Raw genomic sequence first — 230,686 nt, forward strand, 5'->3', positions numbered from 1 at the left:
GGCGGCGCTGCGTCAGCTGCTGAGCCTCTATGCCAACCTGGCGGAAGCGCCGGTTGCCCGCCAGATTGACGGCATCCGCCACTGTACGCTCAGTGCGGTCAACCGCCGCGTGCCGGAGCCGGGTCCCGTGGTGTTTGCGCGCGGCGTCAGCATCACGCTGGAGGTGGATGAACAGGCGTTTTCGGGGGCCAGCCCGTGGCTGTTCGGCAGCGTACTGGAGCGGGTCTGTGGCCGTCTGGTGGCGCTGAACAGCTTCACGGAGTTCACCCTGAACAGCCAGCAGCGCGGCGAAGTGGGCTACTGGCCACCGCGCATGGGCCGGAAAGCGCTGATATGAATGGCGAAAAAGTCATTACGCTGCCGCGGCTGACCCGACTGCCGGATGATTTCTGGCAAAAAGTGATGGCCGCGCCGTGGCGCTACGATCTGTTCCAGCTGCTGCGGCGGCTGGATGCGCAGGGCGGTCAGCGTTATCCGCTGGGCCGTGCGCCGCTGCCGAAGTTCGAATCGGTGCGCATCGGTCAGACGCCGTCACTGGCGTTTGCGCCCGCCACCGTCGCCAGCGCCACGCCACGTGAAGAGTCCGGACGCCATGAGCTGTCGATCTACAGCTTTGGCCTGTTTGGCCCCAACGGGCCGCTGCCGACCCATCTGACTGAATATGTGCATGAACGCATCGTGCATCATCAGGATCACAGCCTGTCGGCGTTTGCTGACCTGTTCCATCACCGCGCCACGCTGCTGTTTTATCGCGCCTGGGCGGATGCGCAGCCGACCGTATCGCTGGATCGCCCCGACGACAGCCGCTTTCTGAACTATCTCGCCTGCCTGGCGGGCATCGGTTTACCGGCCCAGCAGCAGGCCAGTTCGCTGAGTCTTCATGCCCGCCTGATGCTGGTGGGTCATCTCAGCCGTCACGGTCACGATGCCGAAGGGCTGGTGCGTATCCTGCGCCACTACTTTGGCGTGCCGGTCCGGCTGACGCAGAACCTGCCGCACTGGCTGACGCTGGACAGCCGCGATCAGGCCCGGCTCGGCGCGGGACGCCACATGCCCCGGCTGGGTGCCTCTGCTTTTCTCGGGGTGGCGGTGCGTGACGTGCAGCACCGTTTTCGCCTGCACCTGGGCCCGCTCAGCGCCGCGCAGTATGCCCGTTTTCTGCCCGATGCCCCCGGCGCGCAGGAAGTGCGCGACTGGGTGCGTCACTACCTTGGCATCGAAATGCAGTGGGATCTCAGCCTGATCCTGGCCGCAGACGCGGTTCAGGGTGTGGCGCTGGGCGGCGCTGCCCGGCTCGGTTACACCAGCTGGCTGGGGCAGATGCCGCAGCCGCAGGATCGAGAAGATTTTATGTTTGAGGTTGAGGCAGCTTCGCGCTAGCCCAGCCGCTTTCCCTGTTACACAGCCTGCGTCTTTCATTGAAGAGAGCCCCCTATGTCAGAAATCAGCCGTGCCGTGCTATTCGGCAAACTGGATACGCTGTTATTTACCTCGCTGGAAAGCGCCACCGCCTTTTGCAAACTGCGCGGCAATCCCTATGTTGAACTGGTGCACTGGCTGCATCAGCTGATGCAGCAGCAGGATGGCGACTTACAGCAGGTCATCACACATTTTTCACTGGATGAAAAGGCCCTGACTCAGGACATCGTTGCTGCGCTGGATCGTCTGCCGCGCGGTGCCAGTGCGGTCTCCGACCTCTCTGAGCATATCGACAGCGCCGTCGAGCGGGCATGGGTTTACGCCTCGCTGAAATATGGCGCGACCCGCATTCGCGGTGGCCATCTGCTGATCGGCATGCTGAAAACCTTCAACCTGGCCAGCGTACTGAAAGGCATCTCCGGCCAGTTCAGTCGCGTCAACGCCGATGCGCTGCTGGAGCAGTTCGACACGCTGCTCAGCAACAGCAAAGAAACGCAGCAGGCGCTGATCGCACCGGCGGATGCCGCTGGTGCACCGCCTGCGGCCAGCGGCAGCACGCTGGAGCAGTACGGTCAGGACCTGACTGCGCGCGCACGTGACGGCCGCATCGATCCGGTGACCGGCCGTGACGATGAGATCCGCCAGATGGTGGATATTCTGATGCGTCGTCGTCAGAACAACCCGCTGCTGACCGGCGAAGCAGGTGTCGGCAAAACCGCGGTGGTCGAAGGCCTCGCGCTGCGTATCGCGGCGGGCGATGTGCCTGCGCCACTGCGCGATGTGCAGCTCTGGCTGCTGGATATCGGCCTGCTTCAGGCCGGTGCCGGGATGAAAGGGGAGTTTGAAGCGCGACTGCAGGCGCTGATCAATGAGGTGCAGTCCAGCCCGACGCCGATTGTGCTGTTTGTGGATGAGATCCACACCCTGGTCGGCGCGGGCGGTCAGCAGGGCACCGGCGATGCCGCCAACCTGCTGAAACCGGCGCTGGCGCGCGGCCAGCTGCGCACCATCGGCGCGACCACCTGGGCCGAATACAAAAAGTACATCGAGAAAGACCCGGCGCTGACCCGTCGCTTCCAGACCGTGCAGGTGCAGGAGCCGGATGAAGCCAAAGCGATTCTGATGCTGCGCAGCACCGTCAGCGCGCTGGAGAAACACCACCGGGTGCTGCTGCTGGATGATGCGGTCAGTGCGGCGGTGAAACTGTCGCATCGCTACATTCCGGCGCGTCAGTTGCCCGATAAAGCGGTGGCGCTGCTGGATACCGCCTGCGCCCGCGTGGCGGTCAGTCAGGGCGCACAGCCTGCGGCGCTGGAGGATTGCCTGCACCGTCTGGCCGCGCTGGAGATTGAAGCGGAGATCATTGAACGCGAAATTAAGGTCGGCCTCGGTGACGTCACCCGCCAGCAGGCGATTGCCGCAGAGCGTGCAGCGCTGGAAGCCGAACGCGATGCGCTGCAACAGCGCTGGCTGCAGGAGCGTGAACTGGTCGAGACCCTGATTGCGTTGCGTGCCCGCAGTGTTACCGAAGAGGATGCGGCGCTGCGTGAACAGCGTGATGCAACCCAGCAGCAACTCACTGCGCTGCAGGGCGACACGCCGCTACTGTTTGCCGCCGTCGATGCGGGCGTGGTAGCGGCCGTGGTGTCGGACTGGACCGGTATTCCGCTGGGCCGGATGGTGAAGAATGAGATCGACGCCGTCCTGAATCTGGCTGACACCCTGAACCAGCGCGTCATCGGTCAGCGTCACGGTCTGGAGCTGATCGCGAAGCGGGTTCGCACCACACGCGCGCGCCTCGATAACCCCAACAAGCCCGCAGGCGTCTTTATGCTGTGCGGCCCGTCCGGTGTCGGTAAAACCGAGACCGCGCTGGCGCTGGCCGAGTCGCTGTATGGCGGCGAGCAGAACATCATCACCATTAACATGAGCGAGTTTCAGGAGGCGCACACCGTCTCGACGCTGAAAGGGGCCCCGCCGGGCTACGTCGGCTACGGCGAGGGTGGCGTGCTGACCGAAGCCGTTCGCCGTCGTCCCTACAGCGTGGTGCTGCTGGATGAGATTGAGAAAGCCCATCCGGATGTGCATGAGCTGTTCTTCCAGGTGTTCGACAAAGGCTGGATGGAGGATGGCGAAGGCCGCCACATCGATTTCCGCAACACCATCATCATTCTGACCTCGAACGTCGGCACGCAGTTGATCAGCGCCATGTGCGCCGATCCTGAACTGATGCCGGATCCCGATGCCCTGAGTACCGCACTGCGTAAGCCGCTGCTGGAGGTATTCCCGCCTGCGCTGCTGGGCCGTCTGCTGGTGGTGCCCTATTACCCGCTCAGCGATGACATGCTGGCGGAGATCGTGCGGCTGCAGCTGGCGCGCATCGTGCGTCGTCTGGCCGACAACCACGGCATTGAGGCGCAGATCGACGAGTCGGTGGTCAGCCAGATCGTACAGCGCTGCACCGAGGTGGAGTCGGGCGGTCGCATGGTCGATGCCATCCTCACCAACACGCTGTTGCCGCAGATGAGCCAGATACTGCTGAGCGCCCACGCCCGCGATGAACGCTATCGCCGCGTTGAGGTGCGTTGTGAGCAGGGCGAATTTGTCTGCCAGTTCGCTGTTTAAAGCCTAGTCATCAGAGAGTTTTCGAATATGTCGGAACATGATCAACCCCTGAATGTCCCCAACGCCCTGCCGCTGGGTTACCGCTTCAATGAGTTTGAAATCAAAGAGGTCATCGGCGGTGGCGGCTTTGGCATCGTCTATCGCGCCTGGGATCACCAGCTTGAGCGTGATATCGCCATCAAAGAGTTCATGCCTGCATCGCTGGCGGTTCGCAGCGATGACCTGAATCTGGTGCTGCGCAGCGAGCGCTTCAGCAAAACCTTTCACGCCGGCCTGAACAGCTTTATTCAGGAGGCGCGGCTGCTGGCGCGCTTCAACCATCCTAACCTGCTGCACGTGCTGCGTTTCTGGGTGCAGAACGACACCGCCTACATGGGCACGGTGTTCTACAGCGGCACCACGCTCTCGAACTTCCGCGAACGTAATCCGCAGTCGGTGAATGAGGCGTGGATCCGTCGCATGCTGCCGCCGCTGCTGGGGGCGATTAAAACCATCCATGAAGCGGGTTATCTGCATCGCGATATCTCGCTGGATAACATCCAGATCCAGAGCAGCGGCGAGCCGATCCTGCTGGACTTCGGGTCGGCGCGTAAAACCATCGGCAACCTGTCGGATGAGAGCGAGACCATGCTGCGCCCCGGCTATGCGCCGATTGAGCAGTACAGCGACAACGACGAGAGTGAGCAGGGCGCGTGGACCGATATCTACGCGCTGGGCGCGGTGCTGCACACGCTGATTACCGGTGCGCCGCCGCCGGTCAGCGTGGTGCGCAGCATTGAAGATAACTACCAGCCGCTGGTGCAGCGTCGTCTGGCGGGCTACTCCACCGCGCTGCTCAGCGCCGTCGATCACGCGCTGGCGCTGAAACCGGAAGACCGGCCGCAGAGTATTGATGATTTTGCGGTGCTGATGGCGCTGCCGGAGCGCGAGCCTGAACCGCTGCTCAGCGCAAAAATGAGCGGGCCGGGCACCATGCTGGTGCCGATTGAAGAAGAAGAGGTCGTCACACCCGCCTCGCCGCTGAAAACGCTGCTGGGGCATCGCTTTGCACTGCCGGGTCTGGTGGCCGCAGGCGTGCTGGTCGGCCTGTGCGCCGGTCTGCTGATGTCGCATGGTGATGACCAGACGGCACCGGCTGAGACCGCGCAAAACAGCGCGCCTGCCGTCACCGTCGCGCCGGTTAACCAGCCGGTGACTGCGCCACCGACGCAGCCTGAGACCCCGCCGGATACCGTTGCCAGCGCGCCGACTCAGTCTGCTGAGCCTGAGCAGACCGCCGCACGCGAACCCGATCCTCAACCGGCACCGCCACCTGCGCCGGTCGCTCAGGTCTATATCCGTCTGCAGCAGGGTGAACGTGTTCAGGTCAACGGTCAGCCGCAGGCGCTGGTCCCTGCGGTGAATGGCTTCGCCACGCTGCAGCTGGCACCGGGTAACTACACCTTTGCCATTAGTGGCCAGAGTGGCACCCGCCAGCAGACGCTGACCATCAGCGAAGAAGGCGTCTGGTTGCTTGATCCACACAGTTAATAGTCAGGGATTACTTATGTTCTCACGCATTACTGCACAGCTGCCGGCGGACGGCCTGCTGTTCCACACGCTCACGGGCACCGAGACGCTGTCCCGTCCGTTTGTGCTCACCGCCGAACTGCTGGCCACCGACGCGCGCATCGACCGTCACGCCCTGCTGGGCAAGCCGGTCACCTTTTCGCTGCCGACCGATGGCCTGATGAGCGCGCTGAGTCCGCGCTACCTCAACGGCAAAATCACCCGGATAGCGGTGCGCAGCCAGGAGCTGAGCGGCACCCGCTATGCGGTCTATCAGCTGACGGTGGAGCCGGACCTGTGGCCGATGAAGCGTGACCGCAACCTGCGCATCTTCCAGAGCCAGACGGTGCCGCAGATTGTGCAGACGCTGCTGAAGGAGTACGCGGTCAACGTGGAGACGCGCCTGGCGGGCAACTACCGGGTGTGGGAGTACTGCGTGCAGTATCAGGAGAGCAGCCTGGACTTTATCAGCCGCCTGATGGAGCTGGAGGGGATTTACTACTTCTTCCGCCACGAGGCGGACAAACATACGCTGGTGCTGTGCGACGCGCCGGACCAGCATCAGGCGTTTCCGGGCTATGAGACCATCGCCTATCACGTCACCCAGTCTGGCGGGGTGGTCACGGAAGAGGGCATCAGCCAGTGGTCGCTGGCGGAGAGCGTGACGCCGGGCATCTACAGTACCGACGACTACGACTTCCGCAAGCCGAACGCGTGGATGCTGCAGGCCCGCCAGAACCCGGCGTCGCCGGTGCCGGGCTCGGTGGACGTCTACGACTGGCCGGGTCACTTTGTCGACCACAGCCACGGTGAGTCCTATGCGCGCATCCGCCAGGAGGTGTGGCAGGCCGAGCACCACAGCGTCAGCGGGTCGGGCACGGCCACCGGCATCGCGCCGGGCTTTACCTTCTCCATCATCAACGCGCCGCACTTCAGCGACAACGGCGAGTATCTGGTGACCTCGGCGACCTATGACTTTGCCGAGAACAGTTACGCCAGCGGCGACACCGGCGACAGCCGCCACAACATCCACTTCACGGTGCTGCCGTCGTCGGTGACGTACCGCACGCCGCCGGAGACGCCGTGGCCGAAAACGCACGGCCCGCAGACCGCGAAGGTGGTCGGGCCGAAAGGCGAGTCCATCTGGACCGACCGCTATGGCCGGGTGAAGGTGAAGTTTCACTGGGACCGGCTGGCGAAGGGCGACGACACCAGCTCCTGCTGGGTGCGCGTCTCCAGCGCATGGGCGGGTCAGGGCTTCGGCGGGGTGCAGATCCCGCGTGTTAACGACGAAGTGGTGGTGGACTTCATCAACGGCGATCCGGATCGCCCGCTGATCATCGGCCGCGTGTATAACGAGGCGAGCATGCCGCCGTGGGCGCTGCCGGCGGCGGCGACGCAGATGGGCTTTCTGAGCCGGTCGAAGGATGGCAACAGCGATACTGCTAATGCGTTGCGTTTTGAAGACAAAGCAGGACATGAGCAGATTTGGATCCACGCCGAAAAAAATATGGATACGGAAGTGGAAAGCTGTGAGACGCACCATGTCGGTGTAGATCGGCAGAAAACCATAGGCCGTGACGAAAAGGTCACAATAAAGCGCAATCGTCAGGCCGACGTGGGTGAACATGCGGTGAGCAATACGGGCATCCAGCACGTTATTAATGTTGGCGAAAGCGAAACGGTGCTGACCATGGATAAAGAGGGCAATGCGCTGCTTGAAGCCAATACCAGCATCAAATTAAAGGTGAACGATAACTATATTTTGATATCTCCCGAAGGGATTCAAATTAAGGTTAATGTAGGAAATATTCAGGCAGAAAGTGTTGAAACTGCCATGCTGACGGGCAAAAAAATGACAATGCTGGGTGGCGGTGTAAATGCGCAACTTAAGGCTAGTGACAGTGTAGAAATCTCCGGGACGAATATCACGGACATTAGAAGTGCTGTTGTCAAAATTAACAGCTGATATTGTGGAAAAGGAGAAGATGCATGGGAATGCCAGCTGCCAGAGCTCTGATAGATAAAGCAGCGCACAGTGGCCCAATCCAGTCTGGTAGCCCAGATGTGATTATCGGCGGTTTCCCCGCTGCAAGGAAAAGCGATCGTATCGTCTGTTCAGAGCATGGTAACGGCATTATCGTCGGCGGAACGGTCAGCGTTTATGTTAACGGATTGCCATTGGCGCGAAAGGGTGACAAAACGCTATGTAGTGTTTCTGGCGCAACCAAAGAAGATAAACCGCAGGCAAAGCCTCCCCAGTATTGGGGAGGAAGCCTTGCTAAAAAAGCAAGTGAAGATGGCACAATACACGGTGACCATTTTGATGCAACCATACTGAGTGCCATCTCCAGTTTGCAGGATAAAAATGCTGACGGCAGTTTTGATACGGCCTCATCAGGGTTTACTCTTGAAGACCTAACCATAGGCAACATGAAGAGTAATGATCTTGCAAGAGGCGAATTGCGCAATAAAATCGCTGTAGCCAATGTGACAGGGACCTGGTACGGTTACAGTGGTGACAGCGATATTACGGGATTTAACAGCAGCGCTACTGCATTGGGGATGCAGTATGGTGCAAGCGGCGCTTTGGGCAAGGAGGGAACACTTTACGGTGGCGGTGCCGGAGATGTCACATTGGGAACAGCTGAAGCTAAGGCTGTTACGGAGATTTACAAAGGTAATAATGGGCGCTACGGGTTTAGCGCGGAAGCTGGTGCAGAAGCAGCAGCAGTCAAAGGAGAGGCCTCAGGCAACTTTGATTTATATGGTATTATTGTGACTAATGCAAAAATTAGCGGAACTGCAGCCGCTGTGGGACTTTCTGGAGGAATAACGGGATACATTGATACTAATGACGACTCACTTAATATAAAGCTTTCAGGTGAAGTTATGATGGCGCTGGGATTAGGGTTTGACATTGATACGAAAATTTCCATCAAAAGAATTTTAGAATGGGGGTATCAAGATGATGATAGCGAAAATAAAACATCTAAAAAAGCTGGCAGTGGTGAAGGCTTTATTATCACCGGTTGTAACAGTGTTATAGTTGGCGACTGATTTTTAATACAGAGGAATTTATAGTGAATTACATTTTTTTTATCATTTTTCTTATGCTGACGCTTGTTTATTTATGGAATGGTCAGGATTTTTTTAATAAAAAAGAATGGATTATGCTTATTTTGAAAGTGGTTGGGGTTTTGATTTTTACCGCTTTACTTGGGCGGCTTATGCATGATTTGATTGTGTCATGGAAAATAGTGCCTATGGCCTCAGCCAGACATTTCACTACAGCTTTAGGTCTCTCTCTTTTGACTGTGTTGGGTATGAAGTTCATGGTGGTAATGCTATGTGCCATCTTTAAAAAGATTATGGTCTTCCATAAAAAATACAACTACGAAAACTATAATCAATTATCGTCTGTTTCAAGAAGTTTTTCTTTTCCTCTTCTTGTTCTCGCGAAGTGTGTTATTTCCTGTGGAAGTGTATTGATGTTCTATGGTATTTGGTTAGCCTGAGTATTTGATAAAAAGGAGTTTTATGAACGTTGAAATGACTTATGATTTTCCGGTTGTATCAGCTTTTACAGGGCAGGAAACACAGCAGCGATTCTGGAAATGCTTATACACATCGGCACCTAAAAAAATGCTCAATTATTGGGTTGTTCTTCCACAAGGATTGAAACCTGCAGAGGTTAACCCGGTTGGTTTTCCTGCAGTGGGTTTAACCAATATTGGACGCTATCTAACAACAGACACTTCACCTTATCTTGAGGTCTGGATGGGTTATGAACATTGCCACTGGGAGATGAATGCCTCCGACTGGTTATTCAAAAAACTGTCCATAATGGGGGAGACGGTGTTGCACCGTCGTTTTGTTGGCAAAGCATCTGAAAACGGTATGTTTGCAGATGTGCTCACTATCAGAAAACATGAATCTGGCGATGAGGTAATTTCTCGTTATACGGTTCAGAAAGATTATAATCCGCAGGAAAGCGGCGGGAACTATTTTTTGTTAAAAGTATCCTGTGCTAGTCATGATTATGCAACTCTGCTAAACGATATGTATGTGACTTCTGTTAACTGGGATCTTTTACATCGCAGCAATTTAGGAATGGCGGAATTATTAGTTACGGTTGATTTGGGAAAGAGCGGTTCGTTCAAAGTTCCCGGTTCGTGGCGTGCAAAAACAATAGCGATTAACCGAATGGTTATTGAACACACTGTTGATAATGTCAATTATGGCGTAATTAATCTTTATTTTTATCCTGTTAAGGACTTCCCCTCTGCTGACAGTGTTTTTGATAAGGCTACGGAAAGATTCCATCAGACTTTAGATGACATCTCACTTGTTACTAATGAACCCGAATCGCTCTCCAATGAAATTAATGATGCGTCCGATTCTTTTTTTCAGACGTGCAGCGGTCAGGTATCTAGTGAAAAAGATAAAATGCGAGCTTTTTATCAGATGTATATTTTCCGGCAGTCAAGTCTATGGTGCTATGCCGAGTTAGTGGGCAGGCAAAGGAACCCACATGATTATCATTTTGAAATCAATAAAAGATGTATGGAAATCATTCTTTCCACAATTAAAATAGAAAATATCTGATAAATAAAAAATTCTTTAATCATAATATTTTATTTAATCGCCTGCCATGAAGTATCAGGTTTTGATAATCAATTATTAATAGTAAATCCCTCCGTGGGCTGAATCCGCAACATTACTTTCTTCACTTTCGGTCAGGTAACACTCTGCCGTTCAAGTCAGTCAGGAAAATCACCATGTTCTCACGCATTACTGCACAGCTGCCGGCGGACGGCCTGCTGTTCCACACGCTCACGGGCACCGAGACGCTGTCCCGTCCGTTTGTGCTCACCGCCGAACTGCTGGCCACCGACGCGCGCATCGACCGTCACGCCCTGCTGGGCAAGCCGGTCACCTTTTCGCTGCCGACCGATGGCCTGATGAGCGCGCTGAGTCCGCGCTACCTCAACGGCAAAATCACCCGGATAGCGGTGCGCAGCCAGGAGCTGAGCGGCACCCGCTACGCGGTCTACCAGCTGACGGTCGAGCCGGACCTGTGGCCGATGCGGCGCGACCGCAACCTGCGCATCTTCCAGAGCCAGACGGTGCCGCAGATTGTGCAGACGCTGCTGAAGGAGTACGCGGTCAACGTTGAGACGCGGCTGGCGGGCAACTACCGGGTGTGGGAGTACTGCGTGCAGTATCAGGAGAGCAGCCTGGACTTTATCAGCCGCCTGATGGAGCTGGAGGGGATTTACTACTTCTTCCGCCACGAGGCGGACAAACATACGCTGGTGCTGTGCGACGCGCCGGACCAGCATCAGGCGTTTCCGGGCTATGAGACCATTGCTTATCACGTCACCCAGTCTGGCGGGGTGGTCACGGAAGAGGGCATCAGCCAGTGGTCGCTGGCGGAGAGCGTGACGCCGGGCATCTACAGTACCGACGACTACGACTTCCGCAAGCCGAACGCGTGGATGCTGCAGGCCCGCCAGAACCCGGCGTCGCCGGTGCCGGGCTCGGTGGACGTCTACGACTGGCCGGGCCATTTTGTCGACCACAGCCACGGCGAGTCCTACGCGCGCATCCGTCAGGAGGTATGGCAGGCCGAGCACCACAGCGTCAGCGGGTCGGGCACGGCCACCGGCATCGCCCCGGGCTTTACCTTCTCCATCATCAACGCGCCGCACTTCAGCGACAACGGCGAGTATCTGGTCACTTCAGCGACCTATGACTTTGCCGAGAACTCCTACGCCAGCGGTGACACCGGTGACAGCCGCCACAACATCCACTTCACGGTGCTGCCGTCGTCGGTGACCTACCGCACGCCGCCGGAGACGCCGTGGCCGAAAACACACGGCCCGCAGACCGCGAAGGTGGTCGGGCCGAAAGGCGAGTCCATCTGGACCGACCGCTATGGCCGGGTAAAGGTGAAGTTTCACTGGGACCGGCTGGCGAAGGGCGACGACACGAGTTCGTGCTGGGTGCGCGTCTCCAGCGCCTGGGCCGGTCAGGGGTTCGGCGGGGTGCAGATCCCGCGTGTTAACGACGAAGTGGTGGTGGACTTCATCAACGGCGACCCGGATCGTCCGCTGATCATCGGCCGCGTGTATAACGAGGCGAGTATGCCGCCGTGGGCGCTGCCGGCGGCAGCGACGCAGATGGGTTTTCTAAGCCGGTCGAAGGATGGCACGGCGGACACCGCGAACGCGCTGAGGTTTGAGGATAAGGCGGGTGAGGAACACCTGTGGATTCAGGCGCAGAAGAACATGGATACACATGTTAAAAATGACGCCAGCCATTCAGTTGCCAACAATCACAGCCATTACGCGGGCGGCAATGAGCTCTACCGTGTCGAAACTAACCGCGTCCACGGAGTGAAAGGGGGCGAAGAGCGGCTGACCGGTAAGGGCAAACTCGATGCGGTGGTTGATACTTACGTCGTTGGGTCGGGCACTAAGCTTCGTTTTGAATGCGGAGAGAGTGCTATCGAACTCAATGCGAATGGTCAGATTAATATCGTCGGCAAGGGGTTCAATATTTTCGTGCAGGGCGATGGTCATATCACCACCTCTGGCGGCAAACTGAACCTGAACACGGATGGTGCGAAACCGGGCACAAGCGCACCGGGATCCAGTCATAAACAGAACATCAGTCAGGCCGTAGATAACCTGTTCCCGCCGAAGCAGAAAGGGCAGGCTGCACCCGCTGCACCAAAGGCTGCGGCGGCCCCGGCGAAAGGTGCGGCTGGGCCAAAAAATAGTGACAATTTTTCCACGATTTCTCCAATAATATTAAGACATGAAGGTGGTTATGCAAACCGTGCATCTGACAAAGGCGGCCCAACAAATCATGGTATTGCGTGGGATACATGGAAAAAATACTCAAAAGAAGATTTAGGCGTTGAGCCGACATTAGAAAATTTAAAAAAAATCACTCCAGAGCAGGCTGAAATTATTTACAAGAAAAGATATTGGGATCCAAGTGGTTTCAACGATATTAAGGATCCTAAATTAGCTTTGATGTCCTATGACTGGAGCATTACTTCTGGTGGAGCCGGAAAGCAGATTCAAAAATTGCTAAATAGTCAATATGGACAAAATGTGAAGGTTGATGGTGTCATTGGGCCTGATACAATTTCTGCTATGAATAGTGTTGAAGATTCAGGTAAGCTAACCAATAGCATTGCTGAAATCAGAAAGCAATATTATACTAACCTGACTATATCTGATCCTAAAAACTTACCTAATCTCAACGGCTGGATTAATAGGGTTAATGATTGTCTGGATTTTAAAGGTTAATTAAATGAATAAAGTTGGATTTAGCTTAGCTGTTTTGCTGTCAATCTCTTCATTATCCTTGTTCGCTTCTGATGACTTTACTGGTCAGTGGAATGGTCAAGAAAAAAATGATAATGGATCGTTATACTCCACTCTGACATTAAAATTAAAGCAGGATAATAATAAAATAACGGGTAATTATTGTTATGTAACACGGGGTGGAAACAAAATAGATTGTCCTGAGGGTAATGGCAGCAATCTCAAAGGCACTGCAAATGGTAAAAAAGCTTTAATTGAATTTGATTCTTCATTTGGCGGAGTCAAGGGTAAAGCAAATTTAGAACTTAAAGATAATAAAGTTTTATGGAAGTTAATAAAAGACCCTGAGAATGGTGAGTTTTACGCTCCAAAAACTTACTCGCTCGATAAAGAAGTGAATCAGGGGGATTTAAAATCGGGCATGAAGATTTTCTCGACAGCTGATTTTACCATTACTTTAGTGAATGGTTGCGGAGAGTTTTATACTGTATGTAATAAAGTTAAATACTTAGGTCTCAGAAATAAAGATGGGAAACAAATCACTCTTGAAGGTAAAACCACGCAGCCTGTCAACTCAAATAAAGCTGATGGAATGATTTTCAATAATAGCGGCGTAGATTATATTGTGAGCTTTAATCCGCTTGCGTTAAAAGTAACGCAGGGGAATAAAACGCTTGTAGAGCAAAGTGGTAAGTGGGAGTGATGATTTTTATTATTATCAAGTGAGAGTTTTTTGCGCTTCAGATGATAATAATAACGTTGATTAATGTTGTGATATTTTATTGAGGTGGTGATGTTTTGTCTCCACCTCGTGCATATTATTGATCTGTATATTTTTTATTGAGTCAATTTAATCGCGTTACATTAGTGAATGAATGTTTTTTATTATTTTAAATTGCTAACCTCGATAAAAGACAATGATTGTAAATCGTTTTTTTACCAGCCTTTTATTTATGCCTGTCCTCCTGTTTTTATCCTGTCTTGCCAGAGCTGAGTCTGGTACGGAATTGTCTGTTCCTGCTCTTAAAGAGGGCGATTTTTCCGTTCTGCTGAACGACTATGCTTTCACTCCTGGTGACAACTGGAGCAACGAAAGTTTCGTACGCGCAGGCAAGGCCCTCAGTTCAGTTCTGGCCGGAGAAGTGGATATTAACAACCAGCAGTACAACTACTTTCAGCATACCTACGACGGCTTTGAGTTATTTAGCGCGGCAGCGGTTGGAGATGCCAGCCACACGGTTCTGGCTGAGGTCCTTCTGAAAAGTGCCAGCGTGCCGACGTCCCGAAATATAAAGATAGGCGATAGCCCCGAACAGGTTCAGCAAGCTTATGGACCCGCCAAAGAAGACAACAGTGATAATCAGCAATGGCTTGTCTACCAGTCGGGCGGGAAACAGTTAATGTTCCAGATTGACCAGGGGAAGGTCAGCTCCATCATGTTGAAAACAGATCTGGGTGCAGAGCAAAGCGAAATCAGCGCTGACCAGGCTATCAGTGCCGCAACGGAAGCGATTCACACCTGGCACCTGACTAGCCTTGATGATAAATGCCTGCGGTACGATCTCGATGACAGCAGTGATAAACGTTTCTTTGTCATCACGGTTCGTGAAGATCATCACGACACCAGTTGCGGTGGGGATCCTGATATTACGCATCGACTTTTCGACATTAAAGTTGCTCGAGATAATACACAGCTACTCACTAATGCCGACAACGTTGATGGCGAATACCATAGCCTGATTCCACCCGCTACAAACCATTAATAAAACGGAAATCTATTATGAATTACCAATTCAATGAGGGCGCCTTTGCGCTTTTTCCTGCTGCCTGGCAGGACACCACCATGAATATTCTCCGCGACGAAGCCAGTGGCCTGGCTTTGGTTGTAAGCCGTGGTGTTATTTCTGAGGGCAGTGATGCGGAAAAAGAATTCCAGCGTCAGTGGGACACGTTGCGGAGTCAGATGGGTCACATCCAGCAGAGTGAGTTTGTACGCGTGATGGCGGGTGTAGATAACACCCTGCACGCAATTGAAGTTGAAACTATGTTTGACCGTAACGGGCAGGCCGTGTGGCAGAAACAGCTGGCTACGCAGGTGCCGGACTCGAACACCTTAATGATTTTTACGCTCTCCGCGATGCGTCCATTCAATGAAGAAGACGGACAGCGCTGGAGTGCTTTTAAACAAAGCCTGACTCTGAACACGCCACGGAAAGCATAACTTATGGATAATCCTGCGGCCCGCGTGGGCGATGAGATCATTCACTCCAGCATTTTTGCTGATATCACCAGCATTGTGGCAGAAGGTGCGGCGTATGCCGTCATTGGTGCTGCAGTGGGTGCTGCTATCGTCTCGGCAGCGCCCCTGTTGGGTACAGGGGTAGCAGCGGCCAGTGTAGCCGCTGTGGGTAACAGTTGCCTGCTCAGCGGTATTCTTGGCGGTATACTGGCCAATGCCGTGGGTCTGTCACAGGAGATCAGCAAAGCGGCCGATGGGCTGGGAAACATGATATTCCCGCCGTCACCCGCCGGTGTGATATCCAGCGGTTCAGACAACGTTTACGTAAATGGTCTTTTAGCCGTGCGCGCGGCCGGGATGCTCACGCCCGGCGAGACACCACCACCGGAACCGCAATCACCGAAGAGCTTTGCCGACTACGGCGGCATGCTGCTCTCTGCGGTGGGCCAGTTTGGGAGTGCAATGTGGCAACCTACGGTCGCCTCCGCCGATGCGGGCACCTCTCCGCTGGAGCAGGACAAAGTGGCCTGTGAAAAACACAGTGCACCGCAATATCTGGCGCAGGGATCGAAAAGCGTCTTTATCAATGGCCAGCCTGCGGTACGCGCAAAGGATAAAACCACCTGTGATGCCACCGTGAGTGACGATGTTTCCCCCAATGTCATTATTGGTGGTGAAACGGTCACGGTCAGGGAGATCAAAAGCGGCAAGGTGCCAGGCCTGGCTGTGATGATGATCGGCCTTTCTCTAATCCGTGGTCGCCCCAGTCAGATCCTCAAAAACATGCCCTGCGCGCTGGCCGGTGCCGTGGGCGGTATGGCAGCGGACATGGCCATCAACGCGGCTTTCTCGTCGCTGTTCCCGGTTCATGCAGCGACCGGCGTCAAAGTCCTGAATGATGATGCCGAGCGCGATTTTTCCCTTCCCGGACGTTTCCCGCTTAGTTTTCAGCGCAGCTATAACAGCCTGACTCAGCGTGCTGGCCTGTTTGGTCAGGGCTGGGCCACGGTGTTTGACAGTTACCTGACGCTGGAAGGGAACCGGGCGACCTGGTTTGATGACAACGGACGCGAACTAAGCTTTGACGTGCCCGGTGAAAAAGAGGTGCTCTACAGCATCAGCGAAGGGTTGATGGTGCGGCGCAACGAGTCAGGCGATATCGCCATTGCCGATGACGACGGTGCGGTCTGGCGTCTATACCGACGCACGGCTGCTGATCCGCAGGTGCTTCGGCTGGCTTCACTGAGTGATGAGTACGGCAACGCCCTGGAGATGGGCTGGGATGAACAGGCTCGTCTGGTGCGTATTCATGACGCGCCGCTGGCGATTGACGTTACGCTGCACTACGACGACAGGCAGCACGCGCGGCGCCCGACATCAGCCAGCCATTTTGATGGCGATCAGCACTGGCCTCTGACGCGCTGGACATACACTGAACAGGGCCAGCTTGCCAGCGTTACTGATGCGGCTGGCGTTGTGTCGCGGCGTTTCCGGTACAACGACGACGGGTTAATGGTCTGGCATCAGCTGCCCGGCGGGCTGGAAAGCGAATATCGCTGGCAGAAGCTGGATCACTGGCGCGTAGTTGAGAACCGCACCAATACCGGTGATGGCTGCCACATGCATTACGATCTCGAGGCGGGCATCACGCGTGTTTCAACCTATGACGGTCAGCAGCGCGAACATCACTGGAATGCTGCGGGCCTCATCACCTGTTTTATCGACGAGCGGGGCGAGAAGTGGCGCTACGAGTGGGATGAAAACGAACTCCTGACGCGCCGCATCGATCCGCTGGGCAACGCGGTGAGCTTCGCCTATGACGATCTGGGTAACCGCGTTGAAGAGAAAGATGCTGACGGCGGTGTGCAGGCTGTGCAATGGCTGTCCCACCGTTCGCTGCCGACAGTGGTTGCCGGAGCAGATGGTTCCACCACGAAGTACTATTACGATCCCCATCATGGCCTTGAGCGCGTCGTTGATGCGCTCGGGCAAAGCACGCTCTATAAACGGGATGAATTCGGACTGGTTGTCGAGGAGATCGACGCAGCGGGTAACAGCTACCGCCGGGAGTTTAACGATGCCGGCCAGGTTATCCGTGAAACCGACTGCTCAGGGCTGACCACGCGCTACCGTTATCATCCGCTGGGCTGGCTCAGTTGTGTCATCGCGCCGGATGGTGAAGAAACCCGTTATCACTATGACGCAGCAGGCCGTCCTCTTCAGCTGGAACGTGCAGAAGGATGGGAAGAGCGGTTGCACTGGAGTGAAAACGGACTGCCGCTGGCCTATGAATCGGCTGATGGCAAGCGCAGTGAATTCCGTTACGACAACGTCGGGCGATTGATTGCCAACCGCAATGCAGAGGGTGAGACGGTTCAGCGAAGCTGGGACAGCCGTGGCCGGTTGACGGCGCTGCAAAACGAGAACGGCGAGCAGTATCAGTTCGAGTGGGGCGCAGATTCTCTGTTGCTGGCTCAGGTCGGGCTGGATGGCGTTGCCACGCGATATGATTATGATGCAGCGGGCCGCACGGTATCACGTACCTTTGCCGCCGGGCATCCTCAGTCCATCACCCATCGCTATCACTGGAGCCGTGCGGGACAACTGCTGGCGCGGACCACGCCGGAAGGCCAGACGCGCTATCACTACAGCGGTGGCGGCCAGCTGGGTAAGGTGTCGCAGCATCTGCCGCTGTCTGACACTGAGTGGAGCCAGCAGGCCGAGCAGGAGATCACCTTTAAATATGATGCGCTGGGCCGCATCGTTGCGGAACAGGGAGAGCAGGGAGAACTGGCGTGGGAGTATGACGCGCTGGGTAACTGCACAGCCTTAACCCTGCCGGATGGTCGTAATCTCAAGCAGCTTTACTACGGCAGCGGCCATTTACTGAGCATCGCATTAGACAACCTGCCGGTCACCGAGTTTACCCGTGACACGCTGCACCGGGAACTGAGCCGGACCCAGGGCGGCCTGACCATGCGCAGTGAATATGACCGGTTAGGCAGACTGCGCCGTCGTGACGTGTTCAAAGGCGACTCGCAGCGACCTGCACCGCGCGTCTGGTCCCGTCGCCGTGACTTCGATTACGGTAACAACCTGATCCGTGAAGAGCGTGACGATAATCCGTTCAGCCAGACATTATGGAACTACGATAACGCCGGTCGGTTATTGTCTCAGGACGGTGCGCAGCCGGGTAATGAACAGTGGCGCTGGGATGGCGCAGGCAACCCGCTGGATCGCCATAGTGCCGCGCATGTCACGCATAACCGCGTCACTGAACTGAACGGTATCCGCTGGCAGTACGATATTCATGGCCGCACCACTGAGAAAGATGACGGACAGACCCGCTGGCGCTACCGTTACGATGGTGAGCATCGCCTTATGGACGTCATCAGCGAGCCGCGGGACCGTAACAAGCCGCGCACAAAGGTGAGTTTCCGCTACGATCCGCTGGGACGCCGCATCAGTAAAACCAGCCAGCAGCTGTTACAGGGAAGACCATCTGGCAACGCTGTAACGACGCGTTTTGTGTGGGAAGGTTACCGTCTGCTGCAGGAGATCCACGACGGCACTCCCCTGACCTACGTTTACAGCGACAGCCAGAGCTATGAACCGCTGGCGCGTATTGATGGTGTTGAAAGCCCGGAGATCTACTGGTTCCATAATGCGGCCAACGGGATGCCGGAGCTGCTGACCGACGCTGAAGGGCAAAAAGCCTGGGAAGGAATTAACAGCCCGTGGGGCAAGCTGATGCGCGAGTCCAGCCAGCGGATGCCGGTCGTTCAGCAGAACCTGCGTATGCAGGGCCAGTACCTGGACCGTGAGACCGGTCTGCACTACAATCTGTTTCGTTATTATGACCCGGACAGCGGACGGTTTACCCAGCAGGACCCGATAGGGCTGGCGGGCGGGATCAACCTTTACCAGTGTGCGCCGAATGCGCTGGGGTGGGTGGATCCTTGGGGTTTGATGAAGTGTAAAAACCCTTCTAAAGAAGCCACTAAATGGCAAGGTCCAGAAAATACCGATTATCCAGGAATTGATGTTTACAAGAACAGGAAGCTTAAAAAAGGTACAGTTCTCTATGCTCTTTACCCTAACGGTGACCAAAAACCTGCATATGTAGTCACATTCCCTACTGTTAAACAATACAGAAATAATCCATTAGGTTATCATCAAGCTTTGCAAGTTAAATTAGATCCACGCTGGCCTGTACGTACGAAATTAAGAGCATTTTATGTAAGTGAAGATATTGATGTTGCCTATGGTAGAGCGGCAGCAAATAAAATTTATGGCGATGGTGGGGGACTTCAGTTCTTTATACCAGAGGAAGTGAGGCATTTGTTAATCCCAGGAAAAATTATTGATATATGAAAAATCTAAAATTTGAACCAACCACAGGTACATTAGTCCTAGATGAAAAAAATTTGGAAATTACAAGTGAAGAGGCTTTTTGCAATAGTGAATTTTATAAAAAATTACAAAAAGTAGGTTCTATAAAAAGTCTTATGCCTCATCATTATCTTATCGATTCAATAGTTTTCCATAATAAAGAATTTGAAATCCACATTAGGCCAATATGTTTTAATTTTCCGTTCATGGTGCAACTTGTCGATAAAGGAAGTGAATATTATGATTCCTTAAGTGATTGGAACAGGCGAGCCGACATTGAAATGTTAAATAAATCAGTAAGATATTTGTCTAATTGGCTTGGCTCATCTCTGGAACTAGGGGAGCCTGACTTTAGTGAAAATGAAATGGTTAGGTGGAGATTTCCATGGGGGAACGTGTCAGTTTCATACGAGACAAGGTCATTTAATCATGGTATATATATAACATGGGATGTGTGATTATAAAATAAAATTCAATTACAAACAGTTAGGGTGGCAAGTTAAAAAAGATAAATACTAAAAATACAATATTTTTTATTGTGAAGTAAATTTACTTGAGTATTTACTTCGAGGTGCATTCTAAAATAATTGGCTGGTTATTATATTAAGTTTTTATTATATAGTAGGCTTTATAGTGAAATTAGATTCTGCACTGTTATCAGTTAAAACAGCCAGCAGCTTATACAGGGAGATCATCCGGCAACCCCGTAACGACGCGTTTTGTCTGGGCAGGCTACCGCCTGCTGCAGGAGATCCACGACGGCACTCCGCTGAGCTATGTTTACAGCGACAGCCAGAGCTATGAGCCGCTGGCGCGTATTGATGGTGTGGAAAACCCGGAGATTTACTGGTTTCGTAATGCGGCCAACGGGATGCCGGAGCTGCTGACTGACGCTGAAGGGCAAAAAGCCTGGGAAGGGATCAACAGCCCGTGGGGCAAACTGCTGCGCGAGTCCAGCGAGCGAATGCCAGTTATTCAGCAGAACCTGCGTATGCAGGGCCAGTACCTGGACCGGGAAACCGGACTGCACTACAATCTGTTTCGTTATTATGACCCGGACAGCGGACGGTTTACCCAGCAGGACCCGATAGGGCTGGCTGGCGGGCGGGATTAACCTTTACCAGTATGCGCCGAATGCGCTGGGTTGGGTGGATCCGTGGGGGTTGAGTTGTAAGAAAACTAATACATGGAATGAATATCAGCGGCATCATCGTGGCAATTTCAAAAAAACATCCGATGCTTCCGAAGCCTATCATAATTTGATAAAAGAACAGTCTCCTTGGCCATTGAATGAACCTCCAGTTAAAGCAGAAGTTTTACCTGGTGTTAAACTTAATATGGCAGTGGCTCCGGGCCAACCTGCTACCCGCCCGGGCGGTTTTGCTACTTTCGATGATATTCCTAATAAAGCTTTCGTAAGGAATGAGCTTGGAGTCAAAAATGAATGGAAACCTGATATTGATAGAGTTATTACTTATGAGGTTATAAAACCCTTGCCTGTCAACTTTGGAGAGGTAGGTCCCCAAATTGATAAAGGGGCTGGTGCTTACCTTAAAGGTGGTAAATCACAGGTGGAAATGTTAGTGCCCCTAATGAAAGAATGGACTACTTGAGAGTAGTAGATGAAAAGCCCATCGGCGATTGAAGCAGGGAGTAAAAATGAGCGAAATTAATGATCTAAATGTCATGGCTTGTGAGTCGATTGTAAAGTGGAAATGTAAAGAAAAAATATTTTCCATGCCATTTTCTAAAATTGATCAGGTGATGGTCGATGGAAGTAGAGAGTTGATATTTGTTCTAGACCAAAAGAGAGAATTGCCACAGAGGTTATCTATAATTAACGGAGGAGGAGAGGTTTTATCAACATTTTCGCCTCCTGATGGGGGACAGTTTTACTACATGGCCATTGATGCAAAAAAAGAAGTCTTAGTAGTCTGTGTTTTTAGTGAGAAAATTGACGGGTGGAGTGATTGGCATTTTTCTTACAATCAAAAAGATAATTTGCTTGTGCGTGTTTCACCTGCATACTGATGGTTATCTATTCAACATTAGAGCGATAAGATATAATGGGTAGCTATATTTAAGTTCGTGGAGTGATGTGGTTACTCCACGAAAATCTGATAGAATAGATTTTTCAAGATTGGAAAAAGTAAAATGCTTATAAAAACAAGCATGCCATTTAATTTATTATGATTAAAGACAGTTATTTTATGAAAGATAATTCATCAGTAGCTTCCGATTCCATTCTTCGTTGCCTGAAATAAAAAACATGCTAAGAACGTGTTTTTTTAAAGCCTGAAACCACATCAGTCGTTGAACAGGAAATTCATCACATTGCTATCTTTCACGACGTACTCTTTACCATCTGAACGTATCTTGCTGGCTTATTTAGCACCTTGCTCGCCTTTATAAGCGATAAAGTCTTAAACGCGATGGTCTGGGCGCGGATAAAGTCTTTCTCGAAGTCGGCTTGAATTTTACCGACTGCCTGAGGGCGATCGGGCGACCTGAATGGTCCATGCACGGATTTCTTTCACACCAGCGGCGATGTAGGTCTGCAGGTTCAGGAGAGAGTAACCGGCACTGATAACGCGATTCTGCCCCGGCTTTTCCAGTCTCGGTTCCGCCATGAACTCGTCCCGGTCTTCATCCTCCAGTTCGGCAAGGCCTGACCCACTGATGTCACATAATGGCACCATGAATCGAGTCTACTCGTGACACATTGCATCGGGAACTCTGAGGCACTATGCGCAATCAATGTATTTAAGGGTGACTCACAGCGTCCTGCGCCGCGCGTCTGGTCCCGTCGCCGCGACTTCGATTACGGTAACAACCTGATTCGTGAAGAGCGTGACGATAATCCGTTCAGCCAGACATTATGGAACTACGATAACGCTGGGCGGCTGTTGTCACAGGACGGTGCGCAGCCGGGTAATGAACAGTGGCGCTGGGATGGCGCGGGCAACCCGCTGGATCGCCATAGTGCTGCCCATGTCATGCATAACCGTGTCACCGAACTGAACGGTATCCGCTGGCAGTACGATATCCATGGCCGCACCACCGAGAAAGATGACGGGCAGATTCGCTGGTGTTATCGCTACGATGGTGAGCATCGCCTGATGGACGTCATCAGCGAGCCGCGGGACCGTAACAAGCCGCGCACAAAGGTGAGTTTCCGTTACGATCCGCTGGGACGCCGCATCAGTAAAACCAGCCAGCCGCTGTTACAGGGAAGACCATCTGGCAACGCCGTCACGACGCGCTTCGTGTGGGAAGGTTACCGTCTGCTGCAGGAGATCCACGACGGCACTCCCCTGACCTACGTTTATAGTGACAGCCAGAGCTATGAACCGCTGGCGCGTATTGATGGCTTGGAAAGCCCGGAGATTTACTGGTTCCATAATGCGGCCAACGGGATGCCGGAGCTGCTGACTGACGGTGAAGGGCAAAAAGCCTGGGAAGGGATCAACAGCCCGTGGGGCAAACTGCTGCGCGAGTCCAGCCAGCGGATGCCTGTCGTTCAGCAGAACCTGCGTATGCAGGGCCAGTACCTGGACCGGGACTAATTTGCTTTAGCAAATTTGAACATCGCTTCAGCGATGACCCCAGAGGGGTGAGGCACCGCAGGTGCCGAATTAACCGGACTGCACTACAATCTGTTTCGTTATTATGATCCGGACAGCGGACGGTTTACCCAGCAGGACCCGATAGGTCTGGCGGGCGGGATCAATCTTTACCAGTATGCGCCGAATGCGCTGGGGTGGGTGGATCCGTGGGGGTTGAGTAGGTGTAAGAACGAATGGAATGAGTTCCAGAAAAAGTCGAATAATCGACAATTTACTTCAAGGTCACAGGCATCCAAAGCATATGCTTTATGGAAAAAACAAGACTGGGCAGAATTAGAGCGATTCATGGGTGAAGGAGCTTGGCCCCCTAACCGTGGTTTTGTTAAAGCAACAAAAATGACTCTTGAACCTGGCACTTTAGTTGATCGTTATGGTGGTTGGATTGATGATAAAGGGTTCCATGATGGTGGTAGCTTTATTTCCCCTGTTGGCTCTTCATTTGAGGGCAGGGCTTTACAATCAAGCACGCTGAATAAACCCTATTCGATTTATGAGGTAATGAAACCATTACCGGTCGATAGTGGACCAGCCATTCCTTGGTTTGGACAGCCGGGTTATGGAACTCAACATGAAACCTTTTTTAGCATTGATAAATTAGTCGAAAATGGCTTTTTGAGGAAGGTATGAAAATAGTTAATTATCAGAAAAAAAAGACATTAATCCATGATGGATTTGAAGATGAGTTCTTAAAGAATCATACGGAAATCTCTTGCCCTTGCTGTAATGGTAAAGTTTATTTTGGGTTATATAATTCAGAGGGTTTAGATACGTATGATGAAAAGAAAAGAAAATATATTGTCAGAAATATTAAAGATGTGAAGTTTACGGATGGTGAAATCCAGGAGGTTAGATATAAAAACATTCCACTAAGAGTTTCAGAAAAAAAATGCTCAAATGGGCTGCACAACATTTTAGTTGTTTTTACTTATAAGGAAATACAACCTGCTCGCTATGAGTCTTATCTTGTCGGTGTGTTTGATGATGAAAGTCTTAATCAATAGTTTTATAACATTTAGGTTTAGTTAGGGTTTTATAATTTTTTTTAAATGATGTGTTTTATAATACAAGAAGATTTTTCTTGGTAAGTAAGGCCGAGGATCATAAATAAGCTTACCACCAAACTGAACGGTATCCGCTGGCAGTACGATATTCATGGCCGCACCACTGAGAAAGATGACGGGCACACCCGCTGGCGCTACCGTTACGATGGTGAGCATCGCCTGATGGACGTCATCAGCGAGCCGCGGGACCGTAACAAGCCGCGCACAAAGGTGAGTTTCCGCTACGATCCGCTGGGACGCCGCATCAGTAAAACCATCCAGCAGCTGTTACAGGGAAGACCATCTGGCAACGTCGTAACGACGCGTTTTGTCTGGGAAGGCTACCGCCTGCTGCAGGAAATCCACGACGGCACTCCGCTGACCTATGTTTACAGCGACAGCCAGAGCTATGAACCGCTGGCCCGTATTGATGGCTTGGAAAGCCCGGAGATTTACTGGTTTCATAATGCGGCCAACGGGATGCCGGAGCTGCTGACCGACAGTGAAGGGCAAAAAGCCTGGGAAGGGATCAACAGCCCGTGGGGCAAACTGCTGCGCGAGTCCAGCCAGCGGATGCCGGTCGTTCAGCAGAACCTGCGTATGCAGGGCCAGTACCTGGACCGGGACTAATTTGCTTTAGCAAATTTGAACATCGCTTCAGCGATGACCCCAGAGGGGTGAGGCACCGCAGGTGCCGAATTAACCGGACTGCACTACAATCTGTTTCGATATTATGACCCGGACAGCGGACGGTTTACCCAGCAGGACCCGATAGGGCTGGCGGGCGGGATCAACCTTTACCAGTATGCGCCGAATGCGCTGGGTTGGGTGGATCCGTGGGGGTTGAGTAAGTGCTCAAGTGCCAGACCAACTAAACCGTTGCCACCACATATCGAAGGTGAGTATTTATATCGAGGGATATACCGTGGACATCCAGATGAAGCCAATGCTCTTAGGGGGCATGTCGCCCCTGGCAATCCCAAATCAAATATTACTGAAGATGAACATAATCTAGGCGAAGTATCCGCAAATAGTCCGTTTACTTCATGGACCAGAGATCCTGATATTGCAAGAAAATTTGCCAAAGAAGACGGTGTGGTTTTGAGAGTCAAGACTGGCGCTCCTCCAGAAGGTGCTGGTTGGTCATGGGCTTGGTCACCAGATAGATACTATGAGCAGGAAGTCCTTCTGAGAGGACCTCGAAGCGGAGACATAGAGGTATTTTTGCCATGATTGAAAATAGTAATGAAAAATTAATTTTAGATGCATTGGCGCCAAAAATACTGCGAGATTATATTGATCTTGCAGATGCTAGTAATTTAATTCTTATAAAAAAGCTCAAGAAAAGAACGCTTGAAGAAATGGAAATTCATATCGAAAATGTTAGGAGGAATGGCGGTGATATTATTGGGTATTCCGAACTCAAAGATATTCTTTATGATGTTGAGGATGAGTATGTATATATATTAAGTGGTTGTGATAAAATATTTGGTTTTGATCTTTACCTTGGCGAAGATAAAACAAAAGTACTTGGTGTATTAATTATTAAGCTTAGAATAAAGAGTGAGGATGAATTAAAGTGGGAGAGGGATAAGTTAGGAATTGTACGCCCATGAGTTTAGGCCGGATAGGATCAAAAGGTTCTTCCGGCATTTTTATATGGTTAGCAATGATGTAGTTTAAATTTAATGCTGTTAATAAAGTGGTCTGCTTCATTAATACGTATTATTCGATTATTTAAGTAAATGGCTGAGCTTCGGACATTAAATAAGAATTTCATTGCAATGTCATTTTTCACAATATACTCTTTAGCTTTAGAGTATATCTTTCTGGCTTATTTATTACCTTCTCACTAAATTTATAGAAAAATAAAATGCTAGCAGTGAGCTAGTTGTTTTTTATGATTTCACTAACTCCAAAGGCTGGCGAAGTATATTTTTGGAGTTCGACTTTTAAAATATACCAGTGGCATTAAGTGTTGGATAAACCATTTCCTCCCCTTGCCCATATCCCTCCATCCTCCCCGAACACAATCTTTTTCCTATGATCCACCCCTCCATTTACTCCAATCCCTGTCCCAAACCCCCTGAAAAACCCACCCATCATCACTATTACCTCTGGCTATAACCTGCCGTTATACCCTCCTGCTAAACAAGCATTCGTCACCTTTCAGAACGCATGAAATAGTGGTTTCAGAACCTGATCTTTTGGCTGAAACGAGAGACAACATGCTAATCCCACAACCCTATTTACTCTTTCTTGGCGATGTTACCGATCCCCTCGCGGCAAAAACGGCGCGCGGTATTCATATCTGGCGGCCTGAGCAGTGCGTTGGCGAAATTAAACTGCCGGGCTGCACGGTCAGTCTGGGTCTCGATGAACTGGATATTTCCGGTGCTAAAGCACGCGGTGCGAAAACGCTGGTGCTGGGTACGGCCAATGCCGGCGGCTATCTGCCAGTGCACTGGCTGGAAACCATCAAAAGTGCCATCAAAGCAGGCATGAACGTTGCCAGTGGTCTGCACCACCGACTGGTGGATGAGCCGGAACTGGTTGCACTTGCGCAGGCTTCTGGCGTAGAGCTGTTTGACCTGCGTCATATGCGTCCGGCGCTTAATGTTGGCAGCGGTAAGAAGCGCACAGGTAAGCGCATCCTGACGGTGGGTACGGACTGTTCAGTGGGCAAGATGTACACCTCACTGGCGCTGGAAGCGGCAATGCGCGCGCGCGGCATGAAGGCCGATTTTCGCGCCACGGGGCAGACCGGCATTCTGGTCGCAGGAGAGGGTATTGCTGTGGATGCGGTCATCGCTGATTTTATTGCCGGTGCAGCAGAAGCGCTGTCACCAGCTAATGACGCGGACCATTGGGATATCGTCGAAGGTCAGGGCTCACTGTTCCATCCCTCTTATGCGGGCGTCAGCATGGGGCTGATGCACGGTGCGCAACCGCACTGGCTGGTGATGTGCCATGAAATGGGACGCCCCCACATGCGTCATTTGCCGCACCAGCCGATGGTCAGCCTGCAGGCGTGCGTGGAAGCCAATCTGCGTGCCGCGCAGGTGACCAGTGAGTCGGTTCAGCTGGCGGGCTTTGCGATCAACACCTCAAATTACACTGAAGAAGAGGCAATCGCTTATTGCGCCGAAATCAGCGCGGAGTTCGGCTTACCGGCTACGGATCCTGTGCGTTTTGGTATTGATGAGATCGCCGCACTGCTTCAGGAGCGTGGCTGAAATGCGACAGTTGCAGATTGAGATGGTGGAGCTGCCGCTGGCGCGACCCTTTGCTATCGCACGCGGTATCCGTACCGCCGTGACGGTCATCCGGGTCACGCTGGAGCAGGAGGGTTTCATCGGGCAGGGAGAATGTACCCCGACGGCCCGCTACGATGAGACACCCGACAGCGTTCAGGCCCTGCTCGAAGCAGTACGGACTGAGGTGGAGTCGGGCCTGAGCCGTCACGATCTGCAGCACCGGTTACCTGCCGGTTCAGCGCGCAACGTGCTGGACTGTGCGCTATGGCGTCTTGACGCGGCACGGGCAAATCAGACGCTGTGGCAAAAGAGCACGTGCTCTCAGCCACCGTCGGTGGTGACGGCAGAGACCCTTAGTCTGGATACGCAGGAAAATATGGCTCTCGCGGCGGCGGATGCCGTGTTACGTGGTGCCATCCTGCTCAAAATTAAGCTCGACCGCAGTGAGATTCTGGAAAAAGTGGCAGCGATTCGTGCGGCGGCACCGCACGCCACGCTCATTATCGATGCTAATGAAGCCTGGTCGGGGCTGGAACTGGAAAGCCTGCTGGTGGCACTGAAGGCTTTCAATATTGCGATGGTGGAGCAACCCCTTCCCGCCGGACAGGATCATGACCTGCAACGTTTTAAACATCCCATACCGGTCTGTGCCGATGAGAGTTGCCATACGCGGGCAGATATTGCCGGATTACGCGACCGCTACGAGATGATCAACATCAAACTGGATAAGTGCGGTGGCCTGACCGAAGCGCTGACGATGGTGAAAGAAGCCCGCGCCCACAAAATGCGCATCATGGTCGGTTGCATGCTGGGCTCGTCACTGGCGATGGAGGCGGCATTGCCCGTCGCGGTAAATGCAGAGTTCGTCGATCTGGATGGCCCCATCTGGCTTGCCGCCGACAGTTCTCCTTTTCTGAGCTACTCCCAGGGCCGTATCTGGCTATAACACTTTGAGGCGACGATGACAGACACACAACGTACTTCTCCTGTTACCCGCGCGGCCTCGCCATCCCCTGTGCTGGCGATTCAGGATCTCAGCGTCACATTTCATGGACGCAGCGGTGAGAATCAGGCACTCAAAGGCATCAGTTTTGCCATTCATCCGGGTGAAATTGTCGCCGTGGTGGGTGAAAGCGGTTCAGGTAAATCGGTTACGTCGCTGGCGGTAATGGGCCTGCTGTCCGGCAATGGACATGTCGATCGCGGCAGCATGCAGTTTCGTGATCGCAGCGGAAACCTGCACGCGTTAGAAACCCTGAACGAAGCACAGCGCCGCACGTTGCGTGGCAATGAAATGGCGATGATCTTTCAGGAGCCGATGACCTCGCTGAATCCGGTGCTGCGCATTGACGATCAGCTCACCGAGGCATTACGCGATCATCAGAAGTGCGACAGAAAACAGGCCCATGCGCGCGCGCGTGAGCTGCTGCGACAGGTGCGTATCGCGGATGTGGATCGCGTGATGAAAAGCTATCCGCACTCGCTGTCCGGCGGCATGCGGCAGCGTGTGATGATTGCGCAGGCGCTGGCCTGTGATCCGCAGCTCCTGATTGCCGACGAACCGACCACTGCGCTGGATGTCACCGTGCAGGCGCGCATTCTCCATATTCTGCGTGAGCTGCAACGTGAGAAACAGATGGCGGTACTGTTTATCACCCATGATATGGGCGTGGTCGCGGAAATCGCCGATCGCGTGGTGGTCATGCTGCGTGGCGAAGTGGTCGAGCAGGGAACCGTGTCTGAGATTTTTGCCGCCCCGCAGCACGCTTATACCAAAGCGTTACTGGCGGCCGTGCCCAGACTCGGCGATATGCGGGAACACGCATGGCCGCATCGCTTTCCTCTGCCCGGTGCGCGGGATGCTGCGCAAAGCGAACAGCAAACTGCTCGCTATGACGCGGCACCGCTGCTGGATGTGCGTGGGCTGAAAGTCTATTACCCGATTCGCAGCGGCATTTTATCGGGCCTGACGCATCATGTGCACGCGGTTGAGCAGATTGATTTCAGTCTGTGGCCGGGTGAAACCCTGGCCATCGTGGGTGAAAGCGGCTGCGGCAAATCGACAACCGGACGGGCGCTGATGCGCCTCATCAACAGTGACGCTGAAAGCATTCATTTTGAAGGAAAGGAGATCTCTGACCTGAAAGAGGCAGAGTTTCAGCCGCTGCGCCGTGAAATCCAGATGGTGTTTCAGGATCCCTATGCGTCTCTGAATCCCCGTCTGACAGTTGGGTTCACCATTGCCGAACCGTTGCTGCTACATGGCAGGGTCTCTTCGCTTGAACAGGCTTCTCCACAGATCGATGCGCTGCTCAAGAGCGTCGGCCTCCTGCCCGAACACGCGCGTCGTTATCCGCACGAATTTTCTGGCGGTCAGCGTCAGCGTATTGCCATCGCCCGCGCCATGGCGCTGAAACCGAAAGTGATTATTGCGGATGAGGCGGTATCGGCCCTGGATGTGTCGATTCAGGCGCAGGTCGTGAATCTGATGATGGATCTGCAGCAGCAGACGGGCGTGGCATGGATCTTCATCTCTCACGACATGGCGGTCGTCGAACGTATTGCGAATCGCGTCGCGGTGATGTACCTCGGCCAGATTGTCGAGCTTGGCCCGCGCCAGTCGGTCCTTAATCAGCCGCAACACCCCTATACCCGGCGTCTGCTGGCCTCCGTGCCGGTCGCCGATCCTGAGAACCGTCAGCCCCGTCTTTTCGATGACAGCGAAATTCCTTCGCCGTTACGTAAGGTGGGCGAAACGGTCACGAAACCCCGTTATCGCCAGGTTGCGCCCCAGCACTGGGTCGCTGACGGCATTGCATTGTAGTTATCCTCAACGCCCAGGAGAATTTATGAAAACGTTGTTTCGCCGTACTTCGCTGGCCCTCGCATTGACGACGACGCTGGTCATGACTGCGCAGGCACAGGATCTGCGCATCTCCATGTATGCCGATATTACGGGACTGGATCCGCACGACACCTCGGATAATGTCAGTTACTCGGTGCAGAGCGGCATCTTTGAGCGCCTGTTCCAGTTTGATCCGCAGATGAAGCTGCAGCCCTGGCTGGCGACCGGTTATACCTCAAATGACAGTGCCACCGAATTTACGCTGACGCTGCGCAAAGGCGTCACCTTTCAGGACGGTACCCCGTTTGATGCGGACGCTGTCAAAGCTAACCTTGATCGGCTGGCAGACCAGAAAAAAGGGCTGAAGCGTAACAGCCTCTACAAGATGATCGATAAGGTCACGGTGCTGGCACCCGACCAGGTAAAAATCGATCTCAATCAGTCGTTCGGCGCCTTTATCAACACGCTGGCGCATCCTTCGGCGGTGATGTGGAGCCCGTCCGTTCTCAAGCAATATCCGGACGAAGCGCAGTTGCGACTACATCCGGTAGGAACCGGTCCGTTTAAATTCGTCAACTGGACACCGGGCAAAGCGGTCACGCTGGCGAAGTATGACGGTTACTGGCAGCAGGGATGGCCTAAAGTCGACCATGTGATCTTCTCGCCGAGTCCGGAAGATGCGACCCGCGTCGCCGCATTAAAATCGGGGCAGGTGGATGCCATCTGGCCATTGCCTTCAGACCTGATCGCGACCGTGAAGCAGGACAGCCACCTTTCGATTCAGCGCGACCCCAGCATCTATCTCTACTACATGGCGATCAACACGCAGCATAAGCCGCTGGCCGATGTGCGGGTGCGTCAGGCCATCAACTATGCGATTGACCGTAATCTGTGGCTGAAAGTGGCCTTTGCCGGACTGGGCAAACCGGCCACCTCCGCGATGCCGGAAGGGGTGCAGTTTTATCAGAAACAAACCGACCCTGCCTATCGCTATGCACCGGACGAGGCTAAAGCGTTGCTCAAAGCCGCGGGCTATCCGAATGGTCTGGACCTTAAGCTCTGGGTAACCAATGCCACGGCCAGCGTCCGTGCCGCTCAGGTGCTGAAAGCGCAGCTGGCCACCGTGGGCATTCGTGCCACCGTGACACCGATGGATTCCGGCACGCGAAACGCCAAATTGTGGGGCGTAAAGGATCCGAAAATGGCGGAGTTTGACCTCTATTATGGCGGCTGGTCGACCTCTACAGGCGACGCCGACTGGGCGCTGCGTCCGCTGTTTGCCACCGAATCCTGGGTGCCGACCTCCTACAACGTCTCCTACTTCAGCAATCCGGATGCAGACAAAGCGATTGCGGCCGGACTGGCGACCGCCGATCCGGCAAAGCGCGGCATCGCCTATGCGCAGGCGCAAAAGGTGCTCTGGAAAGAGGCACCAGTAGCGTTCCTTGGCACGCCAGACAATCTGGTGGGCAAGCGCAACACCCTGAGCGGCGTTTCGATGCTGCCTGATGGCAATTTGCTGTTCACTCAGGCGTCCTTTAAATAAGACGGTTTCTTCCTCGTCCCCTGCCCGGAACGGGTCGGGGACGTGAGGAGGCCCGTCGCACCTCATTTCAGGGAATGGCATGATTGCATACATCCTTCGCCGATTGCTGGAGATGATCCCGGTTTTGCTGGTGGTCTCGCTGCTGGTTTTCGGTTTTATCAAGCTCATGCCGGGCGACCCGGCGCGCATTTATGCCGGACCGGATGCGCCCATTGAGGCGGTCGAGGCGGCGCGTCAGCATCTCGGGCTGAACGATCCGCTGCCGCAGCAGTACCTTCACTGGATCGGCAGCCTGTTGCAGGGCGATCTGGGCATCACCTATCGCACCCAGCAACCGGTGCGGGAGGTGATTGGGCAGGGCTTTATGCCGACGCTGTGGCTCGCCTTAGCGGGTTTTACCTGGTCCGTTATTCTCGGATTGTTGTTTGGCGTGATGGCGGCCCTGAAACGGGGAAAATGGCAGGACTGGACGCTGATGAGCGTGGCGGTCGGCGGCATTTCGATGCCCGCTTTCTGGCTGGGGCTGTTGCTCATCCAGTTCGTCGCGATGCCTTTCGGGCTGTTCTCCGTCAGCGGCTTTAACAGGGCCAGCGATATTGTTCTGCCCGCCATCACGCTGGGTTCGTCGGTGGCGGCGGTCATGGCGCGCTTTACCCGTTCGGCCTTCCTGGAGGTGGCGCAGGAAGATTACGTGCGTACCGCAAAAGCCAAAGGGCTGCGCAACCGCCTGGTGACGTGGAAACATGTGATGCGCAATGCGCTTATCCCGGTGATCACCATGCTGGGTCTGCAGTTCGGTTTTCTGCTGGGCGGATCCATCGTTGTGGAGAGTGTTTTCAACTGGCCGGGATTAGGCTGGTTACTGATTGAGTCGATCAAAGCGCAGGATCAGCCGGTGATTCAGGCGCTGGTGATGCTGTTCGTGTTTGAGTTTATTGTAATTAACCTGCTGGTCGATCTGCTTTACGCGGTGGTCAATCCGGCCATTCGTCTGCGACAGGAGCCGAAATGAGTAGTCAATCGCTGACCGAAAATCCGCCTCAGATCATTCGTTCGCCGTGGCGTGATTTCCTGCATGCCTTTGTGCGTAACCCGCTGGCGCTGGTCTCTGGCGGGTTTGTGCTGCTGCTAATTGTGGTGGCGATTTTTGCCCCCTGGCTGGCACCCTGGGATCCCATGGTCCCGGACTGGATGGCGCTGTCGTCGCCGCCTTCTACGGCACACTGGATGGGGACCGACGAGCTGGGGCGCGACCTGCTCAGCCGCATTATCTATGGGGCGCGCATCTCGCTCTATATCGGCGTGCTGTCGGTGACGATGGGCATGCTGGTCGGGGTGATACTGGGCTTACTGGCGGGCTATTACGGCGGTTGGGTCGATATGCTGATCATGCGCGGTGCCGACGTCCTATTCGCGTTTCCCGGCATGTTGCTGGCCATTGCGGTGGTGGCGCTGCTGGGGACCGGCCTGAACAATGTGATTATCGCGGTCGCGGTCTTCAGCGTACCGGTATTTGCCCGTATCGTGCGGGCGTCGACGCTCTCTCTGAAACAGGCTGCCTATGTTGAAGCCGTGCGCTGTGCCGGTGCGCCAGACCGTGTCATCATTCTGCGGCATATCCTGCCCGGCACGCTCTCCAGCGTGATTGTCTATTTCACTATGCGCATCGGCACCAGTATTCTGACGGCGGCAGGTCTGAGTTTTATCGGACTGGGCCCGGAACCAGACGTGCCCGAATGGGGCAATATTCTGGCGATGAGCCGTAGCATGATGATGGCCGGGGCCTGGCACATGAGCGTATTCCCGGGGCTGGCGATTTTTATCACCGTGCTGGCATTTAATCTGCTTGGCGACGCGCTGCGTGACACGCTCGATCCCAAACTCAAGGGCTGAAGATGGATTATCAACAACTGCAGCGCGACCTGCTGCTGACGCGCTGGCGTGAAAGGCGTCAGCTCGGGCAGCCGCGCAGCGCATGCGGACCCACGAATCGCATCAGCGATGTCCCGGGCGTGCGTGTCGGACATGACACGCTGAGTGAAGGCGAAAAGCAGACTGGCGTCACCGCTATCGTTCCGCCGGGCGACAATCTGTTTCTCACGCCGCTGCCGTGTGGAGCTGAAGTGCTGAACGGCTTTGCGAAACCCGTCGGACTGGTGCAGATAGAGGAACTTGGCGTGCTTCAGACGCCGATTCTGCTCAGTAATACGCTGGCGGTCGGCACGCTGTTTACCGCGCTGGTGCGGGAGGCCATCCGTCGTAACCCGGAACTGGGCCGGGCGTTGCCTACGGTCAACCCGCTGGTGCTGGAGTGCAACGATGGCTGGCTGAATGATATCCAGGCGCTGGCTGTCAGTGAGGCGATGGCGCAGGCGGCGGTGCAGACGGCCTCCGCTGATTTCGCGCGCGGCAGCGTCGGCGCGGGACGCGGGATGAGCTGTTTCAGCCTTAAAGGGGGCATCGGCACCGCCTCGCGGGTTATTCCCTCGCTTAACGCCACGCTTGGCGTGCTGGTGCTGGCCAATTTCGGCGCACTGGAGGCCTTAACGATCGATGGCGTGCGGGCGGGCGAGATGATTGCGCCGCTACTGGCCGGGGGGACGCCGCAGCGGGATGCCGGTTCTGTCATCATCATTATGGCCACAGATGCACCGCTGGATGCCCGTCAGCTGAAGCGCATCGCGAAGCGGGCCGGTGCCGGTCTGGGGCGGCTGGGCAGTTACTGGGGCCACGGCTCGGGCGATATTGCGGTGGCGTTTTCCACGCAACCGCTGCCGCAACCGCCGCAGGACGACACGCTGGAGCCGCTGCTTGCCGCGGCAGCCGATGCCACTGAACAGGCGGTACTGGATGCCTTGCTGAGCGCCGAGGCTGTTACCGGCTTTCGCGGTCACCATCGACCCTCACTGACGCAGATTCTGGACAGGTTAACCTCATGAAAATTTTTATCTCAGCCGACATTGAAGGCATCGCGGGCGTCATGCGTCCGGAGCAGTGTACACCTGGTCACCCGGAGCATCAGATCGCCCGTGGTCTGATGGAACAGGAAGTGAATGCCGCGATTGAGGGGGCGTTCGCCGGCGGCGCAATGGAAGTAGTTGTTGCCGATAGCCATGCGCAGATGACCAATTTACGTGCGGAAAATATCGATCCCCGCGCCCGACTGGTGCAGGGCAAACCTCGCTGCCTGTCGATGGTGGAAGGGATAGAACAGCAGACGTTCGACGGACTGTTTCTGGTGGGGTTTCACAGTGCAGCGGGTGAATCCGGCGTACTGGCGCATACCATCAATGGGCGTGCGTTCTGGCGTATACACATCAATGGCCTGGTGATGGGCGAAACCGATATTTATGCCGCCGCCGCCGCTGAACAGGGTACGCCATTGCTGCTGGTCACCGGCGACGATCAGTTACAGAGCTGGATAGCGGAACACTACCCCTCAGTCGATTATGTCTGTGTAAAACGCGCCATTTCGCATACCTGCGCGGAATCCATTAGTCCACAGACGGCCCAACGTGCGATCGCGGCCGCAGCACGCGCTGCGCTGAAGCATCAACCCCAGGTGAGCAAGACCCGCCTGACGGCACCTTACGCTATGCAGCTTCAGACCACTAAACCGGTGCTGGCCGATCTGTTCAGCCTGATCCCCGGTGTTACGCGCCTGGATGCCGTTACCGTGGCGTATCAGGCTGAAAAGATGGAAACGTTAATCAGCTTACTCAGTGCCTTCTCCTATCTGGCGAGTACCCAGTCGTAGCAGCATTATCCCAGGGCTGCCTGTAACGTCAGCCCGTTTATCCCGCTTTTCTGTTCGCCTGATATCTGTACATATGCCTCATCCTCCGGATGAGACAGGATCGCTGCTGGCTTCAGCCTGATGAACCCATACTTCTGAACCAAAGCTGCACCACGGCAGCGCGAGCCCCGCTCTCTGCAGAGGCTTCAGACGGGACTGCCGGATGCGAAAAGGTGCGTGACAGGTCGCTGAGCCTGCGCTGGTTTTGCGGTACAGTTTTTGCAACAGGGGAACAATTACTTTCACTCTCCGCCGGTGCAGCCTGTCGGAGAGGCCTCCGGGTCCGGTATTCCATCCAGGATAAATCATCATGCGGCTCCGCCATATAGAGGTCTTTCAGGCCATCGTACAGACCGGCAGCATCAGCGCAGCGGCGCGCCTGCTGAATGTGTCGCAACCGAATATCAGCCGTGTGCTGAATCACGCTGAACAGCAACTGGGATTTGCGCTGTTTGAGCGACGTATCCAGGGAATGAGCGTGACGGCAGAAGGGCGACGACTCCTACCTGAAATCGACGATCTCTGCCAGCGCCTGCAATCCATTACCCAGCTCACTGAACAGCTGCGGCGCGGTGAAGGGCAGTTAGTCCGCGTTGGCGCGGCGCATGCGTTTGGTCAGATGGTGATGGCTCCCGCGCTGGTGACCTGGCGGCAACAGATGGCCTCCGTCAGTGTCGAACTGGTCACCGAGCACTTCAGTACCTTATGCCAGATGATTCTGGAAAATCAGCTCGATTTCGCGCTTGTCTTCGGTCAGCAGGTCGATGCGGATCTGCTGGCTGAACCTCTTTTTCAGTCTTCCATGGTGGCGCTGTTACCGCGCCATCATCCCCGCCATGAACCCGTTACGCTACAATGGTTATGCGACAATAATTTACTGATGATGCAGGCGCAGGATCCTCTTGGACGCGCCCTGAATCGTGCGCTGCGTGATAAGAAACTGAATCCTGCCGTTTCGTTGTCGATCAAAACCTATTCGGTCATTGCAGATATGGTGCTGGCAGGCGGCGGCGTGGGCGTCGTGGATCTCTTCACCGCCTGTCGCTATGCCGATCAGCTAAAGCTGCTGCCCGTCGCGCAACCTCTGCCGTTTGAAGTGATGCTGATCAGCCGTCGTGACCAGCCACAGTCGCAGTCCACGCTGCAACTCAAGCAGGTGATCCGTAACAGACTGTGGGAGATAGCCCGGCAGTGTGAGGCGCAGTTCATGGGGGGCTGAACCCGCGTCTGCATTGTCAGGTTGCCTGAGATTTTATTCATTCTTAACCCGGATACGTCATGAAATAACGCGCAGTGCGTCTGTATCAGAATGGTGCATGCTGCACTGACTTCATGCGTGTTAATCCCGTCACCACGCCGGTTTACCGCCTTCCTCCGCTGCTTTAACAGTTGGCGCAGTAATTGCTTTCTCATAGTTACCGCATCCTGCAGCGCAGGAACAGGCACCGTAGCCTGGTAAGCGGCCTGTGGCGACACGCCACTCCACGACATCGATTTCAGGCGAAGAAGCCCTGCCGGCAATGCTGTCGGCGGGGCTTTTTTTTGGAGTAAATCTATGAATAAGTTGAAAGCATGGTTTCAGGGGCCACAGGTTATTACCGAAGCAGAGGCCGTTGAGGATTACGCGGTTGGCCGCGTGCCGTCGCACTATCGCTGGCCCATTCCGGCCATTATTCTGGTGTTGCTTGGCAACTCTACCGCCATGTTCTGGTTCAGCCTTGGCGCGGACATGAGCTACCAGGTCGGCTGGCCAATGCTGCTGCTGCCGATAGGTTATATGGTGGTGTTCGCCACCCTGATTGGCTCGTGCATCATGAAGATGGCGAGCAAAGAGGGCCTTTCACTCAATCTGATGACGCGCGGTCTGGGGTTTGGCTATATGGGCTCCGCCGTCACCTCGCTGATTTACGCGGTAAACTTCATCTTCTATTTCCTGTTCGAAGGCACCATTGTTTCCCACGCCATCGCCAACTATGCGGGCGTGCCGGTCAACTCCCCGACCGGTATCGCCATCTTTGCGCTGATGGGGCTGGCCGCCATCTGGTTTGTCTGGAAAGGCATGTCATCAATGCAATTTCTGCAAACCTGGGGCGTTCCCATTTTCATTGTGCTGTTTGGTTTTTGTATCTGGCAATTAACGCACCACTATCCGGCGGTCAGCTTCAGCGGCTGGCAGCCAAAGGGGGAGGTCGACAGTAACGCTTTGTGGCTGGTCATGAATATGGCCAACGGGCAGATTGTTTTTCAGGGCCTGATGGCCACCGATTACGGTCGTTTTGCCCGCCCGGGTATCAGTCATAAAGGTACTGCAACGATCATGCTGGGGATGCTGATCCCGATTGTCGTAGTCATGCTGTTTGGCGCCTTTATGGCCTATACCCTGATGCCGCATATTCAGGGCGAAGATGTCTGGTCACTGGCGCTGGATCCGGGCTTTGTCTTCCCGCTGATCATCGGGCTGACCGGCGTGTTATTTGCGGTGATTACCCAGATCCGTATTAACGTGCTCAATCTCTACTCGGGTTCGATTGCACTGTCGAATACCATGGATATGGCGTTTAACTATCGGCCGGGACGTCAGTGGTGGATGTTGCTGGTCTGGCTGCTGGGCGTGGTTTTCTATATCTGCAATATCCTGCAGTACACCGGTACTTTCCTGTCTATTACCGGTATTCTCACCAATACCTGGGTATTTATTATCCTTGCGGATTACTTTATCTGTCGAAAAGTGCTGCATCTTGCGCCCTCTGATTTCGTGGAGTTTCGCAAAGCGTATCTGCGTATGTGGAACCCGTCCGGCGTCATTGCGTTGTGCGTCGCTGTTGCGATAGGCGCGGCGGGTGTGCTGGGCCTCTATCCGATGGTATACGCCTCGTTTATTGCCATGCTGGTGGGTCCTGTGCTGCATGTCGCGATCAGCGTGGCGACCCGCGGCAGCTATTACTTCAAAACTTTCCCTGAGGATATGCAAACCCACTGGAAACCCTCTGATGCTTACCAGGGACCGAAACCGGTATTTAATCCGTTACTGAGCAAGGAGGCAGAATAATGCGCATCAATGTGGCAACCATTCAGTATGAACCCACGCAGTTCAGAAAAGAGGAGAATGTCGCTCGCCTGCTGGCATTGGCAACCCAGGCCGCGCGGGATGGCGCACGTTTGATCGTAATGCCGGAAATGGCCACCACCGGTTACTGCTGGCTGGATCGTGCGGAAGTCGCCCCCTATGTCGAAACGGCGGACGGCGCCACCAGCCGGGCATTTGCTGCTATTGCGCGTGAGTTTAACTGCTTTCTGGTCTTCGGCATGCCGGAGCGGGACAGGGTCACCGACCTCTACTATAACAGCGCCATCCTGGTCGGACCGCAGGGCGTAATCGGCGTTCACCGTAAAACCCACCCCTATATTTCGGAACCGAAATGGGCGGCGAATGGTGATAGCGGTCATCAGGTCTTTCAGACGGAGATCGGCAATATTGCGATGTTGGTCTGTATGGATATTCACTTTATTGAAACCGCCCGGCTGGCCGCGCTGGGCGGCGCGCACATTATCTGCCACATCAGCAACTGGCTGGCTGAACGTACACCTGCGCCTTACTGGCTCACGCGCGCCTGGGAGAATGGCTGTGCGCTGATTGAAAGTAACCGCTGGGGATGGGAGCGGGGCGTGCAGTTCAGCGGCGGCAGTTGCATTGTGGATAGCCAGGGGCGTTTGCTGGCCAGTTGCGACGGCGGCGATCGGATACTCAGCGCTGAATTACCCCTTCCGGAGGAAAATCCGCAACTGAATAAGCGCCGGCCTGAGCTGTATCAGCGTTTGATGACCAATACGTTCTTCTGGAATCCAAAGGACTTTTTTGGCTTGTACGGACGTCATCCACTGCCCGATGGCAAAGCGTCCCGGATTGCGGTGGCGCAGTTTCGCCCGCAAAACGATGTTAATGCTAATCTGGCACAGATTCGGCATCAGGCCGAACAGGCGAAAGCGGGCGGCGCAGAATTGCTGGTCTTGCCGGAGCGGGCGCTGACCGGAAGTGACGGTAGCCGCTTCGCGCTAACACTGGATGATGCACCTCTGCAGGCGCTGATTGCGCTGGCGATAGAGCTGGATATCGCACTGCTCACGGGATTCGCCGAGCGGGAAGGGGAGCAGTGCTATAACAGCGCGGTGCTGGTAAGCAGTGAGGGGGTAAATGCGCACTATCGGCAGATTCATGTCAGCGACCAGGATCGGCACTGGGCCAGCGCAGGCAATCAGTGGGTGACGTGCGATCTGCCCTGCGGGCGGGTCGGCATTATGCTGGGTGAAGATCTGCTGGTGCCGGAAGCCGCACGGATTCTGGCGCTGGAAGGCTGCGATATCATTGCCTGCCCGGCGCAGCTTCATTCACCTGCGCCAATGGCGCACGCGGGCACGGCGATCCCCCATGTCTGGCCGATTCCGCGCGGTGCCGATCCTTACCACTGGCTTCTGCCGCGCGTTCGGGCGGGTGAGAATAATGTCTGGCTGGCGTTCGCTAACTGGCCAGCCGCTGAAGGAAAAAGCTTTGGTCTGAGCGGGATTTTTGGCCCGGACACGTTTGCTTTTCCGCGTCAGGAAGCGAAAGCTCTCGGTGAGAAAGGACTGGCGCTGCTGGATATCTCAACGGGTTCAGCCGCTACCCATTACCCCGACCATGTTGTAAGACGCAAAGACCTGGTGCTGATGCGTCAGCCGCATTACTACACTGCGCTGATTACTCAACCACCGCGATGATCCAAAGACGCGGCCTGTTGTGGGTCGCGTTGTTTCAGGAGCTATTATGACTGCCACTCCGCTGCTGCCTAAACGCGTTATTCCGGTTGGTATTCTCTATTCTGTTTCAGGCGATTATGCGGTGATCGGGCGCGAGATGCTTAATGGCATCCTGCTGGCGATCGAGGAGATAAACGCTAATCCCGCCCATCCGTTTACCCTTGCGCCTGTGATCCGCGATCCGCAGGGTTCGCTGGATCTCTACTATGAATATTGTCACGACTTACTCTATCGCCACGGCGTGCGTCATGTGATCGGCTGCTACACGTCCGCGGCGCGAAAGACCATTCTGCCGTTGATCGAGGGTGCCAACGCGCTGCTGTGGCATTCCGCGCGCTATGAGGGGTTTGAGAGCAGCAATAGCGTGATTTACCTGGGCGCCACCCCTAATCAGCATATTTTGCCGATGCTGAGCTGGCTTTTACAGCAGCAGGCGGCAGAGATCTATCACATCGGTTCGAACTATGTCTGGTCCTGGGAGATGGATCGCATCACCCGTGAAGCCATGATCCCCGCGGGCGGCAGCGTGCTGCAAAGCAAATTACTGCCGATGGGCGAAGAAAATGTCGAGACGATAATCGCGGATATTATCGCCTGCCGCCCGAAAGTCCTCCTGAATACCCTGGTCGGTAAAAGCGCTTACAGTTTTTACCGCGCCTGGCATCAGGCCTGCCAGCAGCAGCCCTGGTTAAGTGAGGTGCTAAAGCTAAGCCTGACCTTGTGTGAACCGGAAGTTCAGTTGATTGGCGCAGAGGCGTTAGAGGGATACCTGGTTTCTGCCAGCTGGTTTCAGTCGATAGACAACACCGCCAACCGGCGTTTTCTCAGCAGCTATCACCAGCGCTTTGGTGAGCATGTTTCGCCATCAGTGGACAGCGAGAGTGCCTGGCTGGCCGGGCATTTGCTGGCGAGAGCCATTGCGCGCCACGGCAATGATGACGTTGAAGGTGTACGCGATGCGGTATTGCTGGATGAAATGGATTCGCCAGCCGGGCGAATCCGCCTTAACGCCGGAAATAATCACTGCTGGCTGACCCCGCATCTGGCGCGTTGCCACAACGGCAGGCTGGAGAGTTTCTGGCAGGCTGATGAGCCGGTGGAACCCGATCCCTGGCTGGCCTGGGTGGACCTCGCGAGCCTTACGCCGCATGGAGGTGGCGAATGAGCCGAAAAAACGTGCAGATGCGCGGATTAAAGGTGTGTGTGATCGGCTGTTCTGACCGTGATAACCACCATCTGGCGCAGCAGTTTAGCCGCATAGGGATAGAAGGCCTGTTCTGTGCAGTGTTTCCGGATGAGAACCAGCTGGCTGACCAGCAGCTGCTGGTATTCGATGGCGATAACTCTACCCTGTTTCACCCCACAAACCCGCTCCCCTGGCCCGCGCTGCCAAAGATTGCGCTGACTGCCATTGAAACGCCATCACGACTACAGTGGATTGCCGAACAGAAGATCGACAGCTACATGCGCAAACCCGTGCGCTTTGACGGTGTGATGACTGCGTTTACCCTGGCGCTTACTCATGCCGCACAGATCCACCAGCTCGAAGCGCAGCTCCGGCGGCAGGAGGAGCGTCTTAGGGCTCGCCGGTTTCTGTTTTCCGCGCAACTGCGGGTAATGTCTGCGCTACGGCTTGAGGAGGACGATGCTTACAGCCTGCTGCGCCGCGCTTCAATGGCGCAACACATGACCATTGAAAATCTCAGTTGTGCGTTGCTGAACGATACGGAGTCCTGGATCAACCGGCTGAGGTCGATGCTGGCGGAATAGTGTGCTTTTCTTAATAAGTTACTGTACAACAAACGACCTCAGGAAGAGGCCGAAGTGTCGTTGTAATGGGTTGAAGTCAGATTTTATAATGTTCTGTCCGTCTTCATGCGATCAGCTGACAATGCATGCGTTAATTTTTGCTGAGGTTTCAACAATACGCGTGGCATCACCTTCATCTAAAGGTGGCATGTTTAACGTGCTTTTGCCAGGAATAGGACCTGATTTATCACTCAGCTGTCCTATTATTAAACTCTCCTCTATCACCATTGCCCGGCCTGAATGTCTGTAAACAAACCCTGACTCATCTCTGTCATACCTTTCCAGCCAGCGAGGAATATGCAGCAGAGGATGTCTTTCAATTTTTGGGGCATTTTGGCTCACATATAGCGATTAATCTGCAGAAGAGGTCGCCTTAAGTACAACCCGACAGACACTCTGGTATCTAATCGGGATGTACCTGTTGCTTATATCAGGTGAAGATTATTAATCAGCACATTTTTCGAGAAGCTGTTACGGTCAACGCCAAACATCCTGTCAAACTCCATGTGATCTTTCTTATCATCCACCTTCACTCTTTCGCGTGCTGTTTTCTTAAACTTCATGGGCGACTGTTTATAAGCAAGGCTAAAGCTTCTGGAAAAATGGGGCAGCGAAGTAAATCCACACGCACAACTGATGTCAGTCAAAGACCAGTCGGGGGCCAGATCGATAAATTCTTTTGCCAGAGTGAGTCTGACTTTCCACATCCATTTTATGGGTGTGATGCCGTAGAAAAGGTTAAACACGCGACAGATATCAAAGCGGGTCTTGCCGCTGATACGTTCGAGATCTTCTAATAAAATGTCTTCTGAAATATTTTCAATGATGTAGTCAATGACTTTAACGATGCAGTGCGCCTTTTCTGCTTTCGCATGTTTGCCATAAATGACCAGATGCCGGTTTTCAAGATCATCCACTATTTTCCGGCTAAATCCCTCTTTTTCTGCTTCTGTCAGTCTGCGTTCTAACATACACACTCCTTATGTTACCGATGATAAGTTGAACCGTGAATTTATTCGGGTGCTGCTTATAGTTTCATTTAGCAATCAACGTGCCAAAAAAGTTAACTAAATAACATGCTGTTTATTATGGTTTTTTATTAAATTTCCCTGTTTCGGGAAGGCGGATTTCCCGGAAATGGGAAGAAGAAAGCGAGCGGGCTGGTCATTAATCCCATTAGTGGGAATGCCTGTCTGACACGTCTCAGGCGTGTAACTGTCCTGCTAAACGGCTGTTTTGTGAGAAAGGGACGTTCCGTTAATGAGACGGACAGGAAATCAGAGTGGGAGAATAATAACCCTCTTATTTCAAGCTGATGATTTAAATGAAGAAAATTAAATTTTTTTTGTGGCACACTCTTTGCTTGAGTCTTACCAGCATTTTCACAGGGTAAGACAATGGATATTTCAATCACACAGCCAGGTCATAAACAGTGGTTCAGAAAGTACGGGATTAAATGGATCTCCGGAGGGCTGGTTTTCGCCACGTTAATTGTGATTTATAACGTAAAATTTTCTCCTTATAAGGTCCCGCTCAGTAGCCTCTCCGTAGCAGAGGTGAAATTTGGCAATTTTTCGGTGGATGTCAGAGGGAATGGTGTATTGCTTCCACAGGACATTAACTGGGTTTCAGCCAGCGTTGATGCCCGGGTCGAGGCGGTCATTTACAAAGCGGGCACGCGGGTTAAAAAAGGCCAGTTGCTGGTTAAGATGAGTAATCCTACGGTTGAACAGCAGTACCAGGAAAACAAACTGGAATATGATGCGCTGCAGGCAGAGACTGACGCCAGAAATGCGGAGCTGAAGAATAAAATTCTTAATCAGGAAGCTGTTCTGCTGGATGCAAAGTCTCGTTTATCGGGTTCTGAAATGAAGCTTAAAGCGCAGAAAAAGTACATCGCTGCCGTACCCGTGCTGGATTATGAGACGACCCGTATTGCGACTGAGCTCAATCGTCATCAGGTGGAATTTGAAGAAAAACGTTTAGCTACCCTGAAGCAGAGTGTTGACGCTGACACCAAAGCCAATCTGATGCGCCTGAGAAAATCTGCCTCCCTGGTCGTCCTAAGCGAAGAGCAAATGCAGTCCCTGAATGTGACCTCCCCGATTGATGGTGTATTGCAGGATGTCGCCGTGCAGGCCGGGCAGCGCATTATAACGGGAAGTAACATTGCCCGGCTGGCCAAAGAAAAAGACCTTTACGCTGAATTGAAAGTCCCTGAGTTGCAGTCGCGGGATTTAGCGGTGGGACAGCCAGTGATGATCAACACAGGAAGAAGCACGTTTCAGGGGCGGGTATCGAGGGTTGATCCGGCGGTGGTTAATGGTACGGTCAAAGTTGATGTGACGTTTGAGGGGCCTCTGCCGCAGGAAGCCCGACCCGATTTAAGTGTTGATGGCTTGATTGCCGTGGCAAAGATTTCGCAAACGCTGTTTGTGGAAAGACCCCCTTATGCGCAAAACAATCTGCCTTCCACACTCTACAGGCTTGATGAAAAAGAGCAGTCAGCCACCAAAATGAAGGTGGATTTTGGTCAGGGTTCAGTTGATTTCATCCAGATCACCAGTGGCTTGCGCGCTGGCGACAAAATTATTCTGAGCGACAGTTCTGCCTGGCAGGATGCTGATCAGATCGCAATCACGCCCTGAATGCACAACACCCGACAGCAACGATAAAGGGACAATCTATGGACACCGAAACAATGGAAAATTTGGTAGAACTCAACGATATCAACAAGATTTTTCTGACGGATGAAATTGAAACGCATGCGTTAAGCAAAATCAGCTTTACCCTGTCTAAAGGTGAATATGTGGCCATTTCCGGTCCTTCAGGATGCGGAAAATCAACGCTTCTTTCCATTCTTGGTTTACTGGACGTCGCATCTTCCGGCACCTATACCCTGGCCGGACATAATGTCGAAAATATGACTAAGCAGCAGCGTGCCTCTTTGCGTAATCGCGACATTGGCTTTATTTTCCAGTCATTTAATCTGATTAGCGATCTGACCATTGAAGAAAATGTGGCGCTGCCGCTGACCTACCGTAAAGAGATGAGTAAAGCAGAAAGACAAAGCCGGGTAAGTGATGCGCTGGCGAAGGTTCATATGTCGCACCGGGCGCGCCATTATCCTTCGCAGCTGTCAGGCGGGCAGCAGCAGCGTGTTGCCGTCGCGCGGGCAATTGTCGGCTCGCCCTCCGTCCTGCTGGCGGACGAACCGACAGGTAACCTGGATTCAAAAAATGCCGAAGCGGTAATGGATATTCTGGACAATCTGCACAGAGAGGGCGCAACCATCTGTATCGTGACGCATGACCCACGCTCTGCTGAACGCGCTCAGCGCAGTATCATTCTTTCTGATGGTCAGGTTGTCGCTGATGGTTTGCATAACCATGAACTCACGCTGATCAGGGAAGCATAAAATGCTATTTGATATCCGATATGCTTTGCGACTGTTACTGAAAAGCCCCGCTTTTTCTGCCATGACCGTGTTAATTATGTCGTGCGGTCTTGCGCTGACGCTGTATATGGTGTCGGTGATCAATACGTTTATGTTTTCACCTCTGCCCTATACGCACGGCGAGAATATGGTGTTACTCAACCCCGTGGTAAATGGTGCAAGCCTGAGCGACTCCGGGCTTAATTATCTTGATTACGCCGAAATTAAAGCGCACAGCACCGCGCTGGAGAATGTGGGCTACTTTTACGGTGAGCGTGCAGATATCAGCGATGGCAATAAAGCCGTTTCCTATATGGCGACGCGCAGTACTGACGATATGTTCGCCTATACGGGCGTGCAGCCTCTTCAGGGCAGGGCGTTCAGCCAGGGCGATACCGAGCCCGGTGCTGAACCGGTCGCTGTGATCAGTTACGCACTGTGGCAAAATTATTTTGCCGGAAGCCCGTCAGTGATTAACCGCAGCGTACTGATTAACAGTGTCAGGACACGCATCGTCGGTATCATGCCGAAAGAATTTGCCTTTCCATTTTTTCAGGATCTCTGGCTTCCCTCGCAGCTGAACCCGTCACAGTTTTTGACCCGTAAGGATGCCCCGGAGATTTCCGTCTATGCCCGTCTGAAACCTGGCGTTTCGGCTAGTGCCGCTAATGCAGACCTGAATGCGGTGATGCAAAGTCTGGCGAGCCGCTATCCTGAAACCAATAAGGGGCTGTCAGCACAGGTACTGACTTTCCAGGAAAACTTCATGGGCGAAGAGACGGTGACAATTTTCGTCGTCATGCTGGTCGCTGTAGGATTCGTGCTGGTTCTTGCCTGTTGTAATGTCGGCAATCTCCTGCTTGCCCGCACCACGGAGCGCGCCAAAGAAATTGCTATTCGGGTGGCGCTGGGTTCGCCGGCAGCCAGATTAGTGATGCAGATGATGTGGGAAAGTCTGTTCATCTGTCTTCTTTCCGGGGTTATTGCTGTTCTGCTGGCCGCCTGGGGACTGGAAATGACTAATCGCCTCCTGCCCGGCTTCGTCCCTAACAAGATCCCTTTCTGGTGGCATCTGAGTCTGGACAGCGGAATGATCCTTCAGGCGCTGCTTCTGGTCATCCTGACAGTGGTGACGACAAGTGCACTGCCAGCCTGGAAAATTACTCACGGCAACTTCAACGATGTGCTGCGTGACGGAACCCGTGGTGCGCAAAGCCGCAGTGCGGGTCGCATTTCCCGCATCCTGGTGACATTCGAAGTGGGCTTATCCTGTTCGATACTGTGTATCAGTGCCCTGTTAGGTGTGCTGGTTTATCAGGCTACGCGTGCGGATTACGGTGTAAATACGCAGGATTACCTGACGGGGCAGATTCACCTTAACGCCACCCAGTATCCTGATGAAAAAAGCCAGGTTCTGTTTTACCAGAAACTGCAGAATGCCCTGAATACGATTCCGGGAAGCGATCGCTCGGCAATTACAACCAGTACCGTCGGGCAGTTTACTGTTCCACAGCAGGTGGATGTCGATAGTTCAACCGTTAACAGCCGCGATAAGTGGGCCTATCCGCTGGTTAATGATGTTCAGGTGATGCCGGGCAGTCTTTCTGGTATGGGGATCAAAGCGGTGACAGGACGCGAGTTTGCGTTCAGTGATGACAGCGGTTCACAGCCGGTCGTGGTTGTCAGTCAGTCTTTTGTCAGTCAGTACTGGCCGGGTGAAAAAGATGTGATTGGCAAGCGACTGCGTCTTCGCAATGCGGAGGATCCGCGCTGGTACAGTGTGATAGGGGTCGTTCCTGACGTTATCCACGGGCGTCCTTTCAGCACCTTCCGGCATCGCGCTACCGTTTATCGCTCCCTGCAACAGCAGACAGCATCCTCAGTGAATGTCCTGTTGCACGCCAGAAATCCGGCGTTGTCGGGGCCTGCGCTGATCAACGCCGTCAGACAGATTGACAGTAACCTTTCCGTCAGCCAGATTCAGACCCTGGACCAGCGTCTGGCGCGCAACACGGCCGGACTGCATTTCATTGCCAGCCTGTTCATGCTGTTTGGCCTGATCGCAACGATACTGGCCGCAACGGGCATTTACGCGGTGATGCGTAATGTTATCAACCAGCGCGTGCAGGAAATTGGTGTCCGCATGGCGATGGGGGCGACAGAGAGTATGCTCATGAAAATGCTGATGCTGCAGGGCGGAAAACAGCTACTGGCCGGACTGATCATTGGTCTGCCACTGGCACTGTTTACCGCACCGAAACTGATCCGTATTCTGGGTGATGGCAGGACAGGTTTTATGTTGCTGTTTGCCGGTGTAGCATTAACCATCTCGCTGGTGGTTGCGGTCGCGGTCTGGTTTCCCTCTCGTCGGGCGACACGTTTGTCTCCGTCAGAAGCGATCAGACATGAATGAATCTTCTCCATGCCGTTCCGGCATGGTTTGCTGAGCTGAGTCTTTTTATGGATGAAAAAAAACGGATCCTCATCATTGATGACGATACCGGAATTTTAAGCAGCCTTGAATTATTGCTGCGTATGGAAGGCTATGATGTGACCCTTGAAACGCAGGCCAGCCAGCTGATGCGGCATCTCACCAGCAAGCCGTTTGACCTGGTGCTGATGGATATGAACTTCCAGAAGGATACGACTTCAGGCAAAGAGGGGCTGCAGCTCCTCGATGAGCTGAAAAAGTTTGACGACTGTCTGCCTGCTGTGGCCATGACCGGGTGGGGCAGCGTGGATATTATCGTCAACGCGATGCGTGCCGGCGCAGCAGACTTCATTCAAAAACCCTGGGATAATGAACGTTTGCTGAGCATTGTTCAGCAACAAATCGAACTCAGTCGTGCAAGACGTTCAGGAAACTGTTTACGGGAAGAGAATAAACTCCTGAAACGTGCTCGCGATGATGACATGGACAGTGAGTGGGTGGTTCAGTCCCGTTCCATGCAACAGCTGCTGAACATGGTTCAGGCTGTCTCGGGAACGGATACCAGCATTCTTATTCTGGGCGAAAATGGCACGGGCAAAAGTTTGCTGGCGCGCCATATTCACCATCTCTCGTCCCGCAAAGACAATAGCCTGGTTGAGGTCAATACCGGCTGCATTAACGAACATCTGTTTGAGAGTGAAATGTTTGGCCACGTGAAGGGCGCGTTCACCGATGCGCGCGAAAACCGCATCGGACGTTTTGAGCTGGCAGACAAAGGCACCCTGTTTCTCGATGAGATTGGCAACCTGCCGTTGTCACAGCAGGTGAAATTGCTGCGTGTTCTCGAAGAGCGGCAGTTTGAGCGTGTCGGCTCCTCCCGTACGCAAAAAACGAATTGCAGGATCATTGCAGCAACCAATGCCGATCTGGAAAAAGCGGTGGCTAACGGCGCTTTCCGCCAGGATTTACTGTACCGACTTAATGTTATTCAGTTACATCTGCCGGCGCTGCGTGACAGGCAGGAGGACATTGAGATTCTGGCAGAGCGCTTTCTGATGCGCTTTGCACGAAAGTACAATAAACTCGTGCCGCAGTTATCCCGCCCGGCCATTCAGGGACTGCATGACTACACCTGGCCGGGGAATATTCGTGAACTAAGCCACCTCATTGAGCGGGCCGTCCTTCTCTGCAGGAATAACCGGATCGACATTGAGGATCTCTGTCTGCCGGGAAATGTGGCGATGGAGCCGCGGCGCGTTGAACCCGTGACTGAAGGCGAGTCCGCTGACTCACTGACCCTGGCGGAAGTAGAAAAATCACTGTTGCTGAAACGCCTGCATCAATATGAGGGAAATGCGATTAAAGCCGCAGACTCGCTTGGCCTGAGCCGCAGTGCTTTTTATCGCAGACTGGACAAGCTAAAAATAAGTCATGAGTAAACTTTTCGACACCTTCAGGTTACGGTATTTCATTCTGTGCAGCCTCTCTCCGCTGGGGGGAATACTGGCCTATCTGCTTCTCTGGGGATTTCCGTCGCAGTCTTCTTACCTCAAAATATTAACTGTTCTGATTTTAGCGGTAACGTCACTCTATTTTGGCTACCACTTTTTTCTGCAACTGAATAATAAAGTCAATGTGATCTCAAATCTGCTCGAGGCGGTGGAACAGGAAGATTTCAGCCTGCGGGGAAGCACCCACGGACGGGACATCTTTGACGGCGTAATCATTCAGATCAACGCTATTGCCATGCAGCTATCACGTCATCGTCAGCAGCAGCGTGAAATGGATTTCCTGTTACAGAAAGTGCTCTCTAATATCAGCATTTCCATTTTCGCTCTCGACAGTCAGCATCGGGTCATCTGGTGTAATGATGCCGCCGCACGGATGCTGGAGCGTCCCATCGAATCGCTGATCGGTGAGGACGGCGAGCAGTGGCAGTCAGGCTGGCTGTTGAAAAATGCCAATACCGGCCATCCTGTTGAGTTCAGTCGTAATGGCCGGCCCGGTCGTTATAAGGTGAACAGCGATACCTATATCGTGGATGGCAAAAAAAACGTGCTGTTATTCATAAATGACGTGGATGAGTTACTGCGACATGAGGAAAAAAAGGCCTGGCAGAATCTGCTGCGCGTAATCAGTCATGAAATCAATAACTCGTTGAGTCCCATCGCCTCCATAAGCCAGATGCTGCAACAGCATTACCGCACCCATGCCGCGCAGGCACCCGAGGGCTTTGTGGAGGGCGTCGATTTGATTAACCGCAGAGCAAAAGAACTGATTACCTTCATCAGCAGTTATCAGCAGTTGAACAAACTGGCCCCGTCTAACCGGGTGGAAGAGGACCTGGCCGGGCTGATTAAAGAACTGCCTTTGCTCTTTATGCACCGTAAGTTCGAGCTCGATGGGCCAGAACCCCTGATGGCCAGAATCGATCGGGGGCAAATTTATCAACTGCTGATTAATCTGGTCAAAAATGCCGATGAGGCGATGGGGGAGAATCCGGGCGCGATTACCCTGACCTGGCAGGCGCAAAATGACCGGGTTCTGATCTCTCTCCTGGACAGCGGGGTCGGGTTGAGCAATCCGGACAATCTCTTTGTTCCTTTCTATACAACCAAGTCAGCAGGCAGTGGAATAGGATTGATATTGTGCCGCCAGATTGCTGAACAGCACGATGGCTACTTAACGTTAAAAAATCGCGACGGGATGCCGGGATGCCATGCCACCATTAGCCTGCAACGATAAAGTATTGCCCGGACCCGAATCCGGGCAGGCGTATTGTCTGGTTCGTTCGTTTGAACACACGCCGGACGGCCCGTTAAGGCGTGATGCGATACAGGGCTGGCTACGCGCTACGCTTGCTGACACGCTGCAGATCCCGCATGAAGAGTTACAGCTTGCCAGAACCCCGACCGGTAAGCCCTGGCTGCCTGCTCATGCATGGCTGCATTTTAATTTATCTCACAGTGGCACGCTGGCTGCGGTAGCGATGAGCAGCCAGTATCCGGTCGGCGTGGATATTGAGCATGTCACGGGGAACGCTGAGATTAAACGAAGAGTAGCAGACCGTTTTTTTCATCCTGTTGAACGCGCATTGCTGGAGGCGCAGACGGATGATCATCTGCTGCACTTCACTACGCTCTGGAGCCTTAAAGAGGCCTGGATCAAAATGTCCGGAGCGGGTCTGGCTCAACCCCTCTCATCGTTTTACGTGTTACCCGGGGAGGAAGGGAGAGCAAGAATCTGTGGGCGTGAAGGCTCGGCGATTGGAGTGGCACACTATCAGACTCTGCAGGACGATCGTCGTTACTCTCTGGCCTGCGTTGCAGGCAGCGCGCTGAAAAACCCGCCGTTACGCTGGCGGGTTATTTTTCAGCGGTGAGATGTGAAGCCGGTGCCCGTCATTAAGCACAATCAGAGGTGGAGACCTCACTGGCAAACGTGCCAGCTGAACCGGTATCTACATTCGCAGAGGGACTGACCGACATCCGCGCTCCGGCTGCAAGCGTGCCGGTAATGCGTGGGATATGACACAGTGCTGTTTCGGCACCCATACTCATCCGCACCGTAGCCGATTTTGCGGAAAAGTCTGCGGGTTTGCGGTTAAAACTGCCGCCCATCGCCAGCTCCAGTTGCAATTCATCTGTTTTGCCTGCAGCGCGAATGTCTGTGCCCATACTTCCTTTGACACTGAGCTGAGCAGGCTGATACGGCAACTTACGATGACCTCAAAAAGGGTAACGCCTTCGAGCTGAAAGTTACCGAAACAGAATCGCACAACGCCTCCATCCACTCCGCTGTGCAGTACGATCTGATTGGCAAGTTATCAGAGGGAACTTTGCTTACAAGACGAACCGTTGCCGAAATTCTTAAAGGCCTCAATGCTGACGTCTTCGCACAATTCAAGAGCAACCCGGAAAGCTTCATTGCCGAAGCCATTCGCTTGATAAATGAACAAAAGGCTAATGTCATAATCGAGCATTTGGCCTATGACACGCTAGAAGACAAATTCGATTTGGACATTTTCACCACGGGTCAGAGCAAACAGGATCTCAGTAAGGCCGGGAGTAAATTGCAAAATCACATTTATGACTATGTACTTACCGACTCCGCAATTGAGCGCAAGTTCGTCGAAGAGTTGGATACCAGCAAGGATGTGGTGGTATATGCCAAGTTGCCACGTGGTTTTCTGATCCCAACCCCAGTCGGTGATTACAACCCCGACTGGGCCATTTCCTTCAAAGAAGGCTCGGTCAAGCATGTGTATTTCGTTGCTGAGACCAAGGGCTCGATGTCGTCACTGGATTTACGGCCTGTTGAAGCCACCAAGATTAAATGTGCCCGTAAGTTCTTCGATGAGATTAATAAAAAGTTTGCTCCAGAAAACGTGAAGTATGACGTAGTGGATAGCTTTGGTAAGCTGATGGAAGTGGTGAAATAAAATACTAAGTATTGGCCATGTGGTGGTGAGATTATGGAGTACACAAATTGCCACTGAAGCATATGGCCATATCTGAACTTTCGTCCGGTGTGCATGACACCGGACGAGTATCGGTATATACCTGCAAAGCAGGAAATATCAAAAAGAACGTTGAACTTAAAAGGGACTTAAATAAATATTCGAATTGGAGAAATTGCGCATCATTTATGCCATATGAAGTATCAATCCCTAGCATATTGGCCAGAACTTTCACCCCAGATACTTTCCTATAGTAGCTCTCATTGCCAAAACGTGGTACTTACTCATAAATATGTTGGGTAGAATGGTTGAGGACCTAAAAGTATAACGTTCAACGAGTGTCTTATAATTAGGGAGTTGGATAAATTTAGGATAATAAATGGTGTTTTCTTACCTTTATGGAATAATCTTTTAATGTCAGTATTAACACACCAATACATCATCGTTTACGAAACAGCAGTCCTGCTGTTAGCGCATCTTACCCATTCATCAAGCTTATCAGCCCATTCCTGCATCATCACTTTACGCTCATCAAGATACGTCGCATGGTTGTAAGTGCGGCGAACATTGTTGGTATCAGCGTGCGCAAGCTGAGCCTCGATAGCATCAGGTCGATAACCCATCTCGTTTAAACGGGTACTTCCTGTAGTTCTGGTTGCATGTGGACTATAAGTTCCGCTCCAGCCGAGGCTTTTAAGTAGCTGACGCAGCGAGTGTGATGTCATCGGGCCACGTGGGTTATCTCGTCCCGGAAAAAGGTGCTGTCGATGCCCGGTTAATCCCTGTAGCGTTTTAAGCATGTTGACGGCTTGAGAGGGGAGGGGAATAACATGTTCCCTACGAGCTTTCATGCGCGTCGCCGGTATAGTCCATAGCGCATTATAGAGATCGAATTCTGCCCATTCAGCTTCGGTGACTTCGGCTGGCCGCGCCAGCGTCCACCACATTAGCCACATGCAATAGTTAACCTGATATGAGCCGCGACTGTTATCAAAACAGCTTAATAGCTTCCCGATTTGCTGTGGATTCAATGCCTGTTTATGCTGTGTCTTATTCGCCGGAAGCGCCTTGCGTACAGGCCAGACAGGATCGCTGTCAGCTCTAAGCGTTGCAACTGCCAACTCGAAAACCGATGAAATGGTACGTCGGGCTTCAGCAGCAACAGTCGGAGCGCCGCGTTTAGCGGTTTCCTGAAGAATTTTAAGAATGTGGTGTGGGGTGATCTCTCTGACAGGGAGCTTACCGATTGCGGGGAAAACCACACGTTCAAGCATATCCAGTCGGCGTGTTTTGGTAATTTCGGCCCAGTCTTTCATCTGCAACCACTCTTTGGCGATCAGCTCAAAGGTGTTAGAAGCATCATTGACCTTGCGGATCTTATCTAACTGACGAGCCTGTGTCGGGCTAATTCCATCTGCGACTTGCCTACGCGCTTGCTCGCATTTCTCGCGAGCTTCGGCGAGCTTTATCGCTGGATACTCACCCAACGCAAACATGCTTGATTTTCCGTTGAGTTTAAATCGATAGCGCCATGCCTTTTTGCCATTGGGTTTCACTTCGAGGTAGAGACCATTAAAATCATTGAGTCGATAGAGTTTTTCTTTCGGCCTGGCAGTGCGGCATTGCGTATCAGTGAGCATAGCGGGTCCTTGACTATTTCTTATACCGTTATTGTACTCACCTAAAATGATAATGGAAACGGATTGTACTCATCTATGTACTCATTTTAGACTGCGCTTCCATGAGATCATATGAGACAATGTGGAATAAAAAAATCCACGCAAGTGCGTGGATTTTAGAGGTTTTTGTGAGCTTAATGAGATGTTCTGACACCTCATGAGACTACAAATTTATTTTTAGACGTTAAACAGGAAGTTCATCACATCGCCATCTTTCACGATGTACTCTTTACCTTCTGAACGCATCTTGCCGGCTTCTTTTGCGCCTTGCTCGCCTTTGTAGGCGATAAAGTCTTCAAACGCGATGGTCTGGGCGCGGATAAAGCCTTTCTCGAAATCGGTGTGGATTTTACCGGCTGCCTGTGGAGCAGTGGCGCCAACCGGGATGGTCCAGGCACGCACTTCTTTCACGCCAGCGGTGAAGTAGGTCTGCAGGTTCAGCAGCGAGTAACCGGCGCGGATAACGCGGTTCAGGCCAGGCTCTTCCAGTCCCAGCTCCGCCATGAACTCTTCACGATCTTCATCTTCCAGCTCGGCAATGTCCGACTCAACGGCGGCGCACACCGGCACGACGACTGAACCTTCTGCTTCAGCAATCGCACGCACCTGATCCAGGTACGGGTTGTTCTCGAAACCATCTTCATTGACGTTGGCAATGTACATCGTTGGTTTCAGGGTCAGGAAGCTCAGGTAGCGGATGGCCGCTTTGTCGTCCGCATCCAGATCCAGTGAACGCAGCATGCCCGCTTCAGAAAGATGCGGCAGGCACTTCTCCAGCGCAGCCAGCTCGGCTTTGGCATCTTTATCGCCGCCTTTGGCTTTCTTCTGCACACGCTGAATCGCACGTTCACAGGTTTCAAGATCGGACAGTGCCAGTTCGGTGTTGATGACGTCAATATCTTCCGCCGGGTTCACTTTACCTGCCACGTGGATGATGTTGTCGTTTTCAAAGCAGCGCACCACGTGGCCGATCGCTTCGGTTTCGCGGATGTTGGTCAGGAACTGGTTACCCAGGCCTTCACCTTTGGACGCCCCTTTTACCAGGCCCGCGATATCGACGAATTCCATGGTAGTCGGTACCACGCGCTGTGGTTTAACAATCTCAGAAAGCTGGTCGAGACGCAGGTCAGGCATGGGTACCACGCCGGTGTTTGGCTCAATGGTACAGAACGGGAAGTTAGCCGCTTCGATGCCCGCTTTAGTCAGCGCGTTAAACAGAGTGGATTTACCGACGTTCGGCAGGCCCACGATACCGCATTTGAATCCCATGGTTTGATACCCTTTATAACTGGATGGACAGCGCGCCAGAGGGCGGACTGTCGGAGACGAATGGAAAAATTTCGCGCATTATACACGGAATCACGACGATTCGGGCGTTTAAGCAGGCCTGAAGGCGTGCAGCCGGTTCATTGCCTTGATGCGATCCTCTTTCAGCCACAGTTCGGTGCAGCGCGCCGCCTCATCAATGGCATCATCAATCAGCTTCTGCTCGCTGGCGGGCGGCTTGCCCAGCACAAATCCGGTCACCTTGTTGCGATCGCCGGGATGCCCGATACCGATGCGCAGCCGATGGAAATTATTGTTGTTGCCCAGCTTGCTGATGATGTCTTTCAGGCCGTTATGGCCGCCATGGCCGCCGCCCTGCTTGAACTTCGCCACACCGGGTGGCAAATCGAGTTCATCGTGCGCCACCAGAATCTCTTCTGGTGTGATGCGATAAAAGGTCGCCATTGCCGCCACCGCTTTACCACTCAGGTTCATAAAGGTGGTCGGCACCAGCAGGCGCACATCCTCGCCGGCTATCGCCAGGCGGGCGGTGTAGCCATAGAATTTGCTTTCCTCTTTCAGTGACTGATTGTGGCGCTCAGCCAGTAGATCCAGATACCAGGCACCCGCATTGTGGCGTGTGGCGGCATATTCAGCCCCCGGATTGGCCAGTCCCACAATCAGTTTAATGCTGCTCACAATGATTATCCTGCTGTTATCGCGAAAGGGCGTTAGTTTACTTCGCCACAGGCGAGATGACAAAGCACAAGCATTGAAATGGTTCAGAACGGTGATTAATCATTTTCTATCTAAATCAACAGGCTGCAATCAGGGCCAGGTCATTCTTTATAGCTGATGTGTGATCCAGTCCGCAACGTGGACCTCAGCCATTGCCTAAACTTATGGCACTTAACATTGTGTGCGGTTATTAACTCATATGGATGGAGGTGCAGCATGAAACATCAACACTGCCGCGTAGCGGGTAACAGCTTGATGGTACTGGGATTAGTCACAATGGTGCTGGGTGTTGGGTTTTCAATCATGAACCAGCTGCCAACACTCGATTTGCCGCAGTTTCTGGCGCAGGGTGCCATTCTGAGCATCTTTATTGGCGCACTGATGTGGCTGGTTGGCGCGCGTATCAGTGGCCGTGAAAAAATTGAAGATCGCTATTACTGGCTGCGTCACTATGACAAGCGCTGCCGCCGGTCACACAATTCCCACCACTAACTGATGGCTGCCGGGACCGGATGCTGCGCTGTGCAGTTCCGGCCACTGGCTTTGGCGTGATAGAGCGCCGCATCAGCAAGCGCCAGTAAACTCTCAAAATCCTGCTGGCCGTGCGTGACCGTGGCAAAGCCAATGCTGACCGACCAGGCAATTTCATTGGGTTGCGACGCACAGACCGCCAGCCGGATCGCCTCACACCACGCCTCTGCATCCCCTGCTTCAGCCGGAATGATGGCCGCAAACTCTTCGCCGCCCAGTCGTGCAAAACGCCCCTCAGCCGGTATCAATCCTCTGACAATTTCGCAAAAGTGAATCAAAATCTGGTCGCCCTGATGATGGCCATACCGATCGTTGATGCTTTTAAAATGATCGAGGTCGAATAGTATCGCGCTGAACGGCCGGTTCTGACGGCGGCACCGCGCCACTATTTTCTCCGCTTCAGCAAATAGGGCGCGGCGATTCCAGACGCTGGTCAGCGGATCGTGTAGGGAAGTGTGTTTTAACGCGATCTGCATCCGCTCATTTACCATGGCCAGAATGGTAAACGTCAGGCCGATGACAAACAGAATGGATTCCAGAATCACGTAAACCGAGAAGTCCGATCCGCCAATCGCCCCAGGTTGTGTACTGGGAATGGCGCTATCCAGAAACAGGCGCGCCAGATGAAACAGCAGGTGGATCCACAACAGCAACTGGGCAGGCCAGAAAGTGGCTTTCAGCGTGTCACGCGCCTGCCAGACCAGCTGGATCAGTGCGGCAGTATAAGCAACGCAGGCGATACACAATACCAGTACCCGTTTGGGTAAGCTGTAATAAAACGCCGGAAAGCAGCAGAGGAGTGCCCAGAGCAGAGCACCCAGTAGCCAGTGCGTGCCGATAGGTTTACCGCAGAAGCGCCGGAACGCATTTAATAATCCGCCATAAGCGAGCATCACTAACACATTGCCCACTGCAACCGGCAGAAAATGCAGGCCGCTGCTGCGCAAACTGCTTAAGAATACGGCAATCAGGGTGAAAATCAGTGACAGGCAGGTGAAGCCAAGAACGCGGTCATAGTGCGACCCAACCCAGGCAAAAACCATAATGATGCTCAGAAACCCCAGTACATAGAGCTCGCAGACAAACAATGTGTAGATATCGAGGCTCATGGTGGCTGAATTCTGATGGGAAATGCGCAGCAAATTACCACTTAACGCTTAACGGCAGAAGCGGGGGAACATCGCGTTTTAGTAAAAGAGTGGGAGGCGTTGAAAATAGGGGATTAAAAGGAAATTTATCGGGGAAAAGTCAGAAAAAAAAGCGCGTTAATCCATACGGCAGAGATAAAAAAACCGGGCACAGGGCCCGGTTCCGCGAAGATTAATGCTCGAACATCGCCGAGATCGATTCTTCGTTACTGATGCGGCGAATCGCTTCGGCCAGCATGCCAGATAAGGTCAGCGTGCGCACATTCGGCAGTGACTTAATCTCGTCAGAAAGCGGGATGGTATCGCAGACGATGACCTGGTCGAGTACAGATTTACGCAGGTTTTCAACCGCATTGCCGGAGAAGATCGGGTGCGTCGCGTAAGCAAATACGCGTTTGGCACCACGTTCTTTCAGCGCTTCAGCCGCTTTGCACAGCGTGCCGCCGGTGTCGATCATATCGTCGACCAGCACGCAGTCGCGGCCAGCAACGTCACCGATAATGTGCATCACCTGAGAAACGTTCGCGCGAGGGCGGCGTTTATCGATGATAGCCATATCGGTGTCGTTCAGCAGTTTAGCGATAGCACGGGCACGTACTACGCCACCAATATCGGGAGAAACAACAATCGGGTTTTCCAGACCGATCTGCATCATATCTTCCAGCAGGATCGGGCTGCCAAATACGTTATCAACCGGGACGTCGAAGAAGCCCTGGATCTGCTCGGCGTGCAGGTCAACCGTAAGAACACGGTCAACACCGACGCTGGAAAGGAAGTCTGCCACTACTTTAGCGGTGATAGGCACACGCGCGGAACGCACGCGGCGGTCCTGACGGGCATAACCAAAGTAGGGGATGACTGCGGTAATACGACCAGCAGAAGCACGACGCAGCGCGTCGACCATCACAACCAGTTCCATCAGATTATCGTTGGTGGGAGCACAGGTGGACTGGATGATGAAAATATCACCACCGCGTACATTTTCATTAATCTGTACGCTCACTTCACCATCACTGAAACGGCCTACAGCGGCGTCTCCCAGGCTGGTGTAAAGGCGATTGGCAATACGTTGTGCTAGTTCCGGGGTGGCGTTACCAGCAAATAGCTTCATATCAGGCACGAGAAGAACCTCAGGCTTTGCGTCCAGAGAATGAACGGCATGACTGTAACCGGCGCGTACGGTCATAGACGTTCACACGGGTGTGTTAATGCGAAACGTGCAGTGTCTGGAACGGGGTGACACTGTCACGCATTCGCTAATCGCCTCGCAGGGTACGCTGTAGCGGCGAGACATTAACGCCCCGGGCTACAAATCCGCGCACCCCATTCGGGGCAAGCTCCAGCACCTGGCGGGCGGCGGACTCGGTGTCAAATTCAGCAAACACACAAGCGCCTGTGCCAGTCAGGCGTGACGGCGCGTATTCTAGCAGCCAGGAAACAAGCGCATCAACCTCGCGAAAACGTTTTCTTACCACTGCTTCACAATCATTGGTGAAGGGTAAGGCTAAAAGCGTCGATAAACTGCGCGATGGCGTATCCCGCGTCAGCCCGGGGTCGTTGAATACCACGGGAGTACTGATGTTCACACCGGGATGGGCGACAAGATACCACTTTTCTTCCGGCGATGCGGGCTGAAGTTTTTCACCCACACCCTCTGCAAAGGCCGCAAAGCCATGCACAAAGACCGGTACATCCGCGCCCAGCTGCACGCCGATTGCCGCCAGCTCACCCGGTGTGAAGCCGGTTTGCCACAGATGATTCAGCGCCACCAGCACGGTCGCCGCATCAGAAGAGCCACCACCGATGCCGCCGCCCATAGGCAGCCTTTTCTCGATAGCAATCTGCGCGCCTGCGCGTGCGGGCATGCGACGGTTGTCCTGTGCCGCCTGTTTCAGCATGGTCGCGGCGCGCACAATCAGGTTGTCCGCATCCGCCACGCCCGGCACCGGCGTTAACAGCTGAACAGAATCGCTGTCATCGACGCTAATCTGCAGTTCATCACCGTAGTCGAGAAACTGAAACAGCGTCTGCAGGTTGTGGTAGCCGTCGGGACGACGGCCAGTGATGTAGAGAAAAAGATTCAGTTTTGCCGGGGCAGGCCAGTGGGTGATCATTGAACGGTCCAGCCGTCCATACGCAGTTTAATCCGCTGGTCACCCTCTTTCAGCTCCAGGCTGGACGGCAGCGGCGGGGTAACCTTGCTGTCGTAGCCCGCAATCGAAACCTGCCAGTTCTGACCGTCGCGGCTGTAGTTGAGGCTGATCAGCTGATAGCTATCGTTAAGCTTATAATCCGTGGCATCGCCCGGCAGACCCATCATCCACTGACGCAGATTCGCCAAAGGAATGTTCATGCCGGTCAGCTGTGAGATCATTTTCTGCGCATCGTTGCTGACGTAGCGCTTGCCTTTGTTATCGACGATCTGCACCACTGAGCCCTGCGCATCAAGCTGCAGTTCGGTGCTGCCGAGCGGATTGGTCAGCAGCAGGCGATAGCGATCGGGCGCGGTCTGTTGCCAGTTGAAGCGGGCGTAGACTTTCTGCTTGTCAGAGAGGTAGGCAAAGGCGCCGCGGGTCTGGTAGTGCGTGACCTTTGAGACCGCCAGCTGATGCTGTTGCCACTGTGGCGCGGTAACGCTGGGGCCGGGACCTTGCGGTTTGTTGACGCTACAGGCCGCCAGCAGCACGCTGGCAAGGGGCAAAAGGCGCAACAGATTGCGTGGTGAATTAAGCATCAAGTGGTCATCTCCTCGGACACATTTATTATTCGTAACGGATAACGCTAACCGTCCCGGTTTTAACCGTCAATGCTGTTATGCAGCAAATTGAGCACGAACAGGTTAATCTTATTACAGTCATAGCCTTTGTATGGCTTTTCTTGATCTGCCGCATCTTGTAGAATGCGCCTCACAAAACCCTGACATTATTGGGACATCCCAACCAAAACCACCATGACGCTGCTCGCTCTCGGAATCAACCACAAGACTGCCCCCATTGCTCTGCGCGAACGCGTTTCGTTCGGGCCGGAGACGCTTGAGCAGGCGCTGAACAGCCTGTTATCACAGCCAATGGTGCAGAGCGGCGTGGTGTTGTCCACCTGTAACCGGACGGAACTCTACCTGAGTGTAGAGCAGCAGGCCGATTTACAGGCGCGTCTGGTGAGCTGGTTATGCAATTATCATCAGCTGGATGAAGAGGATGTACGCCACAGCCTCTACTGGCATCAGGATAATGAGGCGGTCAGCCACCTGATGCGCGTCGCCAGCGGACTTGATTCACTGGTGCTGGGCGAACCTCAGATCCTCGGTCAGGTAAAAAAAGCGTTTGCCGACTCCTCACGTGGTCATGCGCTGAGCAGTGAACTGGAACGCATGTTCCAGAAAACCTTCTCTGTCGCCAAACGCGTGCGCACGGAAACCGATATCGGTGCCAACGCGGTGTCAGTGGCCTTTGCCGCCTGTACGCTGGCCCGTCAGATCTTCGAATCCCTCTCCTCCGTTAATGTGCTGCTGGTTGGCGCGGGTGAAACCATTGAGCTGGTGGCACGTCATCTGCGTGAACATCAGGTCAAAAATCTGATCATTGCCAACCGCACCCGCGAGCGTGCCGAAGCGCTGGCGTCGGAAGTTGGGGCAGAGGTGATTACGCTGGCGGAGATCGATGCCCGCCTGGCCGAAGCCGACATTATTATCTCCTCAACCTCCAGTCCGCTACCGATTATCGGCAAGGGGATGATGGAACGCGCTCTGAAAGCGCGACGTAACAAACCCATGCTGCTGGTCGATATTGCGGTGCCACGCGACGTGGAGCCGGAAGTCGGCGATCTGCCTAACGCCTATCTCTACAGCGTGGATGACCTGCAGGCGATCATCGAGCAGAACCTGGCACAGCGCAAAGCGGCCGCGGTTCAGGCCGAAAGCATCGTGGTTCAGGAAAGCAGCGAGTTCATGGCGTGGCTGCGTTCACAGGGCGCGGTGAATACCATCCGTGAATATCGTTCTCAGGCGGATGATATCCGTGCTGAGCTGGAAGGCCGTGCGCTGCAGGCGCTGCAGCAGGGTGCCGATCCGCAAAAAGTCATGCAGGAACTGGCGCACAAGCTGACCAACCGTTTAATACACGCTCCAACCAAATCACTTCAGCAGGCCGCCCGCGATGGCGATAATGAACGCCTGCAGATTTTACGCGACAGCCTGGGTCTCGATTAGGCGCACCGCTGTCGCCACCTGTTTACGGGAATCCCACATTTAAATGAAAACCTCTATAGTTGCCAAACTGGAAGCCCTGCAGGAGCGCCACGAAGAAGTGGAAGCGATGCTGGGCGATGCTGGCGTGATCGCCGATCAGGAGCGTTTCCGTGCGCTGTCACGCGAATATGCTCAACTGACCGATGTGACCCGTTGTTTCCGCGACTGGCAGCAGGTTCAGGAAGATATCGAAACGGCGCAGCAGATGCTCGACGATCCTGAAATGCGCGATATGGCGCAGGAAGAGTTGCAGGAAGCGCGTGAGAAAAGTGACGTGCTGGAACAGCAGTTACAGGTGCTGTTACTGCCGAAAGATCCCGACGATGAGCGCGCCTGTTTTATTGAAGTGCGCGCCGGAACGGGCGGTGATGAAGCCGCGATCTTCGCCGGCGATCTGTTCCGCATGTACAGCCGCTATGCCGAAGCGCGTCGCTGGCGGGTGGAGATCGTCAGCGCCAACGAAGGCGAGCATGGCGGTTACAAGGAAGTGATTGCCCGCGTCACCGGCGACGGTGCCTATGGCCGCATGAAGTTCGAATCAGGCGGACACCGCGTGCAGCGCGTGCCGGAGACCGAATCACAGGGCCGTATTCATACTTCAGCCTGCACCGTTGCCGTGATGCCGGAAATTCCGGAAGCGGAACTGCCGGAAATCAACGCTGGCGATCTGAAGATCGACACCTTCCGCTCATCCGGCGCAGGCGGTCAGCACGTAAACACCACCGACTCCGCGATCCGTATTACCCACCTGCCAACCGGCATCGTGGTGGAGTGTCAGGACGAACGTTCACAGCATAAAAACAAAGCCAAAGCGCTGGCGGTGCTGGGTTCCCGTATTCACGCGGCAGAGATGGCCCGCCGTCACGCCGCCGAAGCCAGTACCCGCCGCAACCTGCTGGGCAGCGGCGATCGTTCTGACCGTAACCGTACCTATAACTTCCCGCAGGGCCGCGTGACTGACCACCGCATCAACCTGACAATCTACCGTCTGGACGAAGTGATGGAAGGCAAACTCGACAGCCTGATTGAGCCGATTGTGCAGGAGTACCAGGCGGATCAGCTGGCAGCGCTGGCTGGTCAGGACTAATGGATATTCGTCACTGGCTGAAACAGGCTGTCGCCACGCTGTGCGGGGGTGACAGTCCGAAGCGTGACGCAGAGATCCTGTTAGGTTTCGTGATCGGCAAATCGCGCAGCTGGTTAATTGCTTTCGATGAAACGGTGCTCAGCGATGCGCAACTCGACCAGCTGGACAGCCTGCTGGCGCGTCGCGCCCGGGGTGAACCGGTGGCGCATCTGGTGGGCGAGCGTGAGTTCTGGTCGCTGCCGTTACGTGTCAGTGACGCCACGCTGATCCCGCGCCCGGATACCGAACTGCTGGTTGAGCAGGCGCTGGCGCATCTGCCCGCGACTCCCTCGACCATTCTGGATATGGGCACCGGCACCGGGGCGATTGCGCTGGCGCTGGCCAGCGAGCGGCCCGACTGTCAGGTGACCGGCGTGGATCGCATTGAAGCCGCCGTTGAGCTGGCAGGCAGCAATGCAGAACAGCTCAACCTCTCTAATACCACCTTTCTGCTCAGTCACTGGTTTCAGGCGCTGACGCCGCAGCACTTTACGCTCATCGTCAGCAATCCACCCTATATTGATGCCAGCGACACGCATCTGGAGCAGGGCGACGTGCGTTTCGAACCGCGCAGCGCACTGGTGGCGGATGAAGCGGGGCTGGCCGATCTGCGCACGCTGATTGAGCAGGCGCCCGCGTGGCTGCTGCCGGGTGGCTGGCTGCTGCTGGAACATGGCTGGCAGCAGGGTGAGGCGGTGGCCACGCTGATGCAGAATAATGGCTATCACGCCGTTGAAACCGTCAGGGATTACGGCGGTAATCCGCGTGTGACGCTGGGTCAGTTCCCTTCATAAAAGCGCTTTGAAAAGGATTCATGATGTTTGCTTTTTATCCCCTGATTAAAAATCTGCATATCTTAACGGTCGTGCTGACCGTGACGCTGTTCCTGCTGCGGTTTTACTGGCTGCGCCGTGGTTCGGCGATGATGACAAAACGCTGGGTCCGCATTCTGCCGCACGTTAACGATACCCTGTTGCTGGTGACCGGCGTCCTGCTGGTGGTGATTACCCACTTCTATCCCTTCACGCCACAAGGAAGCTGGCTGACGGAGAAGCTTTTAGCGGTTATCATCTACATCGCCTTAGGATTTGTGGCATTGAGTCGCCGTCCACGCACTGATCGCACCCGCTGGATCGCTTTTCTGGTGGCGTTAATCGCCCTGGTGACCATCATTACGCTGGCGCTGACCAAAATGCCGTTATGGGGATAGCATGACCTCGACCGAACAATTAGATTTCAGCCAGACACCGCTGTGTGAAGCGGTGATTGGTGCCACGCTTGCCATCCGCGCCGATTTCCCGGCGGTGTCGGTGGAAGCGCAGCTTGCGGCGTTAGTCGCCGAAGCGCGTGACTATGTCAGCGACATCGAAGATGCTGACATGCAGCTGGAAAAGCTGCTGGAGCTGTTTTATCGCCAGTGGGGATTTTGCGGCGCCAGCGGCGTCTACAAACTTTCTGATGCGCTCTGGATCGACAATGTCTTAAAGACCCGTCAGGGCACCGCCGTGTCACTGGGTGTGATTCTGCTGCACATCGCCGCCGAGCTGGAACTGCCGCTGATGCCGGTGATCTTCCCGACGCAGCTGATTCTGCGCGCCGACTGGATTGATGGCGATAAGTGGATGATTAACCCGTTCAATGGCGAAACCCTTGACCGGCATACGCTGGAGGTGTGGCTGAAAGGCAATATCAGCCCCACCGCGCGTCTGTATGACGATGATCTCGACGAAGCCAAAACCGTCACCGTGATGCGCAAAATGCTCGACACGCTGAAAGCGGCGTTGATGGAAGAGCAGAAGATGGAGCTGGCGCTGAACGTCAGTCAGGTGCTGTTGCGTATCGATCCGGATGATCCCTATGAAATCCGCGATCGCGGTTTGATCTACGCGCAGCTGGAGTGCGAACATATCGCCCTGAGTGATTTAAACTATTTCGTTGAGCAGTGTCCTGAAGACCCGGTCAGCGAAATGATCAAAGTTCAGATTCACGCAATCGAACAAAAACAGGTCACGCTGCACTAAGCGGACCCACTGAAAAGGAAAGGGCATGACACAGAAAGTCGTGAGTATTGGCGATATCAACGTTGCAAACGATCTGCCATTTGTTCTGTTTGGCGGGATGAACGTGCTGGAGTCGCGCGAGCTGGCGATGCGCATCTGCGAGCACTACGTCACCGTGACAAATAAACTCGGTATTCCTTACGTGTTTAAGGCGTCGTTTGATAAAGCGAACCGCTCCTCTATTCACTCTTACCGTGGCCCAGGCCTGGAAGAGGGGATGAAGATTTTCCAGGAGCTGAAGCAGACATTTGGCGTGAAGATTATCACTGATGTCCATGAAGCGGCACAGGCGCAGCCCGTCTCCGAAGTGGTTGATGTGATCCAGCTGCCGGCCTTCCTGGCGCGTCAGACTGACCTGGTGGAAGCGATGGCGAAAACCGGTGCGGTCATCAACGTGAAGAAGCCACAGTTCGTCAGCCCGGGTCAGATGGGTAACATCGTGGATAAGTTCGCGGAAGGCGGCAACGAGCAGGTTATCCTGTGCGATCGCGGCAGCAACTTTGGCTACGACAATCTGGTTGTCGACATGCTCGGCTTTAACGTGATGAAAAAAGTCACCAAAAACAGCCCGGTAATTTTCGACGTGACCCATGCGCTGCAGACGCGCGATCCGTTTGGCGCAGCATCCGGCGGTCGTCGTGCGCAGGTGGCAGAGCTGGCGCGTGCCGGTATGGCGGTCGGCATTGCCGGTCTGTTTATCGAAGCGCACCCGGATCCGGAGCATGCCCTGTGTGATGGCCCATCCGCGCTGCCGCTGGATAAGCTTGAGCCGTTCCTGGTGCAGATGAAAGCGATTGACGATCTGGTGAAGAGCTTCCCGGAACTCGATACCAGCAAGTAAGTTTTCTGCAAAAAAAAGAGCGAATAATCGCTCTTTTTTTTCGCCTGAAATCCGGTGACGTTACAGCATGATGGTCATCAGATAGCCAATAAACAGCGCCAGATGCGCAGCACCGTTCAGAACATTGGTGCGGCCGGTTGAGAAGGAGATCTGACAGAGGATCAGCGATGCCATCATAATCACCATCTGCGGCGGCTCCAGCCCGAATATCAGCTCCTGTCCGGTCAGCGTGGCGATAATGGTCACCGCAGGCACCGTCAGGGAGATGGTCGCCAGCACCGAACCAAAGAACAGGTTCATGGCGCGCTGCACCTGATTCATCAGTACCGCCTTAATCGCGCCCAGGCCTTCAGGGGAGAGGATCAGCAGGGCCACCAGGAAACCGGTGAACTGTGCCGGTGCATTCATCTCCGTCAGCAGGCTTTCCAGCGTGTTGGCGTTCATTTTGGTCACGGCAATCACCGCAATCAGATGCATAATCAGCCAGACGGTGTGCCAGACGCTGCTGTGCGCCGACGGCTTACCATGGTGCGGATCACCATCATCACTATCATCTTCATGCTCATAGACAAACAGGCTCTGATGCGTTTTGGTCTGAATCAGCAGGAAAACGCCATACATCGCCGCGGAAATTGCCGCAATCAGCAGCGCCTGAGTCACCGAGAAATTTCCGCCCGGCAGCGCGTTGGGAAACACCAGCACCAGAATTGCCAGCGGGAAGATAGCGATGAGATATTGCTTCACGCCCGCCAGATTAACGTACTGCGTCGCAAATTTGTTACCGCCCAGCAGCAGCGCAAAACCCACCAGCCCGCCGGTCACAATCATCACTATCGAATAAAGCGTATCGCGCATCAGTCCCGGTGCGGCATCGCCGGTCGCCATCAGCGCTGAGATCAGGCTCACTTCGAGAATCACCACTGACAGACTCAGGATCAGCGAGCCATAAGGCTCACCCAGTCGGTGCGCCAGCACGTCAGCGTGACGCACAACGCTGAATGCGCTGCTCAGAATGGCAACCAGCGCCAGTAAGTTAATACCGACTACGACCGGAAATGAAGTATTTGCACCAAAAAAATAGAGTATACCCAGCGTGATAATGGGAAATATCAGCGAGAATTCCTTGTGACGTGTTTTTTCATGTGAAGGCATTCACCATCCTCTCTGGTTAATGATTATCCGGACGCAGCGGATGCTGTTGTTAGAAATATAATCAGTTTTAAGGCAGGGCGCAGTTTATCTTTTCACCGGCCCGGGTGGGAAAAATTTACTGCTTTTTACTTAAATGCAATAAAGTGCCGAAGGGGTATTAACCTGATATTATCTCAAATATTGCAATAGTAATCAGTCTACAACAATTATGACTTATGCACCTATGTGGTCTCATTCTGCCGGGAAATCGGCTTATCATTATGATTTGCAGGGTCAGCACCTGATTTTTCATCTGAAGCGCTAATAAGTCGCTGTTTGTATTTTTGCTGGCCTGCGCCAGGCTTAGTGTGAATCCATAAACTGAGGAGCCGTTATGCCTTACGCTAACCGAGCCGACTTACCTGACAATGTAAAACATGTGCTTCCTGCGCACGCGCAGGATATCTATCAACAGGCCTTTAACAGCGCATGGGATCAGTATAAAGAGGCTAAAGATCGCCGCGGCGATGATTCACGGGAAGAGGTCGCGCATAAAGTCGCCTGGGCCGCCGTGAAGAAAGAGTACGAAAAAGGCGACGATGATAAGTGGCACCCTAAACGTTAACCCGGCGGCTAGCCAGTTTGCGGTAAAGGGCCAGGATTATCTGGTCCTTTTTTTTGTCTGTGCTATCAGGTTTATCTGGTTTTTTTTAACCTGCGACCGGAATCACGCTTGAAACCCCGCGCGTAAATAGATTAATGTCAATTTGATGATCGAAACGCAGTGCTGTTTTGGCGTCATGTTACAGGAGCCATTCTGCAGGACGCTGTTGAAGTCGAGGAGGTCGCATTGCTTACCCGGGAATTTCTGTTAAAAGCGGATTGTAAAACGTCATTCGGGGATATCGATGAGACGCTGCTCTGGAGTTGCGAGCAGCGCGCGGCTTCGCTGGCAGCCACGCTGGCCTGCCGTCCCGATCACAGTCCGGTCTGGATCTTTGGCTACGGCTCGCTGATGTGGAACCCGATTTTTGAGGCGGACGAAGTCGCGTCCGGTTCGCTGGAAGGCTGGCATCGCGCTTTCTGTCTGCGGCTGATTGCCGGACGTGGCACCGCCACGCATCCTGGCCGCATGCTGGCGCTGAAGCAGGGTGGCCGCACGACGGGACTGGCATTTCGTCTGCCGGAAGCGCGGTTACATGAAGAGCTGGCGCTGCTGTGGAAGCGGGAGATGATCACCGGCTGTTATTTACCGACATGGTGTGAGTTACAGCTGGAGGATGGCCGCAGCGTCACTGCGCTGACCTTTATTATGGACCCGCGCCATCCGCTCTATGAATCGGACTCCTGCCCGGAGGCGATTGCGCCTTTAATTGCCGCAGCAAGTGGCCCGCTGGGATCGAATGCACAGTATCTGTTTGCGCTGGAAGAAGAACTGACCCGGCGCGGCATGGAAGAAGAGAGTCTGAGCCGGCTGGCGCATCAGGTGAGGACGTTACAGCAATCCTGCCTCAGGCAGGCCTGAGCAGGGCCGGCCGCAAAGAAAAGGGCGCGACAATGTCGCACCCTTTTACGATCGATCCGGGGATTAGTTACCCGGATTAATCAGCCAGGTGCCGGGCTTATCGATCGTCAGAGACTGGCTGTGCATCTCACTGCCATTCTTCACGTCAATTTTATACTGTCCTGCCGCCAGATTCAGCGCGGCAAAGCCGCTGCTGCCGGGTTTAACCTCAACCGGCTGTCCATTCAGCACCACGCTTTCACCGCTTTCCAGCTTAAGATAAACCGTCGCCAGGGCAGCAGGCACGGCGGCTGGCGGCGGAGCTGATGCAGGTGTCTGCGTCGCGGCTGCCAGGTTGTTAACGACATCCGGTGTGGCACTGTGGCGATTAGCCAGCCAGACGGTGACGACCACGGCCAGAAGCGCCACGGCAGCCAGCCCTGGTAAGCCTGGCGACAGCCGCCGCACCGTACGCGGCGTTACCGGCTCCGCTGACGCCGCAGCGTGATTCATCGCCATCACCACCGGCGGGGCCGCTTCAACCGGCTCCTCGACGGGCAGCACAGGCGGCTCGCCCGGCACCGGGAAGCTGTTTACCACGGCTTCCACATCACTGACCGGCAGATCAATCAGTGCCGCAAAGGCGTCAATCGTTTGCGGACGATCGCCGGGTTTCATGGCCAGCGCGCAGTCAATGGCATGCAGCAGCGGCAGCGAGTAGCCTTCTGGCTGACGTTCCACCAGCGGCTGATAATTATCTTCAATACAGCGCACCACACTGACTGGCGGTGGATTACCGGTAATCAGGCTGTGCAGCACCGCGCCCAGCGCGTAAATATCGGTCCACGGTCCCTGTTCGACTTCGCCTTCTTCGCTGTACTGCTCAATCGGCGCAAAGCCTGGTTTAAGCATGATTTCGGTTTCGTCAGAGAGGTTGCCAATCTCTTTACGCGCCGAGCCGAAGTCCAGCAGCACCGGCAGCTGGTTTTCCTGAATCTGGATATTATCGAGCGAGATGTCGCGATGCAGATAGCCGGCCTGATGGATGGTGCTGATAGCTCCCAGCAGCGGCGGCAGCAGGCGGCGGATCCAGGCTTCAGAAATCGAGGCCGGGCTGGTCAGTTGCCACTCTTTCAGCGTCATCCCGCTGTAGTAAAGCGTGCCCATATAGGCGGTGCCGTTCTGTTCCCAGAAGCGCAGCACGTGCAGCAGACCGGGATGATTGAAGCGGGCCAGCAGACGCGCTTCCTGAATAAAGCTGGTCAGCCCGGCATTAAACAGCTTCTGGAAACGTTCACCGCGCAGCTCCAGCGTTAAGTCGGCGGCACGGACAGCCAGCGACACGGGCATATACTCTTTAATGGCAATAGTACGTTCAAGCTGGTGATCCCACGCGCGATAGACGATGCCGAAGCCGCCGCCTCCGATCACTTCCTTGATCTCAAATTCATTAAAACGGTATCCGTCAGGCAGGGCATTCGGAACGGTTTTCGGATTATCATTTGCCGACATAGTGAACTCTCTGTACACGGCCTGGTCGTCAGGCTGCGCGGTAATTAATTGATGTTACGCCAGGCACCAATGGCAGGATCAACCAGATCCGCGTGCAGGGTGTCGATGAGTAACACATTCACTTTTTGCTGTGGCATGAAATAGGGCGCCCACTGGCTGCGCAATGTATCGACTCGCGATTTCACAGCGTCAGCGTCCTGCTGCGCAGCATTCTTATCCATCTTTATTAACAGCGCACCATTGAAGCGCCAGACATGCTGCCGGGCATCAAAGGGCAGCACCAGCCAGCTATCTGGCGTATCCGGGCGTGTCACAATCATGCGCTGATTATTCGCGGCAATGACTTCCAGCTTGCTGTCCGGAATAGTCAGATTGGCGATGGGGTAACCCTGATAAAAGGTGACCGCAACCGGCGTCGGGTGATCCGCTGTCGCCAGCGTCAGTTCACTTTTGCCTTCTGCCCAGCCGTCAGGTGAGCACTGCTGCTTGCTGACATCCGGGATGAACAGGGTCCGCGCATTCTCATCCCAGGCGGTGCGGAAATGGCAGCCGCTGGGGAGATCAAAATGTTGCAGCGGCGTGCTGTTGGCGGGCCGTGACAGGTCGAGCGGGGCGGCATTGCTGTCACTCGCGCTGGCGGTTGCATCCGCCATCACAATCGGGCGCCAGTTCTGCAACTTGCTGGCGCTGCCGCTGGCCAAAACGCCACCTTCTTTATTGGTCATCTGCCAGGGCAGTTCGTCCAGTAAGCCGCACTGATTCGCGAGCAGGGTGCCCACGCGCGGTAAAAAGGTGGTCAGCACGGCCGAATCCTTGCTTTTGCCAGAGACGATACGCAGCGGCAGCGTCTCTTTACACCAGTCGTCAGGCGCTTTACTCACCACATTATCGATATAAACCTCCAGCGCCAGGCTGGGGGAGTAGACCACACGATAATTTTCAGCCTGGGCGTTAAAGGCAATCAGCAGAGTGATGATGCCGGGCAACCACAGTTTCATAAGGATCCTTGGAATCAAAAACGAGGCGGCAGAAAGCGCGCCGAATCAGCCAGTGAATAGAGCAGTGTTGCCTCCTCCGGCTCACCAATCCAGACCGCCAGTGCGCTGAGATTATCTTTCTTAACGTTGCGGCTTACCGCCTGTTCCATCAGAGCCAGCCACTCTTCGCAGGCATTCACCATGCGCAGTGCCTGTTCCATTTCACTACTGTTCAGATTCAGCCAGAAGCCATCGGTGCAGACCAGAAAAGCGTCCCCATCCTCCAGCGCAATCTCCTGCGAGAAGCTGACTAAGCGAGGCGGCTCAGCGCCGAGCGCATTATAGAGTAAATTACTGTTAATCCCGGTATTTTCATAGCCCGCTTCTTTCAGCTGCTGGGCCAGACTGTGGTCCCGGGTCACCTCGTGAAGCACGCCCCGTCGGAAGTGGTAAACCCGGCTGTCACCGGCATGCGCCCACCATGCACGCTGTTTCTGGCGGTCGATAAACAGGGCTGCCAGCGTGGTGCTCATGCGGGAATATTTCGGATTTTTACCCTGTGCCTCATGCAGCGCTAAGCGGCACTGTTCGATCGCCTGGTGGGTGATTTCCGGCGTAAAGTCGGTGTGCGCCTGTATCTGGCTCAGCAGCGTGTCGCGCACCAGCTGTGCCGCCATCTCGCCGCCGGGCAGACCGGCCACGCCATCGCAGACCACAAAACAGGCTTTTCGCTCATCCAGCTCGGCACCGGTGCGATCCTGATTCTCATCGCGTAGCCCCTGCTGGCAGCGGCTGGCAAAAACGATTTTCATGCGTCGTCCACCCGCGTCTGAGAATCTTTATACTGATTCACTTCCATGTCATAGGCATGAAGAAAAGCTTCGCCAAACAGCGTATGGAAATCATCTTCTATCTCACCAGCCGTACGCTGGTAATTACGCATGAAGTAGTCCCACAACGCCGCTTTCTTCGCGGTGGAAAACGGCAGTTTTGACACCAGGCCATCGGCGCGCGCCTGCTCTTCCAGCCGCTGCGGATTAAAGGATTGCAGCATCGCCGCAATAATGGCGCGAATTCCGGCAATCATGCCCAGCTGGTGGGCCTGCAGATCGACCAGCGCATCGCGCACTGCCTGCTCCGGCGGCATAAATCCGGGCATCTGGCTCTGATACATCTGCATCAGCACGGTTTTGCCGGAGGGCAGGATCTTGAACGGGTTGTTGGCCTCATTCAGAATCATGGTCATGTCCGCTTTCACGCCCCGTTTGAGAATGGAACGTGATGAGAGCAGCGCCACGGTGCCCTGAGAAAAGAGGCTCAGCATCCGGCCGGTAATGCGCATCTGCTCTTCGTCAACCGGCGTGGCGTGACCGTTGCTCAGCCCCATGCCGTCCAGCAGGGCGGCGATGAGCCGATCCTGATCCACCGGCTGTGCTGTCAGCGCCCGGCGCGGCTCACTGGCCTGCGGATCGATCGCCAGCCGCGCATCACTGTGCCGCTCATGACGTGAAGGCGGCACGTCGTTGACCAGCAGCCGATCCTCAACCTCATGATGTTCGTGAATACCCAAAGGATTCGCGGGCCGGGCGCTGTCACCCGCAAACAGCGCCAGCGGATCGCTCTGCGCGTTCTGGCAGGCGGGATCGCGCACTTCCAGCGCATAATCACCGATGCGCAAGGCGTCGCCGTGCTTCAGCAGCACCTGCATGCCGCGACCCAGCGTAATGCCGTTATGCTCGACCGGCGTTACGCTGCCCTGGTTGGTCAGCCGGCACTCCCCGTCATGCGACAGGTGAACCAGCGCCTGCAGGCGCGAAATAGCCCGCGTCTCATCCGGCAGCACCAGATCGTTGTCCTGACTGCGGCCAATGGTGCCGCCAGGCGGTTGAAACGCGACGCTTCTGACCGGAACATCCGTAGTGCATTGCACGATGGTAAATTGCATGATTTATCCCAGATTGAACGGCAAACGCATCCGGCCTCACTCGAACATCGGAGGATAGAGGCCATTACGTCCCGGCTGTGCACCTGCCGCCGGGTTAAACAGTAACGAAAACAGTTGCGCCGTGAGGTTGCCGCTGTGCTTGTGGGTCGCATGGGCAAAACCATCACTGCGATTACTCCACCAGTAGCTCATATGCTGCTGAGGGTCGAAACGTTCGGCCACTTCACGCCAGCTCAGCGTGCAGGGCAGATCCTGAAAACCGATCACATCCATAATCTCTGAGGGCTTCCTGGCAGGCACCAGCAGCGGCGGCAGCGCCTGTATCTGCTGCTCTAACTGCTCGCCGTCCAGCGGCGTCTGAACCGCCCGTAACAGGGTTGCGCCAAGATCCTGAAACCAGTCACCGGAGATGGTCAGCTGAGCCGGATGCCACTGCGCCAGCGGAAAGCTGTGCAGTGCCAGCAGCGGCCAGGCGCGGCCGACGCGGTCACAGGAGGGCAGCAGACAGCCCATCTGTACGTGTGGCCGGGTCGCGGTCACCGGCAGGACAAAGTTCCATACCGGCGCGTGAAGAAAGTTCGCGCTGTATGACCAGGCCTGCTGATGCCAGTGTATTAATCCCTGCTGGAACCAGTGATTCCACGGGCTAATCTGTTGCTCACTCAGACGACGGTGCAGAAAGTCACCGGTCGACGGCAGCTTGCCGTACCAGCCGGGGGCGGTGTAAGCAGCCATGTTCACCTCACCATTACTCGCTTAGCGAGTGTGATCGCGCGGCCGGGTGCAGCGGTGCTGCCGCCAGCACGCTGCCCGCCTGGCCCGCGATTTTAAGATTGTCTGCCAGCTTGCGCATCATCAGTGCATTGTCACGCGCATAAGGCGATGACTGAATCTGCTGATCCAGCAGCTGGCTCAGGTGCCAGTCGAGCTGCTGCAGATCGCGGGCACTGACCGTATCGGGCAGCGAGCGCTGCAAGTTTTGCAGCAGCCAGGCCCGTAAAAATTCGCCATCGTAATTGCGCGGCTGATAGAGCATCTGATAGGCGCGCAGCGCATTGCGGCTGTAGGCGTTATCATCACCCGGATCGTTGCGCAGAATATTAGTGATCTGCTGCGCCACGCGCGGCAGCAGCAAAGACTTAAGCGCATTTTGATAAAGCACCCAGGCGGCGTCGCTGACCTGACTGCCGCGATATAAGCCAGCCCGCATAGTAAGCGGCGGATTATCGAGAGAAAAACGTTCCGACAGCGGCAGCTTCACCAGGTTGTTCAGAAAGGGTAGCAGATCAAAAATATTATCAGCAGGCTGATGAATCACCTGCTGACTCTGCTCACGAATGGCCGGCACCCGTGCGGCCACCTGCTGCAGATAGTGCTGATTCTGGTAGTAGCTGATGCTCCACAGGCTGGAGGCAATCAGCAGCGCGCCTGCCAGCACGCCGTAGCCAATCCAGTGGAACAGCTGATTGCGATACTCCCAGCGGCGATTACTGCCCGCCAGTCCGCTCTCTTTAAAGATCAGATCGCTCAGCAGGTCACGAATAAAGAAGCTCTGGCCTTTGTTGCCGGGAATCGGACTGTTGCGGTTAACGCTGTCCCAGGCGGCAATCGAATGTTCGCCCGCCTGACGTAACTGCAGTTTACGGCTCAGTTCACCCATCACCCGATCAAACGGCAGGCCTTCCTGCGTACCGCTGGTAAAGAAGAGGCCGCGCGGGCTCCAGGCGACGGCATCCTGATGATCAGAGAAGACGATATCGAGATACTCGTTCAGCAGCGGGCGCAGTGAGGCGAACTCCTGCGGGAAGAGGAAGCATTCAGCGCGCTCATTCAGATCGCGCTCCTGGGTCATCTGCTCCGCCAGCTGCTGTTGTAGCTGCTCTTCCAGCCGCTGGAACTGCTGGCCAAAATGACGATGCCAGTCATCTTTGTGCGGCTTGCCCGTCTCACGGTTAAACGTAAAGCCCCAGATAGCGTCACGCCGCGCTTTATCGATGTTGCCAAAGTAGCTCATGAAGCCTTTCAGCAAATCGGTTTTGGTGACCATCACATAGACCGGGAAGTGAATACCGGTCTGCTGATGCAGTTCCGCCATACGCTCACGCAGCGCGCTGGCCTGGGCAAAACGCGCTTCGGCAGAATCGCTCAGCAGATCGGCCACGCTGATCGTCATGATGACACCGTTAATCGGCTGGCGGGTGCGATAGCGTTTCAGCAGATTGATAAAACTGTGCCACTCCGCGGCATCGCGCACGCGCTGGCTCTCCTGCAGCGCATACCGCCCCGCGGTATCAATCAGCACTGCGCTGTCGGTAAACCACCAGTCGCAGTTGCGGGTGCCGCCGACGCCACGAATCGCCTGTTTACCCAGCGTATCGGTCAGCGGGAAATCGAGGCCCGCATTAAACAGCGCGGTGGTTTTACCGGCACCGGGCGCACCCATCACCAGATACCAGGGCAACTGGTAGAGATAATTAGCATTAAAGCGCGAGAGCAGATTGCCGCTGTGACGACGGCCAAACTGCGTGCGTTTCAGCTGCATCGCTGCTTCGCTGAAGCGCTGATTAAGCCGCTCCTCAGTCATCTGACGTTCCGCCGGATCGTCGTTGCCCGCCAGCTGAAGCTGGGTCAGTAAGCGGCTGTTAAACCAGGCACGATAAAGTGACGGGATCAGCTGGAACAGGATCCAGAGAAAATAGAGAGCGCTCACGGTGAGCTGGCGAGGGAGCACCGGTTCCAGAGGACGCGACTCGCCCCATGTCCAGAACGGGCCCAGCATCCAGACCAGGCAGCTCAGCGCCGTGACGCCAATAAAGCTCCACAGCAGGCGATGCGTTAACAGCAGGCGAAGGGAAGCGCGCATTATTGTGCTCCTTGATGATTACTGAGCGTTTCAGGCGCGGCAAACAGGGTGATCTCAACGCGGCGGTTGCGGGTCCGGTTTTCGCTGCTGTCGTTGGGCAGCAGCGGGTCGCTGTCACCACGGCCTTCAGAGCGTACCGTATGACCGTCCTCCAGCTGCAGTTGCAACAGCTGGGTGATGGCACGGGCGCGGGCGAATGAGAACTCATAGCTGGAGGCAAAACGGCTGTTATCCACCGGATGATCGTCGGTAAATACGGACACCAGAATGGTGCCTTTGACATCTTTCATCGCGGTTGAGACGCGGGCCAGCAGCGCGCGGCCCACCGGGTTGATCACCGTGCCTTGCTCGGCAAACAGTTTGTCTGCGGGAATAATCACTTTACTGCCAAAGGCACCATCGCTGACTTCTAGCTGCCCGGCAGCGATCACATCGTTCAGTCGCTGACGCAGATCGAGCAGCGCCTGCGGAGAAGAGGGACGGCGGCCCGCAGTAATCTGCGGCAGCGGGGTCTGATAGATGGTGCGCAGCAGCGGTTCGGCAGCGTTGCCGAGCCGCCAGTTCAGGCCGCTGTAGATCAGGCAGCCGATGAGCGCGACCAGCATGGCGCAGGCCCAGAGCGGCACCATCGGGCGGGCGAGGGTACTGACCAGCGGATGCACCTCGACCAGCGGGGGTTGTGGGGTCTGGCGCTGGGCGCGCGTCTCGTCAATCAGGCTTTTCAGGCGCTTACGGATACCGTCGCACTGGGCGCGGCCATTTTCACTGCCGCGATAGCGGCCTTCATAGCCCAGCAGCAGGCAATATTGCACCACTTCCAGCAGCCAGAGATGTTGTTGCGGGCTTTGTGAAATGCGCGACAGCAGCTGAAAGAATTTCTCGCCGCCCCAGCTTTCATTGTGAAAGGTCACCAGCATGCCATTGCCCGACCAGACGCCACGCGTGCCCCAGGGGGTTTGCGCTGCGGCTTCGTCCAGCGCGCTGCAGATGCAGTAACGCGCGCCGATAATCATCTCAAACGGCAGCCCTGTCTGTTTACAGCGTTGTTCAAACTGGCGGATTTCATCGATCAGAGACTGGCGCAGACCCGCAGGGTCGTCATGGGTGGCTGCCCGACGAATCTGCACCACCGCATTCAGCAGTGGCGCCGCAGCCTGAAGTAATAGATTCTCATTGCCTGAGGGGGTCGCCTCACGCGCAGGGGATTCCACAGTCATTAATTCGTGATCTTCCAGCCAATGGCAAATCCCTGTACCCGCAGCACAGGACGGTGCTGCGGGCAATATGCGCCGGATTTCATATTCAGTCTAAGATCCAGGTCGCGGTATCGTTAGTCCGACAGGCTTTACTCGCGCCGCCGACAGCCACACAGACCTGTTTCGCTTTCCGCGGACGGGGACGATCGCTCTGCACCGTGGCATCGTAACGACTGCTCTCTACGCCCGCTTTTAACGGCACATAACCAATTAACGGGCCATCAGCCTGGTCAGCAATCGCCAGCCAGCTGTGCTCCACATTACCTAATACTTCAAACGGTTTACCCGTTTCGAGATAGCGAACGACTTTGCCGCCGTAATCCGGCGAGGTCATGACCGAGGCACCATAGAGCGCCCGCCAGGTCTGATTGACCGGCTCAAATTCAGTCGGTGCCGCGACAGCGTGTCGATGGACCAGTTTGACGCCGTTAATTTCGCTGGTGACCAGCGTATCGTCAGTGACGGGCGGCGGCGGGGCCTTACAGCCTGCCAGGGTAAGCACCGCCAGCAGCGTTAACGCAAGACTCTTTTTCACCATGTTCCTCGTGATCTCATCAAAGTATCTGCATATTACCAGGCCCGATGCAGGAGGCGCTGTTTTTCGCGCCGCATCGTGCCGAAAGTCTGTTTTTCAAAAAAAGTTCAGATTACATCAGGATAGTTACGCGTTTAGTCTACCTAAGACTTTTGAGAATTCAAACCATTGCACCCACTGGCGATGCGTGATAGCAGGCGCTTTCGGGGCAGGCTGCGATATAAGAAAAGCGCCAGACAATGTGATAGTTAAAGCGAACTGAATTATCGCAGAGACAAACTGGTTGAGAATATTGCCGCGCATTCTGACATGCAATGGATCCGATTGGAAACTATTAAGCATTTCTAATCGTTCGTTACCGATAAAATTTATCTCTTCACCCAAAGAATCTTATCAAAATCAGAATTTACGCGCCGGATATGTCCGCCTTTTTTCCGGAAAGCGGCACGCCTTTTGCTTCAGAAAAGTTTTAATGGCGGAGAGGTGAACCATGGATGCCCTGATCTGGCTGCAGGCATCGCGTGACAGCGATATTGCCAGCCTGCAACGGCTGCTTAAGACCGGCGAACTGATGGCTGCCGTCAGTGAGCTGGTTCATCGGCTGCAGCGGGAACGCGGCGCAAACAATCTCTGGATCTGCTCCGGTGGCACGCTGTTCAGCACCGAGCGTCACGCCCGTCAGCAGGAGGTCAGCGCCGGCCTGCACCATTTCTATCAGGCGCTGCCGTCCGCCACCGCACAGCCCGGTTTCAGTCGTTTCTGCAACCTGATTGCGGCTGCCCTGCAGGCGCTGGCGGAATTACCGCTGCTGCGTCAGCAAATCAGCCAGCATGAGCGGGATCAGGCGGCGGCGATGGCGGCATTTAATCAGGTTATCCGCACCTTACTTAATCTGGTTTTTGAGGCAGCCGACACCGCCAGCGATCCCGATATCTCGCGTGCACTGATCGCGCTGTTCAGCTTTATGCAGGGCAAAGAGCTGGCAGGTCAGGAGCGGGCCATCGGTTCTGCTGGCTTTGCGGCGCGGCAGTTCACGCCTGAGCAGCGCAGCCAGATGGTGGCGCTGATTGCGGCTCAGGAGCAGAGCTTTACCACCTTCCGGGAGTTTGCCGACAGCGCCGCCTGTGAAAGCTGGCAGCCATTGTCTCAGGCCAGCCGGGATATCGAACGGCTGCGGCGCATCGCCTGCACCGGTAGCCAGTATGATGAAACCGGCGCGCTGGAGTGGTTTTCCCTGCTCTCCGAGCGTCTGGACCAGATGAAAACGCTGGAGGATGCCCTGACGGCCACGCTGATGCAGCGCTGTCGTGAGGCGATTAAGCAGGCGCAGCAACAGGCGGCATCGCCGGTCGTGCAGAGTGACAGCAACTTCTCGCTCTACGTCTGCGGAGCTGACTGGCTGCCTGGCGCGTCAACGCTCAGCAGTGACGGGCTGGCCCCGCAGCTCGGGCGCTCGGTGCTGTCGCTGATTGGTGAGCAGTCACAGCGCCTGCAGCAGCAGGCAGATGAGCTGGCATCGATGCGCGCTTCACTCGACGAGCGACGAGTAATCGATCAGGCCAAACACTGGCTGATGCAGCAGCAGGGATTCACCGAAGAGGCCGCCTGGCAGGCGCTGCGCAAAAGTGCGATGAATCAGAATAAGCGCGTACTGGAGATCGCGCAGGCAGTGCTGGCCGTCGCGAAGACCCTGAGCAACTAACCCGGACGAGGTAGCTGCACAACCTTTGTGCGTGATCTGCGTCAGAAACGTGCAAAGAAGGTTAATTATTCAGCAGCGCATCACCGCACGTCGGCTTTAACGCGGCTCCAGCGATCTGGCACACCCTTTGCTTTAACCCTATAGAGAGTACGCATTGCTCCCGCCAATGGCGGTGGGGTCAGTGCTTTGGATAAAGGCGTCCATCCGCAGGCTTCGGCTTGTCGGAGGACGCCTTTTTTTATTTCTGTTCAGGGGCAACATGATGAGCAAAACGCCATTTTCACTGACACGACGTCAGGCGCTGATCTCCGGTGCAGCGTTGGGTGCGGCCTGGATCGTGCCGGGATTACGAAATGCAGTCTGGGCAGCAGGCTCGGATGCGCCAGAAAAGGCGCAGGTGCGGGTTGGCTTTATCCCACTCACCGACTGCGCGCCGGTCGTCATGGCGTCGGTAAAGGGCTTCGACAAAAAGTATGGCCTGACATTGCAGGTCAGCAAAGAGGCAAGCTGGGCGGCGGTGCGCGACAAACTGACCTCCGGCGAGCTGGATGCGGCCCATGTGCTTTACGGCATGATCTACGCGCTGCAGCTTGGCGTAGCGGGGCCGCAGCACGACATGGCGAACCTGATGACGCTCAATCACAACGGCCAGGCGATCACTCTGTCGAACCAGCTGAAAGCCAGTGGCGTTACCGATGCGGCCAGCCTGAAAAAAGCCGTTGATGGCAGCCCCAAAGGCAGCCTGACCTTCGCCCACACCTTTCCTACCAGTACGCACGCCATGTGGCTCTACTACTGGCTGGCGAATGCCGGCATTCATCCGTTTGACGATGTGCGCACCGTGGTCGTGCCGCCGCCGCAGATGGTGATGAACATGAAGATTGGCAACATGAGCGGCTACTGCGTCGGCGAGCCGTGGAACCAGCGTGCCATCAGCGACAACATCGGTTTTACCGCCGCCACCAGCCAGCAGATCTGGCCGGAGCATCCGGAAAAGGTGCTTGGCACCCGTGCACAGTGGGTGAAAGAGAATCCCAATACGGCCCGCGCGCTGACTGCCGCGGTGCTGGAGGCGGCGCGCTGGATCGATGCCTCAGACGATAACCGCCGTGAAACCGCACAGGTGTTAGCCGGTCGAGCCTGGATCAACACCAAAGTGGAGACGCTGCAGGGGCGGATGCTTGGTCAGTACGAGAACGGGCTGGGACAGTCGTGGCAGGACGCGCATCCGATGCGCTTCTTCGACAACGGCAACGTCAGTTTTCCGTGGCTCTCAGATGGCATGTGGTTCCTGACTCAGATGAAACGCTGGGGACTGCTCACCAGCGATCCCGATTACCTCGCCGTGGCCCGCCAGATCAACCGCATCGACATCTACAAACAGGCCGCCAGCGCCGTCGGGCAGATTGCCTTGCCCGCCAGTGAGATGCGCAGCAGCACCCTGATCGACGGCAAAGTCTGGGATGGCAGCAATCCTGCTGCCTACGCCGCCAGTTTCGCTATCAAACGTTAAGAGAGGTTGCCATGAAAACTGACGCGCGCGCCCTGGCGCAGCCGGAGCAAACCCCCGGCAGTGCCACCGTTATTCCGCTACAGATCACCCCGAAAGCCGCAGTTCGTCCGGCGCGGCTGCGTCCGCTGTTGCAGCGCGCCATTCCCGCCGCGGGCGGCCTGCTGCTGATGTGGCTGGTGTGGCAGCTCGCGGCGCTGTCCGAACCCTCGTTTCCCTCGCCTTATGCCACCTGGCAGGCCGCGCAGGTGCTGTTTGCTGACCCGTTCTACAGCAATGGCCCCAACGATCAGGGCATCGGCTGGAACGTGCTGGCCTCGCTGCAGCGCGTCGCCATCGGCTTCGGCCTTGCCGCGCTGGTGGGCATCCCGGCGGGTTTTCTGCTGGGGCGCTTTACCTTTATGGCGCGGATGTTCAATCCGATTATCGCCCTGCTGCGGCCGGTCAGTCCGCTGGCCTGGCTGCCAATTGGACTGCTGCTGTTTCAGCGCGCCGAACCTGCCGCCAGCTGGACCATTTTCATCTGTTCCATCTGGCCGATGATCATCAATACCGCTGAAGGGGTGCAGCGTATTCCGCAGGATTACCTCAACGTGGCGCGGGTGCTACAGCTCTCTGAATGGACGGTGATGCGCCGGATCCTGCTGCCCGCCGTGCTGCCTGCGGTGCTCACCGGGGTGCGTCTCTCTATCGGCATTGCCTGGCTGGTGATTGTCGCCGCCGAAATGCTGACCGGCGGGCTGGGGATTGGCTTCTGGATCTGGAACGAGTGGAACAACCTCAACGTGGCAAACATTCTGATTGCCATCCTGATTATCGGCGTCGTCGGGCTGCTGCTGGAGCAGGCGCTGATGCTGCTGGTCCGTCGTTTCAGCTGGGAAAAATAAGGAGAACACCATGCAACACATTATTCGCGTTCAGCAGGTGAGCCAGCGTTTCAACACCGCCAGCGGCGACTTTCTGGCACTGGACAACGTCAGTTTTGATATCCACGAAGGGGAAACCCTGAGCCTGATCGGCCACTCCGGCTGCGGCAAATCGACACTGCTCAACCTGATTGCCGGATTAACCCGTCCCAGCAGCGGTGTACTGCTGTGTGATAACCGCGAAATCACCGGACCTGGCCCGGAGCGTGCGGTGGTGTTTCAGAACCATTCGCTGCTGCCGTGGCTGACGGCATTTCAGAACGTCGAACTGGCGGTGCAGCAGGTGTTTAAAGGGCGTTTCAGCAAAGCGGAGATGCGCGACTGGATCGAGCACAACCTTAATCGGGTGCAGATGAGCCACGCCATGCACAAGCGGCCTGGCGAAATCTCCGGCGGCATGAAGCAGCGTGTCGGCATTGCGCGGGCGCTGGCGATGAAGCCGCGCGTGCTGCTGCTGGATGAGCCATTCGGCGCGCTGGATGCCTTAACCCGCGCCCACCTGCAGGACAGCGTGATGCGCATTCAGCAGGATCTGAATACCACCATTGTGCTGATCACCCATGACGTGGATGAAGCGGTGCTGCTCTCCGATCGGGTGCTGATGATGACCAACGGCCCGGCGGCACAGGTCGGGGAGATCCTCACCGTCGATCTGCCGCGACCGCGCTCGCGGGTGGCGCTGGCGGATGAGCCGCGCTATCACCAGCTGCGCCAGAAAGTGCTGCATTTCCTCTATGAAAAACAGACCACGGCAGCGTAAGGAGCAGACCATGAGGCAACGGTTGCTGGTGATAGGCAATGGCATGGCGGGGATGCAGATGGTGGAGAGCCTGCTGCAGCGTGCGCCTCAGCGTTACGCCATTACGGTCATTGGCCGCGAGCCGCACGGCAACTACAACCGCGTGCTGCTGTCGCCGGTGCTGGCGGGTGAAAAGTCCTTCACTGACACCCTGATCCACGATCGCGACTGGTATCAGCGGCACGGCGTGACGCTGCTGAACGGTGAAACCGTGCAGCAGGTCGATCTGGCGGCGCGGACGGTGCAGACCGATCAGCGCCAGCTCGACTGGGATCGGCTGGTGTTTGCCACCGGATCGCAGCCCCGTCTGCCCGCGATTCCCGGCATCGACGCAGAGTGCGTCATGGGTTTTCGCAGCATCGCCGACGTCCGGCGACTGCTGGCGGGCCAGGGACCGGTAGTGATCCTGGGCGGCGGCTTTCTCGGTATTGAAGCGGCGGCGGCACTCCGCGCCCGAGGACGTGAGGTGACGCTGGTGCACCATAAACCCTGGCTGCTGGATCGCCAGCTGGATGCAAAAGCGGGTGAGCTGCTGCTGGCGGCCTTAGCGCAGCGCGGTATCCACTGCGAACTGAACAGCGGACTGTCGGCGATTGACGAGGCGGGCGTGACGCTAACCTGCGGGCGTCACTGCGCCGCCACGCAGGTGGTGATTGCCATCGGTGTTCAGCCAGAGGTCACGCTGGCGCAGGCGGCAGGGCTACCGTGTCAGCGCGGCATTCTGGTCGATGGTCAGCTGCGCAGCGCCATTCCCGATGTTTACGCCGTGGGCGAGTGCTGCGAAATCGCGGGCGAAACCTTTGGCCTGGTCGCGCCCTGCCTGGCGCAGGCACAGATTCTGGCGGCGCAGCTGGCGGGATCGCCGCTGGCAGATTTCGTCAGTGAGCCGCTGGCGACGCGGCTCAAAGTCAGCGGCATTTCGCTGTTCAGCGCCGGCGACGTCAGCGAGGCACCCTCCATCAGCAGTTTTGATCCGCTCTCCGGCGACTACCGCCGCCTTTTTCTCCGTCAGGGCCGCCTCTGTGGCGTGCTGCTCTCCGGCGACACCCGGCAGGGCGCGTCGCTGCTGGAACGTCTGCAGCGCGCCGACTCTGTCACGCTCGATGCCCTGTTCGATCACGATCAACCTGAACCGCAGCCACAGGCTGCAGAGAGTCCTGAGATGAGTAAACCGGTTTTAGCCGTCATTGGTCACGGCATGGTCAGTCACCACTTTCTTGAACAGCTGGTTGCCCGTGAACTGCATCAGCACTATCACATCGTGGTTTATGGCGAGGAGCGCCAGCAGGCTTACGATCGGGTGCATCTGTCAGACTATTTCAACGGTAAAACGGCCGGCGATCTGTCGCTGGTCGGCACAGACTTCTTTGCCCTGCACGGTATTGAACTGCGCAGCGGCTGCACAGTAGTGACGATCAATCGCCAGCAGCGCAGCCTGCGTGACAGCGCGGGCAATGAGCTGGCGTGGGATAAGCTGGTGCTGGCGACCGGCTCACGCGCGTTCGTCCCGCCGGTGCCGGGCCACGACGGCGAACGCTGTTTTGTCTATCGCACGCTGGATGATCTGGATGCCATTGCCGCCTGCGCCCGTCATAGCCAGCGCGGTATCGTGATTGGCGGCGGCCTGCTGGGTCTGGAGGCGGCGAATGCGCTGCGGCAGCTCGGGCTGGAGACGCATGTGGTGGAGTTTGCACCACGCCTGATGGCGGTGCAGCTCGATGAGGGTGGGGCGCTGATGCTGCGTCAGAAGATCGATGCGCTGGGCGTGACGGTTCATACCTCAAAACAGACCGAGCTGATTGAGCAGCAGCCCGACGGCAGCGTGGTGCTGCGTTTTGCTGACGGCAGCCATTTACCCGGCGACCTGGTGCTGTTCTCCGCCGGTATCCGTCCGCGCGATGAGCTGGCGCGCGAGGCGGGCCTGACGCTCGGGCCGCGCGGCGGCATTGAGATTAACGATCGCTGTCAGACCAGTGATGACGACGTGTTTGCCATTGGTGAATGCGCGCTGTGGAACGGTCAGATCTTTGGCCTGGTCGCGCCGGGCTATCAGATGGCGCGTGTGCTGGCCGGACATCTGGCGGCTGAACCGGCTGCCTTCAGCGGCGCGGACATGAGCACCAAACTGAAACTGCTGGGCGTGGAAGTGGCGTCGTTCGGTGATGCCCATGGCCGCACGGCGGGCAGTCAGCACTATCACTGGACCGACGGGCCAAAAGGCATTTACAGGAAAATCGTGGTCTCTGCGGAGGGCACCCGACTGCTGGGCGGCGTGCTGGTCGGGGACAGCAGCGATTACGCCACGCTGCTGCAGATGATGCTCAACGATTTACCCTTGCCTGCCGCGCCGGAGAGCCTGATCCTGCCTGCGCTGGCCGGTGCGCCGAAAGCGTCAGGGGTCGCGGCGTTGCCCGACAGCGCCCAGGTCTGCTCCTGTCACAACGTCAGCAAGGGAGATATCTGCGAGGCGGTGAAAGGCGGATGCGGTGAGATGAGCAGCATCAAAAGCTGCACCAGAGCGGCCACCGGCTGCGGCGGCTGTGCGGCGCTGGTGAAGCAGGTGATGGAGTTTCAGCTGGAAACTCTCGGCGTCGAGGTGAAAAAAGATGTCTGCGACCACTTCAGTTATTCACGGCAGGAGCTTTATCACCTGGTACGGGCCGGTGAGTTCAGAACCTTTGATGCGCTGCTGGCCTCACACGGCAGGGGTCAGGGCTGTGAAGTGTGCAAGCCGCTGGTGGGGTCGATTCTTGCCTCCTGCTGGAACGACTATCTGCTGAAACCGGCGCACCTGCCGCTACAGGATACCAACGACCGCTACTTCGCCAACATCCAGAAAGATGGCACCTATTCGGTGGTGCCGCGCGTTCCGGCGGGTGAAATCACGCCACAGGGGCTGATCGCCATCGGTGAAGTGGCGGCGCGTTATGACCTCTACACCAAAATCACCGGCGGGCAGCGTATCGACCTGTTTGGCGCGCGGCTCGATCAGCTGCCCGCTATCTGGCAGACGCTGCTTGAGGCCGGTTTTGAAACCGGTCACGCCTACGGCAAGTCGCTGCGCACCGTGAAGTCCTGTGTCGGATCGACCTGGTGCCGCTACGGCGTGCAGGATTCGACCGCCTTCGCCATCGCGCTGGAGAACCGTTACAAGGGACTTCGCGCCCCGCATAAGATCAAGATGGCGGTTTCGGGCTGTACGCGCGAGTGTGCGGAAGCGCAGAGCAAAGATATCGGCGTGATCGCCACCGAAAAGGGCTGGAACCTCTATGTCTGCGGCAATGGCGGCATGAAGCCGCGCCATGCCGACCTGTTCGCCAGCGACCTCGACGATGCCACGCTGCTGCGCTATGTCGATCGCCTGCTGATGTTCTATATCCGTACGGCTAATCGTCTGCAGCGCACCAGCGTCTGGCTGGACAATCTGGAAGGCGGTCTCGAGTACCTGCGCCAGGTGGTGATTGAGGATAGCCTTGGGCTGGGTGAGACGCTGGAGCTGGAGATGCAGCGGGTGGTTGACGCCTGGCAGTGTGAGTGGCAGACCACGCTGGCGGACCCGTCGCGGCTCGCACTGTTTACGCCGACGATCAACAGCGAGCAGCCCGATGAAACCCTGCACTACAGCCGGGTACGCGGCCAGCGGCAGCCTGAAGCCGTGGCTGCGCGCCCGCTGCTGCAGCTGCCCGCCGAGCCGTGGAGCGCCGTCTGCGCACTGGAGGCGATTCCGCCAGAAGCGGGGATCGGGGCGCGGCTCGGCAGCGAACGTGTTGCGCTGTTCCGCTTTGGCGACGCGTTCTATGCGCTGGAGGATCGTGAACCCGGCAGCGATGCCAGCGTGCTGTCGCGCGGGATTCTGGGTGACGTCGGCGGCGAGCCGGTGGTGATCTCTCCGCTCTACAAGCAGCGGGTGCGGCTGCGTGACGGGCAGAGTCTGGATAATCCGCAGCATCAGCTGCGCTGCTGGCCGGTGAAGCTGGAAGCGGGGCAGATCTGGCTGGCAAACCGTCCGCAAAATCCGCTGGCGCAGGCATCATGAACAGTACCTGTCCCTATTGCGGCGTCGGCTGTGGCGTCTGCGTCACGCCGCAGGGCAATCATCAGGCATCGGTGATCGGCGATCCGCACCATCCCGCCAACGCAGGCCGGTTATGCGTTAAGGGCGCGGCGCTGGGCGAGACGCTGACGCCACAGGGGCGTCTTCTTACCGCTCAGGTTAACGGCCAGCCGGTCAGCCTGGATGCGGCGCTGGATGCGGCAGCGGCAGGATTACGGGCGGTGATCGATCAGCATGGTCCGCAGGCGGTGGCGTTTTACGGTTCAGGCCAGTTGCTGACCGAGGATTACTACGTTGCCAATAAGCTGATGAAGGGCTACATCGGTGCCGCCAATATCGATACCAATTCGCGGCTCTGTATGGCATCAGCCGTAGTCGGTTATAAGCGGGCGCTGGGGGCCGATGCGGTGCCCTGCTGTTATGAGGATCTGGAGCAGGCCGATCTGGTTTTGCTGGTGGGGTCCAATGCTGCCTGGGCGCATCCGGTGGTCTGGCAGCGGCTGATGCAGGCGAAGCAGCAGCGACCGGCGATGTGCATAGTCGTTATCGATCCGCGCCGCACGGCCAGTTGTGATCAGGCCGATCTGCATCTGCCACTGCGTCCCGGCAGCGATTCGGCGTTGTTTTCCGGTCTGCTGCACTGGCTGGCGCAGAACGATGGCCTTGATGCCAGCATGCTGCCGCACCTGAATGGCGTGAGTGAAACCCTGGCCGCCGCCGCGCAGTGGGATGTCGCGCGGGTCGCAGAGACCTGTGATTTAACGGAACAGCAGGTGATGCACTTTTTCCGGCTGGTCAGCCAGCACGATCGGGTGCTGACGCTGTGGTGCATGGGGATTAATCAGTCCGCCACTGGCAGCGACAATAACCAGGCGATTCTTAACCTGCATCTGCTGACAGGTAAAATAGGCAGTGCGGGCTGCGGGCCTTTTTCGCTGACCGGACAGCCAAATGCCATGGGCGGTCGCGAAGTGGGCGGTCTGGCGAACCAGCTGGCGGCGCACATGAGTTTTACTGACGAGGATTGCGACCGGGTGCAGCGTTTCTGGCGCAGCCCGGCGATGGCCCGCCAGCCGGGGCTGATGGCGCTGGATCTCTTCAGGGCGATTGCCGAAGGCGAGGTGAAGGCGGTGTGGATTATGGGCACCAATCCGGCGGTGTCGATGCCGGAGGGCAATCGCGTGGCGCAGGCGCTGGCGGCCTGTCCGCTGGTCATTGTCTCAGATGTGATGGCGCAGACCGATACCAGCGCCTTTGCCGATATTCTGCTGCCCGCCCAGGGCTGGGGCGAGAAGAACGGCACGGTCACCAATTCAGAGCGACGTATTTCGCGGCAGCGCGCCTTTGCCGCCGCACCAGGTGATACCCGGCCTGACTGGTGGCTGCTGGCGCAGGTGGCGCAGCGGTCAGGATTCCGTGAGGGATTTAACTGGCAGCATCCGTCGGAGATTTTCTGCGAGCACGCGGCGCTGTCGGGGTTTGAGAACGGCGGTCAGCGGGCGTTTGATATCAGCGGGCTGGCGCAGTTGAGCCAGGCCGAATGGGATGCGCTGCGTCCGGTTCAGTGGCCGGTAAATGCTGCTCATCCGCAGGGCTGTGCGCGGTTGTTTGGCGATCGCCGCTTTTTTCACCCTGACGGCAAAGCCCGGCTGCTTGTCCCGGCCACGCCTGCCTTAACCCCGCGTGATGCGGCTTATCCGCTATTGATGAACAGCGGTCGGGTGCGCGATCAGTGGCATACCATGACGCGCACCGGACTGGTGCCGCGTCTGATGCAGCATTGTGATGAGCCATTTGTGGCGCTGCATCCGGCTGACGCTGAGCAGTATGGCGTGACGGCAGGCGGTCTGGCACGGGTGCAGTCGGTGCAGGGCTGGATCAGTGCGCGGGTGCGCGCTGATGCCGGCATACGGCGCGGTGAGCTGTTTGTGCCGATGCACTGGAACCGGCAGTTCAGTGAGCAGAGTCACGTCGATATGCTGGTCGCCGCCCGCGCCTGTCCGTTTTCAGGGCAGCCTGCGCTGAAGCAGACGCCGGTCCGGATTCTGCCGCTGGCGGTGAGCTGGCAGGGCTGGTTGTGGCAGCGCGGGATTACGCAGCCCGCAGGATTACGTTACTGGTCGCGTGCGCCCTATGCGGCGGTGCAGCGTTATGCGGTAGCAGGCGAGGGATCGCCGCAGGCGTGGCTGGCCGGGCAGGTTGATGTGTCAGGCTGTGACCTGCAGCTCGCCACCGGCAGCGGCAATGATTACCGGCTGCTGGCATGGCATGACGGCGAGTTACAGCTGGCGTTTTATGCCGGATCTATGTTGCCGTCGATTGATAGTGCATTTGTCGCGACGGCCTTTGCGGATGCGCCGCAGGACGCTGCCGGGCGGCACAGCGTGCTGGCGGGCCAGTCGGCGCAGCGCAGCGCGGCAGGCCGGATTATCTGTAGCTGTATGGCGGTGGGTGAACAGACGATTTTGCAGGCGATAGCGCAGGGGTGTCGAACCACTCAGGCATTGGGCCGGAAGCTGAAGTGCGGCACGCAGTGTGGCTCCTGTATTCCGGAGCTGAAGCAGCTTTTGTTGTCAGACGTGGTTGTGGAGGAATGATGACGCGAGCAATTGATTCTCTGGATAAGTTACTGGCCCCTGCCGGGGTGGCAAAGCCGCAGGGTGCGGTGTGGCTGGTGGGCGCAGGCCCTGGCGATGTGGAGTTGCTGACGGTGAAGGCGTTGCGGTTGCTGCAGCGGGCTGAAGTCGTGGTGTATGACCGGCTGGTGAGTGAAGCGGTGATGGCGGAAGTACCGGAGAGCGCGTTATGCGTTGACGTAGGTAAGCAGCCGGGGCAGCACGGATTGAAGCAGGCGCAGATTAATCAGCTGCTGGTGGATCTGGCGCGCAGCGGGCGCAATGTGATCCGGCTGAAGGGAGGCGATCCGTTTATTTTTGGGCGCGGTGGCGAGGAGATGGTGAGTCTGCAGGAGGCCGGGATTCGCTGTGAGGTAGTGCCGGGGATTACGGCGGCGGTGGGCTGTGCGGCGGCCAGCGGGATTCCGCTGACGCATCGGGATTGTGCGCAGTCGCTGCGGTTGATTACCGGCCATGGCCGGAGTGGCGAGCCGCAGCTGGATGCAGCCGCGCTGTCGGCGGTGAATCAGACGCTGGTGTTTTATATGGGATTGAGCTGGAGTGCGTCGATCAGTGCGCAGTTGCAGGCGCAGGGGCGTGATCCGGAGACGCCGGTAGCGATTATTGAGAATGGAACCCGGCCGGATCAGCGGGTGTTGATTACCACGCTGGGTGGCCTGGCGGAGACGGTAGCGCAGGAGAAGCCGGTGTCGCCGTCGCTGCTGGTGGTGGGTGAGGTCGTGAGCTTTTATCGGGCGGATTTGCAGGTGCGGGGGGATGCGACGGTGAGCCGGTGCGACGTGCAGGAAGTCGGGTGCCTTGAGCAGGAAGTACGGTGCGTCGTGCAGGAAAAGCCTGCCTGATCGCAAAGGGATCCCGCATCCCTGCGGACTGGGCTCGCCCTCCCTGGCTCGCACACTTTGCTCTTCAGGCAGGCCATTCCTGCACGGCTGGCGATGGTGCGGAGGTTTTGCGGAAGCGGATCGCGATTAGGTGCAGGTAGGTTTGGGTGAGAAAGCAGGAATGATTTGAAGAGCCGGTGTGTCGTGCAGGAAGTACGGTGCGACGTGCAGGAAAAGCCTGCCTGATCGCAAAGGGATCCCGCATCCCTGCGGACTGGGCTCGCCCTCCCTGGCTCGCACACTTTGCTCTTCAGGCAGGCCATTCCTGCACGGTTGGCATTGGTGCGGGGTTTTGCTGGTTTGCTGAAATGGAGTGGAAATAGGGTGCGTCGTGCAGGAAAGGCCTGCCTGATCGCAAAGGGATCCCGCATCCCTGCGGACTGGGCTCGCCCTCCCTGGCTCGCACACTTTGCTCTTCAGGCAGGCCATTCCTGCACGGTTGGCATTGGTGCGGGGTTTTGCTGGTTTGCTGAAATGGAGTGGAAATAGGGTGCGTCGTGCAGGAAAGGCCTGCCTGATCGCAAAGGGATCCCGCATCCCTGCGGATTGGGCTCGCCCTCCCTGGCTCGCACACTTTGCTTTTCAGGCAGGCCATTCCTGCACGGTTAGCATTGGTGCGGGGTTTTGCGGGAACGGGTCTGAATTAGGTGCGGATGGTGAGCGCGCACGTGCCGGGATGTGGGGGCAGACCGGTGCGGTTTGCTTAGGCAGAAAATGCCTGCCTTGAAGAATCATTTTCGGAAAGACCGATGTGTCTGATTGTTCAGAAACTACTGAGGCTATAAACCGATGATGACTTTTATCTTTCCACGAATTTGCTGAAGTTCGCTTGCGGAAACGACACCTTTTTTCATGGCCCCCCTGACTTTCCAGGCGATGCTTTTTACCTGGTCGGATAGGGCAACGCTATCTTTCTCAGCGCTTATGGGAACTTCGAACGGATATCCCTTTGAATGCGTTGTGCAGGGTACACAGACACACATGCCGGTTTTATTGTTGTAAGCAAACGGGCTAAGAACAACAGCTGGCCTGTGACCTGCCTGCTCACTTCCTTTGGTCGGATCAAAATCCACCCAGATGATATCTCCGGCTTCAGGCACAAAACGGCTTACCATTTACCAAATCTCCTTCCCGACAGGCTCACCCCATTCAACCGGATCGTGCAGATTTTCTTCTGTCACGCCTTCAAGCAGTTCTGCAAGAGAGTAACCAACTTCCTGCTTTACAGGTTCAATAATGAGTTTTCCTTCAACCAAATCGATTTTTATTTCGTCATCAATATTAAGATTGAGTGCCTGCATCAATGTCGCCGGGATACGTATTGCTGGAGAGTTACCCCAGCGTTTAACATTTCCATGAATCATTTAACATGCCTCCAATACACAATGTAGATACATGCTAACGCAATATACATTGTATACACAAGTGGTGTGAGCCTGAACGTTGGGTATTGTCGTGTTTCGTAAGGTGCAGTGCACGTGCCAGGCTTCCTGCATAAAAAAAGCAGGAGCATTACATCGCCCGCTTCAGCGGCAGCGGGGCCACCAGCACTTTCACGCCTAAGGCTTCAAACGCTTTAACCTGCGCGGTGCTGATGCCGCTGTCGGTAATCAGGTAGTGGATGTTGCTCCAGTCACAGGGCAGCGCGAACATCGACACCTTGTCGATTTTGCTGGAGTCCGCCACCACGTAAACCGTGCTGGCTGATTTGATCATCGCCAGTTTGACCTTAATGTCCGTTTCGCTGGGGAAGCTCAGGCCCAGACGCGGTGAAATGCAGGCGGTGGCAAGAAAGAGTTTTTCGGCCAGCACATTTTCGAAAAAACTGGCCGCTTTCTCGCCCGAGGTGGAGAGCGTCGGGAACTTAAAGGTTCCGCCGGTCAGCAGGATATTAATGCCCGGCTCGCCGCCCAGTTTCAGGGCGATATTAACCGCCGTGGTCACCACCGATAAACGGCGGATATGGCTGATGGCGTCGGTAATCGCGGTGGTGGTGGTACCGGAATCGAAAATCACCGTGTCGCCATTTTCGATATGCTGCGCCGCCAGTCGGCCAATCGCCTCTTTCTCCTCCAGATGGGTCTGCCGCTCCAGCAGCATCGCGCCGGTATTCTGCTTGCCCGTCATCAGCGTTGCGCCACCGTGGTAGCGCTGCACAAACCCCTGTTTTTGCAGCATGCGCAGGTCGCTGCGTAATGTGGCTTCAGTCAGTCCAAAGGTCTCGGTCAGCGCTTTGACCGTGACCGTACCATCTTCACGGATCATCTCCAGAATTTTCTCGCGGCGTTGCTGCATGTCAGCGAACTGCTCACTTTTGCTTTTCAATCGAAATGCTCCCTTTTCCAGTAACCTGATGGCTCGGGCGAACAAGGTCTCTGTCGCTGAGTTTAACGCGCCATTTTTATGAATGCGAGATGACCTGAATTACCTTTGATTTTCGAACGAAAACAAATAATCCGCAGGTTATTGAATCTCTCAGGGTTTCCGGATTGCAGGCAGCAGGCTTTATTTCGGGACTGGAAGCCAGATCACGTCTTTTCAATCAGATAAGCCGCTTTGAACGGCAGATGGTCGAAATTTGATCTGCCCCACATATCATTTCTTTTCGATAGCTTATATTTTTGTTCGAAAATGATTGAGTCAGCGGCATCAGCAAAAATATGAGGGGAAGAGTGGGATGAGTGGTGAATATGACGTAAACCTGCGCTACGGCGTGGATACCGCAATGAACCTGGCCGGTAAGGTGGCGGTGGTGACTGGCGGGCTAGGCGGCATCGCGATGGCGACTAATGGCATGCTGCTGGAGAAGGGCGCGCGTCTGGCACTGCTCTATCCGCCGTTTGAAGCGGAGAAAGTTGCCAGTCTGCAGGCTGACTTCCCGGCCGATCGGGTGCAGTTTGTCTGCTGTGATGTCACCGCTCCCGCGTCGGTGGAAGAGGCGTTTGACGCGGTGGTTTCCCACTATGGCCGGATCGATATCCTGGTCAACTGCGCAGGCTACGTGATGCTGCAGCCGGTGATTGAGACCGATTTTGCCGAGTGGCAGAAGCAGATCGCGGTGAATCTCACCGGACCTTTCCTTTGCTCGCAGGCGGCCGCACGGCTGATGATTCGTGCCGGAGCGGGCGGCAAAATTATTAATATCGCCTCCCAGGCGGCGTCCATCGCGATCGACAACCATGTCGCCTACACCTCCGCCAAAGCGGGCCTGCTGGGCATGACCAAAGTGATGGCCAAAGAGTTTGCTCCGCACCGCATCAACGTGAATACCCTGTCGCCCACCGTGGTACTGACGCCGATGGGCGAGAAAGCCTGGCGAGGCGAGAAAGGCGAGCAGATGAAAAAGCTGATTCCGCTCGGTCGCTTTGCCTATACCGATGAGATCGCCGCCGCCGTGCTGTTCTTCGCCAGCAACGGCAGCGACATGATTACCGGCGCAGATTTGATGATCGATGGTGGCTTCACCATCTGGTAAGGCCAACCCAACACCCGGGACTTCATACCCTGCCATAACGATAAGAGAGAACATCATGAAAAACCGTACCCTGCTGTGCACTGCCGTGGCTGCCTGTCTGGTTTCTCAGGCGGCGTTGGCCGCCGAAAAAGGCACCATTATGATTCTGGTTAACTCACTCGATAATCCTTACTACGCCTCTGAAGCCAAAGGCGCCAATCTCAAAGCACAGGCGCTGGGGTACAAAACCACGGTGCTGTCGCACGGCGAAGATGTGAAGAAGCAGAGCGAACTGATCGACGCCGCTATCGGTAAGAAAGTGCAGGGTATCGTGCTGGATAACGCCGACTCCACCGCCAGCGTGGCGGCGATCAAAAAAGCCAAAGATGCCGGGATCCCTGTCGTGCTGATCAACCGTGAAATTCCGGTGGATGACGTGGCGCTGGCGCAGATCACCCACAACAACTTTCAGGCGGGTTCAGATGTGGCCAACGTCTTTGTCGAGAAGATGGGGGAAAAGGGCAAATACGCCGAGCTCGCCTGTAACCTGGCCGACAACAACTGTGTGACCCGCTCAAAATCGTTCCATCAGGTGCTGGATCAATATCCCGATATGCAGAGTGTGGCGCGTCAGGATGCCAAAGGCACCCTGATCGACGGCAAGCGCATCATGGACAGCATCCTGCAGGCGCATCCCGATGTGAAAGGGGTGATCTGCGGTAACGGTCCGGTCGCGCTGGGCGCGATTGCGGCACTCAAAGCAGCCGGTCGCAACGATGTGATCGTGGTAGGGATTGATGGCAGCAACGATGAACGCGATGCGGTGAAAGCAGGCACGCTGAAAGCCACGGTGATGCTGCAGGCCCAGGCGATCGCCGCCGAAGGCGTGACCGATCTCGATAACTTCATTCAGAAAGGCGTGAAGCCGGAAAAACAGCGGGTGATGTTCCGCGGCATTCTGATTACCCCGGAAAACGCCAAAGGCGTCCAGGACTTTAACTACAAGTCGTAATTAACCGCTGCCGCGCCTGCGAAAGCGGGCGCCAGGGAGAAGAAGATGTCCCGAAGAGTCTGGCTGACGCTGGTGGTCATGCTGTCAGGTGGCTGCAAAATTGTGTCGCAGCAGGAGCTGGCTGACCTGAAGAATCCCCCCAATCCGAAGATGGCCAACATCGACCAGCTCTGGCAGCAGAAGCTGGTGCCGCAGGTCCAGGCCGAGGCGAAACCGCTGGCGACGCTGATGTCGTCGCTGCAATCTGCCAAAGACTTTGACAGCGCCTGTCAGACCTATGGCTATCGCAGTCAGGCTGAGAATCCCTGTGTTTTCAGCGTTTCCGTTCGCGGCGAGGTAACGGCTGTCAATACCACTTCCCGCAGCGGAAAGATGACCGTGAAGGATGAATCAGGTGACAGTGTCACTATACAGGTCGGGCCAATCATTCGTGGCACGGCGTTGCGCGATGTCTATAAAGGCGCGAGCTATCAGGACTTCAACGATCAGGTGCTGTTTGGTGATTACGGCAAGGCGATCAACCAGCACGCCTCAACCCTGATGCAGCAGTTCGCGCCGAAGGTGGGCGACAAAGTGAGTGTTACTGGCGTGTTCAGCAGCTGGGACATTCCGCAACAGCTGCCGGATATCACTCCGGCTGCTATCACCCGGCAATAAGGAGCGGCAGATGCAAAATCCGCAACCGCAAACGTCCGGCGACGTGATTATCGAAACGCGCAACGTGTCGCGTCTCTATCCTGGTGTGACCGCGCTCGATCAGGTCAGCTATCGCGTTTATCGCAACAAAGTGAATGTCCTGATCGGGGAGAACGGGGCCGGCAAGTCCACCATGATGAAGATGCTGGCCGGGGTGGAAACGCCGTCGTCGGGCGAGATCCTGCTGGATGGCCAGGTGGTATCGCTGAACTCCACCCATCAGGCGGAGAAGCAGGGGATCAGTATCATTTTCCAGGAGCTGAATCTGTTTCCCAACATGAACGTGATGGACAACATTTTTATCGCCAACGAGTTTTTCCAGCGCGGCGTCATCAATGAAAAGTATCAGTACGCGCTGGCGAAATCGCTGCTGCAGCGGCTGCAGCTCGATGTCGATCCCTATGCGCCGCTGGGCGAGCTGGGCATCGGGCATCAGCAACTGGTGGAGATTGCCAGGGCGCTGTCGAAGGATACCCGGGTGTTGATCATGGATGAACCCACCAGCGCCCTGAGCCAGTCGGAAGTGAAAGTGCTGTTCAATGTCATCGATCAGCTGAAGCGACGCGGCGTCACCATTATCTATATCTCACACCGGCTGGAAGAGCTGATGGAGATAGGCGACCACATCACCATTTTTCGCGATGGGCGCTTTATCAGTGAGCGCGAGGTGCGCGACGCCAGCGTGCCGTGGATTATCGCCCAGATGGTGGGCGATAAGAAAAAACAGTTCGACTATCAGCCTGCGCCACAAGGGGAAACGGTGCTGGAGGTTGAGGGGCTGACCGCGCTGCATCAGAACGGCGGCTACAAGCTGAATGAGGTCAGTTTCAGCCTGCGTAAAGGCGAGGTGATCGGCATTTATGGACTGCTGGGCGCGGGACGCACGGAGCTGTTTAAGGGGCTGATTGGGCTGATGCCCTGTCAGTCGGGCCGGGTCCGGCTGTCAGGTAAGGATCTGGCGAAACGCAGTTTTCAGCAGCGGCTGAAAAGCGGCATCGCGCTGGTGCCCGAAGATCGTAAAGGCGAAGGGGTAATTGAACTGATGTCGGTTACTGCCAATATGACGCTTTCTGACTTCAGCCTGAGCGGTTTTCGTCGGGCGCTGGGGCTGCTGAATCCGGGCCGGGAGCAGCAGCGGGTCAGTGAGATGATCGGCCATCTGGCGATTAAAGTCAGCGATCCCGATCTGCCGGTCACGGCGCTGAGTGGCGGTAATCAGCAGAAGGTGGTGCTGGGTAAGGCGCTGATGACCGGGCCGCAGGTGGTATTGCTGGATGAGCCGACGCGCGGCATTGATGTCGGTGCCAAAACCGACGTCTATCACCTGATTGGCAATCTGGCGCAACAGGGGCTGGCCGTGATGTTTTCGTCGTCCGAGCTGGATGAGGTGATGGCGCTGGCGGACCGCATTTTAGTGATGGCCGATGGCCGGATAACGGCCGATCTGCCCCGCGCAGCGGCAACGAGAGAACATCTGATCGCGGCATCAACCCCGCAGGATTAAGCACCTGGCCCATTGGGCTAAGCTGGCCGGAGAACGTCATGAACCAAAAATATCTGCTCTATATGTACCTGCTCAAGGCGCGCACCTTTATTGCGTTGCTGATTGTGGTCGGCTTCTTCAGCGTGATGGTGCCGAACTTTCTGACCCCCTCTAACCTGCTGATTATGACGCAGCACGTCGCCATTACCGGGCTGCTGGCGATAGGGATGACGCTGGTGATCCTCACCGGCGGTATCGATCTCTCTGTCGGCGCGGTCGCCGGGATTTGCGGCATGGTGGCGGGTGCGCTGCTGACCAGTGGCATTCCGTTATGGGGCGGCAATACGCTGTTTCTCAACGTACCTGAAGTGATTCTGGTGGTGGCGATCTTTGGCGTGCTGGTGGGGCTGATTAACGGTACGGTGATCACCCGGCTGGGCGTGGCTCCCTTTATCTGCACCCTGGGCATGATGTATGTGGCGCGCGGTGCGGCACTGCTGTTCAACGATGGCGGCACCTACGCCAATCTGGTCGGGATGCCCGCGCTGGGCAACACCGGTTTTGCCCTGCTGGGTTCCGGTACCGTGCTGGGGGTGTATCTGCCGATCTGGCTGATGCTCGGCTTCTTGCTGCTCGGCCTCTACCTGACGCGCAAAACCCCGCTGGGCCGTTACATCTACGCCATTGGCGGCAATGAGTCCGCCGCGCGGCTGGCGGGCGTGCCGATTATCAAAGTGAAAATTTTTGTTTACGCCTTTTCCGGCCTCTGCGCCGGTCTGGTCGGGCTGGTAGTGGCGTCTCAGTTGCAGACCGCGCATCCGATGACCGGCAACATGTTTGAGATGGACGCCATTGGTGCCACCGTGCTGGGCGGCACGGCGCTGGCGGGCGGACGTGGCCGGGTGTCCGGCTCAATTATTGGCGCGTTCGTTATCGTCTTCCTGGCGGATGGCATGGTGATGATGGGCGTCAGCGATTTCTGGCAGATGGTGATTAAAGGTCTGGTGATTGTCACAGCCGTCGTGATCGACCAGTTCCAGCAACGTCTGCAAAGCAAAGTGGTGCTGCTGCGTCGCCATGAAAAAAAGCAGCAGGCAGTGCCTCTCACTGATATCCGTCACAGTTAACAGGAGCGATTATGAGCCGCGAACAACTTGGAAAAACAGTGGTGATTACCGGTGCCTGTCGCGGCATCGGTGCCGGGATCGCGGCGCGTTTCGCCCGCGATGGGGCCAGGCTGGTGATGGTGTCGAATGCCGATCGGGTCTTTGCCACCGCTGACCGGCTTTCGCAGCAGTATGGCAGTGAGATTCTGGCGCTGCAGGTCAACGTCACAGATGAAGCGGCGGTGCAGCAGCTCTATCAGCAGGCCTTTGAACGCTTTGGTCAGATTGACGTCTCGATTCAGAATGCGGGCGTGATTACCATTGACCGCTTCGACACCATGCCGAAAAGCGACTTTGAACGGATTCTGGCCGTGAACACCACTGCCGTCTGGCTCTGCTGTCGTGAAGCGGCGAAATATATGGTGAAGCAGGGCAGCGGCAGTCTGATTAACACCTCATCGGGGCAGGGACGACAGGGCTTTATTTACACGCCGCACTATGCCGCCAGCAAAATGGGGGTCATCGGCATTACGCAGAGTCTGGCGCTGGAGCTGGCACCGTGGGACATTACGGTCAATGCCTTCTGTCCCGGCATCATTGAGAGTGAGATGTGGGATTACAACGATCGCGTCTGGGGCGAGATCCTCAGCAGCGAGGAGAAAACCTACGGCAAAGGTGAGCTGATGGCGGAGTGGGTGAAAAACATTCCGCTGAAGCGTGCCGGTCAGCCGGAGGATGTGGCCGGGCTGGTGGCGTTTCTGGCTTCAGACGATGCGCGCTATATCACCGGACAGACCATTAACGTGGATGGCGGTTTAATCTTCTCCTGAAGACGCCAGAGATAACCCCGGGCCTGCTGCACAGCAGGCCTTTTTTTGTGCCAGACTTTTCTGGTATATGCACAATTTGCCTCTGCTGTCCTGCATCGCCGTCACAATATGTTAAGGTAACTGTCAATGAATTTGACTTTATCGCAGCAACAAATCAATCAACGTGCCGGGTGACATGATACGGAAAACAGGGGTTCTCTCTTTGATTGCGCTGTCGCTCTCTGCCTTGCAGAGCGCCCGTGCGTTTCAGACTGAAACGGCAGTGTCAGAAACGCCATTCGACAATCCTGCGCGCTACAGTGAGTCGCTGCCGACGCTTGGCAGCACCCGCGACGAGGATGAAGCGTGGAGTAAAAAGCTGGCAGCCGTGGCGAAAAGCATCGGTGAAGCGAGTAACAACAGCGACAGCAATGTGACGTTTGGCCAGCAGGCGGGCGTCTGGGCCTTCAATCATCTGCGCGATGAAGTGGCCGACCGGGTCGAGAGTGAAGGGCAGTCACTGCTTTCCCCTTACGGCACCGCGCAGCTCGATCTGAAAGTCGACATGAACGGTAACTTTGCCGGCACGGGCGGCGATCTCTTCAGCGCACTGGCCGACGAGAACAGCCTGCTTACCTTCAGCCAGCTTGGCCTGCATGATACCGGCGAGGGTCTGGTCGGCAATGCGGGACTGGGACAACGCTGGGACGCCGGTAACTGGCTGCTGGGCTACAACGGCTTTGTCGATCATGTCTTCAGCAGCGGCCTGCAGCGCGCCTCGGTGGGGACTGAGGCCTGGAGTGATTCGATGCGTTTCTCTGCCAACTACTATCAGCCGCTTTCCGGCTGGAAAAATCTGGGCAACTCGCAGCAGCAGCGCATGGCGCGCGGCTATGACATCACCAGCCAGAGCTATCTGCCCTTTTATCGTCAACTGGGCGTCTCGGTGAGCTATCAGCAATATCTGGGTGAGAATGTCGATCTGTTTAACAGCGGCAACCGCTATCACAATCCCTCCGCCATGTCGTTTGGCCTCTCTTACACGCCGGTGCCGCTGGTAACGCTGTCGGCCACCCACAAAACCAGCAGTGCCGGTGAAAGCCAGGATCAACTGGGGCTGAAACTGAACTACCGCTTTGGCGTGGCGCTGAGCCGTCAGCTTGATGCCGGTAACGTCGCCGAAGCGCGCTCCCTGCGCGGCAGCCGTTACGATACCGTGACCCGCAGCGATACGCCGGTGCTCGCATTCCGTCAGCGCAAAACGCTGTCGGTGTTCCTGGCGACACCTCCCTGGCAGTTAAGCAGTGGCGAGAGCCTGCCGCTGAAGCTGCAGGTGCGGGCCAGCAATGACATCAAGGCAGTGAGCTGGCAGGGTGACACGCAGGCGCTGAGCCTGACGCCACCGGCCAATAATGCGGATCCGCAGGGCTGGAGTGTGATCCTACCGCAATGGGATCCGTCGCCAGACGCCAGCAACGAATACCGGCTGTCGGTGACGCTGGAGGACAGCAAGCAGCAGCGTGTCACCTCTAACTGGATCACCCTGAAAATTGAGCCGCCGATGGCCATGGACGCATCCCCGCAGAACGATCGTTACGATTTAATGGCACCCACCGGCACGGCGCTCTAACGGAAACCTGCCAGCACGGCGCTGGCAGGTAAATCCGGCCGGCGCGGTGCATGGCACGTCCGGCCGGGTTCATCACAGAGTCGTGCTGATGACAGGCTAACGTCAGGCTTATGTGTCAGTAGTAACATCGTGTTGCAATCATCAGCTGCAACTATCGCAGCGATGCGTAAGGGACGCCGGCAATATGCCGATAACAAAAGCAATTCCACCGCTTACTGGTCCTGCTGATGCGCCTGAGTTTACTGAAATATCTTGTCCCTTCTTTTCTCCGTCAGCGTGGCCTGCACGCCGCCGCGTCATTCCGATCGCTGGGGCGCGCTATGCCCGTAATTGAGTTCACGCCTGAGGGCATTATTCAGAAAGCCAGCCCGCTATTTCTGGCGGCCATGGGATACCGGGCGGACGAAATTGTTGGTCAGCATCACAGCATGTTCTGTCCGCCCGCGCTGGTGAACTCGCCAGAATATCGCCGTTTCTGGCAGCGTCTGGCGGCAGGTGAAAGCTTCAGTGATAAATATCTGCGGCTGGCTAAAGGCATGCGACCAGTCTGGCTGGAGGCAAGCTATATTCCGGTGACTGACCGGCGCGGACGGGTTTTCAAAATCGTGAAAATAGCCGCGGATATTTCAGAGAGAATGCAGTCATCACTGGAGCAGGAGTCGATTATCAATGCGATCAGCCGCTCCATGGCCGTAATCGCCTTTCGTCCTGACGGCCACGTGCTGGAGGCAAATGATAACTTCCTGAAGGCTACCGGCTATCAGGCTGCCGAAGTCATAGGAAAGCATCACCGGCTTTTCTGTTCGGATGCGCTCTCTCAGAGTGAGGAGTACCGGCAGTTCTGGTTGAGGCTGAATCAGGGCGAGTTCTTTTCGGGCCAGTTTCCCCGTCTTAACCGGCGTGGCGAACCGCTCTGGCTCAGGGCCACTTACAATCCGGTATTCAACAGCGATGGACAGCTTACTAAAATTGTTAAATTCGCCACCGATGTGACGGAACAGGTGCTGCGTAATCAGCAGGAGTATGACGCGGCGTTAAATGCCTGGAACATGGCTGTCCAGACGCGGGGAAGTGCACAGGCGGGCGCGGATGTTATCGACAACAGCATTCAGATGATCAGCCGGATTGCTGAAGAGATGAGTGTGGTGTCGGCAGACGTCACGCGCCTGAACAGCCAGTCTGACAGCATTGATGGCATGGTTGAAACCATCCGGCGCTTTGCCATGCAGACCCGCCTTATTGCACTGAATGCCGCCATTGAAGCGGCGCGCGCAGGCACGTCGGGCCGCAGCTTTGCCGTCGTGGCGGCAGAGGTCCGCAGCCTGGCGGCCAGCGTCAGCAGTGCGACCGAAGAAATTGAGCGGGTGGTAGCAGGGAATAATCAACTGGCCAGAGAGGTGCTGCGGGGAATTGAAACTTCGCTGGCGAACACCGGTCAGGGGGTACTGTTGATGCGTGAGGCGGGGGAAGTGATAGCCAGCATTCAGAAAGATTCAGAGCGGGTTGAAAGCGCCGTCAGAGACGTTGCCCGGGCAGCACATAGCGAATAACGACGTCTGAACCGGCCGGATAAACAGGGCCGGTGAAGGCGTGCCCCTGAAGAACAGGGATTCATTGGGCCAGGTCCGGCGTTGTTACGAACAGGAGAATGAGGAATGGCGATTGTGACGCTTACCTTAAAAGCGTCGCTCAGCCCGGCAGGGGTCAGTTAACCAGTTTCGTCACGACACGAACGGCTCTGGCGTAAACTTCTCTCTGGCCGTTGACCGATCGCGCTTCCTGTTGTTTCAGGAACGCGATGATTTCCTGTATGCCTGCCGTCTTGCCTGACTTCAGCAGGCTGGAAACAGCCTGTCCTACCACGGCATAGACATCATCCATATCCGCTGGTTTATCGGTACTCAAAAGAAACTCCAGTGCAGCAATTCTGCTGAAAAGCATCTGATCGGACAACGCTTCGGTGATTCAGCCTGCCCGCACGTTTATCGAAAGCCAGCATCATGGCAGGGCCTTAAGCAGTTTTTCCCGCAGCGTGGCAACCTGTGTCGTCAGTTCACCAAGCTCACTGCAGGCGGTATCCATTACGGAGACCATATCGGCCGGGACGCCCGCCGCCGCGACTTTGAGCTGGTGGCCCTGTTCCGTCAGGGAGACCACAACCCGGCGCTCATCCTTCCCGGTGTCACGCTGCCGACAGATGATGCCTGCGCTCTCCAGCCGCTTCAGAAGCTGACTGAGTGTGCCGGAATCCAGCCGCACGCGTGCGCCAATATCGGAGACGGTCAGGGCATCTGTTTCCCACAGCACCAGCAGTACCAGATACTGCGGATAGGTCAGCCCCAGCGGTTTCAGCCGCGACTGATAGAGCTTTGTCATGGCGAGCGATGCGGAGTAGAGCGCAAAGCAGAGAAACTGGTCGATGGTTTCAGGCGCTGCACTGGCGGGAGAGGTATCAGCGATCCCCGCGGTTTCATCATTCATATCTTTACTCATTCTCAGTCCGGGGCAGGAGAGCCAGACCACCGGTGGCTTGTCAGCCCTGAAGTCTTGCTAAGCGTGTATCGGGAAGATGCGGACTGCGGCAGCATCTTTTGTCGGGTATCAGACACCTAACTTTCAGGCGCTTTCGCGGCGAGAGGAAAAGCCGTTGGCTGCGCCTCCGTGTGAAAGGTGGCTCAGTATTGAGTCAAATTAAATTGAAGTCAACATAACCGGGCGTAGCCCCTGGCACACAACGTGCGCCAGGGGCAAATCGGCTGAAATTTGCCGCATCATTTCAGCGTTTAACGCAGAAGCGAATGTCGCACACTGTCAGCGCCACGATCCGGTCATCGGGTAATGACCGCGCAGCGCAGAAAGTTATCCATGACCGCAATCATTCTTCCCACCGCCAGCAGATCAGCGGCCAGTAGCAGGTCGCTACGCACCAGTTTATCCATCAGGGCGCGGTCACTCATGTGCGCCTGAATCCGGCTGTAAAGCTCGGTCAGATGTATCCAGTTATTGGCGAAGGTATCCACGCTCAGATACTCCCCTTCGCTGAGCTGCTGCAGCAGAATATCCACGTCCTGTTTTAGCCCGCCGATACGGCTGATAAGATCAGCCGTATCGGCGGAACGGTGTCCGCCGGAAGGGTTCATACGGTGAAGGTCCCGACCATGCCACGCAGGTCGCGCGCCTGCGCCAGCAGGGACTGTGACGCAGAAGAGGACTCTTCTACCAGCGCGGCGTTATTCTGCGTGACGCCGTCCATCTGACTCACCGCAATGCTGACCTGGGAAATGCCCTGCATCTGCTCACCGGAGGAGAGTGAAAGGTTGTCCATGGCATCGGCCAGTTCACCTACGCGGCTGACAATTTTCAGGATGCGCTCACCCGTTCCTGCGGCCACCGTGACACCTTCCTCGACCTGCGTCACCGCCTGCTCAATCAGCTGCTTGATATCGCGTGCCGCAGTGGCGCTGCGCTGGGCCAGCGATCGGACCTCACCCGCGACCACGGCAAATCCGCGACCGTCTTCCCCGGCACGTGCTGCTTCTACTGCGGCGTTAAGCGCCAGGATATTGGTCTGGAAAGCGATGCCCTCAATCACCGACGTAATGTCACGCACCCGCACGGCACTCAGCGAAATGTCATGCATGGTTTCTGACAGGCGCTGAACATCCGCTTCGCCTGCATGAGCCAGTGTGGCAGCCTCGCGTGCTGAGCCCGCCGTCTGATGCGCGCCCGCCGCATTGCTTTTTACCGTGGCTGTGAGCTGCTCCATGCTCGCTGCGGTTTCCTGCAGCGCAGCAGCCTGCTGCTCGGTACGGGATGACAGCTCACTGTTGCCCTGGGAAATCTCATCGGCCGCCAGCGCCACCGAAGCGGAAGCATCCTTGATTTGCGTTACCAGCCCGCGCAGATTGGTCTGCATACCGCTTAACGAAGCAAGCAGGCTGGTGCTGTCGCCACCGCGCAGCGTAACCGCGGAAGTGAGATCACCAGCCGCGATCGCGGCAGCCAGCTTCTGTGCCTGAACAGGTTCGCCGCCCAGCTGACGCATCAGCATACGCACAATAAACGCGCAGGTGGCGACCGCAGCCAGCACGGAGATCGCTGCCAGGATGATCAGTATCCAGGTGGTGCGGGCGATAGCGTTCCCGTTTTCCACCACCGCATCCCGGCTGTTGCGCATCTCCAGCTCAGTCAGATCGTTGATCGCTTTAAGCAGAGTCTGCTGCGCAGGACGCGCTACGGTCAACAGATAGTCGGTAACCTCCTGCTGACGGTTTTCCAGCCCGAGTTTCCCGGCGTTCATCAGGGTGGATAACGCGGCCTCTTCGGCAGATTCAATTCTGCTCATCGCCTCGCGTCCCGCGGGGCCGGCGTCTGTCTGCATCATGCGCGACAGCGCTTCACGATTGCTGATGTAAAGCGCCCGCTGTTTTTGCAGACGTTCCCATTCTGGCTTCATCGCAACAGGATCGGTCATCAGGGCCAGGTTACGCACCGCAATGGCCATATCCCGCACGCCGCCACGCATATCCAGCACGGTCTGGTACTTTTTCAGCCGGACATTGACCACCTCGTCCATGCTATTACGGGCGCTGTTCAGCGCCTGAATCGCGGTCCCGGCACAAATAATAAACAGCAAAATCAGCAGGCCAAAACCTGCGCTAAGGCGCGTTGAGATTTTCATCGATCTTCCAGAAGAGTTCGTTGGGTAACTCGGTATCGGCAGCCGGAGAGAGTTCTGTAGGGTTGGACTTAACTAAATTGAGCGCTATTTAGTTTTGTGCGATAAAAGCACGATATGCCGGAATGTCTACCATGCAATCAGACTACCGGAAATAAATAAAAAAGCGTCGTGCTTCCAGGCTTCGTCACGCAAATTTGCGCAACGACTTACGGCAGCGATGACAGGGCAAACTCTTGTTAATTCGTAAGTTAACGTCCCTTACTTAGTATGTCCTGACGCGCTGTGTGGTGTCCCGCCTTTCCGGTCGCATAACCCGTCGAAACCGTCGTAATGCATAAATATAACCGGACCGGCCTGTTAATCTGGCCGCCGCTGCCGATAGAACACTCATCGATATTGATGACGTTACCGGCCTGCGCCGCGCCGCGCAGAGCAGGTCTTCTGTTGTGCTGGCGCGAGGCGGGTGAGAACGCGTGATTTCTATGAGCAGAAATAGCGGAGGGGTGATGATCGTCGGCAGTCAAGCTGACAGGCTATGAGAAAACCACCCCGGGTTTTTACTGATAATTAAAACAACACTCTGACACTCTCCATCACCGGGAATGAACGCATGCGCCTGAAACTTTTCTGGCTCGCAGTGCTGAATATTGCGACCATCATTTTACTCTCCACACTGTGGGAATTCGGGCTTGAGGCGCGGATTTCCAGCCTGCTGGGCCTGGGCTACGATCCCGTTTTCGAAACCAGCGAGCGGGTGCGTTTTATCCTGACTGCGACTGCATTTGCCGGGCTGGCAATGATTATTCCGGCGCTGTTTATCGTGAATCTGGTGCGCAGATCGCTGAGTGCAGAAAAAAACGCACTCAGGCTGGCCGGCACGGATGCGCTGACCGGTGTGATGAATCGCCGATCATTCACCGCACACCTTGCTGCGCTGAATACCGGCGAAGTGCCTTATACCCTGACGCTGCTCGACATCAATGATTTCAAGAGTATCAATGACCTGAACGGTCATCGTCAGGGTGACGCCACGCTGGTTGCGCTGGCCGGACTGCTGACCACCTCGGCGGGCACGCAGAGCCAGGTGTTTCGCATTGGTGGGGATGAGTTTGCTATCGTAACCTCGGCGTCGCAGGCTGAGCAGGCGCTGGCCGCCGCTGAAAGTCTCTGTCAGCATGCAGCATCCATCCGGACCGGCCCGCATACCTTCCTCAGTCTCTCTGCAGGCATTGCCAGTTCAGCCTGCACCGGGCAGGCCGATGTGGTGCGGGCGGCGGATCTGGCGTTGTACGAAGCTAAACAGAACACGCGTTTTCATCTGGCGCGATTCACACCAGATATGGAACTGCGCTTTCGCCAGCGGGAAAGGCTGGAGCAGGAGGTTGTTGCTGCCGTCAGCGGCCACGCCATCGTTCCCTTTCTGCAGCCGCTGGTGTCGCTGCGAAGCGGAAACATTACCGGTTTTGAAATACTGGCACGCTGGATCACCGCGTCGGGGCAGACGGTTTCACCCGCTGAGTTTCTGCCGGTGGTGGAACGGCTGGGGCTGATGGACAGCATGACCGTGGCACTGCTGCAGGATGCGGTCAGTGCAACACGGGCATGGCCTGCCGGGCTCTGCTTGTCGCTGAACATTACCCCGGAGCAGTTGCTGAGACCGTCGCTGACCACCTGTCTGTCCCGCATCATGCAGCATGCCGGACCGGTCATGCTGGAACTGGAGATCACGGAACAGAACGTCATGGCTATCTCTGATGATGCCCGTGAAGCGATCCGCCTGCTGAAAGAGGCCGGTATCGGCGTGGTACTGGACGATTTCGGCACTGGCTATTCCAACCTCTCCGTACTGCTGGGGCTGGGGATTACCAAAATCAAAATTGATCAGACGTTTATTGCCGGAATTGTGACCGGGTCGGAGCAGCGAAAAGTCGTGGAAACGCTGCTGGCGCTCTGTCAGGGGCTGAATGTGGTAATTACGGCAGAGGGCATTGAGGATGTCGCTACGCTGCGGTGGCTGAGAAAACGCGGCTGTGATTATGGTCAGGGGTATCTTTTCAGCCGTCCGGTGCCTGCCGGGCAGGCAACCACGCTGCTGGCATCGGCCAACGTGGAAGAGCTGATGCAGGAAGAGGCTGTGGCGGTTAACTTAGTCAGGGCGCTGGGCTGAAACCGGCGTGAGAACGGATTATGGCTGGCGTGAGTCAGTAAACAGGCCCGGCAGGAAGCGCCGGGCCTGCTGTCTCATCAGAACTGGTAAATCAGACCCAGCGCGGTGATGTCGTCGGTCGCCAGACCGAGCGGGTTGTTATCTTTCAACAGGTTGATGCGGTATTCACCATAGACCGACATGTTCTTGTTGAAGTAGTAAGTGGCACCCACGGCGGTGTACTTAATGATGTCGGCATCGCCGATATTTTCAATCTCTTTGCCCTTCGATGAGACGTAACCCACGGATGGACGGAAGCCGTTCAGGAACTGATACTGCGCCACGGCTTCAAAGTTTTGCGCTTTGTTGGCGAAGCCGCCGCTGATCGGCGTGGCGTTCAGGGTTTCGCCGTACATTGCGGCCAGATAAACCTGGTTCGCATCATATTTGACTGAGGTTGCCCAGTGCTGAGCTTTTTCGCCTTCACCGCGTGCGGCTGCGTTCTGCGCCGTGGTGCGATCCAGGCTGGCAAACGCGCCAGCGAAGCTCAGGCCGAAATCGAAGTCATAAGACGCGGAGAGGGCAAAACCATCGCCATTCGAACGACGCACGCCGTCGATATTACTGCTGCGGTCGTTTTTACCCTGATACTGTGCAGCAAGATTTAACCCGTCTACCAGACCAAAGAAATCACTGTTACGCCAGGTCAGCACGCCGGTTGAGCGGCCAGAGAGGAAGGCGTCGGTATAACCGGAATCGCCGCCGAAGAACGGCAGCATATCGGTGTAACTCAGCGCGTCATAGACCAGGCCATAGTTACGTCCGTAATCCAGCGCACCGGCCTTACCAAATTTCAGGCCAGCATAGCCCAGACGGGTACGGTTGGTGGCCTGTGCGTCACTGCCTTCAGAGTTGTGAAGGCTGTACTGATACTGCCAGAAGCCATAACCGGTGAGCTGATCGGTAATCTTCGTCTCACCCTTGAAACCAAAACGGGCATAAGAAGAGGTATCACCGTTGTTGTTATCGTCGTCAGAAAAGAGGTGTGACACGTTAATCTTGCCGACCAGGTCCAGCTTATTGCCATCCTTGTTGTAAATTTCTGCGGCCTGTGCGGAAGAAAGACCGATCAGTAACGGCATAATAGCCGTCAGTAAAGTGCGCTTCATCATTTAATTATTACCCTGTATTCATTAATTATTATTCCCCTGTTTCGGGGTGAAATGAAAATGACACAAAAAGTTAAAATTACAAAGTGCAATAAAAGTAACAAAATGTGATGTCTATATTCGTCTAATGAATAACAGCGACGAACAGAAGATTAAATGACAAGGTAATAAGAATTTCTTCTAATAAAGCCTTTGAGGAAGTGGTGTTAAATTACATTACAATCAATAAATTAGTTATAAAAACACACTGTAATCCATAAGTTAGCTGTATATAATTAAATCAGATCGCTCTCTGTATTAATTATAGTGAGTTTTAAGAAAGTGATAATTCCACAAGGGTTTTCTTCTAATCATTAGTCTGCATATTAATATCTGTTCATCTTTTCAGAAATATTATTTCCCGCCCGATAATCACGTCAGAAATAATCTGCTCGATGCTGATTAAAATGCCATCATATTGCTCATAAATTAATCGATGACAGGCGGGGAAATTAATCCGCCCGGCGTGATAAATGAAAATAGTTTGTTAAATTTTGCTATTTAGCGCTCTCAGGCCAGGCGAAATCCGGCGACGACCGCTGCACCAGTGAGAGGCAAACTGCGCTAAAACAGGGCAGGGAATGGGTTTTTATGGAGAGATAATTTATCAGCGATCACAAAAGCGATATTTCATCCCGCGAATGCATAATTCCGCTGTTTAAAACCCGGCTTTGCCGCTGCAATCAGACAATTATTCACTATATATGCAAATTAATTGAATATTTTCAGCGTCTAACTCATTGATATTCCGTTGTGATGACCATTTTATGCATTAATTCTCTGGCTGGCACGTTAACTGCACTCTACAGTAGGGCTGCACTACAACATCCTTTAACAATTTTAAAACATAAGCTTTACCTGGCCGGTAAAGTAAAGCAGGAGAGTGGTTTATGGCACTGCACGTTTCACGTCACGATTTCGATCAATGGATGATGCCGGTTTATGCACCTGCGACCTTTATACCGGTTCGCGCAGAAGGCTCCACCGTCTGGGATCAAAACGGTAAAGATTACATCGATTTTGCCGGTGGCATCGCTGTTAATGCGTTAGGGCATGCGCATCCGGCATTGCAGCAGGCGTTGCAGGAACAGGCCGCACGGTTATGGCACACCGGTAATGGCTACACCAACGAACCGATCCTGCGGCTGGCGAAGCAGTTGATCGACGTCACCTTTGCTGACCGGGTGTTCTTCTGTAACTCCGGGGCGGAAGCGAACGAAGCGGCGCTGAAGCTGGCCCGTAAAGTGGCACATGACCGTGTCGGCCCGCATAAAAGTGGCATCGTGGCGTTTAAGAATGCGTTTCACGGGCGCACCCTGTTTACCGTGTCAGCCGGTGGTCAGCCCGCCTACTCAAAAGATTTTGCGCCGCTACCGCCTGAGATCCAGCATGCACCGTTTAACGATCTGGCTGCAGCCGCTGAACTGATTAATGACCATACGTGCGCCGTCATTGTTGAACCGATCCAGGGTGAGGGCGGCGTGCTGCCTGCCGATCCGGCGTTCCTGCGTGGACTGCGTGAACTCTGTGATAAGCATCAGGCCGTGCTGATTTTTGATGAAGTGCAGAGCGGCGTGGGTCGTACCGGTTCGCTCTACGCCTATATGCATTATGGCGTCACGCCGGATGTCCTCACCAGCGCCAAAGCGCTGGGCGGCGGCTTCCCGATAGGTGCGATGCTGACCCGGGACGATCTGGCGCTGGTGATGGGCGTCGGCACCCATGGCACCACCTATGGCGGCAATCCGCTGGCGGGCGCGGTCGCCGGTAAAGTGATGGAGCTGATCAACCAGCCTGACATGATGACGGGTGTCACGCAGCGTCACGAGTGGATTGTCGCGGCCCTGGATGAGATCAATCAGCGCCTGCATCTGTTTAAAGAGGTGCGTGGTCTGGGTCTGCTGATTGGCGCGGTGCTCAGCGACGACTTTGCCGGTAAAGCCAAAGAGATCAATCTGGCCGCCGCTGAGATGGGCGTGATGGTGCTCATTGCCGGGGCTAACGTGGTCCGTTTTGCACCCGCGCTGAATATCAGTGAGCAGGAAGTGAAGCTCGGCATGGCACGCTTTGCTGAGGTGTGTGAACGCCTGGTACGAGGGTCCGCATCATGATGGTAATCCGTCCGGTTGAACGCGATGATTTAAGCCAGCTGATGGCGCTGGCCGGTAAAACCGGCGGCGGGCTGACCTCGCTGCCCGTCGATAGCGCCACGTTACAGGCGCGTATCGATCGTTCGCTGCAGACCTGGGAGGATACGCTGCCGCGCGCAGAGCAGGGCTATGTCTTTGTGCTGGCGGACAGTGAAGATAACCGCGCCGTGGGCATCTGCGCCATTGAGGTAGCGGTCGGCCTGCAGGATCCCTGGTACAACTTTCGTGTCGGTACCCAGGTGCATGCTTCGAAAGAGCTGAATGTCTATGCCGCGCTGCCCACTCTGTCGCTGAGTAACGATCACACCGGCAGCAGTGAGCTCTGCACGCTGTTCCTCGATCCTGACTACCGTGACGGCAAAAACGGCTATCTGCTGTCCAAGTCCCGCTTCCTGTTTATGGCCAGTTTCCGTGAACGCTTCACCAATCGGGTGGTGGCTGAGATGCGTGGCGTCAGCGATGAGCAGGGCCATTCACCGTTCTGGGAGAGCGTCGGCAGCCGTTTCTTCTCAATGGAGTTCAGTAAGGCCGATTTCCTCAGCGGCACCGGCCAGAAGTCCTTTATCGCGGAGCTGATGCCGAAGCATCCGCTCTATATCGACTACCTGACGCCAGAGGCGCAGGCCGTCATCGGACAGGTGCATCCACACACCGCCCCGGCCCGTGCCGTGCTGGAGGCGGAAGGCTTCCGCTACCTTAACTATGTCGACATTTTTGATGGCGGCCCGACGCTGGAGTGCGATATCGACCACATTCGCGCCGTGCGCAAAAGCCGTCTGCGCAGCGCAGAGTCGGGCGAAAATCCGGCTGATGCGCCGCTCTGCCTGGTTGCCAATAACCATTACCGCCAGTTCCGTGTGGCGCTGATCCCGGCCCATGCCGACAGCGACAGCGTGCAGCTCACGGATGAACAGATGCGGGCGCTCCACTGCCAGCAGGGCGACAGCCTGCGCGTGGTGACGCTTTGCAAAGAGGAGAAAACAGCATGACGCACCTGATAAAGGGACAATGGCTGAGCGGCGACGCGGAGATCCTGACCAAAGCGGATCCGGTCAGCGGCGAGACGTTATGGCAGGGCCAGGCAGCATCGGCCGCGCAGGTCACGGCGGCCTGTGACGCAGCGCGCGCCGCCTTTCCTGCCTGGGCCAGACGCCCGCTGGCGGAACGGCAGGCGATCATAGAGAAATTTGCCGCCGGGCTTGAAGCGCACAAAACAGACATGGCAGAAACCATCGCCCGTGAAACCGGTAAGCCGCGCTGGGAAGCGCTGACTGAAGTCGGCGCGATGATCAATAAAATCGGCTTTTCGGTGAAGGCCTACCATAGCCGTACCGGTGAGCAGCATGAAGGCGAAAGCTCGCTGCGCCATCGTCCGCACGGGGTACTGGCGGTATTTGGCCCCTATAACTTCCCCGGTCATCTGCCAAACGGGCATATCGTTCCGGCGCTGCTGGCGGGTAACTGCGTGGTCTTTAAACCCAGTGAACTGACGCCGCTGACCGCCGAGAAAACGGTTGAGATCTGGCTGGCCGCGGGCCTGCCAGATGGCGTGCTGGCGCTGTTACAGGGCGGACGTGAAACCGGTCAGGCGCTGGCCACCTGTAGCCAGATTGATGGCCTGCTGTTTACCGGCAGCGCCCATACCGGCTATCAGCTGCATCGCCAGTTTGCCGGTCAGCCTGAGAAAATGCTGGCGCTGGAGATGGGCGGCAATAACGCTCTGATTGTAGAAGAACCGGCTGACCTGGATGCGGCCGTCAACATCACGTTGCAGTCCGCTTTTATTACCGCCGGTCAGCGCTGCACCTGCGCCCGGCGTCTGCTGGTTAAACGTGGCGAGGCGGGTGATGCCTTTCTGCAGCGGCTGGCTGAAGTGGCGGGGCGACTGCAACCGGCCGCCTGGAATGCTGAGCCGCAACCCTTTATGGGCAGCGTGATCTCCACCGGCGCGGCAGAGAAGATTATGGGTGAGTGGCAACGTCGGGTGGAGGCGGGTGGCGAAGTACTACTGGCGATGCGCTGGCCGGATCGCCACAGCGCCATACTGACGCCAGGCATTATCGATTTAACCGATGTGCAGGGCATCCCGGATGAAGAGGTCTTTGGCCCGCTGCTGGGCGTCGTCCGCTATGACACCTTTGATGAGGCGATTACGCTGGCGAACCAGACCCGTTACGGCTTGTCGTGCGGATTAATCTCGCCTTCGCGCCAGCAGTTTGATCAGCTGCTGCTGGAAGCGCGTGCCGGTATCGTCAACTGGAACAAACCGCTGACGGGCGCAGCCAGTACGGCACCGTTTGGCGGCATTGGGGCGTCGGGTAACCATCGCGCCAGCGCCTGGTATGCAGCGGATTACTGCGCCTGGCCGATGGCCTCACTAGAGACGCCGGACCTGACGCTGCCCGCCACGCTGTCGCCGGGCCTGGATTTCTCCGCGCCGGAGAAAACATCATGAAGGCAACCGAAGCCAACTTTGATGGACTGGTGGGATTAACGCACCACTATGCCGGGCTGTCGTTTGGTAACGAAGCTTCAACCCGCAATCAGCTGCAGCCCTCGAATCCCCGTCTGGCGGCAAAGCAGGGGCTGCTGAAGATGAAAGCGCTGGCCGATATGGGCTACGTGCAGGGAGTGATCCCGCCACATGAGCGGCCCAATATTGCGGCGCTGCGTCAGCTCGGATTCAGCGGCAACGATGAGCAGGTGCTGGCGGCAGCCGGCAAAACCGCGCCGGGATTACTCTCCGCCTGCAGCTCCGCGTCGGCGATGTGGGTTGCCAATGCCGCTACGGTTTCGCCGTCCGCGGACAGCGTGGATGGCCGGGTTCACCTGACGGTGGCAAACCTTAACAACAAATTCCACCGGGCGATGGAAGCGCCGGAAACGGCCTGGCTGCTGCGTTCCATCTTCCGCGACGATCGCCATTTTGCGGTGCACGATGCGCTACCGCAGGTGGCGATGTTTGGTGATGAAGGGGCGGCTAACCACAACCGGCTCGGCGGCGCCTATGGCGAGCGCGGCGTGCAGCTGTTTGTCTATGGCCGCGACAGCAGCCATGAGGGCAACGCTCCGCAGCGTTATCCGGCGCGGCAGACCCGTGAGGCCAGCGAGGCAGTGGCCCGTCTGCATCAGCTTTCACCCGAAAGCGTGCTCTTCGCGCAGCAGAATCCTGCAGTGATCGATCAGGGCGTGTTTCATAACGATGTGATTGCGGTCAGCAACCAGCAGATGCTGTTCTGTCATCAGCACGCCTTTGTTAATCAGCCTGAGCTGCTGGCGCAGCTTCGGGCGCGCGTACCCGGCTTTGTGACACTGGAAGTACCAGCAGATCGGGTCTCGGTAAAAGAGGCGGTAGAGACCTATCTGTTTAACAGCCAGCTGCTCAGCCGTCCTGACGGTAGCATGATGCTGGTGCTGCCGGAAGAGTCACGTCAGCATCCGGGTGTCTGGCGCTATCTGTGTGAACAGGTCGAAGGTGATACGCCACTGAAAGCCCTGAAGGTGTTTGATCTGCGCGAAAGCATGTATAACGGGGGAGGCCCGGCCTGCCTGCGTTTGCGGGTGGTGCTGACGCCTCAGGAGCAGCAGGCAGTCAATCCGGCGGTGCTGATGAACGACAGGCTCTTCAATACGCTGAATCACTGGGTTGACCGTCACTACCGCGATCGCCTGACCCAGGCCGACCTGGTCGACCCGCAGTTGCTGCGTGAGGGACGTGACGCGCTGGATGAACTGACGAAGCTGCTAGACTTAGGAAACGTATATGCATTTCAGCAGTGAAGGAGGCGGCAGCTCAGGCTGCCGCCTGCACAGGGCGAAAAGGAGGAACGATGCAGGACTTTTTACAGCAAACGCTCTCCGGCGAAGTACCGCGTAAGCGTAGTGGTGAAACGGCGCATCTTCGCTGGCAGTGGTTGTATCACGGCATACTGTTAATGGAGCCAACGGTGCCGGTTAAACAGGCGCTGGTGCTTTCCGCCGGGATCCACGGTAATGAAACCGCCCCGGTTGAAATCGTGAACCAGCTGATTAATCCCCTGCTGCGCGGCGAAAAACCGTTGCAGCAGCGCATGCTGGTGATTCTGGGTAACCCGTCAGCGTTGCGGGCTGGCAAGCGCTATGTGCGCTATGACATCAACCGGCTGTTTGGCGGACGCTGGCAGCAGATTGACGATAGCGATGAGGCCCGCCGCGTGCTGCGGCTGGAGCAGACGCTGGAAACGTTCTGGCAGTTGGGTGAGTGCGGTGAGACGCGCTGGCATCTCGACATGCACACCGCGATTCGCGGCTCTTACCATCCTCAGTTCGGCGTGATGCCGTACAACGAGCGCCCCTGGCCGCCCGGGTTTCTCGACTGGCTGGCCGCAGCCGGTCTGGAAGCGCTGGTATTTCATCGTGCGCCGGGCGGCACCTTTACTCATTTCAGCTGCGAGCACTTCGGTGCGGCCAGCTGCACCCTGGAGCTGGGCAAAGCGTTGCCGTTTGGCGAGAACGATCTCAGTCAGTTCAGTGCGGCACAGCAGGCGCTGGCATCGTTACTCTATGGTGAAGCCATGCCCGTCACTACGGTTAAGCCGCGCCATTATCGGGTCGCGCAGCAGATCACCCGGCTGAGTGAGCACTTTACGCTGCATATGTCACCGGAAACGCTGAACTTTACCGCCTTTCCACAGGGGACGTTGCTGGCGGAAGATGGCAACACCCGCTATTACGTGCAGCAGGCACGGGAATATGTGCTGTTCCCGAACCCCAATGTAGCCGCCGGGTTGCGTGCCGGACTGATGCTGATAGAAGAGGGCGAACAAACCCAGGCACTGCCGGTCTGATGCCTGAAGTTACCGGTGCCGTTCATCGGTGCTAAAAAATCGGCAGGAAAAGCGGGAGAGAGCCTTCCGCTTTCTTGTCGTAACCATTACACTCCTCCATGATTTCTGCGAAATTCGCTGTAAATTTATAAACGTTTTCAATTCCTCACGCCTTTCTTCTTATTCTCTTCATGATTGCCCGATTTTTATCTTTTATGCTTTCACGGCTTTACTCAGGCTCTGAGTAGTTGACGTTCAGCGTCGTATGCTTGTTTCCGAAGACGCGACAGAGTGCTGTCGTCATTATCATGAATTATAAGGACACGATTATGCGCAAACTGACTTCCCTTTTACTGGCTTCTTCGCTGGCGTTTGGTGCAGCCACCGCCGTCCATGCAGCAGCAGATAACCTGACTCCACCGCCAGCGGGCAGCGAAAAAGCGATGCACAAACCGCCGATGCGCCATGGCCCGGAGATGATGTTTAAAGGTCTGAACCTGACCGACGCGCAGAAAACGCAGATGCGCGACATCATGAAAGAGAGCCACAAAGATATGCAGCGTCCGTCGCTGGATGAGCGTCGCGCAGCCCACAGCATCATTGCCTCTGACAGCTTTGATCAGAGCAAAGCAGAAGCGCAGGCAGAAAAAATGTCTGCCAATGCAAAGGAGCATGCGCTGAAGATGCTGGAAACGCAGAACAAGCTCTATAACGTGCTGACGCCGCAGCAGAAAAAACAGTACAACGCGAACTTTGAAAAGCGTCTGACTGAGAAAGGCCCGCACGAAGGAAAAATGGCACCGCCAGCAGAACCGGCTGAATAACCTTAATTAAGCCAACGGTCTGAGACCGCCGACGCTGTCCACTGAAATGAGTGGGCAGCATCGGCGGTTTTTTTATAGCGGAAGAATAGGGTAGGCACCCGACAGAATCGGGCGGCAGAGAATTTTGTAGCCGTCGTGGTCAAAACCGCCTTTGGGCCGCTGCAGTTTTCTGGCTTCATCCATGCTGCTGACCGAACCGAGATAGAACCAGTGGTCGATGACGTGGATCTGCGTCATCTCTTTGCCTTCCTCCACCAGACCTACGGCACCCTGCCACGGCCAGCAAAAGACCCGCACATTTTCCAGCGCTTCCAGCAGACGATCCTGATGATCGCTGACCGGCTCTTTACCGCAGCAGGCACCGGCGCAGCGGCGCAGTGCCGAACGGAAGCAGCCTCGTCCCGCACTCAGCGCTTCCAGACCCAGCAGGCCATGACAGAGCTGATACTCATCCGCAAGCTGCTTCAGTCGTTCAAGGGCGGCAAAGCGACTGCGATAGAGGCCAAAAAGGTTGGGAGACTGGCTGAAATCAAGATCTTTTGCGTAAACCACGTTTGGTTTGCCATCGGTAATCTGCAGCGAACAGAGCTGCCGGTTTTTGCGCAGTCGCTTATTAAACAGCGGTTGCTGGGTTTTGATCATCTGCGCTTCCAGCAGCAGTGCGCCGAGATCGCCAGCGGTAGGGATCCAGCTGACTCGCCGCGACTGACGCAGCATTTTCGCCTCATCAGGAGTGCGAAAATGGGACATTACCCGCGAACGCAGATTCACGCTTTTACCGATATAGAGCGGCAGCGACTCACTCTCGCCGTGAAAGGTATAGACGCCAGGGTGATTCGGCAGACCTTCCAGCCATTCACGCAGGTGTTCAGGATATTGATAAATTGTATTCGCGTCGGGTTCGGGGCGAAGAATGGCAGCACGTCTGGCCAAAATGGACTCCACTTACTGGTTGTCCATACAGCATAACAGGCAGGCGAAATGATCGCCAGCCGTCTGATTAAAGACGCCGTGTCGCCAGCCAGCAGATCAGCGAACCCAACGTAATCATCGCGACCCCCTGCCAGAAGGCCAGCGGTGGCGTCAGGCCGAGCCATAGCGATCCCAGCAGGGCCGACAGCACCGGCGTAAAGTAGGAGGCAGTGGCCAGCAGCGTCAGGTTGCCCTGCTGAATCCCGTGGTTCCAGGCGGAGTAGGCGATGGCGGTAGAGAGGCCGACAAACAGCACCTCCAGCAGCGGGACCAGCGCAAAGGTCATCGGCGCAGAACGATCGCTGATGGCATATTTGATCCACAGTGCCAGCGCGGTCAGGATAAAAAACAGCGTAACGCCGTTCGAACCCCGGGCAAAGCGGCGGGTAACGTTGTTGTAGAGCGCCCAGGTCAGGGCGGCGATAAAGGCGAGTGCGTAGGCGACAGGATTGCGCAGCATGTTCTGCCATAGCAGCGCAGCCGAGCTGCTGCCGCTGCCTTTCATCACCCAGACGATACCCAGCAGCGACAGCAGCAGTCCGGGCCAGAGCCAGACGCGGAAACGTTGCTGATTAAATGGGATCGCCAGTACAATGGTGAGGCAGGGCCAGAGATAGTTAATCATCCCCAGCTCCAGCGACTGACTGCGATCACTGGCCAGCCCGATAGCCAGCGCCAGAGAAATTTCGTAGCCCACGAAGAGGATGCCGCCCAGCCATAAATAGATTGCAGGCATTGCGCCGGGCTTTGGCAGGCCGCGGGTCAGGCAGAGCAGCATGGCGGTAGTGCTGTAGATCAGCGCCGCGCCGCCGGTAGCGCCAAAGGCTTCACTGACGCTGCGCAGCAGGCCAACGGTGGTGCTCCAGAGCAGAATGGCGATAAGCCCGATAAGGGTGGCGCGCGAAACGGTGGCAGGCATACAGCGATCAACAAGGTGAGTGAGAGAAGCCTCCCTTGCCGGGGCAAAGGAGGCGCGGGATTACTTCCAGAAGTCGTCAAATACCGTGATCGGCGGGCGACGTTTGTGCTCGGTTTTCAGATACCAGCCTTCGATGATGCGGGCGTTATCAGGATTGATGGTTTTCCCTTCCAGATAATCATCGATCATCTCGTAGGTGACACCCAGCGCCACTTCATCCTGCAGGCCTGGACGATCATCTTCCAGATCGGCAGTCGGCTTCTTCAGATAGAGATGTTCCGGGCAGCCAAGATGCTTCAGCAGCTGTTTGCCCTGACGCTTGTTCAGGCGGAACAGCGGGTTGATGTCAGTGCCGCCATCGCCATACTTGGTGAAGAATCCGGTGACCGCTTCCGCCGCGTGATCGGTGCCGACCACTACCCCTTTGGTCATGCCGGCAATGCTGTATTGCGCTTTCATTCGCTCGCGCGCTTTTTCGTTGCCGCGCACGAAGTCAGAAAGCGTGATACCTGCGTCTTTCAGCGCGCGCTCACTGGCGAGCACTGACTCTTTGATATTGACCACCAGCGAACGGTCAGGCTTGATGAAAGCCAGCGCGTCCTGGCAATCCTGCTCATCCGCCTGCACACCATAGGGCAGACGCACGGCAATGAAGGTATAGTCGTTGTCACCACTCTCCTGACGCAACTCGCTGATCGCCGTTTGCGCCAGCTTACCCGCCAGCGTTGAATCCTGACCGCCGCTGATCCCCAGCACCAGCGTTTTCAGTCCGCTGTGACGTTTCAGGTAGGCTTTTAGAAAATCGACGCTGACGCGCACTTCCTGGTCGGCGTCGATAGCGGGTTTCACACCCAGTGCTTCAATAATTTCCTGCTGCAGTGACATGAACTTCTCCTCAGGTCAGTGGCCTGTCGGCTCGATGCGAACGTTTTAATAAAGCTAACGTGCCTTCGCCAAAACAACAAGCTTAAGCGGCAACTGATTACGCCTTAACGTTGCGAAATCAGTGAGTTTTTACCTGCGGTAGCGGTTTTTTCGCCAGCACGCTGAACATCAGAATTGCCATCATAAAGCAGCCGAAAATGGTGGCACACATGCTCAGTACCGAGGTGCCGCCGATGCCGGTGATCGGCACAGTAATTGCGCCCAGCGTGAACATGGTGACGCCAATCACGGCAGAGGCGCTGCCCGCGCGGTGTCCCTGACTCTGCATCGCCAGTGATGAGGCGGTGGTGGCGATCACGCCATTACTGGCGATGGTAAAGAACAGTGCGACCAGCAGCAGTGCCAGCGGTGCATGGAGCAGCGCAGTCAACAGCAGCAGGCTGGAGGCGACAAAGGCCAGCGTCAGCCCGCCTTTCAGCACCTGATACTCGCCCCAAAGCGGACAGAGACGGGCGCTGGTCTGCGAGGCAATGATCAGACCAAAACCGTTGGCCGCAAAGCAAAAGCTGAAGGCCTGAGGCGACAGGCCATAAATCTGCTGCAGCACAAACGGTGAGGCACCAATGTAGGCGAACATCCCGGACATCATAAAGCCCTGCGTCAGGCAGAAGCCCATAAAGGGGCGATGGGTTATCACCTGACCCAGCGCGGCGTAAGCGGAGAAAATCGATCCTTTACTGCGCCGTTCTTCTGGCAGTGTTTCATGCAGCTTCCAGCGTGCCAGCAGGATCAGCAGAATGGCAATGCCGCCCAGCACCATAAAGATGCCGCGCCAGTTGACTATCGTCATTAGCACACCGCCCAGTACCGGTGCACCAATCGGCGCCAGACCGTTGACCAGCATCAGCAGCGCGAAGAAGCGCGTCAGCTCATGACCGCTATACATGTCACGCGCAATCGCCCGTGACAGCACGGCGCCGCCCGCACCTGCTAACCCTTCGAACAGTCGTGCCAGCAGCAGCTGGTTAATATCCTGCGCCAGCGCACAGCCCATCGAGGCGATAAACAGCAGCACCAGTGACAGGGTCAGCGGGCGCAGGCGACCAAACTTATCGCTCATCGGGCCAAACAGCAGCTGGCCAACGCCCAGACCCAGCAGGCCGGCGGTCAGACTCAGCTGCGCGGTTGCGGTTTCAGTGTGCAGATCCTGCGCCATTTGTGGCAGTGCAGGCAGATAGAGGTCAATGCAGAGCGGGCCAAGTGCGGCCAGCAGGCCGAGCGTAATGGCGTAAACCAGGCGGTTAGAATGTACAGGGGTCATTTATCCTCGGAGTCGTCAGCGGTGGGGTGAACAGAAAGCGGGCAAGGCAGTAAATTGCAGATACCCGTAACGCCGCTACCACACTGATCAACGCCCTCACTGATGATGGCCGATGAGTCTGAAAATGAATCGTTACAGGGTGTCTGTTTTGCGGGGAAGTATACGTCTGCGTTGACAGCAAAACAGCCTTCTTTACGATATCCTGACATTTGCTATGCGATGAATTGTTGCTCATAAACTTGATAAATCAGCATTTATGTTCCAGGCTTGTTTCCACATGGACAATCAATGAGGAACAACAAGATGAATAAAGTGATGGGATGTATCGCTGCGGCGCTGACGCTGGCTGCACTGTCTGGTTGTACGACTTACGATCGTGCTGAAAGCTACGTGACTAAGCCAGTCGTTAAGGATGTTAAAAAAGGTATGACCCGCGATCAGGTTCGTCAGATCGCCGGTACGCCGTCTACTGAAATCACCATGGTTCACGCGCGCGGCACCTGCCAGACTTACGTATTGGGTCAGCGCGACGGTAAAGCACAGACTTACTTCGTGAGCTATAACGACACTGGCCGTGTGATGAACTACGGCTTCCAGAGCTGCGCGGAATATGACACCGATCCGCAGGTTCAGCAGTAATACGTAGCACCCCTGAATAGCAAACGGCCCGTCGTCATGACGGGCCGTTTTTCGTTGCGGCGCGGACTACAATCCCGCCGGCCGCGGCACCTCAACATAATCACCGTCTATCTGCCGCTGGTAGTAGTGGCCGTCCTGCACATAGAAACGTTTACCATTAAAGTCGAGTACCCGCATTTCACTGCTGACCCGCGACTCTGCTGGCGGCTCGACCACCACATACTCTTCGCCATGACGCTGATAATAACTGCCGTTCAGCAGGTAGTAGGTCAGTCCGCCAATCAGCACCGCGGTAGCGGCTTCAGGTAAAAAACGCACCGGGCCAGGACCCCCCCAGTGGGGGCCGGGTCCGCCATGTCGGCCCCATCCACCCGGGCCCCAGTCGCCAGGGTGGGCGAAAGCCAGCGCGGGCGTCAACAGCGCCAGCGTCAGAAGCGAGGCAATAATTTTTTTCATCGGATGTCCTCCTCATAAGACTGGATGCAGAATTCGCTTTTTACCGGGTAAAGACAAGCACTAAAGCGGCGATTTTTCGCCTGTTTACCATGCTTAACGCTTTCTTAACGGCGTCGCCATCAATGGGGAGGATTATGGAGAGGAAGGGCAGAAATAACCTGGCGCGGGCGCGCCAGGCTTACAGCAGATTAACGGTGCGCCAGCTCGGCGTTGTCGTCACTTTCCAGTACGCGCTTATCGGTCAGACCTAACCAGCGGCTGGTCAGGGAACCGGCGGTCATCGAACCATTGACGTTCAGTGCCGTACGACCCATATCAATCAGCGGCTCAATGGAGATTAGCAGCGCCACCAGGGTGACAGGCAGGCCCATCGCAGGCAGAACAATCAGGGCGGCAAAGGTGGCACCGCCTCCGACGCCCGCCACACCTGCAGAGCTCAGCGTGACGATCCCGACCAGGGTTGCAATCCACAGCGGGTCAAACGGGTTGATCCCGACAGTTGGCGCAACCATTACGGCCAGCATGGTCGGATAGAGACCGGCACAGCCGTTCTGGCCGATAGTGGCACCGAAGGATGCCGCGAAGCTGGCAATCGACTCCGGCACGCCAAGACGACGGGTCTGCGTCTCTACGCTCAGCGGAATGCTCGCTGCGCTGGAGCGGCTGGTGAAGGCGAAGGTGATCACCGGCCACACTTTACGGAAGAAGCGCAGCGGGTTGATGCCATTCACCGACAGCAGCAGAGCATGAACACCAAACATGATGGCCAGACCGAGGTAAGAGGCGACCACAAAGCTGCCCAGCTTGATGATGTCCTGCAGGTTTGAACCGGCAACCACTTTGGTCATCAGCGCCAGCACACCATATGGCGTCAGTTTCATCACTAAACGCACCAGCTTCATAACCCATGACTGCAGCGTGTCGATTGCGACCAGCACGCGCTGACCTTTCACTTCATCATCTTTCAGCAACTGCAGGGCAGCCACACCCAGGAATGCGGCAAAGATGACGACGCTGATAATTGACGTTGGATTAGCGCCGGTCAGATCGGCAAACGGGTTTTTCGGGATAAAGGAGAGCACCAACTGTGGCACGCTCAGGTCAGAGACTTTGCCGACATAGTTGCTCTGGATCGCACTCAGCCGCGCGGTTTCCTGCACACCCTGAACCAGACCTTCCGCGCTCAGACCAAACAGGCCGGTGACGAAGACGCCGACCAGCGCCGAAATCGCGGTGGTAAACAGCAGTACGCCAATGGTCAGTACGCTGATTTTCCCCAGCGACGAGGCGTTATGCAGACGGGCCACCGCACTCAGAATAGAAACGAACACCAGCGGCATCACCACCATCTGCAGCAACTGGACATAGCCATTACCGACGATGTTAAACCAGCTGATAGACTCTTTTACCACTGCGCTGTTTTCGCCGTAGATCAACTGCAAAACCAGGCCGAACAGCACGCCGATCACCAGACCGGTCAGCACTTTTTTCGACAGGCTCCAGTTCTGACGGCTGAAGCGGGAGAGCAATACCAGCAGCACCACAAAGGCCACGATATTGAGCGTAAGAGGAAGGTCCATACTGAAACTCCAGAGTAATGCGGCTTTCCCACGCGGGAAAGCCGCATAATGTTAATCACGAATTAAGACAGCGGGAATGGTAACAGCAGGCGGAGAGGGCACCTTATATCCAAATGGCATGGTTTATAACTTAATGACGTTTTGTGCGGCTTTATTGCGCAGTATGACTGGAAATTAACCGTCCGACGCCATTTTGTAGCGTATCAAACAGCTGAGCCGGCCAGCCGTTTGCACCAAAAGATGGCATGCCGACCGGGAACCACAGCGCATAGCCTACCAGTCCCAGACATAACGCCCGCTCAAGCTGATTTCCTTTCTGACTGCGCAGAATCGGCAGACGGAAGCGCCAGCGGCAGGGCCACAGCAGCGGAACCCCGGCGGGCGTCAGCATATCAGCCACAATATGGCTGAGGTAGCCCAGCGTCAGACCCTGTAGTACGTCTGCCGGTATCGGCGACGACTGGGGCAGGTTTATCTGAAAAAGCCATAAACCGGCCACCACCGCCAGCAAACTATGGGTAAAGCCCCGATGGCCGAACGCGCGCGCAATAGGATGAGAAAGCCAGCGTAGTCGCTGTCCCAGCAGAGATTTGGGGTGATCGATATCGGGCAGGAGGCATGTCAGCAGGGCTGAAGGAACGAGATGCCACCAGTCGGCCTGCGCCAGTATGGGTGTCAGCTCAGCACGTTTGGCAAAAATAGCGCTGGCAATGGCAAAAATGATGTGGCCTTCGCCCGTCATGATAAAACCTGGTTGCAAAGAAAGCTGTCGATGCATCCAGTATAGGGATTTATCCAGTAAATGAGAACATGTGACGCTGTAACGAAGCATGAATATTTTTAACAAGGCGGACAGTGATGAAACACTGTCCGCCCGCTCTGCCAGAAAGATTAACGAGCCAGCCAGCCGCCATCTACCGCCAGTGTATAGCCATTAACGTAGTCAGACGCGGAAGAGGCCAGGAAAACTACCGGGCCCATCATGTCATCAGGCACGCCCCAGCGTCCTGCCGGGATACGCCCCAGAATCTCATCGCTTCGGGCCTGGTCTTTACGCAGTTGTTCAGTGTTATCGGTAGCCATATAGCCTGGGGCAATCGCATTAACATTAACGCCATGCTTCGCCCACTCGTTCGCCATCAGACGCGTTAAACCCATGACTGCGCTTTTCGACGCGGTATAGGAAGGCACGCGGATGCCGCCCTGGAACGACAGCATAGAGGCGATATTGATAATCTTGCCGCCGTTACCCTGAGCAATAAACTGCCGGGCTACCTGCTGTGACAGGAAAAAGACCGTTTTACTGTTGATGTTCATCACATCATCCCAGTCCTGCTCGCTGAAGTTCAGTGCATCTTCACGACGGATAATCCCGGCGTTGTTGACCAGAATATCAATTCTGCCCGCGGCTGCGACCGCCTGCTCAACAACCTGCGACGCAACATCAGATTTCATCAGGTCAGCCGATATCGACCAGAAACGGCGGCCAAGTGCTTCAACTTTACGCTGCGTTTCGTCAGGTTCGAAACGGTTAACGCCTACAATGTCGCAGCCAGCCTGAGCCAGCCCCAGAGCCATACCCTGACCCAGACCGGTATTACAACCGGTCACCATTGCCACTTTGCCTTTTAAATCAAACGTATTCAGTACCATTTATGCTTCTCCTCTGCTTAACGCAGTTCGCTGATTTTGACGTGGTCCATGTCATCAAAGACCTGATTCTCACCCACCATGCCCCAGATAAATGTGTAACGCTGGGTGCCGACGCCGGCATGAATTGACCAACTGGGTGAGATGACCGCCTGCTCGTTATGTACCAGCAGATGGCGGGTTTGCTGGGGTTCTCCCATCATGTGGAAGACCGCGCTCTCTTCGCTCATATCGAAGTAGAAATAGACTTCCATGCGCCGTTCATGGGTGTGACAGGGCATGGTGTTCCACAGGCTGCCTTCATCCAGTCGGGTTAAGCCCATGGTGAGCTGGCAGGTGGGCAGCACATCCGGCACGATAAATTTGTTAATGGTGCGACGATTGGCAGTAGCAGCATCACCCAGCGTGGCAGTTGCGGCTTCCTGTAACGTAATCTTCTTATCCGGGAAGGTGCAGTGTGCGGGTGCGCTGTTGTAATAGAATTTAGCGGGCTGGGCCGGGTTCAGGCTGCGGAACAGCAGGTTGCGCGCACCTTTACCAATGTAAAGCGCCTCTTCATGACCGATCTCCCAGGCTTTATCGTCGACCTCAACCAGACCCGGGCCACCAATGTTGATCATGCCCAGCTCGCGGCGTTCAAGAAAGTAACTGACGCCCAGCTGCTTTCCCATCTCATCACCGATAGTGACTGGCTTATTAACCGGCAACACGCCCCCAATGATGATGCGGTCGGTGTGACTGTAGGTCAGGGTATAATTGTCAGCGGAAAAAATCGTCTCAATCAGAAACTCGCGGCGTAGCGCGTCAGTGTCGAGCTGTTTAGCGTGATCGCTGTGAATGCTTTGGCGAACGTCCATCTCAGGCCTCTCTGCAGGTCAGGTTATTCATGCCCCGAATGGGGACGCTTCAGGCATCTTAGGCAGAGCGGGATGGGAATTCAATAAAAATGAAACGTTGTTTTATTTTTTGCGGAGCAGATCAACCGGCAGGCGCAGCGGGTAAAAAAAAGCCCGCTATGCGCGGGCTGTTTATCATCCCTGCAGATGCTGCAGGCTAAGCTGGGTCAGATTGTCCAGCCGGACATCCGCCAGCGCCCAGCGCGGGTCATCGCGGTGTTCAGCGGCAGGCACCACAATCGACCGCATGCGGGCCGCTTTGGTGGCGATCATGCCATTGAACGAGTCTTCCAGCGTGACGCAGTTGAGTGGATCAATTGCCAGGCTGGCGGCGGCGTTAAGATAGACCTGCGGATGGGGCTTGCTGTAGGGCAGTGCTTCTGCTGAAGCCAGCACATCGAAATAGTGGCGCAGGTTGAAGATCTCCAGTACCTGTTCCAGCATCATGAGCGGCGATGCTGAGGCCAGGCCGATTTTCATTCCCTGCTCCTGGCAGAGCTGCAGCGCCGTTTCCACGCCAGGCAGAAGCGGCCGCGTCTGATCCACCAGCGTCATGGCGCGCGCAATAATACGGTCAGTAACCTCCTGCTGAGAGGGGCCCTGCCAGGGCAGCGTTTCGTACCACATCCGCACAGTCTGGTCGATACGCAGGCCAAGGGTATCGGGCATTTCACTGCGTCGTGACAGGTCGACGTCCAGCGTTGAAAAGATATCCAGTTCAGCCTGATCCCACAGCGGTTCAGAATCGATCAGTAAGCCATCCATGTCAAACAGGGCAGCAAGGACAGGGCGGTGCCAGGTCATCAGCGGTCTCCTTATAAATAAAGTCGGTTTAACCATAACATCATTCTCTGCTGACGCATGCTTCATCCGATTGACCACGCTTTATTTGGGAAATTTCTTCGTTGGCAGGTAGACTGACGGCAAATTGGATTCCAGGTTCAGGAGATATTATGACCTATCAACAGGCTGGCCGTATCGCCATCCTTAAGCGCGTGGTGGGCTGGGTGCTCTTTTTAGTGGCACTGTTGTCGACCATTATTTCGGTATTGAGCTTTATGTTTAAGCACAGCGAGAAGCAGCCGGGCATTGACGCCGTTATGCTTGATTTCGTCCATGTCATTGTCGATATGCTGCGCTTCAACACGCCATTCCTGAACGTTTTCTGGCATAACTCGCCGGTACCGGAATTTAACGGTCAGATGAATCTGGGTTTCTGGCTGATCTACATTCTGATTTTTGTCGGGCTGGCGCTGGAATCATCAGGCGCGCGGATGAGACGGCAGGCACGTCACGTCAAAGAGGGCATTGAAGATCAGATGATTCTGGAGCAGGCAAAGGGCAGTGAAGGACGCAGCCGTCAGCAACTGGAAGAGAAGGTGCGCGTTCCTCGTCACACCATCTTCCTGCAGATCTTCCCGCTTTATGTCCTGCCAGTGGTGATTGCGATAGCCGGATATTTTGCGCTGTCGCTGCTGGGCTTTATCTGACCGTGAACGCCGTCAGGCCGGTCTGGCCTGACGGGTGCAGAGCGCATCCTCATCCAGCAACTGGCCAATGGCGAACTGTGCATCGCCGGGCCAGTGCCCGCCAAACACGTTAGCCCGGTTCAGCAGATAGTAGAGCTGGTAGACCGGCAGACGCTGCGAAAAACCATCCGGCAGGGGCCACACAGCCTGATAACCGTCATAAATCTGGCGGGGCAGGTCAGGGTACCAGCTCAGCATGGCTAAATCGCACTCACGGTCGCCCCAGTAGCAGGCGGGATCGAACAGCCAGGGGCCATTGTCACTGCTGGCGCAGTTAGCGGGCCAGAGATCACCATGCAGCAGCGACGGCTGCGGATGATGTGACGCAAGCACCCGCTGCACGGAGGCGATAATCAGCTCGGTATCCCCGTACTGAATTCCCTTTTCGGCCGCCAGCTGCAGCTGCCAGCCAATGCGCTGTTCGGCAAAAAAGACCGACCAGCGCCGCAGCCAGCTATTGGGCTGGGGCGTGGTGGTGATGTTGTTGTCGAAATCGAGGCCGAACTGCGTCTGTTCGCTCCACTGGTGCAGGTGCGCCAGCTGCTGACCCAGCTGATATGCACTCTGCTCATCAAGCGGCTGTGGCCTGATATATTCCAGCAACAGAAAGCTCTCCTCGCGATGATGACCCACACCATACACTTCTGGCACCCGAACCGTGCCGGTGCGCGCCAGCAAGGCAAGCTGGTCGGCTTCCCAGGTAAAAAGCGACAGCATCTCGCGGCTGTTACTTTTGACAAAGACATCGTGATCGCCGTAGCGAATATGCCAGGTGGGATGGATATCACCACCCGCAAGGGCGTGACGTTGAGTGATTTCGGCGTTGCCTAACTGCTCGCTTAACAGACGACTGATGGCTGACCACATAGGGCTATCCTCGTTGTTCGCTGCGTAAGTCCGATGCTGATGCCTGAATATTCACCAAAACCAGCGTGATTGCACCTTTTTATTCCGGCGCCGAGGTGGCGGGGCGATGACTGGCAGTGTCCCGCAGATACTCTTCAAAGGTGATGACAGTCACATCCGGTTTCTGACCCAGGGCGTTTTCACCGGCAGCCGCAACCTGCTGTCGCAGATCCTCAGCGTCCAGCGTACTGACAATGCCATAGCTGTTCGTGCCCAGCTCATGGGGATGACCATTTTCATCGGCCAGCGTGGTGGTGAAACCGGCGGCGGTCATCGCGCTGGTCAGCTCCAGGATGTCACTTAATCCCGACTCCTGATAATGAAAGGTCACGATATAGCGGGCCAGGGCAGTGTTGCTCATAAGGCACCTCCGGGAAAGAGAAACTGAACTGAGCGTAGACTATGGTGAAAATTCAGGCGAATTATGAAAGAGATGCTGGGTGTCTGTCGTGACGCATAGCGTAAATCAGTGTCAGGAGTACTGCCCATGACGTAAAAATCTTTCTGCCGTTACGTCTGGCTTTTCATTTGGGCAGCACTATAATGCGCGACGTTAATAAGATGAGTCCCAATTAACATGGGTTGTCAGGGTGATTCCAGGCATTTTGTGTAAGTTAATAATTTTTTACAAAACTTACCGTAAATTGCATTGAATGCCCGGCAAAACGCTTCAGACTCTCCGTTTTTTAAACAGTCGCACGGATCACATTTAATGAAAGCCTATAACAAGCTGTCTGCTGTTCTTTTGCTCTCCGCCGGAGCGTTTTGTCACCAGGCACTGGCCGATAACGCCGTATTCACCTCAATGGATGACCCTTCCACGGCTAAAAAGCCATTTGAAGGTTCTGCTTCTGCGGGATACCTGGCGCAAACCGGTAACACCACCAGTTCATCGCTGACTGCTCAGACCAATATGACATGGTATCAGTCATCTATGGCCTACAGCTTGTGGGGTAACGCAGCGAACACCTCGTCAAATGATGAACGCTCTTCAGAGACGTACAACATCGGTGGTCGTTCACGCTATAACCTCAACTCCTATGACTACCTGTTTGGCCAGGCGAGCTGGTTAAGCGATCGTTTCAATGGTTACGATTCACGTGACGTGCTGACTGCCGGTTACGGTCGTCAGATCCTGAACGGTCCAGTGCACTCGCTGCGTGCGGAATTTGGTCCGGGTGTACGTTATGACGATTACCACGCTGGCGGTCATCAGACCAAGGCGCTGGGCTATGGCGCTGTGAGCTATCAGTGGCAGCTGACCGATACCACCAAATTTATTCAGGGCGTATCCGTGCTGAGCAGCTTCGGTGAAGACACCACGGTGAACTCTGAAACCGGCCTGCAGGTCGCTATCAATAGCCACTTCGCGCTGAAGCTGGCTTACAACGTCACCTGGAACAACAATCCGGCTGAGTCTGCGCCAGATCGCACCGACACCAAAACCTCAATCATGCTCTCTTACGCGATGTAAGCGCATTTTTGCCTGCGGCAAGCCCGGCGGTCTGACACTGTGTGTCAGGCCGCTTTTTTTTGTTCGCTCCATGGCTTAGCGAAAAGGGGATGGTTTTTCTCGTCGGCGAAAACTGCTATCATCTGTTCCGCACTGCAATCCTGGCGACATTCCGACAATGTGGGTCTGATATCACGCCAGGTCACTCATTTTACATTACGTTGCATGTAAGCTTTCGTGTGGCTTACCACTGCAAATAAGGACATGAAATGCCTGTAATTACGCTTCCTGATGGCAGCCAGCGCGTGTTTGACCGCCCTGTCAGTGTCATGGATATTGCGCTGGACATCGGTCCAGGTCTGGCGAAAGCCTGTATCGCTGGCCGCGTTAACGGTGAACTGGTTGATGCTGCTGATCCCATCACCGACGATGCCGCTGTTGCGATCATTACCGCAAAAGATGAAGCGGGTCTGGAAATTATCCGTCACTCCTGTGCGCACCTGTTAGGGCACGCAATTAAACAGCTGTGGCCGGATACCAAAATGGCGATCGGCCCGGTCATTGATAACGGCTTCTATTATGATGTCGACATCGATCGTACCCTGACCCAGGAAGATATCGACCTGCTGGAAAAACGCATGCATCAGTTGGCTGAAACCAACTACGATGTGGTGAAGAAAAAGGTCAGCTGGCAGGAAGCACGCGACGTCTTTGCGGCGCGCGGCGAAATCTACAAGACCACTATTCTTGATGAAAACATCAGCCATGACGATAAGCCTGGCCTGTATCATCACGAAGAATATGTCGACATGTGCCGCGGTCCGCACGTGCCGAACATGCGGTTCTGCCATCATTTTAAACTGCAGAAGATCTCCGGTGCCTACTGGCGCGGCGACAGCAGCAACAAAATGCTGCAGCGTATTTATGGCACCGCATGGGCAGACAAAAAGCAGCTGGCAGCCTATCTGCAGCGTCTGGAAGAGGCGGCGAAGCGTGACCATCGTAAGATTGGTAAGCAGCTGGATCTCTACCACATGCAGGAAGAAGCACCCGGTATGGTCTTCTGGCATAATGACGGCTGGACCATCTTCCGTGAGCTGGAAGTGTTTGTCCGCAGCAAATTAAAAGAGTACCAATACCAGGAAGTGAAAGGTCCGTTCATGATGGACCGCGTCCTGTGGGAAAAAACCGGGCACTGGGAAAACTATAAAGAAGCAATGTTCACCACCTCATCGGAGAACCGTGAATACTGCATCAAACCGATGAACTGTCCTGGACACGTTCAGATCTTTAATCAGGGTCTGAAATCCTACCGTGACCTGCCGCTGCGTATGGCAGAGTTTGGTAGCTGTCACCGTAATGAGCCATCAGGTGCGCTGCACGGTCTGATGCGCGTTCGCGGCTTTACCCAGGATGATGCACACGTCTTCTGTACAGAAGAGCAGGTGCGTGACGAAGTGAACAGCTGTATCCGCATGGTTTATGACATGTACAGCACCTTCGGCTTTGAAAAGATTGTGGTGAAGTTATCCACCCGTCCTGAGAAGCGCATCGGTACAGATGAGATGTGGGATCGTGCCGAGGAAGACCTGGCCGCTGCGCTGAACGAAAACAACATTGAGTTTGAGTTCCAGCCAGGTGAAGGCGCGTTCTACGGCCCTAAAATTGAGTTCACTTTGTACGATTGTCTTGATCGCGCCTGGCAGTGCGGAACAGTTCAGCTAGACTTCTCCCTGCCAAAACGCCTTGAAGCAACCTACGTGGGTGAAAACAACGACCGTCAGACGCCAGTGATGATTCACCGTGCGATTCTGGGATCGATGGAGCGCTTCATCGGTATTCTTACCGAAGAATTCGCCGGTTTCTTCCCAACCTGGCTGGCACCGCTGCAAGTTGTGGTAATGAATATTACCGACGGACAAGCGGAATATGTTGAGTCTTTGACGCGTAAGCTGCAGAATGCTGGCATTCGTGTGAAGGCAGACTTGAGAAATGAGAAGATAGGCTTTAAAATCCGCGAGCACACATTACGTCGCGTCCCTTATATGTTGGTCTGCGGTGATAAAGAGGTGGAATCTGGCAAAGTTGCCGTTCGCACCCGCCGTGGTAAAGACCTGGGATCGATGGATGTCGATCTGTTTGTTGAGAAACTTCAACAAGAGATTCGCAGCCGAAATCTTCACCAATTGGAGGAATAAAGTATTAAAGGCGGAAAACGAGTACTACCGACGCGTCCGAACAAAATTAACAGTGAAATCCGCGCAACTGAAGTGCGCTTAACGGGCATGGATGGCGAGCCGATTGGCATTGTCACATTACGCGAAGCTCTGGAAAAAGCCGAGGAAGCGGGCGGCGACTTAGTCGAAATCAGCCCGAATGCCGAACCGCCGGTCTGTCGTATTATGGATTACGGCAAGTTCCTCTATGAAAAAAGCAAATCTTCTAAGGAACAGAAGAAGAAGCAAAAAGTTATTCAGGTTAAGGAAATCAAATTCCGTCCTGGAACCGATGATGGCGACTATCAGGTCAAACTACGCAACCTGATTCGCTTTCTGGAAGATGGCGATAAAGCCAAAATCACGCTCCGCTTCCGCGGTCGTGAGATGGCGCACCAGCAGATCGGTATGGAAGTGCTTAACCGCGTCCGTAAAGACCTGTGTGAAGATCTGGATTTGGCCATTGTCGAATCCTTCCCTTCGAAGATCGAAGGCCGCCAGATGATCATGGTGCTCGCTCCTAAGAAGAAACAGTAGGCTTTCAAGTAGCGATGACCGCGCAGCGTTCGCGCTGTGCGGTTATCTGTTCGCCTGTCTGGGTCATGTTATTAACAATGCGAAGTGGATATTTTTAAAATGCCAAAGATTAAAACTGTACGTGGCGCGGCTAAGCGCTTCAAGAAGACCGCTTCTGGCGGCTTCAAGCGTAAACACGCAAACCTGCGTCATATTCTGACTAAAAAATCTACTAAGCGTAAACGTCACCTGCGCCCTAAAGGCATGGTGTCAAAAGGCGATCTGGGTCTGGTTATTGCCTGCCTGCCGTACGCATAAGTAAATTTTTTTCATTAATTCAGAATATTAAACAGGAGAGCTAAATGGCTCGTGTAAAACGTGGTGTAGTTGCTCGCGCACGTCACAAAAAAATCTTAAAACAAGCTAAAGGCTATTACGGTGCACGTTCACGTGTTTACCGTGTTGCTTTCCAGGCTGTTATCAAAGCTGGTCAGTATGCTTACCGTGACCGTCGTCAGCGTAAGCGTCAGTTCCGTCAGCTGTGGATCGCGCGTATCAACGCAGCGGCGCGTCAGAACGGCATGTCTTACAGCCGTTTCATCAATGGTCTGAAAAAAGCAGCCATTGAGATTGACCGTAAGATCCTGGCCGACATCGCCGTATTCGACAAAGTGGCATTCTCTGCACTGGTCGAAAAAGCGAAATCAGCCCTGGCGTAAGTCAGATGGAAAAGGGAGCTTGCTCCCTTTTTTATTGCCTGTAACTTACGCAAAAGATTGACATTTTTGTCGCTGAGCTTTTCAATAGACCCCCTGTATCGCATGACAAGGTAACCGCAAGCATGAATGCTGCTATTTTCCGTTTCTTTTTTTACTTTAGCGCCTGACATTCGGGGGCTTTTGCGCATAAGAGAAGAAACGAAAAATCGCGCTAAAAGCCTCCCTCGTGGAGGCTTTTTTGTTTCTGGCGCTAGCATATTGGACCGGCAGGTCCCAACGAGAACTGACCAGCCTGACTGGAAAAAGAGGAAACTATGTCCCAACTCGCAGAACTGGTGGCCAGCGCCACGGCGGCCATCGACGGGGCGACGGATATCGCCGCCCTTGACGCAGTGCGCGTCGAATACCTGGGTAAGAAAGGACATCTCACACTGCAGATGACGACGTTGCGCGAGCTGCCAGCAGAAGAGCGCCCTGCAGCGGGTGCGGTAATCAACGAAGCGAAGCAGCAGGTTACCGATCGACTGAATGCCCGTAAAGACGCACTGGAAGCCGCGGTGCTGAATGCCCGTCTGGCTGAAGAGACCATTGATGTCTCTCTGCCGGGTCGTCGTATCGAGAATGGCGGTCTGCATCCGGTCACCCGCACCATGGATCGCATTGAGACCTTCTTTGGTGAGTTAGGCTTTGGCGTGGTAACAGGGCCGGAAATTGAAGATGATTATCATAACTTCGATGCGCTAAATATTCCTGCGCACCACCCGGCGCGTGCCGATCACGATACCTTCTGGTTCGACGCCACGCGTCTGCTGCGTACGCAGACCTCTGGCGTGCAGATCCGCACCATGCAGACTCAGCAGCCGCCTATCCGCATTATTGCGCCAGGCCGCGTCTACCGTAACGATTATGACCAGACGCACACGCCGATGTTCCATCAAATGGAAGGGCTGATCGTGGATAAAAACATCAGCTTTACCAATCTGAAAGGCACGCTACACGATTTCCTGAACAACTTCTTTGAAGAAGATTTGCAGATTCGCTTCCGTCCTTCTTATTTCCCGTTCACTGAGCCATCGGCAGAAGTGGATGTTATGGGTAAAAACGGTAAGTGGCTGGAAGTGCTGGGTTGCGGCATGGTGCACCCTAACGTGCTGCGCAACGTCGGCATCGATCCGGAAGTTTACTCTGGTTTCGCCTTTGGTATGGGCATGGAGCGTCTGACGATGTTGCGCTATGGCGTGACCGATCTGCGTGCTTTCTTCGAAAATGATTTACGTTTCCTCAAACAATTTAAGTAAGGGCAGGATATCCAATGAAATTCAGTGAACTCTGGTTACGCGAATGGGTAAATCCAGCCCTGGACAGCGCTGCGCTGTCTGAACAAATCACCATGGCCGGTCTGGAAGTGGACGGCGTTGATGCCGTCGCCGGTGTGTTCCACGGCGTTGTGGTTGGTGAAGTCGTGGAGTGCGGTCAGCACCCCAATGCCGACAAGCTGCGTGTCACCAAAATCAACGTCGGTGGCGATCGCCTGCTGGATATCGTCTGTGGCGCGCCGAACTGCCGTCAGGGACTGAAAGTTGCTGTCGCGACCGTCGGCGCTGTGCTGCCAGGTGATTTCAAAATCAAAGCGGCTAAACTGCGTGGCGAGCCCTCTGAAGGGATGCTCTGCTCGTTCTCCGAGCTGGGTATTTCCGACGATCACAACGGCATCATCGAACTGCCTTCTGACGCGCCCGTTGGCACCGATATCCGCGCGTACCTGCAGCTGGACGACAACACCATTGAAATCAGCGTCACGCCTAACCGCGCCGACTGTCTGGGTCTGATCGGTATCGCCCGTGATGTTGCCGTGCTCAACGGCCTGCCGCTGAAGGTGCCGGAGATGCAGCCGGTCGCGGCGACGCTTAACGACACGTTCCCGATTCAGGTTGACGCGCCAGAAGCCTGTCCGCGCTATCTGGGCCGTGTCGTGAAAGGAATTAACGTTAAGGCAGCTACGCCACTGTGGATGAAAGAGAAGCTGCGTCGCTGTGGCATTCGCTCTATCGATCCGGTCGTCGATATCACCAACTACGTTCTGCTGGAGCTGGGTCAGCCAATGCACGCCTTCGACCTTGACCGTATTGATGGCGGTATCGTGGTGCGCATGGCGAAAGAGGGCGAAAAGCTGACGCTGCTGGATGGCACTGAAGCCACCCTGCAGAGTGATACTTTAGTGATCGCCGATCATCAGAAAGCGCTGGCGATGGCCGGAATCTTTGGTGGCGAACATTCGGGTGTGAACGGCGAAACGCAGAACATCCTGTTCGAGTGTGCGTACTTTGATCCGCTCTCTATCACCGGCCGCGCCCGTCGTCACGGTCTGCATACCGACGCGTCTCATCGCTACGAGCGTGGCGTTGACCCGGCGCTGCAACATACCGCGCTGGAGCGTGCTACCCAACTGCTGCTGTCCATCTGCGGCGGTGAAGCAGGCCCGATCATCGATCAGACCCATCAGGCAGCCCTGCCTGTCCCGGCGACCATTACGCTGCGTCGCGAAAAGCTGGACCGTCTGATTGGTCACGTGATTGCGGATGAGCAGGTTACCGACATTCTGACGCGTCTCGGCTGTGACGTGACGGCAGGTGAAGGGCAGTGGCAGGCCGTCGCGCCGAGCTGGCGCTTCGATATGGCCATTGAAGAAGATCTGGTCGAAGAAGTGGCCCGTATTTATGGCTACAACAATATTCCTGATGTACCTGTTCAGGCCGGTCTGGTCATGACCCGTCACCGTGAAGCGAATCTGTCGCTGAAACGCGCGAAAAACCTGCTGGTGGATAAAGGTTATCAGGAAGCGATTACCTATAGCTTCGTCGATCCGAAAATCCAGCAGCTGCTGCATCCGGGTGAAGAGGCGCTGTTACTGCCAAGCCCGATCTCCAGTGATATGTCGACCATGCGTCTGTCACTCTGGACCGGTCTGCTCAGTGCGGTGGTCTATAACCAGAACCGTCAGCAGAGCCGTGTACGTCTGTTCGAGAGCGGCTTACGCTTTGTGCCAGATACGCAGGCGGATTTAGGCATCCGTCAGGATCTTATGCTGGCTGGCGTCATCAGCGGCAACCGTGTTGAAGAGCACTGGGATCTGGCGCGTCAGACAGTTGACTTCTATGATTTGAAAGGCGATTTAGAGTCGCTGCTCGATTTAACCGGCAAACTGGATGAGATTAGCTTCCGGGCTGAGGCGAATCCGGCGTTGCATCCAGGACAGAGCGCGGCGATTTATTTGCATGATGAACATATCGGATTTATCGGCGTTGTACATCCTGAGCTGGAACGTAAGCTTGATCTCAATGGCCGCACCTTAGTCTTTGAACTGCTTTGGAATAAGGTCGCAGACCGCGTCCTGCCTGACGCGCGCGAAATTTCTCGCTTCCCGGCGAACCGCCGTGATATTGCCGTTGTAGTGGCTGAAAACGTCCCTGCAGCAGATATCATTGCGGAGTGTAAGAAAGTTGGCGTAAATCAGGTAGTTGGCGTAAACTTGTTTGACGTGTACCGCGGTAAGGGCGTTTCTGAGGGCTACAAGAGCCTCGCAATCAGCCTGATTTTGCAGGATACCAGCCGGACACTCGAAGAAGAGGAGATTGCCGCGACCGTTGGCAAATGCGTTGCGGCATTAAAAGAGCGATTCCAGGCAACCTTGAGGGATTGAACCTATGGCGCTTACAAAAGCTGAGATGTCAGAGTACCTGTTTGAGAAACTCGGGCTGAGCAAACGCGATGCCAAAGAGTTAGTAGAGCTGTTTTTCGAAGAGGTACGTCGCGCTTTGGAAAATGGAGAACAGGTAAAACTGTCTGGGTTTGGCAATTTTGACCTGCGTGACAAGAACCAGCGTCCTGGCAGAAACCCGAAAACGGGTGAAGATATTCCGATTACTGCGCGTCGCGTAGTAACGTTCCGTCCAGGACAGAAGCTGAAAAGCCGCGTAGAGAACGCTACACCCAAAGAGACTGACTGAATTTCAGCGTTTCAAAAAGGCCGCGAAAGCGGCCTTTTTTCATAATGACAGCATGCAGCATTGCCGCTCATCCTATCCTTTAGAGTCCAGGCCATCCCGGCGCAGACCGCCTCATCAGCCTTTCTTTTTTCACCAATCCCTCTACAATCAAATCACTGTTTTCTCAGCTAATCCCGCTTATGTCTCTGCTCGATACGTTCGCGCGCCAGGCCGATCAACGCGGCCAGAAATGGCTGATTGCGCTCGCCCTTATGCTCTCTGCACTGCTCTGTCTCAGCCTCTGTGCCGGGGACAGCTGGATCGCGCCCTCTGCGTGGTTCAGCGATAGCGGACAGCTCTTTGTCTGGCAGTTGCGGCTGCCCCGCAGTCTGGCGGTCGTCCTGGTGGGGGCGTCGCTGGCGGTATGCGGCGTGGGGATGCAGGCGCTGTTTACCAATCCGCTGGCGGAGCCAGGTCTGCTCGGCGTTTCGAACGGCGCAGGTATCGGTCTGGTGCTCGGCGTGCTGCTGGGCAGCGGCTCGCTGTGGAGCCTGGGGCTGGCGGCGATGGCCGGTGCGCTGATAATTACGCTAATCCTGTTGTATTTTGCCCATCGTCAGCTTTCAGTGACCCGGCTGTTGCTGACCGGCGTGGCGCTGGGGATTATCTGCAGTGCCATCATGACCTGGGCGGTCTACTTCAGCACCAGTCTCGATCTGCGTCAGCTGATGTACTGGATGATGGGGGGATTCAGCGGCATTGACTGGCGCTATGGCTGGATGATGCTGGCACTGCTGCCGGTGATGCTCGCGCTGGGGGCGACCGGGCCGATTCTCAATCTGCTGGCTCTGGGCGAGACGTCCGCCCGTCAGCTCGGGCTGTCACTTTTCTACTGGCGTAACCTGCTGGTGCTGGCGATGGGCTGGCTGGTCGGCATCAGCGTCGCGATGGCCGGCGCCATAGGTTTTGTCGGGTTGGTTATCCCGCATCTGCTGCGTCTGAGCGGCATCAGCGATCACCGCTATCTGCTGCCGGCATCGGCGCTGGCGGGCGCGGCGGTGCTTCTGGCCGCCGATATCGTGGCACGTCTGGCACTGACGTCAGCGGAGTTGCCGATAGGCGTCGTGACGGCGACACTGGGCGCGCCACTGTTTATTATTTTACTGGTGAAATCTTCGCGCTAGCTTCGGCTGGCTACTCTGCATCCACAACCGCATCCATTACAGGAAAAAGCATGAACATTTATGAGACTGAACTGGTTACGCTCGACGGGGAAAAAACCACGCTGTCACAGTGGCAGGGCAAAGTCCTGCTGGTCGTCAACGTTGCCTCGAAATGTGGCCTGACGCCGCAATACGAAGAGCTGGAGAATCTGCAGAAAGCCTGGCAGGATCAGGGCTTCAGCGTCCTCGGTTTCCCCTGCAATCAGTTTCTGGAACAGGAACCGGGCAGCAGTGAGGAGATCAAAACTTTCTGCAGTACCACCTATGGCGTAACGTTCCCGCTGTTTGCCAAAACCGAGGTTAATGGCCCGGCGCGTCATCCGCTCTATGCGCAGCTGATCGCGGCCCGGCCTGACGCGGTGCGTCCGGAAGGCAGCGGTTTTTACGAACGTATGGAGAGTAAAGGGCGCGCGCCGAAAGAGCAGGGCGACATCCTATGGAACTTTGAAAAGTTCCTGATTGGCCGTGACGGCAGTGTGATCCAGCGTTTTGCACCTGACATGACGCCGGAAGATCCCATCATTCTGGAAACGATTAAACAGGCGCTGGCAAAATAGATGCTGTTGCGCCTGCAACAGGCCGCCGTCCCCGGACGGCTGCTGCCTCTGACCGGCGAGCTTGCCGCCGGTCAGCTGCTGCACATTGCAGGCCCGAACGGAGCCGGTAAAAGCACCTTACTGAGTGTGATTGCCGGACTACAACCTGCCTCCGGCACGGTGCTGCTGGACGAAAAGGTGCTGAGTGACTGGAACGGCGCGGCACTGTCAAGGGTGCGCGGCTGGCTGCCACAGCAGCAGGCCCCACTGAGTCAGATGCCGGTCTGGCACTATCTGCGTCTGCACCTGAAACCGGTGGGGCCACAGGCCGATGCCTGTCTCAGCATGCTGCTGCAGCGGCTTCAGCTGCAGGATAAGTTATCGCGTTCACTAACCCGGCTCTCCGGCGGGGAATGGCAGCGCGTCCGGCTGGCAGCCGTCTGTGCCCAGATCGATCCTTACATCAACCCCTGCGGGCGGCTGCTGATTCTTGATGAGCCGTTGACGGCGCTGGATATCGGCCAGCAAAAAGCGGTGGACGATCTGATTGCGGCGCTGTGCGCGTCGGGTGTTGGTGTTGTCGCCAGCAGTCACGATCTTAACCACAGTCTGCAGCAGGCAGACAGGGTCTGGCTGATGGATAGCGGGCAGGTGATCGCGCAGGGCGAACCTTCAGAGGTTCTGACGCCGCAGCGCCTGACACCGCTCTACCAGATTGCTTTCCGGCAGATTGAACTTGAAGGACGCACGCTGCTGACCGTTCTGCCCTGACACTTGCTACCTGGCGGGCTTTACCGCTACATTATGCCGGTTGCAACTTCTGATAAGGACATTTGGCGATGCGCCTGGGTTTGCTGATTTTAGTTCTGCTGCTGACGGGATGCAGTCATCACGCCCCGCCGATTAATGGCCGTCTTTCCGATTCAATCACCGTGATAGCGGAACTGAACGATCAGCTCGGTCACTGGCGCGGTACGCCTTATCGTTATGGCGGCATGAGTCGTAACGGCGTTGACTGCTCCGGCTTTGTCTATCTGACCTTCCGCGATAAATTTGCATTGCAACTGCCGCGCACCACCTCAGCCCAAAGCGATATAGGCACCCGCATCAGCAAAGATGAACTGCTGCCAGGCGATCTGGTCTTTTTCAAAACCGGACGCGGTGAAAATGGCCTGCATGTGGGCATCTATGATACCGATAACGCTTTTATCCACGCCTCGACCAGTCAGGGCGTCATTCGCTCCTCACTCGACAATGTCTACTGGCGAAAAGTGTTCTGGCAGGCTCGCCGTATTTAACAGCACCTTCGCGAAATCAGACTTAAGTCCAATTTTAAATAGAGTTAAAACAACGAGTAAAAGTTTTATTTTAAATGAACGTTTAGGACGAGTATTTTAATAAACAGAATAATGGCTGATTTAATTCCACTAATAACCGGTGTTTTATCACCTGTATTTGGCTTAAGCGTGTTCGGCTGTTGCCAAACGGAAATGGAAGGGTAAAGAAGTTCGTCTCTTCAATGATTTGGCACTATTGCCTGCGGCTGACCATTCCTATACGATATCCCCATCGCCGCATATTCTGGCATTAAAATGAAAATTCATCTCTCGGCCGACTATCAGTCGGAAATCTGGTTTTATCCTGTCTGTGATGTTGACGGACGGTTGACCGCTGTCGAGCTGGTAACGCAGTTTGTGCATGAAAGTGCGCCCATCACCCTGCCTCAGGATCTGCTGCTTCCCCAGCTTGATGAGTCGCAGCAGTTACGTCTGCTGCAAAGCCAGATTGGATTGCTGGAGCAGAATCGCGGATTATTTGAAGCGCATTCCGTGTCAGCTTTTATCCGTATTGATGAAGGCATGGCCCGGACGCTGCTTGCCAGTGAATTAGTCATGCGCAAAATAAAACAGCTGCCTTTCATTCTATTGAATATCACTGAAACGTTTCCGCAACTCAAGCTGGGCAAAAATAATCCGCTGCTGGCGAGCCTGCATGCTGAGTTTAATTTAGCGCTTTCACATTTTGGCGCGGGCAAAACACCCTCTAATGCGGTCTACGATAATTTATTCAGCTGCATCTGTCTCGACAAAGAATTTATTCAATCGCTGGCAAAACGCGCTTCATTTGTGCCATTTATTCAGAGCATTATTGATAATTTCCGCGCCCATTGTGACCGGCTGATTATTTGCGGTATTGATGACGAAGTGCTGTTCGATAAAGTCAGCCAGCTGAATGGTGCCGATTTTCAGGGTGCGCTCTTCCCGGTGGTAAAATCTGACGCACTGCGTTCACTGCTCTGTGCCGACGAGCGCATGCCTTCCTCTCAGCATCCCGGCTGATAGAACCTGTTAATCCCTGCTATCAGCGTTACACTAAAGGACTAACCTACGTATCGCTGAGTATCGCATGGGAGAAACAATGTCCGCAGGCAAGGCCTCTTTTGACAACACCTGGTTACGTGAGCTGACCGGATGTTATACCGCGCTGAACCCCACGCCGCTGGCAGGCGGACGGCTGCTGTATCACAACGCACCGCTTGCAACCTCAATGGGGCTGGATAGCGCGCTCTTTGAAGGTCACGGTCACGATGTCTGGCACGGTGAGGCACTGCTGCCCGGCATGCAGCCACTGGCGCAGGTCTACAGTGGTCATCAGTTTGGTGTCTGGGCGGGTCAGCTCGGTGACGGGCGCGGTATCCTGCTGGGTGAACAGCGTCTGGATGATGGCAGCAAACTTGACTGGCATCTCAAGGGTGCAGGCCTGACGCCTTATTCCCGCATGGGCGATGGTCGTGCCGTGATCCGTTCCAGCGTCCGTGAGTTTCTCGCCTCGGAAGCGCTGCACCATCTGGGTATCCCCACCACGCGCGCACTGACCCTGTCGATAGGCGATGAGCCGGTCTACCGCGAAACTACTGAGCGTGGCGCGATGCTGATGCGCATTTCACCGAGCCACCTGCGTTTCGGTCATTTCGAGCATTTCTTTTACAGCCAGCAGCAGGAGAAAGTGCAGCAGCTGGCTGACTACGCCATTCGTCATCACTGGCCCCATCTGGAAGAGGAAGCGGACCGCTATCAACAGTGGTTTACCGACATTGTGTTACGCACCGCGCGCCTGATTGCGTTGTGGCAGAGCGTGGGTTTTGCGCATGGCGTCATGAATACTGACAATATGTCGATCCTTGGCCTGACCATCGACTACGGCCCGTTTGGTTTTCTGGATGATTATCAGCCTGACTTCATCTGCAATCACAGCGACTATCAGGGGCGCTACAGCTTTGAAAATCAGCCGATGATTGGCATGTGGAATCTTAACCGTCTGGCGCATGCGCTGTCGGGTCTGCTGACCACTGAGCAGTTGCGGACGGCGCTAAGCGCCTATGAGCCTGAACTGATGCGGGTATGGGGTGAGAGGATGCGGGCGAAGCTTGGTCTGCTGACGCAGCAGAACAGCGACAATCAGATTCTGACCGATCTGCTGGCGCTGATGACGCAGGAGCACACTGATTACACCCTGACGTTCCGGCTGCTGAGTGAAACCCAACAGGCTGAAAGCCGTTCAGCGCTGCGCGACGAGTTCATCGATCGTGAGGCTTTTGATGGCTGGTATCAGCGCTACCGAAATCGTCTCATGGATGAGCTGGTTAGTGATGAAGAACGACAGGCTGTGATGAAGGCGGCTAATCCGGCTGTCATTTTGCGCAACTATCTGGCGCAGCAGGCGATTGAAGAGGCGGAGCGGGGAGAGAAGGGGGCGCTGGCCCGTCTGCATCAGGCGTTACAGCAGCCCTTCAGTGATGAGACAGCCGCTGAGTATCGTCAGCGGCCGCCAGACTGGGGCAAAACCTTAGAGGTGAGCTGCTCCAGCTGATTCAGACTCAGAGGCGGTGAGAAACCGCCTCGGACAGCAGGGCGAGCACCTGTTCGCTCTCCTGCCAGCCGAGACAGGGATCGGTAATCGACTGGCCATAAACCAGTGGTTCACCGCTTACCACTTTCTGATTGCCTTCTTCCAGGAAGCTTTCAATCATCACACCGGCAACGGCCCGCGATCCTGATTTAATCTGCTCTGCTACCTCTGCCGCCACATCCATCTGACGACGATGCTGCTTCAGACAGTTGCCGTGACTGAAATCGATCACCAGCTGCTCTGGCAGATTAAAGGCCGCCAGGCTCTCCGCGGCGGCGGCGACATCACTGGCATGATAGTTAGGCTGTTTACCGCCTCGCAGGATCACATGACCATGCGGGTTGCCACTGGTCTGGTAGATAGTCATCTGACCCAGTTTATCCGGCGACAGGAACATGTGGCTGGCGCGTGCGGCGCGAATCGCATCCACCGCGATCTGCACGTTTCCATCGGTGCCGTTTTTAAAGCCGACTGGGCAGGAGAGGGCTGAGGCCATTTCGCGGTGGATCTGGCTTTCGGTGGTACGTGCGCCAATCGCGCCCCAGCTGATGAGGTCAGCAATAAACTGGCCGATCACCATATCCAGAAATTCTGTGGCGGTGGGCAGGCCCAGCGCGTTGATATCAATCAGCAGCTTGCGGGCGATGCTGATACCCCGGTTCACATCGTAACTGCCATCCAGGTCCGGATCGGAGATTAACCCTTTCCAGCCTACGACGGTACGAGGCTTCTCGAAGTAGGCACGCATCACAATCTCCAGCCGATCTTCATAGCGGATGCGTAACGCGTTCAGACGCGCAGCATACTCCAGGGCTGCTTTCGGGTCGTGCAGCGAACAGGGCCCGATCACTACCAGCAGGCGCGGATCGTCACCCGTCAATATACGGGCGATACGTTTACGGGCAACGGTGACGTTGTCGGCAATCGCCGCGGAGACAGGATGTTCAGCCGCCAGACTGGCGGGGGTAATCAGACTACCAATGCGTGCGGTACGCAGTTCGTCGGTTTTTTTCATGAGTTTCTCGAAAACGGTTCTTCGCAGCGGTGAAATACCGGGAAGTGATGGTGGTCACAATAAACCATTAGTCTGCGAATTCAACCCGTGATTTGACAATGAAATCAAAACCCACGGCAGCGGCGCTTTACATCTTTGACCCGATTCCCTTTCAGTACATACGGCGCGTCAGGCCCATGATGTCGAGAATTTTGGTGGCAATCTCTTCGACCGAGTAGTTAGTGCTGTTGAGATAGCGGATCTGATGGGTGCGAAACAGCGCTTCGACTTCGCCTACTTCCAGCCGGCACTGGCGCATTGAGGCGTAGCGGGTATTTTCCGCCCGTTCCTGCCGTATTGCTGCCAGCCGTTCCGGATCGATGGTCAGCCCGAACAGTTTATTCTGATGGGCGCGCAGCGCGGGCGGCAGTTTAAGATTATCCATATCGTCGGCAATAAAGGGGTAGTTGGCGGCACGAATACCAAACTGCATTGCGAGATAGAGGCTGGTGGGTGTTTTGCCACAGCGCGAGACGCCTAACAGGATAACCTGCGCATCTTCCAGCCCGCGCAGCGAGATGCCGTCATCATGCGCCAGGGCGTAATCGATCGCCGCAATACGTGCGTCATATTTCCCCAGATTACTGGCGTCCAGTCCGTGGGTGCGGTGTGCCACCGGCGCAGGCGATAAGCCCAGCTCCTGCTGAAGGGGAGCCACCAGCGCCTGCACGATATCCTGACAAAAACCCTCACTCTGCACGATAATGTCGCGCACCTCTGGCGTGACAATGGAGAAGAACACCAGCGGCCGCACGCCGCTCTGCTGATAGAGCGCGTTAATCTGGGCTTTAACCGCCAGCGCCCGCTGGACGTTTTCCACAAATGGCAACGTCAGGCTGGTGATATTGACTGGAAACTGCGACAGCACCGCATGGCCCAGGACTTCAGCTGTAATCGCTGTGCCATCGGAGATATAAAAAACGCTTCTGTCAGTTGTCATAATGAATTCAGCCTCAGCCAGGAGTGAGCCATCAGCATGAGCGATGCGACTCAATAAATCATCTCTGATTTTAATTTCTGGAAGGTCTGTCCGGATTATTTGTCTGCAGTTTCATCACGCTAACAAAAATGAAAAGGCGTTTCGAGTCGCCGGAATTCTTTTCAAAACGTGGACGGGCCACGAATAGTCCTGCGTCTGTTGCGCAACAAAACAGAATGCTTAAGTGGCTGAAAATCTACCATTTCCTGTCACATCAATCAGTTAGCGAAAAATAGCGACTTTGCGCAACAGCAAAATAATCCGCTCACAATTCCGAAACTGCGGCTGAAATTCTGCTTTAACGATTCAACAGATCGTTATTGATGGGGTGATATGCCAGGCTGAAAACAGCTCACTCTCTGTGTCCATTCATTGATAATTGATAAAGGATAAGCGCGATGTCCACTCAGGAACAGCCATTGGTGCTCTGGTATAACCAGCTTGGTATGCATGATGTTGATCGGGTAGGCGGTAAAAACGCCTCTTTAGGTGAAATGATAACGAATCTGTCGTCGCTGGGCGTTTCCGTACCCAATGGTTTTGCGACCACGTCGTACGCCTTTAACCTGTTTCTCGATCAAAGCGGGCTGAACCAGCGAATTTATGCGCTGCTGGATGAGACGGATATTGATGATGTTGATGCGCTGGCTAAAGCGGGTAAACAGATTCGTCAGTGGGTGGTGGAAACGCCGTTTCTGCCGGAACTGGAGTCCGCCATTCTGGACGCTTATCAGCAACTCTCTGCCGATGATGCGGCCGCGTCGTTTGCCGTCCGCTCCTCTGCCACCGCCGAAGATATGCCCGACGCCTCCTTTGCCGGCCAGCAGGAAACCTTCCTGAATGTGCAGGGCATCGACGCCGTGATGGTGGCGGTCAAGCATGTCTTTGCTTCACTGTTTAATGACCGTGCTATCTCCTACCGCGTGCATCAGGGCTACGACCATCGTGGCGTGGCGCTCTCTGCCGGCATACAGCGCATGGTGCGTTCGGACCTGGCCTCGTCAGGTGTGATGTTCACCATTGATACCGAATCCGGCTTTGATCAGGTGGTCTTCATCACTGCCGCCCTGGGACTGGGTGAGATGGTGGTGCAGGGCGCTGTTAACCCGGATGAGTTCTATGTTCACAAGCCAACGCTGGCGACCGATCGTCCCTCTATCGTGCGTCGCAATATGGGCTCGAAAAAGGTGCGCATGGTGTATGCCGATTCTCAGGCGCATGGCGAACAGGTACGCATTGAAGATGTGCCTGAGGCCGAACGCGACCGATTCTGCCTGAACGATGAGGAAGTGCAGGCGCTGGCGAAGCAGGCAGTGCTGATTGAACAGCACTATCAGCGGCCGATGGATATTGAGTGGGCCAAAGATGGACACACCGGCAAGCTATTCATTGTTCAGGCGCGTCCTGAAACCGTGCGCTCAAATGGCCAGGTAATGGAGCGTTATACGCTGCAGGGTCAGGGCAGCGTCGTCGTTGAAGGGCGAGCCATCGGTCATCGTATCGGCGCAGGCGTGGTGAAAGTCATCCACGATATCAGCGAAATGAGCCGCATTGAAAAAGGCGATGTGCTGGTGACGGACATGACCGACCCGGACTGGGAGCCGATCATGAAAAAGGCGTCAGCCATTGTCACTAACCGAGGCGGACGAACCTGCCATGCGGCGATCATCGCGCGTGAGCTGGGTATTCCAGCGGTAGTAGGCTGTGGCGACGCGACCGATCGGCTGAGAGAGGGCCATCAGGTCACTGTCTCCTGCGCCGAGGGCGACACCGGCTACGTCTATGATCAACTGCTCGACTTCGACGTCACCAGTTCGCAGGTCGATTCGCTGCCTGAGCTGCCACTGAAGATTATGATGAACGTAGGTAACCCCGATCGTGCTTTCGATTTCGCCTGTCTGCCGAACGAAGGTGTTGGCCTGGCGCGACTGGAATTTATTATTAACCGAATGATTGGCGTCCACCCGAAAGCGCTGCTTGAATTTGATCAGCAGACGCCGGAACTGCAGCAGCAGATCCGTAAAATGATGAAAGGATTTGATAATCCGGTGGAGTTTTACATCGCTCGCCTGACGGAGGGAATTGCCACGCTTGGTGCGGCATTTGCACCGAAACGCGTAATTGTCCGACTTTCCGATTTTAAAACCAATGAATATGCCAATCTCGTTGGCGGTGAACGTTATGAGCCGGAAGAAGAAAACCCGATGCTCGGATTCCGTGGCGCAGGTCGCTATGTGGCGGATAACTTCCGCGACTGCTTTGCGCTGGAGTGCGAAGCGGTAAAACGCGTTCGCAACGAGATGGGCCTGACCAACGTCGAAATCATGGTTCCGTTTGTGCGCACGGTGGATCAGGCGCAGGCCGTGGTGGAAGAGCTGGCCCGGCAGGGGTTGAAGCGCGGTGAGAACGGGCTGAAGATCATCATGATGTGCGAGATCCCGTCAAATGCGCTGCTGGCAGAGCAGTTCCTGCAGCACTTTGATGGCTTCTCAATCGGCTCCAACGACATGACCCAGCTGACGCTGGGGCTGGATCGCGATTCCGGCGTCGTCTCTGCGCTGTTTGACGAGCGTAACGAAGCCGTTAAAGCCCTGCTCTCCATGGCGATCAGGGCCGCGAAGCAGCAGGGTAAATATGTCGGCATCTGCGGACAGGGACCGTCAGACCATCAGGATTTTGCCGCATGGCTGATGGAAGAGGGCATTGATAGCCTGTCGCTGAACCCGGACACTGTAGTGGAAACGTGGGTGAGTCTGGCACAGTTAAACAAAACCGCCTGACGACGCTTACAGAAATGATGAAAGGCCCGCACTGCGGGCCTTTTTCTGTTTATAGCTGGTCATATTCAGGCAAAAAAAAAGCCCATCACAGGGGATGGGCAAAGACTACACACAGCAATTCTTTACTCTACTCAGGGGAATCAGGTTGTCTGAAAATCATTAGCTTGATTTCGAACATAGGAAACATGTTATTCATACCGCTGGCTGGCGTCTTTAAGAATCCTCTTATTAGTTTAAAGCCGATAATCTTTTGTCACCTTTACTTCGCCGTTTGACTTAAGAAACAGTGCAGAAAGTAATCTTTTTTAGGCCAGAAAGGTCAAATAAAGGCCAAAGATGGCTTTTTTCTTAAAAATCGCTAATGGAAAACAAAATCTGGCGAGTCTCTGAGAAGGGGTGCGGCTAATCATCATTAACCGCACTAATCAATGCTCACAGGATAGAGTGACACAGCGTGTCATTGCTGTGAATCAGACGGCTGGTGGGGTACCCTCATGATCGGCCAGGGCTTCAGCCACGGCCAGTGGGTCATTATCGGGAGCTGGCGCTTCATGAACCCAGACGGAAACCAGACGGTAGGAAACAGCCAGCACCACTGGCCCGATAAACAGACCAATCATGCCGAAGGCAAACAGGCCACCTATTACGCCAGAGAGGATCAGGATCATCGGCAGGTCTGCACCCATCCGGATTAACATCGGACGCAGAACGTTATCCATCGTGCCCACCACACAACTCCAGACCAGCAGCACGGTTCCCCAGGTAGTATCGCCGCTCCAGTAGAGATAGATAATAGCCGGGACCAGCACCAGAAGCGGACCGAGCTGAACCAGACAGCAGAGGATCATCAGCACCGTTAACAGCGTGGCATAGGGGATACCGGAGATCGCCAGACCGATACCGCCCAGCACGCCCTGCACCAGCGCCGTCACCACCACGCCAAGCGCCACGGCACGAATGGACTGTGCCGCCAGCAGCACGGCGGCATCACCGCGTCGTCCCGCCATGCGGAAAGCAAAATGACGAATGCCCTGTGCAGCCTGCTCGCCGCGCCAGTAAAGCAGCACACTGAACAGCAACATCACGCCCAGATGGATCATAAAGCGGCCGAAATGACCGGCCTGCGCGACAAAAAAGCCGGTAGTACGGCCAATGTAGGGCTGGATTTTAGCCATGATGCCGGCACCGCCGCTCGCCACCAGCGTGTCATAACTGACATAAAGCTTTTTGCCGACCATCGGCACATCCCTGAGCCACAGCAACTGCGGCATCGTATGCCCCTGGGTAACCCAGGCGATGACCGGGGCACTGTTATCGATCAGGCTGCTGACCAGCAGTGCGATAGGGATGATAAACAGCAGCAACAGCAGCATGGTCATCACGATCACCGCCAGCGAACGGCGTCCCCACAACAGGCGCTGGAATTTCAGCATCAATGGCCAGGTCGCAATTACCACCATGCTGGCCCAGGCAAAGCCCAGAATAAACGGCTGCACCACCCATAAACAGGCGACAATCAGCAGCAGAATGAACATCAGGGTAAAGAGTATTTGCGGTAAATCCATATCCCGGTACTGGCTTTTCATCATTGACTCATAACCTCGTCTTAATCCTTCATTTCAGGGCATTCGGATGCCCGTTTTTATCATGATCTATTTGCCAGGGTTTAAACAGCGTCGCGGAGAAAGGTTTTTGTCTTTTCTGAAAAAAGGGCAGCCGCAGAAAAAATATGATAAAACGAGAAATCGCTCACGTATAAACGCAAACGTTTACAACACCTTCGGTCAGACAATCATGATCCCACAGATTTCGCAGGCACCGGGCCTCGTTCAACTGGTGCTGACGTTCCTTGAGTCGCTGAAAGAGCAGGGTTTTACCGGCGACATGGCGACCAGCTATGCCGATCGTCTTTCACTCTCTACCGATAACAGCATCTATCAATTGTTGCCCGACGCGGCGCTCTTTCCGCGTTCGACGGCGGACGTTGCGCTGCTCGCCCGCGTGGCCGGAGAAGCACGCTTTGCCAGCCTGGTATTTACCCCGCGCGGCGGCGGCACTGGCACTAACGGTCAGTCACTGAATCAGGGCATTGTGGTGGACATGTCGCGCTACATGAACCGCATCCTGGAGATCAATACCGATGAGGGCTGGGTGCGGGTCGAAGCTGGCGTCATCAAAGATCAGCTGAATGCCTGGCTGAAGCCTTTCGGCTTTTTCTTTTCGCCTGAACTGTCCACCAGTAACCGCGCCACGCTGGGCGGCATGATCAATACCGACGCGTCGGGTCAGGGTTCGCTGGTCTATGGTAAAACCTCAGACCATGTACTGGGCCTGCGCGCCGTGCTGCTGGGCGGCGATATTCTTGATACGCGACCAATGGCCACCGCGCTGGCTGAAACGCTGGCGCAGACGGCAACCCCCGAAGGCCGTATTTATCAGCAGGTGCTGATGCGCTGCCGCGAGCACCGGGATCTGATTCTGGAAAAGTTTCCCAGGCTGAATCGCTTCCTGACCGGGTACGACCTGCGCCACGTCTTCAGCGACGATATGCAAACCTTCGACCTGACGCGCCTGCTCTGTGGTGCCGAGGGCACGCTGGCTTTTGTTACTGAGGCACGTCTCGATATCACCCCGCTGCCGAAAGTGCGGCGGCTGGTAAACATTAAATATGACTCCTTCGATTCCGCCCTGCGTAACGCACCCTTTATGGTGGACGCGCAGGCGCTGTCAGTTGAGACCGTTGACTCCAAAGTGCTGAACCTGGCGCGGGAAGATATCGTGTGGCACTCAGTGCGTGAATTGATTGCTGACGTACCCGATAAAGAGATGCTGGGTCTGAACATCGTTGAGTTCGCCGGTGATAACGCCGCACTCATCGATCAGCAGATAGAAAAACTGTGTGCCCGGCTTGATGCGCTGATGCAGCAGCAGCAGGGCGGCGTGATTGGCTATCAGTTCTGTAACGATTTGGCGGGCATTGAGCGCATCTATAACATGCGTAAAAAAGCGGTGGGCCTGCTGGGAAATGCTAAAGGCCGGGCTAAGCCGATTCCGTTTGTCGAAGATACCGCCGTTCCGCCGGAAAAACTGGCGGACTACATTGTCGAGTTTCGCGCGCTGCTCGACAGCCACGGCCTGAGCTACGGCATGTTTGGTCACGTCGATGCAGGCGTACTGCACGTGCGTCCGGCGCTGGATATGTGCGATCCGCAGCAGGAGATGATGATGAAACAGATCTCCGACGAAGTGGTGGCGCTGACCGCGCGCTATGGCGGCCTGCTGTGGGGCGAACATGGTAAAGGGTTCCGCGCCCAGTACAGTCCGGCATTCTTCGGCGAGACGCTTTTTAATGAGTTGCGCCGCATCAAAGCGGCCTTTGACCCGCTTAACCGCCTGAATCCGGGTAAAATCTGTACGCCCTTTAACAGCAACGACGAAATGATGCAGGTCGATGCGGTGAAGCGCGGAACATACGATCGGCAGATTCCGTTAACGGTCCGGGATGAATGGCGTGGAGCGATGGAGTGTAACGGCAACGGGTTATGTTTCAATTTTGATGCCCGCAGCCCGATGTGCCCGTCAATGAAGATCACCCGCAACCGTATTCACTCGCCAAAAGGGCGGGCAACGCTGACGCGGGAGTGGCTGCGACTGCTGGCCGGGCAGGGCGTCGATCCGCTGGCACTGGAAAAGCAGCTGCCGGAAAACAGCCTGTCGCTACGCGGGCTGATCGCCCGTACCCGCAACAGCTGGCACGCCAGTAAAGGGGAGTATGACTTCTCGCACGAGGTGAAAGAGGCGATGTCCGGCTGTCTGGCCTGCAAAGCCTGCTCCACCCAGTGTCCGATTAAAATTGACGTGCCCGCATTCCGCTCGCGCTTTCTGCAGCTCTATCACACCCGTTATCTGCGCCCGGTCAGCGATCACCTGGTGGCGGCGGTCGAAGGCTATGCGCCTCTGATGGCGAAGGCGCCAAAAGTATTTAACTTCTTCCTGCGCCAGCCGTGGATGAAAGAGTTAAGCAAAACGCATATCGGCATGGTCGATCTGCCGCTGCTTTCGTCTCCTAACCTGAAACAGCAGCTCAGTGGCCATCCCGCCATGAACATGACGCTGGAACAGCTGGAAGGACTGTCAGCTACGGAGCGCGCCAGCTGTGTGCTGGTGGTACAGGATCCCTTTACCAGCTTCTATGAGGCACAGCTGGTTAACGATTTTGTCAGGCTGATTGAGAAGCTGGGGCATCGCCCGGTGCTGCTGCCTTTCTCGCCAAACGGTAAAGCGCAGCACGTGAAAGGCTTCCTGCAACGTTTCGCCCGCACGGCAGCCCGTACCGCCGATTTTCTTAATCGGGTCGCAAAACTGGAACTGCCGATGGTGGGCGTCGATCCGGCTACCGTGCTCTGCTATCGCGATGAGTATCGTCAGACGCTGGGTGAATCGCGCGGCGACTTCAGCGTATTGCTGGTGCATGAATGGTTAGAGCGTGCCCTGGCAGAACGTGAGGTGCAGGCCACGGGCGGGGAGTCCTGGTATCTGTTTGCGCACTGCACCGAGGTAACCGCGCTGCCTTCAGCGCCCACCCAGTGGCAGGCGATTTTCTCCCGTTTTGGCGCAAAGCTGGAGAACATCAATGTAGGTTGCTGCGGCATGGCGGGCACGTATGGGCACGAAAGTCAGAACCTCGAAAACTCGCTTGGGATCTATGCGCTCTCCTGGCATCCGCAGCTTCAGCGACTGCCGCGCCAGCGCTGTCTGGCCACCGGCTATTCATGCCGCAGCCAGGTCAAGCGTGTGGAAGGCAACGGCATGCGCCATCCGCTTCAGGCATTGTTAACGCTAATGTAAAAAAATTGTGCGCGACGTCACGCCGTGGCTGGATTAGAATATCCAGCCTGCGTGACGCACGAAGTCACTTTGCAGCACGGTGGCTTTGTTCCACTCTCCGACCATGGCCAGTTGATGGCAGAGGCGGGTCAGGGACAATCGCGCCAGTTGATAGGCCTGAAGGCGAAACAGGCGATCGCGATCGCTGTTTCCCATCTCCAGCACCAGCCGGTGATGCAGTTTACCCATCGCATGAAGGTAACTCTGGTCGTCACCGTTCAACTGGCAGACTTCTGCCATATCCTGACAGGCATCGTTAAACTGACGTAACTGATGAATCGTGCAGTCGGCCCGGTCGAGTTTTGCCTGCGCCATATAAAAGTCGACGGTGATATCACGCACCGAAAACTGGTATTCGTCGATTTTATGCTGCAGCCAGGCGGAGACAGAAAGCATCATGGCGTCACCCTGAATGTTAATGATAATAATTATCATATTCATCCATGCCGGGATTGCAATTGCAGGACAGAAAAATTTATCGATTTATCCTGCCTGTCGGTATAATCGGAAATAACAATCTGTTTACATCGGAGAAAGGCGTAACCTATCAATAAGCATTTTTATCAAAAATGGTTATTTCAAATAGAGTGATTTATTAATAGGTTATCACTGGCTTATTGAGGCTGACTCTGTTCACGCAGGATGAACGGAAGCAGCTATGCTTAATAATTGAGCAAATAAAACAGCACAAGATGATTATCCCTGCAAAACAAGAGGTTGAAGTGATTGGTCAGATCACTACCATAGGGGGATAGCCTGAAAAGGTCCGGACTCAAGAGGTATCAACATGGCATCTGTTAATACAGACTCTTTCTCACCCGACGATTTTGTCTGGAAAGGTCTGACGCTGACTGAAACCGCAGCGCAACAAATTCTCAATCTGGCGGCTCAGGACCCTGACGTCAAGGGTCTGCGTCTGGGCGTAAAACAATCCGGCTGTGCCGGGTTCGGCTACGTCATGGATCTGGTGAAAGAACCCGTCGAAGACGATCTGCAGTTCTCATTCCACGGCGCAACGCTGTTTGTGCCGCTACAGGCGATGCCATTCGTTGATGGCACTGAACTGGATTATGTTCGTGAAGGCCTGAATCAGATTTTTAAATTCAATAACCCTAAAGCTCAGCACGCCTGCGGGTGCGGTGAGAGCTTTGGCGTCGAGTAAGTGAAATATGTCACGACACAGCGAAACATCTGACGATGTACAAATCTGGGAAGGCAAGCTCAACTATAAAGAGGGCTTCTTTACCCAACTGCAGACCGAAGAATTTGCCAACGGCATCAATGAAGATGTGGTGCGGGCGATCTCGGCCAAGCGTAACGAGCCAGAGTGGATGCTGGAGTTTCGTCTTAAAGCGTTTCGTGCCTGGCTTGAAATGGAAGAGCCACACTGGCTGAAAGCCCACTACGAAAAACTCGACTATCAGGATTACAGCTACTACTCCGCGCCCTCCTGCGGTAACTGCGATGACACCTGTGCCTCAGAGCCGGGTGTGACCCAGGCTTCCGGCAGCGCGCCAGCCAGCGACTACCTGACGCAGGAAGTAGAGAACGCCTTTAATCAGCTGGGTGTGCCGGTGCGTGAAGGGCGGGAAGTGGCGGTTGATGCCATTTTTGACTCCGTTTCGGTGGCAACCACCTATCGCGGCAAGCTGGCGGAGCAGGGGATTATCTTCTGTTCATTCGGCGAAGCGATTCAGGAACACCCGGAGCTGGTGAAGCAGTATCTCGGTACGGTGGTTCCGGCTAACGATAACTTCTTTGCGGCACTGAACTCGGCGGTCGCCTCTGACGGCACCTTCGTTTATATCCCGAAAGGGGTTCGCTGCCCGATGGAGCTGTCGACCTATTTCCGCATCAACGCGGCGAAAACCGGTCAGTTTGAACGCACCATCCTGATTGCCGATGAAGACAGCTACGTCAGCTATATCGAAGGTTGTTCAGCCCCCGTGCGTGACAGCTATCAGCTGCATGCCGCCGTGGTGGAAGTGATCATCCATAAAAATGCTGAAGTGAAATATTCGACGGTTCAGAACTGGTTCCCTGGCGGCGAAGGCGAGGGCGGTATCCTCAACTTCGTGACCAAGCGTGCGCTGTGTGAAGGTGACCACAGCAAGATGTCCTGGACCCAGTCTGAAACCGGTTCAGCGATCACCTGGAAATACCCGAGCTGCATTCTGCGCGGGGACTACTCGGTAGGTGAGTTCTATTCGGTGGCACTGACCAGTGGTCGTCAGCAGGCCGATACCGGCACCAAGATGATCCATATTGGTAAAAACACCAAATCGACCATTATCTCTAAAGGGATTTCGGCCGGTAAAAGTCAGAACACTTATCGTGGTCTGGTGAAAATCATGCCAACTGCCACCAATGCCCGTAACTTTACGCAGTGTGACTCAATGCTGATTGGCCCTGATTGCGGCGCACATACCTTCCCGTATGTCGAAACCCGCAACAATACCGCCCAGCTTGAGCATGAAGCCACGACCTCACGTATCGGCGAAGATCAGATGTTCTACTGTCTGCAACGCGGTATCAGTGAAGAAGACGCCATCTCGATGATCGTGAACGGCTTCTGTAAAGACGTATTCTCGGAGCTGCCACTGGAATTTGCTGTGGAAGCCCAGAAATTGTTAGCCATCAGCCTTGAGCACAGTGTGGGCTGATGCCGTCACACGCCTTGCCGGAAGCAATGTGAAGGAATAAGAATGTTAAGCATTAAAGATTTGCAGGTCAGTGTTGAAGATAAAGCCATTCTGCGTGGCCTGAATCTCGAAATTAAACCGGGCGAAGTGCATGCCATCATGGGGCCGAACGGCTCCGGTAAAAGTACGCTGTCAGCGACGCTGGCAGGCCGTGAAGATTATGAAGTGACCGGCGGTTCAGTCAGCTTCAAAGGTAAAGATCTGCTGGAACTGGCCCCTGAAGAGCGTGCCGGTGAAGGCATCTTTATGGCCTTCCAGTATCCGGTAGAGATTCCGGGCGTCAGCAACCAGTTCTTCCTGCAAACCTCGGTCAACGCGGTACGTAAATATCGTCAGCAGGACGAGCTGGATCGCTTTGATTTCCAGGACTTCATTGAAGAGAAAATTCATCTGCTGAAGATGCCGGAAGATCTGCTGACTCGTTCCGTTAACGTTGGCTTCTCCGGTGGTGAGAAGAAGCGTAACGACATTCTGCAGATGGCGGCGCTTGAACCTGAGCTTTGCATCCTGGACGAAACTGACTCCGGTCTGGATATCGATGCGCTGAAAATCGTCGCGAATGGCGTAAACAGCCTGCGTGATGAGAAGCGTGCCTTTATCATCGTGACCCACTACCAGCGTATTCTGGATTACATCAAGCCAGACTTCGTTCATGTTCTGTATCAGGGCAAAATCGTGAAATCTGGCGACTTCTCGCTGGTGAAACAGCTGGAGGAGCAAGGTTATGGCTGGCTTACCGACGAAGAGTGATTCTGCGCTGCAACAGTGGCATCACCTGTTTGAATCGCGCGGCGACGTGCGTTCTCTGCAGGCACAGCAGCACTGGCAGCAACTGATGCGTGTTGGTCTGCCAACCCGCAAGCATGAAAACTGGAAGTACACGCCGCTGGACACGCTGCTGTCCCAGCAGTTTGTGCTGCCCGATGCGCCGCAGACCCTGAGCGCTGAACAGGTTGATGCACTGGCCCTGCCGCTGGATGCCATCCGTCTTGTGTATGTGGATGGTCAGTTCCAACCCGCCTTCAGCAGCCGCGACGTCGAACTGTTTGAGGTTCAGCACAGCGTGGCCGCCGAGCGCCGTCCGCTGCCCGCTGCGGTTCAGCCGGAAGTCTTCCTGCATCTGACTGAGAGCCTGGCAGAGGAGGTGACGACCCTGCGTCTGGCACGCGGTAAAGCCGCTGCCCGTCCGGTCTATCTGCTGCATATCACCAGCGGTCAGCAGACGGGCATGAACACCGTTCATTATCGCCATCATCTGCAGCTGGAAGAGAGTGCCGAAGCGGAAGTCATTGAGCACTACGTCTCTCTGGATGAGCGCGCCCATTTCACCGGCACGCGCTTTACCTTTGCGATTGGTGACAATGCGAAACTGACTCACACTAAGCTCGCCTTTGAAAGCAGCGCCAGCTATCACTTTGCGCATAACGATCTGGTGATTGGCAACGATGGCCAGGTCAGCAGCACCAGCTTCCTGCTGGGTGCGGGCCTGTCGCGTCACAACACCAGTACTCAGCTGAATGGCGAAAATACCACGCTGGCAATTAACAGCCTGGTACTGCCGGTGAAACAGGAAGTGGCGGATACCCGTACTTACCTGGAGCACAACAAAGGCCACTGTATCAGCCGCCAGATGCATAAAACCATCGTGCGTGACAAAGGGCGTGCGGTGTTTAACGGTCACATCAAAGTGGCACAGCATGCGCTGAAGACCGACGGGCAGATGACCAATAACAACCTGTTACTGGGCAAGCTTTCTGAAGTCGACACCAAGCCGCAGCTCGAAATTTACGCGGATGACGTTAAATGCAGCCACGGTGCTACCATTGGTCGTATCGACGATGAGCAGATGTTCTATCTGCGTTCTCGCGGTATTGAGCAGGATGCGGCGCAGACCATGATTATTCATGCGTTTGCAGCCGAACTCACCGAGACACTTGAAAATGAAGTGATGCGTCAGGCCGTACTGCAGCGTATCGCACAACGTTTTCCCGGAGGCGACGTATGATGAACTTCGATCTCGAACGCATCAGGGCTGATTTTCCTATCCTGAAGCGTGAGGTCAACGGTCATCCGCTGGCCTATCTTGACAGTGCAGCCAGCGCACAGCGTCCCCTGTCGGTGATTAACGCCGAGAGTCATTTCTATCAGCACGGCTATGCGGCCGTGCATCGTGGTATCCATACGCTGAGCCAGCAGGCGACCAGCGATATGGAGAACGTGCGCGATCAGGCTGCCCGTTTCATTAATGCCGGGTCCCAGGAAGAGATTATCTTCGTTAAAGGCACCACTGAAGGCATCAACCTGGTGGCGAATACCTGGGGCAGCAGTAACCTCAGGTCTGGCGACAACCTGATCATCACGGAGATGGAGCATCACGCCAACATCGTGCCGTGGCAGATGCTGGCGCAGCGTACCGGCGCAGAAGTGCGTGTGCTGCCCTTAAATGACAACGGTGAACTGGCGCTGGAGCAACTGGCGGGGCTGATCGACAGCCGCACGCGGTTGCTGGCCGTGACGCACGTGTCAAACGTGCTCGGCACCGTTAACCTGGTTAAAGCCATCGTTGCCCAGGCAAAAGCCGCTGGCGTGATTACGCTGGTGGATGGCGCGCAGGCCGTGATGCATGACAAAGTGGATGTGCAGGATATCGGCTGCGACTTCTACGTCTTCTCCAGCCATAAACTCTACGGTCCGAATGGCGTCGGTATTCTCTATGGGCGCAAAGCGCTGCTGGATGAGATGCCACCGTGGGAAGGCGGCGGTTCGATGATCGGTCAGGTCATGCTGCCCACCGGCACCACCTGGAATAGTGCGCCATGGCGTTTTGAAGCAGGCACACCGAACACCGGGGGCATTATCGGCTTTGGCGCGGCGATGGCCTATGTGCAGGCGCTGGGACTGGATACCATTCATCAGCGCGAGACGGCACTGATGAACTATGCGCTCGATAAGCTGGGCACCGTTCCGGATATTCAGATCTACGGCCCACAGTCACGTGCCGGTGTTATTGCCTTCAACCTGGGCAAACATCATGCCTTTGATGTCGGCAGTTTCCTGGATCAATATGGTATTGCCATCCGCACCGGACATCACTGTGCGATGCCGCTGATGCAGCACTACAATGTCCCGGCGATGTGCCGTGCCTCCTTCACCTTCTATAACAGTGAAGAGGAAGTGGATCGTCTGGCTGCCGGTTTGACGCGTATTCATCGTCTGCTGGGCGGCTGAACAGTTTTAACGGAGTCACTGATGGCGAATTTGCCTGAAAAAGAGAAACTGGTTCGCAATTTCAACCGTTGCGCTAACTGGGAAGAGAAGTATCTCTACATTATCGAACTGGGTTCAAAGCTTCCGGAATCTTCTGAAACATTACACCAGCCGGAAAACGCGATTTCGGGTTGTCAGAGTCAGGTGTGGATCAGAATGACCCCGCAGGCAGATGGCACCATCGCATTTGAAGGTGATAGCGATGCCGCTATCGTTAAAGGTCTGATTGCTATTGTATTTAGTCTGTATCAGAACCTGCCACCCGCCGAAATTCTGGCGCTGGATGTGCGCCACTGGTTTGGCGAACTGGCCCTGGTGCAGCACCTGACGCCCACCCGGTCGCAGGGGCTGGAGGCGATGATTCGGTCTATTCGCCATACCGCTCAGAACCTCAGCTAAGTTACACTCGACAGACGCCATCCGGCGTCTGTTTTTTTATCTGACGAGAAAATTGCATGAAACCTGCTTTACGTTTAGCCGGTGCATTGCTGCTGACCTGCTTTGGGCTCTCTGCACCCGCATTCGCCACCGAATACCCGCTGCCACCGCCTGACAGTCGCCTGATTGGCGAAAACGTTCTGACTCAGGTTCCTGATGATAAACAACCCCTGGAATCAATCGCGGCCCGCTACCAGGTCGGGCTACTGGGCATGCTGGAGGCGAATCCCGGGACCGATCCCTGGTTGCCCAAAGCGGGTACCCAGCTGACGGTGCCGCTACAGATGATCCTGCCTGATACGCCGCGCGAAGGGATTGTGGTGAATCTGGCCGAACTGCGTCTCTACTACTATCCCAAAGGGGAAGATAAGGTCATCGTCTATCCTATCGGCATTGGTCAGCTGGGGGCGGCAACACCAGTCATGGTGACGCAGATCAGCCAGAAAATCCCGAATCCCACCTGGACGCCCACCCCGAACATCCGCAAGCGTTACGCCAAAGAGGGCATTACATTACCTGGCGTGGTACCCGCTGGACCGGATAACCCGATGGGGCAGTTTGCCATGCGTCTGGCGCGTGGCACCGGGCAGTATCTGATCCACGGTACCAATGCGAAGTTTGGCATCGGCATGCGGGTCAGTTCAGGCTGCATCCGTCTGCGTTCTGAGGACATAGAAGCGCTGTTTAACGCAGCCCCAAAAGGGACGCGGGTTCAGATCATCAATCAGCCGGTGAAGTATGCTGTGGAGCCGGATGGGAAACGCTACGTGGAAGTGCATCAGCCGCTGTCCCGTAATGATAAAGACGATCCGCAGACTATGCCCATTGCGATCGGCAGTGACCTGAAGAAATTCATGAAGAGTGAGAAGAGTGATAGCGCGCTGATTAAAGCCAGCTTAACGCGACGCTCAGGCATGCCTGTACTGGTCAGCAGTGGCGAGCCGGTGCAGAGTGATACCGTGCCGCCTGCGGGGCTGGAGAGTGCCTCTGCGGGCGCGAATAGCCCGGATGGGCAGGCCGAAGGTAAAGCTGCGCAGCCCTGAAAGGATGAGTGCCTGAAAGGGCACTGAATTTTGGGCAAAAAAAATGGCGCCTTAAAGGCGCCATTTTTAAACCAGAACTCTTACTTACGGTAAGAGTGAGCCTGGTTGTCCAGACGCTGGTTAGCGCGAGCTGCGTCATCTTTAGCAGCCTGAACGTCTGAACGCACTGCGTTCACGTCGTTGCTCAGCTGATCAACTTTAGCGTTCAGAGTCTGAACGTCTGAAGACAGCTGGTCGATTTTAGCGTTGCTTGAGCAACCAGCCAGCAGAGTTGAAGCCAGAACTACCGCGCCCAGTACCAGTTTAGTACGATTCATTATTTATACCCTCTAGATTGAGTTAATCTCCATGTAGCGTTACAAGTATTACACAAAGCTTTTTAAGTTGAGAATAAATTTTTGATGAGAAGATGCTTAAATTTGATCGTTCGCTCAAAGAAGCAGCGAATCCCAGAATATGATAAAAAAATTTAGCGAAAACAGAGAGATTTAATCGGATTAACCTTAATATTAAGAGTATTTGAATAGTTATTTTCGATTGGAATTTTCCGGGATTTGGTTTAAGCAGAAATAAAAAAAGCGCCTCGTTAAGGCGCTTTAAAATAATGGCAAAAAAGAGTTTTACAGTACGTGTACAGAAGCGGTGTTGGTAGTTCCGCTTGGTACTAATGCACCTGATACCAGCACCACAACATCGCCTTTCTGACCATAACCACTTTCCAGCGCCGCTTCTTTACCCAGACGATAGAAATCATCGGTTGAGGCGATTTCAGTGACCAGACGCGTCTCAATCCCTTTGCTCAGGATCAGCTGACGTGCGGTGGTCTGATTGGTCGTCAGTGCCAGAATGGTGGCGTTCGGGAAATATTTACGTACGGCTTTAGCAGACTTACCGCCTTCGGTCGCGACCACAATCAGTGGTGCTTCCAGCTTCTCAGCTGTCTCTACCGCGCCACGGCAGACTGCTTCAGTGATACGCAGTTTGCGGGTATCGTTCTGGCTGTCGATGCGTGACTTCATGACGCGGTCGGTACGCTCACAGATGGTCGCCATGATGGTGACCGACTCCAGCGGATAACGACCCTTAGCGCTCTCACCAGACAGCATGACTGCATCGGTACCATCGAGGATGGCGTTCGCCACGTCACCGGCTTCTGCGCGGGTAGGGCGCGGGTTCTTGATCATTGAATCAAGCATTTGCGTCGCGGTGATAACCACTTTGCGTGCTTTATTACATTTTTTGATCATCATCTTCTGCGCGAAGATCACTTCTTCAACCGGGATCTCAACACCCAGGTCACCACGCGCAACCATGATGCCGTCAGACGCTTCGAGGATTTCGTCGAAATTATTCAGGCCTTCCTGGTTTTCGATTTTAGAGATGATCTGGATATGCTCGCCGCCGTGCTGTTTCAGGTGCTCACGAATTTCCAGCACGTCTGAACGTTTACGGATGAACGAGGCGGCAACAAAGTCTACGCCCTGCTCACAACCAAAAATCAGGTCGCGCTTGTCTTTTTCAGCCAGTGCAGGCAGCTGGATGGAGACGCCTGGCAGGTTAACGCCTTTGTTCTCACCCAGATCGCCATTGTTCAGGACTTTACACACGACGGTATTTTCGGTGACTTCGGTCACTTCCATGCCAATCAGGCCATCATCGACCAGCACGGTGTTACCAATTTTCAGGTCGGCTGTGAAACCCGGGTAGGTCACCGCAACGCGCTCGCTGTTGCCGATCACACTCTGGTCGGTGGTGAAGGTAAAGGTCTGGCCTGCTTTCAGCGCCGCATCGTTGCCGCCTTCCAGCTTCATGGTGCGGATTTCAGGGCCTTTGGTGTCCAGCAGGATAGCCGCCTGACGACCGGTTTTTTGCATGACAGCACGCATATTAGTAATGCGTTGACCATGCTCGGCGTAGTCGCCGTGAGAGAAGTTAAGACGCATAACATTCATGCCCGCTTCAAGCAGTTGAGTCAGCATCTCTTCGGATTCGGTTTTCGGGCCGATTGTACAAACGATTTTAGTCTTTTTCATGACGGATTTTCTGTAAGTTGTGATGGATGAATAAGGGCGAAATCCGATGGCAGCGCATCGAAGTGAAAATTCTGATTGAGACTGAAATGGGCAGTACTGAGTAAGAATAGGTGACGAAGGCCAGGCGTGCAGGGAAGTTGTGCGGTTACGGTTGGTAACCACCACGCTGTTGTTGCGCAAATCATTTGAGTTATCGCAGTAAGCACGTGATCGCTGAAACCTTTCAAGTAAGCAACGCGGGACAGTATAGACGCTAAGTATGCGAAAACCAATCAAAAAGCAGAAGGGGAAGCGATGCAGATCAATAAAAGGGAGAGTTGCGCAAGCTGAAGAAATTCTGAAAGTGGTGCGCTCTAATGGACTCGAACCATCGACCCCCACCATGTCAAGGTGGTGCTCTAACCAACTGAGCTAAGAGCGCATACTGAATATTGGTGCGTCCGAGTGGACTCGAACCACCGACCCCCACCATGTCAAGGTGGTGCTCTAACCAACTGAGCTACGGACGCACTTGGTGCGCTCTAATGGACTCGAACCATCGACCCCCACCATGTCAAGGTGGTGCTCTAACCAACTGAGCTAAGAGCGCAACATGCTGTCAGGGCGACAGCGGGGACGAATATTAACGGCAGCGCAGAAGCCTGGCAAGGGGAAAATAGTTTTTTCGCCATGACTGAGCAGCAACTGTGCTAACCGTCGTTTTTTTCGTCATTGCGGGCCATAAATAGCCCGCTTTTACGGTTATCGCGCTGCGCGCGCCAGGATGATTTCCGCAGGTGACCGCTGTAAGCGTCTGATGCGCCAGATCATCATTACCGCCGCAGAGGTCAGACCGATAATAAAGCCGCACCAGAAGCCCGCAGGCCCCATCCGGGGCACCAGCCAGTCGGTCAGCGCCAGCAGATAGCCAGCGGGTAGTCCCAGCAGCCAGTAAGCGATAAAAGTAATAAAGAAAATCGAGCGCGTATCTTTATAGCCGCGCAGGATCCCGCTGCCAATCACCTGTATCGAGTCTGAGAACTGATAAATCGCTGCCAGCAGCATCAGCTGCGCTGCCAGTGTGACCACTTCGGGGTTGTCGTTATAGAGCAGGGCAATCTGATGACGAAACGTCACGGTAAAAATGGCGGTCAGCGCTGCCATGCTGATGCCCACACCCTGGGCGGTCCAGGCGGCGACTTTTGCCTGCTCGGTAGAGCCCTGGCCCAGACGATAACCGACACGGATGGTGGTCGCCACACCCAGCGACAGCGGCATCACGAACATCAGTGAACTGAAATTCAGGGCAATCTGGTGGCCAGCCACGTCAACGATGCCCAGCGGTGAAACCAGCAGGGCCACAACGGCAAACAGCGTGACCTCAAAGAACAGCGCCAGTGCTACCGGCAATCCCAGCGTCATGAGACGGCTCAGAATCGGACGCGAAGGCGGTGACCAGAGACTCTCCAGCCGGATATCGCGCATGCTGCCCATCCGGCGTACCCAGAAGCGCATGCAGATAAACATCACCCAGTAGACCGATGCCGTTGCCACGCCGCAGCCGACACCACCCAACGCGGGCATGCCGAAATGGCCGTAGATAAAGACATAGTTCAGCGGGATGTTAAACATCAGGCCCAGAAAGCCCAGCACCATGCCGGGTTTGGTTTTCGACAGCCCCTCGCACTGATTACGCAGCACCTGAAAGAAGAGATAGCCTGGCGCGCCGAACAGCAGGGCGTGCAGATAGCCCTCGGCTTTAAGCGCCAGCGCGGGATCGATGTCATGCATCGCCCGGATAAGATAACCGGCGTGCCACAGCAGCACCATAATCAGCAGCGAGACAAAAAAGGCGAGCCAGTAGCCCTGGCGGATCTGTTCGCCGATGCGTTCGCGGCGGCCTGAACCGTTGAGTTGCGCAACGGTGGGCGTCAATGCAAGCAGAAGACCATGACCAAACAGGATGGCAGGAAGCCAGACAGAGGTGCCGACAGCAACGGCGGCCATATCCGTGGCGCTGACTGCGCCGGCCATAATGGTATCCACAAATCCCATTGCGGTTTGGGCCACCTGAGCAAGGATGACCGGAATCGCTAGGGCCAGCAATTGACGCGCTTCTGTTAAATACTTCTGCACGTTAACACCTGACTTATTAAATGAATTAAAAGGGCAGAAAGCCCGGGGAATAGCGCGAACCAGTGTAACCGGGGTAACAGAATTCGCCAATCTTTGTCACACAATGCGTTTTGAACCCCATTAATGGGGTGAGGTGGGGTGAAATCTATCAGCCGACCGGAGCTGTGATAAACTAGCGTAAACTTCGCAGAGGCAAAGACTATGTTTACCGGTATTGTACAGGGCACCGCAGAAATCGTGTCCATTGAAGAAAAAGAACTGTTTCGTACCCACACTGTCCGACTGCCAGAAGAGCTCCTGCCGGGACTGGCGCTGGGCGCATCCGTAGCCCATAACGGGTGCTGCCTGACCGTGACGGCAATCGAAGGTGACCGCGTCAGTTTTGATTTAATTAAAGAGACATTGCGCGTGACTAACCTTGGCGATTTACGCCAGGGCGATGTGGTGAATATTGAGCGTGCAGCGAAATTCAGCGACGAAATAGGCGGTCATCTGATGTCAGGTCATATTATGACCACCGCTGAAATCTGCAGGATTATCCAGTCAGAACACAATCGCGAAGTCTGGTTTAAAATCCAGGATCCGATGCAGATGAAATATATTCTGCATAAAGGTTTCGTCGGCATCGACGGTATCAGTCTGACGGTAGGTGATGTGACGAAGACCAAATTCTGCGTCTATCTGATTCCGGAAACGCTGGAGCGCACGACTCTGGGCGCGAAAACTTTTGGCGACCGGGTCAACATTGAGATCGATCCGCACACACAGGCAATCGTAGAGACCGTTGAGCGGGTGTTAGCACAGCGCGATGCCGCGGCGGCGATGAGTATGCTGACCGGCCAGCCTGCCGCCGAGAGTTAATAAAGGGTGTGTAAGCGCCTTTGAGAGTAGTGATAGGATCTGAACTGTTTTGCTGTTTTACCGAGCCATCACACGGAACAGGGTCAGATCGGAAAGACGCAAAATCCGCCATCCATGGCACGCCCGGCCCGCGCGATTACGCACCTCATCCCTGAGGTGCGCCCGTTGCCGGGCCAACGCGTTGCGTTGTTCAAAAACGCTCCCGGCGTTTTTGTCACAGGCGCGCGACGCTTTCCTCTTCTGACCCAGTTCCCTGCTCGTTAAGCTTATTCGTTGCTGTGAGATTCAATATGATTTGGCATTCGCAGCGTTTGCATGACAGAGCACTACCGCGCCACCCGTAATCCACCCTCTACACCGCGACTGAACACAATCTGCCATAGCTGAATATCCCGCGCGCGGAAGGCGCCGGCACAGGCATTGAGATAATAGGAGAACATCCGCTTAAAGCGTTCGCTATAGTTATCGGCCAGCTCCGGCCAGGCCTGCATAAAGCGCTCATGCCAGGCCATCAGCGTTTTGTCGTAATCGGCCCCAAAGTTATGCCAGTCTTCCAGAATAAAATGCGGCTCGCTGGCATCCGCCACGTGACGCACTGAAGGCAGGCAGCCGTTGGGGAAGATATATTTATCGATCCAGGGGTCGACGCTCATATCGGTTTTAATCGCGCCAATGGTGTGAAGCAGAAAAATTCCGTCAGGCTTTAAGTTACGATCGACCACATCAAAATAGGTGGCGTAATTTTTCGGCCCGACATGCTCGAACATGCCTACTGAAACGATGCGATCAAACTGCTCATTCAGATCGCGATAATCCTGCAACAGAATCGTGACGTCTAATCCGCTACAGCGCTGCTGCGCAAGTTTCTGTTGTTCGGCGGAAATCGTCACGCCATGCACGTTGACGCCATAATGACGTGCGGCAAATTCCGCGAGTCCTCCCCAGCCACAGCCGATATCCAGCAGCGACATTCCGGGTTCCAGCGCTAATTTACGGCAAATCATATCCAGCTTGGCTTCCTGCGCCGTCGCCAGCGTCGTGGCCTCTTTCCAGTAGCCACAGGAATATTGCATATAGGGGTCGAGCATCAGTGAAAAGAGATCGTTACCCAGGTCGTAATGCTCTTTACCGACAATCCAGGCCCGTTTTTTCGACTGCAGATTGGTTAAGCGGGCAGCGGCGATGCGCAGCGTATCTTTAAAGTGATGCGGGAGTTGCTGATCAAGTTTATGTTTCAGCACCTGATGGAAGAAAATATCCAGCCGGTCGCACTCCCACCATCCATCCATATAGCTCTCACCGAGCCCAAGCGATCCCTCCTGCAGAACACGCTTAAAAAAGCCGGGATGATTAATATGAATATCCCAGGGACGTGAACCATTAATTTCAATATCCGCTTTTTCCAGCATTTCGTGGACGATACGATACCAATGGTTTTCTTCAGGACTCACTGCTTCTGCATAAGATGAACTCATAGATTTTCCACCACCTGTCCAATCTGAACCTGAACAAAGAGTAGTCAATTTCGTCAGGCATTGAGAAACGGTACGGATGAATCCGCACACCGGTTGACTGTGTGATACAGAGGACTGGAATAGCCTGCAGCAGGTCGGTCAGGGTAAGAATAACGCGCGCGAATACCGTCCCGGCAACAGGATGCCAATCAGATTATTACGTTATTATATTGTTGATTTATTACAGATTTGTTGACCCGGATGAGTATATGCTCACGCGGGTCAATATTCAATGACTTATTGTTAGGATGCTAACGAAAAAGTCAGTGTGTCAGTGATTATTCTGGCAGGCAGGTTGTGTGGAGGCAACAACAGTTTGTGCGCTTGCGGTACGCTGCATGGCGTAACCCACCAGCGCCAGCAGAATCGTCACCGTCATCATCAGCGTAGTGGTAAACAGTGCATGCGTTAATCCGGCAGAGACTGCCAGGCTTGCAGCAAAGCAGAGTCCTAGCTGTAAGGTGTTCTGCAATGCGGCCGCTTTACCGGTGGCGTGCGGGAAGGGCGTCAGTGCACTGGAAACCACAATTGGATAAATTGCGCCGTTAGCCAGCGCCATACCGCAGAACGGCACCATCAGGCTCACCAGCGTGCTGACGCCTGACAGCGCGACGGCAAACAGCGCCAGAATGCTCAGGCTGTAAATGCCCAGCAGCCACGGTAACAGCTGAGCGCCATTAAAGCGGTTAAGAAGGGCGCGACAGCCGAATCCGCCAATCAAAAAGGCGAGCGTCTGGGGCACATAACTCAGGCCGATATCGGCGGGTGAAAGGCCCAGATCCGCCAGAATAAACGGCGAGCCGGTCAGCCAGGCAAAAAAACTGGCTGAACAGGCGGAATAGATCAGCACGTTGCCGCTGTAAATCCGTGATTTCAGCAGGGTGAAAAAGCCCGGCTGAGCTCCTTTCTCGCGTGCTTCCTGGCGTACTGTGGGCAGACGTAGTGTGGTCAGAATTAATGCCACCGCAATCAGCGTCAGCACCAGGAAAATCGAACGCCAGTGGAAATGGCCGATGAGCCAGGCACCCAGCAACGGGGCCAGCGCTGGGGAGAGCGCAACCAGTGGCATAATCGTGGCAAAGACTTTGTTAGCGCGCGCGGCAGGATAGCGATCCACTACCAGCGCCTGCCAGCTCACGGCCGCAGCACAGACGCCAATCGCCTGCACAAAGCGCAGCGCCAGCATCAGAGTGATATCATTGACCCACAACATGCCCGCACAGCCAATGCCAAACATGGCCAGTCCGGCCAGCAGCACCGGTTTACGGCCAATGCGATCGGAAAGCGGTCCCCAGAAGAGCTGTCCACAGGCGAAACCCGCCAGGAAGAGACTCATACTGGCGCTGATCAGGCCCGGCGAGGTATTAAACGTTTGCTGCATCGCACCAAAGGCGGGCAGATACATATCAGTGGCTAAAAAGCCGAGCATGCTCAGCAGGGCAAGATAGGGCATAAATCCTTTATTAGACAGCATCTCATTCTCATTTTTGCAGGATAAACGCGGCAGAGTGTAAAAGGTGCGTTTGCCGCTGTGAAACGGTAATATTTGCCGGTTGCTGTTAAAATTTTTGAAGGCAGATTATGTGGTCAGAATATGCATTAGAGGTTGTTGACGCGGTCGCCCGCGGGGGCAGCTTCAGCGCCGCTGCTCAGGAGCTGCATCGGGTGCCCTCTGCCATCAGCTACACGGTGCGTCAGCTGGAGAACTGGCTGGCAGTGCCGCTGTTCGAACGCCAGCATCGCGAAGTGGTGCTGACGCCAGCAGGCGAACATTTTGTCCGGGAAGGGCGTAGCGTCATCAAAAAAATGCTTGCTACCCGGCGGCAGTGTCAGCAGCTGGCCAATGGCTGGCGCGGGCAGCTCAGCATTGCCGTTGACCGTATCGCTAAGCCTCAGCGCACCCGGCAGTTGGTTAAAGACTTCTATCGCCACTTCCCCGATATGGAACTGATCATCAGCTATGAAGTTTTTAACGGCGTCTGGGATGCACTGGCCGATGGCCGGGTGGAAGTTGCGATTGGGGCCACCCAGGCGATTCCGGTAGGCGGACGGTTTGCATTTCGCGATATGGGTACGCTCAACTGGCGCTGCGTGGTCGCGCCCGATCATCCTCTGACGCAGGCGAGCCAGATCGATGACGACACGCTGCGTAGCTGGCCGTCACTGGTGCTGGAAGATACATCACGCGCACTGCCACGTCGTATGACATGGACGCTGGATAACCAGCGCAGGCTGGTGGTGCCGGAGTGGCAAACCGGACTGGAGTGTGTGCAGGCAGGCTTGTGTGTGGCGATGGTGCCGGGTCATCTGGCCAGGCCACTGCTCGACAGCGGCGAGCTGGTCGAACTGGCGCTGCCGGTGGCATTTCCGGATAGCCCCTGTTGCGTCAGCTGGGCAGAAGATCGCGCATCACCGGCGACAGGCTGGTTGCTCAGCTATCTGGGTGATGCGCAAACGCTTAATCAGGAGTGGTTAAGCGAGGATTAGCGGCGATAGTCGCGGAACGGACCATCTGCCACTGAACGGCGCTCAATCAGCGTCGGATGGACTTCAATCGTTTGTGACACTTCGCGCTTACTGGTGATGCGGTCAAGCAGCATATCCAGCGCTTTCTCACCCAGCTGGGCTTTTGGCTGATGCACCGTGGTCAGGGCAGGGGCGAAATAGCGGGCATTGCGCACATTGTCATAGCCGATGACCGAAATATCCTGCGGCACGCGCAGACCCATCTCATCGGCCGCACAAATGGCCCCCATCGCCATGATGTCGCCGCCGCAGAACACGGCGGTCGGGCGCTGCTTCTGCGACAGGATTTGCTGCATCGCCTGATAGCCTGATTCCGGCTCAAAGTCACCCTGTACAATCCACTCGGCACGTGGCTGAATACCCGCTTCTTCAAGCGCCTTCAGAAAACCGGCATGGCGTCCGCCGCCGGTATTGCGCTCCATCTGACCGGGGATAGCACCAATATCACGGTGTCCACGTTCAATCAGATAACGTCCCGCCAGATAGCCGCCCTGGAAGGCATTATCGAGAACCGTATCGGTAAAGTCGGCGCGCGATTCGCCCCAGTCCATCACCACCATCGGGATATTGCGGTTCTCTTCCAGCGTCTGTAGCAGATCGTCCGGATACTCAGAGCACATCACCAGCAGACCATCGACGCGCTTCTGCGCCATCATGCTGAGATAGGCGCGCTGTTTTTGCAGATCGTTATGCGCATTACCCAGAATCAGCGTATAGCCTTTGTCAAAACAGTGGTTTTCAACCGCTTCAATAATTTCAGCGAAATAGGGCGCTTCGCTGGAGGTGGCAAGCAGGCCCAGCGTTTTGGTGTGGTTTACTTTCAGGCTGCGCGCCACCGCACTTGGCGAGTAGTGCAGTTCCTTAATTGCCTGCCAGACCGCCTCGCGTGTTTCTTCAGCGACAAAGCGGGTTTTATTGATGACGTGCGAAACAGTGGTCGTTGAGACGCCAGCGCGTTTCGCCACATCTTTAATTGTTGCCATGAAAATAGGACTCCAGTGCTTACCTAACTCTATGATAAGCGTAATGTTAAACGTTTGCGTCTGCTCAGGGTTTTTTCCGAAAAAATGCGGCTTTTCTGGCCGGTAAACAGGCGGCTGGCGGAGAAAAAACGCCTGAAAAGATGCGCAAACGGAATCAGGGTTGAGCGCGTTGCGCAACAAAGGCGGGATTCTAACAAGGCTGAACGGATAAAACGAGATTTTTACCGGACCCTGTGGGAAAATGCCATATCCCTGCAAAGTGTGTGACTAAGGAGCAAGCAATGAGTACCGATTTAAAACTGGCTTTGATGACCACTGTCGGCTGTCTGCTGATGATTGTGGCCTTTAGTTTTACTGCCATTCTGCACTAATAAAAAAGCCGGGATTATCCCGGCTTTTTTCGGACTATAGTGCTGCTCAGCGAATGGTTTTCGGCGTCATCACCCGACGGGCACCAATATAGTGGCGCTGCCAGTAATCTTCCCCTAATGCACTGATCTGAATATCTTTGCCGGTACGCGGCGACTGAATAAACTTGCCATCGCCCAGGTAAACGCCGACGTGGTCCGCTGTGCCGCGGCCATTAATACGGAAGAAGACCAGATCGCCTTTCTCCAGCGACTCACGCTTGATCGGCGCGGCGTCACGCAGGTGATACATCTCGTTAGCGGTACGCGGGATCTTAAATTTCACCAGGTCTTTATAGGCATACCAGACCAGACCGCTGCAATCGAAACCGGTATGTGGAGAAGTGCCGCCCCACTGATAGGGTTTACCTAACTGCCCCATCAGCTTGGTCATTGCGGTCTCACGCGCCTTCTGATAGCGCTGGCGGTGGGATTTGCTCATTTTAATCGTGCCTGGCTCGCGGGTGGTGACCTCAGCGGTTTTCAGCTGGCGCTGATGCCCATAGCGTTTCTTCTCTTTATTTTTTTCTTTGCTTTTGCTGATACGGGCGGTTTTGAGCGAGGTCTTCTTAGCAGGCGTCTGTTTAGCAGTGAGTTCGACTTTTTTCTGTTTTTTCGTTTTAAGTTTTTGATCAGGGCTGAGACGAGTTTTTTTCGTCACCGTTTTTACCGGGCGACGCTTGCGGCGTTCATCGTCGCGCGCACTCTTTTTCTCTGCTTTATGCGTACTGACGTTCACCGGCGAGTGAGGCGACGCAGCGGCGATGTTGAAAAACAGTTGCGCAAAGGCCAGCATAAAAAGCGTAATGATTAAACGCATAGTCCATTAATTAGTTAAGTTGTCAGGGCCACTACGCACCGCGACAAAGTTGAGATTAATCTGATCCAGGATCAGTGCCCAGGCCATTCTAGTCCAGTTCGCCTAAAAACTGTAATGCCTTTTAATGTTAATCTTTGCAGGCCACGTGATTGCACTGAAAATGAACATTTTCAGCATGTTATACCAACGGAATTATTACGAATTATTAAACTGTTACCAGCTGTTAATACTTGAAGTTAAATGTCCTGCGCACGGAACTTAACAATGATGGTCATTTAATCGGGCAGCGCGCAAAATCTCATTTTCAGTCACGCTGCGAAGTCGCTACAATAAACAAACACGAAGTAACGAATTAAGGAAGGCAATTATGAGTACTGTAGAAAAAATTCAGCGCCAGATCGCAGAAAACCCGATCCTGCTGTACATGAAAGGTTCCCCGAAACTGCCAAGCTGCGGTTTCTCTGCACAGGCGGTGCAGGCGCTGTCAGCCTGCGGTGAGCGTTTTGCTTACGTGGATATTCTGCAGAACCCGGACATTCGTGCCGAAATGCCGAAATTCGCCAACTGGCCGACCTTCCCACAGCTGTGGGTGGATGGCGAGCTGGTCGGTGGATGTGACATCATCGTTGAGATGTTACAGCGTGGTGAACTGCAGACGCTAATCAAAGAGACTGCAGAAAAGTTTAAAGAAGCAGAATAAAAAAAGGCCGACATTATGTCGGCCTTTTTCATTGTGGCATCCCTTATGCGGATGTCGTGGCGTCTGCGTCGCCCCCGGCGAAGGGCAGAGGCCAGCCACCTAACCGTTTCCAGCGGTTCACCAGCTCGCAGAACAGTGTCGCTGTCTGCTGAGTGTCATAGAGCGCTGAATGCGCCTGGGTACTGTCAAACTCCATTCCCGCCGCAATGCAGGCTTTCGCCAGCACCGTCTGACCCAGCACCAGTCCGCTCAGCGCTGCGGTATCAAAGGTGGCAAACGGGTGAAACGGATTGCGCTTCAGGCTGGCACGTTCTGCTGCCGCTGACATAAAGTTCAGGTCAAACGTGGCATTGTGCGCCACCATAATGGCGCGGTTGCAGCCGCTATCTTTAATGCCCTTGCGCACCATTTTGAAAATAGCGTGCAGCGCCTCATATTCACTCACCGCGCCGCGCAGCGGATTGCTGGGATCGATACCGGTAAAGGCCAGCGCTTCCGGATGCAGCAGCGATCCGACAAAGGGTTCGACGTTGAAATGCAGCGTCTGGTCAATCTGAATCCATCCCTCTTCATCCATTTTCAGCGTGATAGCGGCAATCTCCAGTAACGCATCGGTTTGCGCGTTGAAACCAGCGGTTTCAACGTCGATCACCACCGGATAGAAGCCACGGAAACGTTGATTGAGTGCATTAGGGGAATTCGATTCAGACATCAGGATCTCGTTGCAGAAAAAGGGCAGCGCGTATTATGGCAAAAAACGGGGCCGGGTGCAGCAGATGAAGCGCAGAGAAGGGGATTCAGCCCACCGGGTCAGGCGGGCTGAGGGGCAGGTTTAGTTGCCCAGGCCGTTACCGGCATCTTTGTTTTCGATCAGCTCAATTTTGTAGCCATCGGGATCTTCAACAAAGGCAATAATGGTGGAGCCGCCTTTAACCGGGCCCGCTTCACGGGTCACGTTGCCGCCATCTTTGCGGATACGTTCGCAGGCTGCTGCTGCGTCATCGACGCCCAGCGCGATGTGACCATAAGCATCACCGAGGTCATATTTATCAACGCCCCAGTTGTAGGTCAGCTCGATCACCGCACCTTCGCTTTCGTCGGTGTAGCCTACGAACGCCAGGGTATATTTATATTCGGTGTTTTCGCTCTGACGCAGCACGCGCATGCCCAGCACACGGGTGTAGAAATCGATTGAACGTTGCAGATCGCCAACGCGCAGCATGGTATGAAGTAAACGCATAACATCCTCTTTTAAATAAAACGCCATCGCCGGATGACCCAGGCGCTAAGTATAGCGATGAAAATCGCCATTGAATAATGGCTGCCGTCATCGTCCCGGACGGCAGCCCAAACAGATTACAGTGTCGGGTAGTCGATATAACCTTCCGCGCCGCCGCCGTAGAAGCTTTCCGGGCGCTGTGGGTTAAGTGGGGCATCCTGCTGCAGACGCTCAACCAGATCCGGGTTAGCAATGTAATCACGACCAAATGCAACCGCATCGATCAGACCGCGACCAATCAGATCATCCGCTTTCTCAACGGTGTAAGCACCGGCACCAATGATGGCGCCCGGGAAGAGATCGCGCACTTTCTGACGGAAGGCGTCGGTGTAAGGCTTGCCGCCGGCCCAGTCTGGTTCAGAGAGGTGCAGATAGGCGATGTTGCGTTTTGCCAGCTCACCGATGTACCACAGCGCCGCTTCTTCTTCATCCGGACCGTTGTCCAGATTCTGGAAGCTGCCGATAGGCGAGACGCGGATACCAATGCGATCGGCTGACCAGTTGGCGATTACCGCATCGACCACTTCCAGCGCAAAGCGACCGCGTTTTTCGATGCTGCCACCATATTCATCGGTACGCTGGTTTGAACCCGGTGCCAGGAACTGGTGAATCAGGTAGCCGTGCGCGGAATGCAGCTCAAGCAGGTCGAAGTCTGCTTCACGTGCGTTCGCCGCAGCCTGACCAAAATCGGCCACAATCTGCTGGATCTCTGGCACCGTCAGTTCGCGCGGTACAGAGGTGTCTTCGCGATAGACGCTGCCATCTTCAGCACGCAGTGACGTACGCGTACCCGCTGCAATGGCGGATGGCGCTACCGGTGCTTTGCCTTCCGGCTGCACGCTGTTATGCGAGATACGACCGGTGTGCCATAACTGTACGGCGGTATGACCGCCTGCCTGATGGACACCTTCGTTAATCACTTTCCACGCGGCAATCTGTGGCTGCGTATGTAAGCCTGGCGCACCGGCATAGCCTTTTGCCTGGAAAGAGATCTGGGTTGCTTCGGTGATAATCAGACCGGCGCTGGCGCGCTGACGGTAATACTCCGCCATCATTGGGGTAGGGATGTCGCCTGGCTCAATGCTGCGCAGACGGGTCAGCGGTGCCATAAATACGCGGTTTGGGACGGTAATTGCGCCGACTTTCAGCGGACGAAACAGCTGGGTACTCGCCATAATAGCTCCTGATTAGTAGACCAGTCGTCTACAAACACGTTTTTTAAAAATCAGTGGCTTTCAAGCCACTGTTCGATGGTACTCAGTGCCAGACGCAGTGGCTGCGCCTCGCGGGAAATTTTGCTCTGCAGACTGGCGCCCAGCCATAACAGCGACAGCAACTCTGCCATCTGCGCCGGGGGCTGCGGCAGGCTCAGCGACTCCTGCTGCTCTGCGGCAATCAGCGTCCGGGCATAGAGCGCGGTAATCTTTCCTGCACCCTGCTGCAGTGCGTCTCGCATCGGCTCTGAAAGATCGCAGACCTCAGCAGAAACTTTCACGCCCAGACAACCGACAATGTGTCCCTGCTGCACAAACAGCTCAACCGCAGCACGAAAATGATTTAGCAGACGTTCACGCGGTGTGCCGTCTGTCTGGTTGAGCTGTAACTCAACATCCTGCAGATAACGCGCAAAGTAGCGTTCCAGTAACGCCACGCCAAACACCTCTTTAGAGCGGAAATAGTAGTAGAAGGAGCCTTTCGGCACCGCCGCCTGCGTCAGCAGTTCGCTGAGGCCCATTCCGGTAAAGCCGCGTTGCAGACAGAGCTGTTCACCTGTCTGGAGCAGGTGTTCGCGGGTTTCATTGCGTTGTAGCGTCTTATTCATGGCAGAGAGAGTAGTAGACCGGTTGGTCTAATGCAACGCTGCACCGTGCATTTGGCACAGAGTGTTCACTCACTCGTGAGAGAAAAGGATAATTCTGACGGGGCAAAGCTTAATTCCTGTGCATCCAGGCTACGCTTTTTACTGGACTGTTTATTCTGTTAATCCGGAGTCATGGTGGCCGAGCAGCTTGAGTTTTTCCCGGTTCCCAGCCCCTGTCGCGGCATCTGCCAGACCGATGCACGTGGCTACTGCCTGGGATGTTTACGCAGCCGCGATGAGCGGTTCAACTGGCTGCGCTTCAGCGATGCGCAAAAGCGGGAAGTCATTCGTCTCTGTCAGCAGCGTCGTCTGCGCCTGCAGCGGCAGCAGAAAGGCGAAGAGCCACCCGAGCCACAACAGCCGGAGTTATTCTGACGACTTTCCGCTTTCCGTTATACTCTCTGACACACTAATTACAGCCAACGCGCAACAGGGAGAACGTCATGTTAGAACCGCAGGCCATCGCTTTACAGGGCCCCGATTTTTCACCGCTGGTTATGGGGTACTGGCGTCTGATGGAGTGGGGCATGTCGCCGCAGGAGCGGGTTGCGTTTATTGAGCACCATCTGAGGCTCGGCATTACCACCGTTGATCATGCGGACATTTACGGCGACTACCAGTGTGAGGCGGCCTTTGGCGAGGCGCTGAAGCTGGCTCCCGGACTGCGCGATCAGCTTCAGATTGTGACCAAGTGCGGCATTGCCACCCGCGCCCGACCTGAACATCAGATTGGCCACTACATTACCGACAAAAATCATATCCTGCAGAGTGCTGAAAACTCGCTGCGCCATTTCCACACCGATCGTCTCGACCTGCTGCTGATCCATCGTCCCGATCCGCTGATGGCGGCTGACGAAGTGGCTGAAGCCTTTATGGCACTTCATCAAAGCGGCAAGGTGCTGAATTTTGGCGTCTCGAATTTCACACCATCCCAGTTTTCACTGCTGCAATCCCGTCTGCCGTTCTCGCTGGTCACGAATCAGCTGGAGATTTCACCCGTCCAGCAAAGCGTGCTGCTGGATGGATCGCTGGATCAGTGCCAGCAACTGCGCATTCGTCCGATGGCCTGGTCCTGTCTCGGTGGCGGACGTCTGTTCAACGATCCTCACTTCCAGCCCCTGCGTAATGAACTGGAGATGGTGCGGCAGGAAACCGGTGCCACCAGTCTGGAGCAGGTGGTCTATGCCTGGATACTGATGCTGCCGTCGCGGCCTCTGCCGATCATCGGCTCAGGCAAAGCGGCGCGCGTCAGCGAAGCCGCCGGGGCACTGGATTTATCCCTGTCGCGGCAGCAGTGGTTCCGTATTCGCAAAGCGGCGCTGGGATTTGATGTGCCCTGAAGCGTAAAACTGCGTCAATCTTCGGCAAAATAGTGCAACAGCGACCAGACTTATCTCAAACCCTGGGATACAAATGGAGTCAACATGAAAATGAAAGCAGTTGCGCTTTTTGCGCTGATCGCCTGCGGCTCAGCACAGGCTGCCAGCGAGCAGATTACGATCCATCAGGTTACCGCTGAAGGGATTGGCAAATCGCTGGGCACCGTTAAGATTGACGAGACCCAGTATGGTCTGCAGTTTACGCCGGACCTGCAGGGACTGAAGCCGGGCATTCACGGTTTTCATGTCCATGCTAAAGGCAGCTGTGAACCGGGTGAATCTGAGGGGAAAGTGGTCGCCGCCGGTGCGGCTGGCGGTCACCTGGATCCGGCTAACAGCGGCAAACATCTGGGGCCGTATGCTGAAGGTCACCTGGGCGACCTGCCCGCGATCTATGTTGATGAGAAAGGTAGTGCCACCTATCCGGTGCTGGCGCCACGGCTGAAGTCGTTAAAAGAGATCAAAGGCAAAGCGCTGATGGTACATGCTGGCGGAGATAATCATGCCGATCATCCTACACCGCTGGGCGGCGGCGGGGCGCGTTATGCCTGCGGCGTTATCTGAATTTCCGGGCGGCAGGCGATAGCCGCCCTTTTTATCCCGCCTGTTTATGAATTGTTATACCATCCCCGTCATTTCCCCCCTATGATATTGATTCAGGTAAGAAAGCGTGATGAGGAAAGGAGCGGGAAAATGAAATTCAAGGGTGCATTACTGCTGTGTCTGCTGCTGGTGGGATGCGATAAACCCAATGATACGCAGCTGGTCACTGAAACCGGACGCGAGCTTCAGCGCACCATTGATACCAGCAAGATGCGTGTCACCTGTGAAAAGATCGCCAGAGGTCGTGAATGGCTCAGTCGCAACATGGTGCGCAAGCTGGAAGCGCAGGGGTGCGATCAGGTTTTTCGCAGCGCCACTGAAACCAATTTCACTGACACCACAATTTATCGCCGCACCATGACCATGGTGTGCGGTGGCATTCACGGTCAGAGTTTTACCGGCACCGAACTGACGCGTCGCTTTATCTTCTCACCTGATGAGAAAGCGCTGGTGATTGAACCGATGACCGAGATGGATAAAACCCGCTTCGAGGGCCATAAAACGCTGCAACAGCTGCAGGATGATTTTAACCGTCAACAGCAGCAGTATTGCCAGTAATCACTCCGGCACAGCCTGCTTCAGCTGTGCCAGCGAACAGCGTAATCGCCAGATAATCCCCGCCAGTTCGCTGGCCTCATTGTTTTCCAGCGCCAGTAACGCGGTAATGGTCGCTTCCAGTTCCGTCAGCATCTGTTCCAGCGAACTGTGCCGTACGCCGCGGCTGCTGATAATCTGCTGTAAATTTTGCAGGCTGTTATCGCGAAATGCCATCAGCGTTGCTGAACCGGCGCGCCATTCACGCAGCTGCCAGACGATATGCGAACAGTTGAGCAGCACCACGCCCCAGCGCAGAAGCCAGACGCGCGCCTGCTCATCCCGGCTATGGCTGAGCTGGCTGATGCGATGATAAATCTGTGATTCAAAGCGGCTCTCGCTGAGCCGGGGTCGTTGCCGCAGCTGATCGAGAAACGCCAGCCGCAGTGCCCAGATATGCCGCCGGCTGCGCCGCGCATCGGAGCTGGGCCGCAGGATCTGAAACGCCAGCCAGGCGAGCAGCACTCCGCAGACTTTGGCGATGTTATCGTTAAAAAAGTCCTGATAATCCCACGTGGGCGGGTTAGTCACCGCGATAAACGAGCCCATAAAGACGATGAACTGCCCCCACATCCCGGCGCGCTGTTTCTGTTGCAGCTTGAAGAGTTGCAGCGTCACCAGCAGCGGAAACAGAAACAGTAAAAACGGCCATAGCTGACCGATCTGCACCATCAGGCCAAACTTCATCACAAAACTAAATGCAAACAGCCACAGCAGCGTTTTCAGCAGCAGCGTGACGCTGCCGCCGGGTGAGGGGGCAGAGGCATAAAGCACGCAGGCAATGGCGGTCAGGGTGAGCGCCGAGGCCCCGGAAGACCATTGCGTATTAATCCAGAAGGCGCAGCCCAGTACGATCACGCAGAAGGTGCGCAGGGCGCTCCAGCCCGCTTCGGCACTGTCACTGTCACGCGCCAGCGCCGGAACCGGCGGTGGCTGAAAGCGGGTATCGGCATCGGCGCGATCCAGCAGACGGATCCAGCGCAGCACGTTGAGGTACATCCAGCAGAAGTAGCGCAGCCGCTGACAAAAGGCGCGCTGCCGGTAGTCGCCATCCGCTGCGGGTGTCACGCTGCGCAGGATTTGCGCCAGACGATATTTATCACACGCCGGTTTTGCCAGCTCCGCCAGCAGTTGCTGCAGCGCCTCAAACAGCGCCTCTGGCGCGTCAGGCCAGTTGAGCAGCATACGGCGCAGGCTGGAGAGCACGCTGGTAAGTCGCAACTGCTGGTGCAGCACATAGTTCAGGACGTTGTTCTGTCGGCGAAAACGGTAGTGGCTCCAGAACGCCTGAATGCGCAGCAGGTTCATGGTGAGGATCTGGCTGATGACGTTTTCATGTGCGGTGCGAATGGTATCGCTGGCCGAGGGCTGCAGCAGTAATACCGCATGTTCCAGCAATCGCGCATGCATCTGTTTCAGGGAGGTAATCAGCGTTTCGCCATCGGAGGTGCTCGGCAGCACCATCATCATCAAACCGGCGCACAGAATACCGGAGATCACCTCACAGACGCGAGCCTGGGCGATCGTCCACAGCGAGGTGATATCAGTGATGTTGACGCTGCTGAAGGCAATAATAGCGGCGGTGTAACCCGCCAGCGAAAAGGCATAGGCGACATTGTTCTGGTAGTGGTTTGCAATGCCGGTGCAGAGCGCCAGCCAGCCGGCAATCGCAAAGGTAAACAGCCAGGGCTCATTCAGAGTATGTCCGGCAATCAGCAGCGCGGCGGTGGCCCCGAGCAGACTGCCGACGATGCGGCCCAGACTTTTACCGATCGCGCCGCCCACGGTAGGAAAGCTGATCACGGCGGCGGAGGTCATCGCCCAGTAAGGCTCATCAAGATCCAGGCCATAGGCGATGCTCAGCGCCAGACACATCGCGATAGCATTCCGCAACGCATAGCGCCACTGACCGCCGTTCGCCTTAATCCAGGGCAGTTGATCCCAGGCCAGCCACTGAACATTCATGGCTGGATGGTGATGGTGCAACTGGTGCCCGCAACCAGACTGGCATCAGCCGGGAGCGGATCGAGACGAATGCGCACCGGCACCCGCTGCGCCAGCCGCACCCAGGGCACGTTGGGTTTGATATCAGGCACCAGACCGCTGTCGGTCTCAATGCTCTGGTCATAGATAGCGCGGCCAATACTGTCCACCTGGCCCTGCAGCCGCATGCCATTGCTGTAAAGCACCACCTGAGCCGCCGCACCAGCGTGAATATGGCGCAGCTTGGTCTCTTCAAAATAGCCTAAGACGTAATAAGAGTGGCTGTCGACCAGCGCAAACAGGGGCGACCCCGCTGTCGCATAGTTGCCGGGACGAAGCGTCAGATTCGTGATCCAGCCATCTGTCGGTGCGGTCAGCGTCGTCTGCTGCAGATTCCAGCGCGCTCGCTCCAGTTCCGCCTGCGCGGCTTTGGCACTGGCGGCGGTGGCTTCCGCGCTTAAGCGTGCCGCATCCAGATCCTCGGCGGAGATGATGTTACGCGGCAGACTGCTGCGCCGGTGATATTCATGCTGCGCTTTCGCCAGGTCCGCCTGCGCTTTGCTGAGCTGGGCGGCAGCGTTGTCGAGTGCAATCTGCCATGGCACCGGGTCCAGCGTTAACAGCAGCTGGCCCTGATGCACGAACTGATTGTCTCTGACCTTCAGTTGCGTAATCCGGCCCGACACCTGAGGCGTAATATCCACCAGTTCTGCCCGCACTTTTCCGTCACGCGTCCAGGGCGACTGCATGTAGTAGTTCCACAGCCAGCCACCGGCCAGCAGCGCCAGCGCAAACACAATCAGCGTTGAAAAGTATTTTACCGCGTTAAATTTCATATCGATTATCCGTGACCGATGAGCCAGAGTGCGGCGGTAACGCACAGCACAAACAGGGAGAGATCAAACAGGGTGGGATGCCAGACGTCGCCGGAGTAGATCCAGCCGCGCACCAGCGGGTGAATCAGCAGCCAGAAAAAGAAGCCGAGCAGCACCGCTTTGAATATCGGCGGGAAAAAAAGCGAGGCACCCACGACCAAATCGGTTAGCGGTTTCGCACCTGAAAAAGCAGGAGTGAGCACGTGATAACATCCTTCGTTAACCCAGACGGCAGACTGAACGCGCTGCCGCGTAATCGTAGCCTGGTCCGGGATTTGTAATTTGTCCTGTAAACTCGCAGAATAGTGTAAAATCTGGCTTGATAGCTAGCAAGCTAATTATAAGGAGATGAAATGGATACGCCCCTCGGAACGGATTTATCTCGCCTGGTGCGCATCTGGCGCGCGTTGATTGATCAGCGGCTCAAGCCGCTTGAGCTGACTCAGACTCACTGGGTGACGTTGCACAATATTCATCAACTGCCGCCCGAACAGTCGCAGATTCAGTTAGCCAAGGCGATTGGTATTGAACAGCCTTCGCTGGTGCGGACGCTGGATCAACTGGAAGAGAAAGGATTGATTACCCGTTCGACCTGCGCCAACGATCGTCGCGCCAAGCGCATTAAGCTGACGCAGCAGGCGGAGCCGATTATCGAACAGGTTGAGAGTGTGATTGATGAGACGCGGGATGACATTCTGTCCGGCATCAGTCGGGAAGAGATTAGTCAGATGGTGACGCTGATCGCCCGGCTTGAGAAAAACATTCTCGAACTTCAGCACAAAGAGAAATAAAAAAACCGACGCCCGGGCGTCGGTTTTTTGTTTTGCAGCCTTAGCGAGGTGAAACCGTCACCTGGCTGCCGTTGGACGCCATGACAACACGCTGGCCAACGGAGTAACGCGAGGCGGCCTGTTTCTGAACCACCATAATGGTGTTGCCATCATCCTTACGGATTTCCAGCTCAACGCCATCGGTTTTATTGATTGCGCCCTGAACACCCTGGCCTGCTACGCCACCCAGAACCGCACCACCGGCTGTTGCCAGGCTACGTCCGGTGCCGCCACCAATGGTATTACCCAGGAAGCCACCCAGCACCGCACCACCGATTGCACCGATGACGTTGCTTTCATCACCGCCCTGGATTTTCACCGGACGCACAGAGACTAACGTACCGTACGACACGCTCTGCACCTGCTTGGCTTCACTGGCACTGTAGGTGTCACCCGACAGCGTACTGGTATTGCTACAACCTGCCAGCATCGCACCGGCCAGAGCGACCACAATTACACGCTTAATCATTTGAAACTCCTTTAGTCGAGAAGGCGCCACGTTTATCGCTATATCCTGCACACAGTATAAGACACAAAACTGGCAAATTAATCCCTGTCCGAATAAAACACGGTTAGACGAAGCATAGACTATGTAAGATCAACAATAATTCAATCGTCGTTTAAAAATAGTCCCGTAACGTTACTGGTCAGCACGATCGGATAAAAAGAATTTAATCATAGAATTAGCGATCATTATTTGTCAGGCTAACCGCAGATGAATCGCACTTCCCGCCGGAAGTAAGGAATGGTTATGAAATCAGGACGCTATATCGGGGTAATGTCAGGCACCAGCCTGGATGGCGTGGATGTGGTGCTGGCCGCCATTGATGAGAATATGGTGGCGCAGCAGGCGAGTTACTGCCATCCGATGCCACCTGCGCTGCGTCAGGCCATTCTGGCGATTTGCCAGGGTCAGTCCCTGACCCTGTCACAGCTCGGTCAGCTTGATACCCGCCTCGGCCAGCTCTTCGCTGAAGCCGTCGTGACATTAATGAAGCGCGAATCGCTGGAGGCCAGCGATATCACGGCGATTGGCTGTCATGGTCAGACCGTCTGGCATGAGCCCCAGAGTGACGCGCCAAATACGCTGCAGATTGGTGACAATAACCAGATCGTCGCGGCAACCGGCGTCACCGTGGTGGGCGATTTTCGCCGCCGTGACATGGCGCTGGGCGGGCAGGGCGCGCCGCTGGTGCCTGCTTTTCATCAGGCGCTGCTGATGGATGCCGCAGAACGCCGCATGGTGCTGAATATTGGTGGCATCGCCAATCTCTCGCTGCTGATCCCGGGACAGGCGGTGCGCGGCTTCGATACCGGTCCCGGCAATATGCTGATGGACGCCTGGATATGGCGCAATCAGGGTCAGCCTTATGACAAAGATGCGCAGTGGGCGCGCAGCGGCTCGGTGATCCCGGCTCTGCTGGAGGCGCTGTTGCGCGAACCCTGGTTTGCGTTGCCGCCGCCGAAGAGCACCGGGCGCGAACACTTCAATCTGGGCTGGCTGGAGCAGCATCTGCGCTATTTCCCGGGTCTGGCACCGCAGGATGTGCAGGCCACGCTGGTGGAGCTGACCGCCATCACCATTACACAGCAGGTGTTACTCAATGATGGCTGCGATCGTCTGCTGGTGTGTGGCGGTGGCAGTCGCAATCCGCTGCTGATGGCGCGGCTGGCAGCACACCTTCCGGGAACGGAAGTGGCGACCACCGATGCGGCGGGTATCAGTGGTGATGACATGGAGGCGCTGGCGTTTGCCTGGCTGGCGTTCCGTACGCTCTCCGGTCTGCCGGGCAATCTGCCTGCGGTGACGGGCGCACGAGAGAAAAGCGTGATAGGCGCAATTTATCCGGCCAATTCCCTCTACCGGCGTTAAGCGGGGGATGCGGGGGCCAGTTTGCCCCCGCAGGCGAGCAGGCGGCCGTCAGGCGGCGCCGGAGAGATGCGTCAGATTACGAACCCCGGTAATCACCGTGGCTACCATGGTTTCACGTCGGGTAATGACCTCAACCTGATAAAACCGGCTGCGGTATGCGATGGAATAGATGATGGGATGGTACTTATTACCTTCTCCGTAGCGGGCGTAGTGCGCTTCGAGCGCACGGGTCGCTGCCAGAATATGGGAGGGTTCTTTATCACCGCGGATGATTTGCTTCATTCAGTTCCTCAAATGCTGTCCCGGGAGTCACGTCGCACGCATGGCGCGTAGCGCTGGCCTAAACACTGAACATCTGACTGCTAAACATTTAATCACTGATGGGGTCATGACTGACTGTGACGCGGGAAGATGACAGAAAGATGATCCTCCGGCGCTGTTAATTATTTAGCAGCCGCCGGGTGATCCAGCAAGGCAGGGAGACGTAAAATCATCCAAATCGCAGGAGGTTAAATCAGCTCCGGCCAGGCCACGGCCGCAACGCCATTCAGTTCAGGCTCCGAGAACAGGAACCCCTGGAACTGGGTCACGCCCGCGGCTTCCAGCCACATCCACTCTTCCGGTTGTTCAATGCCTTCGGCGATCACACCGATCTCCAGTGAGGCGCAGCATTTCAGAATGGCGTGGATGATCGCCTGTTTCGGCCCACTTTTATGCACGTCAGAGATGATGGCGCGATCGATCTTAATTTTGTCGGGCTGAATGCGGGTCAGTAGCGACAGCCCGGCAAAACCGGCACCGAAATCATCCAGCGCCAGGCTGATACCGGCCGCTTTCAGCTGCCTGATGGCGGCTTCAAACGCTTCCGGCTGCGAGATGATTTCATTCTCGGTGAACTCAACCATGACCTGCTCGGGCACCAGCCCATGGGCCGCAATCTCATCCAGCAAAAAGGGGACGGCGTCGGGCACTTCTACCAGCGTCATCGGCAGCAGATTGATCGACAGGGTCATCCCCTCAATCCTCAGCTTCTTCGCCTGCGCAAAGGCGATCTTTTTCGACTGCAGATCGACCTGATAAAGCTGCTCGCGTGTCAGTCGGGCAAAGTAGTCGAGCGGCGATTCTCCCTGCGGACCGCGCAGCAGTGCTTCCAGTGAAACGATCTCGCAGGCGAAGGGATCAACAATAGGCTGAAACGCAAAGCTGACTTCATCCGTAGCCAACAGCGCCGCATCGCCTTCGCGCTGCTCTGTCTCATTACGAATAAACGTCCAGCCGCTGGCGGCAGGGATCTCGAAATAGTTCTCTTTTTCGCGCGCTTCAACAAAGGTGCGCAGGAACTGCAGTGCACGATCGGCATAGGTCATCTGATATTTCGTCGTGCATTTTTCCAGCACTGACTCCAGCACGGTTTCCTGATCGTGCAGCCGCAGATCGAAGAGCTCCATACCAACATGACCAAAACGTCGCGCCGGAGCGTAATCGCGCAGCAGTTCGACCAGATTGTGGTGGCGCGGATCCTGGCAAATCCGGCTATAGACCGCCTTAACCGCCGCCTCCGGGCCTTCCAGAAGCTGGAAAAAATGCGTGCCATTGAACAGTAAAATTCCGGTGACACTGGACGATTTGTTGATTTTATTCGCTTTCCGCGCCAAATCATTCAGGGTCTCGAGCTGCACATGTTCAGTGATGTGGCTGCGATAGATGATTGTCGACAACATAAAGGTTTCCGGAATTTTTTATTTTTTGTTAAGGCACCTTACCAGAAGCTTCTCCTTGGGAAAACGAGGGCCAGTATGACTTTCTTATTCTGACGCTAATATTTTAGTCAACTGGCGGCGTGGTATCGCCTGTTCCCAGAGAACGTTGCATAAAAACGGTATCCAGCCAGCGGCCCTGTTTAAACCCCACCGAGCGCAGAATGCCGGTCATTTCAAATCCTGCTGCCTGGTGCACGGCAATCGACCCCCGGTTCTCGCTGTCGCCGACGTTGGCGATCAACTGGCGGTAGCCTTTCTGCTCCGCCCACTGGATGGTATGCTCCAGCAGACGTGAACCGGCACCGCGCTTCTGAAAGCCGGGGTCGATATAAATCGAGTCTTCCAGCGTATGGCGGTAGGCGTGGCGCGGGCGGTAAGGTGCCAGATAGCAAAATCCACGTACGTCGCCGTCGCTGACAGCGATGAACCACGGCAGCCCCGCCTGCTGTATCTTACGCATTCGCTCGCCCATCTCTGCAGCGTCAGGGGGCACGGTCTCAAATGAGCCGGTGCCGTTAAGGACATGCCAGGCGTAAATCTGCTGAATCGCCGGGATGTGGCGTTCATCTGCATCAAAAATTTCCATCATGAGGTTTGCCCTGATCGTCTGCACATGTTGAAAAACAACGGTATAGCGGGCGCTCAGAGCGCGCAATATAAATCTCGTGCGCGTCAGCAATTTCAATACGGGCGCTTCCCCCAGGACTATGCCTGGCGAAAAGGGAATAGTTATCCTCGCCGGTTGTGTCCCGCTTCTGAATGGCGGTTAAGCCTATTCTGAAAACAGCGTCAGCCGGATGATCCGCAACGGGGTTAAGGCTATTATCTGTGCCGTTCCGATAGGGTGAATTAATTGACGGGAGGCGCAGCGTGATGCGATTTGTTGATTTTCTGAATAGTAAGCAGGGGCTGCGTGCAGCACGAAATCACTGCTTCGAATTAAATGGGGTCGTGCTGGGCCATTTTACGGCGTTATTCCTGCAGGATAACCAGATTATTTTTACCAAAGATGGTAAGCAGTGTGCGGTGCCTTATTATCTGGGTCCCGCTGAAGATTTACTTCAGCAAAAGGTGAATCCACGGATTAAAAATATCCGCGCGATCTGAAAAACTTCGGGGCTGCCTTTATCCGTTTAATTATAAAAGTGACATTATTATTTCTGATGCGCTGGGCAGTTCTGTTTTACGCTGTCTGGTAAATAACATTATCAGTTAATTCCCGCCACGATTTATGACGCTGTTTGTAATTTACGGCTTATTTATCTGATGCGTCACTATTCTGCGATGGTGTAATAAACAGCAGGAGCAGGATCAGGGCGCTGAGCGCAAACAGCGTTAATGCCGTACCGGCACCCAGCGCGGCGTAAAGCTGACCAAACAGCAGCGATCCCGCAACCTGACCGACTGCCAGCATAAAAAACAGGATACCGACGCCTGTCGCGGGCTCTTCAGCCGTGGCCTGTGCTCCCCATACCAGCAACACGCCCGACAACGTCACGTATCCTGCGCCGCAGCAGGCCACCGCAACCAGTAAACCGGTAGATTCACCGTGACTGAAGGCCAGAACCAGCAGTGGCAATGCCATTCCGCACAGTGACAGCCGGTAAACCGCGTTCAGCCCGATACGGGCAGCGACCGGGCCGGTTGCTGCACCCACAATGCCTGCACCTCCGGCAACCAGCCAGAGTAAACGGGCGGTCTCTGCATCTACGCCGACATGCTGGCGCAGCAGCGCCGACCCAAAGCTCCACCAGGCCGCACTGATCAGACCTGAAACCAGCGCTATGCCCATCAGCCGGCGCATAGCGCGACGGTACAGACGCTGGTGCCAGCGTCGCGCTTTAGTAGCGCTGCCGACAGCATGAACCGACAGCACGCGGATTACCGGCAGCATACAGGCCAGTGACAGCAGGGCGAACAGCATGCAAGCGGCCCGCCATCCGCCTGGCAGCACGCTCAGGATCACCACGGTCAGAATGATACCGGCGCTGGTGCCGGCGTTAATCAGGGTATTGATGCGCGGCTGATCTACAGCCGCAATCCTGTTACTGACAGCCGCGGCCAGTGCAGGCGAGGCCAGCCCTGAACTCAATCCGGCAACAAACAGTCCTGTCGCCAGCAGTAGCGGTGAGGAGGCGCAGGCAAGCAGCAGCAACCCCGATGCGGCACTCAGGGCCGCCAGCAGCGCGGTCAGTCGGGCACCATAGCGGTCTGCCAGTGCGGCTGCGGTGAGAATAGTGAGGCAGTAGGCCACAAAGCTGCAGGCTGACAGCAAGCCTGCCTGCTGCGGGCTGAACGGGATATCGGCTGAGATCGAAGGCAGCATCAATCCCCACGAGAAGCGCGCCATGCCGTAAGTCACAGCAATCAGGCTAAAGCCGGTCAGCGCCAGCGCGGCGGGTGACCTCATCTGACCTCACCACGCTGCAATAACTGGCTGGCGACCTGTGCCGCCTGTCGTACAGCGGCAGGACCGGTAATCAGCGCGGTGGTAATCGCTCCCTCAAAGAGTATCCAGATGGCATCACTCAGCTGCTGATTAACTTCGCCGCCCAGATGCGTCACGCATTGCGTAATGTAAGCGCGCATCGTGGCGCGAAAGGCCAGTGCCTGAGATGCCAGCCCGCTATCCCGCTCGGCATATTCCCCCCAGGCTTTCAGAAAGAAGCAGCCTCGCGCGCCATTTAACGTCGTCCACTCACCCAGTACCGTAAACAGATGCGCGATTGCCTCAGGCTGTTGCGCTGGCAGCAGCGCCGCCATAAAGCGCTGTTCGCGGGCGTCAAGCACCGCGGCGGTAAGTGCTTCACGGGAGGCGAAATGATGATAAAGCGTGCGTGTCGAAACGCCCGCTTCGCGACAGAGTTGATCGGTACTGGTGGCGTGAAAGCCGTGGGTATAGAAGAGCCGCTCGGCGGCCTGAAGGATATCATCTCTCTTTTTCATGCTTTAAAAGTAAACCGATCGTTTTACTTTTTCAAGCCAGTCGCCGTTAATTACGCCCGCCGTTATTGATAAACCCCCGACTCTGCCTATCTCAGCGCTTCGCTAAAAGAAAGGCGCTCTGCCGCGTTCACACTTTTTCAGCCTCAGTTTATCAATACTCATAAGTATCTCTGCGGCGGTTAATGTCGTTTGTTGTGGCTCTAATCATAACTGCCGTAACCTATCTGGCCGTTTGCAGCAGTAGTCTAATTAACCTTCTGTTTTGTAAAGATTAATCTGAATTTCAGTTTTTTACTGATGCATTAAGACTTTAAATGAAAGCGGGGCTGCAAAGCGGGACGGGAACGTTAAGCGCGCTGAATGACTGAAGCGATAATAGAGACCGAAAAGGGCATATTCTCAAAGTCGGTTTGCGTTACGCAATAAAGTGGTTTTAGGGATAATTCTCAGTTAGTTTAATAAAGCTTCAGATTACAAATAAAACCTCTTACGAATTTTGGTTCGTTTTTTTACGACACATACAGCAACTATCAGGATGACTACCATGCTCAAAGCCAGCTATTATTATCTGTGCCCGCGTCCCATGGGTGGATGGATTTTACACAAAGAAGGTTGCGTTAATCTGTCAAAGAACGATAAACGCGTTTTTATTGGTTCGCTTTATACCCGACAGCAGGCGCTGGCGGTGGCGAAAGTCCATCACGCTAATGCCATATTGTGTAATGCCTGCCTGAGCACCTTTATTTGCCCGACCACGACCAGCACGGCAATTAAACCAGCGCGCGCGGCAACGCCAACCCGCCATACGCCAAAGCATTAATTCACTGAAATTAAATGGCAGCAGTAAAAGAGAATAAAGGGAATTAACAGGGCGGGGCGTTCAGAATAAAAAAGGCAGCGTAATACGCTGCCCTGATACTTATGCCTGTTTAGGCTGGCCATTTGAGGCGGTAAGTCCGCCATCAACCGGCAGATTGACGCCGGTAATATAACTGGCTTCATCGCTGGCAATAAAGAGAATTGCACGAGCGATATCATCCGCTTCACCGGCACGACGCAGCGGAATGCGATCGTAAAAACGCTCCAGCAGTTCCTGATCCTTTTTCGCATCTTCGGTCAGATCGGTAAAGGTGAAGCCGGGGCAGATGGCATTGACCCGCACGCCATCCGCACCGTAATCCATCGCCAGCGCACGGGTGAAGTTAGTAATTGCCCCTTTAGCGGCGTTATAGATGCTCATACCCCAGTCACCGCCTAAGCCGGAAACGGAGGAAATGTTGACGACGTTACCTCTGCTCTTCAGCAGCGCTGGCATGAAGTAGTGAACACCGTGGAAAACGCCATCAAGGTCAGTTTTCATCAGGGTTTTCCATGCGTCGAGGTCGACTTCATGGATGCGGCCCTGCACGATAACGCCCGCATTATTTACCAGCACATCTACACGGCCATACTTCTTCAGCACCGTTTCTGACAGCTGTTTAACCTGTCCGGCTTCTGAGACATCGCAGGCCGCCACCAGATGATCACCCGCCGTCATTTCAGCCAGCGTCTCTTCCAGTTTCTGTCGGGTGCGTCCTACCAGCACCACGGATGCCCCTTCTTCAGCAAAGCGCTTTGCGCTGGCTTCGCCAATGCCGGATCCGGCACCTGTCACAACCACAACCTTCTGTGTAAATCTGGACATTATGCCTCCTTATCAGCATCAATTCTTACTGTTAACAACCGGTTAAGCCTGGCAGCGATTTGCAAAAAAACAAGCGCAGCGCGAAATGCGCTACGCCTGTTGCCTGATTGTTAACCTGTTCAGTGACTAGGGACGTCTGAACAGAGCGAAGCTGCGTCCTTCCAGCTCGAAATCTTTTTCTTTGGTGATTACCAGACCCCGCTTCGCCACATCGCTGGTGGTCAGCTCCAGCACCCAGCCACCTTCGCCAAACTGCGGAATGCGGAACGGCACATTGCCTTCGAACGGGTTAAGCAGCATCAGCACGTCATGCCAGATGCCTTCCTCGGTCTGCAGATCCGGCCGGCCGATATAGACGCCCAGCGTTGAGCCTTCATCCCACTGCTCACTCTGCTGGAAGCCGCCACCGGCGTTAAACCATTTGATATCCATGCCGTCGCGCCAGTTTTCACGACGCAGCAACGGCTGCTGAGCACGCAATGTCAGGATCTGACGGGTGAACTCGCGCAGCGCCTCCGCGGACTCTGGCAGGTTATCCCAGTGTACCCAGGAGATTTCGCTGTCCTGGCAGTAGCCGTTGTTGTTGCCCATCTGGCTGCGGCCAAACTCGTCACCTGCCAGCAGCATTGGCGTGCCGTGAGAGAAGATCAGCGTGGCGAGGAAGTTGCGTTTCTGTCGCTCGCGCACCGCGTTAATGCCTTCGTCATTGGTCGGGCCTTCAACGCCGTAGTTATAGGAGCGGTTGTCGTTGTGACCGTCGTTGTTGTCTTCGCCATTCTCATCGTTATGTTTGTCGTTGTACGACACCAGATCGTTGAGCGTGAAGCCATCGTGGGCAGTGATGAAGTTGACGCTGGCCCACGGACGACGACCGTGCTGGTCGTAGAGATCGCCGGAACCCAGCAGGCGGGCGGCGAAGTCGGTGGAGACGTTGTTGCCTTTCCAGTAGTCACGCACTGTGTCACGGTACTGATCGTTCCATTCTGCCCAGCCTGGCGGGAAGCTACCTACCTGATAGCCACCCGGACCGATATCCCAGGGTTCACCAATCAGCTTTTTCTGCGACAGGATCGGGTCCTGCATCACGGCATCGAAGAAGCCGCCGCGCGGGTCAAAACCATCCGGTTCGCGGCCCAGAATCGTGCCGAGATCAAAACGGAAACCGTCGATATGCATCGACTCAGACCAGTAGCGCAGCGAATCGAGCACCATCTGCAGCACGCGCGGATGCGAAGTATTCACGGTGTTGCCGGTGCCGGTATCGTTGATGTAGTAACGATGCTGGTCGGGCATCGTACGGTAATAGGAGAAGTTATCGATGCCTTTAAACGACAGCGTCGGACCCAGCTCATTACCCTCGGCGGTGTGGTTGTAGACCACGTCGAGGATGACCTCAATACCGGCGTCGTGGAAGGCGCGCACCATGTCACGGAAGCCCTGAATGCCGCGTGGCCCGAAGTAGCGGGTCGCGGGCGCAAAGAAGCCCAGCGTGTTGTAGCCCCAGAAGTTTTTCAGTCCCTTATCCAGCAGATGCTGATCGTCCGGGAACCAGTGCACCGGCAGCAGCTCGACGGAGGTAATGCCCAGGCTTTTGATATAGTCGACGGTTGCTTTGTGACCCATACCATCAAAGGTGCCGCGCAGTTCCGGCGGCAGTGCGGTGTTGAGCTGCGTAAAGCCTTTCACGTGGGTTTCATAAATGACGGTTTTCGGCCACGGCACATTCGGGCGGTTTTTATCCTGCCAGTCGAATTCATTCGGGTCGATCACCCGGCACTTAGGCGTAAACGGGGCGCTGTCACGAGTGTCGAACGTCAGATCTTTATCGTCATGGTAGAGATCGTACGCGAAGTGCGCCTCGTTCCACGCGATGTCGCCCGCCAGTTCACGGGCGTACGGGTCGAGCAGCAACTTGTTCGGGTTAAAGCGATGACCATTTTCCGGGTCATAAGGGCCATAGACGCGGTAACCATAGAGCGCGCCGGGCTTCAGGCCCGGAATATAGCCGTGCCACACTTCGTGGGTATATTCCGGCAGCTCCAGCCGGGCAATTTCCGTTTTACCGCTGGGATCGTACAGACAGAGTTCAACCCGCTCGGCGTGGGCGCTGAACAGGGCAAAGTTCACGCCCTGGCCATCAAAATTGGCCCCCAGCAAATGGCTGTAACCCGCCGTAATTTCAAAACGCTGACTGTTTGACATTTATGCCTCGTTATTCAGTGAACAGATTGACGCGTAATAAACTAAATTCTTCCCGACACTCACTGTGCCACCAGCACGGCGCACCACTGCGATGCCAGTTCTGTCAGCGGCAGCTTGTCGCCTGCATCAAAGGTTTTACCGCTCAGCACATCCTGATAGCGGCGCTGGCCGAGTGCGGCGGGCAGGGCGATATGGGTATCAGCCCAGCGCGCCTCGGGCGGCTGATCGAGATTCTCCGGCAGTGAGTTAAAGACCCGCCGTGAGACAATCACGATGACCGCCTGATCCTCGCGAGTGCGGGCAAAGGCGAGCACCTTGTCCTGATGCTCACCCTCTGTCGACAGCGCCAGATAATCACCGTGGCGGAACAGCTCTGGCTGCTGCTGACGCAGCGTTAACAGCTTCACAATCGCCTGTTGATTGACCTGACCGCGCAGCCAGTGCGTCTCACTGCCGTCCTGCTGCGGCGCGTTAAGCATCGCCGCCAGCGCATCAAAATCGGGTTCGCGGCGGTTATCGGGATCGACCAGGCTGAAGTCCAGCGCCTCGCTGCCCTGATAAATGTCGGGTACGCCTGGTGCGGTAAGCTTCACCACGGTCTGGGTCAGGCTGTTGACCAGGCCGGCGCGCATAAAGGGTTGCAGTGACTGGCAGAAATCATTGAGGAAGGCGTTGTTGCCAGGCGCAAGCAGATGACGGGCATAGCTCAGCACCGCCTCTTCATAGTCATCGTTATTGTCGGCCCAGTCGGTGCGCAGTTTGGCTTCACGCATCGCTTTCTCAACATAGACCACAAAGCGGGCTTCCAGCGCCGCCAGACCTTCCGCATCCTGTGGCTGCAGGGTGGTCGGCCAGACGCCGGCCAGCGCTTCATACAGCATCCACTCCACGGCCGGTTCCGGTGCCGGGCCATCTTTCAGGCGTACGACGTGATCCTTGTTCATCTCCCGCCAGCGGCTGACGCACTCCGCCCAGCGCTGTGGCGCTTCGGTCAGGGTATAGAGCCGCGCACGGGCATCTTCGCCGCGCTTAGTGTCGTGCGTTGAGGTGCCCGACAGTGCATCGGGCTGATGTTCGCGCCGCGCCTGCATCTCTGCATGGAACTGATCCAGCGAGAAGTGACGCGCCAGCGGTTCAGCGCCGACTTCATTCAGTGCCAGCGCCATGTGCTGCCGGAAGAAGAGGGTGTCCTCGACCGATTTCGCCATCAGCGGGCCGGTCAGCTGCTGGAAGCGGGTGCGGAACTGCGTGGCATCGTCGCGGGCGGAGTCGGCAATCTCTGCACGCAGAATGCGGGCCAGGAAATCCAGCGCCTGGGTGTCGGGCGCATGATCGCTCGTTTTAACTTCACTGACGACCTGTTGCAGCAGCGCCGTGTCGGCGGATGTCAGGCCCTGCGGCGTTCCGTAGGTGCGGTAAACCGGGAAGGCCACCAGCAGCTCACGCAACGCATTTTTCAGCTCTGCTTCCGGCTGAGTCGTGCCCTCTGCATCGGCAATTTTCAATGCCAGTTGCAGTAAGCGGTTAAATTCACCGGCAAAGTTGCGGTTGGCCATCAGCAGCTTAGCGGCACGCAGCTCCGCTTTCATGTCGACGGTTTTGCCAATCACCGCCTGATAGGCTTTACGCAGTCCGCTCAGGCGATCGCTGTCAACCAGCAGATTGGCGAGCGCGGCCATAAACTCATAGCCGGTGGTGCCGGAAACCGGCCACTCATCAGGCAGCTGTTCATTGTCGCCGAGGATCTTCTCCACGGTGAGATAGCAGTCGGGACCGGCCGCCTGGCGCAACTGCTCCAGATAGCCGCGCGGATCGGCCAGGCCATCCACGTGGTCGACGCGCAATCCCTGCACCGCGCCGCTGTGAACCAGTTCGAGGATCAGCTGATGCGCGGCATCAAAGACGGCTTTATCTTCCACGCGCACGCCCACCAGACCGGTTACTTCAAAGAAGCGGCGGTAGGAGAGGTCGTTGGGCGCGTCGCGCCAGGACATCAGTCGCCACGGCTGCTGGTCGTGCAGCTCGGCGATCTCTGCGGCATCGCGCAGGGCGAGCACCGACTCTTCGCGATCCTGCCAGGTCTCAGGTTTCAGCGGATAGAAATTGTCGAAGTAGGCCAGCGCCGGTTTGCCGGTCTGCGGATCGCGCTGCACGCTGATATCACCGTTTTCCAGCACCGCCTCAAAGGTGTCACCGAGGAACGGCAGCGTCAGGCGGCGAGACCAGTCGATATCGAAATAAGTGGCATAGCGACTCTGTTCGCCATGTTCAATGACGTCGCGCCACCACGGGTTCTCCAGCGAGGCGGCCATATGATTCGGCACGATGTCGAGGATCAGCTCCAGCCCGGCCGCTTTCAGCGCGGCCACCATGCGGTCAAAACCTTCCCGGCCACCAATCGACGGCTCAATCTGGTTAACGTCGGTCACGTCATAGCCGTGGGTTGATTCAGCGGTGGCGCTGAAGATCGGCGAGGCGTAAAGATGGCTGATGCCCAGCTGTTTCAGGTAGGGCACCAGCGCCGCCGCACGGTCAAAGGTCATGCCGTTGCGGAACTGGATGCGGTACGTTGCGGTTGGAATAGTCATTCTGTTTCTCTCTTAGCCAGACGCACCACGATAGCGTTGGGAATCAGTTCGGTTGCGGTCTGCGGCCAGGCAAACAGCGTTTCACCCGGCAAATCGGGAATCGGCTGCGTGCTGTCGCCGACGTTCAGCGCCAGTGACAGCGTGCCCTGCGGGAAGTCCCAGCGCACCGCCAGGAAACCGTCTGCGGTTTTCACCACCTGACCGGTATCACCGCCAGCGGTCTGCAGCAGCGGCACGATATGTTCCTGACGCAGCGCCAGCAGATGACGCGTCAGCGCCAGCCACTGCTGACCTTCCGGCGTTTCTGTGCGCTGCCAGTCGAGTTTCGACTGTTCAAAGGTGGTGACATCGTTAGGATCCGGCACCGTTTCGCCGTGACCGGCATGGCCTTCAAACTCTCTGGCGCGACCTTCACGCACCGCTTTAGCCAGATCGCCGTGGAAATCGGTGAAGAACAGGAATGGTCGGGTTTCGCCATACTCTTCGCCCATAAACAGCAGCGGAATGTGTGGCGAGACCAGCAGCATGGCCAGCAGCACCTGTGTCCGCTCTGCACCTGCCAGCGAGACCAGCCTTTCGCCCTGCGCGCGGTTGCCCGTCTGGTCATGGTTCTGGATGAAGTCGACAAAGGCGACCGGCGGCTGACTGCTGCTCTTCACGCCGCGCGGCTCGCCCGACTGTGCTGAGACTTCGCCCTGATAGACAAAGCCTTCTGCCAGCGCCCGCGCTATCCGCTGCGCCGGCTGGTCAGCGAAGTCCTGGTAGTAGGCGTGGGTTTCACCGGTTGCCAGTACATGTACGGCGTTATGAAAGTCATCGTTCCATTCGCCGGTAAACAGCGGAGCATCTCCGTTCTCGTCGCGCGGATGCAGGAAGGTGACGTTTCGACAATCTTCGGTGGTGAGGTGAATGGGGCGATCGGTAATGGTGGCGCGGATGCGCTCGGCAATCTCAACCAGCACATGCTTTTCGCTCGGGTCATCAATCTGATCGATGGCATCAAAGCGCAGGCCATCCAGATTAAACTCCTGCAGCCAGTAGAGCGGTGCTTCCACGATATAGCGGCGCACCGCATCAACGTCATAGGCGATACCGGCGCCCCACGGCGTCTGGCGCTCTTTATGGAAGAAGTCCGGCGCGAGCAGCGGCAGATAGTTGCCCTCCGGGCCGAAGTGGTTCAGCACGATATCCAGCACCACCGACAGGCCGAGACCGTGCGCCGCATCGATAAAGGCTTTAAAATCATCCGGCGAACCGTAAGCCGCATGCGGTGCATAGAGCAGCACGCCATCGTAGCCCCAGCCACGATTGCCGCCAAACTGCGACACCGGTAGCACTTCAATCATGGTGATGCCGGTTTCGGCCAGCATCGGCAGCTTCTCTATTGCCGCCCGGAAGGTGCCTTCCTGGGTAAAGGTGCCGATGTGCAGTTCATAGACCACTGACTCCGTCCACGGACGACCCTTCCAGCCTGTGTTCTGCCACCGATACGCGTCAGGATCGATCACCAGGGAGGGCCCATTGACCTCCGCTTTCTGGGCGCGGGCAGCGGGATCGGGCACGGCCGTGCCATCCGCCAGTACAAAATCATATTCGGCATTCGCAGCCACACCGGCGACCTGGGCTTCAAACCAGCCGTCAGCCTGCGGTGTCATCTCAATATCTTTACCGGCGAGACGCAGCGTCACGCGTTGCTGACCGGTTGCCCAGAGGCGGAAACGCACCTCGTCACTGGCAACCCGTTCAGCGCCCCAACTTTTAGAAAAAGATTTGGATTCCATTCAGTTGCCTCATTTAGCCTGGAAATACGCGATGGTGACCACCGCGCGAATAGGATGTCGATGACGTAAGCGTCAAAAAATCGTAAAGCAATCAGTGAGACCCGGATGCCAGGTGGGCTGGCGCGCCTCTTCAGCCAGGAAGCTGGACTGGTATTCAGCGTGATGCGGCGGGAAGGGAAAAGTGAGACCGCTTCCACGCGGCATACAGAGAGTAATCATAGACTAAGATGTTGCAGTCGCAGGGCGGCAGGCGGTTCAGGCGCATTAATTTGCGTTAATTGTTCTGAATCGGCCTCTGGCTGGGGAGAATCATGGGGGGCAGGCCCAGAAAACCCTGCCGGATGGCGCGGATTCGCTATAAGCTTAAGCGCGATCGCGCAGGTCACGCTGGAGGATCTGCGGCGCTGAACATTTCAAAAGGATATTACGTGAGGAAACGCGTTCTGTTAGTCACACTGCTGCTACTGATTTCCGCCTGTTCTAACCGGGTCGGACACCGACTGGACAACCGTAATCTGCAGCACATTCATGCCGGTCAGACGACCAAAGCCCAGCTGATTGCGCTGTTTGGTCAGCCTGACAGTGAGACCCCTTACCCGGACGGGCAGCGGTTGCTGAAGTGGACCTACAGTGAGGCGCGCACCCTGAACACCACCGAAGGGCAGACGCTGACCGTGCAGATGAAGAATGACAAAGTGCTGAACTATGCGCTGAGTAAGAGTTAATGACCTGAGCTACCGTGGCGGTGCGGGACCGCCACAGCAGGTCACGGGTTACGGCATGCCGTTTGGCTCTGCATCCCCGCTGACGGGACGCGGCTGCGCCAGACGGGCGAAATCAGACCCGGCCGGATGCTGATAAATCTGCAGTTCAAAGAATCGGGACATGGCATAGATATACTCAAAAATCGCCGCCTGGGTATTCTCATAATCGGCCCAGAAAATGGATGAGGTGAAGCAGTAGATCTCCACCGGCAGCCCATCCGGCGACGGCTTCAGCGGCCGCACCACGATATACATCTCTTTCATAATGTCATCGCGCTGGGCCAGCCAGGCACTCAGGAATTTACGGAACACCATCAGATTGGTGATGCCGTTCTCCATAAACCAGCGGTCGCCGACAGCATTGATATCCCGTCCATCCAGCAGCTCAGTGATTGTTTCGCCCGCGAGGCGGATCTGGCTCATCGCCTGTAGCATCTCCTGATTCACAAAGGTGATCGACTTCTGATCAAGATAAAAGCTGCGCATGATGCGGCGCGCGCCCGAGGAGAACATCGCCTGCCAGTTGGTGTAGGTTTCGGTCAGGAAGTTCTTGGTCGGGATGCGCGAAATGGTGTTGTCCCAGTTGCGGATGGTGATGGTATGCAGCGCAATATCGATCACCTCGCCGCTGATATTCCTGTCCGGCATCTCAATCCAGTCGCCCAGTTGCAGGACATCGTTGGAGGAGAGCTGAATATTCGCCACCAGCGACAGCAGCGTATGCTGGAAGATCAGCATCAGTACCGCGGCGACCGCACCCAGCGAGGAGATAATAATCGCGGGTGACTTGTTGGACATAATCGCCAGAATCATGATCGCAGCGATAATATGCACCAGGATCTTACCAATCTGGATATAGCCCTTGATCGAGTGATTCTTGCGCTTGGATTTGCGCGAGTAGGAGTTGTTAACAATCTCCAGCACTTCGTTGAAGAAGATCGACAGATAGACAAAAAACAGAATGCCGCAGATGGTCTGAATCGCCACTTTCAGATTTTCAGGCAGGCCGGGCATGAATTGCAGGAAATTGTAGACCACAATCACCGGCACAAAATTTGACAGCTTCTGAGAGAGGCGGACATCTTTATCCAGCGGAACGTCTTTTTTATGACTGCTGAAAAAGACCTTCCTGATCACTTTGACGATGAAAAATTTGCAGATCAGGTGAGTGACCATCCCGGCCATAATCAGCAGCAGCAGGCTGAAGCCAATCGACAGCACCCGGTTCCCCTCAATAAAACTCATCAGACTCTGAATGTAATGCATGTTAACCACGTGCTAAAAATGTAAGGGGCGAATTCAACCACAGCACGGGGGCGCTTGTTAAGCGCCGAATGCGTTCAGGCGGCGTCACACTCTTTTTTCAGCGCAGTACGACGTGCTGGCTGCATCCGGCGTGGTGCGGAGAGCAGGCTTCTCTGCGACTGCGCTCAGATAAATCCCTCGCTGGCCGATAACAGCTTTATCTTCTCTGATATGAGTCTGCGGACATGCTTAAAAATCTTAAAATAACTCACGGTATTCTGGCGGTGCTGGCCGTCTTTATTACGTTACTGACCCTGACCGGATTTCTGTTCTACAACGGCGTGTCAAAAGCCGACAAAAACTTCGTGGCGGCCGAGCAGCTGACGCTGCAGCAGCAGCACCTGAGTGATGCGGTGAAAACCCTGATTAAAACCCGCGTCACCATCAACCGCGTGGCGATCCGTTTCCTGAAAAATCAGCAGGACCCTAAATCGCTGGCGGCGATGGCGGCGCTGCTGGAGCAGGCGGGTCAGTCAGCGGAAAAGGCGGATGCAGATTTTAAAGCGTGGCAGGCGATGCCGCGTAAAGCAGGACAGAGTGAAGCCCAGTCGACGCAGGTTCAGACTGCTTATCAGCATATGCGTGACACCATGCTGGCCTCTGTCACTTTTCTGAAGCAGGGCAACTACCCGGCCTATGGCAACCTTGAAGCGCAGGCGGCACAGGATCAGCTCGACACGGCCTATGAGGCCTGGCGTGCAGTGAACATCCAGCTGATGAAAGATACCTCTCTGCACAACCAGCGCAGCCTGACAGATGCACTCTGGGCGCTGCTGGCCATCGGCCTGATCACCGGCGTGATTGGGGTGGCAGTCTGGATGGGACTGCAGAAGCTGCTGATTAACCCGCTGGCCAGACTGACCGCTCATATGCGCGCTATCTCGGCCGGTGATTTAACCTCTGCGATTCAGCATGAGGGCCGCAACGAGATGGGCCAGCTGATTCAGGAGTTGCAGCAGATGCGTGATGCGCTGGTCGTGACCATTACCTCAGTCGATGACGCCACCCGCTCTATCTTCACCGGTGCCGCGGAAATTTCCGCCGGCAGCACCGATCTCTCTTCCCGTACCGAGCAGCAGGCAGCCGCGCTGGAACAGACCGCCGCCAGCATGGAGCAGCTCACCTCGACGGTGAAGCTCAACGCAGACAATGCACAGCAGGCGACCACGGTGTCGAAAGAGGCGTCAGCTACGGCCCTGCAGGGCGGTGAGACCGTTGCCCGGGTGATTGCCAACATGGATCAGATCAGCGAAAGCTCGAATCAGATCGCCGGTATTATCGCCATTATCGACAGCATCGCCTTCCAGACCAATATTCTGGCGCTGAATGCTGCGGTTGAAGCCGCGCGTGCCGGTGAACAGGGGCGTGGATTTGCGGTGGTGGCGGGTGAGGTGCGCTCGCTGGCCGGACGCAGCGCCAGCGCCGCGCAGGAAATTCGTGGACTGATCGACCGCTCAGCAGAGCGCATCAAAACCGGTGCCGGTCATGCTGCACAAGCGGGCACCGCGATGGAGAGTATTGTGAAGTCGGTGAGTCGTGTGACGCAGCTGATTGAAGAGATTGCGGCATCCTCGACCGAACAGACGCGGGGCATTGAGCAGGTCTGCATTGCAGTCTCAGAAATGGATGGGGTGACGCAGCAGAACGCCGCGCTGGTGGAGGAGTCCGCCACTGCCGCCGCCTCGCTGGAAGAGCAGGCGAGCTACCTGCGTAAAACGGTGTCGGTATTCAAAACCGGCACGCTGCACGCAGCGTTCTCTGCCGCACCGGTTGCGAAGGCGATTGCTGTGCCAAAACGTCAGCCTGTCGCTGTGACAGACAATGAGAACTGGCAGACCTTCTGATAACGGAACGTCTGACGGATCACCGCGCACGCGACTGTGCTACGCTTTCCGGCATAAAAAAACCGCCCCTGGAGGCGGTTTTTTATTTACTCAACGCATCAGGCCGGAACGGACTGTGCCTTCTGGCTACGGGACCAGACGCGGTGCGCTTTCATCGCCTGCGTGAAATCCGACATCAGCGCGATCTCAGCGGAGTCGCCCTGCACAATGCCTTCTTCCTGATCGGCATCTTCCAGGCCGAACTGCGCTTTAAAGCGGCGCGCGTCGCCCACCAGACCAATCACCTTGAGGTGTTTATAGGCTTCCAGCAGGAAGTAACGGGCATCGCCGCTTAACAGCAGGGCATCGATATTGCCATTCGGCACGATGACCGCATCAAAGGTCAGAGAAGGCAGACCGGCAAAGGTGGCATCAACCGGCAGCACTGAGCCGTCATCCGCACGCACCTGGCCCATATGCGGTGCCAGCAGTTTGGTGTGCACACCTTCTGCTTTCAGCGCCTGCAGAATCGCCAGCACATCAGCCGCTTTCACGCCGTCGCTCAGCAGCAACGCCACCTGACGACCTTTGATCTCACCATCCGGGATGGCATAAAGGCTCAGGCTGTCATCTTTGGTCAGGCCGTTCACTGCCGCCGGCGGCTGGATATTAAGCTGCTCATCGGTCAGGGCGAGTCCAAGGTTATCCGCCACGCCCTGCGCCAGCTTAGTATCGATGCGTGCCAGATGATCGACTACGCGCTCACGGATATAGGCGCGACCTACTTTACTCAGCTCAAATGAGTAGGCACCAATGATGTGCTGCTGCTCAACCTCTGTCTGGCTGTTCCAGAACAGGCGCGGCTGCGCATAATATTCACCGAACGACGGGCTGCGCTCGCGCACTTTATGACCTTCAACCCGCTCCTGATAGCTCTCGAAGCCGCCACCGGTTGCAGCAGGTGGGGTTTCGCGCGGCCAGTTGTCGTTGATCGAGTTCGGCTCGTAGTTTGCCGGATTGGTGTCGATATCCTGACGATGCATGCCCTGACGCTGGAAGTTATGGTATGGGCAGGTCGGACGGTTGATCGGGATCTCATGGAAGTTCGGTCCGCCCAGACGACTGATCTGCGTGTCGGTATAGGAGAAGAGACGACCCTGCAGTAGCGGATCGTTGGAGAAATCCAGACCCGGCACGATATGGCCTGGGTGGAACGCCACCTGCTCGGTTTCGGCAAAGAAGTTGTCCGGATTACGGTTAAGCACCATCTTACCGACGATCTCAACCGGCACCAGCGCTTCCGGGATCAGCTTGGTGGCATCCAGAATATCGAAGTCGAATTTGAACTCATCTTCTTCCGGGATCAGCTGCAGACCCAGTTCATATTCCGGGAAATCACCCGCTTCAATCGCTTCCCACAGATCGCGACGATGGAAATCGGGATCGCGGCCGGTCAGTTTCTGCGACTCATCCCACAGCAGCGAGGCTTTACCGGCCACCGGCTTCCAGTGGAAACGGACAAAGGTCGCTTTGCCTTCGGCGTTAATCAGGCGGAAGGTGTGGATACCAAAGCCTTCCATGGTGCGATAGCTGCGCGGAATGCCGCGGTCAGACATCGCCCAGATGACGTTATGCATGGTTTCCGGCTGCAGAGAGACGTAATCCCAGAAGGTGTCATGGGCGCTCTGACCCTGCGGGATTTCGTTGTGCGGTTCCGGCTTCACGGCGTGCACAAAGTCAGGGAATTTGTGCGCATCCTGAATAAAGAACACGGGCGTGTTGTTGCCGACCAGGTCAAACACACCCTCTTCGGTGTAGAACTTGGCGGCGAAACCGCGGATATCACGCACGGTATCGGCAGAACCTGCGCCGCCCTGAACCGTGGAGAAACGCACAAAGACGGGGGTGGTCTGCTCGGGATCGCTGAGGAACTGCGCTTTGGTCAGATCTTTCAGGGAACGATAAGGCTGGAAATAGCCGTGTGCGGCAGAGCCTCGGGCGTGCACGATACGCTCCGGGATACGCTCATGGTCAAAGTGCGTGATCTTCTCACGCATAATAAAGTCTTCCAGCAGCGTCGGACCACGCGAACCGGCACGCAGTGAGTTCTGATCGTTGGCGATGCGTGTGCCCTGGTTGGTGGTCAGAGGGCGGTCGGTGCCGTTTTTGCGGCTGGCTTCAAGCTGATCAAGTTTGGCGTTGTGTGTCTGTGGCGCTTTCAGGCTGCCCGGGGCGGTAGGCTGTTTGCCTGGCGGGGTCGGTTCGGCTGGGGGCTGATGCGAACCATCTTTCGGTGCCAGGGATCCCAGCCCCGGTTCTGATGATTCCGGACCGGTGGTCGGCGCGCGTTCGCTCAGGGGTTTCTTCTCGGTTTCTTTCGACATTAATCCATGCTCCAGCTGTTATTTTACGTTCGGCGACACTAAATATAGAACAACCTGAACAATGCTGAGGTTAAATCCGCGATTTAAACTACCCCGCAACGCCTTTTTTATCGGGTTCAAAACGCGCGCTTATCTCTCAGCCCTCCTTATCGCTTCGCTTATTCACGCCTTGTGCCGTCTGGCTTAGCGGCCTCTCAGTCCGCGCCCGCTATAGTGGCAACCCGCTTTGATGCCACGGCAGTTCCGCTTATTACCGGCGAGTGGGATGTACCAGAAGAGGCCCCTGACCATTAAATAAAATTAATGCCGGGAAGTGTTCATCACGGTTGAATTGTGAAATGTTATATCATAACATTTCTGGCTGTTACATTAATCGGGGATCAGGCTTTGAAAAATCATGCAGGTAAATGGATGGGACTCGTCGGCGCGCTGTTAATGAGTCAGCAGGCGCTGGCACAGGGTACGCATGCCCATGGAAAACCGCTGTCAGCGATGGAACAGAAGGCGGCTGAAGGGGTTTTCGCTGACAGCGATGTGAAAGATCGTCCACTCTCTGACTGGGACGGAATCTGGCAGTCGGTCTATCCGCTGCTGCAGAGCGGCGAACTGGACCCGGTCTGGCAGAAGAAAGCGCAGCAGGACAACAGTAAAACGGCAGAACAGTACAAGGCCTATTATCGCAAAGGCTACGCCACCGACGTCAATACCATTGGGATCGAAAATGGCGTGATGGAGTTCCACGTCGGCGATAAGGTCAGCGCCTGCCACTATCACTATGCAGGCCACAAAATCCTGACCTATACGTCCGGGAAGAAAGGCGTGCGCTACCTGTTCGAGTGCCAGGACGCCAGCAGTCAGGCGCCGAAATATGTGCAGTTCAGCGACCACACCATCGGGCCGCGAAAGTCCGCCCATTTCCATATCTTTATGGGCAACCAGTCTCAGCAGGCCCTGCTGGCGGAGATGGACAACTGGCCAACCTATTACCCTTACCAGATGACGAACGCACAGGTGGTGGATGAGATGCTGCACCACTGAGTGCCGGGGCGGGGCTGAAAACCCGCTGGTCACAGCGGGTTTTCATTATTACCTTTCGCCGCCTTTATCCCACCCACACCGGGCGTCGTGAGGCGGGGATGCCGCGCACCACCCGCTGATATGACTCTTCAACCAGCTGCTGAATCAGGCCTGGCGAGAGACCGTCGCCGGGATACACCGTAATCCAGTGGCGCTTATTCATATGGTAACCGGCAGTGATCGAGGGATAGATCACCCGGTGCAGCTCTGCCTGCTGCGGTTCGCATTTCAGGGTAATAATCGGTACGCCCCGCAGTTCGGTCAGCAGTAAAAACACTTTTCCACACACTTTATAAACCTGATGTTCCGGCCCGAATGGATAGCCTGATTCGGCGGCGGGCAGCCGTTCAGCCGCGTCGATAGCGATGCGCTGGATCGCGTGACCCTGCATAGTCTCTCTCCCTGTCATTATTCAGTCTGTCGCTGTGGCCCGCGACTGGCTGGTCGCCAGAGGCCTGTTACACTTCTGATAAGCATTAATCAGGAGCAGTCATGAAATTAGGCTTTGCATGTAAATATCTCAATAGCGATGGCAAACAGTTCTTCCCGTTTCGCGCGACGACCCGTAAACGATTTCTGAGTTTACCGCACGCTGAACGTCATCAGCTGGTTCATGAGATCACCGTTACTAATCTCAATAATCTCTACCTGACGCTTGAGCATTTGGCCACGTTACCGCCGCCGCTGCGAATGATGCGTATCGGCAGCGATCTGTTGCCACTTTACACGGTGCCCGAAGCGACGCCGCTGTTTGCGGAATTCCTGCCTGAGCTTTATCCGCTGTTTGCCCGCTGTGGCGAGCTGGCACGGGCACATGATATCCGGCTCTCCTTCCATCCGGGACAATATACCGTGCTGGCTTCCGATAATCCCGATGTGGTGGTGCGCGCACTGGAGGATGTGGAGTATCACACGCTCTGCGCCTGTCTGATGGGCTACGGTAAGACCTTCCAGGATTTTAAAATCAACATTCATATGAATGGTAAGGCGGGCTTCGACGGCTTTAAGCAGTCGTTTAATCAGCTCAGCCCGGAGGCGCGGCTGATGCTGACGGTGGAGAATGATGAGATCTCCTGCTCGCTGGATGATGTGCTGCAGGCGGCACCCCTCTGTCCGGTTGTGCTGGATATCCACCATCACTGGGTGAAAGAGAGCGAGTTTATTCAGCCGGATGACGCGCGTGTGGCCAGGGTAATCGACTCCTGGCGCGGCGTGCGACCGGTGCTGCACTATTCGATTTCTCAGGAGGGGATTATTCCGCAGGAGGGCTGGCCCGATCAGCAGCAACTGGGCGTGAGCAAAAGCAAACTGCGGGCGCACTCTGACTTCTTCTTCAATCCGACGCTGAATGGGTGGGCGCTGTCGTTTCAGGCTTTCGACATCATGTGCGAAGTGAAAATGAAAAATCTGGCGCGGGAACCGCTCTGGCAGTGGGGCGTCGCGCAGAAGCTGCTAAAGGATCCCCTGGCTGAAGGGGCCAGGGAATCGGCAGACGTTAAATAATCGCGACGCCGCCTGTAACGGCAATGGTGGCCCCGGAAATGTAGCTGGCTTCATCACTGGCCAGCATCACATAGGTGGGTGCCAGCTCAGCAGGCTGACCGGCACGCTGCAGTGGTACTTCACTGCCAAAGTTTTTCACCTGTTCAACCGGCATGGTCGATGGGATCAGCGGTGTCCAGATGGGACCAGGTGCGACCGCATTGGCACGGATGCGTTTCTCCGCCAGCAGGGCTGCCAGGCCGCCAGAGAAGTTAACGATGGCGGCTTTAGTCGCGGAATAGGCGAGCAGTTTCGGTTTCGGCTGGTCAGCATTGATCGAGGCCGTATTAATGATCGAGCCGCCTGCAGGCATATGTTTTGTGGCCGCTTTGGTGATGTAAAACATCGCGTACAGGTTAGTCTTCATCGTCCGATCAAACTCGTCGTCGCCGATCTCATCCAGCGATTCGCGCGTCATCTGATACGCCGCGTTATTCACCACAATGTTAATTTCACCAAAGGCTTCAACGGCTTTATCGACCAGCGCGTTGCAGTGTGATGCATCAATAATGTCACCGGGCACTAAAATCGCTTTCTGACCGGCGGCCTCAACCAGTCTGGCGGTATCCTGCGCATCCTCATGCTCATCAAGATAAGAGATCAGCACGTCAGCCCCTTCCCGGGCAAAAGCAATCGCCACGGCCCGGCCAATGCCGGAATCGCCGCCGGTAATAATCGCTTTTTTACCCGCCAGACGGCCTGAACCCTGATAACTCTCTTCACCATGATCGGGCTGTGGCTGCATCGCGGCGGTACTGCCGGGCCACGTCTGCTGCTGCTCTTCGAAGGGGGTTGTGGACGCTGAGTGGATGACATGACGTCTCCTCCATAAAAAAGATGGGAAAAACCTGTCAGGGCATCGATCCCTGACAGGAGGGCAATTAAGGTTTCGGTGGCGTAACGCCGTCAATCTGCTCTGACTGCGCACCGGAGCCGGGACGGGCATTGCCGAGCAGCGGCTCATCGCCCAGAATCTCGGGCTGCTGTTTCGCGCTGAACTGACCATGACCATCATAAGCGGGGCCACTGCTCCAGCGTCCTTCCGGCAGCGATTTATCCAGCGAGGTATTCAGGCAGTAGTAAGAGTGCTCCTGCGCCTCATGTTCCTGCGGGAAGCTGTTCGGGATCGGCAGTGACGCGTTCAGGCCACCCATCTCTTCGATCACCGCCAGCCACTGCTGCTGGTGCATGGTGTCACGGGCGATCAGGAAGGAGAGGAAATCCTTCATGCCTTTATCTTCGGTCATGTTGTAGAGGCGGGTGGCGAGTACGCGGCCGGTGGCTTCTGCGGTGACGTTAGCCAGCATATCGGCCGCCACGTTGCCAGAGGCGTAGATGTGGCTCATGTCGAACGGCATGCCGTTGGCGTTCACCGGCATTGCCGCCAGACCGGAAGAGAGGATATGGCGCGGATTCATGCCGCCCAGAATCGCATTAACGACCGGATCTTTCGCTGACGCTTCCTGGTAAGAGAGCGGTGCGCCTTCAAGGTTAAGCGCTACGGCGTAGCCCAGCATTTCGATATGGCTCAGCTCTTCGGTGGCGGTAGAGATCAGCAGATCCCGAATCCGCGCATCACCCCGCGCGCCCATCGCCTGGAAAAAGTATTGCATCGCTACACGAATCTCACCCTCGACGCCACCGATGGCCTGCTGTAACAGCATGGCAAACTCTGGATCGGGCTTCTCTACACGAACCGGGAATTGAAGTTTTGATGAATGATGAAACATGATTATTTTCCTCGTCTGTGTTTGCAGTGGATGCAGAAAAAGCCTGGACACAGATATTGGATACATAAAGCGAACCGAGAGCAATTAATCGCAATTTAAGGTGAAATAAGCGGCAAAAACGGTAAATAGTAGCGCTATATGTGGTCCGGCAGGGGAGGCTATGCGGGAGGTAAAAAAGAGGCGGGTGATGCAGTGCAGCAGCAATAAAAAAGCCCCTTTAAAAGGGGCCGATTCCGTAGTGGAAAAGCATCCGTGCTAATTCGCGTTCCGTCATAACAGACACAGGTTTTTAGCTTTCGCTGGTAGCTGTTGCACGCTGCAGAACATGTTCAAGAGCCTGACGGTAAATATCCTGCTTAACCACGTCGCGCTCGCTCTCCAGGTGGTGAATCAGGCCCAGCACGATGTCTTTATCGGAGACATGGGCTTTGGCTCGTGCGAGTTCAGCATGGACCGCGGCGATAACCTGTTTTTCAGTCGTCAGCGCTGTACCAGAGTTCATGAAGTAATCAGAAATCTGAGACTCTGTATTCATCGTTGTTTGCATGTCAGGCCTCATAAGAAATTGGGGGAGTATGCGTTGATTCAGATCCGGTAACCGGCTGACGCAAAAAAAATTGCATCTGAAGGTGGAAATCCACAACACCTTCAGATGCGGTGCAAAGCACACTCGTTACAAGTGATTTAACATCACGAGACAAAGTTATACAAGAATGGCAAAGTTGTACAATAAAATTTGACAAAAGATCACTGGTCAGAGGTGTTGAGGGGCAGGCAGACAACGGAAGCGTATCGGGTTTCCAGTCTTTATCTGATTTAATTCAGGGTGTTAAAAGATTTTTTTCGCAGGATGATAGTGTCCGCTGGTGCGTAACGCCTCTTTTTTTTCAGCCGTGCGAAAACGATACAATAGCCGTTCAGCCAGATATTTCAGCAAAAAACCTGTACAGGCCGTACAGGTTTTTTGCGCAGGAAAAACGGACAACGCAACACGACTGCTGCAATCCTGTCCGCCTGACAGGTCATGCCACATAATTCACTTCCCACGCCTGATGCAGAAGGCTAAGGTTGAGCCCTTATTCATCACAAGGAAATGATCATGGTTCACGACTATTTTGCGATTCCGCCTGCGGGCGTGACTCAGGAACAACATAAACGTTCAGTGGCTGTGGCAGCGGCGCTGTCAGTGGCAAAGGAGTCCGTCAGCGCTTCAACGTCAGCAACCGGCTCAAAAGCCTCCTGGGACCTGCAGGCCGTGGCGAATGAAATTGGTAATCTGGCCGATGCGATTCAGGATGCGCTGGAGAGTGATAGCCAGGCGTAAATACTAACCCGGGGACGGGGCAGGTCAGGGGATGGCAGTGTTCAGGAGCCGGTAACGTCCGGTGAGCGGACGCTGCCGGAAAGCCCTATTCCATTGCGGGTGGCTCATATTTAATATACTGGCGCAGGGCGTCATGGATTGCCTGATTGTTGCCTTCCTCCAGACCGCGTTCGGCATATTCTTTTGCCAGGGCGGCCAGCACATCGTCAAATTTCCCTTTGTAGTTGAGATTATTCAGCGCAATTTGCTGACCGAGTATCGCTTTTAATACCGTGGTCTCAACCGTTAACTGTGCAACTGCCTCTTCCAGATGTTTAATTCGATCGTCGTCTGCCATAACCCCTCCAGGCCTTAAAAAAGGCAGAATAACCAGCCCGCGTTGAATATTCAAACCTCAGCGAATGCCACAGAGTCGTTGTCAGATTTTCCTTAAGTAAAAATAATCAGCGGGTGAATTTATAAGATTAGTTACTGAAAGAAAAAAACGCTGATATTCCCGTACTGCGGCAAAAGTAACCCGTTTCTGCTTACTCTCACAGCAGTGAGAAAAAAGAAGGTTAAAAAAGTGCATTACCATCAACTCCTTTGCCTAAAAATGTTCCGTGTCACTTGATTAAATGGGGGATTAGCTATTACTGTATTTATATACAGTAATCTGAGAAAGGAGTGAAATTGTGGAATTCATTAAACCTGCGGACATTCGCGCCGTTATGCCTTTACCGCTTTATATCGAACGTGTGCCGTGTGGATTTCCCTCCCCGGCGCAGGATTATGTCGAACAACGTATCGATCTCAATGCGCTGATGGTGCAGCATCCCAGCGCCACCTATTTTGTCCGCGTCAGCGGCGAGTCGATGATTGAGGCGGGCATTAACGATGGTGACATGCTGGTGGTCGACAGCTCGCTCACCGCCTCACATGGCGATATCGTGGTGGCCGCCGTCGACGGTGAATTTACCGTTAAACGTCTTCAGCTTCATCCCTGCCTGCAACTGATGCCGATGAATACCAAATTTAAACCGATCGCTATCCAGACCGAAGATGCGCTGGAGGTGTTTGGTGTTGTGACCTTTGTTATTAAATCGACGCACTGACCATGTTCGCGCTGGTCGATGTGAACTGCTTTTATGCGTCGTGTGAAACCGTTTTCCGGCCCGATCTGAAAGGCAAACCGGTGGTGGTGCTGTCGAACAATGACGGCTGTGTGATTGCGCGCAGCGCCGAGGCAAAGAAAGCCGGCATTAAAATGGGCGCGCCCTATTTTAAAATGCGCGAAGAGCTGACGCGTCATGCGGTACAGGTCTTCAGCTCAAATTACGCGCTCTATGCCGACATGAGCCATCGGGTGATGACCATCCTCGAAGAGATGGCCCCCTCGGTAGAAATCTACTCGATCGATGAGGCATTTATGGATCTCACCGGCGTGCAGAACTGCATGGCGCTGGAGACCTTTGGCCGTCAGGTCAAAGAACGGATCCGCAAAGAGACCCATCTGACCGTCGGCGTCGGCATTGCACAGACCAAAACGCTGGCCAAGCTGGCGAATTTTGCGGCCAAAAAGTGGAGCAAAACCGGCGGCATTGTCGATCTGTCGGACCCCGAACGACAGAAAAAGCTGCTGGCACTGATCGATGTGGCTGACGTCTGGGGCGTGGGGCACCGGATCGGCAAACGACTCAACGCCATGGGCGTTATGACGGCGAAAGATCTGGCCGATCAAAGCACCGAATCTATTCGCAAACAGTTCAGCGTGGTGATGGAGCGTACCGTCAGGGAACTGCGTGGCGAATCCTGCCTGGAACTGGAGTCAGTGACACCGGATAAGCAGCAAATCATGTGTTCGCGTTCGTTTGGCAGCCGCATCTCCGATTATGACCAGATGCGCGAAGCCGTCTGTGCCTATGCGGAGCGCGCGGCAGAGAAACTGCGTCGTGAGAACCAGTATTGCCGTCAGATAGGGGTATTTTTGCGCACCAGCCCGCACGCAACTGACGAACCCTTTTATGGCAATCAGTCTATAGAGACGTTGCTGATCCCGACGCAGGACACCCGCGACATCATCAACGTAGCAATGGCGTGTCTGGATAACATCTGGATTAAGGGATATCGCTATATCAAGGCGGGCATCGTGCTGGGGGATTTTTTCAGTCAGGGCGTGGCACAGCTTGATCTGTTTGATGAGCATCAGCCGCGCCGCAACAGCCAGGAGCTGATGCAGCTGATGGATAAAATTAACAAAACCGGCAGCGGAAAGCTGTGGTTTGCCGGGCAGGGAATCAACAAGGCCTGGGCGATGAAGCGCGAGATGCTGTCACCTGCCTATACCACACGGGTAGCAGATTTGCCGGTGGTGGCGGTTAAGTAGGTGCGGGTCCGGCCTCCTCTGTTGCTGTCGTAACAGCGTCTGCTAAAAGCTTTTTTTATCACGCGATTAAAGTGACAGGAAGTTATGCTTTGCCTGGCCCGATTGAGTCGTTTTTCATCGGGCATTTTAAAAAAATAACCAGGTAAATATAATGGATTTCAGAGAGTTTGAAGCCAGAGTAATGCTCTGGCCTGCAATACATTTCACAGCAATCATTCAATCCCGCCACCACGACGACTATGAGATTTATGCGGTCGACGACGACAACAATATCAAAACCCGACTCTTTTTATGCTTTGCTGACAATGAGAGCCACGCCAGCCTGCTTATTAAGCAGTTTATGTTATGGCTCATCAAAATAAACGCCCAGCAACGCAGGAAGCAACGGGCAGATCGCCGCAAAGAGACCGCGTTATTATCTGAATGAGTCGTGACCGGTTTGCCCTGTAACCTGTGTCGGGTTGCAGGGCACAACCGGTTATTTCCCTTGATCATCGGGCGACAGAAACGGACATCCGTCAGTGTCAGGTCGCTGGCCGATCGCCGCTATCTATACTTGTTACCCGTGCCTGGGATAGAATCCGGGCTGATTCTGACAGGAACGTACCTCCCAGACCGGTAACAATGATCACGACAGCGACAGCGCATAAAAACAAAGAGCGGGGACGGCCCAGAGAGTTCGATATTGAACAGGCTCTGGATCACGCCATGATCGTTTTCCGCCAAAAAGGGTATCACGCCACATCAATAAGCGATCTGGGTGAGGCGATGAACCTCTCCGCAGGCAGCATCTATAAGGCCTTTAAAGATAAGCGCTCGCTCTTTCTGCTGGTGTTTGAACGTTACCTGTTGCTCAGAAATACCGAGCTGCGCCGTCGTCTGGCACCCTGTATCAGCGGACGGGAAAAAATAACCGAGCTGTTGCAGTTCTATCTCGACTCGGCGCGTGCTATCGAAGGGCGGCGCGGCTGTCTGGTCGTTGCCAGCGCCATTGCACTGCAGACGATGGATCAGGCGCTGGCGCAGCGTATTGATGAGGTAGTCCGGCGTAATCAGCGCTTCCTGGTCTCGCTGCTGGAGCTGGGGCAACGGGATGGCTCAATCGATAACACGCTGGACAGTGAAGCGGCAGCCGGTTTAATCCTCTGCATTGCTTACGGTATGCGGGTGGCAGGCAAGGTCAGCGATGTGAGCAACGAACAGCAGACGCTGGCGCTGGCATTAAAAGTACTGGGGTAATCGTTACGGGGCGGGTCAATCAATAAGCCGGCATTTCTCCGCCCGTATTTTGTCGGACAGAGAAAGTCTGCAGTGCGCTTTTCCCGGCGCTGTTTATGTGCCAGGCTTTTACGTTTTATTCTGTAGCGTAATAATTAAGGCCTGCTTCGTGAAAACCGCAATCTTACTGACACTCGTAGCCGCTATTGGCTGCTCTGTTTTTGCTGCCGAGGGGGGATTTGAAACCCGCGCAGCGAAACATCCGCTGCAACAGCAGGTGACGGAAAGCGGAGAACCGCTGACGCACTAACGGAAGTCGCTGGCAGAGAGCGTTTGCTGCCTAACGGCCAAACAGCAGGCTGATAAGAGCACGGTAGTGACGCTCCTCTTCCTGCGTAGACGCTGTTTCCAGCCGACGAAGAAGTTTGGTACAGATCGCTTTACGGTTTACGTTCCCGCCCGCATGCAGAATTTCCACCACTACCTGGCCCAGCGTTTCCTGCTGTGAGGGCAGACTTGCCGCATTAAAATAACGGGCAATATCGTCTGCCGTCCGCGGCAGTCTCTGGTTCGGGTACATGGGTGATTTCCTGTAATAAGGTGATGGAAAAACGATCGCTTCGCGGCAAAGTTATACAAAAAAGGCGAGCCTGCATAGCTATTTCAGCGCAGAAGAGGAGGTTTTTGTGCTATCAGCATAGCGTTTAGCGATAAAACAGAAAAAATGCAAAAACTGGCGTGGTGCAGGGAAAGGCGTAATGGCACCAGGCGAGGCCTGGCACCCTGAACCAACAGCGCAGTCATTCAGCGCATTAACGATAATCTTTGAGGAAAACCGGCGCCTGTCCGGTCTCGACCAGCCAGTTTAATTCGGCGCGGTCGCGCGTTGAGGCCTCGATAAAGCCTTTGAGCCAGTTGCGTGTATCAGCAATCTGTGCGACGCGCTCATCGCTACGTTCGTTTTCAGCCATTTCACCCAGCTGGCGAATCAGTGATACCAGTGTAATCTCCTGCTCTTCAAACGCCAGATTGATTGCGGCTTCACCAAGAATCCTATGACCGATTGTTTTATCATGGTAAACCATCAGCGACCTCCTGATTGAATAACGATATGAATAGTCTAGTTAAAGGCAATCCGGACTAAAAGATCGGAAACCGCCGATAAACGCGGTTTAAATTTTAAAAATAAAATGAACCTTTAAGCGAAGCGATAAGTCTCTAATAAAAAACAATAAAAGCAAACGTCTGTTTTACGGATAAAGCAGTCTGAGCTATTAAGCTGGTAAAAAAGGATAGTATTGCCTGAAATTCAGATAAGCAACAGGCGGGTGAGTCACGATTATTGCTATGCTGCCTGCCATATTATTGCCAAAGCATGACGGATATTTCTGATTGGAATCGGCAGGTGACAGAGAAATTCGGTCGCGCCACATGGCGTACTAAGCGCAGGAAAAAATAAAGCCGCCCGTAGGCGGCTTTATTAACTGGACGAGCGTGCCCGGTTTATTTCTTCGGTACTTCAGAGACCGCTTTAACGTCCGCTTTATTAATCTGTTGCTTCACGCCATTGGCGTCAGTGTAGGCCAGCAGGCCAGCATCTGACTCAGAAGGCTTGCCATCACTAATAATGGTGCGTCCATCGTTAGTCTGAATCGCATAACTGGTACGGGTGCAGCCGGTTAATACGGTCATACCAATCAATGCGGCGAGAGGTAAAATCAGCGCTTTTTTCATCTTATTCACCTTATATTAGTTGTCGAGTTCACTCATATTACTGATCTCATTGCGATTGATCTGCTCAGTTTTTCCTGTCTGAGCATCGCGATAAGAAACCAGGCCAGTATCTGAATCGATCTGCGGTTTACCATCAGTCACAATGGTGCGGCCATCAGTGGTCTTAATCGACTGATTCGAGGCGCAGCCCGCCAGCGTACCTAAAGAAAGAGCCAGCAAAGCAATGGCTGACAGGGATTTCATTTTCATTTTTTTTCAACTCCATGAAGTATAACCAGACGTTTACAGCATAGACGGCTTTATAGAGTTTGCTGGTCCTGACACGTTTCGCTGCCGGTTTTTTAGACAAAAAAGGGGGGGTGTAGCGATTATTCTGGGGAATGACGGCAGGGAATAGCATTTATTGCAAATGTGCACGGCTGTTTATGCCGTTTTAACAGCGACATTACCGGGCCGGAATAAACGTGACGCCAATGCAGGAAATAAGCACAGCAGCCGAAGCCGATATTCTTTGTTAAAGCCAGAGTCGGCCCGGGGGTAATCGTCTGCACCAGCGTTAACAGCTGATCATGTCCGCAGGCCCGATATCCTGATGACTATCGGGCCAGTGAGGAAAGGGATCAAAGAAGGGAGTCTTCGCCGGCTTTGGCTGCCGCTTTTTCCGCTTTCATAGCGCTGACCGGATCGGATGCGCTCAGCCAGCGGTCAAATTTCTGGTAGGTGTCAATAAAGGTTTTAAAGTAGCTGCTGGCGACGGTGGCATTCTCTTTGTGGTTCATAAACGCCACGGCCAGCTTAAATGCATCTTCGTTATCAAATTTCATGTTTGTTTCCCTCGCTTAAGATCTATAGAGCGTAGCCTGAGAACGCGGCCTGTGCATTCAGACAACCGTCTGAAAATGCGCAATAATTCAGGCTGCCTGACAGCATCCACCAGATTGGCGTGGATTCCCACTTACTTCGCGCCAAATCCTTCTTATAATGCCAGCTTCACTCGTGATGGAGACCCGCTAATGTTGAAAGGATTAACCGTTACCGCGGTGCTGCTGCTCTCGGGCTGTAGCCTGATGCATAAACAGCCACCGTCGCCGCAGACCCTGCACTATCGCTGCGGAACCCTGCCCCTGACCGTGACGCTGGATGAGGCGAAAGAGCAGGTGAGCTTCATTATGGATGGCCAGCCCCTGACGCTGAAGCAGACGGTATCCGCTTCCGGCGCGCGCTACAGCGACAACACCTATGTGTTCTGGTCCAAAGGAAACGGCGCATTTATCGAACGTAATGATAAAATCGTCGTGAACGATTGTGAGCTGCAACCTGCCAGCTGACTCTTTATCTGAATAGGCGAGCATTATGAGCGACAGCGAAACGCTACACACCATTGCCCATCTGCGGCGCGAATATACCCGCGGCGGATTGCGTCGTAAGGATCTGCCGGATGATCCGATAGCCCTGTTTGAACAGTGGCTGAGCCAGGCGTGTGAAGCAAAACTGCCCGATCCCACGGCAATGACCGTGGCCACCGTGGATGAGCAGGGCCAGCCGTGGCAGCGCATCGTGCTGCTGAAACACTTCGATGCGCAGGGCATGGTGTTTTACACCAACCTTGGCAGCCGCAAGGCGCTGCAGCTGGCGCACAATCCGCGCATTTGCCTGCACTTCCCGTGGCACTACCTGGAGCGTCAGGTGATGGTACTGGGTGAAGTGGAGAAACTGTCGCCGCTGGAGGTGCTGAAATATTTCCACAGCCGTCCGCGCGACAGCCAGATTGGGGCCTGGGTGTCGAAGCAGTCGAGCCGGATTTCGGGCCGTGGCATTCTGGAAGGAAAGTTCCTTGAGCTTAAGCAGAAGTTCCAGCAGGGCGACGTGCCGCTGCCCAGCTTCTGGGGCGGCTACCGGGTGAAATTTCACACCGTGGAGTTCTGGCAGGGAGGCGAACATCGTCTGCACGATCGTTTCATCTATCAGCGCGATCACGACGGCTGGAAAATCGACCGTCTGGCACCCTGAATCTGCATCATTTCGCCCTATCAGCGCTGGCACAGAAGGCGTCAGCGCTTTATGCTATAGCCCTCATTTTTTTCGATTCCGCAACTCAGCGGAAAGCTGTGTACCAGCATAGGTGCAGTCTGATCAATTTGGAGTCAGTAATGACCAGCAGTAACCTGATACAACAATTGCAGGAGAGGGGCCTTATCGCCCAGGTGACGGATGAAGACGCGTTAACAGAGAAACTGGCGCAGGGGCCAATTTCGCTCTATTGCGGCTTTGACCCCACTGCTGACAGCTTGCATTTGGGCCATCTGGTACCGCTGCTCTGCCTGAAGCGTTTTCAGGATGCCGGCCATCAGCCGGTGGCGCTGGTCGGGGGTGCAACCGGCCTGATTGGCGACCCGAGCTTTAAAGCCGCAGAGCGTAAACTTAATACCAGCGACACCGTCAACGAATGGGTTGAGAAGATCCGCCAGCAGGTGGCGCCATTCCTGGACTTCGATTGCGGCAGCAACAGCGCCATCGCCGCCAACAATTACGACTGGTTTGGCAGCATGAACGTGCTGACCTTCCTGCGGGATATCGGCAAACACTTCTCCGTTAACCAGATGATCAATAAAGAAGCGGTGAAGCAGCGTCTGAACCGTGACGATCAGGGCATCTCCTTTACCGAGTTCTCCTACAATCTGCTGCAGGGCTATGACTTTGCCTGCCTGAACGAGCGTCACGGCGTATCGCTGCAGATTGGCGGTTCCGATCAGTGGGGTAACATCACCTCCGGTATCGACCTGACCCGTCGTCTGCATCAGAACCAGGTGTTTGGCCTGACCGTTCCGCTGATCACTAAGTCTGACGGCACCAAATTCGGTAAAACTGAAGGCGGCGCAGTCTGGCTGGATGCGAAGAAAACCAGCCCGTATAAGTTCTATCAGTTCTGGATCAACACCGCGGATGCTGACGTCTATCGCTTCCTGAAGTTCTTCACCTTCCTGAGCATTGAAGAGATCAACGCGCTGGAAGAAGAGGACAAAAACAGCGGCACCGCGCCACGTGCGCAGTATGTGCTGGCTGAGCAGGTAACGCGTCTGGTGCATGGCGAAGCGGGGCTGTCGGCGGCAAAACGTATTACGGCCAGCCTCTTCTCAGGCTCCGTGAGCGACATGACCGAAGCCGATTTTGAACAGCTGGCGCAGGATGGTATGCCCACTATCGTGCTGGGCACTGACGACGATCTGCAGCAGGCGCTGGTGAAAGCTGAGCTGGTGCCGTCTCGCGGTCAGGCTCGCACCATGATCGGCTCCAATGCCGTTTCTCTGAATGGTGAAAAGCAGTCTGATGCGGAATACCGCTTCAGCGACAGCGACAAACTGTTTAACCGCTTTACGCTGCTGCGTCGCGGCAAGAAACATTACTGCCTGATTAACTGGCAGTAAGATTTCAGGGCCGGTTTCCGGCCCTTTTTTATGGCAAGGCAGGAAAGGGCAAACAAGTGAAAAATATTTTAGCGATTCAGTCGCACGTTGTTTTTGGTCACGCCGGTAACGCGGCGGCTGAGTTTCCGATGCGCCGCCTGGGGGCAAACGTCTGGCCGCTGAATACCGTACAGTTTTCCAACCATACGCAATATGGCCACTGGACCGGCACGGTGATGCCTGCAACGCATTTAACCGACATCGTTAAAGGTATTGCGGATATTGACCGCCTGAAGACCTGTGACGCGGTGCTGAGCGGCTATCTGGGTTCGGCAGAGCAGGGCGAGCAGATTCTGCAGATTGTTCGGCAGGTCAAAGCAGCTAACCCAAATGCCTGGTACTTCTGCGATCCGGTGATGGGTCACCCCGAGAAAGGCTGCATTGTGGCACCCGGCGTGGCGGAGTTTCACTGCAAAATGGCAATGCCGGCCAGCGACATTATCGCCCCGAATCTGCTTGAGCTGGAGATGCTGAGCGAACGCACCGTTACCGACGTCGACGCGGCAGTCGACGCGGCGCGGGCGCTGATTGCCCAGGGACCACGCGTGGTACTGGTGAAGCACCTGGCGCGCGCCGGTCGTCGCAGCGATCGCTTTGAGATGCTGCTGGTAACGGCGGAAGACGCCTGGCACATCAGCCGTCCGCTGGTCGATTTTGGTGTGCGTCAGCCAGTCGGCGTGGGCGATCTCACCAGCGGTCTGCTGCTGGTGAATCTGCTGCACGGCAAATCATTGCAGAATGCGCTGGAGCACGTCACTGCGGCGGTCTATGAGGTGATGCTGAAAACCCACCAGATGGGCGAGTATGAGCTGCAGCTGGTGGCGGCCCAGGATGCCATCGCCAGTCCGACGCAGCATTTCGCGGCAGAAAAGCTGTAATGCAAAAGGGCCGGTTAACCGGCCCTGTTCACTCAGGCTAAGCCTTCCGCTTTCAGCGCCGCCTGCACCGCAGGACGCTCGGCAACGCGATCAAACCACGCCTCCAGCGCCGTAAAGCCGGACAGATCCAGTCCCAGCGCTTTTGCCCAGCGCGTCACCACAAACAGATAGGCATCCGCCACGCTGAAATGCAGCCCCATCAGCCACTGTCTGTCGCGCAGTGACGCATCGACATAGCGGAATTTCGCTTCCAGCTGGCTGCGCGTCTGTGCTTTCACCTCATCGGAGTAACCGGGACGAAACAGCGGCCCAAAGCTTTTGTGCAGTTCGCTGCTGATGTAGCTGAGCCACTCCACGGTGTGATAACGCGTCAGGCTGCCGACCGGTGCCAGCAGATGGCGATCGGGCTTGAGATCTGCCAGGTACTGCACAATGGCAACACCTTCCGTCAGCACGGAGCCGTCGCTGAGCTGCAGCGCGGGCACCTGGCCTTTAGGGTTAATCTGGCGAAAATCATCGCCCCGTTCAGTGAGTTTTGTGGCCAGATCAACACTCACCTGCGTGAAGTCCAGCCCGCATTCGCGCATAACAATGTGGGGAGAAAGAGAGCAGGCTCCTGCTTTGCAAAACAGTTTCATGACCATGTACTCCTTGTTGCAATGGGATCACAGCATAGTAAAGGCTCAGGGTGGAATTACCAGTGATAAGGATCAGGGATCGATGAGGGGAAAGGGTCAGCAATAAAAAAAGCCGGGCAGAGCCCGGCTGATTCGTGTCACGGCAGCGATGACGCCTGCACGTTATTTTTTCGCGTCAGGATCCTGCGTCATACGGTTCAGCAACGGTGCCGTAATCAGCATCAGCAGAGCGATGACAGCGGTCACGATACCAATCTGCTGGAATACGCGGCTGTAGGTCGCCAGCGAAATCAGCGGGTCAGTTACGTTTTCAGGCACCGCCATCAGGTTGGCCACTTTACCGGCAATGACCGCCGCGCCAGCGGTGGTCAGGAACCAGGAGCCCATGATAAAGCCCATCAGACGCTGAGGCACAAGCTGTGCCACCATTGCCAGACCGAGGCCGGAGATCATCAGTTCACCGATACTCTGCAGCGCATAGCTCAGGATCAGCCAGTTAACAGAAACGATACCGGCATCGCTGGCAAACTTCGCGCCCACCGGCAGCACCAGGAACGCAGCGGAGCAGAGCACCATACCAAAGGCAAACTTGTGCGGCATCGGCAGCTTATCACCCAGCTTGTTGTAGAGCGCCGCCAGCAGCGGACTGGCCAGCATGATCCAGAACGGGTTCAGCGCCTGGAACTGCTCGGGCGCAAAGGTAATGCCGAGAATTGTGTGCTCAACGTTGCGGATAGCAAAGAAGTTGAGTGACGTTGGCATCTGCATATAGAGCACGAAGAACAGAATCGCTTCGACCATCAGCAGGAAGGCCACAATCATTTTACGACGCGCCGCGCCCTGCAGTGCAAAGGCTTCTTTGGCAAACACCAGTACGATACCCAGCGCAATCACAGCCAGCACCAGGCGTGCAATGACCTGATGATGCAGCATCCAGTTTGCCAGCGCGATCAGCACTACGACGCCAACCAGCGTCATCAGCAGTTTTCCGACCTGCAGCGGTGCAAAGTCGGGCTTAGAACCGTAATCCTTAACCATGCGTTTGCAGAACAGGAAGTTAAACAGGGTGATGATCAGACCGATAACGCACAGCGAGAAGGCAACGCTGTAACCATATTTCGCCGCTAACCACGGTGTGAGCATCATCGAAAACAGTGAACCGATGTTGATCGACATATAGAACATGGTGAAGGCACCATCGATACGCGGATCATCTTTGTCGTAGCAGGTGGAGAGCAGCGAAGAGGGGTTCGCTTTGAACAGCCCGCTGCCCACGGCGATGGTCGCCATACCGATATAGACGATGCTGACGTTATGACCGGAGAATGCTACCAGCGCATAACCCAGTGCCAGTACCAGCACGCCCAGCACAATCACACGTTTGGTGCCCAGCACTTTATCGCCGAGCCAGCCGCCAATGGCGACGAGTCCATAAACCAGCGCGCTGAATGAAGAGAACAGGGTGATGGAGTCTGATTCAGACAATCCCAGTTGCTTCACCAGGTAAACCGCCATAATGGCCTGCAGGCCATAGAAGCCAAAACGTTCCCATAACTCAATCGAGAAGATTAAGTAGAACGCCTTCGGCTGTTTAAACGCATTGAGACTGACAGCCTCATCAGTGTGTTTGTTTGCAGTTGACACATGTACCTCAGTTTTTTCATACCCTGTTTCGGGACAGCAATTAAGTCCGCGTCATGTGAGTTTTTCATGCGCGAGATTGTTATTAGAAGGGAAAAGCGGCGACTAATTTGGCTGATTACGGGCGGCAGGGCAAGAATTTTCTGACAACCGGCCTGAGCTGATAATCCAGGGTTAAAAACCTTATAACAAACTGTTGATCAGATTTTAATTTTGATGAAAAAGATCATGTCAGTATAAATCAACTGAATGTGAGCGAGACGCTGGATGGATTTAACATTAACTGCTAATGGAGAGTAATTCAGATGAAACGTTTGCTGCAGATTTTATCAGCAGCATTTACAGGAGGTTTCAGGCCATTATCCAGGCAATATGACGAAAAAGTAAACGTTAACGCGTCTCCTTTGGCGGCAAAGCATACAATTGCTGATCGAGAGCACAAACCCGCGATTTAATTCAGAAAGCAAAACAAGAAACCGATTGCGTTGCTGCGCAGGAAGGCTGAAAAGCCTGTCGGCAGCATAAACCGGCAAAAAGTTTCCGCTTAAGAAATGGGGAGCAGGCTCTGGTGAAGGGGTGAGGGTCTCTGTACTGAGTGGCAGCATTATGACGCGGCGTTCAGGATGCTCGACTTGAAATTAACATTCCTGTAACCTTTCAATTTCCCCGAAAAGGATCTGTTTATGTCGTCCCCCCTGCGTTTGTCTCTGGCTGGTGACTACCGCGCTGATGCGGTTGCCCATCAGGCCATTCCTCTTGCTATTGAACGTGCTGCCCGCTGGCTGAACATTACGGTTGAAGCTGAATGGATTGCCAGCGAAAAACTCGCTGAATCCGACCTCAGGCGCAGTGACGCGGTCTGGGTCGTGCCTGGCAGTCCCTACCATAATGATGAGGCCGTTTTTGACACCATTCGCTGGGCACGGGAAAGCGGAAAGCCTTTCCTGGGGTCGTGCGGGGGATTCCAGTATGCGGTCATCGAGTATGCGCGCAATGTACTGGGCTGGCACGATGCGAGTCATGCCGAAACCGACACCGGCGGGCGCATGGTCATAGCTCCGCTGAGCTGCTCGCTGGTGGAGCAGCGCGGCGCGGTCAGGTTCGAACCCGGTTCACGTATTGCTGCGGCCTACGGCACGCTGGGCAGCGATGAAGGCTATCACTGTAACTTTGGTGTCAACCCGGAATTCAGTGCGGCGCTGGGCGATAACACCCTGCGTATTACTGCCTGGGATGACGCGGGGGACGTACGCGGTGTGGAGCTGCCGGATCATCCTTTCTTTGTTGCCACCCTGTTCCAGTCAGAACGCGCAGCGCTGCAGGAAAAAGAGTCTCCGCTGGTCGTTGCCTGGATGCAGGCGGCGCTGGCGCAGCGCTAAAAAGTGAGCAGCCTGTGACACTGTCACAGGCTGCTTTTCTTCAGCGCAGCAGCGCCGGGCGTTTGGCGTTAAACGACCAGTTCTCAATCAAAAACTGCATGCCCAGCGCATCGTTACGATTTTTATCCGGCAGCGAATTGTAGAGGGCATGTGCCGCTTCGACCCGTTCCATATTCAGGGTGACGCCCAGCCCTGGCCCCTCTGGCAGTTCAAGATGCCCATCCCGAATCTGCGGCGGATGCTGCGTCAGCTGTTGTCCATCCTGCCAGATCCAGTGCGTATCAAAGGCCGTCAGACGATCGCCGGGTGCAGCCGCCCCCAGATGCGCCACCATCGCCAGAGACACATCAAAGTGGTTGTTTGAATGGCACCCGGTGGTCAGCCCCCATTCCTGACAGAGCTGCGCCACGGTATGTGCATTACGCATCGTCCAGAAGTGCGGATCGGCCAGCGGAATGTCGATAGCATTGAGCTGTAACGCATGCTGCAACTGTCGCCAGTCATTGGCGATCATATTGGTGGCGACCGGAATACCGGTGGCGCGTTTAAACTCGGCCAGCGTTTCCCGGCCGGAGTAGCCCTGTTCCGCGCCACAGGGATCTTCCAGATAGGGAATGCGGCCCGCCAGCTGTTTACCATAATAAATGGCTTCGTCCAGCGACCAGCTGGCGTTGGGGTCGACCGTGACGCGAGCCTGCGGAAAGCGTTGCAGCAGGGCGTTGACCGTCTCTACCTCCACTTCGCCGTGGTGTACGCCGCCCTTGAGTTTGAAGTCGCGGAAGCCATAGCGTTCCGCTGCGGCTTCAGCCAGCCGCACGACGCCTTGCGCATCCATCGCTTTTTCATGGCGCAGTTGCAGCCAGGCATCACCGCCAGACTGGCCTGTCTGATAGTTCATGCTGGTCAGGTTGCGGTCGGCGATATAGAACAGATAGCCGAGTACCGGCACCCGATCGCGCTGCCTGCCGCTGGCAAGTAATTCGGCAACCGGCAGATTCAGATGCTGGCCCATCAAATCAAGCAGCGCCGCTTCAATCGCCGCGGTGGCGTTGTAGAACTTCTCAGGGTTCATCTGCGGAATGTGGATGTCATCGGTATGCGCGGTCTGCTGATGGCGTGCATCACTGGCAAACAGTGTGGCGATCGTCGCATTCAGCCGCAGCAGTTCGCTGCCCTCAATCTGCGATCGAAAACGTGCCAGCAGCGCCAGCGTCGAAGCGTGACAGGGACTTTCGCCCACGCCGGTACGGCCTGCGGAATCGGTCAGGATCACCAGGATGCGGGTAAAGTAGCAGTTATGCGCGCCACCAATGTTCAGCAGCATGCTGTCATAACCGGCGACCGGCACCACCCGCATTGTTTTAATGACTGGACTGTCTGACATGGTGATTCTCCATAGGATCAAGGGAAGGCGGGGATGGCCTGCGGCGCAGCAACAGCCACAGCCCGGTCAGCAGCGAAACGCTGGTCAGCGCATAGAGGCCGCCGGTAGTGGAACCGGTCTTCATCTCCAGATAGCCAAACACCGTCGGTGCGAAGAAGCCGCCAAGATTGCCAACAGAATTCACCAGCGCAATGCCCGGTGCGACAATCGAGGCGGGCAGTTCTCCCTGCGGCATCGGCCAGAAAAAGGTGGCGCTGACTTTTGAGCCGATACAGGCCACGATCATCGCAAGGAAACCAAACCACGGGGAACCCAGCGTAGCCATAAAAGTGCCACAGGCGGCGACCAGCATGGCAACGCCCAGCGCTTTATCGAGTCTGTCACGGTGGCGGTCTGAAAAGCGGCTCAGCAGGTTGATGGCGATAATGGCGCACAGCCATGGCACAGCGGTGAGAATCCCGATGCCAAAACTGCTGAACCCCTGTATGCGCTGAATAATCTGCGGCAGCCAGAACACCAGCGTATAACCGGTCATGGTCATGGTGAAGAAGATTGCGCAGAAGAACAGCAGGCTGCGATTGCGTAACAGCGACATTTTGCCCGGCTCGCGATTAAGCGCGTCACGCTGTGCCTCTTCACTGTTCAGCTGCTGCGCCAGTGCCTGTTTCTCTGCATCACTCAGCCAGCGCGCATCAGCAGGACGCGATACCAGCACCCAGGCGGCGAGGATCCCGACCAGCACCGAGGCGCCGCCTTCAAGGAACATCACCCATTTCCAGCCTGCTATCCCCAGAAAGTTGTGCATCATCAGGATGGCACCCGTGATCGGCCCGGAGAAAAGAAAGGCGCCAGCCGTGGCGCTCAGGACCATCGCGGTAGCCCGGCCGCGCCAGGCATTCGGCACCCACTGACGGAAATAGAACAGCACGCCGGGAAAGAAGCCCGCTTCGGCGACGCCGAGCAAGAAGCGCAGCAGGTAAAACTGAATGGGTGAGGTGACGAATCCGGTCAGGACCACCACCAATCCCCAGGTAATCATGATGCGTGTCAGCCAGACGCGTGCACCAAAGCGCTTCATCATCAGATTGCTCGGCACTTCAAACAGCGCATAACCAATGAAAAAGAGGCCCGCACCCAGACCAAAGGCGGCGGCGCTGATCCCGGCATCGGTACGCAGTTCGGCTTTAATAAAGCCAATGTTGGCGCGGTCGATCTGATTAATAATCAGCATCACCACCAGCATCGGGATGATATGGGTGAAGAATTTTTTGATGGCGGAGGCGATCAGCTCATCGTGCTGCGGGGACAAGGCGCTATCCATCGTTCTTCCTCATGAGAAACGTAAAGAAGAGCAAAGTGTAGGGCGCTGAAAAGGCCGGCTCTATAGGCATCCGCCCAGGACCGGATGGGCGTCCGGCCTGGGGGATTGTGTTATCAGGACGTTACCGGAAAGGCGAGGCGAAGCGGCTGAGCAAAACTGTGGCAGCGATCAACTTTGTGTGTGTCATTCGGCCATACGGAGCGTGCCGGCAGAACGGGACGCGTCAGCAGCAGGCAGGCTTCAGCCGCTAAACTGACGGCGCTGGGCAATCTCTTCCGCACGCAGCAGCAGTGCCTGCAAATCATCTTCGTCAATATCCAGCAGTTCGCCGCCCTGTAAAGCCTGATGCAGATCGGCGCGCGTCAGCGGGACCGGCATGGCGACCGGCTGGGGTTTGACTTCTTCAGGGGCCAGCGGATGCGGATAGCGGCGACCGGCCAGATTGTTAAACAGCAGAGCCAGTAGCGCCAGCGTCAGTGAGTTGAGCAGGACTGGCGTCAGGACAAACTGATAACCCAGCTGCTGTACCGATGGCCCGCCCAGAATAGCGGTCAGCGCCACCGCGCCGCCGGGCGGATGCAGACAGCGCAGCTGGAACATCAGCAGGATCGCCACGCAGGCCGCGACACCGCAGGCGATGGCCGGATCGGGTATCAGCTGGCTGACGGTGACGCCTGCCAGCGCTGACAGGCTGTTGCCGCCAACGATTGCCCACGGCTGCGCCAGCGGACTGGCAGGCAAACCAAAGAGCAGGACAGCTGATGCGCCAACTGGGGCGACAAACCACAGGTTCAGTTCGCCCAGCATCCAGTGGCTCAGCAGGCTGGTCAGCACCAGGCCAATGCCCGCACCCAGTCCGGCGATCACCACATGCTTGTTACTCACTGCCAGCGGATGCGGCCAGAGGCGCGCCAGAAACAGACGCAGAGGATGCCTTCCAGCAGAAGGGCTCTTCTTCATTACGTTACTCACCGTGTCATAACATTTTCTTATCGTCAGGGGCGGCGATTTTCCATCATCAACATCAATGTAACAACCCGACAAACTGTGCCGGTATTCCTGCGCGTCAGAAAGCGTGGTGAAAAGGAGGGATCGCGCAGAAGACGTCACGCAGCGGGCACAGACAGACAATAAAAAACCCGCCGCAGCGGGTCAGTCATCAGTGGGATCACTCGACTTTGTCGGGATACTCGCAGAGGTCTTCAATCAGGCAGGAGCCGCAGCGCGGTTTACGCGCCACGCAGGTGTAGCGGCCGTGCAGAATCAGCCAGTGGTGGCAATCGACCTTGTAGGCAGCCGGAACCACCTTCAGCAGCTTCTGTTCAACTTCTTCGACATTCTTACCCGGCGCAAATTTCGTCCGATTGCTGACGCGAAAAATATGGGTATCAACGGCGATCGTCGGCCAGCCAAAGGCCGTATTGAGCACCACATTGGCGGTTTTACGGCCTACACCGGGCAGGGCTTCCAGCGCCGCACGATCTTCCGGCACTTCACCGTTGTGCTGCTCCAGCAGAATGCGGCAGGTCTTAATCACATTTTCCGCTTTGCTGTTAAACAGGCCGATGGTTTTGATGTATTCCTTTACGCCATCCACGCCCAGTGCCAGCATCGCAGCGGGCGTGTTGGCCACCGGATAGAGCTTTGCGGTGGCCTTGTTGACGCTGACATCGGTCGCCTGCGCCGAGAGCAGTACCGCAATCAGCAGCTCAAACGGCGAGCTGAAATTCAGCTCGGTAGTCGGATGCGGATTGTTCTGCTGCAGCCGGTGAAGGATTTCGGTGCGTTTGGTCTGATTCACACCGGCTTCCCGACGGCGTTCTGAGGCGCAGCGGTTTCTGCCGCCTGAGCACGCAGCGCTGCACGCTGTTTCATTTTCTGATCGATCAGGTATTTGCACGCCAGCATCATGCCCAGGCCGATAAATGCGCCAGGCGGCAGCATGGCCAGCAGCATCGGCGAGTCGAAATGAACCACTTCGATACGCAGCGATTTCGCCCACGGGCCAAGCAGCTGATCGGCACCGTTAAACAGCGTGCCGCTGCCGATAATTTCGCGCAGCGAACCCAGCACCACCATGGCGCAGGTTGCGCCCATGCCGATGGCAAAGCCATCCAGCGCCGAGAGCGGGATGCTGCTTTTAGAGGCGACGGCTTCAGCACGGCCGACCACGATGCAGTTGGTCACGATCAGCGGGATAAAAATCCCCAGTGACTGATAGAGACCGTAAGCATAGGCGTTGATCAGCATCTGCACGCAGCTCACCACCGAGGCGATGATCATCACATAAATCGGGATACGGATTTCCGACGGCACCCAGCGGCGCGAGGCGGAAATAAAACTGTTGGTCAGGGTCAGCACCAGCGTGGTGGCAAGGCCTAAACCCAGCGCGTTAGTGGCGGTCGCGGTGACCGCCAGCAGCGGGCAGAGACCCAGCAGCTGCACCAGTGCCGAGTTGTTCTTCCACAATCCACCAACCAGCAGACTTTTAGCTTCACTCATTTGTGTCTCCACATGCCGGTAACGAAGAGAGTCTCTCCGGAAGCGTTTTCATCAACAGCGCGGTGCGTTTCGTCGCATTGACCACCGCGCGTGGGGTAATGGTGGCGCCGGTAAACTGATCGAAGTCGCCGCCATCTTTTTTAACCGCAAAGGCTTTGTCAGACGGACCCTGAACCACTTTGCCATTAAAGCTGTTGATCCAGTCAGAGATGCGCAGTTCGATCTTATCGCCCAGGCCAGGCGTTTCATGGTGTTCGATTACGCGCACGCCCAGTACTTTACCCTGGAAATCGGCACCGACCAGCATCTGTATCGCACCAGAATAGCCGTCAGGCGCCGTTGTCTCCAGTGCCGCCGCGACCGGCTTGCCACCTTTACGCGCCAGGAAGAGATGATGCGGCGCACTATTACCCAGCGCTGCATCCGTGACAACGTAACAATCCTGCTGGATGTTGTTGTCATACAGCTCGACAGGTACCACCTGATCCAGCAGATTTTTCTGCTGTAACTGGGTCTGATGCTCTACCGTCGGTTTGGTGACCGTATTCACCACAGCGGTAGCGGCCGTGGTAATCGCGGCGAAAATCGCCAGCGTGACGCCATTTTTGCGAATCGTCTCCAGCATCGCTTAATCCTTCTGATGGCCGTAAACGCGCGGCTGGGTGTAGTAATCAATGAGCGGCACGCAGATGTTGGCCAGCAGCACAGCAAACGCCACGCCGTCAGGATAGCCGCCAAAGCTGCGGATCAGCCAGACCAGCAGGCCGATCAGCGCGCCATAAACCAGACGACCACGATTGGTGGTCGACGCGGTTACCGGATCGGTAGCGATAAAGAACGCGCCCAGCATGGTGGCACCGGAGAAAAGATGAATCAGCGGGCTGTTGAGCGATTCCGGTGAGAAGAACCAGCCCAGCGTGGCGCAGAACGCCAGTGACAGCAGCATGGCGGCAGGGATATGCCAGCGAATCGCACTCTTCCACAGCAGGAACAGGCCGCCCGCCAGATAACCGACGTTCACCCACTGCCAGCCGAGCCCGGCCAGCACGCCGCTGTAAATCGGCTGCGCCAGCAGATGTTCGGCACTGTGACCGGCGCGTAAGCCGGTTTTAAAGGTATCCAGCGGCGTTGCCTGGCTGATGCCATCCACACCCATCTGCAACTGCTGCATGGTGTCACCCGCCAGCGTGTGGCCCCGGAACACCATGCTCAGACTGTCCATCAGGCCGGGTTTAATCGCCTGTAACGTGTCAGGCGGCAGCCAGCTGGTCATCTGCACCGGGAAGGAGATCAGCAGCACTACATAGCCAACCATCGCCGGGTTAAACGGGTTCTGGCCGAGTCCGCCATAGAGCTGTTTAGCAATGACCACCGCAAACAGGGTACCAATCACCACCAGCCACCAGGGGGCCAGCGGCGGCAGGCTGATACCGATCAGGATGGCGGTCAGCAATGCCGAATTATCCGCCAGCGTGCTGGCAACCGGTGCTTTACGCAGACGCAGGATCGCCGCCTCGGTCAGCCAGGCGGTAAGGGTCGCCAGTAAGACCTGTAAAACGGTGCCGTAGCCAAAGAAATAACACTGTGTAGCAAAACCTGGCACCGCCGCCAGCACCACCAGCAGCATGATGTTGCCGGTACTGCGGCGGTTATGGGTATAAGGAGAACTTGCGATACGAAAAGCCATTTAATCCTCAAGCGTCGTAGACGACTGCGCTTTACGCGCTTTGGCACGGGCGATGGCGGCAGCAATAGCAGCCTTGCGCGCATCATCGGGTTGATTCAGTTCAGGTGCCTGTTCGGGTTCAGCATTGGCGTTATTTGCCTGCTCCTGCGCCTGTTCCGCTTTCTCTACCGCAAAATGCGCGGCGGTGGCGAGCGCTGCGGCGTCACGGGAAGCGGCATCGGCGTCACTTTCAGCCTGTGCCGCTTTCTTCGCTTTGGCACGGGCGATAGCGGCCTGAACCGCGGCTTTGCGTGGGTCGGTTTCCACGGCGGCGTCCGGTGCAGCTTCAGCCGCAGCGTCCGGCGCGGCGTCAGTCACGCTCTGCGACGCTGTCGTACCAGCGCCTTCAGCCTGTGCCGCTTTCTTCGCTTTGGCACGGGCGATAGCGGCCTGAACCGCGGCTTTACGCGGGTCGGTTTCAGCAGTGGTGCCTGGTGCGGCTTCTGAAACACTCTCCGATGCAGCCGGAGCCGTCGCATCAGCGCCTTCAGACTGTGCTGCTTTCTTCGCTTTGGCACGGGCGATAGCGGCTTGAACCGCGGCTTTACGCGGGTCGGTTTCAACAGTGGTGCCTGGTGCGGCTTCTGTAACACTCATCGATGCAGCCGGAGCCGTCGCATCAGCGCCTTCAGCCTGGGCCGCTTTCTTCGCTTTGGCGCGCGCTACAGCGGCCTCGACGGCGGCTTTACGCGGATCGACACTGGCGTCAGCAGCCGTATCAGCCGGTGAGACTTTCTTCGCTTTTGCCCTGGCAATCGCGGCTTCAACCGCCGCTTTACGCGGATCGACTGACTGACGCGTTACCGGCTGGGTTTCAGCCTGCGCCTCAGCCTGACGCAGACGCGCCTGCGCATGGCGGGCTTCACGCTGCGCTTCAAGCGTCGCTTCATCCGATTCAGCGGACTGACGGGCTTTCACCCGCGCTTTAGCTGCTGCCAGCTCACTGGTATCGGTGCGGGCAACTCGCTGTTTTGCCTCTTCATGACGCGCTTCACGGGCCTGTTTTTCACGCTCCAGGCGCGCCTGACGCGCTTCGAAGCGGGCTTTAGCTTCCAGCGTGCGTTTCGCTTCCAGATCGATGGCGCGCAGTTCCGCTTTTTCCTGACGGTAATATTGCACCAGCGGAATATTACTCGGGCAGACATAGGCGCAGGCACCGCATTCGATGCAGTCATCGATATGGTGGGCACGCGCTTTATCGTGATCGCCGCCCTGGCTATACCAGTAAAGCTGCTGCGGCAGTAGTTTGGCCGGACAGGCATCGGCACAGGCGGAACAGCGAATGCAGGACTGCTCTTCATCATTGTTGCCCATCTCACTGGCAGAGGGCGCAAGAATACAGTTGGTGATCTTCACCACCGGCACATCCAGCGATGGCAGGGTAAAGCCCATCAGCGGACCGCCCATGATTACCATCTGACGCGGCGCAGGCGTAAATCCGACCTGATGCAGCAGATGGCTGATTGGCGTGCCAAGACGACTCCAGATGTTACGCGGCTGGGCAATCGCCTCGCCGGTCAGTGTCACCACGCGTTCGGTGATCGGTTCACCGTTGATGATGGCCCGCTTGACCGCCCAGGCGGTACCGACGTTCTGCATCAGCACGCCGATATCGGTTGAGCGTCCGCCGTGCGGCACTTCCATGCCGGTCAGAATGCGGGTCAGCTGCTTGGCACCACCAGAAGGATATTTGGTCGGGATCACCCGGATTTGCAGATCGCGCTCGCTACCCAGCGCCTGTTTCAGCGCGGCGATCGCTTCAGGTTTATTATCTTCAATGCCAATCAACACCCGCTCAGCCTGTAACACCCAGGCGAGAATGCGGCTGCCTTCCAGCACTTCGGCGGCGTAGTCCTGCATCAGGCGATCGTCAGCGGTGATGTAAGGTTCACACTCTGCCGCATTGATAATCAGGGTTTTAACCCCGCGCAGGCCGCCTTTCAGTTTGGTGGCGGTCGGGAATCCCGCGCCGCCCAGACCCGCAATGCCCGCATCGTGAATTCGCTGCACGATGTCGGCGCGCGGATGCTGACGGTAGTCTGGCAGCGGATCGAGCGGCATCCAGCGGTCTTCACCATCCGGCGTCAGGAAGATGCAAAGTTCGGACAGGCCCGACGGGTGCGCGGTCATATGCTGACCGATATCCTCAATCACGCCAGAGGTGGGCGCATGGACCGGCAGCATGCGGCCAGTACCAAACGTCAGGGGCTGACCGCGCAGCACTTTCTCGCCGGGCACAACGCCGATCTCCCCTTCATGGCCGATATGCTGTTTCAGCGGGATAATAAAACGGTGCGGCAGCGGCAGTTCGCTGAGCGGCGTGCCGTTGGACTGGGTTTTCATTTCCGGCGGAT

General features: G+C 55.5%; 210 protein-coding genes, 3 tRNA genes, 1 other RNA gene, 4 pseudogenes and 1 other annotated feature (2 of these 219 running past the window's edge). Of the genes and pseudogenes, 125 read left to right on the plus strand and 93 right to left on the minus strand.

From position 1 onward, the window contains the following. The 16 genes and pseudogenes from tssF to BY447_RS18515 all read left to right on the plus strand — a co-directional run. Positions 1 to 337 carry the end of a type VI secretion system baseplate subunit TssF gene (tssF, locus tag BY447_RS18440; RefSeq protein WP_110331763.1) on the plus strand. It extends 1,535 nt beyond the left edge of the window, so 337 of the gene's 1,872 nt are visible here — the last part of the coding sequence; its start codon lies off the left edge, out of view; its stop codon occupies positions 335 to 337. Further along, positions 334 to 1,380, plus strand: coding sequence for a type VI secretion system baseplate subunit TssG (tssG, locus tag BY447_RS18445; RefSeq protein ID WP_110331764.1), 1,047 nt, complete (start codon positions 334 to 336; stop codon positions 1,378 to 1,380). The genes tssF and tssG overlap by 4 nt, the downstream gene beginning before the upstream one ends. Positions 1,381 to 1,434: 54 nt before the next feature. Continuing rightward, entirely contained in the window at positions 1,435 to 4,044 is a 2,610-nt protein-coding gene (gene tssH, locus BY447_RS18450; RefSeq protein ID WP_110331765.1) for a type VI secretion system ATPase TssH, read from the plus strand. A 27-nt stretch (positions 4,045 to 4,071) separates the two neighbouring features. Continuing rightward, a complete protein-coding gene (locus tag BY447_RS18455; protein WP_110331766.1) occupies positions 4,072 to 5,574 on the plus strand; it encodes a serine/threonine protein kinase in 1,503 nt (500 codons plus the stop codon). A 16-nt stretch (positions 5,575 to 5,590) separates the two neighbouring features. Continuing rightward, positions 5,591 to 7,561: a type VI secretion system Vgr family protein gene (locus BY447_RS18460; protein ID WP_110331767.1), complete on the plus strand. Its 1,971-nt coding sequence runs from the start codon at positions 5,591 to 5,593 to the stop codon at positions 7,559 to 7,561. Positions 7,562 to 7,584: 23 nt separating this feature from the next. Continuing rightward, complete coding sequence (locus tag BY447_RS18465; protein WP_110331768.1) at positions 7,585 to 8,652, plus strand: PAAR domain-containing protein; 1,068 nt, start codon at positions 7,585 to 7,587, stop codon at positions 8,650 to 8,652. 23 nt (positions 8,653 to 8,675) lie between these two features. After that, a complete protein-coding gene (locus BY447_RS18470) occupies positions 8,676 to 9,110 on the plus strand; it encodes a hypothetical protein (protein WP_110331769.1) in 435 nt (144 codons plus the stop codon). Between the two features lie 22 nt (positions 9,111 to 9,132). Then, entirely contained in the window at positions 9,133 to 10,200 is a 1,068-nt protein-coding gene (locus BY447_RS18475) for a hypothetical protein (RefSeq protein WP_110331770.1), read from the plus strand. A gap of 173 nt (positions 10,201 to 10,373) precedes the next feature. Next, a complete protein-coding gene (gene tssI / locus BY447_RS18480) occupies positions 10,374 to 12,917 on the plus strand; it encodes a type VI secretion system tip protein TssI/VgrG (RefSeq protein WP_110331771.1) in 2,544 nt (847 codons plus the stop codon). Positions 12,918 to 12,921: 4 nt separating this feature from the next. Further along, positions 12,922 to 13,638 (plus strand): hypothetical protein, encoded by a 717-nt coding sequence (locus BY447_RS18485; protein WP_110331772.1) that lies wholly within the window; start codon positions 12,922 to 12,924, stop codon positions 13,636 to 13,638. A 214-nt stretch (positions 13,639 to 13,852) separates the two neighbouring features. Beyond that, the gene (locus tag BY447_RS18490) at positions 13,853 to 14,698 is read left to right on the plus strand and encodes a hypothetical protein (protein ID WP_110331773.1); all 846 of its coding nucleotides are present in this window, start codon (positions 13,853 to 13,855) and stop codon (positions 14,696 to 14,698) included. Between the two features lie 17 nt (positions 14,699 to 14,715). Then, positions 14,716 to 15,156 carry a DcrB-related protein gene (locus tag BY447_RS18495; RefSeq protein ID WP_033782841.1) on the plus strand — a complete coding sequence of 147 codons (441 nt, stop codon included), beginning with the start codon at positions 14,716 to 14,718 and terminating at the stop codon, positions 15,154 to 15,156. 3 nt (positions 15,157 to 15,159) lie between these two features. After that, the gene (locus BY447_RS18500) at positions 15,160 to 19,548 is read left to right on the plus strand and encodes an RHS repeat-associated core domain-containing protein (RefSeq protein WP_110331774.1); all 4,389 of its coding nucleotides are present in this window, start codon (positions 15,160 to 15,162) and stop codon (positions 19,546 to 19,548) included. Further along, on the plus strand, positions 19,545 to 20,024 hold the full coding sequence (locus BY447_RS18505; RefSeq protein WP_110331775.1) for a hypothetical protein: 480 nt from the start codon (positions 19,545 to 19,547) through the stop codon (positions 20,022 to 20,024). Before BY447_RS18500 ends, BY447_RS18505 begins: the two co-directional genes overlap by 4 nt. A 227-nt stretch (positions 20,025 to 20,251) precedes the next feature. Further along, positions 20,252 to 21,179: pseudogene (locus BY447_RS23525) on the plus strand (RHS repeat domain-containing protein); the annotation flags it as partial. Positions 21,180 to 21,225: 46 nt separating this feature from the next. After that, positions 21,226 to 21,597, plus strand: coding sequence for a hypothetical protein (locus tag BY447_RS18515; protein ID WP_110331776.1), 372 nt, complete (start codon positions 21,226 to 21,228; stop codon positions 21,595 to 21,597). 275 nt (positions 21,598 to 21,872) lie between these two features. Here the strand turns inward: BY447_RS18515 and BY447_RS18520 are convergent. Beyond that, positions 21,873 to 22,265 (minus strand): annotated as a pseudogene (locus BY447_RS18520) (DUF933 domain-containing protein); the annotation flags it as partial. Between the two features lie 57 nt (positions 22,266 to 22,322). On the opposite strand from BY447_RS18520, the pseudogene BY447_RS18525 reads away from it, so the two are divergent. The 17 genes and pseudogenes from BY447_RS18525 to BY447_RS18610 form a co-directional block, all read left to right on the plus strand. Then, positions 22,323 to 23,819, plus strand: a pseudogene (locus tag BY447_RS18525) (glycohydrolase toxin TNT-related protein); the annotation flags it as partial. Beyond that, positions 23,816 to 24,193 carry a hypothetical protein gene (locus BY447_RS18530; protein WP_110331777.1) on the plus strand — a complete coding sequence of 126 codons (378 nt, stop codon included), beginning with the start codon at positions 23,816 to 23,818 and terminating at the stop codon, positions 24,191 to 24,193. The pseudogene BY447_RS18525 and the gene BY447_RS18530, both read left to right, overlap by 4 nt. A 114-nt stretch (positions 24,194 to 24,307) precedes the next feature. Further along, positions 24,308 to 25,465, plus strand: a pseudogene (locus BY447_RS23530) (RHS repeat domain-containing protein); the annotation flags it as partial. Further along, on the plus strand, positions 25,462 to 25,848 hold the full coding sequence (locus tag BY447_RS18545) for a hypothetical protein (RefSeq protein WP_110331780.1): 387 nt from the start codon (positions 25,462 to 25,464) through the stop codon (positions 25,846 to 25,848). The pseudogene BY447_RS23530 and the gene BY447_RS18545, both read left to right, overlap by 4 nt. A gap of 612 nt (positions 25,849 to 26,460) precedes the next feature. Next, on the plus strand, positions 26,461 to 27,468 hold the full coding sequence (gene dgcN / locus BY447_RS18550) for an N-acetyltransferase DgcN (RefSeq protein ID WP_110331781.1): 1,008 nt from the start codon (positions 26,461 to 26,463) through the stop codon (positions 27,466 to 27,468). A gap of 1 nt (position 27,469) precedes the next feature. After that, entirely contained in the window at positions 27,470 to 28,435 is a 966-nt protein-coding gene (gene dgcA, locus BY447_RS18555; protein ID WP_110331782.1) for an N-acetyl-D-Glu racemase DgcA, read from the plus strand. 15 nt (positions 28,436 to 28,450) lie between these two features. Then, positions 28,451 to 30,313 (plus strand): dipeptide ABC transporter ATP-binding protein, encoded by a 1,863-nt coding sequence (locus BY447_RS18560; RefSeq protein WP_110331783.1) that lies wholly within the window; start codon positions 28,451 to 28,453, stop codon positions 30,311 to 30,313. A gap of 25 nt (positions 30,314 to 30,338) precedes the next feature. Continuing rightward, on the plus strand, positions 30,339 to 31,880 hold the full coding sequence (locus BY447_RS18565; RefSeq protein ID WP_110331784.1) for a glutathione ABC transporter substrate-binding protein: 1,542 nt from the start codon (positions 30,339 to 30,341) through the stop codon (positions 31,878 to 31,880). Between the two features lie 79 nt (positions 31,881 to 31,959). Beyond that, positions 31,960 to 32,892, plus strand: coding sequence for an ABC transporter permease (locus BY447_RS18570; protein ID WP_110331785.1), 933 nt, complete (start codon positions 31,960 to 31,962; stop codon positions 32,890 to 32,892). Further along, positions 32,889 to 33,773 carry an ABC transporter permease subunit gene (locus BY447_RS18575; protein WP_110331786.1) on the plus strand — a complete coding sequence of 295 codons (885 nt, stop codon included), beginning with the start codon at positions 32,889 to 32,891 and terminating at the stop codon, positions 33,771 to 33,773. Before BY447_RS18570 ends, BY447_RS18575 begins: the two co-directional genes overlap by 4 nt. A 2-nt stretch (positions 33,774 to 33,775) precedes the next feature. After that, a complete protein-coding gene (locus tag BY447_RS18580) occupies positions 33,776 to 34,819 on the plus strand; it encodes a P1 family peptidase (RefSeq protein WP_110331787.1) in 1,044 nt (347 codons plus the stop codon). Beyond that, the gene (locus BY447_RS18585) at positions 34,816 to 35,637 is read left to right on the plus strand and encodes a M55 family metallopeptidase (protein ID WP_110331788.1); all 822 of its coding nucleotides are present in this window, start codon (positions 34,816 to 34,818) and stop codon (positions 35,635 to 35,637) included. Before BY447_RS18580 ends, BY447_RS18585 begins: the two co-directional genes overlap by 4 nt. 349 nt (positions 35,638 to 35,986) lie before the next feature. Continuing rightward, the gene (locus BY447_RS18590) at positions 35,987 to 36,895 is read left to right on the plus strand and encodes a LysR family transcriptional regulator (protein WP_110331789.1); all 909 of its coding nucleotides are present in this window, start codon (positions 35,987 to 35,989) and stop codon (positions 36,893 to 36,895) included. Positions 36,896 to 37,231: 336 nt separating this feature from the next. Further along, positions 37,232 to 38,725, plus strand: coding sequence for a purine-cytosine permease family protein (locus tag BY447_RS18595; RefSeq protein ID WP_110331790.1), 1,494 nt, complete (start codon positions 37,232 to 37,234; stop codon positions 38,723 to 38,725). Next, positions 38,725 to 40,431, plus strand: coding sequence for a nitrilase-related carbon-nitrogen hydrolase (locus BY447_RS18600; RefSeq protein WP_110331791.1), 1,707 nt, complete (start codon positions 38,725 to 38,727; stop codon positions 40,429 to 40,431). The genes BY447_RS18595 and BY447_RS18600 overlap by 1 nt, the downstream gene beginning before the upstream one ends. Positions 40,432 to 40,477: 46 nt before the next feature. Continuing rightward, positions 40,478 to 41,635 carry a transporter substrate-binding domain-containing protein gene (locus tag BY447_RS18605; RefSeq protein WP_110331792.1) on the plus strand — a complete coding sequence of 386 codons (1,158 nt, stop codon included), beginning with the start codon at positions 40,478 to 40,480 and terminating at the stop codon, positions 41,633 to 41,635. Continuing rightward, positions 41,632 to 42,240: an ANTAR domain-containing response regulator gene (locus tag BY447_RS18610; RefSeq protein WP_110331793.1), complete on the plus strand. Its 609-nt coding sequence runs from the start codon at positions 41,632 to 41,634 to the stop codon at positions 42,238 to 42,240. Before BY447_RS18605 ends, BY447_RS18610 begins: the two co-directional genes overlap by 4 nt. Positions 42,241 to 42,704: 464 nt before the next feature. Here the strand turns inward: BY447_RS18610 and BY447_RS18615 are convergent, their stop codons facing one another. Next, the gene (locus BY447_RS18615) at positions 42,705 to 43,250 is read right to left on the minus strand and encodes a helix-turn-helix domain-containing protein (RefSeq protein ID WP_110331794.1); all 546 of its coding nucleotides are present in this window, start codon (positions 43,248 to 43,250) and stop codon (positions 42,705 to 42,707) included. A 426-nt stretch (positions 43,251 to 43,676) separates the two neighbouring features. Between BY447_RS18615 and BY447_RS18620 the strand changes: the two genes are divergently transcribed. From BY447_RS18620 to BY447_RS18645, 6 genes are read left to right on the plus strand one after another with little or no spacing between them, the layout of a single operon-like run. Next, positions 43,677 to 44,927: an efflux RND transporter periplasmic adaptor subunit gene (locus BY447_RS18620; protein WP_110331795.1), complete on the plus strand. Its 1,251-nt coding sequence runs from the start codon at positions 43,677 to 43,679 to the stop codon at positions 44,925 to 44,927. 53 nt (positions 44,928 to 44,980) lie between these two features. Beyond that, positions 44,981 to 45,697, plus strand: a complete 717-nt coding sequence (locus tag BY447_RS18625) for an ABC transporter ATP-binding protein (RefSeq protein WP_110331960.1) — start codon at positions 44,981 to 44,983, stop codon at positions 45,695 to 45,697. 1 nt (position 45,698) lies between these two features. Further along, positions 45,699 to 48,128 (plus strand): ADOP family duplicated permease, encoded by a 2,430-nt coding sequence (locus BY447_RS18630; RefSeq protein ID WP_110331796.1) that lies wholly within the window; start codon positions 45,699 to 45,701, stop codon positions 48,126 to 48,128. 47 nt (positions 48,129 to 48,175) lie between these two features. Further along, complete coding sequence (locus tag BY447_RS18635) at positions 48,176 to 49,585, plus strand: sigma-54-dependent transcriptional regulator (RefSeq protein WP_110331961.1); 1,410 nt, start codon at positions 48,176 to 48,178, stop codon at positions 49,583 to 49,585. Next, a complete protein-coding gene (locus BY447_RS18640) occupies positions 49,578 to 50,891 on the plus strand; it encodes a sensor histidine kinase (RefSeq protein ID WP_110331797.1) in 1,314 nt (437 codons plus the stop codon). The genes BY447_RS18635 and BY447_RS18640 overlap by 8 nt, the downstream gene beginning before the upstream one ends. Next, positions 50,866 to 51,528, plus strand: coding sequence for a 4'-phosphopantetheinyl transferase family protein (locus BY447_RS18645; RefSeq protein WP_110331798.1), 663 nt, complete (start codon positions 50,866 to 50,868; stop codon positions 51,526 to 51,528). Before BY447_RS18640 ends, BY447_RS18645 begins: the two co-directional genes overlap by 26 nt. Before the next feature lie 22 nt (positions 51,529 to 51,550). On the opposite strand, the gene BY447_RS18650 is transcribed toward BY447_RS18645, so the two are convergent. Then, positions 51,551 to 51,823, minus strand: a complete 273-nt coding sequence (locus tag BY447_RS18650; protein WP_323859497.1) for a hypothetical protein — start codon at positions 51,821 to 51,823, stop codon at positions 51,551 to 51,553. Positions 51,824 to 51,945: 122 nt separating this feature from the next. Between BY447_RS18650 and BY447_RS18655 the strand changes: the two genes are divergently transcribed. Continuing rightward, positions 51,946 to 52,587 carry a hypothetical protein gene (locus tag BY447_RS18655; RefSeq protein ID WP_323859498.1) on the plus strand — a complete coding sequence of 214 codons (642 nt, stop codon included), beginning with the start codon at positions 51,946 to 51,948 and terminating at the stop codon, positions 52,585 to 52,587. 464 nt (positions 52,588 to 53,051) lie between these two features. Here BY447_RS18655 and BY447_RS18660 read toward each other — a convergent pair whose 3' ends face one another. The 3 genes from BY447_RS18660 to pth all read right to left on the minus strand — a co-directional run bounded on the left by BY447_RS18660 (position 53,052) and on the right by pth (position 56,249). Then, entirely contained in the window at positions 53,052 to 54,245 is a 1,194-nt protein-coding gene (locus tag BY447_RS18660) for a tyrosine-type recombinase/integrase (protein WP_110331800.1), read from the minus strand. 216 nt (positions 54,246 to 54,461) lie between these two features. Continuing rightward, complete coding sequence (gene ychF / locus BY447_RS18665; protein WP_013357612.1) at positions 54,462 to 55,553, minus strand: redox-regulated ATPase YchF; 1,092 nt, start codon at positions 55,551 to 55,553, stop codon at positions 54,462 to 54,464. 108 nt (positions 55,554 to 55,661) lie between these two features. After that, the gene (pth, locus tag BY447_RS18670) at positions 55,662 to 56,249 is read right to left on the minus strand and encodes an aminoacyl-tRNA hydrolase (RefSeq protein ID WP_013357613.1); all 588 of its coding nucleotides are present in this window, start codon (positions 56,247 to 56,249) and stop codon (positions 55,662 to 55,664) included. 255 nt (positions 56,250 to 56,504) lie between these two features. Between pth and ychH the strand changes: the two genes are divergently transcribed. Continuing rightward, positions 56,505 to 56,780, plus strand: a complete 276-nt coding sequence (gene ychH / locus BY447_RS18675; protein WP_107319595.1) for a stress-induced protein YchH — start codon at positions 56,505 to 56,507, stop codon at positions 56,778 to 56,780. On the opposite strand, the gene BY447_RS18680 is transcribed toward ychH, so the two are convergent. From BY447_RS18680 to lolB, 4 genes are all read right to left on the minus strand, one after another. Next, on the minus strand, positions 56,777 to 57,928 hold the full coding sequence (locus BY447_RS18680; RefSeq protein WP_110331801.1) for a GGDEF domain-containing protein: 1,152 nt from the start codon (positions 57,926 to 57,928) through the stop codon (positions 56,777 to 56,779). The two genes, ychH and BY447_RS18680, sit on opposite strands and share 4 nt — an antisense overlap. A gap of 211 nt (positions 57,929 to 58,139) precedes the next feature. Further along, positions 58,140 to 59,087, minus strand: coding sequence for a ribose-phosphate diphosphokinase (gene prs / locus BY447_RS18685; RefSeq protein WP_003850825.1), 948 nt, complete (start codon positions 59,085 to 59,087; stop codon positions 58,140 to 58,142). A gap of 136 nt (positions 59,088 to 59,223) precedes the next feature. Then, entirely contained in the window at positions 59,224 to 60,081 is an 858-nt protein-coding gene (ispE, locus tag BY447_RS18690; RefSeq protein ID WP_110331802.1) for a 4-(cytidine 5'-diphospho)-2-C-methyl-D-erythritol kinase, read from the minus strand. Next, a complete protein-coding gene (gene lolB, locus BY447_RS18695) occupies positions 60,078 to 60,701 on the minus strand; it encodes a lipoprotein insertase outer membrane protein LolB (RefSeq protein WP_110331803.1) in 624 nt (207 codons plus the stop codon). The genes ispE and lolB overlap by 4 nt, the downstream gene beginning before the upstream one ends. 216 nt (positions 60,702 to 60,917) lie before the next feature. Here lolB and hemA point away from each other — a divergent pair, with 216 nt between their 5' ends. The 6 genes from hemA to kdsA are packed head-to-tail and all read left to right on the plus strand — an operon-like array spanning position 60,918 to position 66,240. After that, a complete protein-coding gene (gene hemA, locus BY447_RS18700) occupies positions 60,918 to 62,174 on the plus strand; it encodes a glutamyl-tRNA reductase (RefSeq protein ID WP_110331804.1) in 1,257 nt (418 codons plus the stop codon). A gap of 43 nt (positions 62,175 to 62,217) precedes the next feature. Next, a complete protein-coding gene (prfA, locus tag BY447_RS18705; protein WP_013357620.1) occupies positions 62,218 to 63,300 on the plus strand; it encodes a peptide chain release factor 1 in 1,083 nt (360 codons plus the stop codon). Beyond that, positions 63,300 to 64,133 carry a peptide chain release factor N(5)-glutamine methyltransferase gene (gene prmC, locus BY447_RS18710; protein WP_110331805.1) on the plus strand — a complete coding sequence of 278 codons (834 nt, stop codon included), beginning with the start codon at positions 63,300 to 63,302 and terminating at the stop codon, positions 64,131 to 64,133. Before prfA ends, prmC begins: the two co-directional genes overlap by 1 nt. A gap of 23 nt (positions 64,134 to 64,156) precedes the next feature. After that, on the plus strand, positions 64,157 to 64,549 hold the full coding sequence (locus tag BY447_RS18715; RefSeq protein WP_013357622.1) for a SirB2 family protein: 393 nt from the start codon (positions 64,157 to 64,159) through the stop codon (positions 64,547 to 64,549). 1 nt (position 64,550) lies between these two features. Continuing rightward, positions 64,551 to 65,360, plus strand: coding sequence for an invasion regulator SirB1 (gene sirB1, locus BY447_RS18720; protein WP_033732389.1), 810 nt, complete (start codon positions 64,551 to 64,553; stop codon positions 65,358 to 65,360). 25 nt (positions 65,361 to 65,385) lie between these two features. Further along, a complete protein-coding gene (gene kdsA, locus BY447_RS18725) occupies positions 65,386 to 66,240 on the plus strand; it encodes a 3-deoxy-8-phosphooctulonate synthase (RefSeq protein WP_013357624.1) in 855 nt (284 codons plus the stop codon). 60 nt (positions 66,241 to 66,300) lie between these two features. Here kdsA and chaA read toward each other — a convergent pair whose 3' ends face one another. Further along, a complete protein-coding gene (gene chaA, locus BY447_RS18730; protein WP_110331806.1) occupies positions 66,301 to 67,392 on the minus strand; it encodes a sodium-potassium/proton antiporter ChaA in 1,092 nt (363 codons plus the stop codon). A 373-nt stretch (positions 67,393 to 67,765) separates the two neighbouring features. Here chaA and chaB point away from each other — a divergent pair, with 373 nt between their 5' ends. Together chaB and BY447_RS18740 are read left to right on the plus strand one after the other, a co-directional pair. Next, the gene (gene chaB, locus BY447_RS18735) at positions 67,766 to 67,996 is read left to right on the plus strand and encodes a putative cation transport regulator ChaB (protein WP_013357627.1); all 231 of its coding nucleotides are present in this window, start codon (positions 67,766 to 67,768) and stop codon (positions 67,994 to 67,996) included. A gap of 225 nt (positions 67,997 to 68,221) precedes the next feature. Next, entirely contained in the window at positions 68,222 to 68,896 is a 675-nt protein-coding gene (locus BY447_RS18740; RefSeq protein WP_167493432.1) for a gamma-glutamylcyclotransferase, read from the plus strand. A gap of 63 nt (positions 68,897 to 68,959) precedes the next feature. Here the strand turns inward: BY447_RS18740 and BY447_RS18745 are convergent, their stop codons facing one another. The 8 genes from BY447_RS18745 to BY447_RS18780 all read right to left on the minus strand — a co-directional run bounded on the left by BY447_RS18745 (position 68,960) and on the right by BY447_RS18780 (position 77,966). Continuing rightward, positions 68,960 to 70,387, minus strand: a complete 1,428-nt coding sequence (locus tag BY447_RS18745) for a serine/threonine protein kinase (protein ID WP_110331807.1) — start codon at positions 70,385 to 70,387, stop codon at positions 68,960 to 68,962. Between the two features lie 44 nt (positions 70,388 to 70,431). Then, on the minus strand, positions 70,432 to 71,385 hold the full coding sequence (locus BY447_RS18750) for a hypothetical protein (protein WP_013357630.1): 954 nt from the start codon (positions 71,383 to 71,385) through the stop codon (positions 70,432 to 70,434). A gap of 14 nt (positions 71,386 to 71,399) precedes the next feature. Continuing rightward, on the minus strand, positions 71,400 to 72,176 hold the full coding sequence (locus BY447_RS18755) for a PP2C family protein-serine/threonine phosphatase (RefSeq protein ID WP_110331808.1): 777 nt from the start codon (positions 72,174 to 72,176) through the stop codon (positions 71,400 to 71,402). Beyond that, positions 72,173 to 73,309: a type VI secretion system-associated FHA domain protein TagH gene (gene tagH / locus BY447_RS18760; RefSeq protein WP_013357632.1), complete on the minus strand. Its 1,137-nt coding sequence runs from the start codon at positions 73,307 to 73,309 to the stop codon at positions 72,173 to 72,175. Before tagH ends, BY447_RS18755 begins: the two co-directional genes overlap by 4 nt. A 36-nt stretch (positions 73,310 to 73,345) precedes the next feature. Continuing rightward, on the minus strand, positions 73,346 to 74,044 hold the full coding sequence (gene tagF / locus BY447_RS18765; RefSeq protein WP_110331809.1) for a type VI secretion system-associated protein TagF: 699 nt from the start codon (positions 74,042 to 74,044) through the stop codon (positions 73,346 to 73,348). 13 nt (positions 74,045 to 74,057) lie between these two features. Continuing rightward, a complete protein-coding gene (gene tssM, locus BY447_RS18770; protein ID WP_110331810.1) occupies positions 74,058 to 76,172 on the minus strand; it encodes a type VI secretion system membrane subunit TssM in 2,115 nt (704 codons plus the stop codon). Further along, on the minus strand, positions 76,172 to 77,389 hold the full coding sequence (icmH, locus tag BY447_RS18775; RefSeq protein ID WP_110331811.1) for a type IVB secretion system protein IcmH/DotU: 1,218 nt from the start codon (positions 77,387 to 77,389) through the stop codon (positions 76,172 to 76,174). Before icmH ends, tssM begins: the two co-directional genes overlap by 1 nt. An 85-nt stretch (positions 77,390 to 77,474) precedes the next feature. Continuing rightward, a complete protein-coding gene (locus BY447_RS18780) occupies positions 77,475 to 77,966 on the minus strand; it encodes an SH3 domain-containing protein (protein WP_187266165.1) in 492 nt (163 codons plus the stop codon). A gap of 487 nt (positions 77,967 to 78,453) precedes the next feature. On the opposite strand from BY447_RS18780, the gene BY447_RS18785 reads away from it, so the two are divergent. The 7 genes from BY447_RS18785 (at position 78,454) to cobA (ending at position 90,432) form a co-directional block, all read left to right on the plus strand. Then, positions 78,454 to 79,665 carry a nitrate- and nitrite sensing domain-containing protein gene (locus tag BY447_RS18785; RefSeq protein ID WP_110331812.1) on the plus strand — a complete coding sequence of 404 codons (1,212 nt, stop codon included), beginning with the start codon at positions 78,454 to 78,456 and terminating at the stop codon, positions 79,663 to 79,665. A gap of 262 nt (positions 79,666 to 79,927) precedes the next feature. Next, positions 79,928 to 81,178 (plus strand): CmpA/NrtA family ABC transporter substrate-binding protein, encoded by a 1,251-nt coding sequence (locus tag BY447_RS18790; RefSeq protein ID WP_061062302.1) that lies wholly within the window; start codon positions 79,928 to 79,930, stop codon positions 81,176 to 81,178. A gap of 11 nt (positions 81,179 to 81,189) precedes the next feature. Further along, positions 81,190 to 82,062, plus strand: a complete 873-nt coding sequence (gene ntrB / locus BY447_RS18795) for a nitrate ABC transporter permease (protein ID WP_033782889.1) — start codon at positions 81,190 to 81,192, stop codon at positions 82,060 to 82,062. A 10-nt stretch (positions 82,063 to 82,072) separates the two neighbouring features. Then, positions 82,073 to 82,861 carry an ABC transporter ATP-binding protein gene (locus BY447_RS18800; protein ID WP_110331813.1) on the plus strand — a complete coding sequence of 263 codons (789 nt, stop codon included), beginning with the start codon at positions 82,073 to 82,075 and terminating at the stop codon, positions 82,859 to 82,861. A 10-nt stretch (positions 82,862 to 82,871) separates the two neighbouring features. After that, positions 82,872 to 86,936, plus strand: a complete 4,065-nt coding sequence (nirB, locus tag BY447_RS18805) for a nitrite reductase large subunit NirB (RefSeq protein WP_110331814.1) — start codon at positions 82,872 to 82,874, stop codon at positions 86,934 to 86,936. After that, complete coding sequence (locus tag BY447_RS18810; protein WP_110331815.1) at positions 86,933 to 89,551, plus strand: molybdopterin-dependent oxidoreductase; 2,619 nt, start codon at positions 86,933 to 86,935, stop codon at positions 89,549 to 89,551. The genes nirB and BY447_RS18810 overlap by 4 nt, the downstream gene beginning before the upstream one ends. After that, complete coding sequence (gene cobA, locus BY447_RS18815) at positions 89,551 to 90,432, plus strand: uroporphyrinogen-III C-methyltransferase (RefSeq protein ID WP_110331816.1); 882 nt, start codon at positions 89,551 to 89,553, stop codon at positions 90,430 to 90,432. Before BY447_RS18810 ends, cobA begins: the two co-directional genes overlap by 1 nt. 818 nt (positions 90,433 to 91,250) lie before the next feature. Here cobA and mazF read toward each other — a convergent pair. The 3 genes from mazF to BY447_RS18830 all read right to left on the minus strand — a co-directional run bounded on the left by mazF (position 91,251) and on the right by BY447_RS18830 (position 92,796). Next, positions 91,251 to 91,586, minus strand: a complete 336-nt coding sequence (gene mazF, locus BY447_RS18820) for an endoribonuclease MazF (protein WP_110331817.1) — start codon at positions 91,584 to 91,586, stop codon at positions 91,251 to 91,253. Beyond that, complete coding sequence (gene mazE / locus BY447_RS18825; RefSeq protein WP_033782896.1) at positions 91,587 to 91,835, minus strand: type II toxin-antitoxin system antitoxin MazE; 249 nt, start codon at positions 91,833 to 91,835, stop codon at positions 91,587 to 91,589. Between the two features lie 148 nt (positions 91,836 to 91,983). Further along, complete coding sequence (locus BY447_RS18830) at positions 91,984 to 92,796, minus strand: DeoR/GlpR family DNA-binding transcription regulator (RefSeq protein WP_033782898.1); 813 nt, start codon at positions 92,794 to 92,796, stop codon at positions 91,984 to 91,986. Positions 92,797 to 93,148: 352 nt separating this feature from the next. Here BY447_RS18830 and BY447_RS18835 point away from each other — a divergent pair, with 352 nt between their 5' ends. The 8 genes from BY447_RS18835 to BY447_RS18870 all read left to right on the plus strand — a co-directional run bounded on the left by BY447_RS18835 (position 93,149) and on the right by BY447_RS18870 (position 102,211). After that, positions 93,149 to 93,946, plus strand: coding sequence for a GolD/DthD family dehydrogenase (locus BY447_RS18835; protein ID WP_061062308.1), 798 nt, complete (start codon positions 93,149 to 93,151; stop codon positions 93,944 to 93,946). 55 nt (positions 93,947 to 94,001) lie between these two features. After that, positions 94,002 to 94,937: a D-ribose ABC transporter substrate-binding protein gene (locus BY447_RS18840; protein WP_033732417.1), complete on the plus strand. Its 936-nt coding sequence runs from the start codon at positions 94,002 to 94,004 to the stop codon at positions 94,935 to 94,937. A 45-nt stretch (positions 94,938 to 94,982) separates the two neighbouring features. Then, positions 94,983 to 95,594, plus strand: coding sequence for a DUF2291 family protein (locus tag BY447_RS18845; protein WP_033732419.1), 612 nt, complete (start codon positions 94,983 to 94,985; stop codon positions 95,592 to 95,594). Between the two features lie 10 nt (positions 95,595 to 95,604). Beyond that, positions 95,605 to 97,137, plus strand: coding sequence for a sugar ABC transporter ATP-binding protein (locus tag BY447_RS18850; protein ID WP_110331818.1), 1,533 nt, complete (start codon positions 95,605 to 95,607; stop codon positions 97,135 to 97,137). A 38-nt stretch (positions 97,138 to 97,175) separates the two neighbouring features. After that, entirely contained in the window at positions 97,176 to 98,243 is a 1,068-nt protein-coding gene (locus BY447_RS18855) for an ABC transporter permease (RefSeq protein WP_013357650.1), read from the plus strand. An 11-nt stretch (positions 98,244 to 98,254) separates the two neighbouring features. Further along, on the plus strand, positions 98,255 to 99,052 hold the full coding sequence (locus BY447_RS18860; RefSeq protein WP_110331819.1) for an SDR family oxidoreductase: 798 nt from the start codon (positions 98,255 to 98,257) through the stop codon (positions 99,050 to 99,052). A 175-nt stretch (positions 99,053 to 99,227) separates the two neighbouring features. Then, on the plus strand, positions 99,228 to 100,661 hold the full coding sequence (locus BY447_RS18865; RefSeq protein ID WP_051926492.1) for a YchO/YchP family invasin: 1,434 nt from the start codon (positions 99,228 to 99,230) through the stop codon (positions 100,659 to 100,661). A 227-nt stretch (positions 100,662 to 100,888) separates the two neighbouring features. Further along, the gene (locus BY447_RS18870) at positions 100,889 to 102,211 is read left to right on the plus strand and encodes a PAS domain-containing methyl-accepting chemotaxis protein (protein WP_195857060.1); all 1,323 of its coding nucleotides are present in this window, start codon (positions 100,889 to 100,891) and stop codon (positions 102,209 to 102,211) included. Between the two features lie 154 nt (positions 102,212 to 102,365). Here the strand turns inward: BY447_RS18870 and BY447_RS18875 are convergent, their stop codons facing one another. The 4 genes from BY447_RS18875 to BY447_RS18890 form a co-directional block, all read right to left on the minus strand. Further along, a complete protein-coding gene (locus BY447_RS18875; protein ID WP_033782905.1) occupies positions 102,366 to 102,602 on the minus strand; it encodes a hypothetical protein in 237 nt (78 codons plus the stop codon). Between the two features lie 57 nt (positions 102,603 to 102,659). Continuing rightward, on the minus strand, positions 102,660 to 103,154 hold the full coding sequence (locus BY447_RS18880; RefSeq protein WP_110331820.1) for a MarR family winged helix-turn-helix transcriptional regulator: 495 nt from the start codon (positions 103,152 to 103,154) through the stop codon (positions 102,660 to 102,662). 335 nt (positions 103,155 to 103,489) lie between these two features. After that, positions 103,490 to 103,801 carry a hypothetical protein gene (locus tag BY447_RS18885; RefSeq protein ID WP_013357656.1) on the minus strand — a complete coding sequence of 104 codons (312 nt, stop codon included), beginning with the start codon at positions 103,799 to 103,801 and terminating at the stop codon, positions 103,490 to 103,492. Continuing rightward, positions 103,798 to 105,342 carry a methyl-accepting chemotaxis protein gene (locus BY447_RS18890; protein WP_110331821.1) on the minus strand — a complete coding sequence of 515 codons (1,545 nt, stop codon included), beginning with the start codon at positions 105,340 to 105,342 and terminating at the stop codon, positions 103,798 to 103,800. Before BY447_RS18890 ends, BY447_RS18885 begins: the two co-directional genes overlap by 4 nt. Before the next feature lie 610 nt (positions 105,343 to 105,952). Here BY447_RS18890 and BY447_RS18895 point away from each other — a divergent pair. Continuing rightward, complete coding sequence (locus BY447_RS18895; RefSeq protein ID WP_110331822.1) at positions 105,953 to 107,509, plus strand: putative bifunctional diguanylate cyclase/phosphodiesterase; 1,557 nt, start codon at positions 105,953 to 105,955, stop codon at positions 107,507 to 107,509. Positions 107,510 to 107,586: 77 nt separating this feature from the next. On the opposite strand, the gene BY447_RS18900 is transcribed toward BY447_RS18895, so the two are convergent. Beyond that, entirely contained in the window at positions 107,587 to 108,660 is a 1,074-nt protein-coding gene (locus BY447_RS18900) for a porin (protein ID WP_033782909.1), read from the minus strand. A 926-nt stretch (positions 108,661 to 109,586) separates the two neighbouring features. On the opposite strand from BY447_RS18900, the gene BY447_RS18905 reads away from it, so the two are divergent. The 6 genes from BY447_RS18905 to spy all read left to right on the plus strand — a co-directional run bounded on the left by BY447_RS18905 (position 109,587) and on the right by spy (position 116,475). Further along, positions 109,587 to 110,807, plus strand: a complete 1,221-nt coding sequence (locus BY447_RS18905) for an aspartate aminotransferase family protein (RefSeq protein WP_110331823.1) — start codon at positions 109,587 to 109,589, stop codon at positions 110,805 to 110,807. Then, the gene (gene astA / locus BY447_RS18910) at positions 110,804 to 111,835 is read left to right on the plus strand and encodes an arginine N-succinyltransferase (RefSeq protein WP_110331824.1); all 1,032 of its coding nucleotides are present in this window, start codon (positions 110,804 to 110,806) and stop codon (positions 111,833 to 111,835) included. The genes BY447_RS18905 and astA overlap by 4 nt, the downstream gene beginning before the upstream one ends. After that, on the plus strand, positions 111,832 to 113,301 hold the full coding sequence (gene astD, locus BY447_RS18915; protein ID WP_110331825.1) for a succinylglutamate-semialdehyde dehydrogenase: 1,470 nt from the start codon (positions 111,832 to 111,834) through the stop codon (positions 113,299 to 113,301). The genes astA and astD overlap by 4 nt, the downstream gene beginning before the upstream one ends. Continuing rightward, a complete protein-coding gene (gene astB / locus BY447_RS18920) occupies positions 113,298 to 114,626 on the plus strand; it encodes an N-succinylarginine dihydrolase (protein WP_110331826.1) in 1,329 nt (442 codons plus the stop codon). The genes astD and astB overlap by 4 nt, the downstream gene beginning before the upstream one ends. A gap of 50 nt (positions 114,627 to 114,676) precedes the next feature. Next, positions 114,677 to 115,672, plus strand: a complete 996-nt coding sequence (astE, locus tag BY447_RS18925) for a succinylglutamate desuccinylase (RefSeq protein ID WP_110331827.1) — start codon at positions 114,677 to 114,679, stop codon at positions 115,670 to 115,672. A gap of 308 nt (positions 115,673 to 115,980) precedes the next feature. Next, entirely contained in the window at positions 115,981 to 116,475 is a 495-nt protein-coding gene (spy, locus tag BY447_RS18930) for an ATP-independent periplasmic protein-refolding chaperone Spy (RefSeq protein WP_110331828.1), read from the plus strand. A gap of 72 nt (positions 116,476 to 116,547) precedes the next feature. Here the strand turns inward: spy and cho are convergent, their stop codons facing one another. The 4 genes from cho to BY447_RS18950 all read right to left on the minus strand — a co-directional run bounded on the left by cho (position 116,548) and on the right by BY447_RS18950 (position 120,572). Next, complete coding sequence (gene cho / locus BY447_RS18935; RefSeq protein ID WP_033782915.1) at positions 116,548 to 117,408, minus strand: excinuclease Cho; 861 nt, start codon at positions 117,406 to 117,408, stop codon at positions 116,548 to 116,550. Positions 117,409 to 117,475: 67 nt separating this feature from the next. Next, entirely contained in the window at positions 117,476 to 118,366 is an 891-nt protein-coding gene (gene yddG / locus BY447_RS18940) for an aromatic amino acid DMT transporter YddG (protein ID WP_013357667.1), read from the minus strand. Between the two features lie 60 nt (positions 118,367 to 118,426). Next, positions 118,427 to 119,251: an ammonia-dependent NAD(+) synthetase gene (gene nadE, locus BY447_RS18945; RefSeq protein ID WP_013357668.1), complete on the minus strand. Its 825-nt coding sequence runs from the start codon at positions 119,249 to 119,251 to the stop codon at positions 118,427 to 118,429. Between the two features lie 118 nt (positions 119,252 to 119,369). Next, complete coding sequence (locus BY447_RS18950; RefSeq protein WP_110331829.1) at positions 119,370 to 120,572, minus strand: multidrug effflux MFS transporter; 1,203 nt, start codon at positions 120,570 to 120,572, stop codon at positions 119,370 to 119,372. A 303-nt stretch (positions 120,573 to 120,875) separates the two neighbouring features. On the opposite strand from BY447_RS18950, the gene osmE reads away from it, so the two are divergent. Further along, positions 120,876 to 121,211, plus strand: a complete 336-nt coding sequence (gene osmE, locus BY447_RS18955) for an osmotically-inducible lipoprotein OsmE (RefSeq protein ID WP_010245718.1) — start codon at positions 120,876 to 120,878, stop codon at positions 121,209 to 121,211. Positions 121,212 to 121,277: 66 nt separating this feature from the next. Here the strand turns inward: osmE and BY447_RS18960 are convergent, their stop codons facing one another. The 6 genes from BY447_RS18960 to hxpB form a co-directional block, all read right to left on the minus strand. Beyond that, positions 121,278 to 121,667, minus strand: a complete 390-nt coding sequence (locus tag BY447_RS18960; protein WP_013357670.1) for a DUF6515 family protein — start codon at positions 121,665 to 121,667, stop codon at positions 121,278 to 121,280. A gap of 188 nt (positions 121,668 to 121,855) precedes the next feature. Continuing rightward, positions 121,856 to 123,247, minus strand: a complete 1,392-nt coding sequence (locus tag BY447_RS18965; protein WP_033732462.1) for an L-cystine transporter — start codon at positions 123,245 to 123,247, stop codon at positions 121,856 to 121,858. A 151-nt stretch (positions 123,248 to 123,398) separates the two neighbouring features. Beyond that, positions 123,399 to 123,989: a metal-dependent hydrolase gene (locus BY447_RS18970; RefSeq protein WP_110331830.1), complete on the minus strand. Its 591-nt coding sequence runs from the start codon at positions 123,987 to 123,989 to the stop codon at positions 123,399 to 123,401. 149 nt (positions 123,990 to 124,138) lie between these two features. Further along, positions 124,139 to 124,900, minus strand: coding sequence for a 2-dehydro-3-deoxy-D-gluconate 5-dehydrogenase KduD (gene kduD / locus BY447_RS18975; RefSeq protein ID WP_033782919.1), 762 nt, complete (start codon positions 124,898 to 124,900; stop codon positions 124,139 to 124,141). 17 nt (positions 124,901 to 124,917) lie between these two features. Then, complete coding sequence (gene kduI, locus BY447_RS18980) at positions 124,918 to 125,754, minus strand: 5-dehydro-4-deoxy-D-glucuronate isomerase (protein ID WP_110331831.1); 837 nt, start codon at positions 125,752 to 125,754, stop codon at positions 124,918 to 124,920. A gap of 174 nt (positions 125,755 to 125,928) precedes the next feature. Continuing rightward, entirely contained in the window at positions 125,929 to 126,597 is a 669-nt protein-coding gene (hxpB, locus tag BY447_RS18985) for a hexitol phosphatase HxpB (RefSeq protein ID WP_095707283.1), read from the minus strand. 149 nt (positions 126,598 to 126,746) lie between these two features. Here hxpB and BY447_RS18990 point away from each other — a divergent pair, with 149 nt between their 5' ends. Next, positions 126,747 to 127,283 (plus strand): YniB family protein, encoded by a 537-nt coding sequence (locus tag BY447_RS18990; protein ID WP_110331832.1) that lies wholly within the window; start codon positions 126,747 to 126,749, stop codon positions 127,281 to 127,283. A 12-nt stretch (positions 127,284 to 127,295) separates the two neighbouring features. On the opposite strand, the gene BY447_RS18995 is transcribed toward BY447_RS18990, so the two are convergent. Together BY447_RS18995 and ghoS are read right to left on the minus strand one after the other, a co-directional pair. Beyond that, entirely contained in the window at positions 127,296 to 128,189 is an 894-nt protein-coding gene (locus tag BY447_RS18995; protein WP_110331833.1) for a fructosamine kinase family protein, read from the minus strand. A gap of 79 nt (positions 128,190 to 128,268) precedes the next feature. Further along, the gene (ghoS, locus tag BY447_RS19000) at positions 128,269 to 128,589 is read right to left on the minus strand and encodes a type V toxin-antitoxin system endoribonuclease antitoxin GhoS (RefSeq protein ID WP_110331834.1); all 321 of its coding nucleotides are present in this window, start codon (positions 128,587 to 128,589) and stop codon (positions 128,269 to 128,271) included. 351 nt (positions 128,590 to 128,940) lie between these two features. Here ghoS and BY447_RS19005 point away from each other — a divergent pair, with 351 nt between their 5' ends. The 15 genes from BY447_RS19005 (at position 128,941) to BY447_RS19070 (ending at position 142,747) form a co-directional block, all read left to right on the plus strand. Further along, on the plus strand, positions 128,941 to 129,702 hold the full coding sequence (locus tag BY447_RS19005; protein WP_013357679.1) for a DUF481 domain-containing protein: 762 nt from the start codon (positions 128,941 to 128,943) through the stop codon (positions 129,700 to 129,702). Between the two features lie 248 nt (positions 129,703 to 129,950). Next, a complete protein-coding gene (gene thrS, locus BY447_RS19010; protein ID WP_013357680.1) occupies positions 129,951 to 131,879 on the plus strand; it encodes a threonine--tRNA ligase in 1,929 nt (642 codons plus the stop codon). Positions 131,880 to 131,882: 3 nt separating this feature from the next. After that, the gene (infC, locus tag BY447_RS19015) at positions 131,883 to 132,434 is read left to right on the plus strand and encodes a translation initiation factor IF-3 (protein WP_033732471.1); all 552 of its coding nucleotides are present in this window, start codon (positions 131,883 to 131,885) and stop codon (positions 132,432 to 132,434) included. Between the two features lie 99 nt (positions 132,435 to 132,533). Continuing rightward, positions 132,534 to 132,731 carry a 50S ribosomal protein L35 gene (rpmI, locus tag BY447_RS19020; RefSeq protein WP_004157374.1) on the plus strand — a complete coding sequence of 66 codons (198 nt, stop codon included), beginning with the start codon at positions 132,534 to 132,536 and terminating at the stop codon, positions 132,729 to 132,731. Between the two features lie 44 nt (positions 132,732 to 132,775). Then, positions 132,776 to 133,132 (plus strand): 50S ribosomal protein L20, encoded by a 357-nt coding sequence (gene rplT / locus BY447_RS19025; RefSeq protein ID WP_003853267.1) that lies wholly within the window; start codon positions 132,776 to 132,778, stop codon positions 133,130 to 133,132. Between the two features lie 117 nt (positions 133,133 to 133,249). Further along, positions 133,250 to 133,375: a sequence feature (Phe leader region), on the plus strand. Next, positions 133,255 to 133,299, plus strand: coding sequence for a pheST operon leader peptide PheM (pheM, locus tag BY447_RS23275; RefSeq protein WP_106120997.1), 45 nt, complete (start codon positions 133,255 to 133,257; stop codon positions 133,297 to 133,299). (Overlaps the previous feature by 45 nt.) A 71-nt stretch (positions 133,376 to 133,446) precedes the next feature. Then, positions 133,447 to 134,430, plus strand: coding sequence for a phenylalanine--tRNA ligase subunit alpha (gene pheS, locus BY447_RS19030; protein WP_110331835.1), 984 nt, complete (start codon positions 133,447 to 133,449; stop codon positions 134,428 to 134,430). A 14-nt stretch (positions 134,431 to 134,444) separates the two neighbouring features. Continuing rightward, positions 134,445 to 136,832: a phenylalanine--tRNA ligase subunit beta gene (pheT, locus tag BY447_RS19035; RefSeq protein ID WP_110331836.1), complete on the plus strand. Its 2,388-nt coding sequence runs from the start codon at positions 134,445 to 134,447 to the stop codon at positions 136,830 to 136,832. A 4-nt stretch (positions 136,833 to 136,836) separates the two neighbouring features. Then, on the plus strand, positions 136,837 to 137,139 hold the full coding sequence (ihfA, locus tag BY447_RS19040; protein WP_003853259.1) for an integration host factor subunit alpha: 303 nt from the start codon (positions 136,837 to 136,839) through the stop codon (positions 137,137 to 137,139). Between the two features lie 179 nt (positions 137,140 to 137,318). Beyond that, positions 137,319 to 138,302 (plus strand): vitamin B12 ABC transporter permease BtuC, encoded by a 984-nt coding sequence (gene btuC / locus BY447_RS19045; RefSeq protein ID WP_110331837.1) that lies wholly within the window; start codon positions 137,319 to 137,321, stop codon positions 138,300 to 138,302. A 50-nt stretch (positions 138,303 to 138,352) separates the two neighbouring features. Continuing rightward, positions 138,353 to 138,898 carry a glutathione peroxidase gene (locus BY447_RS19050; protein ID WP_013357685.1) on the plus strand — a complete coding sequence of 182 codons (546 nt, stop codon included), beginning with the start codon at positions 138,353 to 138,355 and terminating at the stop codon, positions 138,896 to 138,898. Further along, complete coding sequence (btuD, locus tag BY447_RS19055) at positions 138,899 to 139,648, plus strand: vitamin B12 ABC transporter ATP-binding protein BtuD (RefSeq protein WP_110331838.1); 750 nt, start codon at positions 138,899 to 138,901, stop codon at positions 139,646 to 139,648. Between the two features lie 68 nt (positions 139,649 to 139,716). Continuing rightward, positions 139,717 to 140,175: a C40 family peptidase gene (locus tag BY447_RS19060; protein ID WP_013357687.1), complete on the plus strand. Its 459-nt coding sequence runs from the start codon at positions 139,717 to 139,719 to the stop codon at positions 140,173 to 140,175. A gap of 294 nt (positions 140,176 to 140,469) precedes the next feature. Further along, positions 140,470 to 141,216 carry an EAL domain-containing protein gene (locus tag BY447_RS19065; protein ID WP_033782932.1) on the plus strand — a complete coding sequence of 249 codons (747 nt, stop codon included), beginning with the start codon at positions 140,470 to 140,472 and terminating at the stop codon, positions 141,214 to 141,216. A gap of 79 nt (positions 141,217 to 141,295) precedes the next feature. Then, positions 141,296 to 142,747, plus strand: a complete 1,452-nt coding sequence (locus tag BY447_RS19070; RefSeq protein ID WP_110331839.1) for a protein adenylyltransferase SelO — start codon at positions 141,296 to 141,298, stop codon at positions 142,745 to 142,747. A 7-nt stretch (positions 142,748 to 142,754) separates the two neighbouring features. Here the strand turns inward: BY447_RS19070 and BY447_RS19075 are convergent, their stop codons facing one another. Together BY447_RS19075 and BY447_RS19080 are read right to left on the minus strand one after the other, a co-directional pair. Next, positions 142,755 to 143,801, minus strand: a complete 1,047-nt coding sequence (locus tag BY447_RS19075; protein WP_110331840.1) for a 3-deoxy-7-phosphoheptulonate synthase — start codon at positions 143,799 to 143,801, stop codon at positions 142,755 to 142,757. 151 nt (positions 143,802 to 143,952) lie between these two features. Continuing rightward, positions 143,953 to 144,780 (minus strand): pyruvate, water dikinase regulatory protein, encoded by an 828-nt coding sequence (locus BY447_RS19080; RefSeq protein ID WP_013357691.1) that lies wholly within the window; start codon positions 144,778 to 144,780, stop codon positions 143,953 to 143,955. Between the two features lie 437 nt (positions 144,781 to 145,217). Between BY447_RS19080 and ppsA the strand changes: the two genes are divergently transcribed. Then, on the plus strand, positions 145,218 to 147,599 hold the full coding sequence (gene ppsA, locus BY447_RS19085) for a phosphoenolpyruvate synthase (protein ID WP_110331841.1): 2,382 nt from the start codon (positions 145,218 to 145,220) through the stop codon (positions 147,597 to 147,599). 70 nt (positions 147,600 to 147,669) lie between these two features. Here ppsA and rprA read toward each other — a convergent pair. Next, an RNA gene (rprA, locus tag BY447_RS19090) (antisense sRNA RprA) lies at positions 147,670 to 147,777 on the minus strand. Positions 147,778 to 148,069: 292 nt separating this feature from the next. After that, positions 148,070 to 149,188 carry an AI-2E family transporter YdiK gene (ydiK, locus tag BY447_RS19095; protein WP_013357693.1) on the minus strand — a complete coding sequence of 373 codons (1,119 nt, stop codon included), beginning with the start codon at positions 149,186 to 149,188 and terminating at the stop codon, positions 148,070 to 148,072. Positions 149,189 to 149,393: 205 nt separating this feature from the next. Here ydiK and BY447_RS19100 point away from each other — a divergent pair, with 205 nt between their 5' ends. Further along, complete coding sequence (locus BY447_RS19100) at positions 149,394 to 152,447, plus strand: FAD-binding and (Fe-S)-binding domain-containing protein (protein ID WP_110331964.1); 3,054 nt, start codon at positions 149,394 to 149,396, stop codon at positions 152,445 to 152,447. A gap of 33 nt (positions 152,448 to 152,480) precedes the next feature. Here the strand turns inward: BY447_RS19100 and BY447_RS19105 are convergent, their stop codons facing one another. Continuing rightward, positions 152,481 to 152,885 carry a hypothetical protein gene (locus tag BY447_RS19105; RefSeq protein WP_110331965.1) on the minus strand — a complete coding sequence of 135 codons (405 nt, stop codon included), beginning with the start codon at positions 152,883 to 152,885 and terminating at the stop codon, positions 152,481 to 152,483. A gap of 388 nt (positions 152,886 to 153,273) precedes the next feature. Between BY447_RS19105 and sufA the strand changes: the two genes are divergently transcribed. The 7 genes from sufA to BY447_RS19140 are packed head-to-tail and all read left to right on the plus strand — an operon-like array spanning position 153,274 to position 159,936. Further along, positions 153,274 to 153,648 carry a Fe-S cluster assembly scaffold SufA gene (gene sufA / locus BY447_RS19110; protein ID WP_010245637.1) on the plus strand — a complete coding sequence of 125 codons (375 nt, stop codon included), beginning with the start codon at positions 153,274 to 153,276 and terminating at the stop codon, positions 153,646 to 153,648. A gap of 7 nt (positions 153,649 to 153,655) precedes the next feature. Next, complete coding sequence (gene sufB / locus BY447_RS19115; protein ID WP_013357696.1) at positions 153,656 to 155,149, plus strand: Fe-S cluster assembly protein SufB; 1,494 nt, start codon at positions 153,656 to 153,658, stop codon at positions 155,147 to 155,149. Positions 155,150 to 155,191: 42 nt separating this feature from the next. Further along, positions 155,192 to 155,938: a Fe-S cluster assembly ATPase SufC gene (sufC, locus tag BY447_RS19120; RefSeq protein ID WP_013357697.1), complete on the plus strand. Its 747-nt coding sequence runs from the start codon at positions 155,192 to 155,194 to the stop codon at positions 155,936 to 155,938. Next, positions 155,913 to 157,193 carry a Fe-S cluster assembly protein SufD gene (sufD, locus tag BY447_RS19125; protein ID WP_110331842.1) on the plus strand — a complete coding sequence of 427 codons (1,281 nt, stop codon included), beginning with the start codon at positions 155,913 to 155,915 and terminating at the stop codon, positions 157,191 to 157,193. The genes sufC and sufD overlap by 26 nt, the downstream gene beginning before the upstream one ends. Then, on the plus strand, positions 157,193 to 158,416 hold the full coding sequence (gene sufS / locus BY447_RS19130) for a cysteine desulfurase SufS (protein WP_110331966.1): 1,224 nt from the start codon (positions 157,193 to 157,195) through the stop codon (positions 158,414 to 158,416). Before sufD ends, sufS begins: the two co-directional genes overlap by 1 nt. 21 nt (positions 158,417 to 158,437) lie before the next feature. Continuing rightward, positions 158,438 to 158,854 carry a cysteine desulfuration protein SufE gene (sufE, locus tag BY447_RS19135; protein ID WP_033732484.1) on the plus strand — a complete coding sequence of 139 codons (417 nt, stop codon included), beginning with the start codon at positions 158,438 to 158,440 and terminating at the stop codon, positions 158,852 to 158,854. A 56-nt stretch (positions 158,855 to 158,910) separates the two neighbouring features. Then, positions 158,911 to 159,936: a L,D-transpeptidase family protein gene (locus BY447_RS19140; RefSeq protein WP_013357701.1), complete on the plus strand. Its 1,026-nt coding sequence runs from the start codon at positions 158,911 to 158,913 to the stop codon at positions 159,934 to 159,936. A gap of 80 nt (positions 159,937 to 160,016) precedes the next feature. Here BY447_RS19140 and BY447_RS19145 read toward each other — a convergent pair whose 3' ends face one another. The 6 genes from BY447_RS19145 to BY447_RS19170 form a co-directional block, all read right to left on the minus strand. Continuing rightward, positions 160,017 to 160,253 (minus strand): major outer membrane lipoprotein, encoded by a 237-nt coding sequence (locus tag BY447_RS19145; RefSeq protein WP_009090492.1) that lies wholly within the window; start codon positions 160,251 to 160,253, stop codon positions 160,017 to 160,019. Positions 160,254 to 160,556: 303 nt separating this feature from the next. Then, complete coding sequence (gene pykF, locus BY447_RS19150; RefSeq protein ID WP_033732486.1) at positions 160,557 to 161,969, minus strand: pyruvate kinase PykF; 1,413 nt, start codon at positions 161,967 to 161,969, stop codon at positions 160,557 to 160,559. A gap of 344 nt (positions 161,970 to 162,313) precedes the next feature. Next, a tRNA-Val gene (locus BY447_RS19155) sits at positions 162,314 to 162,390 on the minus strand. An 11-nt stretch (positions 162,391 to 162,401) separates the two neighbouring features. Further along, positions 162,402 to 162,478 (minus strand) — tRNA-Val (locus BY447_RS19160). Between the two features lie 3 nt (positions 162,479 to 162,481). Continuing rightward, positions 162,482 to 162,558: transfer RNA gene (locus tag BY447_RS19165), tRNA-Val, on the minus strand. Between the two features lie 152 nt (positions 162,559 to 162,710). Then, positions 162,711 to 164,084 (minus strand): MATE family efflux transporter, encoded by a 1,374-nt coding sequence (locus BY447_RS19170; RefSeq protein WP_110331843.1) that lies wholly within the window; start codon positions 164,082 to 164,084, stop codon positions 162,711 to 162,713. Positions 164,085 to 164,285: 201 nt separating this feature from the next. Here BY447_RS19170 and BY447_RS19175 point away from each other — a divergent pair, with 201 nt between their 5' ends. Then, complete coding sequence (locus BY447_RS19175; protein ID WP_110331844.1) at positions 164,286 to 164,945, plus strand: riboflavin synthase subunit alpha; 660 nt, start codon at positions 164,286 to 164,288, stop codon at positions 164,943 to 164,945. A 326-nt stretch (positions 164,946 to 165,271) separates the two neighbouring features. Here BY447_RS19175 and cfa read toward each other — a convergent pair whose 3' ends face one another. Together cfa and punC are read right to left on the minus strand one after the other, a co-directional pair. Continuing rightward, positions 165,272 to 166,420: a cyclopropane fatty acyl phospholipid synthase gene (gene cfa / locus BY447_RS19180; protein ID WP_110331845.1), complete on the minus strand. Its 1,149-nt coding sequence runs from the start codon at positions 166,418 to 166,420 to the stop codon at positions 165,272 to 165,274. 310 nt (positions 166,421 to 166,730) lie between these two features. Continuing rightward, entirely contained in the window at positions 166,731 to 167,933 is a 1,203-nt protein-coding gene (gene punC / locus BY447_RS19185; protein WP_110331846.1) for a purine nucleoside transporter PunC, read from the minus strand. Between the two features lie 107 nt (positions 167,934 to 168,040). On the opposite strand from punC, the gene punR reads away from it, so the two are divergent. Next, the gene (gene punR / locus BY447_RS19190) at positions 168,041 to 168,946 is read left to right on the plus strand and encodes a DNA-binding transcriptional activator PunR (protein ID WP_110331847.1); all 906 of its coding nucleotides are present in this window, start codon (positions 168,041 to 168,043) and stop codon (positions 168,944 to 168,946) included. Here punR and purR read toward each other — a convergent pair. Further along, positions 168,943 to 169,968, minus strand: coding sequence for an HTH-type transcriptional repressor PurR (purR, locus tag BY447_RS19195; RefSeq protein ID WP_110331848.1), 1,026 nt, complete (start codon positions 169,966 to 169,968; stop codon positions 168,943 to 168,945). The two genes, punR and purR, sit on opposite strands and share 4 nt — an antisense overlap. Before the next feature lie 281 nt (positions 169,969 to 170,249). Between purR and BY447_RS19200 the strand changes: the two genes are divergently transcribed. Next, complete coding sequence (locus BY447_RS19200; protein ID WP_095707274.1) at positions 170,250 to 170,339, plus strand: YnhF family membrane protein; 90 nt, start codon at positions 170,250 to 170,252, stop codon at positions 170,337 to 170,339. 46 nt (positions 170,340 to 170,385) lie between these two features. On the opposite strand, the gene BY447_RS19205 is transcribed toward BY447_RS19200, so the two are convergent. Then, positions 170,386 to 171,195 (minus strand): C40 family peptidase, encoded by an 810-nt coding sequence (locus BY447_RS19205; protein ID WP_110331849.1) that lies wholly within the window; start codon positions 171,193 to 171,195, stop codon positions 170,386 to 170,388. A gap of 364 nt (positions 171,196 to 171,559) precedes the next feature. On the opposite strand from BY447_RS19205, the gene BY447_RS19210 reads away from it, so the two are divergent. Beyond that, complete coding sequence (locus BY447_RS19210) at positions 171,560 to 171,895, plus strand: Grx4 family monothiol glutaredoxin (RefSeq protein WP_170933470.1); 336 nt, start codon at positions 171,560 to 171,562, stop codon at positions 171,893 to 171,895. A gap of 43 nt (positions 171,896 to 171,938) precedes the next feature. Here BY447_RS19210 and rnt read toward each other — a convergent pair whose 3' ends face one another. The 4 genes from rnt to BY447_RS19230 all read right to left on the minus strand — a co-directional run bounded on the left by rnt (position 171,939) and on the right by BY447_RS19230 (position 174,996). Next, a complete protein-coding gene (gene rnt / locus BY447_RS19215; RefSeq protein WP_013357711.1) occupies positions 171,939 to 172,607 on the minus strand; it encodes a ribonuclease T in 669 nt (222 codons plus the stop codon). Positions 172,608 to 172,727: 120 nt separating this feature from the next. Beyond that, the gene (gloA, locus tag BY447_RS19220; RefSeq protein WP_010245580.1) at positions 172,728 to 173,135 is read right to left on the minus strand and encodes a lactoylglutathione lyase; all 408 of its coding nucleotides are present in this window, start codon (positions 173,133 to 173,135) and stop codon (positions 172,728 to 172,730) included. A 116-nt stretch (positions 173,136 to 173,251) separates the two neighbouring features. Beyond that, complete coding sequence (locus BY447_RS19225) at positions 173,252 to 174,349, minus strand: alkene reductase (RefSeq protein ID WP_033782946.1); 1,098 nt, start codon at positions 174,347 to 174,349, stop codon at positions 173,252 to 173,254. A gap of 50 nt (positions 174,350 to 174,399) precedes the next feature. Further along, a complete protein-coding gene (locus tag BY447_RS19230) occupies positions 174,400 to 174,996 on the minus strand; it encodes a TetR/AcrR family transcriptional regulator (protein ID WP_110331850.1) in 597 nt (198 codons plus the stop codon). A gap of 174 nt (positions 174,997 to 175,170) precedes the next feature. Here BY447_RS19230 and BY447_RS19235 point away from each other — a divergent pair, with 174 nt between their 5' ends. The 4 genes from BY447_RS19235 (at position 175,171) to BY447_RS19250 (ending at position 177,575) form a co-directional block, all read left to right on the plus strand. Beyond that, a complete protein-coding gene (locus tag BY447_RS19235) occupies positions 175,171 to 175,410 on the plus strand; it encodes a DUF1289 domain-containing protein (RefSeq protein WP_107320176.1) in 240 nt (79 codons plus the stop codon). Between the two features lie 68 nt (positions 175,411 to 175,478). After that, positions 175,479 to 176,375, plus strand: coding sequence for an aldo/keto reductase (locus tag BY447_RS19240; RefSeq protein ID WP_110331851.1), 897 nt, complete (start codon positions 175,479 to 175,481; stop codon positions 176,373 to 176,375). Between the two features lie 84 nt (positions 176,376 to 176,459). After that, a complete protein-coding gene (gene sodC / locus BY447_RS19245) occupies positions 176,460 to 176,978 on the plus strand; it encodes a superoxide dismutase family protein (RefSeq protein WP_110331852.1) in 519 nt (172 codons plus the stop codon). A gap of 129 nt (positions 176,979 to 177,107) precedes the next feature. Beyond that, positions 177,108 to 177,575: a hypothetical protein gene (locus BY447_RS19250; RefSeq protein ID WP_107319624.1), complete on the plus strand. Its 468-nt coding sequence runs from the start codon at positions 177,108 to 177,110 to the stop codon at positions 177,573 to 177,575. On the opposite strand, the gene BY447_RS19255 is transcribed toward BY447_RS19250, so the two are convergent. Genes BY447_RS19255 through BY447_RS19265 form a run of 3 tightly spaced genes read right to left on the minus strand, consistent with a single transcriptional unit; the run spans position 177,576 to position 180,672 of the window. Then, positions 177,576 to 179,576 (minus strand): FUSC family protein, encoded by a 2,001-nt coding sequence (locus BY447_RS19255; RefSeq protein ID WP_110331853.1) that lies wholly within the window; start codon positions 179,574 to 179,576, stop codon positions 177,576 to 177,578. Beyond that, on the minus strand, positions 179,573 to 180,430 hold the full coding sequence (locus tag BY447_RS19260; protein ID WP_013357720.1) for an HlyD family secretion protein: 858 nt from the start codon (positions 180,428 to 180,430) through the stop codon (positions 179,573 to 179,575). Before BY447_RS19260 ends, BY447_RS19255 begins: the two co-directional genes overlap by 4 nt. Positions 180,431 to 180,435: 5 nt before the next feature. After that, complete coding sequence (locus BY447_RS19265) at positions 180,436 to 180,672, minus strand: DUF1656 domain-containing protein (RefSeq protein WP_013357721.1); 237 nt, start codon at positions 180,670 to 180,672, stop codon at positions 180,436 to 180,438. A 150-nt stretch (positions 180,673 to 180,822) separates the two neighbouring features. On the opposite strand from BY447_RS19265, the gene slyA reads away from it, so the two are divergent. Beyond that, positions 180,823 to 181,260 (plus strand): transcriptional regulator SlyA, encoded by a 438-nt coding sequence (gene slyA, locus BY447_RS19270; RefSeq protein ID WP_010245551.1) that lies wholly within the window; start codon positions 180,823 to 180,825, stop codon positions 181,258 to 181,260. A gap of 40 nt (positions 181,261 to 181,300) precedes the next feature. Here slyA and slyB read toward each other — a convergent pair whose 3' ends face one another. Beyond that, on the minus strand, positions 181,301 to 181,768 hold the full coding sequence (gene slyB / locus BY447_RS19275; protein ID WP_013357722.1) for an outer membrane lipoprotein SlyB: 468 nt from the start codon (positions 181,766 to 181,768) through the stop codon (positions 181,301 to 181,303). Between the two features lie 282 nt (positions 181,769 to 182,050). On the opposite strand from slyB, the gene anmK reads away from it, so the two are divergent. Then, a complete protein-coding gene (anmK, locus tag BY447_RS19280) occupies positions 182,051 to 183,172 on the plus strand; it encodes an anhydro-N-acetylmuramic acid kinase (protein WP_110331854.1) in 1,122 nt (373 codons plus the stop codon). 48 nt (positions 183,173 to 183,220) lie between these two features. Here anmK and BY447_RS19285 read toward each other — a convergent pair whose 3' ends face one another. From BY447_RS19285 to BY447_RS19295, 3 genes are all read right to left on the minus strand, one after another. Beyond that, on the minus strand, positions 183,221 to 183,454 hold the full coding sequence (locus tag BY447_RS19285) for a DUF4060 family protein (protein ID WP_013357724.1): 234 nt from the start codon (positions 183,452 to 183,454) through the stop codon (positions 183,221 to 183,223). 227 nt (positions 183,455 to 183,681) lie between these two features. Then, positions 183,682 to 184,893, minus strand: coding sequence for a diguanylate phosphodiesterase (locus tag BY447_RS19290; RefSeq protein ID WP_110331855.1), 1,212 nt, complete (start codon positions 184,891 to 184,893; stop codon positions 183,682 to 183,684). Positions 184,894 to 184,996: 103 nt separating this feature from the next. Then, positions 184,997 to 185,518, minus strand: coding sequence for a GNAT family N-acetyltransferase (locus BY447_RS19295; protein ID WP_041457211.1), 522 nt, complete (start codon positions 185,516 to 185,518; stop codon positions 184,997 to 184,999). 287 nt (positions 185,519 to 185,805) lie between these two features. Here BY447_RS19295 and BY447_RS19300 point away from each other — a divergent pair, with 287 nt between their 5' ends. Beyond that, positions 185,806 to 186,039, plus strand: a complete 234-nt coding sequence (locus BY447_RS19300; protein ID WP_041456831.1) for a hypothetical protein — start codon at positions 185,806 to 185,808, stop codon at positions 186,037 to 186,039. Positions 186,040 to 186,187: 148 nt separating this feature from the next. On the opposite strand, the gene BY447_RS19305 is transcribed toward BY447_RS19300, so the two are convergent. Continuing rightward, positions 186,188 to 187,342, minus strand: coding sequence for an MFS transporter (locus BY447_RS19305; RefSeq protein WP_110331856.1), 1,155 nt, complete (start codon positions 187,340 to 187,342; stop codon positions 186,188 to 186,190). After that, positions 187,339 to 187,878, minus strand: a complete 540-nt coding sequence (locus BY447_RS19310) for a TetR/AcrR family transcriptional regulator (protein ID WP_110331857.1) — start codon at positions 187,876 to 187,878, stop codon at positions 187,339 to 187,341. The genes BY447_RS19305 and BY447_RS19310 overlap by 4 nt, the downstream gene beginning before the upstream one ends. Before the next feature lie 544 nt (positions 187,879 to 188,422). Between BY447_RS19310 and BY447_RS19315 the strand changes: the two genes are divergently transcribed. After that, positions 188,423 to 188,698: a hypothetical protein gene (locus BY447_RS19315; protein WP_033732518.1), complete on the plus strand. Its 276-nt coding sequence runs from the start codon at positions 188,423 to 188,425 to the stop codon at positions 188,696 to 188,698. 99 nt (positions 188,699 to 188,797) lie between these two features. Here the strand turns inward: BY447_RS19315 and BY447_RS19320 are convergent, their stop codons facing one another. The 4 genes from BY447_RS19320 to treZ form a co-directional block, all read right to left on the minus strand. After that, the gene (locus BY447_RS19320) at positions 188,798 to 189,562 is read right to left on the minus strand and encodes an SDR family NAD(P)-dependent oxidoreductase (RefSeq protein WP_110331858.1); all 765 of its coding nucleotides are present in this window, start codon (positions 189,560 to 189,562) and stop codon (positions 188,798 to 188,800) included. A 126-nt stretch (positions 189,563 to 189,688) separates the two neighbouring features. Then, complete coding sequence (gene glgX / locus BY447_RS19325; protein WP_110331859.1) at positions 189,689 to 191,764, minus strand: glycogen debranching protein GlgX; 2,076 nt, start codon at positions 191,762 to 191,764, stop codon at positions 189,689 to 189,691. Between the two features lie 59 nt (positions 191,765 to 191,823). Beyond that, the gene (treY, locus tag BY447_RS19330) at positions 191,824 to 194,352 is read right to left on the minus strand and encodes a malto-oligosyltrehalose synthase (protein ID WP_110331860.1); all 2,529 of its coding nucleotides are present in this window, start codon (positions 194,350 to 194,352) and stop codon (positions 191,824 to 191,826) included. Beyond that, positions 194,349 to 196,133: a malto-oligosyltrehalose trehalohydrolase gene (gene treZ / locus BY447_RS19335; RefSeq protein ID WP_110331861.1), complete on the minus strand. Its 1,785-nt coding sequence runs from the start codon at positions 196,131 to 196,133 to the stop codon at positions 194,349 to 194,351. Before treZ ends, treY begins: the two co-directional genes overlap by 4 nt. Before the next feature lie 428 nt (positions 196,134 to 196,561). Here treZ and BY447_RS19340 point away from each other — a divergent pair, with 428 nt between their 5' ends. After that, entirely contained in the window at positions 196,562 to 196,858 is a 297-nt protein-coding gene (locus tag BY447_RS19340) for a hypothetical protein (RefSeq protein ID WP_033733000.1), read from the plus strand. Positions 196,859 to 196,906: 48 nt separating this feature from the next. Here the strand turns inward: BY447_RS19340 and BY447_RS19345 are convergent, their stop codons facing one another. Next, positions 196,907 to 198,163, minus strand: a complete 1,257-nt coding sequence (locus BY447_RS19345) for a mechanosensitive ion channel family protein (RefSeq protein ID WP_013357736.1) — start codon at positions 198,161 to 198,163, stop codon at positions 196,907 to 196,909. 224 nt (positions 198,164 to 198,387) lie between these two features. On the opposite strand from BY447_RS19345, the gene BY447_RS19350 reads away from it, so the two are divergent. Then, a complete protein-coding gene (locus BY447_RS19350; RefSeq protein ID WP_013357738.1) occupies positions 198,388 to 200,046 on the plus strand; it encodes a methyl-accepting chemotaxis protein in 1,659 nt (552 codons plus the stop codon). A gap of 98 nt (positions 200,047 to 200,144) precedes the next feature. Here BY447_RS19350 and katE read toward each other — a convergent pair whose 3' ends face one another. Then, a complete protein-coding gene (gene katE / locus BY447_RS19355) occupies positions 200,145 to 202,409 on the minus strand; it encodes a catalase HPII (RefSeq protein WP_110331862.1) in 2,265 nt (754 codons plus the stop codon). Positions 202,410 to 202,796: 387 nt separating this feature from the next. Here katE and zinT point away from each other — a divergent pair, with 387 nt between their 5' ends. After that, positions 202,797 to 203,447: a metal-binding protein ZinT gene (gene zinT / locus BY447_RS19360; protein ID WP_146211003.1), complete on the plus strand. Its 651-nt coding sequence runs from the start codon at positions 202,797 to 202,799 to the stop codon at positions 203,445 to 203,447. A 64-nt stretch (positions 203,448 to 203,511) separates the two neighbouring features. Here the strand turns inward: zinT and BY447_RS19365 are convergent, their stop codons facing one another. Beyond that, entirely contained in the window at positions 203,512 to 203,877 is a 366-nt protein-coding gene (locus BY447_RS19365; protein WP_110331864.1) for an MmcQ/YjbR family DNA-binding protein, read from the minus strand. Between the two features lie 101 nt (positions 203,878 to 203,978). On the opposite strand from BY447_RS19365, the gene BY447_RS19370 reads away from it, so the two are divergent. Further along, positions 203,979 to 204,989, plus strand: coding sequence for a UV damage repair endonuclease (locus BY447_RS19370; RefSeq protein WP_013357742.1), 1,011 nt, complete (start codon positions 203,979 to 203,981; stop codon positions 204,987 to 204,989). On the opposite strand, the gene BY447_RS19375 is transcribed toward BY447_RS19370, so the two are convergent. From BY447_RS19375 to BY447_RS19385, 3 genes are all read right to left on the minus strand, one after another. Continuing rightward, positions 204,982 to 205,773, minus strand: a complete 792-nt coding sequence (locus tag BY447_RS19375; protein ID WP_110331865.1) for a glucose 1-dehydrogenase — start codon at positions 205,771 to 205,773, stop codon at positions 204,982 to 204,984. The two genes, BY447_RS19370 and BY447_RS19375, sit on opposite strands and share 8 nt — an antisense overlap. Positions 205,774 to 205,909: 136 nt before the next feature. Beyond that, positions 205,910 to 206,758 carry a manganese catalase family protein gene (locus tag BY447_RS19380; protein ID WP_033782974.1) on the minus strand — a complete coding sequence of 283 codons (849 nt, stop codon included), beginning with the start codon at positions 206,756 to 206,758 and terminating at the stop codon, positions 205,910 to 205,912. A 289-nt stretch (positions 206,759 to 207,047) separates the two neighbouring features. Next, on the minus strand, positions 207,048 to 207,305 hold the full coding sequence (locus BY447_RS19385) for a biofilm development regulator YmgB/AriR family protein (protein WP_013357745.1): 258 nt from the start codon (positions 207,303 to 207,305) through the stop codon (positions 207,048 to 207,050). Positions 207,306 to 207,857: 552 nt separating this feature from the next. Here BY447_RS19385 and BY447_RS19395 point away from each other — a divergent pair. After that, positions 207,858 to 208,082 carry a hypothetical protein gene (locus BY447_RS19395; protein WP_033732545.1) on the plus strand — a complete coding sequence of 75 codons (225 nt, stop codon included), beginning with the start codon at positions 207,858 to 207,860 and terminating at the stop codon, positions 208,080 to 208,082. A gap of 85 nt (positions 208,083 to 208,167) precedes the next feature. Here the strand turns inward: BY447_RS19395 and BY447_RS19400 are convergent, their stop codons facing one another. Beyond that, positions 208,168 to 208,419 carry a hypothetical protein gene (locus BY447_RS19400; protein ID WP_033779254.1) on the minus strand — a complete coding sequence of 84 codons (252 nt, stop codon included), beginning with the start codon at positions 208,417 to 208,419 and terminating at the stop codon, positions 208,168 to 208,170. Between the two features lie 337 nt (positions 208,420 to 208,756). On the opposite strand from BY447_RS19400, the gene umuD reads away from it, so the two are divergent. The 5 genes from umuD to BY447_RS19425 all read left to right on the plus strand — a co-directional run bounded on the left by umuD (position 208,757) and on the right by BY447_RS19425 (position 211,975). Next, entirely contained in the window at positions 208,757 to 209,176 is a 420-nt protein-coding gene (gene umuD / locus BY447_RS19405; RefSeq protein WP_013357748.1) for a translesion error-prone DNA polymerase V autoproteolytic subunit, read from the plus strand. A gap of 2 nt (positions 209,177 to 209,178) precedes the next feature. Next, entirely contained in the window at positions 209,179 to 210,447 is a 1,269-nt protein-coding gene (gene umuC / locus BY447_RS19410; RefSeq protein ID WP_110331867.1) for a translesion error-prone DNA polymerase V subunit UmuC, read from the plus strand. Positions 210,448 to 210,598: 151 nt separating this feature from the next. Continuing rightward, the gene (locus BY447_RS19415; RefSeq protein ID WP_110331868.1) at positions 210,599 to 210,874 is read left to right on the plus strand and encodes a hypothetical protein; all 276 of its coding nucleotides are present in this window, start codon (positions 210,599 to 210,601) and stop codon (positions 210,872 to 210,874) included. A 197-nt stretch (positions 210,875 to 211,071) separates the two neighbouring features. After that, positions 211,072 to 211,686 (plus strand): TetR/AcrR family transcriptional regulator, encoded by a 615-nt coding sequence (locus tag BY447_RS19420; RefSeq protein WP_013357751.1) that lies wholly within the window; start codon positions 211,072 to 211,074, stop codon positions 211,684 to 211,686. Positions 211,687 to 211,834: 148 nt separating this feature from the next. After that, positions 211,835 to 211,975 (plus strand): hypothetical protein, encoded by a 141-nt coding sequence (locus BY447_RS19425; protein ID WP_234366537.1) that lies wholly within the window; start codon positions 211,835 to 211,837, stop codon positions 211,973 to 211,975. A gap of 30 nt (positions 211,976 to 212,005) precedes the next feature. Here the strand turns inward: BY447_RS19425 and ycgZ are convergent, their stop codons facing one another. The 5 genes from ycgZ to BY447_RS19450 form a co-directional block, all read right to left on the minus strand. After that, on the minus strand, positions 212,006 to 212,245 hold the full coding sequence (gene ycgZ / locus BY447_RS19430) for a regulatory protein YcgZ (protein WP_033782980.1): 240 nt from the start codon (positions 212,243 to 212,245) through the stop codon (positions 212,006 to 212,008). Between the two features lie 232 nt (positions 212,246 to 212,477). Further along, on the minus strand, positions 212,478 to 212,750 hold the full coding sequence (locus tag BY447_RS19435) for a hypothetical protein (RefSeq protein WP_033782981.1): 273 nt from the start codon (positions 212,748 to 212,750) through the stop codon (positions 212,478 to 212,480). 418 nt (positions 212,751 to 213,168) lie between these two features. Continuing rightward, entirely contained in the window at positions 213,169 to 213,399 is a 231-nt protein-coding gene (locus tag BY447_RS19440; RefSeq protein WP_010245445.1) for a YgdI/YgdR family lipoprotein, read from the minus strand. A gap of 15 nt (positions 213,400 to 213,414) precedes the next feature. After that, the gene (locus BY447_RS19445) at positions 213,415 to 213,648 is read right to left on the minus strand and encodes a YgdI/YgdR family lipoprotein (protein WP_010245442.1); all 234 of its coding nucleotides are present in this window, start codon (positions 213,646 to 213,648) and stop codon (positions 213,415 to 213,417) included. Between the two features lie 371 nt (positions 213,649 to 214,019). Continuing rightward, positions 214,020 to 214,223, minus strand: a complete 204-nt coding sequence (locus BY447_RS19450; protein ID WP_013357757.1) for a hypothetical protein — start codon at positions 214,221 to 214,223, stop codon at positions 214,020 to 214,022. Between the two features lie 189 nt (positions 214,224 to 214,412). Between BY447_RS19450 and BY447_RS19455 the strand changes: the two genes are divergently transcribed. The 4 genes from BY447_RS19455 to pdxY all read left to right on the plus strand — a co-directional run bounded on the left by BY447_RS19455 (position 214,413) and on the right by pdxY (position 217,741). Then, entirely contained in the window at positions 214,413 to 214,727 is a 315-nt protein-coding gene (locus BY447_RS19455) for an MliC family protein (protein WP_033782982.1), read from the plus strand. Between the two features lie 25 nt (positions 214,728 to 214,752). Beyond that, the gene (gene pdxH, locus BY447_RS19460; protein WP_110331869.1) at positions 214,753 to 215,409 is read left to right on the plus strand and encodes a pyridoxamine 5'-phosphate oxidase; all 657 of its coding nucleotides are present in this window, start codon (positions 214,753 to 214,755) and stop codon (positions 215,407 to 215,409) included. A gap of 140 nt (positions 215,410 to 215,549) precedes the next feature. Continuing rightward, the gene (gene tyrS, locus BY447_RS19465) at positions 215,550 to 216,824 is read left to right on the plus strand and encodes a tyrosine--tRNA ligase (protein WP_110331870.1); all 1,275 of its coding nucleotides are present in this window, start codon (positions 215,550 to 215,552) and stop codon (positions 216,822 to 216,824) included. Between the two features lie 56 nt (positions 216,825 to 216,880). After that, positions 216,881 to 217,741, plus strand: a complete 861-nt coding sequence (gene pdxY, locus BY447_RS19470) for a pyridoxal kinase PdxY (RefSeq protein WP_110331871.1) — start codon at positions 216,881 to 216,883, stop codon at positions 217,739 to 217,741. Positions 217,742 to 217,773: 32 nt separating this feature from the next. On the opposite strand, the gene gstA is transcribed toward pdxY, so the two are convergent. Both gstA and dtpA read right to left on the minus strand, forming a co-directional pair. Further along, a complete protein-coding gene (gstA, locus tag BY447_RS19475; protein ID WP_013357762.1) occupies positions 217,774 to 218,379 on the minus strand; it encodes a glutathione transferase GstA in 606 nt (201 codons plus the stop codon). A gap of 162 nt (positions 218,380 to 218,541) precedes the next feature. After that, positions 218,542 to 220,023 carry a dipeptide/tripeptide permease DtpA gene (dtpA, locus tag BY447_RS19480; protein ID WP_033782990.1) on the minus strand — a complete coding sequence of 494 codons (1,482 nt, stop codon included), beginning with the start codon at positions 220,021 to 220,023 and terminating at the stop codon, positions 218,542 to 218,544. A gap of 302 nt (positions 220,024 to 220,325) precedes the next feature. Between dtpA and BY447_RS23280 the strand changes: the two genes are divergently transcribed. Both BY447_RS23280 and BY447_RS19485 read left to right on the plus strand, forming a co-directional pair. After that, the gene (locus BY447_RS23280; protein ID WP_156105688.1) at positions 220,326 to 220,475 is read left to right on the plus strand and encodes a hypothetical protein; all 150 of its coding nucleotides are present in this window, start codon (positions 220,326 to 220,328) and stop codon (positions 220,473 to 220,475) included. 228 nt (positions 220,476 to 220,703) lie between these two features. Continuing rightward, positions 220,704 to 221,399, plus strand: coding sequence for a CTP synthase (locus tag BY447_RS19485; RefSeq protein WP_110331872.1), 696 nt, complete (start codon positions 220,704 to 220,706; stop codon positions 221,397 to 221,399). 40 nt (positions 221,400 to 221,439) lie between these two features. On the opposite strand, the gene BY447_RS19490 is transcribed toward BY447_RS19485, so the two are convergent. From BY447_RS19490 to rsxC, 8 genes are all read right to left on the minus strand, one after another. Continuing rightward, a complete protein-coding gene (locus BY447_RS19490) occupies positions 221,440 to 222,783 on the minus strand; it encodes an enolase C-terminal domain-like protein (protein WP_110331873.1) in 1,344 nt (447 codons plus the stop codon). Then, positions 222,761 to 224,104 (minus strand): MFS transporter, encoded by a 1,344-nt coding sequence (locus BY447_RS19495; protein WP_013357766.1) that lies wholly within the window; start codon positions 224,102 to 224,104, stop codon positions 222,761 to 222,763. The genes BY447_RS19490 and BY447_RS19495 overlap by 23 nt, the downstream gene beginning before the upstream one ends. A 240-nt stretch (positions 224,105 to 224,344) precedes the next feature. Further along, positions 224,345 to 225,064 carry an HPP family protein gene (locus BY447_RS19500; protein ID WP_095707253.1) on the minus strand — a complete coding sequence of 240 codons (720 nt, stop codon included), beginning with the start codon at positions 225,062 to 225,064 and terminating at the stop codon, positions 224,345 to 224,347. Positions 225,065 to 225,272: 208 nt separating this feature from the next. Then, a complete protein-coding gene (nth, locus tag BY447_RS19505) occupies positions 225,273 to 225,905 on the minus strand; it encodes an endonuclease III (protein ID WP_003849001.1) in 633 nt (210 codons plus the stop codon). Next, positions 225,902 to 226,606: an electron transport complex subunit E gene (locus BY447_RS19510; protein ID WP_033782996.1), complete on the minus strand. Its 705-nt coding sequence runs from the start codon at positions 226,604 to 226,606 to the stop codon at positions 225,902 to 225,904. Before BY447_RS19510 ends, nth begins: the two co-directional genes overlap by 4 nt. After that, the gene (gene rsxG / locus BY447_RS19515; RefSeq protein WP_013357769.1) at positions 226,599 to 227,231 is read right to left on the minus strand and encodes an electron transport complex subunit RsxG; all 633 of its coding nucleotides are present in this window, start codon (positions 227,229 to 227,231) and stop codon (positions 226,599 to 226,601) included. Before rsxG ends, BY447_RS19510 begins: the two co-directional genes overlap by 8 nt. Before the next feature lie 3 nt (positions 227,232 to 227,234). Next, positions 227,235 to 228,293 (minus strand): electron transport complex subunit RsxD, encoded by a 1,059-nt coding sequence (rsxD, locus tag BY447_RS19520; protein ID WP_095707252.1) that lies wholly within the window; start codon positions 228,291 to 228,293, stop codon positions 227,235 to 227,237. Next, positions 228,294 to 230,686, minus strand: partial view of an electron transport complex subunit RsxC gene (rsxC, locus tag BY447_RS19525; RefSeq protein WP_110331874.1) — the 3' portion only. The gene runs 61 nt beyond the window's last position; 2,393 of the gene's 2,454 nt are visible here — the last part of the coding sequence; the start codon falls outside the window, past its right edge; it ends in the stop codon at positions 228,294 to 228,296. It lies immediately after the preceding gene.

Origin of the sequence: Pantoea sp. JKS000250, from assembly GCF_003201065.1 — a bacterium.
Taxonomy (GTDB): domain Bacteria; phylum Pseudomonadota; class Gammaproteobacteria; order Enterobacterales; family Enterobacteriaceae; genus Pantoea; species Pantoea vagans.

Excerpts from the sequence above, each read along its gene's own strand:
- tssG (WP_110331764.1), top strand. The coding sequence starts at position 334 with ATGAATGGCGAAAAAGTCATTACGCTGCCGCGGCTGACCCGACTGCCG.
- tssH (WP_110331765.1), top strand. The coding sequence starts at position 1,435 with ATGTCAGAAATCAGCCGTGCCGTGCTATTCGGCAAACTGGATACGCTG.
- BY447_RS18455 (WP_110331766.1), top strand. The coding sequence starts at position 4,072 with ATGTCGGAACATGATCAACCCCTGAATGTCCCCAACGCCCTGCCGCTG.
- BY447_RS18460 (WP_110331767.1), top strand. The coding sequence starts at position 5,591 with ATGTTCTCACGCATTACTGCACAGCTGCCGGCGGACGGCCTGCTGTTC.
- BY447_RS18465 (WP_110331768.1), top strand. The coding sequence starts at position 7,585 with ATGGGAATGCCAGCTGCCAGAGCTCTGATAGATAAAGCAGCGCACAGT.
- BY447_RS18475 (WP_110331770.1), top strand. The coding sequence starts at position 9,133 with ATGAACGTTGAAATGACTTATGATTTTCCGGTTGTATCAGCTTTTACA.
- tssI (WP_110331771.1), top strand. The coding sequence starts at position 10,374 with ATGTTCTCACGCATTACTGCACAGCTGCCGGCGGACGGCCTGCTGTTC.
- BY447_RS18485 (WP_110331772.1), top strand. The coding sequence starts at position 12,922 with ATGAATAAAGTTGGATTTAGCTTAGCTGTTTTGCTGTCAATCTCTTCA.
- BY447_RS18490 (WP_110331773.1), top strand. The coding sequence starts at position 13,853 with ATGATTGTAAATCGTTTTTTTACCAGCCTTTTATTTATGCCTGTCCTC.
- BY447_RS18495 (WP_033782841.1), top strand. The coding sequence starts at position 14,716 with ATGAATTACCAATTCAATGAGGGCGCCTTTGCGCTTTTTCCTGCTGCC.
- BY447_RS18500 (WP_110331774.1), top strand. The coding sequence starts at position 15,160 with ATGGATAATCCTGCGGCCCGCGTGGGCGATGAGATCATTCACTCCAGC.
- BY447_RS18505 (WP_110331775.1), top strand. The coding sequence starts at position 19,545 with ATGAAAAATCTAAAATTTGAACCAACCACAGGTACATTAGTCCTAGAT.
- BY447_RS18515 (WP_110331776.1), top strand. The coding sequence starts at position 21,226 with ATGAGCGAAATTAATGATCTAAATGTCATGGCTTGTGAGTCGATTGTA.
- BY447_RS18530 (WP_110331777.1), top strand. The coding sequence starts at position 23,816 with ATGAAAATAGTTAATTATCAGAAAAAAAAGACATTAATCCATGATGGA.
- BY447_RS18545 (WP_110331780.1), top strand. The coding sequence starts at position 25,462 with ATGATTGAAAATAGTAATGAAAAATTAATTTTAGATGCATTGGCGCCA.
- dgcN (WP_110331781.1), top strand. The coding sequence starts at position 26,461 with ATGCTAATCCCACAACCCTATTTACTCTTTCTTGGCGATGTTACCGAT.
- dgcA (WP_110331782.1), top strand. The coding sequence starts at position 27,470 with ATGCGACAGTTGCAGATTGAGATGGTGGAGCTGCCGCTGGCGCGACCC.
- BY447_RS18560 (WP_110331783.1), top strand. The coding sequence starts at position 28,451 with ATGACAGACACACAACGTACTTCTCCTGTTACCCGCGCGGCCTCGCCA.
- BY447_RS18565 (WP_110331784.1), top strand. The coding sequence starts at position 30,339 with ATGAAAACGTTGTTTCGCCGTACTTCGCTGGCCCTCGCATTGACGACG.
- BY447_RS18570 (WP_110331785.1), top strand. The coding sequence starts at position 31,960 with ATGATTGCATACATCCTTCGCCGATTGCTGGAGATGATCCCGGTTTTG.
- BY447_RS18575 (WP_110331786.1), top strand. The coding sequence starts at position 32,889 with ATGAGTAGTCAATCGCTGACCGAAAATCCGCCTCAGATCATTCGTTCG.
- BY447_RS18580 (WP_110331787.1), top strand. The coding sequence starts at position 33,776 with ATGGATTATCAACAACTGCAGCGCGACCTGCTGCTGACGCGCTGGCGT.
- BY447_RS18585 (WP_110331788.1), top strand. The coding sequence starts at position 34,816 with ATGAAAATTTTTATCTCAGCCGACATTGAAGGCATCGCGGGCGTCATG.
- BY447_RS18590 (WP_110331789.1), top strand. The coding sequence starts at position 35,987 with ATGCGGCTCCGCCATATAGAGGTCTTTCAGGCCATCGTACAGACCGGC.
- BY447_RS18595 (WP_110331790.1), top strand. The coding sequence starts at position 37,232 with ATGAATAAGTTGAAAGCATGGTTTCAGGGGCCACAGGTTATTACCGAA.
- BY447_RS18600 (WP_110331791.1), top strand. The coding sequence starts at position 38,725 with ATGCGCATCAATGTGGCAACCATTCAGTATGAACCCACGCAGTTCAGA.
- BY447_RS18605 (WP_110331792.1), top strand. The coding sequence starts at position 40,478 with ATGACTGCCACTCCGCTGCTGCCTAAACGCGTTATTCCGGTTGGTATT.
- BY447_RS18610 (WP_110331793.1), top strand. The coding sequence starts at position 41,632 with ATGAGCCGAAAAAACGTGCAGATGCGCGGATTAAAGGTGTGTGTGATC.
- BY447_RS18615 (WP_110331794.1), bottom strand. The coding sequence starts at position 43,250 with ATGTTAGAACGCAGACTGACAGAAGCAGAAAAAGAGGGATTTAGCCGG.
- BY447_RS18620 (WP_110331795.1), top strand. The coding sequence starts at position 43,677 with ATGGATATTTCAATCACACAGCCAGGTCATAAACAGTGGTTCAGAAAG.
- BY447_RS18625 (WP_110331960.1), top strand. The coding sequence starts at position 44,981 with ATGGAAAATTTGGTAGAACTCAACGATATCAACAAGATTTTTCTGACG.
- BY447_RS18630 (WP_110331796.1), top strand. The coding sequence starts at position 45,699 with ATGCTATTTGATATCCGATATGCTTTGCGACTGTTACTGAAAAGCCCC.
- BY447_RS18635 (WP_110331961.1), top strand. The coding sequence starts at position 48,176 with ATGGATGAAAAAAAACGGATCCTCATCATTGATGACGATACCGGAATT.
- BY447_RS18640 (WP_110331797.1), top strand. The coding sequence starts at position 49,578 with ATGAGTAAACTTTTCGACACCTTCAGGTTACGGTATTTCATTCTGTGC.
- BY447_RS18645 (WP_110331798.1), top strand. The coding sequence starts at position 50,866 with ATGCCACCATTAGCCTGCAACGATAAAGTATTGCCCGGACCCGAATCC.
- BY447_RS18650 (WP_323859497.1), bottom strand. The coding sequence starts at position 51,823 with ATGGGCACAGACATTCGCGCTGCAGGCAAAACAGATGAATTGCAACTG.
- BY447_RS18660 (WP_110331800.1), bottom strand. The coding sequence starts at position 54,245 with ATGCTCACTGATACGCAATGCCGCACTGCCAGGCCGAAAGAAAAACTC.
- ychF (WP_013357612.1), bottom strand. The coding sequence starts at position 55,553 with ATGGGATTCAAATGCGGTATCGTGGGCCTGCCGAACGTCGGTAAATCC.
- ychH (WP_107319595.1), top strand. The coding sequence starts at position 56,505 with ATGAAACATCAACACTGCCGCGTAGCGGGTAACAGCTTGATGGTACTG.
- BY447_RS18680 (WP_110331801.1), bottom strand. The coding sequence starts at position 57,928 with ATGAGCCTCGATATCTACACATTGTTTGTCTGCGAGCTCTATGTACTG.
- ispE (WP_110331802.1), bottom strand. The coding sequence starts at position 60,081 with ATGATCACCCACTGGCCTGCCCCGGCAAAACTGAATCTTTTTCTCTAC.
- lolB (WP_110331803.1), bottom strand. The coding sequence starts at position 60,701 with ATGCTTAATTCACCACGCAATCTGTTGCGCCTTTTGCCCCTTGCCAGC.
- hemA (WP_110331804.1), top strand. The coding sequence starts at position 60,918 with ATGACGCTGCTCGCTCTCGGAATCAACCACAAGACTGCCCCCATTGCT.
- prfA (WP_013357620.1), top strand. The coding sequence starts at position 62,218 with ATGAAAACCTCTATAGTTGCCAAACTGGAAGCCCTGCAGGAGCGCCAC.
- prmC (WP_110331805.1), top strand. The coding sequence starts at position 63,300 with ATGGATATTCGTCACTGGCTGAAACAGGCTGTCGCCACGCTGTGCGGG.
- BY447_RS18715 (WP_013357622.1), top strand. The coding sequence starts at position 64,157 with ATGTTTGCTTTTTATCCCCTGATTAAAAATCTGCATATCTTAACGGTC.
- sirB1 (WP_033732389.1), top strand. The coding sequence starts at position 64,551 with ATGACCTCGACCGAACAATTAGATTTCAGCCAGACACCGCTGTGTGAA.
- kdsA (WP_013357624.1), top strand. The coding sequence starts at position 65,386 with ATGACACAGAAAGTCGTGAGTATTGGCGATATCAACGTTGCAAACGAT.
- chaA (WP_110331806.1), bottom strand. The coding sequence starts at position 67,392 with ATGCCTTCACATGAAAAAACACGTCACAAGGAATTCTCGCTGATATTT.
- chaB (WP_013357627.1), top strand. The coding sequence starts at position 67,766 with ATGCCTTACGCTAACCGAGCCGACTTACCTGACAATGTAAAACATGTG.
- BY447_RS18745 (WP_110331807.1), bottom strand. The coding sequence starts at position 70,387 with ATGTCGGCAAATGATAATCCGAAAACCGTTCCGAATGCCCTGCCTGAC.
- BY447_RS18750 (WP_013357630.1), bottom strand. The coding sequence starts at position 71,385 with ATGAAACTGTGGTTGCCCGGCATCATCACTCTGCTGATTGCCTTTAAC.
- BY447_RS18755 (WP_110331808.1), bottom strand. The coding sequence starts at position 72,176 with ATGAAAATCGTTTTTGCCAGCCGCTGCCAGCAGGGGCTACGCGATGAG.
- tagH (WP_013357632.1), bottom strand. The coding sequence starts at position 73,309 with ATGCAATTTACCATCGTGCAATGCACTACGGATGTTCCGGTCAGAAGC.
- tagF (WP_110331809.1), bottom strand. The coding sequence starts at position 74,044 with ATGGCTGCTTACACCGCCCCCGGCTGGTACGGCAAGCTGCCGTCGACC.
- tssM (WP_110331810.1), bottom strand. The coding sequence starts at position 76,172 with ATGCGCGCTTCCCTTCGCCTGCTGTTAACGCATCGCCTGCTGTGGAGC.
- icmH (WP_110331811.1), bottom strand. The coding sequence starts at position 77,389 with ATGACTGTGGAATCCCCTGCGCGTGAGGCGACCCCCTCAGGCAATGAG.
- BY447_RS18780 (WP_187266165.1), bottom strand. The coding sequence starts at position 77,966 with ATGGTGAAAAAGAGTCTTGCGTTAACGCTGCTGGCGGTGCTTACCCTG.
- BY447_RS18785 (WP_110331812.1), top strand. The coding sequence starts at position 78,454 with ATGGATGCCCTGATCTGGCTGCAGGCATCGCGTGACAGCGATATTGCC.
- BY447_RS18790 (WP_061062302.1), top strand. The coding sequence starts at position 79,928 with ATGAGCAAAACGCCATTTTCACTGACACGACGTCAGGCGCTGATCTCC.
- ntrB (WP_033782889.1), top strand. The coding sequence starts at position 81,190 with ATGAAAACTGACGCGCGCGCCCTGGCGCAGCCGGAGCAAACCCCCGGC.
- BY447_RS18800 (WP_110331813.1), top strand. The coding sequence starts at position 82,073 with ATGCAACACATTATTCGCGTTCAGCAGGTGAGCCAGCGTTTCAACACC.
- nirB (WP_110331814.1), top strand. The coding sequence starts at position 82,872 with ATGAGGCAACGGTTGCTGGTGATAGGCAATGGCATGGCGGGGATGCAG.
- BY447_RS18810 (WP_110331815.1), top strand. The coding sequence starts at position 86,933 with ATGAACAGTACCTGTCCCTATTGCGGCGTCGGCTGTGGCGTCTGCGTC.
- cobA (WP_110331816.1), top strand. The coding sequence starts at position 89,551 with ATGACGCGAGCAATTGATTCTCTGGATAAGTTACTGGCCCCTGCCGGG.
- mazF (WP_110331817.1), bottom strand. The coding sequence starts at position 91,586 with ATGGTAAGCCGTTTTGTGCCTGAAGCCGGAGATATCATCTGGGTGGAT.
- mazE (WP_033782896.1), bottom strand. The coding sequence starts at position 91,835 with ATGATTCATGGAAATGTTAAACGCTGGGGTAACTCTCCAGCAATACGT.
- BY447_RS18835 (WP_061062308.1), top strand. The coding sequence starts at position 93,149 with ATGAGTGGTGAATATGACGTAAACCTGCGCTACGGCGTGGATACCGCA.
- BY447_RS18840 (WP_033732417.1), top strand. The coding sequence starts at position 94,002 with ATGAAAAACCGTACCCTGCTGTGCACTGCCGTGGCTGCCTGTCTGGTT.
- BY447_RS18845 (WP_033732419.1), top strand. The coding sequence starts at position 94,983 with ATGTCCCGAAGAGTCTGGCTGACGCTGGTGGTCATGCTGTCAGGTGGC.
- BY447_RS18850 (WP_110331818.1), top strand. The coding sequence starts at position 95,605 with ATGCAAAATCCGCAACCGCAAACGTCCGGCGACGTGATTATCGAAACG.
- BY447_RS18855 (WP_013357650.1), top strand. The coding sequence starts at position 97,176 with ATGAACCAAAAATATCTGCTCTATATGTACCTGCTCAAGGCGCGCACC.
- BY447_RS18860 (WP_110331819.1), top strand. The coding sequence starts at position 98,255 with ATGAGCCGCGAACAACTTGGAAAAACAGTGGTGATTACCGGTGCCTGT.
- BY447_RS18865 (WP_051926492.1), top strand. The coding sequence starts at position 99,228 with ATGATACGGAAAACAGGGGTTCTCTCTTTGATTGCGCTGTCGCTCTCT.
- BY447_RS18870 (WP_195857060.1), top strand. The coding sequence starts at position 100,889 with ATGCGCCTGAGTTTACTGAAATATCTTGTCCCTTCTTTTCTCCGTCAG.
- BY447_RS18875 (WP_033782905.1), bottom strand. The coding sequence starts at position 102,602 with ATGCTTTTCAGCAGAATTGCTGCACTGGAGTTTCTTTTGAGTACCGAT.
- BY447_RS18880 (WP_110331820.1), bottom strand. The coding sequence starts at position 103,154 with ATGAGTAAAGATATGAATGATGAAACCGCGGGGATCGCTGATACCTCT.
- BY447_RS18885 (WP_013357656.1), bottom strand. The coding sequence starts at position 103,801 with ATGAACCCTTCCGGCGGACACCGTTCCGCCGATACGGCTGATCTTATC.
- BY447_RS18890 (WP_110331821.1), bottom strand. The coding sequence starts at position 105,342 with ATGAAAATCTCAACGCGCCTTAGCGCAGGTTTTGGCCTGCTGATTTTG.
- BY447_RS18895 (WP_110331822.1), top strand. The coding sequence starts at position 105,953 with ATGCGCCTGAAACTTTTCTGGCTCGCAGTGCTGAATATTGCGACCATC.
- BY447_RS18900 (WP_033782909.1), bottom strand. The coding sequence starts at position 108,660 with ATGATGAAGCGCACTTTACTGACGGCTATTATGCCGTTACTGATCGGT.
- BY447_RS18905 (WP_110331823.1), top strand. The coding sequence starts at position 109,587 with ATGGCACTGCACGTTTCACGTCACGATTTCGATCAATGGATGATGCCG.
- astA (WP_110331824.1), top strand. The coding sequence starts at position 110,804 with ATGATGGTAATCCGTCCGGTTGAACGCGATGATTTAAGCCAGCTGATG.
- astD (WP_110331825.1), top strand. The coding sequence starts at position 111,832 with ATGACGCACCTGATAAAGGGACAATGGCTGAGCGGCGACGCGGAGATC.
- astB (WP_110331826.1), top strand. The coding sequence starts at position 113,298 with ATGAAGGCAACCGAAGCCAACTTTGATGGACTGGTGGGATTAACGCAC.
- astE (WP_110331827.1), top strand. The coding sequence starts at position 114,677 with ATGCAGGACTTTTTACAGCAAACGCTCTCCGGCGAAGTACCGCGTAAG.
- spy (WP_110331828.1), top strand. The coding sequence starts at position 115,981 with ATGCGCAAACTGACTTCCCTTTTACTGGCTTCTTCGCTGGCGTTTGGT.
- yddG (WP_013357667.1), bottom strand. The coding sequence starts at position 118,366 with ATGCCTGCCACCGTTTCGCGCGCCACCCTTATCGGGCTTATCGCCATT.
- nadE (WP_013357668.1), bottom strand. The coding sequence starts at position 119,251 with ATGTCACTGCAGCAGGAAATTATTGAAGCACTGGGTGTGAAACCCGCT.
- BY447_RS18950 (WP_110331829.1), bottom strand. The coding sequence starts at position 120,572 with ATGACCCCTGTACATTCTAACCGCCTGGTTTACGCCATTACGCTCGGC.
- osmE (WP_010245718.1), top strand. The coding sequence starts at position 120,876 with ATGAATAAAGTGATGGGATGTATCGCTGCGGCGCTGACGCTGGCTGCA.
- BY447_RS18960 (WP_013357670.1), bottom strand. The coding sequence starts at position 121,667 with ATGAAAAAAATTATTGCCTCGCTTCTGACGCTGGCGCTGTTGACGCCC.
- BY447_RS18965 (WP_033732462.1), bottom strand. The coding sequence starts at position 123,247 with ATGGACCTTCCTCTTACGCTCAATATCGTGGCCTTTGTGGTGCTGCTG.
- BY447_RS18970 (WP_110331830.1), bottom strand. The coding sequence starts at position 123,989 with ATGACGGGCGAAGGCCACATCATTTTTGCCATTGCCAGCGCTATTTTT.
- kduD (WP_033782919.1), bottom strand. The coding sequence starts at position 124,900 with ATGGTACTGAATACGTTTGATTTAAAAGGCAAAGTGGCAATGGTGACC.
- kduI (WP_110331831.1), bottom strand. The coding sequence starts at position 125,754 with ATGGACGTTCGCCAAAGCATTCACAGCGATCACGCTAAACAGCTCGAC.
- hxpB (WP_095707283.1), bottom strand. The coding sequence starts at position 126,597 with ATGACCTGGCACCGCCCTGTCCTTGCTGCCCTGTTTGACATGGATGGC.
- BY447_RS18990 (WP_110331832.1), top strand. The coding sequence starts at position 126,747 with ATGACCTATCAACAGGCTGGCCGTATCGCCATCCTTAAGCGCGTGGTG.
- BY447_RS18995 (WP_110331833.1), bottom strand. The coding sequence starts at position 128,189 with ATGTGGTCAGCCATCAGTCGTCTGTTAAGCGAGCAGTTAGGCAACGCC.
- ghoS (WP_110331834.1), bottom strand. The coding sequence starts at position 128,589 with ATGAGCAACACTGCCCTGGCCCGCTATATCGTGACCTTTCATTATCAG.
- BY447_RS19005 (WP_013357679.1), top strand. The coding sequence starts at position 128,941 with ATGAAAGCCTATAACAAGCTGTCTGCTGTTCTTTTGCTCTCCGCCGGA.
- thrS (WP_013357680.1), top strand. The coding sequence starts at position 129,951 with ATGCCTGTAATTACGCTTCCTGATGGCAGCCAGCGCGTGTTTGACCGC.
- rpmI (WP_004157374.1), top strand. The coding sequence starts at position 132,534 with ATGCCAAAGATTAAAACTGTACGTGGCGCGGCTAAGCGCTTCAAGAAG.
- rplT (WP_003853267.1), top strand. The coding sequence starts at position 132,776 with ATGGCTCGTGTAAAACGTGGTGTAGTTGCTCGCGCACGTCACAAAAAA.
- pheS (WP_110331835.1), top strand. The coding sequence starts at position 133,447 with ATGTCCCAACTCGCAGAACTGGTGGCCAGCGCCACGGCGGCCATCGAC.
- pheT (WP_110331836.1), top strand. The coding sequence starts at position 134,445 with ATGAAATTCAGTGAACTCTGGTTACGCGAATGGGTAAATCCAGCCCTG.
- ihfA (WP_003853259.1), top strand. The coding sequence starts at position 136,837 with ATGGCGCTTACAAAAGCTGAGATGTCAGAGTACCTGTTTGAGAAACTC.
- btuC (WP_110331837.1), top strand. The coding sequence starts at position 137,319 with ATGTCTCTGCTCGATACGTTCGCGCGCCAGGCCGATCAACGCGGCCAG.
- BY447_RS19050 (WP_013357685.1), top strand. The coding sequence starts at position 138,353 with ATGAACATTTATGAGACTGAACTGGTTACGCTCGACGGGGAAAAAACC.
- btuD (WP_110331838.1), top strand. The coding sequence starts at position 138,899 with ATGCTGTTGCGCCTGCAACAGGCCGCCGTCCCCGGACGGCTGCTGCCT.
- BY447_RS19060 (WP_013357687.1), top strand. The coding sequence starts at position 139,717 with ATGCGCCTGGGTTTGCTGATTTTAGTTCTGCTGCTGACGGGATGCAGT.
- BY447_RS19065 (WP_033782932.1), top strand. The coding sequence starts at position 140,470 with ATGAAAATTCATCTCTCGGCCGACTATCAGTCGGAAATCTGGTTTTAT.
- BY447_RS19070 (WP_110331839.1), top strand. The coding sequence starts at position 141,296 with ATGTCCGCAGGCAAGGCCTCTTTTGACAACACCTGGTTACGTGAGCTG.
- BY447_RS19075 (WP_110331840.1), bottom strand. The coding sequence starts at position 143,801 with ATGAAAAAAACCGACGAACTGCGTACCGCACGCATTGGTAGTCTGATT.
- BY447_RS19080 (WP_013357691.1), bottom strand. The coding sequence starts at position 144,780 with ATGACAACTGACAGAAGCGTTTTTTATATCTCCGATGGCACAGCGATT.
- ppsA (WP_110331841.1), top strand. The coding sequence starts at position 145,218 with ATGTCCACTCAGGAACAGCCATTGGTGCTCTGGTATAACCAGCTTGGT.
- ydiK (WP_013357693.1), bottom strand. The coding sequence starts at position 149,188 with ATGATGAAAAGCCAGTACCGGGATATGGATTTACCGCAAATACTCTTT.
- BY447_RS19100 (WP_110331964.1), top strand. The coding sequence starts at position 149,394 with ATGATCCCACAGATTTCGCAGGCACCGGGCCTCGTTCAACTGGTGCTG.
- BY447_RS19105 (WP_110331965.1), bottom strand. The coding sequence starts at position 152,885 with ATGATGCTTTCTGTCTCCGCCTGGCTGCAGCATAAAATCGACGAATAC.
- sufA (WP_010245637.1), top strand. The coding sequence starts at position 153,274 with ATGGCATCTGTTAATACAGACTCTTTCTCACCCGACGATTTTGTCTGG.
- sufB (WP_013357696.1), top strand. The coding sequence starts at position 153,656 with ATGTCACGACACAGCGAAACATCTGACGATGTACAAATCTGGGAAGGC.
- sufC (WP_013357697.1), top strand. The coding sequence starts at position 155,192 with ATGTTAAGCATTAAAGATTTGCAGGTCAGTGTTGAAGATAAAGCCATT.
- sufD (WP_110331842.1), top strand. The coding sequence starts at position 155,913 with ATGGCTGGCTTACCGACGAAGAGTGATTCTGCGCTGCAACAGTGGCAT.
- sufS (WP_110331966.1), top strand. The coding sequence starts at position 157,193 with ATGAACTTCGATCTCGAACGCATCAGGGCTGATTTTCCTATCCTGAAG.
- sufE (WP_033732484.1), top strand. The coding sequence starts at position 158,438 with ATGGCGAATTTGCCTGAAAAAGAGAAACTGGTTCGCAATTTCAACCGT.
- BY447_RS19140 (WP_013357701.1), top strand. The coding sequence starts at position 158,911 with ATGAAACCTGCTTTACGTTTAGCCGGTGCATTGCTGCTGACCTGCTTT.
- BY447_RS19145 (WP_009090492.1), bottom strand. The coding sequence starts at position 160,253 with ATGAATCGTACTAAACTGGTACTGGGCGCGGTAGTTCTGGCTTCAACT.
- pykF (WP_033732486.1), bottom strand. The coding sequence starts at position 161,969 with ATGAAAAAGACTAAAATCGTTTGTACAATCGGCCCGAAAACCGAATCC.
- BY447_RS19175 (WP_110331844.1), top strand. The coding sequence starts at position 164,286 with ATGTTTACCGGTATTGTACAGGGCACCGCAGAAATCGTGTCCATTGAA.
- cfa (WP_110331845.1), bottom strand. The coding sequence starts at position 166,420 with ATGAGTTCATCTTATGCAGAAGCAGTGAGTCCTGAAGAAAACCATTGG.
- punC (WP_110331846.1), bottom strand. The coding sequence starts at position 167,933 with ATGCTGTCTAATAAAGGATTTATGCCCTATCTTGCCCTGCTGAGCATG.
- punR (WP_110331847.1), top strand. The coding sequence starts at position 168,041 with ATGTGGTCAGAATATGCATTAGAGGTTGTTGACGCGGTCGCCCGCGGG.
- purR (WP_110331848.1), bottom strand. The coding sequence starts at position 169,968 with ATGGCAACAATTAAAGATGTGGCGAAACGCGCTGGCGTCTCAACGACC.
- BY447_RS19200 (WP_095707274.1), top strand. The coding sequence starts at position 170,250 with ATGAGTACCGATTTAAAACTGGCTTTGATGACCACTGTCGGCTGTCTG.
- BY447_RS19205 (WP_110331849.1), bottom strand. The coding sequence starts at position 171,195 with ATGCGTTTAATCATTACGCTTTTTATGCTGGCCTTTGCGCAACTGTTT.
- rnt (WP_013357711.1), bottom strand. The coding sequence starts at position 172,607 with ATGTCTGAATCGAATTCCCCTAATGCACTCAATCAACGTTTCCGTGGC.
- gloA (WP_010245580.1), bottom strand. The coding sequence starts at position 173,135 with ATGCGTTTACTTCATACCATGCTGCGCGTTGGCGATCTGCAACGTTCA.
- BY447_RS19225 (WP_033782946.1), bottom strand. The coding sequence starts at position 174,349 with ATGGCGAGTACCCAGCTGTTTCGTCCGCTGAAAGTCGGCGCAATTACC.
- BY447_RS19230 (WP_110331850.1), bottom strand. The coding sequence starts at position 174,996 with ATGAATAAGACGCTACAACGCAATGAAACCCGCGAACACCTGCTCCAG.
- BY447_RS19240 (WP_110331851.1), top strand. The coding sequence starts at position 175,479 with ATGTTAGAACCGCAGGCCATCGCTTTACAGGGCCCCGATTTTTCACCG.
- sodC (WP_110331852.1), top strand. The coding sequence starts at position 176,460 with ATGAAAATGAAAGCAGTTGCGCTTTTTGCGCTGATCGCCTGCGGCTCA.
- BY447_RS19250 (WP_107319624.1), top strand. The coding sequence starts at position 177,108 with ATGAAATTCAAGGGTGCATTACTGCTGTGTCTGCTGCTGGTGGGATGC.
- BY447_RS19255 (WP_110331853.1), bottom strand. The coding sequence starts at position 179,576 with ATGAATGTTCAGTGGCTGGCCTGGGATCAACTGCCCTGGATTAAGGCG.
- BY447_RS19260 (WP_013357720.1), bottom strand. The coding sequence starts at position 180,430 with ATGAAATTTAACGCGGTAAAATACTTTTCAACGCTGATTGTGTTTGCG.
- slyA (WP_010245551.1), top strand. The coding sequence starts at position 180,823 with ATGGATACGCCCCTCGGAACGGATTTATCTCGCCTGGTGCGCATCTGG.
- slyB (WP_013357722.1), bottom strand. The coding sequence starts at position 181,768 with ATGATTAAGCGTGTAATTGTGGTCGCTCTGGCCGGTGCGATGCTGGCA.
- anmK (WP_110331854.1), top strand. The coding sequence starts at position 182,051 with ATGAAATCAGGACGCTATATCGGGGTAATGTCAGGCACCAGCCTGGAT.
- BY447_RS19285 (WP_013357724.1), bottom strand. The coding sequence starts at position 183,454 with ATGAAGCAAATCATCCGCGGTGATAAAGAACCCTCCCATATTCTGGCA.
- BY447_RS19290 (WP_110331855.1), bottom strand. The coding sequence starts at position 184,893 with ATGTTGTCGACAATCATCTATCGCAGCCACATCACTGAACATGTGCAG.
- BY447_RS19295 (WP_041457211.1), bottom strand. The coding sequence starts at position 185,518 with ATGGAAATTTTTGATGCAGATGAACGCCACATCCCGGCGATTCAGCAG.
- BY447_RS19300 (WP_041456831.1), top strand. The coding sequence starts at position 185,806 with ATGCGATTTGTTGATTTTCTGAATAGTAAGCAGGGGCTGCGTGCAGCA.
- BY447_RS19305 (WP_110331856.1), bottom strand. The coding sequence starts at position 187,342 with ATGAGGTCACCCGCCGCGCTGGCGCTGACCGGCTTTAGCCTGATTGCT.
- BY447_RS19310 (WP_110331857.1), bottom strand. The coding sequence starts at position 187,878 with ATGAAAAAGAGAGATGATATCCTTCAGGCCGCCGAGCGGCTCTTCTAT.
- BY447_RS19315 (WP_033732518.1), top strand. The coding sequence starts at position 188,423 with ATGCTCAAAGCCAGCTATTATTATCTGTGCCCGCGTCCCATGGGTGGA.
- BY447_RS19320 (WP_110331858.1), bottom strand. The coding sequence starts at position 189,562 with ATGTCCAGATTTACACAGAAGGTTGTGGTTGTGACAGGTGCCGGATCC.
- glgX (WP_110331859.1), bottom strand. The coding sequence starts at position 191,764 with ATGTCAAACAGTCAGCGTTTTGAAATTACGGCGGGTTACAGCCATTTG.
- treY (WP_110331860.1), bottom strand. The coding sequence starts at position 194,352 with ATGACTATTCCAACCGCAACGTACCGCATCCAGTTCCGCAACGGCATG.
- treZ (WP_110331861.1), bottom strand. The coding sequence starts at position 196,133 with ATGGAATCCAAATCTTTTTCTAAAAGTTGGGGCGCTGAACGGGTTGCC.
- BY447_RS19345 (WP_013357736.1), bottom strand. The coding sequence starts at position 198,163 with ATGCATTACATTCAGAGTCTGATGAGTTTTATTGAGGGGAACCGGGTG.
- BY447_RS19350 (WP_013357738.1), top strand. The coding sequence starts at position 198,388 with ATGCTTAAAAATCTTAAAATAACTCACGGTATTCTGGCGGTGCTGGCC.
- katE (WP_110331862.1), bottom strand. The coding sequence starts at position 202,409 with ATGTCGAAAGAAACCGAGAAGAAACCCCTGAGCGAACGCGCGCCGACC.
- BY447_RS19365 (WP_110331864.1), bottom strand. The coding sequence starts at position 203,877 with ATGCAGGGTCACGCGATCCAGCGCATCGCTATCGACGCGGCTGAACGG.
- BY447_RS19370 (WP_013357742.1), top strand. The coding sequence starts at position 203,979 with ATGAAATTAGGCTTTGCATGTAAATATCTCAATAGCGATGGCAAACAG.
- BY447_RS19375 (WP_110331865.1), bottom strand. The coding sequence starts at position 205,773 with ATGCAGCCACAGCCCGATCATGGTGAAGAGAGTTATCAGGGTTCAGGC.
- BY447_RS19380 (WP_033782974.1), bottom strand. The coding sequence starts at position 206,758 with ATGTTTCATCATTCATCAAAACTTCAATTCCCGGTTCGTGTAGAGAAG.
- BY447_RS19385 (WP_013357745.1), bottom strand. The coding sequence starts at position 207,305 with ATGCAAACAACGATGAATACAGAGTCTCAGATTTCTGATTACTTCATG.
- BY447_RS19395 (WP_033732545.1), top strand. The coding sequence starts at position 207,858 with ATGGTTCACGACTATTTTGCGATTCCGCCTGCGGGCGTGACTCAGGAA.
- BY447_RS19400 (WP_033779254.1), bottom strand. The coding sequence starts at position 208,419 with ATGGCAGACGACGATCGAATTAAACATCTGGAAGAGGCAGTTGCACAG.
- umuC (WP_110331867.1), top strand. The coding sequence starts at position 209,179 with ATGTTCGCGCTGGTCGATGTGAACTGCTTTTATGCGTCGTGTGAAACC.
- BY447_RS19415 (WP_110331868.1), top strand. The coding sequence starts at position 210,599 with ATGGATTTCAGAGAGTTTGAAGCCAGAGTAATGCTCTGGCCTGCAATA.
- BY447_RS19420 (WP_013357751.1), top strand. The coding sequence starts at position 211,072 with ATGATCACGACAGCGACAGCGCATAAAAACAAAGAGCGGGGACGGCCC.
- ycgZ (WP_033782980.1), bottom strand. The coding sequence starts at position 212,245 with ATGTACCCGAACCAGAGACTGCCGCGGACGGCAGACGATATTGCCCGT.
- BY447_RS19435 (WP_033782981.1), bottom strand. The coding sequence starts at position 212,750 with ATGGTTTACCATGATAAAACAATCGGTCATAGGATTCTTGGTGAAGCC.
- BY447_RS19440 (WP_010245445.1), bottom strand. The coding sequence starts at position 213,399 with ATGAAAAAAGCGCTGATTTTACCTCTCGCCGCATTGATTGGTATGACC.
- BY447_RS19445 (WP_010245442.1), bottom strand. The coding sequence starts at position 213,648 with ATGAAAATGAAATCCCTGTCAGCCATTGCTTTGCTGGCTCTTTCTTTA.
- BY447_RS19450 (WP_013357757.1), bottom strand. The coding sequence starts at position 214,223 with ATGAAATTTGATAACGAAGATGCATTTAAGCTGGCCGTGGCGTTTATG.
- BY447_RS19455 (WP_033782982.1), top strand. The coding sequence starts at position 214,413 with ATGTTGAAAGGATTAACCGTTACCGCGGTGCTGCTGCTCTCGGGCTGT.
- pdxH (WP_110331869.1), top strand. The coding sequence starts at position 214,753 with ATGAGCGACAGCGAAACGCTACACACCATTGCCCATCTGCGGCGCGAA.
- tyrS (WP_110331870.1), top strand. The coding sequence starts at position 215,550 with ATGACCAGCAGTAACCTGATACAACAATTGCAGGAGAGGGGCCTTATC.
- gstA (WP_013357762.1), bottom strand. The coding sequence starts at position 218,379 with ATGAAACTGTTTTGCAAAGCAGGAGCCTGCTCTCTTTCTCCCCACATT.
- BY447_RS23280 (WP_156105688.1), top strand. The coding sequence starts at position 220,326 with ATGAAACGTTTGCTGCAGATTTTATCAGCAGCATTTACAGGAGGTTTC.
- BY447_RS19485 (WP_110331872.1), top strand. The coding sequence starts at position 220,704 with ATGTCGTCCCCCCTGCGTTTGTCTCTGGCTGGTGACTACCGCGCTGAT.
- BY447_RS19490 (WP_110331873.1), bottom strand. The coding sequence starts at position 222,783 with ATGTCAGACAGTCCAGTCATTAAAACAATGCGGGTGGTGCCGGTCGCC.
- BY447_RS19495 (WP_013357766.1), bottom strand. The coding sequence starts at position 224,104 with ATGGATAGCGCCTTGTCCCCGCAGCACGATGAGCTGATCGCCTCCGCC.
- BY447_RS19500 (WP_095707253.1), bottom strand. The coding sequence starts at position 225,064 with ATGAAGAAGAGCCCTTCTGCTGGAAGGCATCCTCTGCGTCTGTTTCTG.
- BY447_RS19510 (WP_033782996.1), bottom strand. The coding sequence starts at position 226,606 with ATGAGTGAAGCTAAAAGTCTGCTGGTTGGTGGATTGTGGAAGAACAAC.
- rsxG (WP_013357769.1), bottom strand. The coding sequence starts at position 227,231 with ATGCTGGAGACGATTCGCAAAAATGGCGTCACGCTGGCGATTTTCGCC.
- rsxD (WP_095707252.1), bottom strand. The coding sequence starts at position 228,293 with ATGGCTTTTCGTATCGCAAGTTCTCCTTATACCCATAACCGCCGCAGT.